This window comes from Blastococcus deserti (genome assembly GCF_042682525.1).
GTDB classification, from domain to species: Bacteria; Actinomycetota; Actinomycetes; order Mycobacteriales; family Geodermatophilaceae; genus Blastococcus_B; species Blastococcus_B deserti.
Genome location: NZ_JBHUHP010000001.1, coordinates 472831 through 701643 on the forward strand (window position 1 = coordinate 472831; position 228813 = coordinate 701643).

The 228813-nt window shown below is 73.4% G+C and carries 210 protein-coding genes, 3 tRNA genes and 2 pseudogenes (1 of these 215 only partly in view); 127 read left to right on the forward strand and 88 right to left on the reverse strand.

What is annotated here, in order from left to right; all coding sequences use genetic code 11:
* Nucleotides 1-53: 53 nt before the first annotated feature.
* From mtrB to hpf, 4 genes are all read left to right on the forward strand, one after another.
* Nucleotides 54-1772, forward strand: coding sequence for an MtrAB system histidine kinase MtrB (mtrB, locus tag ACFSHS_RS02290; RefSeq protein WP_376871216.1), 1719 nt, complete (start codon nt 54-56; stop codon nt 1770-1772).
* A complete protein-coding gene (locus tag ACFSHS_RS02295) occupies nt 1769-3541 on the forward strand; it encodes an LpqB family beta-propeller domain-containing protein (protein ID WP_376871219.1) in 1773 nt (590 codons plus the stop codon). Before mtrB ends, ACFSHS_RS02295 begins: the two co-directional genes overlap by 4 nt.
* Before the next feature lie 199 nt (nt 3542-3740).
* On the forward strand, nt 3741-4553 hold the full coding sequence (locus tag ACFSHS_RS02300) for a ComF family protein (RefSeq protein ID WP_376871221.1): 813 nt from the start codon (nt 3741-3743) through the stop codon (nt 4551-4553).
* Between the two features lie 39 nt (nt 4554-4592).
* The gene (gene hpf / locus ACFSHS_RS02305) at nt 4593-5276 is read left to right on the forward strand and encodes a ribosome hibernation-promoting factor, HPF/YfiA family (protein ID WP_376871223.1); all 684 of its coding nucleotides are present in this window, start codon (nt 4593-4595) and stop codon (nt 5274-5276) included.
* 39 nt (nt 5277-5315) lie between these two features.
* Here the strand turns inward: hpf and ACFSHS_RS02310 are convergent, their stop codons facing one another.
* Nucleotides 5316-5867 (reverse strand): GNAT family N-acetyltransferase, encoded by a 552-nt coding sequence (locus tag ACFSHS_RS02310; RefSeq protein ID WP_376871225.1) that lies wholly within the window; start codon nt 5865-5867, stop codon nt 5316-5318.
* Between the two features lie 66 nt (nt 5868-5933).
* Nucleotides 5934-6326: a pyridoxamine 5'-phosphate oxidase family protein gene (locus tag ACFSHS_RS02315; RefSeq protein ID WP_376871227.1), complete on the reverse strand. Its 393-nt coding sequence runs from the start codon at nt 6324-6326 to the stop codon at nt 5934-5936.
* 73 nt (nt 6327-6399) lie between these two features.
* Between ACFSHS_RS02315 and secA the strand changes: the two genes are divergently transcribed.
* Entirely contained in the window at nt 6400-9480 is a 3081-nt protein-coding gene (secA, locus tag ACFSHS_RS02320) for a preprotein translocase subunit SecA (protein ID WP_376871229.1), read from the forward strand.
* A gap of 151 nt (nt 9481-9631) precedes the next feature.
* On the opposite strand, the gene ACFSHS_RS02325 is transcribed toward secA, so the two are convergent.
* Nucleotides 9632-10189 (reverse strand): Rv3235 family protein, encoded by a 558-nt coding sequence (locus ACFSHS_RS02325; protein WP_376871231.1) that lies wholly within the window; start codon nt 10187-10189, stop codon nt 9632-9634.
* Nucleotides 10190-10244: 55 nt separating this feature from the next.
* The gene (locus tag ACFSHS_RS02330; RefSeq protein WP_376871233.1) at nt 10245-11024 is read right to left on the reverse strand and encodes a LysM peptidoglycan-binding domain-containing protein; all 780 of its coding nucleotides are present in this window, start codon (nt 11022-11024) and stop codon (nt 10245-10247) included.
* Nucleotides 11025-11114: 90 nt separating this feature from the next.
* On the opposite strand from ACFSHS_RS02330, the gene ACFSHS_RS02335 reads away from it, so the two are divergent.
* Complete coding sequence (locus ACFSHS_RS02335) at nt 11115-11684, forward strand: hypothetical protein (protein ID WP_376871236.1); 570 nt, start codon at nt 11115-11117, stop codon at nt 11682-11684.
* Nucleotides 11685-11724: 40 nt separating this feature from the next.
* Here ACFSHS_RS02335 and ACFSHS_RS02340 read toward each other — a convergent pair whose 3' ends face one another.
* Nucleotides 11725-11982: a helix-turn-helix domain-containing protein gene (locus ACFSHS_RS02340; RefSeq protein WP_376871238.1), complete on the reverse strand. Its 258-nt coding sequence runs from the start codon at nt 11980-11982 to the stop codon at nt 11725-11727.
* 213 nt (nt 11983-12195) lie between these two features.
* Here ACFSHS_RS02340 and ACFSHS_RS02345 point away from each other — a divergent pair, with 213 nt between their 5' ends.
* The 4 genes from ACFSHS_RS02345 to ACFSHS_RS02360 all read left to right on the forward strand — a co-directional run bounded on the left by ACFSHS_RS02345 (nt 12196) and on the right by ACFSHS_RS02360 (nt 16237).
* Entirely contained in the window at nt 12196-12939 is a 744-nt protein-coding gene (locus ACFSHS_RS02345; RefSeq protein ID WP_376871240.1) for an SAF domain-containing protein, read from the forward strand.
* Complete coding sequence (locus tag ACFSHS_RS02350; RefSeq protein WP_376871242.1) at nt 12939-14234, forward strand: AAA family ATPase; 1296 nt, start codon at nt 12939-12941, stop codon at nt 14232-14234. The genes ACFSHS_RS02345 and ACFSHS_RS02350 overlap by 1 nt, the downstream gene beginning before the upstream one ends.
* Nucleotides 14235-14296: 62 nt before the next feature.
* Nucleotides 14297-15676 (forward strand): WS/DGAT/MGAT family O-acyltransferase, encoded by a 1380-nt coding sequence (locus ACFSHS_RS02355; RefSeq protein WP_376871245.1) that lies wholly within the window; start codon nt 14297-14299, stop codon nt 15674-15676.
* A gap of 54 nt (nt 15677-15730) precedes the next feature.
* Nucleotides 15731-16237, forward strand: coding sequence for a DUF6912 family protein (locus tag ACFSHS_RS02360; protein ID WP_376871247.1), 507 nt, complete (start codon nt 15731-15733; stop codon nt 16235-16237).
* Here the strand turns inward: ACFSHS_RS02360 and ACFSHS_RS02365 are convergent.
* Nucleotides 16180-20475 (reverse strand): FtsK/SpoIIIE domain-containing protein, encoded by a 4296-nt coding sequence (locus ACFSHS_RS02365; protein ID WP_376871250.1) that lies wholly within the window; start codon nt 20473-20475, stop codon nt 16180-16182. The two genes, ACFSHS_RS02360 and ACFSHS_RS02365, sit on opposite strands and share 58 nt — an antisense overlap.
* Before the next feature lie 149 nt (nt 20476-20624).
* On the opposite strand from ACFSHS_RS02365, the gene ACFSHS_RS02370 reads away from it, so the two are divergent.
* Entirely contained in the window at nt 20625-20918 is a 294-nt protein-coding gene (locus ACFSHS_RS02370) for a WXG100 family type VII secretion target (protein ID WP_376871252.1), read from the forward strand.
* A 262-nt stretch (nt 20919-21180) separates the two neighbouring features.
* The gene (locus tag ACFSHS_RS02375; protein ID WP_376871254.1) at nt 21181-21687 is read left to right on the forward strand and encodes a MaoC family dehydratase; all 507 of its coding nucleotides are present in this window, start codon (nt 21181-21183) and stop codon (nt 21685-21687) included.
* 23 nt (nt 21688-21710) lie between these two features.
* Here ACFSHS_RS02375 and ACFSHS_RS02380 read toward each other — a convergent pair whose 3' ends face one another.
* Nucleotides 21711-22142, reverse strand: coding sequence for an NUDIX hydrolase (locus ACFSHS_RS02380; protein WP_376871257.1), 432 nt, complete (start codon nt 22140-22142; stop codon nt 21711-21713).
* 110 nt (nt 22143-22252) lie between these two features.
* Between ACFSHS_RS02380 and ACFSHS_RS02385 the strand changes: the two genes are divergently transcribed.
* The 5 genes from ACFSHS_RS02385 (at nt 22253) to ACFSHS_RS02405 (ending at nt 25649) form a co-directional block, all read left to right on the forward strand.
* Nucleotides 22253-22876: a DUF6758 family protein gene (locus ACFSHS_RS02385; protein ID WP_376871259.1), complete on the forward strand. Its 624-nt coding sequence runs from the start codon at nt 22253-22255 to the stop codon at nt 22874-22876.
* Nucleotides 22877-23030: 154 nt separating this feature from the next.
* Nucleotides 23031-23201 carry a hypothetical protein gene (locus ACFSHS_RS02390; protein ID WP_376871261.1) on the forward strand — a complete coding sequence of 57 codons (171 nt, stop codon included), beginning with the start codon at nt 23031-23033 and terminating at the stop codon, nt 23199-23201.
* Nucleotides 23202-23215: 14 nt separating this feature from the next.
* Nucleotides 23216-23863 carry a PH domain-containing protein gene (locus ACFSHS_RS02395; RefSeq protein ID WP_376871264.1) on the forward strand — a complete coding sequence of 216 codons (648 nt, stop codon included), beginning with the start codon at nt 23216-23218 and terminating at the stop codon, nt 23861-23863.
* Nucleotides 23864-23885: 22 nt separating this feature from the next.
* Nucleotides 23886-24743: a PHP domain-containing protein gene (locus ACFSHS_RS02400; RefSeq protein WP_376871266.1), complete on the forward strand. Its 858-nt coding sequence runs from the start codon at nt 23886-23888 to the stop codon at nt 24741-24743.
* 36 nt (nt 24744-24779) lie between these two features.
* A complete protein-coding gene (locus ACFSHS_RS02405) occupies nt 24780-25649 on the forward strand; it encodes a RecB family exonuclease (RefSeq protein WP_376871268.1) in 870 nt (289 codons plus the stop codon).
* Between the two features lie 26 nt (nt 25650-25675).
* On the opposite strand, the gene ACFSHS_RS02410 is transcribed toward ACFSHS_RS02405, so the two are convergent.
* From ACFSHS_RS02410 to ACFSHS_RS02425, 4 genes are all read right to left on the reverse strand, one after another.
* Nucleotides 25676-26566, reverse strand: a complete 891-nt coding sequence (locus ACFSHS_RS02410; RefSeq protein WP_376871270.1) for an oxygenase MpaB family protein — start codon at nt 26564-26566, stop codon at nt 25676-25678.
* A complete protein-coding gene (locus ACFSHS_RS02415) occupies nt 26563-27450 on the reverse strand; it encodes an alpha/beta fold hydrolase (RefSeq protein ID WP_376871272.1) in 888 nt (295 codons plus the stop codon). The genes ACFSHS_RS02410 and ACFSHS_RS02415 overlap by 4 nt, the downstream gene beginning before the upstream one ends.
* A 124-nt stretch (nt 27451-27574) precedes the next feature.
* On the reverse strand, nt 27575-28657 hold the full coding sequence (locus ACFSHS_RS02420) for an outer membrane protein assembly factor BamB family protein (RefSeq protein ID WP_376871274.1): 1083 nt from the start codon (nt 28655-28657) through the stop codon (nt 27575-27577).
* 176 nt (nt 28658-28833) lie between these two features.
* Nucleotides 28834-30417 (reverse strand): DEAD/DEAH box helicase, encoded by a 1584-nt coding sequence (locus ACFSHS_RS02425; protein WP_376871770.1) that lies wholly within the window; start codon nt 30415-30417, stop codon nt 28834-28836.
* 466 nt (nt 30418-30883) lie between these two features.
* Here ACFSHS_RS02425 and ACFSHS_RS02430 point away from each other — a divergent pair, with 466 nt between their 5' ends.
* Nucleotides 30884-31537 carry a ferritin-like fold-containing protein gene (locus ACFSHS_RS02430; protein ID WP_376871277.1) on the forward strand — a complete coding sequence of 218 codons (654 nt, stop codon included), beginning with the start codon at nt 30884-30886 and terminating at the stop codon, nt 31535-31537.
* A gap of 11 nt (nt 31538-31548) precedes the next feature.
* A complete protein-coding gene (locus tag ACFSHS_RS02435) occupies nt 31549-32214 on the forward strand; it encodes an SDR family oxidoreductase (RefSeq protein ID WP_376871279.1) in 666 nt (221 codons plus the stop codon).
* Nucleotides 32215-32268: 54 nt separating this feature from the next.
* On the opposite strand, the gene ACFSHS_RS02440 is transcribed toward ACFSHS_RS02435, so the two are convergent.
* Both ACFSHS_RS02440 and ACFSHS_RS02445 read right to left on the reverse strand, forming a co-directional pair.
* Nucleotides 32269-32505: a DUF3107 domain-containing protein gene (locus ACFSHS_RS02440; protein ID WP_376871282.1), complete on the reverse strand. Its 237-nt coding sequence runs from the start codon at nt 32503-32505 to the stop codon at nt 32269-32271.
* Between the two features lie 187 nt (nt 32506-32692).
* Entirely contained in the window at nt 32693-33337 is a 645-nt protein-coding gene (locus ACFSHS_RS02445; protein ID WP_376871284.1) for a TetR/AcrR family transcriptional regulator, read from the reverse strand.
* Between the two features lie 68 nt (nt 33338-33405).
* On the opposite strand from ACFSHS_RS02445, the gene ACFSHS_RS02450 reads away from it, so the two are divergent.
* From ACFSHS_RS02450 to ACFSHS_RS02495, 10 genes are all read left to right on the forward strand, one after another.
* A complete protein-coding gene (locus ACFSHS_RS02450; RefSeq protein ID WP_376871286.1) occupies nt 33406-34473 on the forward strand; it encodes an alpha/beta fold hydrolase in 1068 nt (355 codons plus the stop codon).
* Nucleotides 34474-34516: 43 nt separating this feature from the next.
* Entirely contained in the window at nt 34517-35533 is a 1017-nt protein-coding gene (locus ACFSHS_RS02455) for a DUF3152 domain-containing protein (RefSeq protein ID WP_376871288.1), read from the forward strand.
* 135 nt (nt 35534-35668) lie between these two features.
* The gene (gene moeZ / locus ACFSHS_RS02460) at nt 35669-36829 is read left to right on the forward strand and encodes an adenylyltransferase/sulfurtransferase MoeZ (RefSeq protein ID WP_376871290.1); all 1161 of its coding nucleotides are present in this window, start codon (nt 35669-35671) and stop codon (nt 36827-36829) included.
* A gap of 137 nt (nt 36830-36966) precedes the next feature.
* A complete protein-coding gene (locus tag ACFSHS_RS02465) occupies nt 36967-37548 on the forward strand; it encodes a TIGR03086 family metal-binding protein (RefSeq protein WP_376871292.1) in 582 nt (193 codons plus the stop codon).
* A 35-nt stretch (nt 37549-37583) separates the two neighbouring features.
* Entirely contained in the window at nt 37584-37874 is a 291-nt protein-coding gene (locus tag ACFSHS_RS02470; RefSeq protein WP_376871294.1) for an MGMT family protein, read from the forward strand.
* Between the two features lie 29 nt (nt 37875-37903).
* Nucleotides 37904-38416: a GNAT family N-acetyltransferase gene (locus tag ACFSHS_RS02475; protein ID WP_376871296.1), complete on the forward strand. Its 513-nt coding sequence runs from the start codon at nt 37904-37906 to the stop codon at nt 38414-38416.
* Nucleotides 38417-38475: 59 nt separating this feature from the next.
* Complete coding sequence (locus ACFSHS_RS02480; protein WP_376871298.1) at nt 38476-38646, forward strand: hypothetical protein; 171 nt, start codon at nt 38476-38478, stop codon at nt 38644-38646.
* Between the two features lie 58 nt (nt 38647-38704).
* A complete protein-coding gene (locus tag ACFSHS_RS02485) occupies nt 38705-41905 on the forward strand; it encodes an ATP-dependent helicase (RefSeq protein ID WP_376871301.1) in 3201 nt (1066 codons plus the stop codon).
* Complete coding sequence (locus ACFSHS_RS02490) at nt 41902-45297, forward strand: ATP-dependent helicase (RefSeq protein ID WP_376871303.1); 3396 nt, start codon at nt 41902-41904, stop codon at nt 45295-45297. The genes ACFSHS_RS02485 and ACFSHS_RS02490 overlap by 4 nt, the downstream gene beginning before the upstream one ends.
* A 150-nt stretch (nt 45298-45447) precedes the next feature.
* Nucleotides 45448-45840 (forward strand): VOC family protein, encoded by a 393-nt coding sequence (locus tag ACFSHS_RS02495; RefSeq protein WP_376871306.1) that lies wholly within the window; start codon nt 45448-45450, stop codon nt 45838-45840.
* A 12-nt stretch (nt 45841-45852) separates the two neighbouring features.
* On the opposite strand, the gene ACFSHS_RS02500 is transcribed toward ACFSHS_RS02495, so the two are convergent.
* Nucleotides 45853-46365, reverse strand: coding sequence for a GNAT family N-acetyltransferase (locus ACFSHS_RS02500; RefSeq protein WP_376871308.1), 513 nt, complete (start codon nt 46363-46365; stop codon nt 45853-45855).
* Complete coding sequence (locus tag ACFSHS_RS02505) at nt 46362-47213, reverse strand: alpha/beta fold hydrolase (protein WP_376871311.1); 852 nt, start codon at nt 47211-47213, stop codon at nt 46362-46364. The genes ACFSHS_RS02500 and ACFSHS_RS02505 overlap by 4 nt, the downstream gene beginning before the upstream one ends.
* A 57-nt stretch (nt 47214-47270) precedes the next feature.
* Here ACFSHS_RS02505 and ACFSHS_RS02510 point away from each other — a divergent pair, with 57 nt between their 5' ends.
* Nucleotides 47271-48701 carry a M20/M25/M40 family metallo-hydrolase gene (locus ACFSHS_RS02510; protein WP_376871314.1) on the forward strand — a complete coding sequence of 477 codons (1431 nt, stop codon included), beginning with the start codon at nt 47271-47273 and terminating at the stop codon, nt 48699-48701.
* An 18-nt stretch (nt 48702-48719) separates the two neighbouring features.
* On the opposite strand, the pseudogene ACFSHS_RS02515 reads toward ACFSHS_RS02510, so the two are convergent.
* Nucleotides 48720-49481 (reverse strand): annotated as a pseudogene (locus tag ACFSHS_RS02515) (putative protein N(5)-glutamine methyltransferase); the annotation flags it as partial.
* 62 nt (nt 49482-49543) lie between these two features.
* On the opposite strand from ACFSHS_RS02515, the gene ACFSHS_RS02520 reads away from it, so the two are divergent.
* The 4 genes from ACFSHS_RS02520 to nudC all read left to right on the forward strand — a co-directional run bounded on the left by ACFSHS_RS02520 (nt 49544) and on the right by nudC (nt 54172).
* Nucleotides 49544-50434, forward strand: coding sequence for a DUF2510 domain-containing protein (locus tag ACFSHS_RS02520; RefSeq protein ID WP_376871316.1), 891 nt, complete (start codon nt 49544-49546; stop codon nt 50432-50434).
* 149 nt (nt 50435-50583) lie between these two features.
* The gene (locus ACFSHS_RS02525) at nt 50584-51894 is read left to right on the forward strand and encodes a M16 family metallopeptidase (RefSeq protein ID WP_376871318.1); all 1311 of its coding nucleotides are present in this window, start codon (nt 50584-50586) and stop codon (nt 51892-51894) included.
* Entirely contained in the window at nt 51891-53252 is a 1362-nt protein-coding gene (locus ACFSHS_RS02530; protein ID WP_376871321.1) for a M16 family metallopeptidase, read from the forward strand. The genes ACFSHS_RS02525 and ACFSHS_RS02530 overlap by 4 nt, the downstream gene beginning before the upstream one ends.
* Nucleotides 53253-53302: 50 nt before the next feature.
* Nucleotides 53303-54172 carry an NAD(+) diphosphatase gene (gene nudC, locus ACFSHS_RS02535; protein ID WP_376871324.1) on the forward strand — a complete coding sequence of 290 codons (870 nt, stop codon included), beginning with the start codon at nt 53303-53305 and terminating at the stop codon, nt 54170-54172.
* 69 nt (nt 54173-54241) lie between these two features.
* Here the strand turns inward: nudC and ACFSHS_RS02540 are convergent, their stop codons facing one another.
* The 3 genes from ACFSHS_RS02540 to ACFSHS_RS02550 form a co-directional block, all read right to left on the reverse strand.
* The gene (locus tag ACFSHS_RS02540; RefSeq protein ID WP_376871326.1) at nt 54242-54703 is read right to left on the reverse strand and encodes a nucleoside/nucleotide kinase family protein; all 462 of its coding nucleotides are present in this window, start codon (nt 54701-54703) and stop codon (nt 54242-54244) included.
* A gap of 188 nt (nt 54704-54891) precedes the next feature.
* Nucleotides 54892-55611 (reverse strand): ANTAR domain-containing protein, encoded by a 720-nt coding sequence (locus ACFSHS_RS02545; RefSeq protein ID WP_376871328.1) that lies wholly within the window; start codon nt 55609-55611, stop codon nt 54892-54894.
* Nucleotides 55608-55874, reverse strand: coding sequence for a mycoredoxin (locus tag ACFSHS_RS02550; RefSeq protein WP_376871330.1), 267 nt, complete (start codon nt 55872-55874; stop codon nt 55608-55610). The genes ACFSHS_RS02545 and ACFSHS_RS02550 overlap by 4 nt, the downstream gene beginning before the upstream one ends.
* A 164-nt stretch (nt 55875-56038) precedes the next feature.
* Between ACFSHS_RS02550 and ACFSHS_RS02555 the strand changes: the two genes are divergently transcribed.
* From ACFSHS_RS02555 to ACFSHS_RS02570, 4 genes are all read left to right on the forward strand, one after another.
* The gene (locus ACFSHS_RS02555) at nt 56039-58066 is read left to right on the forward strand and encodes an ATP-dependent helicase (RefSeq protein ID WP_376871332.1); all 2028 of its coding nucleotides are present in this window, start codon (nt 56039-56041) and stop codon (nt 58064-58066) included.
* A gap of 214 nt (nt 58067-58280) precedes the next feature.
* Nucleotides 58281-58571 (forward strand): hypothetical protein, encoded by a 291-nt coding sequence (locus ACFSHS_RS02560; RefSeq protein ID WP_376871334.1) that lies wholly within the window; start codon nt 58281-58283, stop codon nt 58569-58571.
* 144 nt (nt 58572-58715) lie between these two features.
* A complete protein-coding gene (locus ACFSHS_RS02565; RefSeq protein WP_458199634.1) occupies nt 58716-59057 on the forward strand; it encodes a WhiB family transcriptional regulator in 342 nt (113 codons plus the stop codon).
* 73 nt (nt 59058-59130) lie between these two features.
* Nucleotides 59131-59295 carry a hypothetical protein gene (locus tag ACFSHS_RS02570; protein WP_376871337.1) on the forward strand — a complete coding sequence of 55 codons (165 nt, stop codon included), beginning with the start codon at nt 59131-59133 and terminating at the stop codon, nt 59293-59295.
* Between the two features lie 217 nt (nt 59296-59512).
* Here the strand turns inward: ACFSHS_RS02570 and ACFSHS_RS02575 are convergent, their stop codons facing one another.
* The 3 genes from ACFSHS_RS02575 to ACFSHS_RS02585 form a co-directional block, all read right to left on the reverse strand.
* Entirely contained in the window at nt 59513-60835 is a 1323-nt protein-coding gene (locus ACFSHS_RS02575; protein ID WP_376871339.1) for an ABC1 kinase family protein, read from the reverse strand.
* A 71-nt stretch (nt 60836-60906) separates the two neighbouring features.
* Entirely contained in the window at nt 60907-62049 is a 1143-nt protein-coding gene (locus ACFSHS_RS02580; protein WP_376871341.1) for a ThiF family adenylyltransferase, read from the reverse strand.
* A 204-nt stretch (nt 62050-62253) separates the two neighbouring features.
* The gene (locus ACFSHS_RS02585; protein WP_012950213.1) at nt 62254-62406 is read right to left on the reverse strand and encodes a DUF5679 domain-containing protein; all 153 of its coding nucleotides are present in this window, start codon (nt 62404-62406) and stop codon (nt 62254-62256) included.
* Nucleotides 62407-62808: 402 nt separating this feature from the next.
* On the opposite strand from ACFSHS_RS02585, the gene ACFSHS_RS02590 reads away from it, so the two are divergent.
* A complete protein-coding gene (locus ACFSHS_RS02590; protein ID WP_376871345.1) occupies nt 62809-63513 on the forward strand; it encodes a M48 metallopeptidase family protein in 705 nt (234 codons plus the stop codon).
* A 95-nt stretch (nt 63514-63608) separates the two neighbouring features.
* Here ACFSHS_RS02590 and ACFSHS_RS02595 read toward each other — a convergent pair whose 3' ends face one another.
* Nucleotides 63609-64967, reverse strand: a complete 1359-nt coding sequence (locus ACFSHS_RS02595) for a zinc-dependent metalloprotease (RefSeq protein WP_376871347.1) — start codon at nt 64965-64967, stop codon at nt 63609-63611.
* Between the two features lie 103 nt (nt 64968-65070).
* On the opposite strand from ACFSHS_RS02595, the gene ACFSHS_RS02600 reads away from it, so the two are divergent.
* The 16 genes from ACFSHS_RS02600 (at nt 65071) to ACFSHS_RS02675 (ending at nt 87651) form a co-directional block, all read left to right on the forward strand.
* A complete protein-coding gene (locus ACFSHS_RS02600; RefSeq protein WP_376871349.1) occupies nt 65071-66093 on the forward strand; it encodes a YlbL family protein in 1023 nt (340 codons plus the stop codon).
* Nucleotides 66094-66300: 207 nt separating this feature from the next.
* Nucleotides 66301-69255 carry a UPF0182 family membrane protein gene (locus tag ACFSHS_RS02605; RefSeq protein ID WP_376871774.1) on the forward strand — a complete coding sequence of 985 codons (2955 nt, stop codon included), beginning with the start codon at nt 66301-66303 and terminating at the stop codon, nt 69253-69255.
* 69 nt (nt 69256-69324) lie between these two features.
* A tRNA-Met gene (locus ACFSHS_RS02610) sits at nt 69325-69398 on the forward strand.
* Between the two features lie 561 nt (nt 69399-69959).
* Complete coding sequence (locus tag ACFSHS_RS02615) at nt 69960-70385, forward strand: hypothetical protein (protein WP_376871351.1); 426 nt, start codon at nt 69960-69962, stop codon at nt 70383-70385.
* On the forward strand, nt 70382-73168 hold the full coding sequence (locus ACFSHS_RS02620; RefSeq protein WP_376871353.1) for a tyrosine-type recombinase/integrase: 2787 nt from the start codon (nt 70382-70384) through the stop codon (nt 73166-73168). The genes ACFSHS_RS02615 and ACFSHS_RS02620 overlap by 4 nt, the downstream gene beginning before the upstream one ends.
* 13 nt (nt 73169-73181) lie before the next feature.
* On the forward strand, nt 73182-74291 hold the full coding sequence (locus ACFSHS_RS02625; protein WP_376871355.1) for a DNA N-6-adenine-methyltransferase: 1110 nt from the start codon (nt 73182-73184) through the stop codon (nt 74289-74291).
* Between the two features lie 250 nt (nt 74292-74541).
* Entirely contained in the window at nt 74542-75729 is a 1188-nt protein-coding gene (locus ACFSHS_RS02630) for a hypothetical protein (RefSeq protein ID WP_376871357.1), read from the forward strand.
* An 86-nt stretch (nt 75730-75815) separates the two neighbouring features.
* Nucleotides 75816-76985 carry a hypothetical protein gene (locus ACFSHS_RS02635; protein WP_376871359.1) on the forward strand — a complete coding sequence of 390 codons (1170 nt, stop codon included), beginning with the start codon at nt 75816-75818 and terminating at the stop codon, nt 76983-76985.
* A 72-nt stretch (nt 76986-77057) separates the two neighbouring features.
* On the forward strand, nt 77058-78614 hold the full coding sequence (locus tag ACFSHS_RS02640) for a hypothetical protein (RefSeq protein WP_376871362.1): 1557 nt from the start codon (nt 77058-77060) through the stop codon (nt 78612-78614).
* A 63-nt stretch (nt 78615-78677) separates the two neighbouring features.
* Nucleotides 78678-80075 (forward strand): AAA domain-containing protein, encoded by a 1398-nt coding sequence (locus ACFSHS_RS02645; protein WP_376871365.1) that lies wholly within the window; start codon nt 78678-78680, stop codon nt 80073-80075.
* A gap of 200 nt (nt 80076-80275) precedes the next feature.
* Entirely contained in the window at nt 80276-85099 is a 4824-nt protein-coding gene (locus ACFSHS_RS02650; protein ID WP_376871367.1) for a DEAD/DEAH box helicase, read from the forward strand.
* 32 nt (nt 85100-85131) lie between these two features.
* Nucleotides 85132-85278, forward strand: a complete 147-nt coding sequence (locus ACFSHS_RS02655) for a hypothetical protein (RefSeq protein WP_376871369.1) — start codon at nt 85132-85134, stop codon at nt 85276-85278.
* Nucleotides 85279-85727: 449 nt separating this feature from the next.
* The gene (locus tag ACFSHS_RS02660) at nt 85728-86276 is read left to right on the forward strand and encodes a hypothetical protein (RefSeq protein ID WP_376871371.1); all 549 of its coding nucleotides are present in this window, start codon (nt 85728-85730) and stop codon (nt 86274-86276) included.
* A 160-nt stretch (nt 86277-86436) separates the two neighbouring features.
* On the forward strand, nt 86437-86910 hold the full coding sequence (locus ACFSHS_RS02665; RefSeq protein WP_376871373.1) for a hypothetical protein: 474 nt from the start codon (nt 86437-86439) through the stop codon (nt 86908-86910).
* Between the two features lie 10 nt (nt 86911-86920).
* On the forward strand, nt 86921-87220 hold the full coding sequence (locus tag ACFSHS_RS02670; RefSeq protein ID WP_376871375.1) for a hypothetical protein: 300 nt from the start codon (nt 86921-86923) through the stop codon (nt 87218-87220).
* 128 nt (nt 87221-87348) lie between these two features.
* The gene (locus ACFSHS_RS02675) at nt 87349-87651 is read left to right on the forward strand and encodes a hypothetical protein (protein ID WP_376871377.1); all 303 of its coding nucleotides are present in this window, start codon (nt 87349-87351) and stop codon (nt 87649-87651) included.
* A gap of 100 nt (nt 87652-87751) precedes the next feature.
* On the opposite strand, the gene ACFSHS_RS02680 is transcribed toward ACFSHS_RS02675, so the two are convergent.
* The 4 genes from ACFSHS_RS02680 to ACFSHS_RS02695 form a co-directional block, all read right to left on the reverse strand.
* On the reverse strand, nt 87752-88060 hold the full coding sequence (locus ACFSHS_RS02680; RefSeq protein WP_376871379.1) for an MGMT family protein: 309 nt from the start codon (nt 88058-88060) through the stop codon (nt 87752-87754).
* 134 nt (nt 88061-88194) lie between these two features.
* Nucleotides 88195-88971 carry a hypothetical protein gene (locus ACFSHS_RS02685; RefSeq protein WP_376871381.1) on the reverse strand — a complete coding sequence of 259 codons (777 nt, stop codon included), beginning with the start codon at nt 88969-88971 and terminating at the stop codon, nt 88195-88197.
* Between the two features lie 296 nt (nt 88972-89267).
* On the reverse strand, nt 89268-89759 hold the full coding sequence (locus ACFSHS_RS02690) for a hypothetical protein (protein ID WP_376871384.1): 492 nt from the start codon (nt 89757-89759) through the stop codon (nt 89268-89270).
* On the reverse strand, nt 89756-89980 hold the full coding sequence (locus tag ACFSHS_RS02695) for a hypothetical protein (protein WP_376871387.1): 225 nt from the start codon (nt 89978-89980) through the stop codon (nt 89756-89758). The genes ACFSHS_RS02690 and ACFSHS_RS02695 overlap by 4 nt, the downstream gene beginning before the upstream one ends.
* 171 nt (nt 89981-90151) lie before the next feature.
* On the opposite strand from ACFSHS_RS02695, the gene ACFSHS_RS02700 reads away from it, so the two are divergent.
* Genes ACFSHS_RS02700 through ACFSHS_RS02715 form a run of 4 tightly spaced genes read left to right on the forward strand, consistent with a single transcriptional unit; the run spans nt 90152 to nt 95636 of the window.
* A complete protein-coding gene (locus ACFSHS_RS02700) occupies nt 90152-91546 on the forward strand; it encodes a hypothetical protein (protein ID WP_376871389.1) in 1395 nt (464 codons plus the stop codon).
* Complete coding sequence (locus ACFSHS_RS02705; protein ID WP_376871391.1) at nt 91543-94077, forward strand: ATP-binding protein; 2535 nt, start codon at nt 91543-91545, stop codon at nt 94075-94077. Before ACFSHS_RS02700 ends, ACFSHS_RS02705 begins: the two co-directional genes overlap by 4 nt.
* The gene (locus ACFSHS_RS02710; RefSeq protein ID WP_376871393.1) at nt 94070-95065 is read left to right on the forward strand and encodes a hypothetical protein; all 996 of its coding nucleotides are present in this window, start codon (nt 94070-94072) and stop codon (nt 95063-95065) included. The genes ACFSHS_RS02705 and ACFSHS_RS02710 overlap by 8 nt, the downstream gene beginning before the upstream one ends.
* A gap of 7 nt (nt 95066-95072) precedes the next feature.
* Nucleotides 95073-95636: a hypothetical protein gene (locus ACFSHS_RS02715; protein ID WP_376871395.1), complete on the forward strand. Its 564-nt coding sequence runs from the start codon at nt 95073-95075 to the stop codon at nt 95634-95636.
* A 926-nt stretch (nt 95637-96562) separates the two neighbouring features.
* Here the strand turns inward: ACFSHS_RS02715 and ACFSHS_RS02720 are convergent.
* The 4 genes from ACFSHS_RS02720 to ACFSHS_RS02735 all read right to left on the reverse strand — a co-directional run bounded on the left by ACFSHS_RS02720 (nt 96563) and on the right by ACFSHS_RS02735 (nt 99885).
* Nucleotides 96563-96907 (reverse strand): hypothetical protein, encoded by a 345-nt coding sequence (locus ACFSHS_RS02720; protein ID WP_376871398.1) that lies wholly within the window; start codon nt 96905-96907, stop codon nt 96563-96565.
* Between the two features lie 254 nt (nt 96908-97161).
* The gene (locus ACFSHS_RS02725; protein ID WP_376871400.1) at nt 97162-98160 is read right to left on the reverse strand and encodes a hypothetical protein; all 999 of its coding nucleotides are present in this window, start codon (nt 98158-98160) and stop codon (nt 97162-97164) included.
* A 434-nt stretch (nt 98161-98594) separates the two neighbouring features.
* Entirely contained in the window at nt 98595-98999 is a 405-nt protein-coding gene (locus tag ACFSHS_RS02730) for a PPOX class F420-dependent oxidoreductase (protein ID WP_376871402.1), read from the reverse strand.
* A 373-nt stretch (nt 99000-99372) separates the two neighbouring features.
* Nucleotides 99373-99885, reverse strand: coding sequence for a hypothetical protein (locus tag ACFSHS_RS02735; protein ID WP_376871405.1), 513 nt, complete (start codon nt 99883-99885; stop codon nt 99373-99375).
* Between the two features lie 248 nt (nt 99886-100133).
* On the opposite strand from ACFSHS_RS02735, the gene ACFSHS_RS02740 reads away from it, so the two are divergent.
* Nucleotides 100134-100207, forward strand: a tRNA-Met gene (locus tag ACFSHS_RS02740).
* Between the two features lie 160 nt (nt 100208-100367).
* Here the strand turns inward: ACFSHS_RS02740 and ACFSHS_RS02745 are convergent.
* Nucleotides 100368-100661, reverse strand: a complete 294-nt coding sequence (locus ACFSHS_RS02745; protein WP_376871408.1) for a hypothetical protein — start codon at nt 100659-100661, stop codon at nt 100368-100370.
* On the opposite strand from ACFSHS_RS02745, the gene ACFSHS_RS02750 reads away from it, so the two are divergent.
* Nucleotides 100660-100950, forward strand: a complete 291-nt coding sequence (locus ACFSHS_RS02750; RefSeq protein ID WP_376871410.1) for a GNAT family N-acetyltransferase — start codon at nt 100660-100662, stop codon at nt 100948-100950. The two genes, ACFSHS_RS02745 and ACFSHS_RS02750, sit on opposite strands and share 2 nt — an antisense overlap.
* Before the next feature lie 24 nt (nt 100951-100974).
* Here the strand turns inward: ACFSHS_RS02750 and ACFSHS_RS02755 are convergent, their stop codons facing one another.
* From ACFSHS_RS02755 to ACFSHS_RS02780, 6 genes are all read right to left on the reverse strand, one after another.
* Nucleotides 100975-101484, reverse strand: coding sequence for a VOC family protein (locus ACFSHS_RS02755; RefSeq protein WP_376871413.1), 510 nt, complete (start codon nt 101482-101484; stop codon nt 100975-100977).
* A 131-nt stretch (nt 101485-101615) separates the two neighbouring features.
* Nucleotides 101616-102425, reverse strand: coding sequence for an amino acid ABC transporter ATP-binding protein (locus ACFSHS_RS02760; RefSeq protein WP_458199636.1), 810 nt, complete (start codon nt 102423-102425; stop codon nt 101616-101618).
* Nucleotides 102422-103390 (reverse strand): amino acid ABC transporter permease, encoded by a 969-nt coding sequence (locus ACFSHS_RS02765; RefSeq protein WP_376871416.1) that lies wholly within the window; start codon nt 103388-103390, stop codon nt 102422-102424. Before ACFSHS_RS02765 ends, ACFSHS_RS02760 begins: the two co-directional genes overlap by 4 nt.
* A 17-nt stretch (nt 103391-103407) precedes the next feature.
* Complete coding sequence (locus ACFSHS_RS02770; protein WP_376871419.1) at nt 103408-104331, reverse strand: ABC transporter substrate-binding protein; 924 nt, start codon at nt 104329-104331, stop codon at nt 103408-103410.
* Nucleotides 104332-104532: 201 nt separating this feature from the next.
* Entirely contained in the window at nt 104533-105669 is a 1137-nt protein-coding gene (locus tag ACFSHS_RS02775) for a cystathionine gamma-synthase (protein WP_376871422.1), read from the reverse strand.
* Nucleotides 105666-107075 carry a cystathionine beta-synthase gene (locus ACFSHS_RS02780; protein ID WP_376871425.1) on the reverse strand — a complete coding sequence of 470 codons (1410 nt, stop codon included), beginning with the start codon at nt 107073-107075 and terminating at the stop codon, nt 105666-105668. The genes ACFSHS_RS02775 and ACFSHS_RS02780 overlap by 4 nt, the downstream gene beginning before the upstream one ends.
* 99 nt (nt 107076-107174) lie before the next feature.
* On the opposite strand from ACFSHS_RS02780, the gene ACFSHS_RS02785 reads away from it, so the two are divergent.
* The 3 genes from ACFSHS_RS02785 to ACFSHS_RS02795 are packed head-to-tail and all read left to right on the forward strand — an operon-like array spanning nt 107175 to nt 110020.
* Nucleotides 107175-108203, forward strand: coding sequence for an aldo/keto reductase (locus tag ACFSHS_RS02785; protein WP_376871428.1), 1029 nt, complete (start codon nt 107175-107177; stop codon nt 108201-108203).
* Nucleotides 108200-108670, forward strand: a complete 471-nt coding sequence (locus ACFSHS_RS02790; RefSeq protein ID WP_376871430.1) for an XdhC family protein — start codon at nt 108200-108202, stop codon at nt 108668-108670. Before ACFSHS_RS02785 ends, ACFSHS_RS02790 begins: the two co-directional genes overlap by 4 nt.
* A 9-nt stretch (nt 108671-108679) precedes the next feature.
* The gene (locus ACFSHS_RS02795) at nt 108680-110020 is read left to right on the forward strand and encodes an FGGY family carbohydrate kinase (RefSeq protein WP_376871433.1); all 1341 of its coding nucleotides are present in this window, start codon (nt 108680-108682) and stop codon (nt 110018-110020) included.
* Here ACFSHS_RS02795 and hisN read toward each other — a convergent pair whose 3' ends face one another.
* Nucleotides 110021-110860 (reverse strand): histidinol-phosphatase, encoded by an 840-nt coding sequence (gene hisN / locus ACFSHS_RS02800; protein WP_376871435.1) that lies wholly within the window; start codon nt 110858-110860, stop codon nt 110021-110023. It abuts the gene before it with no gap.
* A 22-nt stretch (nt 110861-110882) separates the two neighbouring features.
* Complete coding sequence (locus ACFSHS_RS02805) at nt 110883-111065, reverse strand: DUF2795 domain-containing protein (protein WP_376871437.1); 183 nt, start codon at nt 111063-111065, stop codon at nt 110883-110885.
* A gap of 53 nt (nt 111066-111118) precedes the next feature.
* Between ACFSHS_RS02805 and ACFSHS_RS02810 the strand changes: the two genes are divergently transcribed.
* Complete coding sequence (locus ACFSHS_RS02810; protein ID WP_376871439.1) at nt 111119-111655, forward strand: DUF2087 domain-containing protein; 537 nt, start codon at nt 111119-111121, stop codon at nt 111653-111655.
* 135 nt (nt 111656-111790) lie between these two features.
* Here the strand turns inward: ACFSHS_RS02810 and rsgA are convergent, their stop codons facing one another.
* The 3 genes from rsgA to ACFSHS_RS02825 all read right to left on the reverse strand — a co-directional run bounded on the left by rsgA (nt 111791) and on the right by ACFSHS_RS02825 (nt 115652).
* Nucleotides 111791-112699, reverse strand: coding sequence for a ribosome small subunit-dependent GTPase A (rsgA, locus tag ACFSHS_RS02815; protein WP_376871441.1), 909 nt, complete (start codon nt 112697-112699; stop codon nt 111791-111793).
* A gap of 107 nt (nt 112700-112806) precedes the next feature.
* Nucleotides 112807-114087: a 3-phosphoshikimate 1-carboxyvinyltransferase gene (aroA, locus tag ACFSHS_RS02820; RefSeq protein WP_376871444.1), complete on the reverse strand. Its 1281-nt coding sequence runs from the start codon at nt 114085-114087 to the stop codon at nt 112807-112809.
* A gap of 101 nt (nt 114088-114188) precedes the next feature.
* On the reverse strand, nt 114189-115652 hold the full coding sequence (locus tag ACFSHS_RS02825) for an NAD-dependent succinate-semialdehyde dehydrogenase (protein ID WP_376871446.1): 1464 nt from the start codon (nt 115650-115652) through the stop codon (nt 114189-114191).
* 132 nt (nt 115653-115784) lie between these two features.
* Here ACFSHS_RS02825 and ACFSHS_RS02830 point away from each other — a divergent pair, with 132 nt between their 5' ends.
* A complete protein-coding gene (locus ACFSHS_RS02830) occupies nt 115785-116531 on the forward strand; it encodes an SOS response-associated peptidase (protein WP_376871448.1) in 747 nt (248 codons plus the stop codon).
* Nucleotides 116532-116533: 2 nt separating this feature from the next.
* Nucleotides 116534-118075 (forward strand): fused MFS/spermidine synthase, encoded by a 1542-nt coding sequence (locus ACFSHS_RS02835; RefSeq protein ID WP_376871450.1) that lies wholly within the window; start codon nt 116534-116536, stop codon nt 118073-118075.
* Here the strand turns inward: ACFSHS_RS02835 and ybaK are convergent.
* The gene (ybaK, locus tag ACFSHS_RS02840; protein WP_376871453.1) at nt 118063-118602 is read right to left on the reverse strand and encodes a Cys-tRNA(Pro) deacylase; all 540 of its coding nucleotides are present in this window, start codon (nt 118600-118602) and stop codon (nt 118063-118065) included. The genes ACFSHS_RS02835 and ybaK overlap by 13 nt on opposite strands.
* 209 nt (nt 118603-118811) lie before the next feature.
* Here ybaK and ACFSHS_RS02845 point away from each other — a divergent pair, with 209 nt between their 5' ends.
* Both ACFSHS_RS02845 and rsrA read left to right on the forward strand, forming a co-directional pair.
* Nucleotides 118812-119492: a sigma-70 family RNA polymerase sigma factor gene (locus ACFSHS_RS02845; protein ID WP_376871455.1), complete on the forward strand. Its 681-nt coding sequence runs from the start codon at nt 118812-118814 to the stop codon at nt 119490-119492.
* Nucleotides 119492-119827, forward strand: a complete 336-nt coding sequence (rsrA, locus tag ACFSHS_RS02850) for a mycothiol system anti-sigma-R factor (RefSeq protein ID WP_376871457.1) — start codon at nt 119492-119494, stop codon at nt 119825-119827. The genes ACFSHS_RS02845 and rsrA overlap by 1 nt, the downstream gene beginning before the upstream one ends.
* Nucleotides 119828-120010: 183 nt before the next feature.
* Here rsrA and ACFSHS_RS02855 read toward each other — a convergent pair whose 3' ends face one another.
* Complete coding sequence (locus ACFSHS_RS02855) at nt 120011-120085, reverse strand: 50S ribosomal protein bL37 (protein WP_014377707.1); 75 nt, start codon at nt 120083-120085, stop codon at nt 120011-120013.
* 172 nt (nt 120086-120257) lie between these two features.
* Between ACFSHS_RS02855 and ACFSHS_RS02860 the strand changes: the two genes are divergently transcribed.
* Entirely contained in the window at nt 120258-121310 is a 1053-nt protein-coding gene (locus ACFSHS_RS02860; RefSeq protein WP_376871460.1) for a biotin carboxylase N-terminal domain-containing protein, read from the forward strand.
* 53 nt (nt 121311-121363) lie between these two features.
* Nucleotides 121364-121588, forward strand: a complete 225-nt coding sequence (locus ACFSHS_RS02865; RefSeq protein ID WP_376871463.1) for a biotin/lipoyl-binding carrier protein — start codon at nt 121364-121366, stop codon at nt 121586-121588.
* 58 nt (nt 121589-121646) lie between these two features.
* On the opposite strand, the gene ACFSHS_RS02870 is transcribed toward ACFSHS_RS02865, so the two are convergent.
* Entirely contained in the window at nt 121647-122147 is a 501-nt protein-coding gene (locus tag ACFSHS_RS02870) for a GNAT family N-acetyltransferase (protein ID WP_376871465.1), read from the reverse strand.
* Nucleotides 122148-122210: 63 nt separating this feature from the next.
* On the opposite strand from ACFSHS_RS02870, the gene ACFSHS_RS02875 reads away from it, so the two are divergent.
* Entirely contained in the window at nt 122211-123692 is a 1482-nt protein-coding gene (locus tag ACFSHS_RS02875) for a sensor histidine kinase (RefSeq protein WP_376871468.1), read from the forward strand.
* 285 nt (nt 123693-123977) lie between these two features.
* Here ACFSHS_RS02875 and ACFSHS_RS02880 read toward each other — a convergent pair whose 3' ends face one another.
* Nucleotides 123978-124229, reverse strand: a complete 252-nt coding sequence (locus ACFSHS_RS02880; protein ID WP_092196253.1) for a WhiB family transcriptional regulator — start codon at nt 124227-124229, stop codon at nt 123978-123980.
* A gap of 308 nt (nt 124230-124537) precedes the next feature.
* Nucleotides 124538-125560, reverse strand: coding sequence for a diacylglycerol/lipid kinase family protein (locus ACFSHS_RS02885; protein ID WP_376871472.1), 1023 nt, complete (start codon nt 125558-125560; stop codon nt 124538-124540).
* A 95-nt stretch (nt 125561-125655) separates the two neighbouring features.
* Here ACFSHS_RS02885 and ACFSHS_RS02890 point away from each other — a divergent pair, with 95 nt between their 5' ends.
* A complete protein-coding gene (locus ACFSHS_RS02890) occupies nt 125656-126153 on the forward strand; it encodes a hypothetical protein (protein ID WP_376871474.1) in 498 nt (165 codons plus the stop codon).
* Nucleotides 126154-126214: 61 nt separating this feature from the next.
* On the opposite strand, the gene ACFSHS_RS02895 is transcribed toward ACFSHS_RS02890, so the two are convergent.
* From ACFSHS_RS02895 to sodN, 6 genes are all read right to left on the reverse strand, one after another.
* A complete protein-coding gene (locus ACFSHS_RS02895; RefSeq protein WP_376871476.1) occupies nt 126215-126997 on the reverse strand; it encodes an HAD-IIA family hydrolase in 783 nt (260 codons plus the stop codon).
* Nucleotides 126998-127096: 99 nt separating this feature from the next.
* Complete coding sequence (locus tag ACFSHS_RS02900; RefSeq protein WP_376871478.1) at nt 127097-127573, reverse strand: GNAT family N-acetyltransferase; 477 nt, start codon at nt 127571-127573, stop codon at nt 127097-127099.
* Entirely contained in the window at nt 127570-128370 is an 801-nt protein-coding gene (pssA, locus tag ACFSHS_RS02905) for a CDP-diacylglycerol--serine O-phosphatidyltransferase (protein ID WP_376871480.1), read from the reverse strand. The genes ACFSHS_RS02900 and pssA overlap by 4 nt, the downstream gene beginning before the upstream one ends.
* A 12-nt stretch (nt 128371-128382) precedes the next feature.
* The gene (locus ACFSHS_RS02910) at nt 128383-129048 is read right to left on the reverse strand and encodes a phosphatidylserine decarboxylase (RefSeq protein WP_376871483.1); all 666 of its coding nucleotides are present in this window, start codon (nt 129046-129048) and stop codon (nt 128383-128385) included.
* Between the two features lie 49 nt (nt 129049-129097).
* On the reverse strand, nt 129098-130324 hold the full coding sequence (locus ACFSHS_RS02915) for a PP2C family protein-serine/threonine phosphatase (protein ID WP_376871485.1): 1227 nt from the start codon (nt 130322-130324) through the stop codon (nt 129098-129100).
* A 97-nt stretch (nt 130325-130421) separates the two neighbouring features.
* Nucleotides 130422-130823 carry a superoxide dismutase, Ni gene (gene sodN, locus ACFSHS_RS02920; RefSeq protein WP_376871487.1) on the reverse strand — a complete coding sequence of 134 codons (402 nt, stop codon included), beginning with the start codon at nt 130821-130823 and terminating at the stop codon, nt 130422-130424.
* Between the two features lie 52 nt (nt 130824-130875).
* On the opposite strand from sodN, the gene ACFSHS_RS02925 reads away from it, so the two are divergent.
* Both ACFSHS_RS02925 and ACFSHS_RS02930 read left to right on the forward strand, forming a co-directional pair.
* Nucleotides 130876-131250 carry a S26 family signal peptidase gene (locus ACFSHS_RS02925; RefSeq protein ID WP_376871489.1) on the forward strand — a complete coding sequence of 125 codons (375 nt, stop codon included), beginning with the start codon at nt 130876-130878 and terminating at the stop codon, nt 131248-131250.
* 41 nt (nt 131251-131291) lie between these two features.
* Nucleotides 131292-132488, forward strand: coding sequence for an NAD(P)-dependent malic enzyme (locus ACFSHS_RS02930; protein WP_376871492.1), 1197 nt, complete (start codon nt 131292-131294; stop codon nt 132486-132488).
* A gap of 108 nt (nt 132489-132596) precedes the next feature.
* Here the strand turns inward: ACFSHS_RS02930 and ACFSHS_RS02935 are convergent, their stop codons facing one another.
* From ACFSHS_RS02935 to ACFSHS_RS02970, 8 genes are all read right to left on the reverse strand, one after another.
* Complete coding sequence (locus ACFSHS_RS02935) at nt 132597-133784, reverse strand: RtcB family protein (protein WP_376871495.1); 1188 nt, start codon at nt 133782-133784, stop codon at nt 132597-132599.
* Between the two features lie 102 nt (nt 133785-133886).
* Entirely contained in the window at nt 133887-134600 is a 714-nt protein-coding gene (locus ACFSHS_RS02940; protein WP_376871498.1) for a metal-dependent hydrolase, read from the reverse strand.
* Nucleotides 134601-134693: 93 nt separating this feature from the next.
* Nucleotides 134694-134966, reverse strand: coding sequence for a hypothetical protein (locus ACFSHS_RS02945; protein WP_376871501.1), 273 nt, complete (start codon nt 134964-134966; stop codon nt 134694-134696).
* 89 nt (nt 134967-135055) lie between these two features.
* Nucleotides 135056-135247 carry a DUF6104 family protein gene (locus tag ACFSHS_RS02950; RefSeq protein ID WP_376871504.1) on the reverse strand — a complete coding sequence of 64 codons (192 nt, stop codon included), beginning with the start codon at nt 135245-135247 and terminating at the stop codon, nt 135056-135058.
* Nucleotides 135248-135253: 6 nt separating this feature from the next.
* Nucleotides 135254-139075 (reverse strand): multifunctional oxoglutarate decarboxylase/oxoglutarate dehydrogenase thiamine pyrophosphate-binding subunit/dihydrolipoyllysine-residue succinyltransferase subunit, encoded by a 3822-nt coding sequence (locus tag ACFSHS_RS02955; protein WP_376871507.1) that lies wholly within the window; start codon nt 139073-139075, stop codon nt 135254-135256.
* A 193-nt stretch (nt 139076-139268) separates the two neighbouring features.
* Nucleotides 139269-140078 carry an ankyrin repeat domain-containing protein gene (locus ACFSHS_RS02960; protein WP_376871509.1) on the reverse strand — a complete coding sequence of 270 codons (810 nt, stop codon included), beginning with the start codon at nt 140076-140078 and terminating at the stop codon, nt 139269-139271.
* A gap of 134 nt (nt 140079-140212) precedes the next feature.
* A complete protein-coding gene (locus ACFSHS_RS02965) occupies nt 140213-140968 on the reverse strand; it encodes an ABC transporter permease (RefSeq protein WP_376871512.1) in 756 nt (251 codons plus the stop codon).
* A complete protein-coding gene (locus ACFSHS_RS02970) occupies nt 140965-141981 on the reverse strand; it encodes an ABC transporter ATP-binding protein (RefSeq protein ID WP_376871514.1) in 1017 nt (338 codons plus the stop codon). The genes ACFSHS_RS02965 and ACFSHS_RS02970 overlap by 4 nt, the downstream gene beginning before the upstream one ends.
* 134 nt (nt 141982-142115) lie before the next feature.
* Between ACFSHS_RS02970 and ACFSHS_RS02975 the strand changes: the two genes are divergently transcribed.
* The 3 genes from ACFSHS_RS02975 (at nt 142116) to ACFSHS_RS02985 (ending at nt 145446) form a co-directional block, all read left to right on the forward strand.
* Nucleotides 142116-142586 carry a universal stress protein gene (locus ACFSHS_RS02975; RefSeq protein ID WP_376871516.1) on the forward strand — a complete coding sequence of 157 codons (471 nt, stop codon included), beginning with the start codon at nt 142116-142118 and terminating at the stop codon, nt 142584-142586.
* A gap of 16 nt (nt 142587-142602) precedes the next feature.
* Nucleotides 142603-143709: an adenylate/guanylate cyclase domain-containing protein gene (locus tag ACFSHS_RS02980; protein ID WP_376871519.1), complete on the forward strand. Its 1107-nt coding sequence runs from the start codon at nt 142603-142605 to the stop codon at nt 143707-143709.
* A gap of 99 nt (nt 143710-143808) precedes the next feature.
* Nucleotides 143809-145446, forward strand: a complete 1638-nt coding sequence (locus tag ACFSHS_RS02985; RefSeq protein ID WP_376871521.1) for an ABC-F family ATP-binding cassette domain-containing protein — start codon at nt 143809-143811, stop codon at nt 145444-145446.
* A 2-nt stretch (nt 145447-145448) separates the two neighbouring features.
* On the opposite strand, the gene ACFSHS_RS02990 is transcribed toward ACFSHS_RS02985, so the two are convergent.
* Genes ACFSHS_RS02990 through ACFSHS_RS03005 form a run of 4 tightly spaced genes read right to left on the reverse strand, consistent with a single transcriptional unit; the run spans nt 145449 to nt 147639 of the window.
* The gene (locus ACFSHS_RS02990) at nt 145449-145991 is read right to left on the reverse strand and encodes a GNAT family N-acetyltransferase (RefSeq protein ID WP_376871524.1); all 543 of its coding nucleotides are present in this window, start codon (nt 145989-145991) and stop codon (nt 145449-145451) included.
* A gap of 1 nt (nt 145992) precedes the next feature.
* A complete protein-coding gene (locus ACFSHS_RS02995; protein WP_376871526.1) occupies nt 145993-147129 on the reverse strand; it encodes an alpha/beta fold hydrolase in 1137 nt (378 codons plus the stop codon).
* On the reverse strand, nt 147050-147496 hold the full coding sequence (locus ACFSHS_RS03000) for a hypothetical protein (RefSeq protein ID WP_376871528.1): 447 nt from the start codon (nt 147494-147496) through the stop codon (nt 147050-147052). The genes ACFSHS_RS02995 and ACFSHS_RS03000 overlap by 80 nt, the downstream gene beginning before the upstream one ends.
* Nucleotides 147493-147639 (reverse strand): hypothetical protein, encoded by a 147-nt coding sequence (locus tag ACFSHS_RS03005; protein ID WP_376871531.1) that lies wholly within the window; start codon nt 147637-147639, stop codon nt 147493-147495. Before ACFSHS_RS03005 ends, ACFSHS_RS03000 begins: the two co-directional genes overlap by 4 nt.
* 105 nt (nt 147640-147744) lie before the next feature.
* Between ACFSHS_RS03005 and ACFSHS_RS03010 the strand changes: the two genes are divergently transcribed.
* Nucleotides 147745-148515 carry an SDR family NAD(P)-dependent oxidoreductase gene (locus ACFSHS_RS03010; RefSeq protein ID WP_376871534.1) on the forward strand — a complete coding sequence of 257 codons (771 nt, stop codon included), beginning with the start codon at nt 147745-147747 and terminating at the stop codon, nt 148513-148515.
* 103 nt (nt 148516-148618) lie between these two features.
* Here ACFSHS_RS03010 and ACFSHS_RS03015 read toward each other — a convergent pair.
* Nucleotides 148619-148828: pseudogene (locus ACFSHS_RS03015) on the reverse strand (alpha/beta fold hydrolase); the annotation flags it as partial.
* 92 nt (nt 148829-148920) lie between these two features.
* Here ACFSHS_RS03015 and ACFSHS_RS03020 point away from each other — a divergent pair.
* On the forward strand, nt 148921-149436 hold the full coding sequence (locus ACFSHS_RS03020) for a MarR family winged helix-turn-helix transcriptional regulator (RefSeq protein WP_376871536.1): 516 nt from the start codon (nt 148921-148923) through the stop codon (nt 149434-149436).
* A 92-nt stretch (nt 149437-149528) separates the two neighbouring features.
* Nucleotides 149529-150020: a DUF5313 family protein gene (locus ACFSHS_RS03025; RefSeq protein WP_376871538.1), complete on the forward strand. Its 492-nt coding sequence runs from the start codon at nt 149529-149531 to the stop codon at nt 150018-150020.
* A 161-nt stretch (nt 150021-150181) separates the two neighbouring features.
* On the opposite strand, the gene ACFSHS_RS03030 is transcribed toward ACFSHS_RS03025, so the two are convergent.
* From ACFSHS_RS03030 to ACFSHS_RS03040, 3 genes are all read right to left on the reverse strand, one after another.
* Nucleotides 150182-150253, reverse strand: a tRNA-Arg gene (locus tag ACFSHS_RS03030).
* A 60-nt stretch (nt 150254-150313) separates the two neighbouring features.
* Nucleotides 150314-150988, reverse strand: coding sequence for a DUF305 domain-containing protein (locus ACFSHS_RS03035; protein WP_376871540.1), 675 nt, complete (start codon nt 150986-150988; stop codon nt 150314-150316).
* Nucleotides 150985-151716, reverse strand: coding sequence for a DUF3105 domain-containing protein (locus tag ACFSHS_RS03040; protein WP_376871542.1), 732 nt, complete (start codon nt 151714-151716; stop codon nt 150985-150987). The genes ACFSHS_RS03035 and ACFSHS_RS03040 overlap by 4 nt, the downstream gene beginning before the upstream one ends.
* 160 nt (nt 151717-151876) lie before the next feature.
* On the opposite strand from ACFSHS_RS03040, the gene argS reads away from it, so the two are divergent.
* The 23 genes from argS (at nt 151877) to ACFSHS_RS03155 (ending at nt 175808) form a co-directional block, all read left to right on the forward strand.
* Entirely contained in the window at nt 151877-153538 is a 1662-nt protein-coding gene (gene argS, locus ACFSHS_RS03045) for an arginine--tRNA ligase (protein WP_376871544.1), read from the forward strand.
* Nucleotides 153535-155028: a diaminopimelate decarboxylase gene (gene lysA / locus ACFSHS_RS03050; RefSeq protein WP_376871547.1), complete on the forward strand. Its 1494-nt coding sequence runs from the start codon at nt 153535-153537 to the stop codon at nt 155026-155028. Before argS ends, lysA begins: the two co-directional genes overlap by 4 nt.
* Nucleotides 155025-156320 (forward strand): homoserine dehydrogenase, encoded by a 1296-nt coding sequence (locus tag ACFSHS_RS03055; RefSeq protein WP_376871549.1) that lies wholly within the window; start codon nt 155025-155027, stop codon nt 156318-156320. Before lysA ends, ACFSHS_RS03055 begins: the two co-directional genes overlap by 4 nt.
* Nucleotides 156317-157396 carry a threonine synthase gene (gene thrC / locus ACFSHS_RS03060; protein WP_376871551.1) on the forward strand — a complete coding sequence of 360 codons (1080 nt, stop codon included), beginning with the start codon at nt 156317-156319 and terminating at the stop codon, nt 157394-157396. The genes ACFSHS_RS03055 and thrC overlap by 4 nt, the downstream gene beginning before the upstream one ends.
* Nucleotides 157393-158421: a homoserine kinase gene (gene thrB / locus ACFSHS_RS03065; protein WP_376871554.1), complete on the forward strand. Its 1029-nt coding sequence runs from the start codon at nt 157393-157395 to the stop codon at nt 158419-158421. The genes thrC and thrB overlap by 4 nt, the downstream gene beginning before the upstream one ends.
* Before the next feature lie 245 nt (nt 158422-158666).
* Nucleotides 158667-160799 carry a transcription termination factor Rho gene (rho, locus tag ACFSHS_RS03070; protein ID WP_376871557.1) on the forward strand — a complete coding sequence of 711 codons (2133 nt, stop codon included), beginning with the start codon at nt 158667-158669 and terminating at the stop codon, nt 160797-160799.
* A 181-nt stretch (nt 160800-160980) separates the two neighbouring features.
* The gene (gene rpmE / locus ACFSHS_RS03075; protein WP_376871559.1) at nt 160981-161211 is read left to right on the forward strand and encodes a 50S ribosomal protein L31; all 231 of its coding nucleotides are present in this window, start codon (nt 160981-160983) and stop codon (nt 161209-161211) included.
* 117 nt (nt 161212-161328) lie between these two features.
* On the forward strand, nt 161329-162393 hold the full coding sequence (prfA, locus tag ACFSHS_RS03080; protein WP_376871561.1) for a peptide chain release factor 1: 1065 nt from the start codon (nt 161329-161331) through the stop codon (nt 162391-162393).
* Between the two features lie 11 nt (nt 162394-162404).
* The gene (prmC, locus tag ACFSHS_RS03085; RefSeq protein WP_376871779.1) at nt 162405-163250 is read left to right on the forward strand and encodes a peptide chain release factor N(5)-glutamine methyltransferase; all 846 of its coding nucleotides are present in this window, start codon (nt 162405-162407) and stop codon (nt 163248-163250) included.
* A gap of 89 nt (nt 163251-163339) precedes the next feature.
* Complete coding sequence (locus ACFSHS_RS03090) at nt 163340-163981, forward strand: L-threonylcarbamoyladenylate synthase (protein WP_376871563.1); 642 nt, start codon at nt 163340-163342, stop codon at nt 163979-163981.
* Nucleotides 163982-164149: 168 nt separating this feature from the next.
* Nucleotides 164150-165427, forward strand: a complete 1278-nt coding sequence (locus ACFSHS_RS03095; protein WP_376871565.1) for a serine hydroxymethyltransferase — start codon at nt 164150-164152, stop codon at nt 165425-165427.
* A gap of 4 nt (nt 165428-165431) precedes the next feature.
* Nucleotides 165432-166685 (forward strand): glycosyltransferase family 4 protein, encoded by a 1254-nt coding sequence (locus tag ACFSHS_RS03100; RefSeq protein ID WP_376871567.1) that lies wholly within the window; start codon nt 165432-165434, stop codon nt 166683-166685.
* Entirely contained in the window at nt 166682-167170 is a 489-nt protein-coding gene (locus ACFSHS_RS03105; protein ID WP_376871569.1) for a hypothetical protein, read from the forward strand. Before ACFSHS_RS03100 ends, ACFSHS_RS03105 begins: the two co-directional genes overlap by 4 nt.
* Before the next feature lie 334 nt (nt 167171-167504).
* Complete coding sequence (gene atpB / locus ACFSHS_RS03110; RefSeq protein ID WP_376871571.1) at nt 167505-168335, forward strand: F0F1 ATP synthase subunit A; 831 nt, start codon at nt 167505-167507, stop codon at nt 168333-168335.
* A 93-nt stretch (nt 168336-168428) separates the two neighbouring features.
* Nucleotides 168429-168656 carry an ATP synthase F0 subunit C gene (atpE, locus tag ACFSHS_RS03115; protein WP_014742489.1) on the forward strand — a complete coding sequence of 76 codons (228 nt, stop codon included), beginning with the start codon at nt 168429-168431 and terminating at the stop codon, nt 168654-168656.
* 49 nt (nt 168657-168705) lie between these two features.
* Nucleotides 168706-169269 carry a F0F1 ATP synthase subunit B gene (locus tag ACFSHS_RS03120; RefSeq protein ID WP_376871574.1) on the forward strand — a complete coding sequence of 188 codons (564 nt, stop codon included), beginning with the start codon at nt 168706-168708 and terminating at the stop codon, nt 169267-169269.
* Nucleotides 169269-170141 carry a F0F1 ATP synthase subunit delta gene (locus ACFSHS_RS03125; RefSeq protein WP_376871576.1) on the forward strand — a complete coding sequence of 291 codons (873 nt, stop codon included), beginning with the start codon at nt 169269-169271 and terminating at the stop codon, nt 170139-170141. The genes ACFSHS_RS03120 and ACFSHS_RS03125 overlap by 1 nt, the downstream gene beginning before the upstream one ends.
* A gap of 58 nt (nt 170142-170199) precedes the next feature.
* A complete protein-coding gene (atpA, locus tag ACFSHS_RS03130; protein WP_376871578.1) occupies nt 170200-171837 on the forward strand; it encodes a F0F1 ATP synthase subunit alpha in 1638 nt (545 codons plus the stop codon).
* Between the two features lie 3 nt (nt 171838-171840).
* Nucleotides 171841-172812, forward strand: a complete 972-nt coding sequence (locus ACFSHS_RS03135) for a F0F1 ATP synthase subunit gamma (RefSeq protein ID WP_376871581.1) — start codon at nt 171841-171843, stop codon at nt 172810-172812.
* Nucleotides 172813-172878: 66 nt separating this feature from the next.
* Entirely contained in the window at nt 172879-174324 is a 1446-nt protein-coding gene (gene atpD, locus ACFSHS_RS03140) for a F0F1 ATP synthase subunit beta (protein WP_376871583.1), read from the forward strand.
* A 250-nt stretch (nt 174325-174574) separates the two neighbouring features.
* Nucleotides 174575-174757 (forward strand): hypothetical protein, encoded by a 183-nt coding sequence (locus ACFSHS_RS03145; RefSeq protein WP_376871585.1) that lies wholly within the window; start codon nt 174575-174577, stop codon nt 174755-174757.
* A gap of 210 nt (nt 174758-174967) precedes the next feature.
* Nucleotides 174968-175357, forward strand: a complete 390-nt coding sequence (locus ACFSHS_RS03150; RefSeq protein ID WP_376871587.1) for a F0F1 ATP synthase subunit epsilon — start codon at nt 174968-174970, stop codon at nt 175355-175357.
* Between the two features lie 49 nt (nt 175358-175406).
* The gene (locus tag ACFSHS_RS03155; RefSeq protein ID WP_376871589.1) at nt 175407-175808 is read left to right on the forward strand and encodes a DUF2550 domain-containing protein; all 402 of its coding nucleotides are present in this window, start codon (nt 175407-175409) and stop codon (nt 175806-175808) included.
* Between the two features lie 57 nt (nt 175809-175865).
* Here the strand turns inward: ACFSHS_RS03155 and ACFSHS_RS03160 are convergent, their stop codons facing one another.
* The gene (locus ACFSHS_RS03160) at nt 175866-176471 is read right to left on the reverse strand and encodes a cob(I)yrinic acid a,c-diamide adenosyltransferase (protein WP_376871592.1); all 606 of its coding nucleotides are present in this window, start codon (nt 176469-176471) and stop codon (nt 175866-175868) included.
* A gap of 141 nt (nt 176472-176612) precedes the next feature.
* Here ACFSHS_RS03160 and murA point away from each other — a divergent pair, with 141 nt between their 5' ends.
* On the forward strand, nt 176613-177893 hold the full coding sequence (murA, locus tag ACFSHS_RS03165; protein ID WP_376871594.1) for a UDP-N-acetylglucosamine 1-carboxyvinyltransferase: 1281 nt from the start codon (nt 176613-176615) through the stop codon (nt 177891-177893).
* 28 nt (nt 177894-177921) lie between these two features.
* On the opposite strand, the gene ACFSHS_RS03170 is transcribed toward murA, so the two are convergent.
* On the reverse strand, nt 177922-178248 hold the full coding sequence (locus tag ACFSHS_RS03170) for a hypothetical protein (RefSeq protein ID WP_376871596.1): 327 nt from the start codon (nt 178246-178248) through the stop codon (nt 177922-177924).
* Between the two features lie 136 nt (nt 178249-178384).
* On the opposite strand from ACFSHS_RS03170, the gene ACFSHS_RS03175 reads away from it, so the two are divergent.
* From ACFSHS_RS03175 to ACFSHS_RS03190, 4 genes are all read left to right on the forward strand, one after another.
* Nucleotides 178385-180439, forward strand: a complete 2055-nt coding sequence (locus ACFSHS_RS03175) for a protein meaA (protein ID WP_376871599.1) — start codon at nt 178385-178387, stop codon at nt 180437-180439.
* 56 nt (nt 180440-180495) lie between these two features.
* Nucleotides 180496-181269 (forward strand): enoyl-CoA hydratase-related protein, encoded by a 774-nt coding sequence (locus tag ACFSHS_RS03180; RefSeq protein WP_376871602.1) that lies wholly within the window; start codon nt 180496-180498, stop codon nt 181267-181269.
* 276 nt (nt 181270-181545) lie between these two features.
* The gene (locus ACFSHS_RS03185; RefSeq protein WP_376871604.1) at nt 181546-182892 is read left to right on the forward strand and encodes a dicarboxylate/amino acid:cation symporter; all 1347 of its coding nucleotides are present in this window, start codon (nt 181546-181548) and stop codon (nt 182890-182892) included.
* A 243-nt stretch (nt 182893-183135) separates the two neighbouring features.
* Nucleotides 183136-183393 (forward strand): hypothetical protein, encoded by a 258-nt coding sequence (locus tag ACFSHS_RS03190; protein WP_376871606.1) that lies wholly within the window; start codon nt 183136-183138, stop codon nt 183391-183393.
* A 23-nt stretch (nt 183394-183416) separates the two neighbouring features.
* Here the strand turns inward: ACFSHS_RS03190 and ACFSHS_RS03195 are convergent, their stop codons facing one another.
* Nucleotides 183417-184301, reverse strand: coding sequence for a hypothetical protein (locus tag ACFSHS_RS03195; protein WP_376871608.1), 885 nt, complete (start codon nt 184299-184301; stop codon nt 183417-183419).
* A gap of 57 nt (nt 184302-184358) precedes the next feature.
* Here ACFSHS_RS03195 and nucS point away from each other — a divergent pair, with 57 nt between their 5' ends.
* The 4 genes from nucS to ACFSHS_RS03215 all read left to right on the forward strand — a co-directional run bounded on the left by nucS (nt 184359) and on the right by ACFSHS_RS03215 (nt 188150).
* Nucleotides 184359-185030 carry an endonuclease NucS gene (gene nucS / locus ACFSHS_RS03200; RefSeq protein WP_376871611.1) on the forward strand — a complete coding sequence of 224 codons (672 nt, stop codon included), beginning with the start codon at nt 184359-184361 and terminating at the stop codon, nt 185028-185030.
* 169 nt (nt 185031-185199) lie between these two features.
* Nucleotides 185200-185961, forward strand: coding sequence for a DUF5995 family protein (locus tag ACFSHS_RS03205; protein WP_376871613.1), 762 nt, complete (start codon nt 185200-185202; stop codon nt 185959-185961).
* Between the two features lie 98 nt (nt 185962-186059).
* The gene (locus tag ACFSHS_RS03210) at nt 186060-187841 is read left to right on the forward strand and encodes a 3-hydroxyacyl-CoA dehydrogenase family protein (RefSeq protein WP_376871615.1); all 1782 of its coding nucleotides are present in this window, start codon (nt 186060-186062) and stop codon (nt 187839-187841) included.
* 72 nt (nt 187842-187913) lie between these two features.
* On the forward strand, nt 187914-188150 hold the full coding sequence (locus ACFSHS_RS03215) for a hypothetical protein (protein ID WP_376871618.1): 237 nt from the start codon (nt 187914-187916) through the stop codon (nt 188148-188150).
* Nucleotides 188151-188247: 97 nt separating this feature from the next.
* Here ACFSHS_RS03215 and ACFSHS_RS03220 read toward each other — a convergent pair whose 3' ends face one another.
* The 4 genes from ACFSHS_RS03220 to mce form a co-directional block, all read right to left on the reverse strand.
* Nucleotides 188248-189570 (reverse strand): class F sortase, encoded by a 1323-nt coding sequence (locus ACFSHS_RS03220; protein WP_376871620.1) that lies wholly within the window; start codon nt 189568-189570, stop codon nt 188248-188250.
* Between the two features lie 112 nt (nt 189571-189682).
* Entirely contained in the window at nt 189683-190822 is a 1140-nt protein-coding gene (locus ACFSHS_RS03225; RefSeq protein WP_376871622.1) for a coiled-coil domain-containing protein, read from the reverse strand.
* Between the two features lie 162 nt (nt 190823-190984).
* A complete protein-coding gene (ccrA, locus tag ACFSHS_RS03230; RefSeq protein WP_376871624.1) occupies nt 190985-192316 on the reverse strand; it encodes a crotonyl-CoA carboxylase/reductase in 1332 nt (443 codons plus the stop codon).
* Between the two features lie 93 nt (nt 192317-192409).
* Nucleotides 192410-192874, reverse strand: coding sequence for a methylmalonyl-CoA epimerase (gene mce, locus ACFSHS_RS03235; protein ID WP_376871626.1), 465 nt, complete (start codon nt 192872-192874; stop codon nt 192410-192412).
* A gap of 195 nt (nt 192875-193069) precedes the next feature.
* Between mce and ACFSHS_RS03240 the strand changes: the two genes are divergently transcribed.
* The 4 genes from ACFSHS_RS03240 to ACFSHS_RS03255 all read left to right on the forward strand — a co-directional run bounded on the left by ACFSHS_RS03240 (nt 193070) and on the right by ACFSHS_RS03255 (nt 199187).
* Complete coding sequence (locus tag ACFSHS_RS03240) at nt 193070-194260, forward strand: acetyl-CoA C-acetyltransferase (RefSeq protein ID WP_376871629.1); 1191 nt, start codon at nt 193070-193072, stop codon at nt 194258-194260.
* Nucleotides 194257-195288: a methylmalonyl Co-A mutase-associated GTPase MeaB gene (gene meaB / locus ACFSHS_RS03245; RefSeq protein ID WP_376871631.1), complete on the forward strand. Its 1032-nt coding sequence runs from the start codon at nt 194257-194259 to the stop codon at nt 195286-195288. Before ACFSHS_RS03240 ends, meaB begins: the two co-directional genes overlap by 4 nt.
* A 62-nt stretch (nt 195289-195350) precedes the next feature.
* The gene (locus tag ACFSHS_RS03250; RefSeq protein WP_376871633.1) at nt 195351-196820 is read left to right on the forward strand and encodes a phytoene desaturase family protein; all 1470 of its coding nucleotides are present in this window, start codon (nt 195351-195353) and stop codon (nt 196818-196820) included.
* A gap of 57 nt (nt 196821-196877) precedes the next feature.
* Nucleotides 196878-199187: a putative bifunctional diguanylate cyclase/phosphodiesterase gene (locus ACFSHS_RS03255; RefSeq protein WP_376871636.1), complete on the forward strand. Its 2310-nt coding sequence runs from the start codon at nt 196878-196880 to the stop codon at nt 199185-199187.
* A 28-nt stretch (nt 199188-199215) separates the two neighbouring features.
* On the opposite strand, the gene ACFSHS_RS03260 is transcribed toward ACFSHS_RS03255, so the two are convergent.
* The 4 genes from ACFSHS_RS03260 to ACFSHS_RS03275 form a co-directional block, all read right to left on the reverse strand.
* The gene (locus tag ACFSHS_RS03260; protein ID WP_376871639.1) at nt 199216-199572 is read right to left on the reverse strand and encodes a C40 family peptidase; all 357 of its coding nucleotides are present in this window, start codon (nt 199570-199572) and stop codon (nt 199216-199218) included.
* Between the two features lie 154 nt (nt 199573-199726).
* On the reverse strand, nt 199727-200836 hold the full coding sequence (locus ACFSHS_RS03265) for a zinc-dependent alcohol dehydrogenase (protein ID WP_376871642.1): 1110 nt from the start codon (nt 200834-200836) through the stop codon (nt 199727-199729).
* Nucleotides 200829-201824, reverse strand: coding sequence for a Gfo/Idh/MocA family protein (locus ACFSHS_RS03270; protein WP_376871645.1), 996 nt, complete (start codon nt 201822-201824; stop codon nt 200829-200831). Before ACFSHS_RS03270 ends, ACFSHS_RS03265 begins: the two co-directional genes overlap by 8 nt.
* Nucleotides 201821-202906, reverse strand: coding sequence for a glycosyltransferase family 4 protein (locus ACFSHS_RS03275; RefSeq protein WP_376871647.1), 1086 nt, complete (start codon nt 202904-202906; stop codon nt 201821-201823). The genes ACFSHS_RS03270 and ACFSHS_RS03275 overlap by 4 nt, the downstream gene beginning before the upstream one ends.
* A 360-nt stretch (nt 202907-203266) precedes the next feature.
* Between ACFSHS_RS03275 and ACFSHS_RS03280 the strand changes: the two genes are divergently transcribed.
* From ACFSHS_RS03280 to ACFSHS_RS03290, 3 genes are all read left to right on the forward strand, one after another.
* Nucleotides 203267-203779, forward strand: coding sequence for a MarR family winged helix-turn-helix transcriptional regulator (locus ACFSHS_RS03280; protein WP_376871650.1), 513 nt, complete (start codon nt 203267-203269; stop codon nt 203777-203779).
* 44 nt (nt 203780-203823) lie between these two features.
* Nucleotides 203824-205503, forward strand: a complete 1680-nt coding sequence (locus tag ACFSHS_RS03285; RefSeq protein ID WP_376871653.1) for an acyl-CoA mutase large subunit family protein — start codon at nt 203824-203826, stop codon at nt 205501-205503.
* A gap of 221 nt (nt 205504-205724) precedes the next feature.
* Complete coding sequence (locus tag ACFSHS_RS03290) at nt 205725-206690, forward strand: tetratricopeptide repeat protein (protein WP_376871656.1); 966 nt, start codon at nt 205725-205727, stop codon at nt 206688-206690.
* 57 nt (nt 206691-206747) lie between these two features.
* On the opposite strand, the gene ACFSHS_RS03295 is transcribed toward ACFSHS_RS03290, so the two are convergent.
* The 6 genes from ACFSHS_RS03295 to ACFSHS_RS03320 all read right to left on the reverse strand — a co-directional run bounded on the left by ACFSHS_RS03295 (nt 206748) and on the right by ACFSHS_RS03320 (nt 218184).
* Nucleotides 206748-208136, reverse strand: coding sequence for a neutral zinc metallopeptidase (locus ACFSHS_RS03295; protein ID WP_376871659.1), 1389 nt, complete (start codon nt 208134-208136; stop codon nt 206748-206750).
* Between the two features lie 156 nt (nt 208137-208292).
* Nucleotides 208293-209690 carry a neutral zinc metallopeptidase gene (locus ACFSHS_RS03300; protein WP_376871662.1) on the reverse strand — a complete coding sequence of 466 codons (1398 nt, stop codon included), beginning with the start codon at nt 209688-209690 and terminating at the stop codon, nt 208293-208295.
* Between the two features lie 143 nt (nt 209691-209833).
* Nucleotides 209834-212791 (reverse strand): 1,4-alpha-glucan branching protein GlgB, encoded by a 2958-nt coding sequence (gene glgB / locus ACFSHS_RS03305; RefSeq protein WP_376871664.1) that lies wholly within the window; start codon nt 212789-212791, stop codon nt 209834-209836.
* A 50-nt stretch (nt 212792-212841) separates the two neighbouring features.
* Nucleotides 212842-214215 (reverse strand): maltokinase N-terminal cap-like domain-containing protein, encoded by a 1374-nt coding sequence (locus ACFSHS_RS03310; RefSeq protein ID WP_376871667.1) that lies wholly within the window; start codon nt 214213-214215, stop codon nt 212842-212844.
* Entirely contained in the window at nt 214212-216041 is a 1830-nt protein-coding gene (gene treS, locus ACFSHS_RS03315; RefSeq protein WP_376871670.1) for a maltose alpha-D-glucosyltransferase, read from the reverse strand. Before treS ends, ACFSHS_RS03310 begins: the two co-directional genes overlap by 4 nt.
* A gap of 112 nt (nt 216042-216153) precedes the next feature.
* Nucleotides 216154-218184 (reverse strand): alpha-1,4-glucan--maltose-1-phosphate maltosyltransferase, encoded by a 2031-nt coding sequence (locus ACFSHS_RS03320; RefSeq protein WP_376871673.1) that lies wholly within the window; start codon nt 218182-218184, stop codon nt 216154-216156.
* A 161-nt stretch (nt 218185-218345) separates the two neighbouring features.
* Between ACFSHS_RS03320 and glgP the strand changes: the two genes are divergently transcribed.
* Together glgP and ACFSHS_RS03330 are read left to right on the forward strand one after the other, a co-directional pair.
* On the forward strand, nt 218346-220895 hold the full coding sequence (gene glgP / locus ACFSHS_RS03325) for an alpha-glucan family phosphorylase (RefSeq protein WP_376871676.1): 2550 nt from the start codon (nt 218346-218348) through the stop codon (nt 220893-220895).
* A gap of 122 nt (nt 220896-221017) precedes the next feature.
* Nucleotides 221018-221977: an FHA domain-containing protein gene (locus ACFSHS_RS03330; RefSeq protein WP_376871679.1), complete on the forward strand. Its 960-nt coding sequence runs from the start codon at nt 221018-221020 to the stop codon at nt 221975-221977.
* Nucleotides 221978-222059: 82 nt separating this feature from the next.
* Here ACFSHS_RS03330 and glgX read toward each other — a convergent pair whose 3' ends face one another.
* A complete protein-coding gene (glgX, locus tag ACFSHS_RS03335; protein ID WP_458199638.1) occupies nt 222060-224252 on the reverse strand; it encodes a glycogen debranching protein GlgX in 2193 nt (730 codons plus the stop codon).
* A 106-nt stretch (nt 224253-224358) separates the two neighbouring features.
* Between glgX and ACFSHS_RS03340 the strand changes: the two genes are divergently transcribed.
* The 5 genes from ACFSHS_RS03340 to ACFSHS_RS03360 form a co-directional block, all read left to right on the forward strand.
* The gene (locus ACFSHS_RS03340; protein ID WP_376871682.1) at nt 224359-225141 is read left to right on the forward strand and encodes an ABC transporter ATP-binding protein; all 783 of its coding nucleotides are present in this window, start codon (nt 224359-224361) and stop codon (nt 225139-225141) included.
* Between the two features lie 71 nt (nt 225142-225212).
* On the forward strand, nt 225213-225992 hold the full coding sequence (locus ACFSHS_RS03345) for an enoyl-CoA hydratase/isomerase family protein (RefSeq protein ID WP_376871685.1): 780 nt from the start codon (nt 225213-225215) through the stop codon (nt 225990-225992).
* A gap of 136 nt (nt 225993-226128) precedes the next feature.
* On the forward strand, nt 226129-227277 hold the full coding sequence (locus ACFSHS_RS03350; RefSeq protein WP_376871688.1) for an ABC transporter substrate-binding protein: 1149 nt from the start codon (nt 226129-226131) through the stop codon (nt 227275-227277).
* Between the two features lie 74 nt (nt 227278-227351).
* Complete coding sequence (locus tag ACFSHS_RS03355; protein ID WP_376871691.1) at nt 227352-228200, forward strand: ABC transporter permease; 849 nt, start codon at nt 227352-227354, stop codon at nt 228198-228200.
* Nucleotides 228197-228813: the 5' portion of an ABC transporter permease gene (locus tag ACFSHS_RS03360; protein WP_376871694.1), read on the forward strand. Its footprint extends 268 nt past the window's final position; 617 of the gene's 885 nt are visible here — the first part of the coding sequence; the start codon lies at nt 228197-228199; the stop codon falls past the right edge of the window. Before ACFSHS_RS03355 ends, ACFSHS_RS03360 begins: the two co-directional genes overlap by 4 nt.

Sequence of the window (228813 nt, forward strand, 5' to 3'; positions counted from 1 at the left end):
CGGAGCGGACCGCGGGCGCAAACCGGGTGCACCGTGACGGTCACACTGGGGTCGTGACCCGCACGTCCCTGCCCGAGCAGGCCACCGAGGCCCCCGCTTCGGTGCCCATCGCTCGCCCGCGTGGCAGCGCGCAGCTGGGCCGGGTCCGCAGGGGCCTGCGCCGTCGCGCGACCCTGTACCGCCGCTGGCTCCAGCGCACCGCGCGGCAGGCCTCCGCCCGAGCCGTGCACGCGTGGCGGTCCTCGCTCCAGGTCCGCATCGGCGCCATCACCATGGTGGTGGCGGGGACCGTGGTGGTCATCGTCAGCCTCGTGCTGTTCAGCCAGATCCGCGACCAGCTGCTGTCGGTCAAGGAGGAGGCGGCGATCGACCAGGCGCAGTCCGGCGTCCTGTACGCGCAGGGCCAGGTGGCCGCCATCGCCAGCGGAGACGGAGCCAGCGTCCGCTCGACCCTCGACCGCACGGTCAACGCGCTGCTGCAACGCGGGGGTGCGGCAGGTGACTTCGACGTGGTGATGGTGCACCGCACCGGGGACATCGAGCGCCCGTCGGCCAGCCGCCGTCCGGTCTTCGAGGCGCTGCCCCCCGACCTCCGCGCCGACGTCGCCTCCGGGGGGCAGTCCCGCAAGTACTCCCTGGTGCCCGACGCCTCGGGCGAGCCGCAGCCGACCCTCCTCGTCGGCGCGGCAGTGCCCAGCGACTCCGCCGGCGCCCAGCAGATCGAGCTCTACTACGCGTTCCCGCTCGAGCAGGAGGCGGAGAGCCTCTCGCAGATCCGCACGACGGTCATCATCAGCAGCGTCGCGCTCACGCTCTTCGTCGTGATGATCGCGGTCCTGGTCACCCGGCTGGTGGTCGATCCGGTCCGCCGGGCCGCCGGGACGGCGCAGCGGCTGGCCGAGGGGCAGCTGGAGGAGCGGATGGCCGTGCGCGGCGAGGACGACCTCGCCCGCCTGGCGACCAGCTTCAACGCGATGGCGGACAGCCTCCAGCGGCAGATCACCCAGCTGGAGGGTCTGTCGCAGCTGCAGCAGCGGTTCACCTCCGACGTGTCGCACGAGCTGCGGACGCCGCTGACGACCGTGCAGATGGCCGCCGACGTCCTGCACGAGGCGCGGGAGGACTTCCCCCCGCACGTGGCCAGGTCGGCCGAGCTGCTGCGCGCGGAGCTGGACCGGTTCGAGAGCTTGCTGACCGACCTGCTCGAGATCAGCCGGTACGACGCCGGGGCCGCCGTCCTCGATCCCGAGCCGACCGACCTCGGTGCGCTCGTGGAGCGTGTGGTCTCGGGCATGACGGCGCTGGCCCGGCGGCACGATTCCGAGCTCCGGGTGCGGCGGCCCGGCGAGGCGGTCATCGCCGAGGTCGACGCCCGGCGCGTCGAGCGGATCCTGCGCAACCTGGTGGGCAACGCGATCGAGCACGGGGCGGGGCGGCCCATCGAGATCACCCTGGCCGCCAACCGCACCGCCGCCGCGGTGACCGTGCGCGACCACGGGGTGGGGCTGAGCTCGGCGGAGGCCCAGCACGTGTTCGACCGGTTCTGGCGGGCCGACCCGTCGCGGGTGCGCACGGTCGGCGGGAGCGGCCTGGGCCTGTCGATCAGCCTCGAGGACGCGCGCCTGCACGGTGGCTGGCTGCAGGTCTGGGGGCAGCAGGGAGCCGGCGCGCAGTTCCGGCTGACCCTGCCCCTCACCGCGGGCGGCGAACTGATCAGCTCGCCGCTCCCCCTGCGGCCCGCCTTCATGCGCCGGCCGGGGAGGTCGGCGTGACGTGCCTCCGCGGCGCAGTCCGTGCCGCCGTCCGTGCCGCCGTCCGTGCCGCCGTCCGTGCCGCCGTCGTGCTCGCCCTGCTGCTCGCGCTGGGAGCCTGCTCAACGGTGCCCATGTCGTCGTCGACGGTCCAGATCACGCAGGCGCCCGCCCGCCCTGCGGAGGTCGTCGGGATCGAGCCGCTGCCGCCGGAGCGCGGCGCCACGCCCGAGGAGATCGTCCGGTCGTTCATCGACGCCGCGGCGAGCGTGCGGCCCGGTCATCCCGTGGCCCGCGAGCACCTGACCCCCGAGGCCGCGGGCTCCTGGTCCGACGAGGCCGACATCACCGTCATCAGCCCGGGCTACGCCACCGTGACCACCGAGACCGGTGCGGTGGAGGTGACGGCCAACCCCGTCGGGACGGTGGACGCGCGCGGGGTGTTCAGCGTGGCGGAGGCGGACACGTTCACCCGCCGGTTCACCCTCGAGCAGGTCCGGGACGAGTGGCGGATCACCGATCCGCCGGACGGCCTGATCATCCTGGAGCCCGACTTCCAGCGGGTCTACGAGGAGGTCGCCGCCTACTTCGTCGATCCGACCGGCCAGCGTCTGGTTCCCGATCCGCGGTACGTCATCGCGGGTGAGGCCCTGCCCACGGCGCTGGTCGAGCGCCTGCTGGCCGGACCGTCGGCGGCGCTGGCGGCGGGCGTCCGGAACCCGCTGAACGGCGCCCAGCTGCGCAGCGCGGTCACTCTCGACGGGCAGGCGGCCGTCGTGGACCTCACCGGCCTGCCCACCGAGCCGGCGCCGGTGCTGTCGGAGGTGGCCGCCCAGCTGGTCTGGACCCTCAGCCAGCTGCGCAACGTCCTCGTGCAGTCGGTCGAGATCCGGGTGGACGGCGAACCGGTCGGCATCGACGACGTGCCCGACGAGCAGACGGTCGAGCACTGGGCCGGCTTCGACCCCGACGCGGTGCCCCGGGAGTCCGTCGGGCACTACATCGAGGCCGGCGCGCTGCACACGGTCAGCGCGGGGGAACCCACGCCCGGCCCGGCCGGCACCGGCGTCTACGGCCTCAGCGAGGCCGCGGTCTCGATCGATCCGGCCACCGGCGAGCCGGATCTGCTCGTGGGCGTCCGGTCCGATGCCGGCGGCGCCACCCTGCTCGCCGGCCCCTACGCGGGCGACCTCGCTCCCGTGCTCAGCGCGGGGCGGGTGAGCGCCCCCACCGTGTCGGCGACCCGCTCGGAGGCGTGGGCGGTGGCCGACGGCACGTCGGTGGTGCGGGTGCAGCCCGGTGGCCCCCCGCAGCCGGTCACCACGCCCACCCTGCCGGGGCTGGGGCTGGCCGAGGTGCTCCGGCTGTCACCCGACGGGGTGCGGGCGGCCCTGGTCGTGGAGGGCCCCGGCGGCCGCAGCCTCTACGTCGGGACGGTGGTGCGCGCCGAGGACGGCAGCGTCGCCCTGCGGGACTTCCGGGCCGTCGCGCCGGACCTCTCTCGCGTCGTCGACGTCGCCTGGGAGGACAGCGCCAGCCTGCTCGTGCTGGCCGGTGACCCGGGGGAGGAGCGGATCGTGCCCTACGCCGTCGGGGTCGACGGCTGGGGACTGAGCGACGTGCCGACCGCCGGGCTGCCCAGCCAGCCACGCTCGATCGCCGCCGCGCCGAACAAGCAGCCCCTCGTCAACGCCGGCGGGACCATCTGGCAACTCGCCGGCGGCACGTGGGTCACCCTGGTGCGGGGCCAGGAGCCGCTTCCGGGAACGGCGCCCTTCTACCCCCTCTGAGGAAGGACCCCGTCCTCCTCACCGCTCGCGGGCTCGCGGCGAGCCTCTGGACGGGGCCATCGCACCGCTCGCAGGCTCGCGGTGGGCCCCTGCAGCCGGGTCGCACCTCGCAGGCCGGGCGCGAGTCCCGGGGACGGGGCCGCGTCCACAGATCGGCGGCAGGCGACCCGTGGAGGGCCGGCGGGCGTCAGGCTGGGGCGTGGCCAGGCCCGGGATCGCCGCGCTCCGGGCGGCGCTGGTGGACCTCGTGCTGCCGCGCGCCTGCGCCGGTTGCGGTGTCCCGAGCGCCGGACTCTGCCCCCGGTGCGGGCTGCTCCTGACCCGCGCCCGGACCGCCGCCCCGCGCCGCTTCCCCTGGGGCTTCCCACCGACGGTCGCGGCCGGCGCCTACGCCGGGCCGGTGCGCGCGGCGGTCCTGGCGTTCAAGGAGCGCGGTCGGGCCGAGCTCGCCGTTCCGCTGGGCGCGGCGCTGGCCCTCGCCGTCGCGGCCGTCGTCTCCGCCGTCCCCGGGCCACCGCGGCCGGTCGCCCTGGTACCGGTGCCCAGCTCGCGGCAGGCGCTGCGGGAGCGCGGACGGGACCACGTGCGCGAGCTGACCGCCCAAGCCGTCACCGAGCTGCGGCTGGCCGGCCTCCCGGCGGCCGAGGCCCGGCTGCTGCGGCGCCGGGGCCGGGTGCGGGACTCCGCCGGGCTCTCGGCGGCCCAGCGGCGGGCGAACCTGGCCGGGACCTTCGAGCGCTGCGCCACCCGGGGCCGGCCCCCCGCGGCAGCGCTGCTCGTCCTGGTGGACGACGTCGTCACCACCGGCTCGACCCTCACCGAGGCGGCCGCGGTGCTGTCCGGAACCGGGTCGGAGGGCGGGATGCCGCTACTGGCCGCGGTGGTGGCGGCCACGCCGCGCGCGGGTCGCGAGCCACCGCACGCAGCCGGGCGGGACCGCGCCCGGAACCGGCCCGAGATACTCCGGAGCGCACCTCTCGATCGACTGTCGGGACCCGGGAAGCAGGACTAGCGTCGAAGCGATCTGCAACCGGCTCAACCGGGAGGCCCCATGGAGATCGTGGTTCGAGGTCGCAACGTCGAAGTTCCGGAGCACTACCGCCAGCACGTGGAAGACAAGGTGGGTCAGCTCGAACGGTTCGACACCAAGCTGTCACGCATCGACGTCGAGCTCTTCCACGAGAAGAACCCCCGCCAAGCGGCGTCCTGCCAGCGCGTGGAGATCACGCTGCGCGGCAAGGGCCCCGTGGTCCGGGCCGAAGCCGCCGGCCCCGACTTCTACGCCGCGCTCGACCTCGCGTGCGGCAAGCTGGACAACCGGCTGCGCCGGGCGGCCGACCGCCGCCGCGTGCACCACGGTCGTCGCACCCCGCCCAGCGTCCGGATCTCCGGCAACACCGCCGCCGACGTGGACGCCACCACCGCGCTCGAGCTCGACCGCCAGCTCGCGGAGGGGCCACACGTGACCGATCTCGACGAGCACCTGCCCGGTCGGATCGTCCGCGAGAAGCACCATCCCGCCACCCCGATGACCGTCGACCAGGCGTTGCACGAGATGGAGCTGGTCGGTCACGACTTCTTCCTCTTCCAGTGCGCCGACACCGGTCGGCCCACGGTCGTCTACCGCCGGCACGCCTACGACTACGGCCTCATCCGGCTGACCGAGGTGTCGGAGAACGGGGCCGCCCCGGCGTCGGCCCGCACGGCCCAGCCCGAGGCCGTCCCCACCGCCTGAACGAGGGCGGGAGGGCGGCCGGCCGCCCTCCCGCCCGCCTCAGTCGCCGGAGACCCGGCCGAACAGTGCCGCGTCACCGCGGCTGCCGTCCCGGTACTGCAGGCAGCGGCGCACCACACCCTCCTGCGCGAACCCCGCCTTCCGGGCCACGGCCAGCGAGGCCGTGTTGCGCACGTCGGCGAACAGGTGGACGCGTGGCGCCCCGTGGGCCAGCCCCCACTCCGCGAGCGCCCCGGCCGCCTCGGCGGCGTAGCCCCGGCCACGAGCCCACGGCGCGATCCAGTAACCGATCTCCGGCCCCAGCCGGCCGGTCACGAAGTGCAGGCCGCAGGCGCCCACGAGCTCCCCGTCCGCCTCGGCGATCGTGGTCAGCGCGCGACCGTCGGCCCGCTCGCCGGGCGCGATCTCCTCGACGAAGGCCCGCGCGCTCTCGCGCGTGTAGGGCTCCGGCAGCGCGAGCAGCCACCGCTGTGCCTCCGGGTCCTGGCAGGCGCGGTAGACGGGGTCGGTGTCCTCCGGCCGCGGCGGGCGCAGCAGCAGCCGTTCGGTGCGCACCGTCTCCGTGGTCAGGTCGACGCCGGTGAGTTCCACGTGCCCATCATGGCCGCCTCCGAGGCCCCGTCCCGAGCGTGCGAAGGGCGGGGAGGAGGTCCTCTTTCAGGCGTTGCCCAGCATCCGGTCGACCGATATCTCCAGGACGACGCGGTTCGGGTTCTCGCGAGGCTGCCGGTACCGCTGCGCGTAGCGGGCGACCGCGTCGGCGACCGATGCCGGGTCCTCGCGCACCACCGCCGTGCCCTCGAGGGTCATCCAGCGGCGGCCGTCGACCTGGCAGACCGCCACCCGTTGCTGCCCGGCGCGGACGTGCCGGGCCTTCGCCGAGGTTCCCGAGGTGATGACCCGGGCGGTCCCCGTCGCGGCGTCGTACGTGACGCCGACCGGGACCACGTGCGGGCTGCCGTCGGGGCGCAGCGTGGTGAGGGTGGCCAGGTGCCGCTCGGTGAGGAACTCCAGCGCGCGGGGTCCGAGGTCGTGGGGAAGGTGGGGCACGCGGGAAGGCTACGGAAGGGATGCCCGGGTCGTTGTGGCTGATCCGGCTGCGATCGCCGCCTACGCTGGGGTCGTGGTGCTACAGAAGCTTCTCCGTGCCGGTGAGGGCAAGCTCCTCCGTCGGCTGTCCAAGATCGCCGACGCGGTCGAGTCCTACGCCGACGAGGTCGGCGCGCTCACCGACGCGGAGCTGCGGGCCAAGACCGACGAGTTCAAGGAGCGGTACGCCGACGGCGAGTCCCTCGACGTGATGCTGCCGGAGGCGTTCGCCGTCGTCCGCGAGGCGGCGACCAGGACGCTGGGGCAGCGGCACTACCGCGTGCAGATCATGGGCGGCGCCGCGCTGCACCTGGGCAACATCGCGGAGATGAAGACCGGTGAGGGCAAGACCCTCACCGGTGTGCTGCCGGCGTACCTGAACGCGCTCACCGGCAACGGCGTCCACGTGGTCACCACGAACGACTACCTCGCCTCGCGCGACGCCGAGTGGATGGGCCGGGTGCACCGCTTCCTCGGCCTGAGCGTCGGCACGATCATCTCCGGCCAGCGGCCCGACGTCCGCCGCCAGCAGTACGCCTGCGACATCACCCACGGCACCAACAACGAGTTCGGCTTCGACTACCTGCGCGACAACATGGCGTGGAGCAAGGCCGACCTGGTGCAGCGCGGCCACCACTTCGCGATCGTGGACGAGGTCGACTCGATCCTCATCGACGAGGCCCGCACCCCCCTGATCATCAGCGGCCCGGCCGAGACCAGCGCCAAGTGGTACGCGGAGTTCGCCCGCATCGCGCCGATGCTCAAGCGCGACGTCCACTACGAGGTGGAGGAGGGCAAGCGCACCGTCGCCATCACCGAGGAGGGCGTGGAGTTCGTCGAGGACCAGCTCGGCATCGACAACCTCTACGAGGCGGCCAACACCCCGCTGATCAGCTACCTGAACAACTCGCTCAAGGCCAAAGAGCTGTTCCACCGCGACCAGCAGTACATCGTCAGCAACGGCGAGGTGCTCATCGTCGACGAGTTCACCGGCCGCGTGCTGGCCGGCCGCCGCTACAACGAGGGCATGCACCAGGCCATCGAGGCCAAGGAGAAGGTGCAGATCAAGGACGAGAACCAGACGCTCGCCACGATCACCCTGCAGAACTACTTCCGGCTCTACGAGAAGCTGTCCGGGATGACCGGTACGGCCCAGACGGAGGCCGCCGAGCTCAACCAGACCTACAAGCTGGGCGTCGTCCCGATCCCGACCAACCGGCCGATGATCCGGCAGGACCGCTCCGACGTCATCTACAAGACGGAGAAGGCCAAGTTCGAGTCCGTCGTCGAGGACATCGCCGAGCGGCACGAGGCCGGGCAGCCGGTGCTCGCCGGTACGGCGAGCGTCGAGAAGTCCGAGATCCTCTCGAAGTACCTGCTCAAGCGGGGCATCAAGCACGAGGTGCTGAACGCGAAGAACCACGCGCGCGAGGCCGCGATCATCGCCCAGGCCGGACGCCTGGGCGCGGTCACGGTGGCCACCAACATGGCCGGCCGCGGCACCGACATCGTGCTCGGCGGCAACCCGGAGTTCATCGCCGACCAGAACCTGCGTGCCCGCGGCCTGTCGCCGGCGGAGACGCCGGAGGAGTACGAGGCGGCCTGGGACGACGCGCTGGCCGAGGCCAAGGCGCAGGTCAAGGCCGAGCACGAGCAGGTCGTCGAGGCCGGTGGCCTGTACGTGCTGGGCACCGAGCGACACGAGAGCCGCCGCATCGACAACCAGCTGCGCGGCCGGTCGGGCCGGCAGGGCGACCCGGGGGAGTCGCGGTTCTACCTGTCCCTCGGTGACGACCTGATGCGCCGGTTCAACGGCCCGATGCTCGAGTCGATGATGAACACGCTCCGGGTGCCCGACGACCAGCCGATCGAGTCGAAGATGGTCAGCCGGGCGATCCTCTCGGCGCAGACCCAGGTCGAGCAGCAGAACTTCGAGGTCCGCAAGGACGTCCTGAAGTACGACGAGGTGCTCAACCGTCAGCGCACCGTCATCTACGACGAGCGGCGCAAGGTCCTCGACGGCGCGGACCTGCACGTGCAGATCCAGTCGATGGTCGACGACGTCATCAGCGCCTACGTCGACGGTGCCACCGAGACCGGCTACGCCGAGGACTGGGACCTCGAGCAGCTGTGGACCGGCCTCAAGGCGCTCTACCCGGTGCGCCTCACCATCGAGGAGCTCCTGGACGAGGTCGCGGACGGCGACCGGTCCAACCTGTCCGCCGACGCCCTCAAGGCCGAGCTGCTGGACGACGTGCACCGGGCATACGAGGAGCGGGAGTCCTCGCTGGGCTCGGAGGTCATGCGGGAACTGGAGCGGCGGGTGCTGCTGTCGGTGCTCGACCGCAAGTGGCGCGAGCACCTCTACGAGATGGACTACCTGCGGGCCGGCATCCACCTGCGCGCGATGGCCAACCGCGACCCGGTCGTGGAGTACCAGCGCGAGGGCTACGACATGTTCATGGCGATGCTCGACGGCATCAAGGAGGAGTCCGTCGGCTTCCTGTTCAACCTCGAGGTGAAGACCAAGGAACAGCAGGACGCCGAGGCGAAGGCCAAGCAGGCCGAGGCCGAGGCCGCCGCGCTGGCCGCCGCACAGGAGGGCACCAAGCGGGTGCTCGCCCGCCAGGCCGCCGAGGCCAGGCTCGCGGCCGCCGGCCAGACGGCGGCCGCGCCGGCCTCCGGCAACGGCACGGCCGGGGCGCCCTCGGGCAACGGGACGGCGGCACCGACGCCGGCCGCGGGCAGCGGGACGGCGGCACCGACGCCGGCCTCGGGCAACGGGACGGCGGCGGCGGGCAACCGGGCGGCGGCGCCGACGGCCCGCCGCAGGGGCAGGCCGGCCGCACAGCCGGCGGTGGCCCAGGCCGCTCCGGTCACTGCCTCGGGCACGGGGCCCGAGCTCGACGTCAAGGGGCTGGAGGCCCCCCGGCGCGGTCCGGAGCAGCTCAGCTACTCCGCGCCCAGCCTCGACGCCTCACCCAAGGAGGGCGGCCCCGCCAAGGCGGCGAAGTCGGCGACGGTCACCGGCACCAAGGAGACCCCGCGCAACGCGCCGTGCCCCTGCGGCTCGGGCAAGAAGTACAAGCAGTGCCACGGAGCCGCGGGTCGCTGACAGCGGCACCGGAAGGACCCCACTGCCCACCGTCCGCAGGCCCGCGGTCGGCCCTGCGGCTGGGCCTCACCTCGCACCCTCGGGGCACGCCTCTGGACGGTGCCACGACCGCGCCCCCGCCGATCGGATCGGCGGGGGCGCGGTGCGTTCGTCAGCCGATCTGCAGTGCGGTGCACCGCCACCGTCCGTCGATGCCTTCCAGCCGGGCGGCGACGGCGTGGGCGCGGCCACCCCGGCGGACCACGGCGCTGACCTCCGCCACACCGTCGACGGGCTCGCAGACGTGCACCCGGCCCACGAGGAGTGGCGCCGATCCCTCGGCGCACCAGCGCGGACGCCGGCCCTCGGTCAGGGCGGTGAACACGCGCAGGGAAGTCATGGGTCGCAGCTGGCCGATCGCCCTGCGTCCGGCCAGCGCCTCGAGGGCGCAGGTGATCACGCGACGCCCGGCCTCCCGCACATCCGGCAGGTCGGCGCGCACCGACCACGTCGGGCCGAAGTCGTCGTCCGGCCGACCGGCGGCTCGCCCGGTGCTCGGCCGCGGACCGGGCCGGTGCGCCGGGCGGGGGGCGGCGATACCGGGCAGGACCAGCCGGAGCGGGATCCGTTCGTCCTCCAGCGGCGGCTGCGGGGTCGGCACCAGGACCAGCCGGAGCGGCGCTCCGTCGGCGGCCGATCGCTGGTCCGGGGCACGGTGGGAGGCGGTCATCGGGAGCTCCGGGGGATCGGGTCGGTGGAGGGACGCGGCTGTCGGCGGGCGCTGCTCACGCGGGCCCCGGCGGGCGCAGCACCTGGCCAGGGAGCAGGCGGTCGGGGTCGGGGCCGATGACGTCGGCGTTGGCCGTCCACCAGGCGTGCACCGCCCGGGCGATCTCGCCGTCGGTCGGCGACCGGTCGGACTGCTCGAGCAGCCGTGCGGCGGCGACGTGCCAGAGGCAGTCACCGCGCACGACGACGTGCGAGCCCGTTCCGCCGGAGGCTGCTGAGACACCGGGCCAGTCCGGTACCTGTTCAGGCTTCGACACGGGGATGCCGGGTGCGGTGGCGGGCGGGACAGCCGGGGACGGCGTCGCAGGACCGGGCGCCGGGGTGTCGGCTGCCGACGTGCTCGACGCCGAGGCGGCCGGCCAGTCGGGCACGGCAGTGGCGGGAGCGGCGGCCACGGCGGGCGTGGGGAGCACCGTGGAACTCAGGACCGAGGGTGCCGTCACGCCGAGCCCGAGTCCCAGGAGCAGCGCGGCACTGCGGCGAGCGCCGGCCGGCAGGACCACCCGCGTGGCCAGTCCGGCGATGCCGCCGACCATGCCGGGGACGGCGGAGGCGGCGGTGAGGGTGAGGCCGAGGACACCCCAGGACCAGACCCCCCAGGCCAGGACGCCGGCGGCGGCCACCACCAGGGCGTCGGGACCGGCGATGTCCACGGTCCGCTGGGGCGAGGCCAGCGAACCGGCCATGTCGCCGAACGCCGGAGTCAGGGCCGACAGCCCGAGCGCCACGAGCGCCATGGCGGCCCCTGTGACTACCAGCCGACGTATCGACATCATGCCTCCTCCGTTGACGTCGTCAAACTAAAGCAAGCAAACACGAGCAAACGCAAGCAAAGCTGTGGATCTACGCTCGATCGGGAGGTGTACATGCGTTGGCAACAGCTGTTCGACGACCTGCGTGCGCAGTTCGACGCGGAGGAGGCGGCGGCCGAACGGGCCGAGGACGGGTCCCGGGCGCGCGCCGAGATGGGCGCGATCCGGCTGACCGACCGGCTGGCGGCATCGGTCGGGCTGCCCCTGACGGTGGGAGTTCGCGGCGCGGGTCACATCGCCGGCATCGTCGCCGGCGCAGGGCCGGACTGGGTCCTGCTGGAGGACGGCCAGGGGCGGGAACAGCTGGTGGCGCTCGCCGCGGTCACCAGCGTGGCCGGGCTGGGTCGGCGCACCGCCGTGCCGGAGAGGGATGGAGCCGTCCGGGTGCGATGGGACCTGCGCCGTGCGCTGCGCGGACTGGCGCGGGACCGCAGTGCCGTGCAGATCGTCCTGGACGACGGCGGAACGCTGACCGGGACACTGGACCGGGTGGGTGCCGACTACGTGGAGGTCGCCCTGCACCCGGTGGACGAGCCACGCCGGAGCGAGGCGGTGCGCGGGGTGCGCGCCGTCGTCACCGACGCGATCGCCGTGGTGCGGACCGCGATCCCGGCCCTGGGCTGAGGCGGCCCCGACAACGGGGCGGGGTGGGGCCGCTGGCCGCTCAGGAGCGAGAGGCGTTCCCGCTGGGCACGTCGGCGTCGGTGGCCGCTCCCTCGGGCGGCACGGTTCCCGCTCGCGCCTCGGCGTACTTCTGCTGGATGAAGCGCTCGAGCTCGTCGACCTCGACCCGCCACTGGCCGCGGCCACCGATCTGGATCGCGATCAGCTCCTTGCGGCGCACGAGAGCGTACGCCTGGGACCACGAGACGTTGAGGATCTCCGCGACGTCGTCGAGGGTCAGGAAGCGGGGCGTGGGCATCGGGTCGTCTCCGTCCGTTCCCGGTCAGTCTGTCAGCCCGTCCGGGCACGGGTGACATTTCCCCACACTCGAACGTGTGGATGGCGAGTGCGCGCGAACGCACGCATGACGCATCATTCGCACTCGAACGCCGTCGAGCCGGTTCATCGGCGAGCGACACGCCCTGTCGCCGGCGTCTGTGCGCCGGAGGGCGCTGGGAGAGGTGAGCGTGCAGTGACCGCCGTCCGGGAGCCGGCCGCCCCGTCCGCCGGGGTGCAGGCGCTCCCCGGGCCGACGCCGCGGCGGGTTCGTCCACCTCGCTGGCTGGATCTGCGGCTGGTGCTCGGGGTGCTGCTCGTACTCGCCTCGGTCCTGCTCGGCGCCCGCATCGTGAGCGCCGCCGACGCCACCGTGCCGGTGTGGGCGGTCACCGACGACCTCGCCGCGGGCACGGAGCTGACCGCTGACGATCTCGTGGCCGTCGACGTGCGGCTGGACGACGTCGCGGGCGCCTACCTGTCCACCGGCACCCGTCCGGAGGGCCGGATCCTGGCCCGCGCAGTGCGCGAGGGGGAGCTGCTGCCCCGCACCGTGCTGGAGAAGGCCGACGAGCTCGTGCAGCTGGCGTTGCCGGTGCAGTCGGGGTACGTGCCGCCGGGGCTGCAGCGTGGCCGGCTGGTCGACGTCTACGCGGTGGCCGACCCGGCCGCCGGTGCCACGGCGGTGGCCGACGGCAGCGTCACGCCGGTGGTTCGGCGGGCACCGGTCCAGTCGATCTCCGGGCGCTCCGAGGGAGTGCTGTCCACGCCCATGACCGCGGTGCAGGTCGTGGTGGCGGTCGCCTCCGAGGACGCGGCCGACGTGCTGGCAGCCATCGCGGGGCGCCCGCTGGTCGTGGTGGTCCACGAGTCGGTGGACACGGGGGAGGGCGCGGCGGCCGGTGGGATGACGTCCGACCCGTCGGGTCCGACGGACTGATGGCACTGCAGGTCTTCACCGCGGTCACCGGCGCGGCCTGGGAGTCGGAACTCGTGGGGGCGCTCGACCGGGCCGACCACGGGGTGAGCGTCGTGCGCCGGTGCGTCGACGTCTCGGAGCTGCTCGCCGTCGCGGCGACCGGAACGGGACAGGCGGCGCTCCTGTCCGCAGAACTGCGCCGCCTGGACGGGGACGCCGTCGCCCGGCTGGAGGCCGCCGGGGTGGCGGTCGTGGGCCTGGTCGACCCCGGGGACGAGCGCGCCGCCGATCGGTTGCGGCAGATCGGCGTGCGGCGGGTCCTGCCGGCCGACGCCGAGCCCGACGCCATCGCGGCGGCCCTCCGTGAGGCGGTCGCCGGCGGGTCGGCGCCGAACCGGGACGTGGCCGACACCCGGGCTGCGCTGCCGGTGCCGGGCATGCCCGACGACCCGGAGGAGCGGCCGGCGGGTCGCGGCCGGGTGGTGGCTGTCTGGGGGCCGACCGGGGCGCCCGGACGGACCACCGTCGCCGTCGGTGTCGCCGACGAGCTCTCCCGGCTCGGGCTGTCCACGCTGCTGGTGGACGCCGACGTCTACGGCGGGGTGATCGCCCAGATGCTGGGTCTGCTCGACGAGTCGCCCGGCCTGGCCGGCGCGGCCCGGCTCGCGGCGGGCGGCTTCCTCGACTCCGCCGGGCTCGTGCGGCTGGCGTGGGCGGTCCGCCCCCACCTGCGCGTGCTCACCGGGCTGGCCCGCGCCGACCGCTGGCCGGAGCTGCGGCCGCGCGCGGTCACCTCGGTCCTCGAGGAGGCCCGCAGGCTCGCCGCCATGACGGTGGTCGACTGCGCATTCAGCCTCGAGGACGACGAGGAGCTCTCCTTCGACACCGCGGCGCCCCGACGCAACGGGGCGACGCTCGCGGCGCTCGAGGCAGCCGACACGGTGCTGTGCGTGAGCGGTGCCGACCCGGTGGCGCTGCAGCGGACCATCAGGGCACTCGACGGGCTGCGCGAGGTGCTGCCGGACGTCGACCCGGTCCTGGTCGTCAACCAGGTGCGGCGGGGACCGGTGCCCGGAGATCCACGGCGGGAGATCGCCGCTGCCCTCGAACGCTTCACCGGCCGCGAGGTGGGCTTCTTCCTGCCCGCCGACCGGCGGGCCACCGACGCGGCGCTCGCCGGCGGCCGGACGCTCGCGGAGGTGGCCGGTGGATCTCCCCTGCGGGTCGAACTCCGGGCGCTGGCCGCGGCGCTGGCGGAGGTCCCCCTTCCCGTGGGGCGACGGCGGGGGATTCTCCGTGCTCCCGTGACGGGATGACCCTCGAGGCTGTGCGCACGGCGCCCGCGCCGTAGCGTGACCCACGGACCCCGAGGAGACCGATGGTCGAGCGGCTGACGAGCCTGGACGCGTCCTTCCTGTACTTGGAGGAGCCGGACACCCCGATGCACGTCGGCGGGGTGCTGATCCTCGAGCGGCCGCCGGGGGGCGTCGAGGCACTCGCCGACCTGGTGGCGGCGCGGTTGCCGCTCGTCCCGAGGTACCGGCAGCGGGTGGCGGAGGTGCCCGGCCACCTCGCCAACCCGGTGTGGGTCGACGACTCGGACTTCGACCTCACCTACCACGTCCGCCGGTCCGGGCTTCCCCGGCCGGGTACCGAGACGCAGTTGCTGGATCTGGTGTCGCGGCTGAACTCGCGACCGCTGGACCGGCGCCGTCCCCTGTGGGAGGCGTATCTGGTCGAGGGACTCGCCGGGGACCGCGTCGCGGTGGTGACCAAGACGCATCCCGCGCTCGTCGACGGCCTCAGCGCTCTGGACATCGGCCAGGTGCTGCTCGACGTGGATCCGGAGGCTCCGACGCCGCCGGCCGGGGAGTGGCACCCCCAGCGCCCGCCCAGCGGCGTCCAGCTCGTGTGGCAGGCACTCGACGAGTACGCCCGCCGGCCCTCGGCGGTCGTGGACACCGCGCGAGGTGCGGTCACCGACGTCCGGTCCACCGCGGCGCGGCTGACCGGAGTGGCCGGTGGGCTCCTCCGCACCGCGCGGAAGGCCATCATGTCGGCGCCGCCGAGCCCGCTGAACACGTCGGTGGGCCGCCAGCGCCGGGTCGCGGTCGCGCGGGCGGAGCTCGACGACCTCAAGAGGATCCGCAAGGCCCACGGCGGAACGGTCAACGACGTCCTGCTGACGGTGGTCACCGGTGCGCTGCGGGAATGGCTGCTCTCCCGGGGGGAGCCGGTTGTCGCCGGTACGACGGTGCGTGCGCTCGTACCGGTCTCGGTCCAGGACGAGGACGGCGCTGAGGGGAACCGGGTGTCGTCGTACCTGGTCGACCTTCCGGTGGGTGAGCCCAACCCCCGGGTGCGGCTGGCGCGGCTGAGCTATGCGATGCGGGGGATCGCGCTGCACGGTCAGTCGGTGCGTGCGGACAGTCTCATCGCCCTGACCGGGTTCGCGCCCCCCACGCTGCACGCCTTGGGCGCCCGCGCGGCGCGGGGTCTGTCCCGCCGGCTGTTCAATCTGGTGGTCACGAACGTGCCCGGACCGCAGCTGCCGCTCTACGCGGCGGGCAGCCGGATGCTCGAGGTGTTCCCGGTCGTGCCACTGGCCCGTGGACAGGGGCTCTCGATCGGGATGACCAGCTACGACGGCCGGGTCTACTTCGGGCTGAACGCCGACCGGGACGGCGTCGGTGACGTCGACGTGCTGGCCGACCTCATCGAGCAGGAGGTCGGCGAGCTGGTGGAGACGGCGGGCTGAGGACCGGTCCGGGATACGGTCGCTCTCTCGACGAAGGGAGCGATCCGGGTGCGCGTGTACCTGCCTGCCACCACGACGGTCCTGCGGACGCTGGTGGACGACGGGGCCCTGCCCGGCCCCCACACCGTCTTCGCGGTCACTCCGCAGCTGCGGGAGTTCTACGAGCTCAGCGACGCCGAGACCGACATGGAGGAACTCGAGTACGCCGCTCTGCTGGCCGCGGCGCGGGCAAGCCTGCGGCTGATCGACGTCGATCCCGGCGCGGCGCGACGGCGTGTCGTCGTGGCGGCCGACGTCCCCGATGTCGCCGTCCGACCGATCGACGACCCGGACACCGACCGCGGCGCGGCGCGGGTCGAGGCCGACATCCGGATGCGGGACGTGGCCAGCGCGCACATCGACGGTGCCGACGCGGAGGACGACGTGCGGGCCGCCGTGAACGTCGTGCTCGAGGCCGACCTCGGCAGCGAGGAGGCACAGTTCGTCGTCGACCAGGCGGAGGGTCACGAGCTGGCCTGGTACGCGAGCCAGGAGCTGGGTCCGGCACTCGACCTGCTGTGAACGGCTGACGGTTGGGTCGTGCCGGTGGGCGGATGCCCCCGGCGAGCCACCTGCACCCGGTGCAGGGCGGCCCCGGACGCCAGCCAGCCGCTCCCCGGCCGGTGAGGGACCGGCGTGCGGGGCAGCCGGATGCCGAGCAGGTCCGCGTCGCCGGGACCGGGGCAGAGCAGGAGACCCGCGCGGCCGCGGCGCAGCGCCGCCACCGGTCCCTGGTAGTGGGCCGACAGCTGCGCGGCGGACGCGGCGGCGATGAGGACCACCCGTCCGTGAGCGGCGGCGGCGGTCGCCCGGGTGAGCGCCGGTCCCTCCGTGGGAGCGCCCACGTCATCGGCGATCACCACGCCGATCGCGTCTCCCAACCCGTCGGCCCAGGCGGCCGCGCCCGCCACGTCGGCCGGATCCAGCCACTCGGCGTCCGGGATGTCCGTCGCAGGCACTCCGCTCGGCCGGCCGACGACGAGGACCGACGCACCGAGCGCCCGGACGTGCCGGCCGAAGGCGGTCAGCGCGGTCGAGCGGCCGCTGGCGGGTGGACCGGTCACCAGCAGCCCCCCGGTGCGCGTGAGATCCACCGTCAGGGGCCGGCCCTCGTCCCCACCCGGCCCGACCGGCAGGACCAGGGCGCCCGCACGGTCTGCCGGCGGGTCACCGACCGGCACGGGCAGCCACGGATCGGGCGGCAGCTCCACGATGCGCAGTGGCGTGGGACGGACCGCAGCCCGCGCGGGCGCCGGCACGGGTGGGCGGGGCAGCGCGATCTGGCACTCCCGGGCGTCCTCGCCGAGCAGCGCCCGGCCCGGGGGCCGGTGCCCGGGCACGCTGCGGGCGGGGATCCCGGCGACGGCATAGTCGGCGCGGTCCGGAAGCGGGAGGACGAGGCGCCGGCGGGCGACCGCGGCCAGCCGGCCACCGGGAAGCAGGCGATCGGCGGTGGCGACGCAGGTCAGGCCCACCGCCGCGCCGTCACGCATGAGCCGGAGGAGGCTCGCCGACCCACGACCGGGATCCGTCTCGTCCAGGAGGGTCATCACGGCCTCGACGCCGTCGATCAACAACAGGATTGCGGGTCCCGTGCCACCGACCGCCCGGCGGCCGGCCACCTCCTGGCTCAGCCGGTCCACCAGCCGGACCGTGCGCAGTGCGTCCTCGCCCCCGACGACGGTCCCGGCGTGCGGCAGTGGTGCGACCTCCGCCGTCAGGCCACCGCCGCCGGTCTCCAGGACGTGCACGTGCACCTCCTCGGGCCCGAACCGCCGCACGGCCTCGCCGAGCACCCGCCGGAGCACCGTGGTGCGCCCGCTGCGCGCACCACCGACCGCGAGCCAGGTACCGCCCTCCGTGAGGTCGAGCTCCAGGAGCTCCTGCGCCTGGATGTCGGGACGGTCGACGACCCCCAGCCGGAGGGGCGGCCGATCCTCGTCCGCGTGCGCGCCCTCGCCGTCGAGTGCGCCCGGGTCGATCCGGTCCGGCAGAGGCGGACGCCACGGCCGGTGGGGTCGTGGCGTGCCGGAGGACCCGGTGTGCCTGATGAGAGCGCGGCACAGCCGGGTCAGGTCGGTGTCGGGGCTGCCCGGCGGATCGTCCGGTCCCGGCTGCGCGGTCGAGGGCCACGTCCACCGGCGCGCGGTGGGTCGGCTCGTCGTCCGCAGCGGACTCGGCCCCGCCACCCGGGCGACCTGGAGGGCGACGGGCGCGTCACTCCCCGACCGCAGCCAGGCGCGGCCCGGCACGTCGAGGGGGAGATGAGCCGCCTGCGGGCTGCCCAGGACGTCCCGGGACTCCGCCTCGTCAGTGGTCCGCAGGCAGATCCGCAGGCTGCAATTGGCCCGGATCTCGGGTGACACGACCCCGCTGGGCCGCTGGGTCGCCAGGACCAGGTGCACACCGAGCGAGCGGCCGCGCTGGGCGATGGCCACCAGACCTGGCACGAACTCCGGGAGCTCCTCGGACAGTCCGGCGAACTCGTCCACGACGATCACCAGACGAGCGAGCTCGACCGCCTCGGGCAGCAGGGCGATGTCGGCGACCTGATGGGCGGCCAGGACGGCCTCCCGGCGGGTCAGTTCGGCGGCCAGCGAGCGCAGCGCCCGGGCCGTGGTCCGGCCGTCCAGATCGGTGACCAGTCCGACGGTGTGCGGCAGCGCGGCGGCCTCCGCGAACGCCGCCCCTCCCTTGTAGTCGACCAGGAGGAAGGAACAGCGATCGGGCGGATGGTGCATGGCGAGCCCGGCGATGAGCGTCTGCAGCAGCTCGGACTTGCCCGACCCGGTCGTGCCCGCGATGAGCGCGTGCGGTCCCTGGCGGCAGAGGTCCAGCTCCAGCGGGCCGTGTGCCGTGCGTCCCACGGCCGTGAGCAGTCGGTCCCGTGCGCGGGTCCAGGAGCCGGTGACCCGCTCGGCGTCGTCCACCCGCAGTCCACCGGTCGCCAGCTCCAGGAGGCGCACCCGGCGGGGCAGGTTGCTCTCACCGGTCAGCGGCTCGAGCGGGGCCAGATCGCGGGACAGTGCCGCGGCGAGGTCGGCGGGAAGCCGGTCGACGGTCACCGTGTCGCGGTCGGGGGCTCCCTGCCGGCTCAGCACGCCGACGTCGCCGGTCTCCCCGGACAGGCGCAGGACGGCGTCGACGTCGACCGGTACCTCCCCGGCGCTGTCGGCCACGGCGACCGCCACGATCCCGACGTCCCGGCCGGCGCGCAGGGCGGCCGAGGCACGGGGGTCGAGCGGGCAGTCGGCGAGCACGACCAGGCAGCCCGGCACCGGTGCAGCGCCGGACGCGCCCGGCCGGCCGGCGGTCACCGCGCGCCGCGCCGCGGTGAGGGCGACCAGCCGCGCGTGGAGGTCGTCGTCCGGGGCGTCGGCCGAGGGGGACCGACGGGGGGCGACGACGCGGACGGACGCGGGCTCCAGGTGGGGCAGCCAGCGTGCCCAGGTCCAGTCGTCCAGCCGGTCGGCCGTCACGAGCAGCAGCAGATCCACCTCTCCCGGCGGGTGCAGCGAACAGAGCTGGGCCACCACGGAGGTCAGGACGCCCAGGGCCCGTTCCCTCGGTCCGATGACCGCCAGCCCGCCCGTGCTCCGGAGGTCGACGACGACGGGAAGGTGCGCCGCGGTCTCCCGCGTCCGCGTGCCCTCACCGTCGATGCGGACCACCCGGGTCGGTCCGGGGCCGGTGCCGAGGCGCACGCTCAGCGCCTCGTCGTCGCCGCGTCTCCGGGTCCACAGCAACGAGGTGTGCCTGCGCGCGGCCGTGGCCAGGGCGGCGAGATCGGGGTGTGCCAGTTCGGTGGCCCGGACGTGCGCGCCCACCGCCTCCGCGAGCCGGATCTCGGCGGCCTCGACCGCGAGCGCGTGCGCAGCGGCCTCACGGCGCCCGCTGCGCCGGCCCGACCATCGCTCCGACAGCCAGGTCCCCAGCGCGACCACCGGGCTCAACAGGGCGAAGAACAGGAACGTGGGTGTGTGCAGCAGCCAGGCCATCACCGCGCCGCCCACCGCAGGAAGGGCGACGGCCACCCAGGCCAACCGGCGTCGGGGCGGCGGCGCCGGTGGGCGGGGAAACCGCACCTCGACCTCCACCGGGGGTGGGCTCATGCGGGGCGCGGGACGCAGACGCCGGCGGCCGTCCGGGCCGTCCTCGGTGGTGGCGGCCGGTGCGGCCGGTCCGGCGAGGCCCATGGCGGTCGCCCCCGCCCGCAGGACCACCCCGACGGGCCAGCTCCGGGGCCGGGCGTCGAGCTCGATGCCGTCCAGCCGGCTTCCGTTGCTGGATCCGAGATCGGCCACCGTGACCGCGCCCTCGCCGACCCGCACCGACGCGTGCCGGCGGGACACGTCGGGATCGTGCAGCCGGATCGCGGTGTCGCCACTGCGGCCGATGACGTGGTGCCCCCGACCGAGCGGTACCGACCGTCCGGCGTCGGGCCCGCCGACGACGTGCAGCTCCAGCGCGCTCGACGGCCGGCCGGAATGCTCGCGGGCGGCCGGTCGGCCCAGACCGAGGACGGCGCCGTGGTCGAGCGCGGCGGCGGTCAGGGGAAGGTCGTCGGGCAGCCGCGCCGAGCCGGCCCACAGGCCGTCCACCTGCCGGCCCACGACCTGGCCGATCGCGGGCAGCACGTCGGCGAGCCGGTGCCGTGGTGCGGCGGTGACCTCGACGTCGAGGGTTCCCGTACCGCCGCACAGGGTCCAGCAGCGGGTGGCCGGCGTGCCCGGGCCGTCGCCGGAGGAGGAGTCGCTCACGGCGCGATCGTGTCCGCTGGAGCGCCTCCGCGGGGACGGCGAACGCGGATCTGTGGACAGGGGCGGGCCTGTGGAGAACCCCGGCAGCGTCCCCGCCGGAGGTCCTAGCGTTCGCCGCGACCGGGACGGGCCCGGATCGAGGAGGAACGGTGAAGGTCGACATCGCCACCCTGCAGTCCATGGCCGGTCAGTGCCGGGCCGAGGCCGCTGACACGGCGGGCCGGCACGCCACCCTGTCCAGCAGCATCAACACCTCCGTGCTCGACGGGTGGACCGACAGCCAGGCGGCCGTCCAGTTCAGCGAGCTCTACGAGCAGTGGCGGATGTCCGCTCAGGGGGTCAGCGACGCGCTGACCGGCATGGGAACGCTGCTGACGAACGTGGCCGCGTCCTACCAGCAGCACGAGGCCGACATGGCGGCCCGCATCGGGGCGATGCTCTGACGTGCGGCCCGGCATGCGCTGACGCGGCCCGCGGAGCTCCGACGCGCGGCCGGGGCGGTCCGTGGGCGCGACCTCTCCGCCGCGCCCACGGACCGCTGCCCTCGTCCCGGTCGACAGGCGGCGCGGGCGCCCGTCCGTAAGATCACCACCCGTCCAGGCGGGTCACCGGTGCTCCGCAGTGGCGGCCCGACCGTCGACACGGTGGATCCCGCCGCTCCGGCACCGGGTGCGCGCCTCAACGGTCGAGGTCGGGAGCGAGCCCATGCAGTTCGGTCGGTACTACGAGGAGTTCGAGATCGGGGCGGTCTACAAGCACTGGCCCGGCAAGACCGTCACCGAGTACGACGACCACCTGTTCTGCCTGCTCACGATGAACCACCACCCGCTGCACATGGACGTCAACTACGCGGAGAAGACGACCGACTTCGGCAAGAACGTCGTCGTGGGCAACTACATCTACTCGCTGCTGCTGGGCATGAGCGTCCCCGACGTCTCGGGAAAGGCGATCGCCAACCTGGAGATCGAGTCCCTGCGGCACGTGGCCCCGACGTTCCACGGCGACACCATCTACGGCGAGACCACCGTCCTCGACAAGACCGAGTCGAAGTCGAAGGACGACCGCGGTGTCGTGCACGTGGAGACGATCGGCTACAAGCAGGACGGCACGGTGGTCTGCATCTTCCGTCGCAAGGTCATGGTGCCCAAGCGCTCCTACGGCGAGGCCCGTGGTGGCGAGCAGCCCGGCCGCCCGCAGCCCGCTCCCCGCTGAGCGACCCGGTGACCCGGCCGCGGTCAGCCGGGCAGGACGCCCCAGCCGCGGAGGGTCTCGACCAGCCGCGGGGTGCACGTCAGCCGCTCCAGGGTCGCCGCGTCGGCCAGGACGACGTCGGTCGCGTCGTCGCCGGCGACCGGTTCCTGGTCCGGGGGATCGATGCTGCACGCCAGGTCGACGACGTCGTACACGACCCCGGCGGCCGGGATGCGCACGCTCCCCACGACGGCCCCGGGGCGCACCGTCAGCCCGGTCTCCTCCCGCACCTCCCGGCGGACCGCCTGCTCCAGCGTCTCGCCCGGCTCCACCCGGCCGCCCGGCAGGGACCAGAGGCCGGCGTGGGGCTCGTGACCGCGCCGGATCAGCAGGATCCGGCCGGCGGTGTCCCGCACCACGGCGCCGACGCAGGCCACGACCGGCGGCTCGTCGCCCTCGGATCCGGTCAGCAGCATGGACAGCACGCTACGCAACGGGCACCGGCGGGCCCGCCCTGCCGCGTGCCGGACGCCACACGCCGGGCTCCGCTTGACGATTCGCGACCGCCCCAGGACGGTGTTGCCCGATGAGCGCTGCGCCGGTCTGCCCCCGCTGCGGCGAGACGCTGGTCGTCCGCCCCGGCTCGACGGCCCAGGCGTGGTGCCACGTCCACGGCGCCGTGACGCCGCTGCACCACACCGTCCTGGTCGCCCACGACGCGATCTCGGCCGTGACCGCGGACGCCCGCGTCCCGGCCTGGGTACCCGATCCCATGCCGGCCGGCTGGTCGGTCACCGGCCTGGCCTGGGGCGGGGAACCGGGTGCCCGGGCGATCGTCGTCGACTGCGCCGGCCCGGCCCCGCTCGGCGGCTCGGCCGAGCTGGTCCTCGTCGCCGAGGAGCCGGGCACCGGAGTCGGCTGCGGATATGCCGGGTTGCCGGGGCTCGACCCGGGTGACGTGATCACCGGGCCGTCCTCGGTGGACGTGAAGGCAGCCGGCCAGCACGCACCGCTGTGGGCGGTGCCCACCGCCGACGACCGCGCGGCCTTCGTCGGCGAGGCCTTCGGAGTCTGGTTGTGGTTGGTCATGTGGCCGATGAACGCCGCCTGGCTGCTCGCCGAGCACTTGGAGCTGCTCGACCTGCGCGACCGCATCTATCCCGACCTGCCGCTGGGCCCGCCCAGCGAGCACCTGCTCCCGGGCAGATGAACGGAACTCCACCGGGCCCTTTCATGATCGGCGCGTCGCCGATGTGGCGCACGGGAGCTGTGTTACCCATGGGACGAAGCGGTCCGCCGCAGTCGGGCGGACCCCGTATCCGCAGGTGCGCCGGCCGTCGGACCCTGCCCGCACGAGCGCACCCGTGGAGGTGGCGGTGAACCTCAAGAAGGTCGTCACCTGGTTGGTCGTGGCATTCGTCGTCTTCTACGTCATCCAGGCCCCGGAGCAGTCCGCCCAGCTGGTCCGCAACGCCGGCACGGCGCTCGGCGACGCGGCGTCGTCGCTCGCCCAGTTCGTCGGCTCGCTCGTCTAGGGCCCTCCGAGCCCGTGACCAGGCCGGAGCCGCTGGAGCTGCCTCCCCGGGCCAGCAAGGACGTCGAGAAGTACCTCCTTCCCGACGAGACGGCGGTCGTGGCCACCCGCCGGCACTGGGCGGTGCTCATCGAGCCGACGGTGAAGGCGCTCCCGTTCCTCGTGGCAGGGGGGTGGTTGGTCCTCCGCGACCCGGAGAACCGGGTGACCAGCTGGGCGGGGCTCTTGGTGCTCCTGGCCACGCTCCTCTACTACGCCCTGCGGGTCGGCGAGTGGTGGATGCGGCACTTCATCGTCAGCACCCGGCGGGTCCTGCTGACCTCCGGCATCATCGTCCGGACGGTGACCCTGCTGCCCCTGCGCCGGATCACCGACCTCACCTGGAAGGAGACCCTTCTGGGGCAGCTGCTCGGGTACGGGACCTTCCGGTTCGAGTCCGCGGGGCAGCAGCAGGCGCTGTCGCAGATCACCTTCCTGCCCGGGGCCGACGACCTCTACCGCCGGGTCAGCGCCCTGCTGTTCAGCACGGACTGGGGCGGCGCGGCCTCCGGCGGCGACGACGAGGGCAATCCCGAGCCGCCGTCGTCGCGCCGCCCACCGGGTGCCGACCCCGGGCAGCGGGACACCGAGCCGATCCAGGGCCTGCCGCCGCGCCGGCCGTGAGACTGCGGCAGGCTGGGCGGTGATGCGGATCGACCTGCACACCCATTCCTCGGTGTCCGACGGCACCGAGAGCCCGGCGGAGCTGCTGGCGACCGCCCGCGCCGCCGGCCTGGACGCCGTCGCCCTGACCGACCACGACACGACCGCGGGGTGGGGCCTGGCCGAGGCGGCACGCCCGCCCGGGCTGACCGTCGTCCCGGGCATGGAGCTGTCCTGCCGGTGGTTCCCCCACGACCAGCCGCCGATCAGCGTCCACCTGCTCGCCTACCTGTTCGACCCCACCCATCCCGGGTTCGCCGCCGAGCGGGCGCGGTTGCGCGACGAGCGGCTCGGACGGGCCGAGCGGATCGTCGCCGCGCTGGCTGCCGCAGGGCACGGTGTGGTCTGGGAGCGGATCGTCGAGCGGTCCGAGGGCGGTGTCGTCGGCCGTCCGCACATCGCCCGCGCGCTCGTCGAGGCCGGCGCCGCCGACTCGGTCGACCACGCGTTCGCCACCCTGCTGCACCACCGCAGCCCGTACTACGTGACCAAGGCCGACACCGATGTCCGCCAGGGCATCGCCCTGGTCCGGGCGGCCGGCGGGGTGCCGGTGTTCGCCCACGGGCTGGCCACGAAACGGGGCCGGGTCGTCGGGGACGACGCGATCGCGGCGATGGCCGACGCCGGGCTGCTCGGGCTGGAGGTCGACCACCCCGACCACTCGCCCGAGGAGCGCGTCCACCTGCGCGGTCTGGCGGCCGACCTGGGACTGATCACCACCGGGGCGAGCGACTACCACGGCACGAACAAGGCCACGCCGATCGGGGCGTGCACCACCGACGCCGACCAGTTCGAGGCGATCCTCGCCGCCGGCACCGGCAGCGCGCCGTTCCGGGACTGAGCCAGAACCGTCGGACCCGGTGGTTACCGTGGGCGCATGGCCACACCGGGCGGCGGGAGCGCGCAGCTGGAGATGCCCGGGATGCCGCGGCGGCTGTTCCCCGCGACGCCGAGCAAGCTCGCCTCCTTCGCCGACTGCCCCCGCCGCTACCGGTACGCCTACGTCGACCGGCCCACCCCGTCGAAGGGCCCGGCGTGGGCGCACAACACCGTGGGTGCGGCCGTGCACGCCGCGCTGCGGTCGTGGTGGGACCTGCCGGTGGAGCGACGGACGACGGCGGCGGCGCGGCAGCTGTTGTACGCCGCCTGGTCGCAGAACGGTTTCCGGGACGCCGAGCAGGCCGACCGGTGGCGGGCCCGTGCGGCAGGCTGGCTGACCGACTACGTCGCGACGCTGGACCCGACCGACGAGCCGGTGGGCAACGAGCGCACCGTCGGGGCGACGACCGACCGCCTGGCCCTGTCCGGCCGGGTCGACCGCATCGACCGGCGCGGCGACGAGCTCGTGGTCGTCGACTACAAGACCGGCCGGGCGGTGTGCACCGACGACGAGGCACGCGGATCACCGGCGCTCGCCGCCTACGTGCTCGGGGTGCGGAGGACGCTGCGCCGCCCGTGCAGCCGGGTGGAGCTGCACCATCTGCCCACCGGCACGGTGGCCTCGTTCGAGCACACCGAGCGCTCGCTGGCCAACCACGTGCGGCGGGCGGAGGACATCGCCGTCGACATCACGGCGGCGACGGAGGCCATGGCGGCGGGGGAGGAGCCGGACGCCGCCTTTCCCGCCGTGCCCGGCAGGCAGTGCAGCTGGTGCGACTTCCGGCCCAGCTGCCCGACCGGCCAGGCCGCCGCCCCGGCCCGCGAGACGTGGAGCTTCCTCGCGGAGGACGACGAGCGCGGGACGTGAGCCAACGGCGGCAGCGCGGTCCCTTCTCAGGCGGTCATGTCCGTGTCGGCCGCCACCCGCTCGAAGCCGGCGCGCACGATCGGTGACCAGCGCGCCCGCTCGGGCACCGCCAGCAGCGCCGTCCGGAAGGCGCGCAGCGCCCCGGTGGCCGCCGCGTCCGTGAGGGTGAAGCCCGGCATCGAGTACAACTGCCGAGCCCACGCCGGAAGGGTGGCGAACCCGAGCGACACGAACGTCCCCCAGGCCGGGCGAGCCGGGGTGAGCACCTGCACCCAGCCGGGCATGGGCGGCACGAACAGCCGGCGCACACCCTCCGACGCGCCCGGTGTCAGGGCCAGCTCCGGCCGGACCCGCTCGAAGTAGTCGTCGAGGTCGGCCACGGTGCGGGGAGCCAGGTCCTCCGGGATCCCCACCAGCCGGGCCGCCGCCAGCTGTTCCCGCACGTAGGCGTCGGCGTCCTCGTCCGACAGCGGCAGGCCGGCCCTCCGTGCAGTTGAGAGCAGGGAGTCGACCGCGCCGTTGTGCACCCACAGCAGCAGGTCGGGGTCGTCGACCCGGTAGGCCCGGCCGGTCGTCTCCTCGACACCGGAGAGCTTCCGGTGCAGCCCGCGCACCCGCGCCGCCATGCGCCGGGCCTCGCTGCGGGTGCCGAAGGTGATCGTCTCCACGTACTGGCCGGTGCGCGTCATGCGCATCCACCACTCGTCCTTGAAGCCGGTCGAGTTGCGCGCCACGCCGTCCATCGCGACCGGGTGCAACGCCTGCAGCATCAGCGCCCGCAGACCGCCCACCGCGTAGCTCGGATCGGTGTGGATCCGCCAGGTGACGCTGTCGGGGCCGAAGAACCCGAGTCGGTCCTCCTCCGCCGACCAGTCGTCGGGCGAGGGGAGTGGCGCCAGTGCAGGGCGGCCGGTCATGACCGCGCCGAGGCGTCGGCCCAGAAGTCGAGCAGTACCTCCAGGGTCCGTAGGGGGTTCTCCACCGCCGGGGAGTGGATCGAATACTCGATGACCTCGTGGCGGGCGCCCAGGCGCTGCGCCATGTCGGCCTGGACGTGTGGCATCCAGGCGTCGTCGGCCTCTCCGTGCGCCACGAGCATCGGGAGCCCGGTGGCGGCCAGCTCGGCCACCCGGTCGGGCTCGTTCAGCATGGCGTCGGCCATGCCGCGCAGGCCGGCGGCGGAGTTGCTCAGGAACCGCCGCGCGTAGAACGCCCGCGTGGGTGCCGGGATGGCCTGTGCCCTCGGATCGGTCATGGCCACCTGCTCCAGCGTGTGGTGCACCAGCTGCACGCCGCCCGCGTCGAGGAGGGGGCCAAGGTGGTCCAGCAGATCCGCTCGCCCGCCGGTCAGCTTCGACGGCCCGGAACCCAACAGCGTGAAGGAGGTGAACAGGGTGGGCTCGGCGAGCACCGCCGCCCGCGTCACCAGCCCGCCGAAGCTGTGCCCGAGCAGGTGCAGCGGCTCGCCGGACTCCTCACGCAGGACCCGGGCAACCGCGACGACGTCGAGACCCAGCTCCTCGACCGAGTAGGCCGCCGGGTCGTCGGGGCCGGGCGATTCGTACTGTCCCCGCTGGTCGATGGCGACAACCCGGTATCCCGCCTCCGCCAGCGGAGCCAGCAGGGGCGCGAAGTCCTCCTTGCTGCCGGTGTACCCGGCGACGAGGAGGGCCGTGCCGCGAACCGCCTCCCCGCCGGTGTCCAGCGCGGCCAGCGGGCCCGCCCGACCGGGAAAGGCGCGGCGCACCGCGTCGTGCTCGGCCAGCTGCCGGAGATCGTCGGGGGCAATGGCGAGTTGCACGGGCTGATCGGAGCCGCCGGGCAGGACCATGGTCCCCAGTGAACCGCGATCCGCCCGGCCGTGCCGAACCCGGCCCCGTCCAGAGTTCCCCGCGAGCCTGCGACGCGGTGAGGGCGCTCCTGTCTCAGCGGTAGCCGAGGACCCGGTCGTCGAGCCGGAGCACCACTACCGGACCGATCGCGGTGGCGGTCCCGCCGGGGGGCGGGGCGGGCGCGTCGAACCGGTCGAGCTGGGCGCCGGTGGCCGGATCGCGGGAGGAGAATCCCGCGTCGTCGGGCAGGACGATCGCCGCCGCGGAGTCGGCGTCCCCCACCGAGCCCCGGGCCGCGGGCAGCCCGGTGGCCGGCGCTTCCCACAGCAGCACTCCCGTCGAGGCGTCGAGCGCCGAGACGGTGCCGTCGACCCGCACGAGCGAGACCCCGCCGACGGTCACCTGCTCGACGTCGGCCGTGCCGGCGGGTACCGGCACCCGGGCCAGCGCCGCGCCATCGGGCCCGGCGAGGGTGTGCACCTCCTCCCCGACGAGCACGGTCACGGCCTCGTCGGCGCCGAGCAGGCGGACGTCGGCCGCCCCGGCGGCGGGCAGGTCGTGGCTCCAGTGCACCGATCCGGCGAAGCCGTCGAGCAGCCGTACCTGCAGGTTCTTCCCGGCGCACCGCTGGAGGACGGCGACCCCGGTGCTCCCGGCGTCGGCGGCGAGCAGCCGGCAGCCCTCGGGGGGCGCATGGCGCCAGCGGATGTTGTTGCCGGTCGGGTCGAACGTGACCAGGCCGGTGGGGTTGCTGGCGAGCACGATGGCGGTGGTCGAGTCGAGGACGGCGTCCCCGGCGAGGCTCAGGCTCCTCGTCCAGGTCCGCACCCCCGTGCCGGCGTCCAGGGCGACGGCCTCGTCGCAGCGGTCGTCGGTCGCGAAGACCGCCACCGCCACGCCGTCGGTGACCACGAGGCCGCACACGCGGGCGTTGGCGCGGGTGTAGTGCCAGGCCTCTCGTCCGGTGAGCGGGTCGAGGGCGCGGACGCCGTGCCGGGAGCCGACGAGCACCCGGCCGTCCTGCACGACCGTCTCCGGGATCCGGTCGCCGTCGGCCGACCAGACCTCCGAGACGCCACCAGCCGGCGCTCCCGGGGGGACGTCGGCCGGTGGTGCGGTGGTGCTGTCGGTGGCGGCCGCGTCGGACCCGCGCCAGAGCAGGGTCGCGACCAGCACCAGTGCCGCGGTGGCCGCCGTCCACACCCAGACCCGCAGCGGCGGGAAGGTGAGGTGATGGAACGGCCCGCCTTCAGGGCCCCGCCCCGAGCGGAGCGAGGTGAGCGGTGATCCGGCCCCGTCCAGGGCACCGCCCCGAGCTTGCGGAGGGCGGGCAGGACGGGGTCCTTCTGCCATCAGGCGGCGGACTCCGACCCACCACCGCCGCGGTTGGCCCCGCCGCGACGGCGACGGCGGCGCGGCCTGGTGGCCGTGCCCTCGGCGGGCGCCGACTCGGGCGCCGACCCGGGGGCCGCGGCCGGCGCCGACTCGCCCTCCGCGGTGGACGACCCGGAGCGACGCGTGCGGCGCCGCGGACGGCTCTTGCCGCCGCCGGTGCCCTGGTCCTCGTCGCCGGAGCGGCCGGAGCGCTCACCCTGACGGCCGCCGGAGGGACCACGCGAGTCGCCACGCGCGCCCTGCGTCGGGCGGTTGGGCCTGCCGGTCTCGCCGACGTCCTCGAGGGTCTCCGCCTCGAGGCCCTCGCGGGTCCGCTGCGCGCGCGGCAGCCGGCCGGTGGCCGTCTCGGGGACGTCGAGGTCGGTGTAGACCCACTTCGAGGTGGAGTAGGTCTCCGGCGGGTCGGCGAAGTCGAGGCCGAGGGCCTTGTTGATCAGCTGCCAGCGGGGGATGTCGTCCCAGTCGACCAGGGTGACGGCGACGCCCGTGCTGCCCGCCCGGCCGGTGCGGCCGATCCGGTGCACGTAGGTCTTCTCGTCCTCGGGGCACTGGTAGTTCACGACGTGGCTGACGCCGGTGACGTCGATGCCGCGGGCGGCGACGTCGGTGGCGACGAGGACGTCGACCTTGCCGCTCCGGAATGCGCGCAGGGCCTGCTCGCGGGCGCCCTGGCCGAGGTCGCCGTGGACGGCAGCCGCGGCGAAACCGCGCTCGACGAGCTCGTCGGCGACCTTCTGCGCCGTGCGCTTCGTACGGCAGAAGACCATCACGAGGCCGCGGTCACGCGCCTGCAGCACGCGGGCCAGCAGCTCGGGCTTGTCCAGGTTGTGCGCCCGGTAGATGAACTGGGTGGTCTGGGGGACCGTCGACCCCTCGTCGTTGCCGTGGGCGCGGATGTGGGTCGGCTGCGTCATGAACGACCGGGACAGCGTCACGATCGGGCCCGGCATGGTGGCGGAGAACAGCATCGTCTGCCGCTTGTCCGGGACCATGGCCAGGATCCGCTCGATGTCGGGCAGGAAGCCGAGGTCGAGCATCTCGTCGGCCTCGTCGAGGACGAGGACCTTCACCTTGCCGAGGATGAGGTGGCCCTGCTGGGCGAGGTCGAGCAGCCGGCCCGGGGTGCCGACGACCACCTCGACGCCGCCCTGCAGCGCCTGCACCTGCGGCTCGAAGGCCCGGCCGCCGTAGATGGCCTGGACGCGGATACCCCGCTTCGCACCGGCGGTGCCCAGGTCGCGGGCGACCTGCACGCACAGCTCACGGGTGGGGACGACGACCAGCGCCTGCGGAACGCCGTCGCCGCCCTCGGCCGGCGGGATGACCCGCTCCAACAGGGGGACGCCGAACCCGAGGGTCTTGCCGGTGCCGGTGCGGGCCTGGCCGATCAGGTCGTTGCCGGCCAGCGCCAGCGGGAGGGTCAGCTCCTGGATCGCGAAGGTGCGGGTGATCCCGACCTCGGCGAGCGCGGCGACGATGTCGGGGTGGACGTCGAAGTCGCTGAAGAGCGGGCTGTCGCCGGTGACCGGCGCGCCGCCCAGGGTCTCGACCTGCGACTCGAGCTCCTCGGGATCGGGGGCTCCGGTCTCCGCGTGCTCGAGCGCGACCGCCGCCGTCGACGTGACCTCGGTGGGCGGTGCGTCGCCGGACGGGCTGCTGGTGGGCGTGGGGGTGTTGTCGGTGGAGGTCAGTGCACTCGCCTCTGGTCTGCTGGGGGACCGGGTCCGGCGGCGGAGGACGCTCGCGTCGGACCTGTCCCGGTCGGTTGTCGCGGGAGGGGTTCCAGCGCCGACGCGGCCAGCGGACCGGGCGTCGGGAGCCCGGGAGACAGCCCGTTCCGGGGCGTCGTCCAGCGGTTGTCAGCGCACAGATACACAGCGCACCCGGAGGTACGCCGATTCCATGGTAGCGCGGGCACCGGTTAGCCTCTCCGCGCCGCGCTGCCACGGTGACCTGCGCCACCTGCTGCGGCCGGCGTCCCCGACCCGGCGGACCCAGGAGACGTGTGTGACGACCCCGGTCGACAGCGGTGCCGTCGTGGACCTGCTGGGCGCGCTGGCCTACGCCGAGCTGACCGCCTTCGACCGGCTCGCCGAGGACGCCCGCATGGCGCCGACGCTGACCGGCCGGGCGGCGCTGGCGAAGATGGCGGCGGCGGAGATCGCCCACCACTCGCGGCTGACCGCGCGGCTGGCCGAGCTCGGCGTCGACCCCGCCGAGGCCATGGCGCCCTTCGTGCCGGCGCTGGACGCCTTCCACGAGAGCACCCGGCCCAGCACGTGGCTCGAGGGGCTGGTCAAGGCCTACGTGGGGGACGGGTTGGCCGCCGACTTCTACCGCGAGATCGCCGGCTTCCTCCCGGAGCCCGACCGGACGCTCGTTCTCGACGTGCTCGCCGACACGGGCCACGCCGACTTCGCCGTGCGCGAGGTCCGGGCGGCCATCCGCGCCGACCGCAAGGTCCCGGGACGGCTGTCGCTGTGGGGACGGCGGCTGGTCGGTGAGGCGATGAGCCAGTCGCAGGCCGTCATCGCCGAGCACGATCGGCTGGCCGGGCTCATCATCGCCGGCACCGGCGATCTCAAGGGCGTGGCCCGTCTGATCGAGCGGATCACCGCCGCCCACACCGAGCGCATGAAGGCGCTGGGCCTCAACCCCTGACAGGAGGACCCGTGCCGCATCTGCTCGTCGTCGGCGCCGGACCCGGCATCTCCGCGGCCACGGCCAGGAGACTGGGTGGCGAGGGGTACGCCGTCGGTCTCATCGGCCGCCGGCAGGCGGCGCTGGCCGAGCTGGGGACCGGTCTGCGCGAGGAGGTGGCCCGCGTGGAGTGGGCGAGCGCCGACGCGGGTGACTCCCGGTCCCTCGACGTCGCAGTCCGGGGGCTCGTCGACGAGCTCGGCCCCGTCGACGTCCTGCTCTACAACGTGTCGGTCGGCCGGCAGGCGAGCGTGCCGGAGCTGGCACCGGAGGACCTGCTGGCCGACCTGGCCGCCGGGGTCGTGGGCCTGCAGACCGCTGTCCGCGCCGTCCTCCCCGGGATGCGGGAGCGCGGCTCGGGCACCGTCCTGGTCACCGGCGGGGGCTCCGCCGACCGGCCGGTCCCGTCGATGGCGACCCTCGGCGTGCAGAAGGCGGCGCTGCGGGCCCTCGTGGACGTGCAGGCCCGCACGCTGGCCGCCGACGGCGTGCACGTGGCGACCGTCACCATCCGCGGCTTCGTGGGGGAGGACCGGCAGATCCACCCCGACCGGGTCGCCGGCCTCTACGCCGAGCTGGTCGCCGAGACCGCCGGTCCCCGGGAACGGTGGCGCACCGTCGTCGACCTCAGGCCCTGAGAACGCCGGAGGGGCGCGGTCCGCAGTGCGGACCGCGCCCCTCCGGGCGGTGCCTCAGGCGCCGGCGATGAAGCCGACGCGCCGCTGGTCGGCCTGGGCGATCTCGACGTAGGCGATGCGGTCGACCGGGACGAGCACGCGCCGGCCCCGCTCGTCGACCAGGGTCAGCAGACCGTCCTTGGTCGCACCGGACATGGCCGCGGCCACGTCCTTCGCGATCTCATCGGGGGTGTTGGGGCTGTCGATGACCAGCTCCCGGGGCGAGTGCTGGACGCCGATCTTGACTTCCACGTGGGCGATGCCTCCTCGGTTCGCGCGACTGTCCCCACGCTAGACCAGCCGCGGCGCCGCCGACCCGTCGCGCGGGTGCGCCGTCAGCGAACGAGCCGGACCATCCCGCCCTCGCCGGGGAAGGACCCCGGTCTGCCACCCTCGCGGGTTCAGGACGGGGGCCTCGGACGGGACCCAGCAGGGCCGCTCAGACGTGCTGGTCGCTCTCGACGCGGGGGAAGCCGGAGATGCCCCGCCACGCCAGCGCGGACATGAGGGAGACCGCCTCGTCGCGGGACACGGTGCCCTTGCGCGGCAGCCACCAGCGCGCGCTCGTCTCGGCCAGTCCGGTCAGCCCCGAGGCGAGCAGGAGCGCCCGCTCCGGGTCCGCGCCGGTGTCGGCGGCGATCACCTCCGCGATCGCCTCGACGCAGGCTCCGGTGCCCCGGTCGACGATCGCGCGGACGTCGGCGTCGTTGCGCAGATCGGACTCGAACACCAGGCGGAACGCCTCGCCCTCGGCGTCGATGAAGTCGAAGTACGCCCCGACGGCGCCGTCCACGCGTGCCCGGTTGTCGTCGGTGCCGCCCATCGCCTCGGCGACCCGGTCGCCCAGCTCCGAGACGTGCTCCTCCAGCAGTGCCAGGTACAGCTCCCGCTTGCCCGGGAAGTGCTGGTACAGCACCGGCTTGCTGACCCCGGCACGGTCGGCGATGTCGTCCATGGCCGCCGCGTGGAAGCCCTGGGCGACGAACACGTCCTGGGCGGCGCGCAGGAGCTGGAGCCGGCGTGCACCCCGGGGCAGGCGGGACGTGCGCCGGTTGCTCGCGGGGGCGGGTCGGGGCGGCTGCATGACACCCGGGATGTTACCGGCGGGTTCCCCAGCCGCATGCCGACCGGCCCGGGATTACCGTCGAGGCGATGTCCGAGGCTCCTCCGCCCGGGGTCGCGGCGGCCGCCGTCCCGGCAGCGCACATGTCCGTGACCCCGCTGCCCGCGCTGCCGTCCCTCCTCCCGCCGTGGCCGGGGGACCAGGTGCCGGTCCGCGGGGGCGAGGTCTTCGTGCGGACGACGCCGTGGACCGGACCGGTCGACGGACCGGCGGACGACGCGCCCCGCGAGCGGGCGCTCTACGTCCACGGACTGGGCGGTGCGTCGACGAACTGGACGGACCTGGCCGCGCTGCTCGCCGTCCGCTTCGACGGGTGGGCCCTCGACCTGCCCGGCTTCGGCCGGTCGCAGCCGCCCGCGCGCGGGCGCTACTCGATCGCCGGCCACGTGCGCGCGGTGGTCGACGTCCTGGAGCACGTCGCCCGGCAGCCGGGGGAGGCCGCCGGGCAGCCGGTGCACCTGCTGGGCAACTCCCTCGGCGGTCTGGTCAGCCTGCTGGTGGCGTCCCGCCGTCCCGACCTGGTGGCCACGCTCACGCTGGTGTCACCCGCCATGCCCGTCTACCGGGTGCCGCCGGCGTTCAGCCGCGCCCTGCTGCTGCTCCTCGTGCCGGGGATCCCGTCACTGGCGGCCCGGCGGATGGGCGGCGTCGCGCCCGAGGAGAGCGTGCGGGCCATGATCCGCATGTGCTTCGGCGAGCCGCGCAGGGTGCCACCGGAGCGGATCGAGCAGGCCGTCCAGGAGATGCGTGAGCGCGCCGAGCAGCCGTGGGCCGACGCCGCGCTCGTCCGGAGCATGCGCGGCCTGATCACCTCCTACCTGCGGGTGGGCGCGGCGAACGCCTGGCGGGCCGCCCGGACCCTGCGGCCGCCGACGCTCGTCCTGTGGGGCGCCCGCGACAAGCTGGTCGATCCGGCCATGGGTCCCCGGCTGGCCTCCGTGATCCCCGATGCGCGGCTGCACGTGCTCGACCGGATCGGGCACCTCGCCATGCTGGAGGCGCCGGAGGAGACCGCGCGTGCGGTGCTCGGCATGGTGGAGACGGCGGCGGCGTGCCGGGAGCCTGACGCCGCGACGCCGCCCATCATGAGACGCTGACCCGCTGACGCCGGAGAACGGACGAGGAGCAGGAGTGCGCCCAGTGGGAGGACGCCCCTCCGACGGCCGCCCGTCGGGCGGTCGCCCCGACGGCGCGCGCCGGGTGCGCCCTCGGGCGGCGTCCGTCGCCACGGGTCGGGACGCCGTCTCCTCGCTCCACGGGGGCTCCGTCGCCACGGCCCGGCGCCCCGCGCCGCTCGTCGCCCGCCCCGAGCCGGCCGTGCCGTCGCGGGCCCGACCGGTGGTCCGTCCGCGGCCGGGCCGCCTGCGCCGCTTCGTCCTGCGCTACGGCTGGCGGGCGTACGCCGTGCCGCTGCTCACCATCGCGACGATCGTGACCCTGGTCGACCTGGCGGTCAGCTCGCCCGGCGCCCCAGCAGCAGACGCCGCCGCGGCGACCACGGATTCGGCGCCGGCCTCGGGGCCGGTTCCGCCGCCGGCCGTCGAGCCGACCCCGACCGCCCCCGCCGAGGGCGACGCGGCGCCCACCGGGGCGCCGCAGACGGTGGGTGTGGAGAGCTACGTCGAGCGGGGGGCGGGCACGCTGTCGGTGGTCGACGGCGCGTCCCCGGTCTACGGGGCGGGCCCGCTGCAGCGCTTCATCGTCGAGGTGGAGGACGGCATCGGCGTCGACGGCCTCCCGTTCGCCCAGGCGGTGGAGGCCACCCTCGGCGATCCCCGGTCGTGGGGGAGCGGTGGCCGGATGTCCTTCCAGCGCGTGGGGGCGGCCGAGGCCGCGGCCGGGCAGTTCGACTTCAAGGTGAGCCTGGTCAGCCCCGGCAGCATGGAGACCTACTGCCCCGGTGTCGGCACCGGCGGCTACACCTCCTGCCGCTACGGGGACCGCGCCGTCATCAACCTGGCGCGATGGGCCACCGCCGTCCCCGACTACGAGGGCGACGTCGCCACCTACCGGCTCTACGTCGTGAACCACGAAGTCGGGCACGCGCTCGGCAACGGGCACCAGGACTGCCCCGGGCCGGGTCAGCCGGCGCCCGTGATGCAGCAGCAGACCCTCGGTCTCGACGGCTGCGTCAAGAACGCGTGGCCCTACCCCTAGCCGCCGGCTGGCAGCGGCGAGCACCGTCGGCGGGACGGGGCCCTGCAGCGGGAATCGCCCGGCCTGTCACGCTGTTACCCGCGGAAACGCCGTCCCCGATGCGCGCCGCAGTCGAAAAGACCCGAGGAGCAAGCCGTGTCCCTGCCACCCCTGGTGGAGCCAGCCGCCGACCTGTCCATCGACGAGGTCCGCCGCTACAGCCGCCACCTGATCATCCCGGACGTCGGGATGGACGGGCAGAAGCGACTGAAGAACGCCAAGGTGCTCGCCGTCGGCGCCGGAGGCCTTGGCTCGCCGGTGCTGATGTACCTCGCCGCGGCCGGTGTCGGCACGCTGGGCATCGTCGAGTTCGACACCGTCGACGAGTCGAACCTGCAGCGCCAGATCATCCACGGGCAGTCCGACGTGGGCCGGTCCAAGGCCGAGAGCGCGCGGGACTCCATCAAGGAGATCAACCCGCTGATCGACGTCCGGCTGCACGAGACGCGCCTGGACAGCGACAACGTGCTCGACATCTTCAGCCAGTACGACCTCATCGTCGACGGCACGGACAACTTCGCCACGCGCTACCTGGTCAACGACGCGTGCGTGCTGCTGGACAAGCCCTACGTCTGGGGCTCGATCTACCGCTTCGACGGCCAGGTCTCCGTCTTCTGGAACGAGCACGGGCCCAACTACCGCGACCTCTACCCGGTGCCGCCGCCGCCCGGCATGGTGCCCTCGTGCGCCGAGGGCGGCGTGCTCGGCGTGCTCTGCGCCACGATCGGCGCGATCCAGGCCACCGAGGCGGTCAAGCTCATCACCGGCATCGGCGAGACGTTGCTCGGCCGGCTCATGGTCTACGACGCCCTGGAGATGACCTTCCGCACGATCAAGGTGCGCAAGGACCCCGAGGCCGAGCCGATCACCGGGCTCATCGACTACGAGGCCTTCTGCGGCGTCGTGTCGGTCGAGGCCCAGGAGGCGGCCGCGGGCTCGACGATCACCGTCGACGAGCTCAAGGACATGATGGACGCCGGCAAGGACTTCGAGCTGATCGACGTCCGCGAGCCCAACGAGTACGAGATCGTGTCCATCCCGGGTGCCAAGCTCATCCCCAAGGACGAGATCCTCTCCGGCCGGGCGCTGTCCCAGCTGCCGAACGACAAGCCGATCGTCCTGCACTGCAAGACCGGCGTCCGCTCGGCCGAGGTCCTCGCCGCCGTCAAGAACGCCGGCTTCAGGGACGCCGTGCACGTCCAGGGCGGCGTGACGGCGTGGGCGACGCGGATCGACAAGACCCTGCCCACCTACTGAAAGGACCCCCGTCCTCCCCATCCTTCGCAGGCTCAGGGCGGGTCCCGCGACGGGGGCCGTTCAGGCAACTCACCAGGGCCCGGCTCCGCTCCCATTCCGAGGAGCGGGCCGGGCTCTCGGCATGTTGACTGACGGCCATGGCCGACTTCTCGCCCGTCGAGCTGCTGGAGCTCTTCCAGCGCGCCCAGAACCAGTTCACCGACCGGGTCGACGCCGTCGCCCCGGACCAGTGGGACGACGAGTCGCTTCCCGGCTGGACGGTGGCCGATCTGGTGGCGCACCTGGTGAGCGAGGCGCTGTGGGTGCCGCCGCTGCTGGCAGGTGAGCCGTACGCCGAGGGGCGTTTCCCGGAGGACACCGCCGACCTGCTCGGCACCGACCCGTTCACCGGCTGGGAGACCGCCGCGGACGCGGCCCTGTCGGCCTTCGCCGAGGACGACGCCCTGGTGCGGACCGTGCACCTCTCACGTGGGCCGACGCCGGCGACCCAGTACATCCTCGAGATGACCGCCGACCTGACCGTGCACGCCTGGGACCTCGCCCGCGCCACCGGCGGGGACACCGAACTGGACGGCGAGCTGGTCACCGCGGCCCTCGTCTTCGCCGAGCAGCTGCCGGAGGACGGCGTCCCCGGCCTGTTCGACCCGCCCCTGGACGTCTCGTCGGCCGCGCCGCCCCAGACCCGCCTCCTGGCCCGGTTCGGGCGGAAGGACTACTGACGCCGGCTCCTCCGGTGCTGCGCCACGATGGGCCGGTGAGCGATCCGGTCCAGGACGTCGACGAGGCGGTGTTCGACGTCGTCGAGCGCATCCCGCCGGGGCGAGTGAGCACCTACGGCGCCATCGGAGAGCTGATCGGCATCGGACCACGCCGGGTGGCGCGGGCGCTGTCCACCGGCGGGGCAGCGGTGCCGTGGTACCGGGTGGTGCGCGCGGACGGCTCGGCCGCCGGACCGGTGCGCGTCCGGCAGCTCGAGCTGCTCGCGGCCGAGGGCGTGCCCGTGCGCGACGGCCGCGTGGTGCTCTCCGCCGTCCGCTGGCCGTGACCGACGGACGCCGTGGCGGAGGAGGAGCCGTGCCGGACCCGGTGCCCCTGAGGAAGCTCGAGCCCGCGGACCGGTTCCTGCTCCGCACCGCGACCTGGCTGAACCTCAACCGGTGCGGGGAGCGGTTCACCTTCGCGCAGATGGACGCGGACCGGCACCTGGCCGCGTACCACCGGTTCGCGCCGGACGACGGGGACTACGGGCTGGTCTCCACGGCCGGCGAGGAGCCCACCGGCGTCGTGTGGGTGAGGTTCTTCTCCGCCGACGTGCCGGGCTACGGCTTCGTGCGGGCGGGCGTCCCGGAGCTCAGCGTCTGCGTGCTCCCCGGGTACCGGGGCGCCGGCGTGGGTGGCCGGCTCGTCGCTGCGGCGGTGGTCGAGGCGCGGCGCCGCTCGCTCGGTGCGCTGAGCCTCAGCGTGGAGGAGGGCAATCCCGCCCGGCGGCTGTACGAACGACTCGGGTTCGCGCCGGTGGCCGGGGCCCGCCACCCCGGCACGCTCGCCCTCGACCTCGGTCCGGCGGTCGCCCCGCCGCGCGCCTGAGCGCGGCCCTGCGGTTAGGGCCCCTACAGCTCGGCGGCCCTCCTGCCGATCACCTCGCCATGAACAGCATGGCGTGCCGGGCGGTGGCCCAGGCCGGGCTCTCCGCAGCCACGGCGTCGCTCGACGACGAAGCGGAGTGGCCGCTGCTCCTGGTCGCCGGCTGGCTGACGACGGCGGCTGACCTCGTGGTCGAGGGCCTGCTGCGTGAGGCGACCGTCACCCCGACCTGAGCTCACCTCCTGTCCCAGGGGTCCCGAAATCGTCCCCGGTCCGTGCTTCCATCGAGGGGTGGCAGGACGGGGGAACGAGACGGCGCCGGTCTACCGGCTCGTCGCGCGTGAGGCCCCTCGCCTGGCGGTGCCGCGGCTGGATCCCACGCAGCAGGCCGTCGTCGACCACGAGGCGGGGCCGCTGCTCGTGCTCGCCGGCCCCGGAACCGGCAAGACCACGACGATCGTCGAGGCCGTCGCCGCACGGATCGACGCGGGCATCGACCCCGAGCAGATCCTCGTCCTGACCTTCAGCCGCAAGGCCGCCGCCGAGCTGCGCGCCCGGATCACCGGGCGGGTGGCCCGGACCATCCGCGAGCCGCTGGCCCGCACGTTCCACTCCTACGCCTACGGCGTCCTGCGGCGGGCGGCACTGCTCCGCGGTGACGCGCCTCCCCGGCTCCTGACCTCGGCGGAGCAGGACGCCGTGGTGGCCGAGCTGCTGCGGGGTGACGCGGAGGAGGAGGGCGCCGTCCGCTGGCCGGCGGCCCTGGCCCCGGCGCTCGGGACGGCGGGGTTCCGCACCGAGCTGCGTGATCTGCTCATGCGCGCGACCGAGCGCGGCGTCGGCGCGGCGCAGCTGGCCTCGTGGGGCCGGGAGACCGGGCGGGAGCACTGGGTGCTGGCCGCCGCCTTCCAGGAGCAGTACGAGGGTGTCACCGCCTTCTCCACGGCCGGGCGCGGTGACGCCTCCGGCTACGACCCGGCCGAGCTGGTGCGGGCGGCGATCGCGGAACTCGACGGCGATCCGGAGCTGCTGCGGCAGGAGCGGGAGCGCGCCCGCTGGCTGTTCGTCGACGAGTACCAGGACACCGATCCGGCCCAGGTCGAGCTGCTGGAGCTGCTGGCCGGCGGCGGCGGCAACCTGGTGGCGGTCGGCGATCCCGACCAGGCCATCTACGCCTTCCGCGGTGCCGAGCCGCGCGGCATCGTCGAGTTCCCCCAGCGGTTCCGGCACACCGGCAACCGGCCGGCCGGCCGGGTGTCCCTGGGAGTCTGCCGGCGGTCGGGCGAGGAGCTGCTGCGGATCAGCCGCACGGTCGCCGCCGGGCTCCCCGGCCCGTGGGAGCACCGCCGCCTCGCCGCCGGGAGCGGCACCGAGCCCGGGTCCGCCGAGGTGCACGTCTTCGGCTCGGCGGCGGTCGAGGCCGCCTACGTCGCCGACCTGCTGCGCCGTGCCCACCTGCTCGACGGTGTGCCGTGGTCGCAGATGGCGGTCGTCGTGCGCACCGCCGTCGCGCTCGGTCCGCTGCGCCGCGCGCTCGCCTCGGCGGGCGTGCCCCTCGCGGTCTCCGCCGACGACCTGCCGCTCGCCGGGCAGCCCGCCGTCGCGCCGTTCCTGACCGCGCTCCGCGCGCTGCTGCCGGCGTCGGGAACCGGGCCCGAGGGCGAGGGCGTCGCCGTCGGCCTCGACGAGCCCGCCGCCGAGGCGCTGCTGGCCTCGCCGCTGGGCGGCGCCACGGTCCTCGATCTGCGGCGGCTGCGCCGTGCGGTGCGGATCGCCCTGGCCAAGCAGGGGGTCGACCCCGCCGAGCGGGAGGCGCCGTTGGCTCTCGCGCTCGGCGACGACACCCTGCTCGACGCGCTGCCCGAGCACGTGTCCCGCCCGGCCCGCAGGGTCGCCGCCGTCCTCGCCGCGGGCCGGCTGGCGCTGGCTCACGACGGCACCGCGGAGGACGTGCTGTGGGCGATGTGGCAGCGCAGCGGGCTGGCCACCCGCTGGGCGCGGGCCAGCGCCGCCGGTGGCCCCCAGAGCGCCGTGGCCGACCGTGACCTCGACGCGGTCGTCGCGCTCTTCGACGCGGCGGCGGGCTTCGTCGACCGCCTGCCCTCGGCCGACGTGCGCGCCTTCGTGGCCCACCTGTCGGCGCAGGAACTGCCGGGCGACATCGGAGCTGCCCGGGCAGCCGCGGGAGAGTCGGTCCGGCTGCTGACCGCGCACGCGGCCAAGGGCCTGGAGTGGGACCTGGTGTGCGTCGCCGGGGTGCAGGAGGGGGTGTGGCCCGACCTGCGCGAGCGCTCGACCCTGCTCGGCACGGAGGAGCTGATCGAGCGCGCCGCCGGGGTCGACGGCACGGCGGTGGACCGGCGCACCCTCGCCCTGGCCGAGGAACGCCGGCTGTTCTACGTCGCCTGCACCCGCGCCCGGAAGCGTCTGGTCGTCACCGCCGTCGAGGGAGCCCTGGACGGCGCCGACGCCGGGGCGACCGCGTCCCGCTTCCTCGACCTGGTCGAGCCCCCGCCGGAGGGCGGCCGGCCGCTGACCGAGCTGCCCCGCTCGCTGACCCTGCCCGCACTGGTCGCCGAGCTGCGGCGCGCGCTGACCGATCCCCGGACGCCGCCGCAGCGCCGCTCGGCCGCCGCCTCGATCCTGCGCCGGCTGGCCGACGAAGGGGTTGCGGGCGCCCCGCCGTCGGCCTGGTGGGGCCTCGCCCCGCTCTCCGACGACGCCCCGCTGGTGCCGGAGGAGGACGCCGTGCGGGTCCGGCCGTCGGCGATCGAGACCTTCCAGCGGTGCCCGTTGCGCTGGGTGCTGGGCGCCGTCGGGGCGGAGGCCTCCCCGGACACCACTCGCACGGTCGGTTCGGCGGTGCACGCCGTGGCCCAGCAGGTGGCCGAGGGGCTTCCGCCGTCGGAGGCGCCGGCGGTCCTGGCCGCGGAGCTCGACCAGCTCGACCTGGGGCCGGGCTGGGCCGACCAGCGGCAGCGGGTGTCGGCCCAGGAGATGCTCGACAAGTTCCTCCGCTGGCACGCCGGCAACGGGCGCGAGCTGCTGGCCGCCGAGGCGGACTTCGACGTGACCCTGGGCCGGGTCCGGATCACAGGGCAGGTCGACCGCCTCGAGCGCGACGTCGAGGGCCGGCTGGTCGTCGTCGACCTCAAGACCGGCAGGACGGCGGCGAAGAACACCGAGGAGCACGGACAGCTGGCCGCCTACCAGGTGGCGATCGCCGCCGGCGGGTTCGGGCACCACGGCAGCGTGCCGGGAGGCGCGGCGCTGCTCCAGGTGGGCAGCGGGGCGAAGGCCAAGGAGCAGCACCAGGAGCCGCTGCCGGCCGACGTGCCGGTGGAGCAGACCTGGGCGGGCGCGCTGCTCAGCCAGGTGGGGGAGGGCATGGGCGCGGCCACGTTCGAGGTGCGCACCGGTTCCCACTGCTCCCGGTGCCCGGCCCGCCGCAGCTGTCCGCTGCAGGAGCCCGGCCGGCAGGTGACCGCGTGACACCCCTGACCGGAAGGCCCCGTTCCGGGTTCCCTCGCGAGCTTGCGAGCGGAGGGGAGAACGGGGTCCTCCACCAGCTGTCCTTCGACGACCTCCTCGCCGATGCCGCACCCGAGCAGGCCCGGGCCCGCAGACGGCTGAGCCCCGCCGAGGTGGCCGCCCGCTGCGGGCTGTCCTACGCGCCCTCCGCCGAGCAGGCACGCGTGGTCGAGGCACCGGCCGACCGCCCGCTGGTCGTCGTCGCGGGTGCCGGCTCCGGCAAGACCGAGACGATGGCCGCCCGCGTCTCCTGGCTGGTGGCCAACCGGGTCGTCGCGCCGGAGGAGATCCTCGGCCTGACCTTCACGCGCAAGGCCGCCAGCGAGCTCAACGAGCGGATCCGGCTCCGGCTCGGGGCGCTGGCCCGGCATCCCGACACCGAGGCAGACCTGCGGGAGCGGCTGGCGATCGCCCAGCCCACCGTCTCCACCTACCACGGCTACGCTGCCGCGCTGGTGGCCGAGCACGGGCTGCGCATCGGCGTCGAGCCCGGCGCCGGGGTGCTCGGGCCCGCGATGTGCTGGGGTCAGGCCGCCAGCGTCGTCACCGCGTACACCGGCGACATGAGCGACGTCCCGCTCACGCTGCTGACGACGGTCGAGGACGTCCTGGCCCTGGCCGCCGACCTGGGCGAGCACGACATCAGCCCGGCCGCCCTGCGGTCGTGGACCGCGCGGCTGGAGGCGCAGATCGCGAGCTACCCGGACGCCCCCCGCAAGAAGGGGCCCTACGCGCCGGTCCTGGAGATGCTCGCCCGGCAGCGTGCCCGCGTCGCGCTGCTGCCGCTGGTCGAGGCGTTCGAGGCGCGCAAGCGGGCCGCCGGGGCGATCGACTACGCCGACCAGGTGGCCTACGCGGCCCGGATCGCGGTGGCCTCCGCCGACGTCGGCCGCCGGGAGCGGGCCCGCTGGAAGGTGGTGCTGCTCGACGAGTACCAGGACACCAGCGTCGGCCAGCTGCGCATGCTCGAGGCCCTGTTCGGCCGCGCCACCGGCCATCCCGTGCTGGCGGTCGGTGACCCGCGGCAGTCGATCTACGGCTGGCGCGGCGCCTCCGCAGGGACGATCGAGCGGTTCGACCGCACCTTCCCCGGCCTGCCCGGACGGCGCGCCGAGCGGCTGACCCTGGCCACGAGCTGGCGCAACGACGACGCCGTCCTCGCCGTCGCCAACGCGGTCTCGGCGATGCTCCCACCGCCGGAGCAGCCGCTGCCCGACCTGGCTCCGGCGCCCACCGCCGGCCGCGGCGCGGTGACGGTCGGGCTCTACGACACGGTGGCCCACGAGACCGACGCCCTCGCCGACCGGCTGACCGCGTGCTGGCACGGCACCGATGCCGCGCTGCCGACCCGCGACGGCGGGAAGCGGCCGACCGTGGCGGTGCTCGTGCGCACCCGCAAGCAGCTGCCCGGCATCGCGGCCGCCTTGCGCGAGCGCGGGCTGCCGGTCGAGGTCGTCGGGCTGGGCGGGCTGCTGGAGGTCCCGGAGGTGTCCGACGTCGTCGCGACCCTCACCGTGCTGGTCGACCCGACGGCCGGCGATGCCCTGGGCAGGCTGCTCACCGGCGCCCGGTGGCGGATCGGGCCCCGGGACCTGGCCGCGCTGGAGGGCCGGGCCCGCGCCCTCGTGCGCTCCCGCCGGCCGGCCGCGGTCGCGGCGGCCGGCGGCACACCGGTCGTCGAGGCGCGGTCGGAACGCGGCAGCATCGTCGAGGCGCTGGACGACCTCGGCGGTCCGGAGGCCTACTCGGCCGCGGGCTACCGCCGCTTGCGGCGGCTCGCGGCGGAGCTGGCCCACCTGCGCGCGCGGCTGGGCGAGTCGCTGCCCGACCTGGTCGACGAGGTGGCCCGCACCCTCGGCCTCGAGACGGAGCTGGCCAGCGTCCCCGGTGCCACTCCCGCCGGGGCCCGGGCCCACCTCGACGCCCTGCACGGCGTGGCCGCCGAGTTCACCGAGCTGGCCGAACTCCCTTCCTTGCCCGCCTTCCTCGGCTACCTGCGCGACGCCGAGGAGCGGGAGCGGGGCCTGGAGCCCGGGGAGGTCGCGGTGAACCCCGAGGCGGTGCAGTTGCTCACCGGTCACTCCGCCAAGGGGCTGGAGTGGGACGTCGTCGCCGTTCCCGGCCTCACTGCCGACCAGTTCCCCGCGAAGGCCGACACCAGCGACTCGTGGATCCGCGACCCGGGCGCCGTGCCGGCCGACCTGCGGCTCACCGACCGCGAGGAGCTGCCGCGGCTGCGCCTGCCGGTTCCGGGCTCGGGCGACCAGGCGGTCGTCAAGCAGGCGCTGGAGGACTACGTCCAGGAGTGGAAGGACTTCGGCACCGCCGAGGAGATCCGCCTGGGCTACGTCGCCGTCACGCGCGCCCGGCACCTGCTGCTCTGCTCGGGCAGCTGGTGGCGGGACGGCGTCAAGCCGTGCGGGCCGTCGTCCCTGCTGCTGACCGCGCGGCAGGCGTGCGAGGACGGTGCCGGCACCGTCGTGCACTGGGCGGAGCCGCCCACCGACGACGCGACCAACCCGGCGCTGGAGGAGTGGCCAGTGGGCATCTGGCCGGCCGACCCGCTGTCGACCGGGCGTCGCCGGGCCCTCACCGCGGCCGCCGAGCTCGTCGCCGGCGCGGCGCCGCACCCGCTCGACGCCGGACAGGTCCTCGACGGCTCCGACCCGGTGGTGGAGCAGTGGATGCGCGACGCCGACCTGCTGCTCCGGGAGCGCGCCCGAGCGGCGAGCCCGACCGTCGACGTCCCGCTGCCCTCGCACCTGTCGGTGTCGGCCCTCGTCACCCTCCGGCGTGATCCCGCCGAGCTGGCCCGCCGACTGCGCCGGCCCATGCCCGCGGCGCCCGCGCCGCAGGCCCGCCGGGGCACCGCCTTCCACGCCTGGCTCGAGGAACGGTTCGGCGCGGCGAAGCTGGTCGACCTCGACGAGCTGCCGGGCTCGGGCGACGAGTTCGCCGCCCCCGACGGCGCCCTGGCCGAGCTGCAGGAGGCCTTCCTCGCCAGCGAGTGGGCCGACCGTCAGCCGGCCGAGGTGGAGGTGCCCTTCGAGACCCCGCTCGGGCCGCTGACCCTCCGCGGGCGCATCGACGCCGTCTACGCCGACGGCGACGGCGGCTTCGAGGTCATCGACTGGAAGACCGGCCCACCGCCGTCTGCCGGCGAGCTCAGCGCCGCGGCGGTCCAGCTGGCCGCCTACCGGCTGGGCTGGTCACGACTGACCGGTGTGCCGGTGGAACGGGTGAGCGCGGGGTTCCACCACGTCGCCGCCGGGGTGACCATCCGTCCCGTCGACCTGCTCGACGAGGCCGGCCTGCTGGCGCTGGTCACGGGCACCGCGGGCGACGAGGACTGATCGCGGTCAGCCGGGACGACTCCCCGCGTCCGTGGTCGGCGCCACGAGGAGGTTCACCGAGACGGCGCAGGCGCCGTTCCGCCGGGGCCCGCGCGGGGCTACCCTTCCGCACCGTCATCGCGGGGGACCGTCGACGCAACGGGAACAGCCATGCTGAACGACAGCAGGGTCGAGGCCAACATCCCGGCGAGCGACCTCGACCGGGCGCGCGACTTCTACGCAGGCATGCTCGGCCTGACGCCGCGGAAGGAACTCGGTGGCGAGACCCTGGCCTACGAGACGGCCGCCGGCACGAGGTTCAACGTCTACCAGACCGCCTACGCCGGGCAAGCCGGCCACACCATCGCCCAGTGGCACGTCGACGACATCGAGTCGGAGGTGCGCGACCTCAAGGCCAAGGGCGTCGTGTTCGAGGTCTACGACATGCCCGGCGTCGAGTGGGACGGCGAGATCGCCACGATCCCCGGGATGGGGCGGTCGGCCTGGTTCCGCGACAGCGAGGGCAACATCATGTGCGTCGACCAGGAGCCGGCCCGGACCTGACCGCCCCGCGGGTCACCGTCGGCCGGCCAGGGACAGTCCGAACTGGTGGACGCGGGTGCCTTCCGGCGACACCAGCTCGCGCTCGACGGTCATGCCCAGCCGGGTCGCGACGGCCGCGGAGGCGGTGTTGCCCGCCTGGATCATCGACACGAGGTGGGGGAGGCCCCGTCTCCGGGCCAGGCCGACGACGGCCCGCGCGCCTTCCGTCGCGTATCCCCGCCCCCAGTGCGCGCGGCCGAGCCGCCAGCCGATCTCCGGCATGCCCTGCGGTCCCCACGGCCGCTCCCACGGGTGCACGCCCACGAAGCCGACCGTCCCCCTGTCGGTCACGAGCGAGAACAGGCACAGCCCCGTCGACTCCGCCAGCCGCTGCTGCCTCGCGACCAGGTCCACGTAGTAGGCGTGGTCCCGCACCTCCCCGGTGCCGACGTAGCGCATGACCTCCGGGTCGTCGAACAGCGCCGTCCAGAGCGCCGCGTCCTGAGCGGTCGGCACCCGGAGCTGCACCCGGCCCCCGCGGCTCACGTCGAGGCGATCCGCTCCAGGATCGCCGTCGCCAGCTGCTCGGGCGCCTGCTCCGGGATCCAGTGGGTCACCCCGGTGAGCTCCACGAAGCGGTAGTCGCCGGTCACGTAGTTCGCACAGGCCTCGGCCGCCGTCCGGCCGATCGCGACGTCACCGTCGCTCCACACGTAGGTCGTGGGCACCTCGACCGGGTCCACCCGGGTGTCCGAGCTCATCGCCCGGTACCAGTTCAGCGCCGCCGTCAGGGCGCCCGGCGCCGACAGCACCGCGACGTACTCGTCGATCGCCTCCGCCGGGATGCCGCTGTCGTGCTCGCCGCCCGACAGCATCCGCCGCAGCCGGCGGGCCCCGTCGGCGAGCAGCACCTGCTCCGCCTTGCCCGCCTGCCAGAAGAGCCGGATGTAGGCCGACCGCTCCTTCTGCTCGGGATCGGCACGGAAGGCGGCGGTGTACGCGGCCGGATGCGGGACCGAGACCGCCGTGAGCGAGCGCACCCGGTCGCGGTGCCAGGCGGCCAGCGTCCAGGCGACGTTCGCGCCCCAGTCGTGACCGACGACGTCGGCGACCGGGATCTCCAGCGCCGTCATGAGGTCGGCGGTGACCTGCGCGAGGTTCTGCATCGAGTAGGCCTCGACCTCGCCGGGCCGCGCGCCGGGGGAGTAGCCGAGCTGGTCCGGGGCGTAGGTGCGCAGTCCCGCCTGGGTGAGCAGCGGCGTGACCGCGGCCCACGACGCCGACGTCTCCGGGAACCCGTGCAGCAGCAGGACCGGCCGGCCGTCGTCGGGGCCGTCGACTCGGACGTCGAAGGTCAGATCGCCGACGTCGGTGCGCAGCAGCTCCCCGGGCATGCCCCGGACGCTAGCCGGACGCGGGCGCCGCCGCCCACGGCGCTACCGTCGGCGCCCGTGACCAGCGGCCCGGAGCGGGACAACCCCGAACGCGCGTACGTCCGCGCCCACCTCGACGACCTGCACGCCGACCTGGACGCCTGGCTGCGGATCCCGTCGATCTCCGCGGACCCGGTGCACGCCTCCGACGTCGCCGCCAGCGCCGAGTGGCTGGCGGAGGCGCTGCGCCGCACCGGGTTCCCGGTGGTCGAGATCTGGCCGACGGCGGGCGCGCCGGCCGTCTTCGCCGAGTGGCGCTCGGCCGACGCCGACGCGCCGGTCGCCCTCGTCTACGGCCACCACGACGTCCAGCCGGTCGACCCGCCGGAGCGGTGGGTGCATCCACCCTTCGAGCCCACGCGGGTGGAGGGGCCCGACGGCCCGGAGCTGCACGCCCGCGGCGCCATCGACGACAAGGGCAACGTCGCCTTCCACCTGCTCGGCATGCGGGCGCACCTGGCCGCGACCGGACGGGACACCCCCGCGGTCACCGTCAAGCTGCTCGTCGAGGGCGAGGAGGAGTCCGGTTCGCCCCACTTCGCCGACCTCCTCCGCGCGCGGGCCGACCGGCTGGCCTGCGACGTGGTCGTCGTCAGCGACACCGGCATGGCCGCGCCCGACGTCCCCAGCGCGGTCACCGCCATGCGCGGCCTCGCCGACGCCGAGATCACCCTGCGCGGCCCCGCGGTCGACCTGCACTCGGGATCGTTCGGTGGCGCGGTGCCCAATCCGCTGCACGCGATGGCGCACCTGCTGTCGAAGCTGCACGACGAGCACGGCAGGGTGACCCTGCCCGGGTTCTACGACAAGGTGCGGCCGCTCTGCGACCGCGAGCGGGAGCTCATGCGCCGGGTGCCGTTCGACGAGCGGGCGTGGCTGGCCGGGCCCGCCGCCTCGCGCGTGGCCTCCGGCGAGGAGGGCTTCACCACCCTCGAGCGGATCGGCGCGCGGCCCACCGCGGAGGTGAACGGCATGTGCGGCGGCTACACCGGCCCGGGCCACAAGACGATCATCCCGGCGGAGGCGCACGCCAAGCTGACCTTCCGGCTCGTCTCCGACCAGCGACCGGAGGACGTCGGACCGCAGCTGCGCGCGTGGGTGGCCGCCAACGTGCCGCCGGGCATCGAGGCCGAGGTGCACACCCCGCCCGGCGGCGTCGCGCCCTGCGCCAGCGACCTGGACTCACCCGCGATGGGCGCTCTCCTGCGGGCCATCGGGCAGGCCTTCGACACCGATCCGGGGGACGTGCTGTTCACCCGCGAAGGCGGCAGCGGCCCCGAGGCAGACCTGGTCGAGGTGCTCGGGGCGCCGCTGCTGTTCCTGGGCGCCGGGCTGCCCACCGACCGCATCCACTCGCCGAACGAGCGGGTGCTGCTCCCCATGCTGCATCGCGGCGCCGAGGCGGCGGCGCACCTCTGGCGCGAGCTCGCCACCACCCGCCTCCGCTGATCCCGCGGTCCCGACGACGACGGTGGCGCCCCGGTCGTCGTCGACGGTGACCCGGGCGGCCAGGCCCGCGGCGGCGACGAGCGCTGCCGCGGCCGGGACCTGCGCCTCGCCGACCTCGAAGAGCACAGAGCCGCCGGGCGCGAGCCATTCCCCGGCGCAGGCGACCACCCGACGGGCGACGTCCAGGCCGTCGCTGCCGCCGTCCAGGGCCGTCCGCGGCTCGTGCTCGCGCGCCTCCGGGGGCATGAGCCCGATCGCGTCGCTCGGCACGTAGGGCACGTTCGCGACGAGGACGTCGACCCGGCCCCGCAGCGCGGCCGGCAGCGCGCCGAACAGGTCACCGGCGTGCACCGCCGCGTGGGGCAGGTTGCGGCGCGCACAGCGCACCGCCGCGGGGTCGATGTCGGCGGCATGCACCTCCGGCCGGTCCAGCAGCGCGCCCAGGGCGACGGCCACCGCACCGGAACCGCAGCAGAGGTCGACGACGACGGCCCGGGGCGGAGCGAGGGTGGCGGCCTCCTCCACCAGGAACCCCGTGCGGCGACGAGGCACGAACACCCCCGGCGCCACGGCGATCCGCAGACCGCAGAACTCCGCCCAGCCCAGCAGGTGCTCGACCGGCTCGCCGGCGGCCCGCCGCCGCACCAGGTCCTCCAGGCGGGCGGGCGATCCGGCCTCGGCCACGAGCAGCCGCGCCTCGTCCTCGGCGAAGACGCAGCCGGCGCGGCGCAGCCGCGCGACGACGGCGGTCTCCTCCGCCGCCGGCGCAACTGCCGTCATGAGACCTCCCGGGGACAGGTCGCGACCGTACCGGCCGCGGAGGTCGACCTAGGGTGGACGCCGTGACCGGACCTGGCAGGCCGACCCCACCGCCGGGCTGGTACCCCGACCCCGACGGGGCCCCGGGCATGGTGCGCTGGTGGGACGGCGCGGCGTGGTCCGACGTGGCCACCCCCGCCGGTCCCGGCGTCGTGGTCCGGTGGTCGCCGGTCCTGGCCCCGCCGGCGCCGGAGCCGGCCCCCCTGCCCGCCCCGGAGGAGACCCCGGCCGAGCGCGGGCTGCGGCCCGGCTGGGTCGTCGGCATCGCGCTGGTGGTCCTGGTCGCTGTGGTGGGTGCCGCCGTGTTCCTGGGCCGTTCCGCGACGGACGACGACGCGACGGCGTCCCGCGTGCCCAGCGTGCAGCCGCTCCCGCCCGCGGGGCCCACCTTCCCCCCGGGCACGGTGCGGATCATCGACGAGGAGTCGGGGATCTCCTACCCCTACCTCGGGGAGGGCTGGTACGAGTTCGACCTCGGGATGCAGGCCGAGGTGACGGCGATGGCGGGGCAGTACTTCACCACGCAGGACCTGACCCCGCAGGGGTCGACGTTCATCGCCCAGTGCACGTCCGGCCCGCTGGCCGAGGGCCTGGGCTGGGCCGGGCCCGCCACGCTGCGGACGACCACGCAGACCGTCGCCGACAGCGTCCGCTTCAACTACTACCCGCGGCCCAACGAGCGCACGGTGCTGCGGGACGAGCCACGGACCGTGGACGGCCGAGCCGCGCACCTCTACGAGTTCCAGCTGGCCTGGGACGTGCCCGGCTACGACGCGAGCGGTGAACGGGCCGCCCTGCTGCTCATCGACGTCGGCCGGTCCGCGCCGGCGCTGCTCTACGTCTCCATCCCGAACACCCACGCCGAGCTGTACGGCGTCATCGACCGGGTGATCGGCGCCGTCGACGTGTTGTAGCGAGGAGCCTCGCCACGCGACCACGGCAGCGGCCGACGAGCGGGGCCCGGGAGGCTTCCGAGGAGGAGCGCGGCAGCGGCTCGGCACGGCGCGGGACGGTGGTCGGCCGCGGTGTCACCCGCGGAGTGACGTTGTCATAGTGTCGGGGCGTGGAAACAGCTGGGGCCGAACTGACCCTGCGGCACCCGGTGGAGCGGTTCACGCTCGACAACGGCCTCCGGGTCGTTCTCGCCCCCGACCGCAGCGTGCCCGTCGTCGCGGTCAGCGTCTTCTACGACGTCGGCATGCGGAACGAGCCCGAGGGCCGGACCGGCTTCGCGCACCTCTTCGAGCACCTGATGTTCCAGGGCTCGGCGAACGTCCCGAAGATGGAGCACGCCCGCCTCGTGCAGGCCGCCGGCGGCACCTTCAACGGCTCCACGCACCAGGACTACACCAACTACTTCGAGGCCCTGCCGGCCGAGGCGCTGGAGCGCGCGCTGTTCCTCGAGGCCGACCGCATGGCGGCGCCGGCGATCACCGAGGAGAACCTCCGCAACCAGATCGACGTGGTCAAGGAGGAGATCCGGGTCAACGTGCTCAACCGGCCCTACGGCGCCTTCCCGTGGCTGCAGCTGCCGCGGATCGCGTTCGAGAGCTTCGCGAACACCCACGACGGCTACGGCTCCTTCGTCGATCTGGAGTCCTCGACCGTCGACGACGCGGCGGACTTCTTCTCCCGCTACTACGCGCCCGGCAACGCCGTCCTCTGCATCGGGGGCGACCTCGACGTCGCCGACACCCAGCGGCTGGTCGAGCGCTGGTTCGGCCCGGTCGAGGCCCGGCCCGTGCCGCCGACGCCGTCGACCGGTGAGCCGCTGCCCACCGCCGTGCGGTCAGCGGTCGTGGAGGACGCGCTCGCGCCCGCCCCCGCGCTGGCGCTCGGCTGGCGGGTGCCCGATCCGGTCGGCGACTTCGACAGGTACCTGGGTGCGGTCCTCCTCGCCGAGCTGCTCAGCGAGGGGGACGCCTCCCGGCTGGAGCGCCGCCTGGTGCACGACGACCGCATCGCGATCGCCCAGAGCAGCTACGTCGGCCTGTTCGGCGACCCGTTCGACGTCCGCGACGCGACGTTGCTCACGACGCAGGTGCACCACCCCGCCGCCGTTCCGGCCGAGCGGGTGCAGGCGGCGGTGCACGAGGAGGTGCGACGGGTGGCCGAGGACGGCGTGGACGCCGCGGAACTGGGCCGGGTGCAGGCACGCACCGAGGCGCAGCTGCTCCGGCAGGCCGACTCGGTGCTGGGTCGCACGCTCGGCTTCGCGGCGGCCGAGCTCATCCACGGCCGAGCCGAGCTGGCCGGCGAGCTCGCCGCCCGGCTGGCCGCCGTGACCCCCGGCCAGGTCCAGGCGGCCGCTCGTGACCTCGACCCCGGCACCGCCGCCGTGCTCGAGCTGCGCGCCACGGGGGGACGTCGATGACCTCGGGGCTGGACCTCTCGCTGATCCCGCCGCTCGGCGAGCCGCGTCCGCAGCCGGTGCCCGCGGCCGAGGAGTCGGTGCTGCCCACGGGGCTACGGCTGGTCGTGGTGCCGCGTCCTGGGGTGCCGCTGATCGAGCTGCGCCTGCGGGTGCCGTTCGCCGCGACGACCGCCGCCGACGCGGGGGTGCACACCGCCCGGGGGTCGGTGCTCTCCGGCGCCATCCTCCTGGGTACGGCGACGCATGACCAGACGGCGATCGCGGAGCTGCTGCAGAGCCATGGCGCCGAGCTCTCCATCTCGACCGACCCCGACCGACTGCTGTTCGCCACCACGCTCCTCCCGGGTGGGCTCGCCCCGGTCCTCGGCCTGCTCGCCGACCTGCTCACCGGCGCCACCTATCCCGACGACCGGGTCGAGGGCGAGCGGGACCGGGTGGCCGAGCGCATCGGCATCGCTCTCTCGCAGCCGGGTGTCATCGCCCGCAGCGCACTCGCGGCGCGCCGCTACGGCGACCACCCGTACGCCATCACGCTGCCCGATCCCGACGTGGTCACCACCGTCGACGGGGCGGCGCTGCGCGAGCTCCACCGCACGAGGGTGCTGCCGGCCGGCAGCACCCTCGTGCTGGTCGGCGACCTGGATGCGCCGGCCGCCGCGGACGCCGTGGCCGACGCGCTGGGCGGCTGGACCGCGAGCGGGCACGCCGTCGAGGCGCCGCCCGCGGCGGACCTGCCGACGACCGGGATCGAGCTCGTCCACCGGCCGGGCGCGGTGCAGTCCAACATCCGTCTCGGCGGGCCCGCCCCCGGCCGGACCGACCCCGACCTCGCCGCCGTCCGCCTGGCCAACATGATCTATGGCGGCTACTTCTCCTCGCGGCTGGTCGAGAACATCCGGGAACGGCGGGGGTACACCTACAGCCCGCGCAGCTCCGTGGACCACCAGGCCGCCGGCTCCTCGTTCCTGGTGGAGGCCGACGTCGCCACCGAGGTCACCGGACCGGCGCTGCTGGAGGTCTGGTACGAGCTGGGCCGCATGGCGCTGCTGCCGGTCACCGAGGGCGAGCTCGACGCCGCGCGCCGCTACGTCCTCGGCAGCATGGCCCTCTCGACGGCCACCCACGCCGGCCTGGCGAGCACGCTGTCGGCGCTGACGGGTGCCGGCCTGCCACCCGGCTGGCTGGCCGAGCACCAGCGCGACCTCGCCGCGGTCACGGTCGAGCGGGTGCAGGAGGCCTCGCGGCGCTACCTGGCCGCGCCCGGCCTGACCGCCGTCGTCCTCGGCGACGCCGACCGGGTCGCCGGGCAGCTCGGCGTCCTCGCGCCGGTCAGCGTGCGACCGGGCGCAGCGGAATGACGGTGCCGGGGTCGGCGTGGCCGGAGGGCACGGGACCGTCCCGGGGGGAGATGCCGGTGCTGTCGCGGGTCGCCCACGACCGCGCGCACCTGGCCCGCTCCCTGCCGGACCCGACCGGCGGCCGGCCGGTCCGCGTGCTCACCGTCGACGCGCAGCGCGCCGTGCCGGTGGCCGAGGGCCCCGACGGGCCGCGGCTCGTGTGGGACGAGCAGCCCGAACTGCCGGTGGGCGCGGTCTACCTGGGCGAGGCGGACGGCGTCCCGTACGCCGCCGTCCGCGGGGAGCGGTCCCTCACCGTCAACGGCCGGCCGGTCGACACCTGGTCGGGGCTCCGTGAGATCGGCGCCGACCTCGGCGACCTGGACGCCGGCCTGCTCGTCGAGGCGATCGGCATCCTGGAGTGGCACGAGCGCAACCGGTTCAGCCCGCTCACCGGGAACGCCACGACGATCGAGCGCGCCGGCTGGGTGCAGCGGGATCCGGGCACCGGCAGCGAGATCTTCCCGCGCACCGACCCCGCGGTCATCATGCTCGTCCACGACGGCGGCGACCGGGTGGTGCTCGGCCGGCAGGCCGTGTGGCCGCCGGGACGGTTCTCCATCCTGGCCGGCTTCGTGGAGCCGGGGGAGTCGGCCGAGGCCGCCGTGGCGCGAGAGGTCGCCGAGGAGGTCGGCCTGCGAGTCACCGACATCCGGTACGTCGGCAGTCAGCCCTGGCCCTTCCCGCAATCCCTCATGCTGGGCTTCGTGGCCCGCGCTGAGGGCGCCGACGACCTCGTGGTCGACCCGACCGAGATCGAGGAGGCGCGCTGGTTCACCCGGGAGGAGCTGAGCCGCGGCGCGGGGCCGGCCGCGCTGCCGCCCCCGGTGTCGATAGCCCGGCACATCCTGGACCGCTGGGTCGCGGGCGAGTTCAGCTGAGAGAAGGACCCCTCCTCCCACCCCCCGGAAGCTCCGGGGCAGTGCCCGGGAGGGGGCCGCGGGGAACTCCTACGAGGCGAATCTCCCGCCGAGCACCAGCGCCGGCCGGTCGGGATGGTCGGCGAGGACCACCGCGTCGGCCAGCCCGGCGGGGTCGACCTCCTGGTCGTAGCGGTCGAAGGCCGGCAGCTCCCACGCCTGGTCCGGCGGGGTCAGCCGGCGGCGGGCCGCCGCCGACATGCGCAGGTGCACGACGACGTCGAAGGGCAGTCCGACGCCCTGCAGCAGCGCGCCCGGGACCAGGAGCACACCTCCCGATGGCGCCGGCCGAGGGCGTGCCCTCGCCGCCCGGTCGCGCCCGACGTCCCAGAGCACCGGCAGGTACTCGCCGGATCCGCCGGGGCCGACCGGACCGAGCACCTCGCGGACCAGTGCCTTGGCGTCCAGCCAGTCGGTGTACCGGGCATCGGGGTCGGTGCGCCCGTGCTCCAGCCGCAGCGACGCCGGCCGGTAGAAGCCGTCGGCCGGCACGACGACCGCCGGCCGCCCCAGCGGGGGCAGGCGGTCGGCCAGGGCGGTGGCCAGCCGGCCCGGCGCCGCCGCGTCGGGCCCGTCGACGGCGACGCGCAGGGCGGCAGCTCCTGGTTCGGGACGCAGCGGGGCCAGGAGGCCGGCCAGGCGGTCGGCGAGCGCCTGCGGGGTGAGCGGCTGCGGACGGGTCAGGAGGCGCCGTCCGTGGCGGCCAGCGCGGATCCAGCGGAGGGCGCGCGCGGCCCCGGTGCCGTCACGGCTGCGACGACCGCGCCCGGGTGGCGGAGTCCGGGAGCGGGCACCGACCGACCCGACCGCGGCTGCTCGCTGCCCCCGACGGCGGGGGGCGCCGCCGGGTCGGCGGGCGCAGCGGAGTCGTCGGCCGCCAGGCCGTCGAGGACCTCCCGGGCCAGCTCGGCGACCGGCCGGCCCTGGGACCGCGCGTCGCGGCGCAGCGACTCGAACGCCGCCCGCGCGCTCGTCCCGTGGCGCTCGGCGAGGACGCCGATGGCCCGCTCGGTGGAGACGCGGGCGGCCAGGGCGTGCTCCAGCTGGGCGACGGTGCGCTCGAGCTCGGCGACGCGGGCCTCGAGGGGATCGAGCGGCCCGGCGGTGCCGCTCCCGGAGCCGCGCGCCGAGCGCCGGGCGGAACGGTCGGGCTCCCTGAGGGTCCCGAACTCCTCGGCCACGAGGTCGGCCAGCGACAGGCCCTCGACCAGGTCCCCGGCGGTCTCGCTCCCGGCCGGGGACTGCACCGACCAGCCACGGGGGGTCCGCGTGAGGGCGACCACGGGGGTGTCGGGCACGGCGTCGGGCGACGGGACGGCGACGTCGGTGCCGCGGTCGCGGCTCCCGCGGGGGCCGTCATGCCCCTTCGAGGGCCGGGGACCGGGGATCACCTGGTTCATGCCTCCTGGAGGGGACCCAGCTGGGCCTTCACCTGGTCGATGCTGGGGTTGGTCAGGGCGATGCCGTCGGCGAACACGAGGGTGGGCACGGTGCGGTTGCCACCGTTGGCGTTCATCACCAGCTCCGCCGCCTGCGCGTCCTGCTCGATGTCGACCTCGGCGAACGGGATCCCCTCGCGCTCCATGAGTTTCTTGAGGCGTACGCAGTAGCCGCACCACGGGGTGGTGTACATGGTCACGGCGGCCGTGGGGGTCGAGGGCATCGAGGGGGATCCTCCCTGCTTGTCCGGAGCCGGTCCACCCCCCGGAGGGTGGGCCGGCATGTGTGCACCGCAACGCGGCCACCCTGGGGATGCTTCCCGCCGTCGTCCCTCCTGGCTGAGAGGATCGGGGGGCGCACGTCGGCCGGAAGACGGAAGGGGGCCGGATGTCGCAGAGCGCAGCCGCGCGACCGGTGAGGGAAGCGGGCTCCCGCGCCGAGGCCGTGCTCGCGGCGCTGGACGACGAGCAGCGCGCCGCCGCGCAGGCCGTCATCGGTCCCGTCTGCATCCTCGCCGGTGCCGGCACCGGCAAGACCCGCACCATCACCCACCGCATCGCCTACGGCGTGCACACCGGGGTCTACGTCCCCGAGCAGGTCCTGGCCGTGACCTTCACCGCCCGTGCCGCCGGCGAGCTGCGCGGCCGGCTGGCGGCGCTCGACGTCGGCGGGGTCCAGGCGCGGACCTTCCACGCCGCGGCCATGCGCCAGCTGCGCTACTTCGCCCCCCGGGTCCTGGGCGGGCCCATGCCGGCGCTGGTGGAGAACAAGCTGCGGCTGGTCGCCACCGCCGCCTCCCGGTCGCGGCTGTCGACCGACCGCACCAGCCTGCGCGACCTGGCCAGCGAGATCGAGTGGGCCAAGACGACGCTGGCCACGCCCGACGACTACCCGGCCCGCGCCCAGGCCGCCGGCCGGGAGCCGCCCTTCGAGGCCGCCGCCGTCGCGGCGGTGTACGCCGGCTACGAGTCGGCCAAGCAGCGTGACGGTGCCCTCGACTTCGAGGACCTGCTGCTGGTCACCGCGTACGCGCTCGAGGGACACCCCGACGTCGCCCGCCAGGTGCGGGGGCAGTACCGCCACTTCGTCGTCGACGAGTACCAGGACGTCAACCCGCTGCAGCAGCGGCTGCTCGACGCCTGGCTCGGGGGGCGTGCCGACGTGTGCGTCGTCGGCGATCCCAACCAGACCATCTACTCCTTCACCGGGGCCGATCCCGACTACCTGCTGGGCTTCGCCGACCGGTATCCCGACGCAGCCGTGGTCAAGCTGGAACGCGACTACCGCTCCACCCCGCAGGTCGTCGGGCTGGCCAACCGGCTGATCGGGCAGGCCGCCCGGCGCAAGGGCCTGCCGGGGCTGCGGCTGCTCGGTCAGCGTCCCGACGCAGGCGAGCCCACCTTCACCGAGCACCCCGACGAACCGGCCGAGGCCGCGGCCGTCGCGGCTCGGTGCAAGGCCCTCATCGAGGCGGGCATGCCCGCCGCCGAGATCGCGGTGCTGTTCCGGATCAACGCCCAGTCGCAGGTCTACGAGGCGGCGCTGGCCGACGCCGGGGTGCCGTACGTGCTCAAGGGCGGGGAGCGGTTCTTCGAGCGGCCCGAGGTCAGGGAGGCGGTGCTCCTGCTCCGCGGTGCGGCCGCCGGCGGGAGCGAACCGGGCGCGCTCGTCCCGGCCGTGCGCGACGTGCTGGCCTCGGTGGGCTGGGCCGAGCACCGTCCGCCCGCCGGCGGAGCCGCACGCGACCGGTGGCAGTCCCTGGCGGCACTGGTCGACCTCGCCGTCGACCTGGTGGCGGAGAACCCCTCCCTCGACCTCGCCGGGTTCGTGGGACACCTGGCCGAGCGGGCCGACGCGCAGCACGCCCCGACCGTGCAGGGCGTCACGCTGGCGTCGATGCACGCGGCCAAGGGACTCGAGTGGGACGTCGTGTTCGTCGTCGGCCTGGTCGACGGGGTGGTGCCGATCGTCCAGTCGCTGTCCCGGCCCGATGCGGTCGAGGAGGAGCGGCGGCTGCTCTACGTCGCCGTGACCCGAGCCCGTGAGCAGCTGTCGTTGTCCTGGTCGCTCGGCCGCAACCCCGGTGCCAAGCGCGCCCGCCCGCGCAGCCGTTTCCTCACCGGGCTGGCTCCCGGGTCCAGTCCCACGGCCCCGGCGGCCCGCCGACCCGCCAAGCGGCCCAAGGTGGTCCTCGAGGGCGAGGCGGGGGAGCTCTTCGAGCGGCTGCGGGCGTGGCGGAGCCAGGCCGCGCAGTCGGCGTCGGTGCCTGCCTACGTCGTCTTCACCGACGCCACGCTGCAGGCCATCGCCGAGACGCGACCGGCCTCCCTGCGGGAGCTCTCCGGGCTCCCCGGCATCGGCGCCCGCAAGCTCGAGCTCTACGGCGAGGACGTGCTGGCCACAGTCAGCGGCTGACGCCCTGGCCGGCACATCCGGATCCGGGCCGGGTCGATACCCAGGGCGACGGCAGGCGGGCTCGGCCGGGACCCGCGCACACGTCCGGAGGACGCGCCGTTTATTCGATTGACCTCGTCGCCGCGGGCGCCATAGTGTCCCCGCACACACGAGCTGCCGCCCCGCGATCCTGGCCGACCTGGCCAGGGCCGAACCCGAGGAAGGAGGGGCACCGATGATCAGCACCACGCCGACCATGGCCCCCGCCGACCTCCTCGGCCGGGGTGGCTTCCACGTGCGCTCGGCCTCCGGCGCGGGCTTCTGCAGCGGCTACGCGGAGCCGGCTGCCGCGCACACGGCTGCGCCCATCGCCCCGGTCCAGGGGACGGGTCTGCCCACAGGCAGCACCGCCGACCGCGTCCGCCTCGTCACCCGGCAGTCCATCGGTGACGTCGTCGTGACCACCACCTTCGAGAACACCGGCACCACCCTCGGGATCCACTCCTCGAGGAGACCGCAGAGCTAGGCGCTCGACCGGTCCTCCACGAGGCCGCGGAACCCGAATCCCGGGATCCGCGGCCTTTCTCTTTCTCGCGACTCCCGGCACCCGACCACCGGTCGGCGGGCCCCCGCCGGCCGTCGCAGACAACGAGAACTAGGAGGAGCGGCAGTGCAGCAGACGATCGCCCGCCCGACGTCCCACCGCCGAACCGGGCTCCCCTGGACCGGTGGATCCACGCCGAGACGACCCACGCCACTGGCCCCGGCGCCGGTGCGGCGCCCCCTGCCGTGCCGCGTCGAGGACCCGGAACTGTGGTTCGCGGAGAGCCCGGCGCAGCTCGAGCAGGCCAAGAGCCTGTGCGGCAGCTGCCCGATCCGGACCGCCTGCCTGGCCGGCGCCCTGGACCGCGGGGAGCCGTGGGGCGTCTGGGGCGGCGAGATCTTCGAACGCGGCGTGGTGATCGCGCGGAAGCGGCCGCGGGGCCGTCCCCGCAAGGTCGTGGCCGCCTGACGTCAGGCCGGACCCGTCCCATGGTCCCCGCCACCTGGTGCGGACCGACCACTCACATCCCGAAGGAGACGTCATGTACCTGCTCGAACAGGAGCTGGCCCGCAGCCGGATGGACGAGCTGCAGGCCGAGGCCGCCGCCGCCTCGCGCGCGCGTCGGCTCTACCTGGCCCGCCGCGCGGCCCGTCGCGCGGAGCGCGCGGTGCGGCGCGCCGCGCGGGCCAGCGCCGCCGTCTACTGACGGCGACGATCGGGCGCGACCGGCCGCACGGGCCGGCTCCCGCCGTCCATCAGCAGGCCGGGCACGGACGCTCCGGTGCGTCGGTGCCCGGCCTGCCCCGTCGCGGCGGCCGCGAGGACAGGGCCCGGCGCGACCGGGGACGGCACGTGGTCGCGGTGCGGTCCGGAGGTCGCAGCGTGTGGCGTGCGGTCCGGGGGACCGCCAGCTCGTCGCCTCATCACTCCACGAAGCCGGGGAGCCACTCCTCGATGATGCTGCGGAAGTCCCCCGCGGCGTCGAGCTGGCAGAGCACCCCGATCGAGCCGATGGTCACCCGGTGGATCAGCAGGTAGGCAGGCGGCAGGTTGAGCTGCCGGCCAAGCCGGCTGGCGTCCGTCCGAGGGTCGGCGATGCGGGCCGCCTGCTCCTGCATCCACGCGCGCGTGAAGTGGAAGTGCCGGTCGACCACCGGGTCGAGCAGCGGCCGGAGGTAGTCGAGGACACCCTGCGCGTCCACCTCGACACTGGGCCGCACGAAGCCCTCGGCCCGCAGGTCGGCCAGCACCTCGTCGGCCTTCCCGGCCAGGGCCCAGCGCAGCAGCCGGCCGATCGGTTCGGGATGCCCGTCGGGCAGCCGCGCGGTGGCCCCGAAATCGATGACGCCGAGCCGGCCGTCGTCCAGCAGCCGGAAGTTGCCCGGATGGGGGTCGGCGTGCAGCAGTCCGGCCCGCTGGGGACCGGAGAAGTGCAGCACCGCCAGCAGCAGCCCGGCGCGGTCGCGCTGTTCCCGCGTGCCGGCAGCGATGATCTTCGACAGGGGGGTGCCGTCGAGCCACTCGGAGACGATGACCTTCGGCGCGCTGGCCACCACCCGTGGCACGACGATCTGCGCGTCGCCGGCGTACGCCGCGGCGAACGCCCGCTGCGCGTCGGCCTCCAGCCCGTAGTCGAGCTCCTCAACCACCCGCGCCTTGAGCTCGGCGATCAGCGGCTTGACGTCCATGCCGGGGAAGAGGGCGGCGAAGAGGCGGGCGAACCGGGCCAGCTGGTTGAGGTCGGCCATGAGCGCCGTCGCCGCGCCGGGGTACTGGATCTTGACCGCGACGTCCCGGCCGTCGCGCCAGGTGGCGCGGTGCACCTGACCGATGCTGGCCGCGGCAGCGGGCTGGTCGTCGAACTCGGCGAACCGCTGGCGCCACGTCCCGCCGAGCTGCTGGGCGAGCACCGCGTGGACGGTGCGCACCGGCATCGGCGGCGCCTCCTCCTGGAGCTTCACCAGCGCCTCGCGGTAGGGCGCCGCGACCTCCTCGGGAACCGCCGCCTCGAACACCGAGAGCGTCTGGCCCAGCTTCATCGCCCCGCCCTTGAGCTGCCCCAGGACGGCGAACAGCTGCTCGGCCGTGCGCTGCTGGAGCTCGGCGGTGACGGCGTCGGCGTCCCGGCCGGAGAGCCGCTTGCCCAGGCCGAGGGTGGCGCGCCCGGCGGCCCCCAGGGGGAGCGAGGCCAGGCGTGCCGTCCGCGACACCGAGCCGCGCGGCATCACCGGTCGGTCGTCACTCACGCGTTCCTCCTCGCCGGCGGTCGCGTCGCGCGCGACGCCGCCGTGTCGTCTCGGTGAGCTCGTGGGCTCGGTCAGCCGCCCATTGTTCCCTGCCGCGGGCGGTCCGTGCGCACGGACGCGATGACCGGGTCGCCGGCACGGGGCGCCGGGAGGATGGGGGGACCGGTCGGCTGCTCCTCGCCGGCCGCTCCGCAGCCACATCGCGGGTGGACCGGCCAGCGCCGCACCCGCGGGACCGGGTGCGGTGGACGCAGCTCGATCGTGGCCTCCAGGGCACCGGGCGCGGCCGAGCCGTCCAGGTACGCGAGCACCTGCATCGCCGCGGTCGCTGCCGTCAGCACGCAGGTGACCGCCGTGCCGCTGGGCGGCGCCTCGCCGGCGGTCAGCTGGGCCGCCAGGGCCGGCCAGCGGGCGTCGGCGTCCCGGCGGTGCAGATCGGCGCAACGCAGGCAGCTGGTGACGCCGGGGACGACGAGTGGCCCGACGACGCCGGTCTGCCCCCGCACCGTGGCGACCAGGTGCGGTACCCCGGACCGGTGGATGCCGCTCACGAGGGGGTCGGAGGCGGCCCACGGGCGGGCGAGCACGACGAGGTCCGTCCCGGCGTCGGACGACAGCGGCCGGAGATCGGTGAGCGGGCTCGCCCGGCGCACCGCGTCCGCGGCGGCCAGGGACCGTGGTCGTCCCTCGTCGGCGGCGCTCAGGCCGCCGACGACGGCGTCCCCGGCCGTGGTGAGCCCGGGGTCGCGGACGCTGACCCGGCCGACCCCGCTGGCCGCCAGCATGGCCGCGAGAGGCGTGCCGACCCGCGTGGCGCCCTCCACGACGACCACCGCCCGCCGCCGTGCCCGCCAGCCGCCGGGACGCGTCAGCGCCGCCGGCAGTTCCGTCGCGGTGCGGGCGGCCGCGGCCGGACCGGCATCCGCGGCGAGCAGGTCGGCGTCGTCCAGGTCGAGCAGCAGCCCGGCCGACCGCAGCCGGTCGAGCACCTGCCCGACGAGCCCGGTGTCCAGCCCGTCGCGGGCGGCGTCCGCGAGAACGGCCCGCTGGGACCGGCGCCCGTCCAGTGCGCGCAGGACCGCTGACAGCCCGGCGCCGCAGTCGTCCAGCAGCAACCCGGCGCCGCCGTCGACACCCCCGACCTGGACCGCGCGCTCGCCGCTCCGCAGGAGAGGGGTGGTCGCGGGGAGCAGGGGATGGAGGGTGTCGCTCACCGGGGCAGGGTCGCAGCGCCGCGCCGTCCCCCGCAGCGTCCGTCCACAGGCCCCGGGACGACGAACGGCGGCGCCCCCCAGGGGACGCCGCCGTGGTGACGTGCTCGCGGGCCTCCCTCGGGGACCCGCGCCGAGCGTGCGAGCGGCAAGGACGCCCTCTGCCCCCCGACGCTCGCGAGCGCGCGTCGGGACCCTGCAGGGGCCTCAGGCCTTGCCGAGGATCCGGTTCATCTTGGTGCCGCACACCGGGCACGTGCCCTGCGCCATCCGCCGGCCGGACTCGCTGACCTTGACCTCGCCGTCGAAGTCGCGCTTCTCCTTGCACTTCACGCAGTAGCCGTTGTAGCTCTCCGCCACGGGATCTCCTCGGACTCGGGGTGCCTCGACACGCGCGCCGGGCTCCGTTGGCCAGGGACGCTACCCGTGCGCACGGCCCGGGACTCCGGGGGCGGCCGGCTGCCGTCCTGCCGCTCGCACCCGGCCACCCACAGCCTGTGGACGACACTGTGGACGGCGTGGGGACGGCCCGGCGTGTCCCTGTGCGCGGGCCGGGGACGGCACCGGGGACAACGTGCTCCATCCGCCTACGACCGGGTCTCCCACCTGGGCATATCGCCCGCGGCGGATTGTGGACGGGATACCGGGAGCAACCGTCGTCACCGGGTGGAGCGGCGGTCGTGTCCACCGTCCGTGCGACGTGTACCCGAGCGGGTGCCTCCGCGCAGGCGCGGTGTCGGCGCGGTGCCTTACGGTGCCTGCGTGCCCGGAACGACTCCCGACGCCCACGCGCGCCCCGAGCCGGCCGGCCCGCCGCCCGCAGCCCGGGACGGTCGCGTCGTGTCGGCCGCCCGTTCCGGCCCGGGCGCCGACAGCGGCAGCACCGGCCGGTCCGCCGGGCGACCCGACACCCCGGCCGAGGCCGAGGTCGTCGAGGTGCGGCGCAGTGCCCGGCGCCGCCGCACGGTCACCGCCTACCGGGAGAAGGGGCGCACCGTTGTCCTCATCCCGGCCGCGTTCAGCCCCGCGGAGGAGCGGCGCTGGGTGGCGCAGATGGTGGCGAAGCTGCAGACCCGCGAGGAGCGCCGCCGTCGATCCCTGGGCGGCGACGACGAGCTGATGACCCGCGCCCGGGCGCTGTCGGCCGCGCACCTCGACGGGCTGGCGGAGCCGGGCAGCGTCCGCTGGGTGGACAACCAGAACCGCCGCTGGGGCTCGTGCACCCCGGCCGACCGCAGCATCCGGCTGTCCAGCCGCCTCCGGTCGATGCCGGAGTACGTCGTCGACTACGTCCTGGTCCACGAGCTGGTGCACCTGCTCGAGCCGGGGCACGACGAGCGCTTCTGGGGGCTCGTGGCCCGCTATCCCCGGGCCGAGCGCGCCCGGGGCTTCCTCGAGGGCGTGGAGCTGGCCGCCGCGATGGGCCCGGCCGCCGACGGGGAACCCGCCGCCGACCTCGTCGACTGAGCAAGCGCCGCGTCCTGCCCGTCCCACGCGGGCTCAGGGCGGGCCTGGCTCGTTCCCGCCCCGGCTCCGGGCGGCGTCCTGGACGGCCTTCTCCGCTAGTCCTCCTCGGGCTTCTCCGGATCCGTGCGCTGCTCCGGGTCGTCCGCGGTGAGCCCCGCGAGTTCGTCGTCGAGACCCTGGCGCGCCACGAAGTCCAGCGGCTCGTCGAGGTCCTCGGAGGTGGGCAGCAGGTCGGGGTGCGACCACAGCCGGTCGCGGTCGGCCACCCCGTGCTGCTGGCCCATGGCAGCCCACACCGTCGCGGCGTCACGCAGGCGCCGCGGGCGGAGCTCCAGGCCGACCAGCGTGGCGAAGGTCTGCTCCGCCGGACCGCCCGAAGCCCGGCGCCGCCGCATGGTCTCGGCGAGGGCGGAGTGACCGGGCAGCCGGTCCTTCGCCGCCTCGGCGACCACGGTGTCGACCCAGCCCTCCACCAGAGCCAGCAGGGTCTCCAGCCGGCGCAGGGCCATCTGCTGCTCGGGGGTCTCCTCCGGCTCGAGGACGCCGCTGCCCAGCAGCTGCTGGATGCTCTCGGGGTTGCTGGGGTCGATGCCGCCCTCCATCCCGGACATCGCCTCGGTGATCCCGCGCTCGATCGCCTCGCGGTCGATCGTGATGCCCCGGGCGTAGGCGTGCACGGCGTCCTGCAGCTGCTGGCGCAGCCACGGGACGTGGGCGAACAACCGCTGGGAAGCCGCCTCCCGGAGGGCGAGGAACAGGCGCACCTCGTCGGCGGGCCGGTCGAGCCCGGCCGCGAAGGCCGCGACGTTCTGCGGCACGAGCACGCCGGTGCCGGCCGGGGCGAGGGGCAGGCCGACATCGGTGCTGGTCACCACCTCGTCGGCGAGCCTGCCGAGGGCCTGGCCGACCTGGGCGCCGAACATCAGCCCGCCCATCCGGCCCATGATCCCGGCGACCGGCCCGAAGGACATGGCCGCCTCCTGCGGCAGGGCGCTGGTCATGGCGGCCACCACCCGCTCGGCCAGCGGGTCGACGAGGGCTCCCCAGGCCGGCAGCGTCTGCTCGACCCACTCGACCCGCGACCAGGCGGCGGTGCGCTCGATGCCCGACGGCAGCTCGGTCACCTGGTCGAGCCACAGGTCGGCCAGCCGCAGCGCCTCGGCGACGGCGGTCCGCTCGGCGTCCGACGACGGCTGGTGGCCGGCCGCGAGCTGGCTGATGGCGCCCTGCCGGGCGAGGTCCCAGTTGACCGGACCGCCCGACCAGCTCATCAGCTTCTGCAGCTCGGCGAACAGCGGCATCTTGCCGAGCAGGTCCTCGGGCGAGCCACCGCCGGCGATGCCGCCGAACAGGGCGCCGAGGCCGAACGGATCGCCCGGGTTGCCCCCCTGGCCGGGCTCACGGCGCTCCGGATCGCGGTCGGGCAGTCCGAAGCCGAACGGCACGTCACTCATGCGTCCACGGTAGACGCGTGATCTTCGGCCGGGGGCGGGGCCGACGACGGTTGCGCCCTGGGCGGACGGCGTCCTCCAGCTCCGCGACATAGGCTCGCCCGTCGTGACCCGTCGGATCGCCGTCCTGACCGCCGGTGTCGTGCTCCTGGTCCTGTTCGGGCTCGTGGGGACGACGCTGCCGGTGCCTTACGTCGCGCAGGTTCCCGGGCCGACCTTCAACACCCTCGGCGAGTTCGAGGGGGAGCCGATCATCAGCATCGAGGGCCGCGAGCGCAACGACGTCGAGGGCAACCTCAACCTCACCACCGTCGGCGTCAGCCGCGGCGGCCTCAGCCTGGTCCAGGCGGTCGTGGGCTGGTTCGACGACGAAGTGAGCATCGTCCCCGAGGAGGCGGTCTACCCGCCCGACCGGACCGAGGAGGAGACGCGGCGGGCCAACCGCGAGGCGTTCCTGACCTCCGAGCAGGCCGCACAGACGGTGGCGCTGGGCCGGCTGGGGTATCCGGTGAAGGTGGTCGTGCAGGGCCTGGCCGACGACTCGCCCTCGGAGGGGGCGCTGGAGGAGGGCGACGCCCTCGAGGCGGTCGACGGTGTCCCGACGCCGGACTCGGAGGCGCTCACCGAAGTTCTCCAGTCGATCCCCGGGGGCTCCTCCGTGACCGTGTCCTACACGCGGCTGGACGAACCGGGCACCGCCACGGTCACGACCCGGGCGGCGGAGGACCGCCCCGGGTCGCTGCTGGGCGTCACCATCCTCGAGCAGCCCTCGGCCCCCTTCGACGTCGACATCCAGGTGGAGGACGTCGGCGGCCCGTCGGCGGGGCTCATGCTGACGCTCGGCATCCTCGACCTGGTGGGGGAGGAGGACCTCACCGAGGGGGCGGTGATCGCCGGCACCGGCACCATGGACACCGACGGAAACGTCGGGCCGATCGGCGGGATCCCGCTGAAGATGGTCGCCGCCGAGGAGATCGGCGCGGAGCTGTTCCTGGTGCCCGCCGGGAACTGCGCCGAGGCCGCTGCCGCACCCGATCCCGGCTTCCCGCTGGCCCGCGTGGCCACGCTCGACGACGCCCTCCGGGCGCTCGACGACTTCACGGCCGGACGGACCCCGCCCCTGTGCTGATGCCATGACCACCGGGGCCCTCATCACGGGCCCATGACCACGCAGGGAACCCCGGCGCCCGCCACGCGTTGTGCTGGGATGACCGGAGGTTCTACCCGCGGGACCGAAGACACCCCGCCCGATCACCCGTCGGGCGACCCCAGGGCCGCAGCCCCGGGTCACCGCACGCCTGCAACAGCCTGAAATCGAAGGAGAGCGCTCGTGGCCATGCGGCCTCCCGTGCCGGTGCCGACCCTGTCGCGCCGCGCGAAGCTGGTCCTCGGCGCCGTCGCCGTACTGCTGGTGCTGTTCACCGCGATCGGCACGCTGACCAACGTCTACGTCGACTACCTGTGGTTCGACGAGACCGACTACACCGAGGTCTTCTGGACCGAGCTCCAGACCCGTGCCCTCCTGTTCGCCGTCGCGGGCGTGGCCACCGGTGGCCTGGTGGCCACGTCGATCTACCTCGCCTACCGCTTCCGGCCCACCTTCCGCCCGATGTCGCTGGAGCAGCAGAACCTCGAGCGCTACCGGCAGTCGCTGGAGCCGCGGCGGGGCCTGGTGCTGACCGCAGTGGCCGTCGTCCTCGGCCTGTTCGCCGGGTTCACCGCCCAGGGCAGCTGGCAGACCTGGCTGACCTTCCGCAACAGCACCGACTTCGGGCGGACCGATCCGCAGTTCGGGATCGACCTGTCCTTCTTCGTCTTCGACTACCCCTTCTACCGGCTGGTGCTGGGCTTCGGCTTCGCGATCGTGCTGCTCGCACTGATCGGGTCGGTCCTGACGCACTACGTGTTCGGCGGCCTGCGGCTGCAGACGCCGGGCCAGAAGCTGACCGGTGCCGCGCGCGTGCAGCTCTCGGTGCTGCTGGGCCTGTTCGTCGGCCTCAAGGCGGTGGCCTACTGGTTGGACCGGTACGGGCTGGTCTACTCCGACCGCGGTGAGGTCTTCACCGGCGCCAGCTACACCGACGTCAACGCGCTCCTGGTGCCGAAGACGATCCTGGTCTTCGTCGCCGCGGTCTGCGCCCTCGCCTTCTTCGCCAACATCGTCGTCCGCAACTTCCTGCTGCCGGCCGCGGCGCTGGTGCTGCTGCTGATCTCGAGCCTGGTGATCGGCGTGGCGTACCCGGCCATCGTCCAGCAGTTCGTGGTGCGCCCCAGCGCCGACCAGAAGGAAGCGCCCTACATCGAGCGGGCCATCCAGTCCACGCTCGACGCGTACGGTCTGTCCGAGATCGACTACGTCGAGTACGCGCAGGAGACCACGGGCGACGAGGTCGACACCGAGGCGGTCAACGCCCAGATCCGCAACGACACCGAGACCGTCCCGAACGCGCGGCTGCTGGACCCGAACGTGCTCTCCGAGACGTTCACCGCCCGCCAGCAGATCCGCAACGTCTACGGCTTCCCGGAGAAGCTCGACATCGACCGGTACACCATCGACGGCGAGACCCGTGACTACGTCGTCGCGGTCCGGGAGCTCAACACCGAGGGGCTGTCGGAGAACCAGCAGAGCTGGATCAACCGGCACACGGTCTACACCCACGGCAACGGCTTCGTCGCCGCGCCCGCGAACGAGGTGGTCGCGGGCACCGAGGGCGGCGAGCCGAACTTCACCACCCGCGACCTCCCGGTCCGCGGCGAGATCGTCCCCGAGCAGCCGCGCATCTACTACGGCGAGCTGATCCAGCAGGGCGGGCAGGACGTCTACTCCGTCGTCGGTGCGCCCGAGGGCTCCGAGCCGCGCGAGTTCGACCGGCCGGAGGACGGGTCGGACGAGGGACAGCTCAACAACACCTATGACGGCGAGGGTGGCGTCGAGATCGGCAGCTTCTTCCGCCAGCTCACCTTCGCCATCCACTACCGCGAGCGGAACTTCCTGCTCTCCGGCGCGGTCAACGACGAGTCGAAGGTGCTCTACGTCCGCGACCCGCGCGAACGTGTCGAGAAGGCCGCGCCGTTCCTCGAGGTGGACGGCGACCCGTACCCCGCCGTGATCGACGGCCGGGTGATGTGGATCCTCGACGGCTACACGACGTCGGACGCCTACCCCTACGCCGAGCCGCGCGACCTCGGGACGACGGCGCAGGACTCGCTCACCGGGGCGGGGACGACGGCGCTGCCGAACGACCAGTTCAACTACGTCCGCAACTCGGTGAAGGCCACCGTCGACGCCTACGACGGCACGGTGACCCTGTACGAGTGGGACAAGGAGGACCCGGTCCTCCAGACCTACCGGAAGGCCTTCCCGGGCACCGTGCAGGACCGGGAGGACATGCCGGAGGAGCTGGTCTCCCACGTTCGCTACCCGGAGGACCTGTTCAAGCTGCAGCGGGACATCCTCACCCGCTACCACGTGTCCAACCCGGTCGACTTCTACAACCAGAACGACCGGTGGCAGGTGCCCAACGACCCGACGCAGGACACCGACGAGGCGCAGCCGCCGTACTACATCCTCGCCCAGCGGCCGGGTGACCCGAAGGCGTCCTTCCAGCTGACCAGTGCGCTGAACGCGTTCAACCGGGAGAACCTGTCCTCGTTCATCTCGGCGTCCAGCGATCCGGAGACCTACGGGGAGATCCAGGTCCTGCGGTTGCCCGGCAACACGCCGTTCCGTGGCCCGCAGCAGGTGCAGCAGTCCTTCATCACCAACAACCAGGTGCGTCCGGACCTCACGCTGTTCAACAGCCAGGAGTCCCGAGCGGTGTTCGGCAACCTGCTGACGCTCCCGATCGGCGGCAGCGGGCTGCTCTACGTGGAGCCGCTGTACGTGCAGGGCACGGGAGAGAACTCCTTCCCGCTGCTGCAGAAGGTGCTGGTCAACTACGGCGACCGGGTCGGGTACGGCGACACCCTGGAGGAGGCGCTCGACCAGGTCTTCGGGGCCGGGGCGGGCGAGGCCGTCGCCGGGGACGAGGGCACGTCCGTGACCGACGACGAGGACACCGAGCCGACGCAGCCGACGACGCCGGCCCCGCCGGCCGACGGCGGCACCTCCGGCAACGCCGCCCTGGACCAGGCCGTGGCCGACATCCAGGCGGCGCTGCAGGCCCTGGAGACCGCCCAGCGCAACGGCGACTTCGCGGCGCAGGGCCAGGCGCTGGAGGACCTCCAGGCGGCCGTCGAGGCCTACCAGCAGGCGCAGCAGGCCGGCGGTGGACAGACGCCCACGGGCTGACGCCGGAGTGGAGGGTGCGGGACCCGCGCCCTCCCCTCCGCTGCCGGCTGGTACAGTGGGTTCTACCGACGCGGGGTGGAGCAGCTCGGTAGCTCGCTGGGCTCATAACCCAGAGGTCGCAGGTTCGAATCCTGCCCCCGCTACTACGCGGACCTGCGATTCCGCAGTTCCGGACCGGCCCCTACCGCTCAGCGGAGGGGCCGGTCGCGTTTCCGCCCCCGGTGTGGGGCGGCCGATGCTCCGGCGATGCCCCGGCCACTGCGGGGGCGCTGCCCGGGCAGCCGCGGTGCGTCCCCCCGCTGCACCCTCGGCCTGAGCAGGCCTTCTTCCGCGGCCGCCCGCGCACGGGGGTGCGCACCGGCCGCGCATCTCCGCGGGGGCCCGCCGCGGACACCGGTCGCGGCCGGCGGCTGCGTTCCTCCCGTTGCGCGTGCGCGGCACGTCGGGCCTCGGCGCTCGGGACCGGCGCCTCGGCGGCCGGTGACGCGGGCGCAGTCGCGACCCGCCCGGCGCGGAGCGCGTGGACGGCCGCGCTGCTCGCCGGTCCCACCGGGGCCACTGGTGCCCGGCCGGCACGGGAACGCCGCCGGCTGGGCGAGATCCCAACCCGCGGGCTGCTGGGCGACTGCCGATCTTTCCCCGCTTCGAACGGTGCCGGTCCGCGCCCGCCCATCCCGGGTGGCGCGGACAGGAGAGAGACCGCCATGAGCACCGCTACTGTCCCCGTCGAGGGTGAGGAGTGGGTCAGCCGCGCCGACGCCGCCGAGCTCGCGCGCTGCAGCGAGGCCACCATCAAGCGCCTCGAGGGCAAGCATGACCTGGAGACAAGGACCGGAGTCAACGGGCAGACCCTGCTACGGCTGGCCGACCTGGTCCGCCTCGGCCGCATCAACCCCGCAGACCTGCCCAGCGGCGCGACGGCGTCCGGCACCGCCGAGCTGCGCCGCACCCAGGACCAGCTCGTCGCCACCCAGCGGGAGCTCGGCGAGGTCCGTGGCCGGCTCGCGGAGCGCGACGCCGTGGTCGCCACCCTCACCGGCCAGGTGAGTGAGAAGGACCGGCAGATTCGCAAGCTGACCGACATCATCGACAGCCTGGGTCTCGCGCTGTGCGAGAAGGCCGCCCGATGACCGCGGCCCTCCGCCGCCGCGGCCACCTGTCGCTCGTCGTGTCGGCATCGGCCGGCGAGCAGGACGCGACGGGTGCGGTCTCCCTGGCTGCCGGTGCGGCGCCCGCCCTCGGGGGAGTCCCGGCGGCGCCGTCGGCCGAGGCCGTGCCGGCGGCGCCGCGCGCCGCCGGCCCGGACATCGGGGACCTCCCGGCCGACGCTGCCGCGCTGGTCCGGCTGGTCTCCGGCGCCCCTGTTGCCACCCCGGCCTGTGACCTCATCGCCTTCGCCAACGGTGACTGGGCCGGGCTGGACCCGGCCCGCGACCCGAACGGCTACACCCTCGCCGAGGTCACCCTCGCCTGGTTCCACACCCACGTCGGCGTCGAGCGGCGCACCGGCGGCGTCCGCGCCGGCGACCTCGCCAGCGACCTACAGCGCTACCTGCTGCCGTTCGCCCTGGAGTTCGACGCCGAGCAGCCCGGCGCCGGCGTGAGCCGGCTCCGGCTGCAGCACGCCAAGCGCCTCATGAAGTCCGTCTCCGGCGGGGCACCCCTGCCGGCCGCCACCGTCGCCGGCGACCTGCTCGGCCGCACCGGCCTGGCAAGCAGCTGGCTGACCCTCCCCGACGCCGCCGCGGTGGCCATGGGCGGTCTCCCCGCGCTGCGCGAGGCCGTCGCCCGCGGCGCGCTCACCCTGGTCACCGTCGAGGAGGTCGAGCTGGTCCGGCCGCTGTGGCTGCGCGAGGCCGACCTGCTCATCGGGCCAGACGAGCCGCACGGCCTGGCCGCGACCACCCAGACCACCGTGCTGAGGACGCTGCGCACGATCATCGACCACGCCCGCGACCTCGGGGCCGACGTCCGCGGCACCTTCGACAAGGTGACGGCCATCGAACCGCTGCCGCACCAGCGGTTGCGGCCCCCGTCCCAGCCGCCGCGCTTCGTCCCTCTGGCCGAGCTGACCGCACTCGGCCGGCACCTGGCCCCGGTGTTCCAGCTGGCGCTGTGGCTGATGCGCATGGCCGGGCTGCGCATCGGCGAGGCCTACGGACTGTCCGTTGGCGACATCACCGAGCGCGGCGGGCGGATGTGGCTGGCCGTCACCAGCCAGGGCGGCCAGAACAGCCTCGTCCGCAGCGAGGACGGCCAGCTGCGCTGGGCCACCAGCAAGCCCGACACCAAGACCCGCCGGCACCGCACCGTTCCGATGCCGGCGCAGTTGGCCGACCTCGTCCGCGAGGTGATTCGGGTCTTCCACACCGATGCCGACACCGGCGAGGTGAACACAGCTGCCAGGCTCATCCCGGGCATCGGCAGCGACGACACCGGCGGCATCTCCGCGCTCTACAGCGCGCTGGAGGTTGCGTTCGCCGCCCTGCGCGCCGAGGGCCACGACGTCGTGGCGTTCAACCCGCACGACCTGCGGTACTCGGTGGTGACGGCGCTGGCCAACGCCGGCGTGGACAAGCGGCTGCGCCGCTGGTACCTGGGCCACCATTCGCCGCAGGACGTGCACGAGGGGTACGACCTCGGCCCGCAGGGCGACGAGCTCGTTCCGGTCGCCGACGTGCTGACCGCCCTCGCCGCCGAGCAGGCGCCGGGGGACCTGCGGGTTCCGACCAGCAAGGCTGAGCAGTGGGGGAGCGGCACCCGCCGCGCGGCCACCGCACATCTCCTACGCGCCGAGCTGCTGGCGAGCGGCTGGCTGCGGCCGCTGCCGCGGGTGGAGCTGCCCGGCGTCGAGGCCTCGGAGGACCCGGCGGGGGACCCGCCGGTCAGTGCGGCCGACGTCGCCCGGCTCGCCGGCATCGAGCCGCAGACCGCCCGGAAGCTGCTGCGCACCGGCGTCATCACCGGCGCTCATCAGCGGCTGTGGGGGAACCGCATGGTCTGGTACACCCACCGCAGCCACCTCGACGCCTACCTCGCCCGCAGCGCCGCGACCGTGGACAGCCTCGCCGTTCGGCTCGGCTACAGCTACCACCAGACCTGGACCCTGCTCGTCCATCTCGGTGTACTCGACCCGGACCGTGCGAAGGGCGGCGCGATCCGGCTCACCGCGGCCGCCATCACCGCCGTCGATGCCGAGGTCGCCCGCCGGGAGGAGGCGGCCGGCCGGGTGATGCTGCTGGACGAGGCGGAGCGACGGGCTGCAGCTGCCGCGGGTCACCGTGGAGACCCTCCTGCGGCAGGGCCAGCTGACCCAGGCACCGGCCCCCGATGGCACTCGCCACCGCTACGTCACCGTCGACAGTGTCGAGGCCTACCTCGCCGCCTGCCCAGTCGTGCCCGACCCGGACGGCGACGGTCGGGTGGTGCCGGTCGCCGACGCCCGCAAGGCGCTGCGCGTCACCCGGCCGGCGATGACCCACCTGATTGCCAGCCGCCAGCTCGTCGCCACCACCGTCGACCGCCGGCAGTGCGTCACGCTCGTCAGCGCGCTGCGCCGGCTCGACGCCGTCCCGGTCACCGGCGCCCGCGAACACCTGCTCGCAGTGGCGTTCACGCCGCAGCGGTAGTGCTGGCGGTAGCGGTCGCGGCACGTCCCAGCAGCGGGGGAGGCCGTCCACGGCCGCCGCGATCACGGATCTCGCATGGGCCCTCGCGGCCGCTGCGTGCCGGGGGCGGTGGACGGCCGCGATCCGAGTGGACCGATTCCCCGCCCGCGCGAGGGTCACCGACGCCGGATCCACCGCACCTCACCTGCGAAATAGCCCGATGTGGCCCAGGTCATGTTCCGGCGACTGACCACCGGATGACGCTCCGGACGGTCCGGACGGTCCGCAACGCCGACCGACCGTAAAGGCACCGAAACGATGACCGCCACCGGCACCACCACGTCCACCTTCAGCTCCGTTCTCTTCTCTTCCAAGAGCGACAACTGGCCCACCCCGCAGGACACCTACGACCCCCTGCACGCCGAGTTCGGGTTCGTGGTGGACGCCTGCGCCAGCGCCACGAACCGGAAGGTGGAGGCCTACTACGGCCTCGACCACACCGACCCCGCGCGCCGCGACGGCCTGGCCGGCGACTGGGCGGCCGACGCCGCCCGGCTCGGCGGCGCCGTCTGGATGAATCCGCCCTACGGGCGGCGCATCACCGACATGTGGGTGGCCAAGGCCGCCGCCGCCGCCGCTGGCGCCACCGTCGTCTGCCTGGTGCCCTCCCGCACCGGCACGAAGTGGTTCCACGACCTCGTCCTCGCGAACGGGGCCGAGGTGCGGTTCGTCAAGGGACGCCTCAAGTTCGGCGACGCGACGAACAGCGCGCCGTTCGACAGCCTCATCGTCGTCTTCCGCCCACCGACGGACTCGGCCACCACCGAGGAGGCCACCGCCCCCGCCGCGGTCCGCGCCCCTCTGCCCGCCCAGGCAACCGCCGGTGCTTCCGCCCCCCGGCGCCACCAGGACCGCGCCGCCCGCGGCATTGACAGCACCACCACGTCGCCCAGCCCCTCGACCGCCGCCCGCACGGTCGGGCCGCGGGACGCCGCGCCGCACCAGCCGACGGTGCCGACGTCGCAACCCGGCCGCGGGCCGGGAGCAGTCCCCGACCCCCGGCCCGAGGACGCCTCGCCCGCGAAGGAGGCCGCTACATCGCCCACGGGTCCCGCCGCGACAGCACCGCACGCCGGGCGTGAGCGGCCGCTGCCGGGAACCGTCCGGGCGACGGCGGCAGGGAGCGCGCCCGGCGTCCCCGAGCCGGCCGGCGGGCCCCAGCGCGACGCCAGCCCGGCCACCCGAGGACGCATGACGCTCTCGCCCTTCCGACCGGATGTCGCGACGTCGCTCCACCGCCGGGTGGGCGCTGGCCCGAACCTCCGCGCCGGCGGCCACTGCAACACCGCTCGGTGGGCGGAGGCGTCTTGCTTGCGCAGCATCAGCACCTACGTGCCTCGCGGGGCGGCGCGACGTCCTGCTGGCTGACGTGTCCCCGAACAGGCAGAGCCCCGGGCGGGGAGCAGTACCGCCCGGGGTCGCGCGTCTCTCGAGAAGGCGGCTGCCCAGCCAACTGGTCACCGACCCAATCCCACCTCGCCGATCGAGGGCGGTCCGCAGCTTTGGCCCGCCCGAGCTGGGCGAGCGGCCCGGACTCCGATGGGAGTGAGGCGGCGGGAGCCACCGGCCGGAGCGAAAGCATGGACAAAGCATGGAAGCCGCGTGGTAGCCTCCTGGCATGAACGAGGAACTGGTCGAGCTGCTGCAGGCGTTGCCGGCGTTGCAGCAGGGGTTCGCGCGGGCCTTGGCGGACGGCGACGACGACCTCGTCGCGGAGCTCTGGGGCCAGCTGCGTGCGGTTGAGGAGCGCCGCGATCAGTTGCTCGCCACCACTACGTCCGGGCGTGCCGCGATCTCTTCACGCCAGAAGTCCCCCGAGCCGCCCCCGGTCGCCCGCGCCGACGAGCGGGGTGCGAAGCCGGTGCGCCGGAGTCGCACCAAGCCGTCCAGCGGCCGGAGCTCGTCCCGGGCGGACGGTGCAAGCGCCTCCGACGAGGGCGCGAACTTCCCGATGGTCCCGGGCATGGGCGTGAACCGCGACGGGAAGCGGCTGCGCGCAGCGGAGCGCACTTGGTTGCCTGCCGCACCGGGTGCGCAGGAGCGCCCGATGCGCGAGGTCGTGCTCGAGGCTCTGCACCTGGTGGGCCGGCCCATCGCCGTTCCGCTGCTGCGCGACATCGTCCGGGTGCGTGAGGACGTCGACCTGCCGACCGCGCGGTTGGCCAGTCTGCGCCGGGACGAGGAGCGCAGCTACCGGACCGCGGCTACCCGTCCCGCCTACGTGGTCCCCGCGCTCACGTTCGACCGCTTCACGGCGGTTCGCGGCGTTCTCGCCTCCAGCGTCTTCCCGCTGCCCGTCAGGCTGATCGCGCCGGCCAGCAGCCGCGTCGACTTCTTGCACACCGTCATGGCGCTCGCCGACGACTTCGCGGCTCTGCGCCGGCTCGGCACGCCGCGGGCGCCCACCAGCGGCTCCGGCCCCGCGATCGAGGATGCGATCGAGGCGCCCGGCGACACGGTCGACACGGGGCCGGAGCGATACCTCGTGCAGCAGGGCATGGAGCCGGAGACCGCGACCGACCGGGCGCTGCGGCCGTATGCGCTGCTGCTCGCCCGCCTCGCCCGCACTGTGCCCGGCGCAATGAGCGGCACGGGGAGCACCAGCGGCGCGGGAGGGTGGATCGACGTGGCGGAGATCCACGCCGCGGCCGCCGCGGAACTCGCCGTGCTCGCCGACGAGGACACCGTCGACCGGGAAGCCGCTGCCGAGCGCGCCCGCGGCCAGCTCGACGTCGCCACCCAGCTGTTCGGCTCCAAGCCCCGCGTGATCTCCAACTCCGCCGCCGACCGCCGCAAGGAGGCGTGATGCCCCCGACCCGCTCCCGCCCGCCGCGCCGCCCGGGCGGAACCTCGAGCAGCTCCGGGTCCGGGACGGGCCCCGGCCCCGGAGGGATGGCCGTCGGCCCGCTCGGTGCGTTTCTCGGCGCGAACACGCCGGTCGCGCTCAACGCTCGGGGCATCACCGCGATGCTGGAGACTCCCGGCTGCGTGCGCCGCGCGGTGTTCGACTCAACGGTCGGTCTCGACAGCCTCACACGCATCCTCGACCTCCCGCCCGGCGAGCAGGCGCAGCACGCGTTCGCCCGCGGCAACTCCTTCGAGGACCACGTCATGGCGAACGGTGCCTCGGAGCTGCTGCCCATCCTGCGTTCGCAGCTCAACCTGCCGGTCGCCCAGGTGAGGTTCGAGGATCTGTCCGCTAAGAAGGTCCGCGAGAACCTGGGCGCGGTGCCCGACCTCAACGCTACGCGCGTCCGCCTGACCAACGACCTGCTGCGAGCCATGCTCAGCGGCACCCCGGGCGCGCCGACGATCATCCGGCACGGCTTGACGACGCTCACGATCGGCAGCCGCACCGCCTACCTCGAGCAGGACGCGCTCGCCCTCGTCGTCGGCGGGCTCCTGCACATCATCGAGATCAAGAGCTTCCCGTTCCTCGACGGTCGCGCCGATCCCGGCAAGGCCGACGCCGCCGGTCGGCAGAGCGCGGTCTACGCGATGTCCCTCCAGCAGACGCTGGCCGGCCTCGGGCTGAACCCGGCGACGGTGTCCACCACCTCGCTTCTGGTCCTGCCGCAGAACTTCAGCCTCACCCCGGTCGGCCACCTGCTGCCCCTCGAGACGCGCATCCGCCGCCTGACGCGGCAGTTGCAGACACTCCCCGACGACGCTGCGCTCGCCGCCGTCCTCCCGCCCGGCCTTGCGCTGCCGACGCTCCCGGTCGTCACCAACACCGCCGACCCGGCCAAGCGTCGGGGGCAGGACATCGAGATCGCGAAGGTCGCCCCCGCCGTCTCGGCCGCCTTCAATGCCCTCCCACCGACCTTCGGCGACGCGTGCCTGTCCTGCCCGGCCTTCCTGCGCTGCCGCGACGAGGCCGCCCGCACCGGCGCGGTGGCCAGCCTCGGCAGCACCGCCGCCAGCGCCTGCGGATCCGTCGGCCACATCGCCACCGCGCTGGCGCTCGCCGAGGGCACCCGTACCCCGGGGGACGAGGCCGAGATCGCGCTCGCCGCCGCGCTGGCCCGCGCTCAGGCCGCCCGCTCCCGCCGGGTCAGCTGACCGTCCGTCACACCTGCCGGCGCACCGCCACCACCCACTCCGACGCCCACACACCGACCGGGAGGACCGCTCGTGAACAGCAACCGGCTGCTCGACGCCCTGCGCGCCGCGGACACCGGCAACGCCGTCCCGGCCCGCAGCCGTTGCCACACCCATCTGAGCCGCGAGCCGCTGGTGATCACCGCATACCACCTGGCCAACGAGCCCGGCGCGCCCGTGGGCCTGCTTTACGGCACTGACCGCGATCATCCGCACGTCGTCGCGTTCGGCAACCCTCTCAACCGTGACCTGCGCTTCGCCGGCCTCGCGGAGGTCGCCCGCGACGTCATCGGCTACCTGACCCGTTTCGGCGCGACCACCACGCGGACGTACACGCCGACCCGTGGCCCGAACGCCGGACAGACCCGCACGACCGTGCTGGCCGTCGACACCCCGCAAATCGTCACCCCGAACACCGGCACCGCCACGTGGCTGGGTGAGGTCCTCGGCCGCTCGCTGCGCTACCTGAAGCCCGCGGAGCAGAACGTCGATCCTCTGCTGCCGGCCCTTGGCGCATACCTGACCGTCTTCTCCCAGCGCAGCCACGACCCCCTGTCCCACCTGCTCGTCGTGGCCACCCAGCTGCTCAGCGAGCACTGGACGACCGGGCAGCTGTCGGGGGAGACGGAGAACCTGCACGCACTGCTCGGCTGGATCGACCCGATGGCAGGGGAATCCGGCCGCACCAGCGCCGCCGCCGTCGAGCGAGGGTTCCTGCCCGTCGGCCCGGAGCCGGACGCAGCCTTCGACCCGTTGCTGTACCCCGCCATCGACGCCTGGCGCGCCGGGGTCGCCGCCGGCACCGACCCGGTGGCGGCGTCCGCCCAGATGCGCGAGGCGATCGTGACCGCGTTGCTCCCTGGCTACCAGGCGACGTTCGACGCCCTCGACGTCGCCCGTGCGCTGCCGCCCGCAGCGCACACAGCGGCCCGCCACGACGGCGACCGCCAGGCGTGGGCACGTCTGCACGGCGACGTCACCGGTGGCACCGCGCGCTTCCGCCGGCTGCTGGACGCGCTGTCCGGCGCGCGACTGCTGCAGAACAACGAGAAGGCCGTCGCCGAGTACGCCCGCCAGACGGCCCTCGACGACCGGTGCGTCGTCGACGAGCTGATCGCCGACGGTGAGGCCACCAGCGGCACCGTGGTGGCCGTCGACCCGAGTCACCGCGTGGGCCGCCGGTACCGGCCACGGCTGCAGATGCAGCCCGACGTCGGCTATCTGCGCGCCCCCGGCGCGCGGCTGCACGTCACCGGCCGGGCCCGCATGACCGCCGACGTCGTCGCCGTCGACCCGGCCACGGGCATTGTCACAGTCGAACTGGCCGGGGGGATGGGCAACGGGCAACCGGCCCCCTCGGCCGTGCCCGCGCCCGGCGACCTCATCGAGCTGACCCCGTACGGCCCGGAGGAGTTCTACCCGCAGACGCTGCCGTCAGCTCTGCCGTGGACGCACCAGCTGCCCGCCCCTGTGGCCGATCCGACCGCTGGTGCCGCCGGACCGGCGATCCCCACGCCGGTCGACGTCGATGCGCTGCCGCCGGCAGCCCGTCCTCTGGCGACCGTCACTCCGCTGCCCACCGCCGACTGACCCCGGTCGGGCGTTCCCGAGCACACCCGTTCACGACCGCAGACCCGCTGACGAGGAGTCCGCATGCCGCGCACAACGACCACCCCGCCGGCGACGCGCACGGCCCAGCCCCGGCCCAGCATCGACCCAGCCGCCCGTCGCGCATCCGCCGCCGCCACCGCGGAGGTGCTGCGCCAGATGCAGGCCCCCGGCTGGCGGCTCACCCTCGTAGACAGTCCGCCCGGGGCCGGCAAGACGACCCTCGTGGGCAGCGTTGCCGACGACCGGCTGCACGGCGGTGACCACAACATCCCGATCGTCACCCAGACCAATGCGCAGGCCGACGACCTGACACGCACGCTGTCGGCCCGCTTCACCGGCAGCAACCGCACCATCGGCCGGCTCCACGCCTCGGACTACGCCGCCCCCGCGGACCTGAGTGCTGACCCGTCCGTCGTGTGCAGCAAGGACATCGGGGCGTTGACCGGCTGCTCGGTGGTCGTGGCCCCGGCCAAGAAGTGGGCCTTCGTCGACGCTGGCTCCTGGACATGGCCCTACGGGATCGTGGACGAGGTCTACCAGATGCGCAGCGACGGCCTGCTTGAGGTGGCCGACCTGTTCGACGGCCTGCTCGCCGTCGGCGACCCCGGCCAGCTCAACCCGTGGACGTCCGGTGACGAGAGCCTCGTCCGCGGCTACGACGGCACACCGCTCGCCTCCGCTGCACACACCCTCTTGCGCAGCCACCCCACCACGGCAGTGGTCACCCTGCCGACCTCGTGGCGGCTCGCGCCGTCCGCGGCGGCGGTCATCTCCGAGGCCTTCTACACCCAGCCGTTCACCGCCGCCAGCATGCCCGGCGCCCGCGCTCTGCAGCTGCGCCTGCCGGGCCGCGACAGCATCGACACCGCCCTGACGCACGCGGCCCAGACGGGGTGGACGCTGCTGGAGCTGCCCGAAGCCCACATGCCAACCGGCGACCCGCGCGCTGTGGACGCCCTGGTCGAACTCGTCACACGCACCCTGACCGGTGGCGCGACCTGTCGTGACGAGCGCGGGCGCATCTACCCCATCGCTGCCGAACACCTCGCAGTCGGAGTCGCGCACCGCGCGCAGCGCGATGCCGTCCGGTACGCCCTCGCGCCCGTGCTCACCGGGCTCGGCCTGGAGCCGGACGCCGTTGCTGTCGACACGGCCAACCGGCTGCAGGGTCGCGAGTTCGAGATTGTGTTCGCCTGGCACCCCATGAGTGGCCGCCGTGACGCCACGGCCTTCCACATCGAAGCGGGCCGGTTGTGCGTGTTGCTGAGCCGGCACCGGCAGGCGTGTGTGCTGGTCACCCGCGGCGGACTGCGGCGCCAGCTGGAGACTTTCCCGCAGCCGGACAAGCTCTGGCTCGGTGAGCACCAGCCGACCGTCTCCGGGTGGGAGGCCAACCTGACCGTGCTTGACCACCTGCAGCCCCACCTGATCCGCGCGTGAGCTGCCCTGCCCGCAGTTCGTGCTGAGCGGCCACCGGGTCCGCTGTCGCCAGGCAATCCGGCGGCTGCCGCAGCAGGGGGCCATCTGCTGAAGCGGTTGGGGCTACCGGTCCCCGCCACAGAAGGGACGGGGTCCGGGCGACCGCACCGCATGTAGTGTCCGCGCGCCTTGCAGCGGCAGCGCTGAACGTATCGGGGAGGATGCAGTCCGTGACAACGCTTGAGGACATCCTGGGTCAGCTGTACGCCTCCGCGACCGATGAGCGGGACAAGGGCGACAAGTTCGAACGGCTGATGCTGCAGTTCTTCAAGACGGATCTTCAGTGGTCTGAGCGGTTCTCGGACGTCTGGATGTGGATGGACTGGCCCGGACGGAACGGGCGTCCCGACACCGGCGTCGACCTCGTGGCCACGGACGCGGCGACCGGGGACACAGTCGCGATCCAGTGCAAGTTCTACGACCCGGCGACCACCATCTACAAGCACCACATCGACTCTTTCCTGGCGGCGTCTGGCAAGCACCCCATCGCCCAGCGGCTGATCGTGACCACCACCGACAAGTGGGGGGCGAACGCCGAAGAGGCCATCGAGAACCAGCAGATCCCGGTTCAGCGGCTGCGGTTCATGGACCTGGCCGAGTCCTCGATCGACTGGTCGCAGTTCGACCTGTCGACGCCCGAGGTCATGGCGCTCAAGGACAGGAAGAAGCTCCGCCCACACCAGCAGCTCGCGCTGGAGCGGGTCCGCAACGGCTTCGCCATCGAGGATCGCGGCAAGCTCATCATGGCCTGCGGCACGGGCAAGACCTTCACCTCGCTGAAGATCGCCGAGGACCTGGTCAAGCCCGGCGGCACGGTCCTGTTCCTGGTGCCGTCCATCTCCCTGCTCGCCCAGACCCTGCGCGAGTGGTCGATCGAGGTGGAGACCGACTTGCGCCCGTTCGCGGTGTGCTCCGACACCAAGGTCGGCAAGCGCACCCAGGCCCAGACGGACGAGGACATCCCGGTCGTCGATCTCGCCATTCCGGCCACCACCGACCCGAACCGTCTGTACGCCCAGCTGGCCGATACCGCTGCCGGTGCGGACAAGCTCACCGTGGTCTTCTCCACCTACCAGTCCATTGGCGTGGTCGCCGAGGCCCAGGGCCAGGGCCTGCCCGACTTCGACCTGGTGATCTGCGACGAGGCTCACCGCACCACCGGGGCCACCCTTGTTGGCGAGGACGAGTCGGCCTTCGTCCGTGTGCACGACAACGACTTCATCCGGGCCGCTAGGCGCCTGTACATGACGGCCACTCCGCGCATCTACGACGACGCGTCCAAGGCCAAGGCTGGCCAGGCCCAAGCGGTCCTCGCCTCAATGGACGACGAGACCAAGTACGGCCAGGAGTTCCACCGCCTCGGCTTCGGCGAGGCCGTCAGCGCGGACCTGCTCACCGACTACAAGGTTCTCGTCCTTGCCGTGGACGAGAAGTCGGTCTCCCGCACGTTCCAAGTGCAACTGGCTGACGAAAACTCCGAGCTGAAGCTCGACGACGTCGCCAAGATCGTCGGCTGTTGGAACGGCCTGGCCAAACGGGGGCAGCTCGAAGCCGGCTTCGCCGCGGACCCCTCTCCGATGAGCCGGGCAGTCGCGTTCGCCCGCTCCATCAAGGACTCCAAGAAGTTCGCGGACCTGTTCAAGGGCATCGTCGCCGACTACCTCGTGCAGTCGGGCATCACAGAGGACCCGCGCAAGCAGGACCACCCCCTTCTGTGCGAGGTCGAGCACGTCGACGGCACCTTCAACATCCTGGCCCGCAACGAAAAGCTCGACTGGCTCAAGGCCGGCATCGGCGAGGGGCATTGCCGGGTCCTGTCCAACGCCCGGTGCCTGTCGGAGGGCGTCGACGTCCCGGCGCTGGACGCGGTGATGTTCCTCAACCCGCGCAAGTCCGTGGTTGACGTCGTGCAGTCCGTGGGGCGGGTCATGCGCCGGGCCCCGGGCAAACAGTACGGCTACATCATCCTGCCGATCGGCATCCCCTCGGGCATGCAGCCGGAGGATGCCCTCCGGGACAACGACCGCTACGCCATCGTCTGGGAGGTACTCCAGGCTCTTCGCGCGCACGACGAGCGGTTCGACGCCATGGTCAACAAGATCGAGCTCAACCGCGCGTCGGACGACCGCATCCAGATCATCGGCGTTGGGGGCGGTGAAGACGATCAAGACGGCTCTGGCCCGCCGTCCTATGTGCAGGGCGAGTTCGCTTTTCCCGAGCTGGGCGAATGGCGGGAGGCGATCTACGCCAAGATCGTCCAGAAGGTCGGATCTCGTCGGTACTGGGAGGACTGGGCCAAGGACGTCGCCGTCATCGCCGAGAAGCACACGACGCGCATCACCGCCCTCCTCGACGACCCTGACGTGCCGGTGCACGAGCAGTTCGACGCGTTCCTCACCGGACTCCGCGGCAATCTCAACGACTCCATCACCCGCGGCGACGCGATCGACATGCTTGCGCAGCACCTGATCACACGACCCGTGTTCGACGCACTGTTCGAGGGCTACTCGTTCACGGAACACAACCCGGTCTCCCAGGTCATGCAGGCGATGCTCGACACCTTGGACGAGTACAACCTCGAAGCGGAGAACGAGACGCTGGACAGGTTTTACGAGTCTGTTCGGCTGCGTGCCGCCGGCATTGACAACGCCGAGGGCAAGCAGAAAATCATCGCCGAGTTGTATGAGAAGTTCTTCAGGACCGCCTTCCCGAAGACGGCGGATGCGCTCGGTATCGTCTACACTCCCATCGAGATTGTCGACTTCATCTTGGGTTCGGTCGAGCATCTCTTGGGAGCAGAGTTCGGAGCCTCCCTTTCGGACGACGGCGTGCACGTCTTGGATCCGTTCACCGGCACTGGGACCTTTGTCGTCAGGCTCTTGCAGTCCGGGCTCATCAATCGCCACCACCTCGCGCGGAAGTATGCGAGCGAGCTGCACGCGAATGAAATCATGCTGCTTGCGTATTACATTGCAGCTATCAACATTGAGGCCGCATATCACGGGGTTGTCGCTCAGGATGATCCGGGAGCCGGATACGAGCCGTTCGATGGCATCGTGCTTACCGATACATTTCAGTCGACCGAAGTCGACGACGCCATCGACGATCTCATATTCCCGACGAATAATGCCCGACTCGAAGAGCAGAAGGCCCTCGATATTCGAGTTATCGTTGGAAATCCGCCGTATTCCGTCGGGCAAACGTCGAGCAATGACAACAACGCAAATCTAAAGTACCCAACGCTCGACAAGGCGATCGAGAGGTCCTATGCGCTGGGAACCTCTGCGAGAAGTGCCCGGACACTGTACGACTCCTACATTCGGGCGATCCGATGGGCTACGGACCGCGTAAGGGACGCAGGAATCATTGCGTTCGTCACCAATGGCGGTTTCCTGGACGCGAATACGACGGACGGGCTCCGCAAGGCACTCGCTAGCGAGTTCGCCAGCGTCTACGTCTACAACCTCCGCGGCAATCAGCGCACTGCTGGTGAACTCTCTCGCAAGGAGGGGGGCAAGATTTTCGGGGCGGGCTCCCGGAACACGGTCGCGATCACCTTCTTGGTCAAGAAGTCCGGACACGAAGGTCCTGCCACCATCTACTACCGTGATATCGGGGACTACTTGAGTCGCGAGGATAAGCTCGAGATCCTCGCCCGCGGGACATTCCGTGAGCTAGAGTGGGAAACCATTCTGCCCAATGGTGCCGGAGATTGGATCAATCAGCGCACCGGTCTTCTCGACGACCACTTGTCGCTTGGCTCGAAGTCGAGTTCTGATCCGACCGTATTCGGCATGTACACGCTCGGTCTGAATACCGGGAAAGATGCGCACGTGGTCAGCTTCTCGCGCGAGAAACTCCAGGCACGAGTGGCAAAGATGTGCGCCTTCTACAACGCCGCTCTCGAGCACTTCGAATCGGAAGGATCAACAGATCAACTTCCCGTCGACCCGAGCACGTTTGTCTGGAACCGAACCAGTAGGAATCACCTCGCTCGCCGCCGCAGGTACGACCAGGCTCGCGGCTCCGTTCGGCCGACGATTTACCGCCCCTTCTCGAAGGAGCTGGTGTACTACTCGAGTGATCTCAATGAAATGATGTACCGAACGGCGACTGCATTTCCGGAACTCGACGTCCCGAACTACGGGATCGCCATCCTCGCGCCGGGACCTGATCTGCCTCTCGCTACTCTGTTCGTGGACGCGATTCCAAACCTCAATCTCTTCTCGTATCCAGCCCAGTTCTTTCCGCGTTGGGCGTACGAAGAGATCGATCCTGTCGGCGAAGCCCAGGAAGAGATCGGCCTCGCCACGCCAACTGGGGAGCGGGTCGGAAGGTACCGGCGAGTCGACAACATCACTCCGGGTGTGGTCGCAGACTTCCAGGCGGCGTACGGAGCGGACGTCACTGCAGACGATGTCTTCTTCTATGTGTATGGACTGCTGCACTCTCCGGACTATCGCACCCTGTTCTCGGCTGACCTAAAGAAGATGCTTCCCCGCGTCCCCAGAGTCCGCTTGCGCGATGACTTCGACGCGTTCGCGGGCGCTGGGCGAGCGCTGGCTGAGCTACACCGTGGCTACGAGCATGTCGACCCATACCCGCTGACAATCACTGGAGACCTGCCCGCGGGGCCTGGATCCGCCGACCTGTTCGGCTGGTACCACGTCGAAAAGATGCGGTTCGGCGGGAAGGGTAAGAGTAAAGACCGTTCTATGGTGGTCTACAACTCGCGCATTGCAATCTCGGATATTCCCGCGGAGGCTCATGAGTACATGCTGGGTTCACGGTCCGCGATTGAATGGATCCTCGATCGCTATCAGGTGAGGACTGACAAGGCGTCGGGCATTACTAGCGACCCAAATGACTGGGCTCGGGAAGTGGGGAACCCGCGCTACATTCTCGACCTCTTGTGCCGCGTCGTGACGGTCAGCGTCGAAACGGTGCGCATCGTGAGGGGGTTGCCGACGTTCGAGTTGCCATAAGATCGCCGGGTATCAGCGCCCCTTCGCTGTGAGTGCAGTGCGTTGCAGGGCCGCCGGCCAGCGACGATGCCGGTCGCGGGATCGCCTGGCTGTTCGTACGTGTGCTGGTGCTGCGCTTGACCGGCGTCGTGATGGGCGCCTTTCGCCGCCAGCACAACTGCGACATCAAGTTCCTGTAGGCGCGCTACAGGGATCTGGAGGCGCGGATGGCGGAGTTGGAGGGCGAGTGGTCACGGAAGTAGCGGCCTCGCCCGGGTGGGTGCCCGGCTGCGCTTCGGGACGCGCAGCCGGCGCCGGACGGTGGGTCGTCGACCTCGCGAGCGGGCGCCGGGGCATGTGGCCTGGCCGGGTACCGCCGCGCGCCTGGCACACGGACGACTCCGGAAATCCCGTTGTTCACAGGTCCCTGACCGATCGGGTCTGGTGGTACGTACGGCGTCGGGCTGGCTCGGGAGAGCTGCTGGCGAGCCTGGCCTCCCGCTGACCACGGTGCCCGGGAGGATCTGCGCCAGTTCGGCTGCGGCCTGGTCCAGCGGGCCCTCGGCTTGGTGAGAGATCCGTCCGAGAGCTCCGCGTTTCCCTCGGCGAGGTGACGCTTCCGCGGCCGCCGGTCGGCCAGCATGGAGGCATGCAGTCCGACGCCGGCCCCGCCGATGCGGCCGAGCAGATTGCTGCGCGCGCCCGCCGTCAGACGCGCCTCTTGGTCACCGCGGGCCGGCTGCGGGAAGCGCGGGAGGAACTGCTGCGCGCCGAGCAGCTGCTGGTCGCTCGTGCTGCGGAAACCCGCGGCCAGCGCGCCCGCCGGGTGGTCAACCGGGCGCTGCGGGACGTGCGGGGCCAGCTGGGCCTGCTGGACCAGGCCACCGGCCGCGCACCGCTGTCCGCCGCGGTCGGGCCGAAGCGCACACGACCGGCGTGGGAGGCGCGGCTGGGCGAGGCGGCCACGTTGATCGGATGGGGGCAGGTGGCCTTGGCGCGGGCGGCGCTGGACGCGGCCGCCGATCAGCTCGCCGAACAGGATCTGCCGGCCTTCCACCCGACCCGGCTGCGGCTGGCGCGGCTGTACGAGCAGCTGGAACCGCCCCCGCGTCACGACGGACCCACGCCCGCCGCTACTCGCTCGAGCAGCGTGCGCACGGTCTCCGGCGGGCTGCCGACCCTGGGCCGGCGCCGATGACACGGGGTCAGGCTCACCGCGGGCGGGGTCAGTCCCGGCCAGGTCCGCCTGAAGCCGTCGGGCGCCAGCGAGCGACTGCGGCCGCCGGGGGACGACATCAACTACACGACCCGCCCCGGGGGAGGAGTGCCGCAACTGCCGGCGGCGGGTCGCACGGCTTTTGCTCATCGACCTGAAGAACCTCAGCTACAGCGCCGATGGCGTGTTGATCAGCGCCCCCGACCTCGGCGTTCGGCTCGACGAAGTCCTCGCCCTGGCCGGTCCGGTGCACTACCGGCTTGTGGCTGCCCAACGTCACGTGCTCGTTCGCTACGGCGCCGAACTGGCGGCCAGGAACCTCCGGTGGCAGGTGTGCCGCTCTGGGCCCGACGAGGCCGACCGGGCGCTGACAGAGGCTGGCCGAGAGCTGCTCTCGCGCAACTATGGGCGCATCGTGGTTGCCTCCGGGGACCATTTCTTCGCCCCGTTCGGCGCGGTGTGCGACCTCTGTGTCGTTCTACCCCGAGGGGTCGTGGTCTCTGCCCGACTCGCCTCGGCGGCCACTGTGCTGACGACTCCCGTCCCGCTCGACCGTTCCCACTCTGTGACCGCCTCCGCCAGCCGGCCGGGCGTCTCCGTCCCCACTGCCGCTTGAGAGGCTCGTCATGCTGAAAGCTGTCCTCTACATCCTGGCTGCCGCGTCAGCCAGCTTCGGTGGCCCCGCAGCCGGGACCCTCCTGTTCCGGCGCGGACAGCAGGAGGCTGCCGCCTATCTGCAGGCCCGGGACACCGAGTCGATCGCCCGGGCACTGCGGGACGAGATCGGACTGGCCTCTCTGCGCGATGAGGCGCGCGCTGCCGGGATCGATCCCGATGTAATCGAGCGGGTCTACCGCGACTTGCGAGACGGGACGCTCACGATCGACCAGGCCGCGGCCCGCCTCCGTGGGCTTGACCCCAGCTGACAGCACGCCGATCTAGCGCCGACCGGGCTGCTGAGCCGACGGCCTCACCAGCGATGCCACCGGTCGGACGACACACCTACCCGGGTGAGGGCCCCGCGGCCGCACTGCCGGGACGAAGGAGGGGTGACGTGCCGGAGGGTACGAGTAAGAACTGGAACGCCTGGAACCGTCAGAAGAATGTTCACAACCCCGGGGCGACGGTTGGCATGACCAAGGCCGACGTCCAGCACGGCCTCGAGCTCGACGAGGCCGAAGAGCGCGGACGCCGACGGGGCTACGTGCAGGCTGGCCAGGACGCACTCGAGGCGGTCCGGGACGCATCGCTGCTCGACCGCATGCGCGGCGGTGACCGGCTCGATGAAGTCATCCGGGACGGCATGCGGGAGCGCGAGACGCGACGACGCAAGCAGCTGCCGCCCTCCGACGGCTGAGTGCGGCCCGGGGCTCTGCCCCATGCCGTCGAGTGGCCGCTGGCCGGCCGGTAGGGCAGGTGACGCCGACGGGGACCTACCGAGCGCGGATTTGCCGGCGCTAGGGCGCCGTGGCGTTGCGGCCTCCGAGCCGGGCACGAAGCTGGTCGGCAGCCAGGCGCTGCGCCGGGTCGGCGGCACCAGTCGAGCTGAACGTGACGCCCTCGTCCTTGAGCACCTCCCGGCAGGTCCGGGTCTCACCGGGGTCGCTCCAGGTGAAGTTCGCCCGCGGGCGCCGGTCGGAACCGAGAACCCGGTAGGCGTTCTCGCAGTCCTCGCACCGCGCCAGGTGCTGACCGACGGCCATGGCGTGTGAGCCCATGGCCTCGGCGAGATCGCCGTACGTCGTCCACTCGCCTGGCTTGAGCACGTGCAGCAGCTGGTGCAGCGGGGTCTAGTCCCGTCGACCCGGTGACGTGCCGGCGAGCTCGGCCAGGGTGGTGCCGTCCTCCAAGGCCCACCACTCCGGCCCGACGATGGACGTTTCTTTGCCCGCGGCCAGCTTCACGATGTGCTCGGCCAGTCCCGAGGCGGAGTACCGGGCGGAGTCGCCGGCCACTCCAGCGCCCGCACTCGCTCACCCGCCCGCCAAATCGCGCGCCCGCGTTCCGGCTGTTCGGCTACCCACTGAGCGAGCTTGCCGGCGTAGCTGCTGGCCGGCACGAGGCGGAGCTCGGTGCCGTCGCCGATCGCGCCGGACGCGGCCAGCGGCGCGACGGCGTTCGTCGTCGTGCGGCGCCGCGCCGTCGGTCCGGCCGCCTTGATCGTCGGCGCGACGGGGCTGACGGTGAGCTCGTCGGCCTCCGGAAGCGGCCACATCTGGGACACCGTGATGACGAGGTCATGAGCGCACTGGTAGGCGCCCATCTCGATCAGCGTGATGTCGAGCTCGCCCTGGGTGCACAGCCATACGACGGAGGAGGTGACCGGCTCGGGGAACGAGCCGGCGACTAGGACGATGCGCACCGCGGCGAGCTCCTCCGGGTCCAGCCCGCCGCAGTGCTCGTCCAGCTGCGCCAGCGCGTCGTCGGTGATCGCCGGGTCGCCGAGGGTGCGGCGCAGATAGTCAGCGTGGCAGGCGGCGAGCGTTTCGACCTTGAACCGCGACGCGTAGGCGGCGTACTTGATCGCCTGCATCTCAACGGTGTCGGGGGCACCGTCCCGCTTCAGTTCGGCGAGGACGAGCCGCCCGTCCTCGTCAAGTCCGAGCAAGTCCAGGCGGTCGCCGTGACTGCCGGATCCGGACACCCACTTGTCGAACTCGTAGGTCACGATGCGCACACCCGGGCCGAGGATCTGCGGGTGGGCGCGGATTTACTCCTGCAGGTCGGCCCGCTCCTTCAGCCCGGCCTCGGCCAGCGTGATCCGCCGTGCCAGTTCCGCGCGGCTGGGGTAGGCGGTGAAGACGAGTTCGCGGCGCATGTGCCTCATGGTGCCGAACGCGCCTCTCCCGGCCATCAGCACACTGTCGGTCAGACCCACGCCCACCCTCGTGCGCCCGTCCCTGCTGGGTCGTGTGGCTGCGCCGCGCGGGTCGCTTCGCGGAGCCGAGCACCTCAGAGGGCGATGTTGGCGACTTAGGCGGCGTGATCGCTCAAGAGAGTCACGCGCACTCGGCGCAGACGCCGCTGGGCAGCAGCGGGAACCAGTGGACCGGGCAGACCTTTTTCTTCCTTCTCGGTCTTCGCGTGATGGGCGGAGCCGACGCGGGACTTCGGTCCGGTGGCGCGCCAGGCGACCGCTTCGTCGGCGATGTCGGCGCTCAGTTGCGGTTGCTCGGTCAGGATCTGGTCGGGCAGCACGAGGTAGCTGGTGGCGGGTGTCTTCTTCCGCAGTTGGGAGCCGGGGATTTGGGCGGCGAGGGACGCGGCGCGTTCCGGCGGCAGGGCGATCGAGGCGTAGGTGCGGTGAAGGTAGACCGCGACCGCGCCTTCCATCGACGGGCGGAGGCTGACGTACTGCTCCTGCCGGTGGGACTCCACGGCGGTCCGCCCGGCCACGGCGGCGGCCAGGCTGCGGACGGCCGGCGTGGGGTCGAGGTCGTCGAGGTGTTCGTTCAGATTGCTCATGCCAACTCCTTTTCGAGGGTGTGGACGATGGACGGCCGAGGGTGCGCCGACGGCAGGACGGCTCGCACCCGGTCGAGAGCGTCGCGGAACGAGCTGGCGGTGAGCCGGGCGCCGTAGGCGGCTGCCACGACGGGCGTGCGGGTCTCGGCGTGGACGCAGTGCAGGAACACCGTCTTGCCCTCGGCGCGCAGCGCCGCGACGGTTGCCGCGGCATCGGCCACGACCGCGGACAGGTCGTTGTTGGCGTTCTCCTGATCGATGAGCCAGAACTCGATGTGGGTGGAAGTCCGATAACGAGACGGGAAAGCCTCTAGGGCGTCCGACTTCCTTCCGCAAGTCCGCGAGCGCAGGCATACTCCCTTGCCTGCCGTTCGAGCATCCCGGGGGATCCGATGACAACGCCGACCCTGGCCGGCCCGGAACAGTCGCTCGTCGGTCCGGTCGAGCCGAAGAACGACGAGCTCATCGTTGTCTTCCAGAACGGGAGGCTCGAGGACGTCTACGACATCGGCACGCGCGCTGGCACGTACTTCCAGCGCGTAAAGCACCGTCTGAAGCGGGGCAAGTGGACGTACGCGCGTCTCCTTCGCAGCGACATCAAGATCGGAACCACAGTTCACCAGGTGGCCCTCGCCGATGGGTGGGAGCTCCCCTACGTCCAGCTGCACGCCTTTGTGGCTCTCAACCAGGATGAAGGCTACGGCTCGCTGCGTCGCCGGCTGCTGGCGCGAGGGTTGTCCTTCATGGAGGCGCTCACCTCCGAACTGCACGGTGAGATGCAGCAGTTCGTCAGGGACATGTTCGCCGGTCGGACGCACGAGGAGGTCAAGGCTCAGCCGATCTACACCTCCAAGGGCGTGAAGCCGCGCCTTCTCAAGGATCTTTATGTCGTCGACAGCGTCCACGTCACCGGGTACAGCAGCGACCCGAAGTACGAGGAGATGCTCGAGGAGCAGAAGGCAAGAAAGGTCGATCACGAGGTGATCGAACGCGCCAAGGTGAACGCTGCGGCTCGCGACATCACAGTGGTCGAATGGGAGAACCCGGAGCTGCTCCGGCAAGCGCGCGAACAGGCGCATGAGCGCTTCAAGCTCCAGATGGAGGCCGAGCTGGAGAGCCGGCGCATTGCGGTCGACTCTAAGCGCATCGATGCAGAGCTCGATCGCGCGCACATCGACGCTCAAGCGAACGTCAACATCGCGGCCATCCAGAACGCACGTGAACTCAGCAGAGCCAAGGGCGTCCTTCCGAACCTCACAGTGTCCGGGCGGCCAGCGCCGATCGAGGCCGGGGCCATGGCCGCCGACGAGGACGCGGTCATCGAGATAGCAGTTCCCGAGCGGCTTGGCCGCGACTCACGACTCATCGGCGCATGGAAGCGGGCGCTTGGTCCGGTGAAGGCAGTCCGCGGTCTTGTTCAGGTAGAAGACGATGGCCGGTCGCTCATCCTGATGGTGCTCGACGAGTCCGTTCCAGGCCTGGACGACCTGCCGGTCCTGCTCTCCGAGGCGTTCCCCGGCGAGGACGTCGTGATCCTTCCCGAGTCTCCGGTCCTCATGGATTGGGTCATCGCTCTGGTCCAGCAGCGCGCGCCGAAGGTGATGGCCATGGAGCCCATCTGGCTGCTCGAGGAGCGCGACGATGTCCTGCACATCCTGGTCGGGAGCAACACCGGTCAGGCCATGAGCATCGTCAAGGCGGTCCAAGCCCCCGGCAGCCTCATCGTGCCGGGGCTCGACGCTCTCTTGCCGTACGACGACGTCGTGTGCAGTACGGCCATGATGTGACCTCAGCGCTCAGCCCCGGTTCTACGGCCCCCCTTCTGCGCGTCGCCAATCGGCATGTTTTCGGCCTCGAACTGCCCTGGCTGCCGTCCGTTCGCGGGCGGGATACCGATGCGCTCACCCATCTACGGGAGGCGTTCGGCCGCCAGGTGGCCATGCTGCGGGCGCTCGCCGAGAGCGGTCAGCGCCGGCCCGGCGCGCTGCAACTGCGCATGGTGGTCCACGAGGAGACCCGCAGCGGCCGCACCTCCCGGGTCCTGCGCATCCTGCTCCTCGGCGCGGCCAACTCGCGTGAGGACGCCGCGAGCCTGCGCGCCCGCCTGCTGGCGACGCTGCCGCCGGAGTTCGTCGTCGAGGATGCGGCGCCTGAGCTGCTCCACCGCCTGCTGGACGTCGATGACGAGATTCCCTGGGCCCCCACCCACCTGGCCGAGATTCGCCGCGCCATCGAGTCCAGCGACCCCGAGGGGGACGCCGGCAGCAGCCGACCGGCGTTCCCGGTCCTGCTGCGCTGGGCGTGGACGCGCGTCAATCTCGTGGCCTCACTAGGTGCCCTGCACCGCCTGCCGCCGGGCGCGCAGCTGATCGTCCATCTCGAGCCGCGCGCCGCCAGCCCGGACGTGCTGGGCTGGATCCGCGACGAGATCTCCCGGCTGTGGGAGAACTACAAGGACGAGCTGGGCAGCAACCCCCTGCTCGCAGCCGTCGTGACCGGGTACCGCCAGTGGCTGCGCGACCTGCCCCGCGCCTGCGTGCATCTGCGGGTCTTGCTGGCCTGCCCCGGCGTGCCCGTCCCGGACGGTGCGCCCGAGGTCGTTGGTGCTGATCTCACCCGCTCCTGGGAGACCGGCGACCCCGTGGGCACTTTCGACATCGTCCGCCCTGCCACCCCCGGGGAGCTGACCAACGCCAGGGCGCTACTGCAGCTGATGCAGAGCCAGCCCGTACGCCCGCCGGAAGATCCGGAGCTGGCCGAGCTGCTGCACCTGTTCGATCCCCACGAGGCGAGTGCCGCGTTCCGCCTGCCGCTGCCGGGCCCGGAGGGGCTGCCGGGCCTGCGGACCGAGCCGACCAGTAGCCTGCCCCGGGGGTTGGCCTCCGCAGTGACACCCGACCGCGCCTGCGTGGTGCTGGGCCACGGGCCCTCCGGCGACACGGTGACCCTTGCCCACTCCGAAATCAACCGGCATCTGCTCGTGGCCGGCCTGCCCGGCTACGGCAAAACGACGACGGTCCAGTCGATCCTGCGCCAGCTCTGGCCCGACGACGAGGATGCGCCGCGCGTCCCGTTCCTCGTCCTCGATCCGGCCAAGACCGACTACCGCGCACTGGCGGCAGCGCTGGGGGACCAGTGCAGGCTCGTCGAGCTGGGCGGCGATGATGTCGTGTTCAACCCCCTGGCGTGCCCGACCGGGGTTCCTCGCACCGTCTTCGCGACCCGCGTCGCCGCGGCTTTCGACGCCGCGTACGACCTCAGCCGGCAGTACCCGGCGGCGGCGTCCATCCTCGCCCGGGCGGTGCACTACACCCTGTCCGAGCCGCAGCCGACCCTGCCGCGGCTTTACGCGACCGTCCGCGAACTGATCACGCACTCGGACTACCCCGCAAGCACCAAGTCGGAGCTGCAGGGTGCCCTGATGAACCGACTGGAGCTGCTCACCGACGGCAGCCTCGGCAGCGCCCTCCTCGGCGATGCCGACGCCGGCATCGATTGGGCCAATCTCCTGTCACGCCCGACCGTGATCCTCGCCCGCGAGTTCGCCGGCCCCCGGGAACGCGCCCTGCTGCTCAGCCTCCTGCTAGCCGGGCTTGTGTCCCACCGCGAGCACCACCCCACGCCTGGCCTGGGTCACGTGACCGTGGTCGAGGAGGCCCACCGCATCCTTTCGGCAGGGGGAGCCAGCGGCTACGTGAACGACGGCGCCCAGGTTTTCGCGGACGCGATGGCCGAGCTCAGGGCCGCCGGGGAAGGGTTCATCGTCGTTGAGCAGGCCCCTTCCCGGCTCATCCCGGAAGTCCGCAAGCTGGTCGGCACGGTTATCGCGCATCGCACTGTGGATGCCGAGGAGCGGGCGGTTCTCGCCGCGTCACTGACGCTGCCGGAAAGCGAACAGGACCTGGCTCGCCTGCGCCCAGGATCGGCGATCGTGCTCGCGGCCGACATGCTCGGCCCGGCGGTGGTCACTGTCGATCCCGGGGAGCTAAAGATCGCGGGCACCGCGCCGACCACCGGCCGAACGCTCGCCGCAATCCCGACCGCGCCGTTGCGGTTGTGGTGCCAGGAGTGCCCGGTCGTATGCACCGGGCAGCGAGGCGCGTCCCGGGTTCGCGACGCGCGCCTGGCGAGGCCCGGACTGAGCTGGCCGGATGCTCTGCGCGCCGCCGGTCACGGCCTGACGCCCGCCGAGAGCTACTGCGCTCAGGCGTTCACGTACGCCCAAGCCTCGGACAGCCAGCGGCAATGGGCCCGCCGTCGCCGCGCGCTCCTGGCCAAGCACCGCACCAACCGGGGAGGGACCCACGACGATGCCTGAACTGCCCGAGCCGGAGACGACCATCCACGCCCGGACGATCGCCGCCGATCCCATCCCCGAGAAGAAGCCCAAGAAGGGCAGGAAGCCCACCAGTTGGCGCCCGCTGCGTCAGCACGCCTCCGGGACCCCGTTGCTGTGGTCGAGCGGCCTCATCACCGGCTTGGCGCTGGTCCCGCTCGTCCTCGACCAGATCACCGGGGAGCTGTTCCTGCGTGCTTCCGGCGCAGCACGCAGCGCGGCCCCGCCGTGGCCGACACACGGACAGCCCTGGTTGTGGCCGTCGTGGATGGCAGCCGTCATGTTTCTGATCGGGGTCGCCGTCCTCGTGGTGGGGATGAGTGGGCTGAAGGTGCCGGATGCCGCGGTGCTGGTCGTCGCACTGGCGACCGCGGCGGGCGCCGCCCGCGCGGTGTGGTCGACGTTCACCGTCATCAACGCGCACCTGTGGGAGCTTGTCCCCGTCTGCGCCATCTGCGTGCTGGCGTTCCTGCTCGCAGCCACGGCCGCGGCTCGCTGGCGGCAGGGCGGCGGCGGCCTGACCAGAGGCGCGATCGGTGTGGCCATCGGCGCCTGGGTTGCCGTCACGGCATTGCTGCTGGGCGGTACGGCGATCGTCCAGAACATCGAAAAGAGCGCAACGAGCAGCACGGCGACCGCACAGCTGGGCACACCCTGGCTGATGAGCCTGCGGGCCGCCAACGCCCCGACTGCCGATGACCTTCGGGGACACTGGGTGGCACGCATCGCAGCCGGTCAGGTCACCGACGAGACATCAGCGGCCGCCTACGCCGGGTGGCATCGAGACCTGACCTTCCGGTTCCCGGTCGTTCTTGTCCGCGCCGACGATCTGTCCCTACCCGACATGGACGACAGCTGGTGGCTGAGCCTGGCCGGTCAGCCCTTCGACACCCCGGACGCCGCGCTGGCCTGGTGCACCGCCGCCGGAGTCGCTCCCACGGAGTGCGCCCCCCTTGAGGTGAAGCAGTGAGAACGCGGTGAGCAAGGCCAACGAGGTAGCCGCCGGTCTGGTCGGCGGCGTGGTGAGCGCATTCAACGTCGCGGCTGCACCGATGCCGGACCTCTCGAACACCGACTTCTACGCCGACAAGCCGGTGGCCGGCCTGGTCGAGTCCGTGGCGGACATGGCCGAGGCGGATAAGGACGCCCGTGAGCAGGAGAGCGAGGTCGACTACGAGGGTGTGCCGAGCCCCGAGTCGGCCGAGCACCGTGACCCCGACGCGGAGTCCACGGTCGGCGAGGAGGCGGACAGTCCCGACCTCGACGCCGAGGTAGCGGAGGCGGAGTCGGAGGTAGGTGAGGGCGACGCTGACGCACAGGCGGCGGCCGACGCACTCGACGCTGACCTGGGCGACCAAGAGGCGGACACGGCGGGCGAACTCTCAGGTGACGGCGACGCGGACGCAATGGACGCAGCCGCCGACTTGGACTCGGGTGACCTGGACGGAGACGTCGACGCGGCGGACTTCGGGGATGCTGGCGACTCCGCTGGAGACGGGAGCGGGGACGCCGGAGACGCCGGTGGTGACGGCGGATTCTGACCCGACTGGTCGTCGTCCACCCGACGATGTGCGCCAGCTGGCTGATGTGGACGGCGGCACCGGTGTGCTCGTCGACGACCAAGTAGCGGTTGCAACATCGTGCAGCGGCCGCCGGCGGCGACCCACACCTGCGCACGATGCCCTCGGGGATGGTGCGCTCAAGCCGTCCGGCCCGATCGCCTGTCAGGCGACCAGCGCCGAGGGAGTCGCACCGCACTGGCCCAGCGTCCACATGCGCACGGCTGTCGGAAGGGGCAAGTGCATGACGCCCCCTTCTGATGGCGGACGACCGTCGGAACCGGCTGTCCGCCCTCGGCAGAGCCGCCTCGTGTGGCATCTGGGGCAGGCCCCTGCACCCAGCCGATGAGGGTGGCCGGCGGTACGCTCTCCGCCTCGGACCGCAGGTCGGGCTGAGCAGAGGAGCCGCTATGACTGGGATCGCCTTCAGCGATGCAGCGCGGGCGCTGCTGGGACTGCCTGGCGTTCGCTTGGCACAACATGCGGCGCGCGCTGTAGTGATGGCCGGGGGCCCTTGGCTCCGGCCTCTTGTCGCATCTGAAAGAGCCCGGCTGCTGTTGGGACTGCCGTCGCCTCGCTATGAGGTCAGGGTCGACTGCCAGGTATCTGCAGACCGGCACGTCGACGTGCTGTCCCTCGTGGAAGACGTCACGGGGGAGCTGTCAAGTGACGGCAGCACGGTCGAGGTTGGGGGAAACGTCGCCGATCAGCGGTTCACTCTCTGGGTCGAGACGGATGCCCCTTCGGTCGGCACTGCCGTACGGCGGGTGTCGGACGTGATCAGCCGGGCCAGTGAGTCGGCAGAGGCTCGCGAAGGAGATCGGCTGCGGCGGCCTCCGGAGAGGCGGTTGGCCATGTCCACCGTCTCCGTCGGCGAGGCGCACGAGCTCATCACGTCGTAGGGCGGTTCAGCCCTGGAGCAGGTCGATGTTCCCCGCTGCAAACACGACTTCATCGGCCTGGACCTCCTTGATGCTCAGCCAAGGGGGTCCCGCCGCCGCGGGCGCTTGCCCTGAGAGCCGGCTCTCGGCTTCGGCGGCCGTGGCTTTGAGTGCTTCTTCCGCCAGTTGCCCTGCCGCGCTGGGGTCGTCAGCAGTCACGGTGAGCCAGATGTCGAACACCCCCGTGCGGAAGCTCCCGCCCATATCCGTCGGGGCGTAGCGCTCCGGGAGCAGGTCGCTGATGAGGGCGATCACCTCGCGCCGTTGGGCATGGTCGAGGTAGGCGTGCAACCGGACGCTGTATGTGGTCATGGTGTCGTCTCCTGGGACCAACAAGTGTGCTCCTCCAGGTAGGTCCGTGCGGTGCCGTCCCGCAGGGTGCTCGACGTCACCGGACGGATCCCCCAGAAGTGGCTGGCGGGACACGGGCACAAGATCAGGAACGAGTTGCGGGCCTTGTTCCAGACGACCGTCCACTGTCGTCTATCGGCGTCTTCCGCGAGCGCCATGACGAGCGGAGGAAGATCGTTGCGTTCCAACCCGCCGCGCTCCCTAGTGGTACCCGGCTACCGCGACGCAATCGCGCCGCTCGTGGACCGAACGGTAGACCCAGCGCCTTCGTCCTTGGGCTCGGCGGACCCTCGTGTGCCAGAGCGAGAGGAGGCGGACGAGCGTGCCTCCAGCATCAGCGCTGCCAGCACTCCGGCAAAGCTCACCGCCGCGGCGAGCACCAGCATTAGCCGGATCGACCAGTGGATCGTGCGCGGCTGCGCGGCAATGAGAGCGAGTGGGAAAAGGACCCCCACTGCAGTGGCGAGGGCGAGCGATGCCAGGAGGGGGGTGTATCGGGGTGGCGCGGTGGCTGCATCGAGGCCGGCGAGCCGAGCTCGGACGAATCCCAGCTCCGGATCAAGACGCAACAGTTCACTTTTCAGTTGCGCGGCAGGTGTGAGTCCCTGCAGGGCCGCAGCCACGGGGTCACTCAGGCCTCCTACAGGGGGATCCTGAAGTTGGGCCGTGTCAGACGTGGATCGAGCGCGCTGCAAGAACGCTTCCTTGTACGCCTCCGCCGCGACCCGGTCCTCGAAGGGATCCGCTCGTTCGAGCCTGTATCGAGTCCGCGCGGATCGCCACAGATGTGGCAGCAGCTCATCGTCGTCCGAGGCCTGGCTCAGGGTGCCCCAGGTGTCCCTCATCACGACCTTGCACTTCTCGAGGAAGGGTTCCAGTTCGGGCTCTAAGCGCTCGGCGGGCACGTGCTTTAGGAGCGTCGCGCAGCTGATCTCTGCGTGGGCACGTGCGAGGAACGGCAACGCCCGGGCGAGCCATTCGCGGGCCTGGACGGTCAGGAGATCCTCATCGACCAGCTTGCGCTGTTCGCGCAACCGGTCGTAGTCGGCCTGCAGGCGTGCCTTCTCAGCCCGGCGCTGCCCGGCTTCCTGCTGAACGGAGATGATGCGCGATGCGAAGAGGCCGCCCACGATCGCCACCAAGGACGCTGAGCAACTTGCCACGGTAGCGGGCAGTAGGTGGGGATCGAGCCCTTGCTGGGCGGCCAGTGGCACGTCCGAAAGCTACTGATTCTCCGGCGAGGTGTCATGCCGCTCGCCTGTCGTGCCGAAGAAACGGAACCGGCCAGGATGAGTTGTCCGACGCGACGCGACGTTGCCGTTGTGCGGTGATCGTCAGCGGTCGACTGTCCCCCTCGGATGTCAAGATCACTTCCGCATCCCGGCCAGTCGGGCAGGGAGCGCGGACATGGACCAGCACGGGGGTGTGCAGATGCCTACGCATGGTGCGGTGACCTGCAGGAACAGGCGAGGCCGAACACCGGGAGCGGTGATTCGGCCGGTCCCCCCGCTACTCACGGCGGGCCGGAAACCGGTCCGCAGCGAAGGAAGCCGGCGCAGTTGCGTCAGCTTTCGTCGTCTCTGGGGCGGGTTCCCCGCTTCATCTCCGGGATTCCTGGACCGGCTGGACGTGCGGTGCGATGGTCCGGTTACGCGCGCTCGTCGCCGGTCGATTCCCCGTGCGCCCCGGGGTCGTCGAACGTCACCTCGTAGAGCGCCATCGTCCTTCCGCGCAGCCGGTACATCAGCCAGCTCCCGAAGAGCGGACCCGTGGGCCGAAGCACACCCGTCAGGTGCCGGAGGGTGGCCGGCTCGAGCAGCCGGGCCCGCCCGGGCACATCTGCGCCCAGCCGATCACCCCGGACGGTGCAGGGAGCCATCCGAACACGGGGATCGCGCGCGAGCCGCCTGGCCTTGCCGCTGTCGACCGCCGTGACGAAGTAGGCCCGGCCACCGGTGACGGCCAGGCTCACCGGTGTGGCGACCGCTTCGCCGCTCCGCCGGTACGTGACCAGCAGTGCGGTGCGAGATCGGCGGAGCTCGTCGACGCCCATGACCGTCCGTCCTCTCTGTCGCTGGCACGGAGTCCGACCGGGGCCGCTGTCCGGGCTCCCGTGGGCCCGTGGAGGTCATGCGACAGGTGTGGCACGGATCGAGGAGGTCGTCCAGCAGCGCGCTCGTGCATCCGTTCGGCGGTGCCGGAGGGCGATACGAGGGATGTCGTCGGCCGTTGCCGGGCCCGCGGACCCACGCGCTGGGGTCGGCCGCCGAGCCGGCTGCACTCTGCACGTGCCGGCCGCCGTCCACGCCCGACCTGGCCGCACCGCCGGTGGTGACCCTGCACGGTGCGGGCGGCGATGCCGGGGGTGGCCTCGCGCGGGACCACCCGTGCCGCGGTCGACCGGCTGGGATGGTCGCGGATGACCGTCAGACGATGCTGAGGTAGGCCTCGCGTCGGCGCAGCTGCTGGTTGCGGCGGACCACGGGGGTGGCCGGCGCGGAGCGCCGCGGGAACTCGGCCGGCTCCTCCGGGCCGGGAGCCGGCGGAAGCGCTGCGGGCGGGACCGGGGGCGGTGGCGCGACGGCGTGGGCGGGCTTCGCCGGCCGGGTGCGCATGCCCGCGAGGAGGGCGTGCGGACGCGTGGCGTCGTCCTCGTCCGCGGGCGCGTACGTGGCGGCGGAGGTCGCGGGACGCCGGACGACGGCCGGGAACCGCTCCTTGTGCGGAGGGCGCGCGGGGTCGGGCAGGCGCAGGTCGGCCAGGTCCATCCACGCCGAGTGGCGCAGGCCGTCGACCCGGCAGCGCACCCGGGCCGACACCCGGCCGTCGCTCCCGTGCCGCCAGCCGACCAGCTCGCCGGAGTACCAGATCCCGCGGTGGTGGATCTCCACCGGCTGTGGCTGCCCGGCGAACATGCTCGCCGCCTCGTCCCCCACCACGTAGCGGACTGTAAGCGGGCCGGTACCCACGGGATGGAAGGCGCGCACGCGTCTGGTGCCCGTGTGACGGAGTGGTACCCACGACGGCCGAGGGGTCGGCCGGAGGCGCCTCACCGGTGACGGGTACCGCGGTGCGCGGCTCGCCGCGCCACCTTCCCGGGCCTCCCCGGAGACGCCGAGGAGGCGCGGTGGGACGGCGGGGGGCCGGCGAGGCGGTCTTACGTGGCGTGTACCGTAGGTCCTGCCGACGCGGGGTGGAGCAGCTCGGTAGCTCGCTGGGCTCATAACCCAGAGGTCACAGGTTCGAATCCTGTCCCCGCTACGAGGAAGGGGCCCGGTCACCACGGTGACCGGGCTCCTTCTGCGTACCGGCCCGTCTGCGTACCGGCCCGTCTGCGTACCGGCCCGTCTGCGTACGGGGCGGCGTGAGGTGTGCCGTGCACCACCCCGCGACTCTCCAGCGTGACAGTCACCGTTGACCGTCACCGCCCGAGGCGCTCATGGCCGTGGACGCCGGCCACGTCGACGGCGCTTCCTTCGGCGACGGTTCCCTGGACGACATCGACCTCTCCGACCCCGGCTTCTGGCTGCGCGCCTGCGAGGCGCTCGCGCCGGACGTCTTCGGGGTGGACGACGCGGGGGGCCTCGTGGTGCACCGCCCGGAGCCCGGCGACGACGAACTGGTCGACGTCCGCGGGGCCGTGCGCGCTGCCCGACGAGGGCCCGCTCCCTTCCCGAGTGATCCCGGCCCCTCCGGCGGGGTAGGGGAGCGGCATGGAGCCCACGGTCAAGGACGTCCCCGAAGCGAACCGGTACGAGATCCGCGACGGCGAGCAGCTGCTCGGCCACGCCGACTACCAGCGGCAGGGGGACACGCTGGTGTTCACCCACACCGAGACCGACCAGGACTCGGACCGGTCGGGTCTGGGCAGCACGCTCGTCCGCGCCGCCCTCGACGACGTGCGCGCGAAGCGTGGCACGGTCGTCCCGAAGTGCTCGTTCGTCCGCGGCTGGATCGAGAGGCACGACGAGTACGCCGACCTGGTGGACACCCGTCAGCGCTGACAGCGGCTCCGTCCGGGTTCCCGTTCAGAGGACGTGGTGCCCGTACATCTCGCCGAGGGGGTCCGCGATGAGCTCGATGCGCGCACCGTCGGGGTCGCGGAAGTAGACCGAGACCCCGCTGTGCACCTCGTGCTCCACGCCGGCCCGGGTGAGCCGCTCGACGAGTTCGGACCAGCGGTCGGGCTCGACGCTGATGGCCATGTGGTGCAGGCCCCCCAGGACCTCGGCGTACGGCCCCACGTCCAGCCCCGGGAAGTCGAAGAAGGCCAGCAGGTTGCCGTGCCCGATGTCGAAGAAGAAGTGCGACGAGCCCGGGTAGTCGCGGTTCTCGATGAGCTCGGTCAGCGGGAAGCCGAGCACGTCCTGGTAGAAGCGCACCGTCCGCTCGACGTCGCTGCTGATGAGCGCCGTGTGGTGCAGACCGCGTGCGGTGGACGCCGGACGCTCCCCGGCCGGCCTCAGGTACGCGTCCCGGATGCGGGCGCGCTCCTGCTCGAGTGCGGCAAGGTCACGGGTGCTCTCGGTGGTGCTCATGGTCGGGATCCTCCTCGGTCGGCCCGGTGGTCGTGCAACCGGCGCAGCACCCCGTGCCTTCCCGCTGCACGGGTGACGGCCCGCGGGCGGCCACGGCGCTCAGGCGCGTCGCCGGCATCAGGCGCCCCGGCCTAGAGGACCTTGGACAGGAAGGCCTGGGTCCGCTGGTGCTGCGGGTCGGTGAGGACCTGCCGGGGGTCGCCCGACTCCACGACCACGCCGTCGTCCATGAACACCAGGGTGTCGCCGACCTCCCGGGCGAAGCCCATCTCGTGCGTCACCACGACCATCGTCATGCCGTCGGCGGCCAGCCCGCGCATGACGTCGAGGACCTCGCCGACCAGCTCCGGGTCCAGGGCCGACGTCGGCTCGTCGAAGAGCATGAGCTTGGGCTCCATGGCCAGGGCCCGGGCGATCGCCACCCGCTGCTGCTGGCCGCCCGAGAGCTGGTTCGGGTAGTTGTGCATCCGGTCGGCCAGCCCCACCCGCTCGAGCAGCTCCGCGCCGCGCTCCCGCGCCTGGGCCTTGGGCACCCGCTTGACCTGCACCGGCGCCTCGACCACGTTCTCCAGCGCGGTCATGTGCGGGAACAGGTTGAACCGCTGGAACACCATGCCGATGTCGCGGCGCTGCGCGGCGACGTCGCGGTCGTGCAGCTCGTGCAGCTTGCCGTTCTTCTCGCGGTAGCCGACGAGGTGGCCGTCGACCCACAGCCGGCCGGCGCTGATCTGCTCCAGGTGGTTGATGCACCGCAGGAAGGTGGACTTGCCCGAGCCCGAGGGGCCGATGATGCACATGACCTCCCGTGGCGCGACCTCGAGGTCGATGCCTTTGAGCACGTGCACGTGACCGAAGGACTTGTGCACCCCCTCGGCCTTCACCATCGGCGGGCGGCCAGCCGCGGCCGGTGCGATCCCGCCCGGCGTCGCTGCGGTGCTCAATGCGTGCTCCCCACGTCGCGCGCCCGGCGGGCGGCCCGCTGCGCGCGCGTCTCCCGCGACCCGAACCCCCGGCTGAAGCGCCGCTCCAGGAAGTACTGGCCCACCATCAGCAGACTGGTGAGCGCGAGGTACCAGAGGATCGAGGCCACGGCCATCGGGATGATCTGGAAGGTGCGGCTGCCGATGGCCCGCAGCTGGAAGTTGAGCTCGGTGGTCACCGGCACCGCGATGAGCAGCGAGGTGTCCTTGAGCATCGCGATGGTCTCGTTGCCGGTCGGCGGGATGATCACCCGCATGGCCTGGGGCAGCACGATCCGTCGCATGGTCTTGCCGCGGCTCATGCCCAGGGCCCCGGCCGCCTCCGCCTGCCCCGGGTCCACCGACTGGATGCCGGCCCGCACGATCTCGGCCATGTAGGCGCCCTCGGACAGCGCCAGGCCGAGCAGCCCGGCGGTGAACCCGACGAAGATCTCGTTGCCGTCGAGGCTCAGGAACCGCCAGTCGCCCTCGAAGCCCAGCAGGTCCATCAGCTGCTGGTCGAACGGGAAGCCCAGCTCGTAGGAGGCGTAGAGCGCGCCCAGGTTGGCGATGAAGAACAGCAGGACGATGCGGGGGATCGCGCGGAAGAACCAGATGTAGGTCCAGGCCGCGCCGGAGACGACCGGGTTCGGCGACAGTCGCATGACGGCCAGCAGGATGCCGAGCAGGACGCCGAGGACCATGGCGACCACCGTCATGACCAGCGTCGTCCGCGCCCCGCGGAGCACCGGGGGCGAGAACATGTTGTCGAGCATGAAGTCCCACTGGAACACCGGGTTGGTGGCCAGCATGTGGACGAACATGGCGGCCAGCACCGCGATGACGGCGGTGGCGATCCAGCGGCCGGGGTGCCGGACCGGCACCGCCCGGATCTGCTCGGGCGGTGCCGGCGGCGAGGCCGTCTGGGCGGCCGTGTCGGAGGCCATCGGTGCGGTCGGGGACGTCAGCCGACGGTCGGGTTGACGGTCGGGTCGTCGATGGCGCCGGCCTCCACGCCCCAGTTCTCCAGGACCTCGGTGTACGCCCCCTCGTCGATGAGCGCCCGCACCGCCCCCGCGAGCGCCTCGGCGAACTCGGTCTGCGCCTGCGGGACCACGTAGCCGTACGGAGCGGCCTCGTAGATGTCACCGAGCAGCTCGAGCTGGCCGTTGGTCTGCTGCACCGCGTACGCCATGACCGGGGAGTCGGCGAGGCCGGCGGCGACCCGGCCGGAGGCGATCGCCGCGGTGGCGTCGCTCTGCGCCTCGAACTGCTGGATGTCGATCGGCTCCTCGCCGTTCGCCTCGCACTCCTGCGACCGGGCGGTGATGTCGTCGACCTGCACGGTGTTCGCCTGCACCGCGACGGCCAGCCCGCAGGCGTTGTCCGGGTCGACGTCGTCGGGGTTGCCCTTCCGGGTGGCCCACTGGGTGCCGGCGGAGTAGTAGCTGACCATGTTGGCCTGGGCGAGGCGCTCCGGGTTGATCGTGAACGAGGAGACGCCGACCTCGTACCGGCCGGAGCCCACGCCGGCGATGATCGAACCGAAGTCCGCGGACCGGAACTCCGCCTCCAGGCCCAGTTTCTGGGCCACCAGCGAGAACAGGTCGACGTCGAAGCCCACGATCGTCTCGCCGTCCTCGGCGATGAACTCGCTGGGCGCGTAGGTCGTGTCGCTGCCGACGGTGATGACGCCGTCCTCGGCGACCTCCTCGGGGACCAGCGCGGCCAGTTGCTCGTCGACCGAGACGCTGGGCAGCGCGGCCTCCGTCGGGGCGGCGTCGTCGGTGGCCGCGTCCCCGCCGTCGTCACCGCAGGCGGACAGCAGCAGCGCTGACGCGGCGAGCGCGGCGGCGACGCCGCGGCGGGAAAGGAAGGGACTGGGCACGCTGCGACTCCTCGGGAACGGGTGGGACACCACGGTGCAGGCTATCCGCGCTGCCTGCAGCCCCGGGCGCGGGTCGTGGGGGCGACTGCGCTGTCCGGGCCCGACGACCGTGCCGGCCACCCGGAGGGCATCCCCGGCGACACCTGGGCGCCCGTTCCCGACGGTCGAGCACTTGGAGGAGGTCCTGTCCGCCCGAGGCGGCTAGGCGAGAGCCTCCTCCAGGTCGGCGAGCAGGTCGTCGACGTCCTCGATGCCCACCGAGAGGCGGACCAGGTCGGCGGGGACCTCGAGGGGTGAGCCGGCCGCGCTGGCGTGGGTCATCCGGCCGGGGTGCTCGATGAGCGACTCCACGCCCCCGAGCGACTCGGCCAGGGTGAACACCCGGGCCCGCTCGCACACCTTCAGCGCCTGGTCCTCCCCACCGGTGAGGCGGAACGAGAGCATGCCGCCGAAGCCCGACATCTGCCGCGCGGCGATCTCGTGCCCGGGGTGGTCGGGAAGGCCGGGGTAGAGGACCGAGGCCACGGCGGGGTGGTCGAGCAGGAAGCCCGCGATGCGGGCCGCGTTGGCCTGGTGCCGGTCCATCCGGACGCCGAGGGTCTTGATGCCGCGCAGCACCAGCCACGCGTCGAACGGCCCGGCCACCGCACCCATCGCGTTCTGGTGGTAGGCCAGCTGCTCGGCGAGCGCGGCGTCCGCGGTGACCAGCGCGCCGCCGACGACGTCGGAGTGCCCGCCGAGGTACTTGGTGGTGGAGTGGACGACCACGTCGGCGCCCAGGGTCAGCGGCTGCTGCAGGTAGGGCGAGGCGAAGGTGTTGTCCACGACGAGGAGCGCGCCGTGCTCGCGGGCGAACTCCGCGAGCCGGGCGATGTCGGCGATGTTGAGCAGCGGGTTGGTCGGTGTCTCGCACCAGATGACCCGGGTGGACGGCCGCATGACCGTCCGCAGGGCGTCGAGGTCGTTGAGGTCGGCCGGGGTGTGCTCGACGCCCCAGCGGGAGGCGACCCGGGAGATCAACCGGAAGGTCCCGCCGTAGGCGTCGCCGCCGAGCACGATGTGCGAACCCGGCTCGCAGACGGTCCGCAGCAGGGTGTCCTCGGCGGCGAGACCCGAGGCGAACGCCATGCCGTGGCTGCCCTGCTCCAGGGCGGCCAGGGCGTCCTGCAGGGCAGTGCGCGTCGGGTTGCCGCTGCGGCTGTACTCGTAGCCGCCGCGCAGGCCGCCGACCCCGTCCTGCTTGTAGGTCGTCGTGAGGTGCACGGGGACGATGACCGCGCCGGTCGCCGGGTCGGGTTCCTGCCCGGCGTGGATCGCACGGGTGTTGAAGCCGCTCATCGGGTCGCCCCGGAGCCGGCGCCGGCGGCGCTCAGGCCGGCGAGGTGGCCGAGGACGTCCTGCCGGGTGACGACGCCGGCGGGCTTGCCCTCGACGTGCACCAGCAGCGCGTCGGCGGAGCCCAGCGCGGTGACCGCCGCGGTCACCGGCTCACCGGACCCGATGATCGGCAGCGGCGGTGACATGTGCCTCTCCACGCGGTCGGCGAGGCTGGCCTTTCCGGCGAAGAGGGCGTCGAGCAGGGTCTTCTCGTCCACCGACCCCACCACCTCGCCGGCGGTCACGGGCGGCTCGGCGCGCACGACCGGGAGCTGGCTGACGCCGTACTCGCGCAGGATGTCGATGGCGTCGCGGACGGTCTCGTTGGGGTGCGTGTGCACGAGCGTCGGCGTCTTCCCGCTCTTGGCGTCGAGCAGCTCGCCGACGGTCTCCCCGGACGCGGTCTCCAGGAATCCGTAGTCGGCCATCCACTTGTCGTTGAAGATCTTGTTGAGGTATCCGCGGCCGCCGTCGGGCAGCAGCACGACCAGGACGTCGTCCCTGGTGAGCTTCTCGGCGGCCCGCAGGGCGGCGACCACCGCCATGCCGCACGAGCCGCCGACCAGCAGGCCCTCCTCGCGGGCCAGCCGGCGGGTCATGGCGAAGGAGTCGCCGTCGGAGACGGCGATGACCTCGTCGGCGATCGTCCGGTCGTAGGTGGCGGGCCAGAAGTCCTCGCCCACCCCCTCCACGAGGTAGGGCCGCCCGGTGCCGCCGGAGTACACCGACCCCTCCGGGTCGGCGCCGACGACGCGCACCCGGCCGCCGGACATCTCCTTGAGGTAGCGGCCGATGCCGCTGATCGTGCCGCCGGTGCCCATGCCGGTGACGAACGTGGTCACCCGGCCCTCGGTCTGCGCCCAGATCTCCGGGCCGGTCGTCTCGTAGTGCGACTGCGGGTTGGCCGGGTTGGAGTACTGGTCGGGCTTCCATCCGCCGGGGGTCTCGCGGGCCAGCCGGTCCGACACCGAGTAGTACGAGCGCGGGTCGGCCGGGTCGACCGCCGTGGGGCAGACGACGACCTCCGCGCCGTACGCCCGCAGGACGTTGATCTTCTCCTGCCCCACCTTGTCGGGGCAGACGAAGATGCAGCGGTAGCCGCGCTGCTGGGCGACCAGGGCCAGGCCGATGCCGGTGTTGCCACTGGTCGGCTCCACGATCGTGCCGCCCGGCTTCAGCTCACCGCTGGCCTCGGCCGCGTCGACCATCCGGACCGCGATCCGGTCCTTCACCGACCCGCCGGGGTTGAGGTACTCGACCTTGGCCAGTACCAGCGGGGCATCGGGACCCAGGTCGCGGGTCACCGAGGTGAGCCGCACGAGGGGCGTGTTGCCGACCAGGTCGACGACGGACTCGGCGTACTGCACGGGGCCTCCTCGCAGGGCCCCGACCACCGGTGCCCTGCACCCCATTCCACCAGAGCCCGGCGGTGGCGGCCGGAGGAGGCGACGGGCGAGGATGCGGGCATGAGTTCCGACCTCGGTACCCGCATCCTCGGCCGCGACGGGCTGGAGGTCTCCGCCCTCGGCCTGGGCTGCATGGGGATGAGCCAGATGTACGGCGCGGCCGACCGGCAGGAGTCGCTGGCCACCATCCACCGCGCGCTCGACCTCGGTGTCACCTTCCTCGACACCTCCGACGTCTACGGCGACGGGCACAACGAGGAGCTGGTGGGCGAGGCGATCGCCGGCCGGCGGGAGGAGGTGCAGCTGGCCACCAAGTTCTCCCTCTCGCGCACTCCCGAGGGGGAACAGGTGATCGACGGCCGCCCCGAGAACGTCCGGGCCTGCGCGGAGGCCAGCCTCCGCCGGCTGCGGGTCGACGTCATCGACCTCTACTACCAGCACCGCGTCGACCCGAAGGTCCCCATCGAGGACACCGTGGGCGCGATGGCCGAGCTGGTGCAGCAGGGCAAGGTCCGCCACCTCGGGCTGTCGGAGGCCAGCGCGGCGTCGATCCGGCGAGCGGTCGCGGTGCACCCGATCGCCGCGCTGCAGAGCGAGTGGTCGCTGTGGACCCGCGATCTGGAGGTGGCCGGGCCGGACGGCAGCACCGTGCTGGGCGTGGCCCGGGAGCACGGCATCGGCATCGTGCCGTTCAGCCCGCTGGGCCGCGGCTTCCTCACCGGCGCCATCACCAGCCCGGCCGACTTCGCCGAGGACGACTGGCGCCGCACCCACCCGCGGTTCACCGGTGACGCGTTCGCCGCCAACCTGCGCCTGGTCGACGCCGTGCGCGGGCTGGCCGCCGAGAAGGGCGTGACGCCCGGCCAGCTGGCTCTGGCGTGGGTCCTGGCCCAGGGGGACGACGTGGTCCCGATCCCGGGCACCAAGCGTCGTCGCTACCTGGAGGAGAACGTCGGGTCGGCCGCCGTGGAACTGTCGCCGGACGACCTCGCCCACCTCGACGCCATCGCGCCGCCGGGAGTCGCCGTCGGAGGGCGGTACGCCAACACCGCGTACACGTACGGCGACAGCCCCGAGCGAGCCGCGTGAGCGCAGACCGGCTGCTCGTCGCGGTGTTCGCCTCGCCGGTGTCGGAGGTGCTGCTGCGCTGGGGGGCCGAGCTGGGCTTCCGCACCGTGCTCGTCGAGCCTCGCGGCGCGCCGGAGGGGACGGCGGACGTGACGGTCAGGAGCTTCGGCGACCTGGACGACGAGCTCGCCGCCGGTACCGCCGACGTCGTCGTCACCGACCACCACCGGGAGGAGCTGGGGGAGGTGCTGCGCGACGCGCTGGTCCGGCCCGCCCGGTGGATCGGGGTCATGGGCAATCCCCGCCACGAGGGACCGCACGTCGCGGCGCTGAGCGCGCTCGGCGTGCCGCCGGGAGAGATCACGCGGGTGCACCGGCCGATCGGCCTGGACATCGGCTCACGGGAGCCGGCGGAGATCGCGCTGTCCACGCTGGCCGGGCTGCTCGCCGACCGCAACGGCCGGCCCGGCGGCTTCGCCCACGGCTGATCGTCCCCCGTGTCCGACGTCCTGCTCGGTGCCGACCTCGGGACCAGCGGCCTGAAGCTCGTCGCGCTGGACCCGGGCGGGAGCGTGGTCGCGGAGGCCGAACGCCGTTATGCCCTGGACCGGTCGGCTCCCGGTCGGGCCGAGATCGACGTCGCGACCTGGCGGAGCGCTCTCGACGACGCCCTCGCCGCGCTGGCCCCGGACCTGCGCGGGGCGCGGGTGGCGGCGCTCGGGTTCTCGGGGCAGATGCACGGCGCGGTGCTCGTGGACGAGGACGGCCGCGCCCTGCGGCCGGCCCTGCTGTGGCCGGACCAGCGGGCCACCGGCGAGCTGGCCCGGTGGCGGGCGCTGCCGGATCCCGACCGTGCCGCGCTGGCCAACCCGCTGGTCCCCGGGATGACCGGCCCGATGCTCGCCTGGCTGGCCCGGCACGAACCCGACGTCGTGGTGCGGGCGGCGACCGTGCTGCTGCCCAAGGACGCACTGCGGGCGACGCTCCTGCGGGGATCCACGGCAACCGACCGCAGCGACGCCTCGGCGACCCTGCTGTGGGACGTCGTCGCCGACGACTGGTCCGCGGCCGCCGCCACGGCCGCCGGTGTGCCCGCGGAGCTGCTGCCGGCGGTCCGCCCCTCCCACGTGGTAGCCGGAACGGCCCAGCTGCCGCTGGGTGAGGTGCCCGTGGTCGTCGGCGGTGCCGACACCCCGCTGGCGCTCGTGGCCGCAGGCGGGCCGGACACGCAGATCAACCTCGGCACCGGCGTCCAACTGCTGCGCCCGCTGGTGGACCCGCAGCCGGTCCTGGAGCCGGTGGTGCACACCTATGCCGACACCGCCGGTGGCTGGTACGCGATGGCGGCGCTGCAGAACGGCGGCTCCGCCTGGGAGTGGGTGTGCGGGGTCCTCGGGCTGTCGTGGGCGGAGTTCCTCCGGGCCGCCGAGTCGGCGCCGGCCGGCGCGGGGGGAGTGGTGTTCCGGCCCTTCCTCACCGGCGAGCGCGGGGGGATCGCAGGTCCGGACGACCGCGGCAGCTGGACCGGCCTGCACCCGGGCGCGACGCGGGCGGACCTGGCCCGGTCGGCAGTCGAGGGCGTGGCATCCGCGGTCGCGGGTGCGGCCGCGCTGCTGGGCGGGCTGAGCGGTAGCGAGCCGGTCGTCCTCAGCGGCGGGGGCGCACGGGCCGCCGTCGTCCAGCAGGCGTTGGCGGATGCGCTGGGCAGTCCGGTCCGTCATCTCCGGATGCGCAGTGCGTCGGCCATCGGAGCCGCGGTGCTGGCCGGTCGGGGAGTCGGCCTCGCCGTCGAGCCGCAGCGGGAGACCGGGCCGGTGGTGGTGCCGGCCCGCGATTGATCAGGCCGGCGGTACCGGAGGCGCAGACTGCATCGGGTTGACCGGCTCGGGCAGCCGCAGGTGGCCGAGCGCCGCCTCGTGCAGCTTCCCGTTGGTGGCCAGCGCGTGCCCACCGGCCGGTCCGGGGGCGCCGGTGAGGTCGCTGAACCGACCGCCGGCCTCCCGCACGATGACGTCGAGCGCGGCGAGGTCCCAGACCGACACCTCGGGCTCGCAGGCGATGTCCACCGCCCCCTCGGCGAGCAGGCAGTAGCTCCAGAAGTCGCCGTAGGCGCGGGTCCGCCACACCGAGCGGGCCAGGTCGAGGAAGCCCTCGAGGACGCCGCGCTCCTCCCAGCCGGAGAGGCTGGAGTACGACAGGCTCGCGTCGCCGAGCTCGGAGACCTCCGAGACGCGGCACCGGGTCGCCGACTCCAGCCTCCGGCCGGTCCACGCGCCCACGTCCTTCGCGGCCCACCAGCGCTTGTTCAGCGCCGGCGCGGACACCAGGCCGACGACCGGCTCGTCCCCGTCGAAGAGCGCGATGAGCGTCGCCCACACCGGCACCCCGCGGACGAAGTTCTTCGTCCCGTCGATCGGGTCGAGCACCCACCGGCGGCGCCCGTGCCCGGTCGTCCCGAACTCCTCACCGAGGACGGCGTCACGCGTGCGTGCCCGGCTCAGCGTGATCCGCAGCTGCTCCTCGACCGCCCGGTCGGCGTCGGTCACCGGCGTGAGGTCCGGCTTGGTGTCCACGGTCAGGTCCTGCGCCTTGAACCGGTCCAGGCTGATCGAGTCCGCCTGGTCGGCCAGCACGTGTGCCAGCCGCATGTCCTCGGAGAAACCCCGGCCCGATGTCATGGGCACCGAACCTAGCGGGGGATCAGTCGAAGACCGCTGAACTCACCCCGCTCGGCCCTTCGTACTCGCGGTCCTCGATCTTCTTCAGCGCCTCCAGGACCTCCGCGTCGCCGCCCTGCTGCTCGGCGTGCCGGACGATGTCCTCCTTGCTCGCCGGGTAGTCCATGCCGGACAGGGCCTTCTGGATGTCGATCGGGCTCACCATGCCCGTCGCCCTACCCCCGTCCGACGCCGCCGATGCGCCGATACGGTCGGGGAGTGGACGCCGCCACGATCGCCGGCCTGCTCGCCGACCCCGCGCGCCTCAAGGTCGTCGCCGCCCTGGCGCTGGGCGCCGGGACGATCGAGGAGGTGGCCGCCGCCTCCGGCCTGCCGCTCAAGGACGTCGCCCTCGCCGCCCGCCGGCTGGCCCGCGCCGGCCTGGTCCACCGGGACGGCCGCGCGCTGGCCCTGCGCACCGAGCGCTTCGGTGCCGCCGCGCGGGCCGCCGCCGCCTCGGCGCCGGCACCCGAGCCGCTGTCGTCGGACCCCGCCGAGGACGCCGTCCTCTCGGCTTTCGTGCGGAACGGCCGGCTGGTCTCGATCCCGGCGCAGCAGAGCAAGCGGCGGCTGGTCCTCGAGCACCTCGTGCGTGTCTTCGAGCCCGGGCTGCGCTATCCCGAGCGGGAGGTCAACGCCCTGCTCGCGGTCTGGCACGCGGACGTGGCCGCCCTGCGGCGGTACCTCGTGGACGAGGGACTGCTCAGCCGGGAGGCCGGCGTGTACTGGCGCAGCGGTGGTTACGTCGACGTCTGACCGAGGCGTGCCCGGGGACGGCCGGGCCGATCGGACGCCGGTGGACGACCACCCGCGCGTGCCGTGGGGGGCGCTGGAGTCGTCCGCCCCACCGGGTGCCGGGCGGCATCCGCAGCACGGTCGCGCGGTGAGGGCTCAGTAGCCCGGGCCGACCTGGCCGACGGCGCCCAGGAGGACGCGCAGTGCGTCGAGCTGCTGCCGGCGCACCGGCGGTCCGGCGGCGGCCCACCCGTCCAGGGCGCACTCCGGGTCGGCGGCGGTGTGCCCGCAGCCGGGCGGGCAGTCGACCGCCGCCTCGGCGAACTCGTCGAACGCGGAGAGGACGTCGTCGGCGGTGACGTGCGCGAGGCCGAACGAGCGGATGCCGGGGGTGTCGATGACGGTCCCGCCGCCGGGCAGGTCGAACAGCACGGCCGACGACGACGTGTGGCGGCCCTTCCCGATCTTGCTCACGTCGCCCGTGGCCCGGGAGGCGTCGGGGACCAGCCGGTTCACCAGTGTCGACTTGCCGACACCCGACTGGCCGACGAACACGCTCATGCGGTCGAACAGCCGGTCCAGCAGCGGGTCCAGCGGCAGCTCCCGCGAGATCGCGACCGCGTCCAGGCCCAGCCCGGCGTAGCGCTCCAGCAGCGGCCGGGGGCTGCCCAGGTCGGTCTTGGTCAGGCAGAGCAACGGCTCCAGCCCCCCGGCGTAGGCGGCGACCAGGCAGCGGTCCAGGAAGCCCAGCGCTGGCTCCGGGTCGGTGACCGCGGTGACGACGACGAGGAGGTCGGCGTTGGCCACCACCACCCGCTCGGTCGGGTCCGTGTCGTCCGCCGTCCGGCGCAGCGATGTCGTCCGTTCCTCGATGGAGACGATGCGCGCCAGGCTGTCGGGCCGGCCGCTGGTGTCGCCGACCAGCCGGACGCGGTCGCCGACGACCACGCCGTGCCGGCCCAGCTCACGGGCGCGCATCGTGGTGACGTCCAGAGGAGCGCCGTCGGGGCCCTGGATGCGGACGGTCATCCGCCCCCGGTCGACGGCGACCACGAGGCCGGGCACGGCGTCGGCGTGGGTCGGCCGGATCCGGGTCCGGGGGCGGGATCCACGACGGTTCGGCCGGACCCGGATGTCGTCCTCGTCCGAGCGGCTGTCGTGCCGGCGCGGGCTCAGGGCACGACCTCTGCGGGCTCGCCCAGCAGTCCCGTCCAGCGCTGGACGAAGTCGGGAAGGGTCTTCGTCACCGCACCCGGATCGGCCACTTGGACGCCGTCGATGGCCAGTCCCAGCACGGCCGCGGCCATGACCATGCGGTGGTCGGCGTAGGAGTCCAGCCGGGCGGGCCGCGGAGGACCGGGCTCGATCGCCAGGCCGTCGGGGAGCTGCTCCACCCGGGCGCCCACGGCGGTCAGCACCTCGTCGAGTGCCTGGAGGCGGTCGGTCTCGTGCCCGCGCATGTGCGCGATCCCGGTGAACCGCGACGGGCCGTCGGCCAGGGCGGCCAGCGCCGCGAGCACCGGCGCGAGCTCGCTGACCTCGCCGAGGTCGGCGACCAGCGGCCGGATCCGCCCCGTGCCCGTCACCTGCAGGCCTGCGGGGGTATGGGTGACCTCCGCACCCATCTCGGCGAGGAGCCGGTCCAGCTGGGCACCGGGCTGGGTGGTGACCTCCGGCCAGTCGCGCACGGTGACCCGCCCCCCGGTGACCAGGGCCGCGGCCAGGAACGGGGCGGCGTTGGAGAGGTCGGGCTCCACGACCACGTCCCGCGCCGCGACGGGGCCCGGTACGACCCGCCAGCCGCGTCCGGTCTCGACGACCTCGACCCCGTGCGCGCGCACCGTCGTCAGGGTCATCTCGACGTGCGGCATGGAGGGGACGCCGCCGGTGAGCGCGAGGTCGAGTCCCTCGTCGAAGCGGGCCGCCGACAGCAGCAGCCCCGACACGATCTGCGAGGACTCGGTGGCGTCGACCACGACCGGGCCGCCGCGCACCCTGCCGGTGCCGTGCACGGTGAACGGCGCCCGGCCGCGGCCGCCGTCGTCCACCTCGACGCCCAGGTCGCGGAGGGCGTGCAGGAGGCCGGCGTTGGGACGGTGGCGCAGCCTCGGGTCGCCGTCCACGCGGACCGCACCGGTGGCCAGCGCGGCGACGGGCGGGAGGAAGCGCAGCACCGTGCCCGACAACCCGGCGTCCACCTCGGCCGGACCGCGCAGGGGCTGCGGCGTCACCAGCCAGTCGGCGGCCTCGTCCTCGACGCGCACGCCCAGGGCGCGCAGGGCGGCGGCCATCAGGTCCGTGTCGCGGGCGCGCAGCGGCCGCGACAGCCGGCTGGGCCCGTCGGCGATGGCGGCCAGGATCAGCGCCCGGGCGGTGATGGACTTCGACCCGGGCAGCGTCACGACGGCGTCCACGGGCGCCGGGCGGTGCGGCGTCGACCAGACGGATGTCACGTGATCAGTCTGCCCGAGAGAGGACCCCGTCCTCACTCGCACCTCGCAAGCTCGGCGCGAGCCTCGGGACGGGGCCTCCGGCCGCCCGCCCGCGCACCCGCTCAGCCGGCCTGCGGCTTGTCGGCCTTCTTCGCCGGCACGGTGCGCACGAGCCGCCGGTTGGCGAACTCGAACATCGCTAGCTCGGAGAGCTCCCGGCCGTAGCCGGAGCGCTTGATCCCGCCGAAGGGCAGCTCGGGGGAGGAGCCGGTGGGCTGGTTGATCCAGACCATGCCGGCCTCCAGCCGCTCGGCCACCGAGCGCGCGCGGTCGAGGTCGCTGCTCATGACGGTGGCGCCCAGGCCGAAGTCGCTGTCGTTCGCCAGCCGGATCGCCTCCTCCTCGTCCCGGACCCTGTAGACGACGGCCGCGGGACCGAACAGCTCCTCGCGGTAGGCCCGCATCTCCGGGGTGACGTCGGTCAGGATCGTCGCCTCGACGAAGGCGCCCGGGTGCTCGGGGCGGCTGCCGCCGGCGACGACGGTGGCGCCCTTGTCGATGGCGTCCTGGATCTGCGCGTGCAGGTCCTGCGCCGCCCGTTCGCTCGACAGCGGGGCCAGGGACGTCGACGGGTCGGCCGGGTCACCGGGGGAGAACGTGGAGAACGCCTGCTTGAGCCCCTCGACGAACGGCTCGTAGAGGTCCTCGGGGACGATCAGCCGCTTGGACGCGGTGCACGCCTGACCGGTGTTCTGCATCCGCCCCATCGTCGCGGCCTTGATCGTCGCGCCCATGTCCTCGGCGTCGAGCACGATGAACGGGTCGCTCCCGCCGAGCTCGAGCACGGACTTCTTCAGGTACTTGCCGGCCAGGGCGCCGACGGCGCTGCCGGCGCGCTCGCTGCCGGTGAGGGTCACGCCCTGGATGCGCGGGTCGGCGATGACCTGCTCGACGTCGTCGATGCGCAGGAACGTGTTGGTGAAGACGCCCTCGGGGGCGCCGGCGTCGGTGAACAGCTGCTCGATGGCCACCGCACACTGCGGGGTGATCTCGGCGTGCTTGAGGATGACCGTGTTGCCCAGCACCAGGTTGGGTCCGGCGACGCGGACGACCTGGTAGAAGGGGTAGTTCCACGGCTCGATGGCCAGCAGGACGCCGATCGGCTTGGTCTCGATTACCGCCTCGCCCTTGCCCATCAGCGGCTGGATGGACGTGGGCTCGAGGAAGCCGGGGCCGTTGTCGGCGTAGTACTTGAGGATCATCGAGCACAGGTACAGCTCGCCGGTGGCCTCCTCGCGGCGCTTGCCCATCTCCGTCGTGATCAGGGCGGCGAGGTCGTCGCGGCGTTCGTCCATCAGCTCGGCGGCACGCCGGACGACGGCGGCGCGCTCCTCGACCGGGCGGGTGCGCCACTCCTGGTAGGCGGAATGGGCACGCCCGATGATCCCGTCGATCTCGGAGGTCTCGGTGAAGGGCAACTCCTTCTCCGTCTCTCCCGTGTACGGGTTGACCGTCGCGTAGCGCCGGGTGGCGGCGTCGCTCGCGGTCTTGGGGTGCTCGGTCGGGGGGTTCTGGGTCGCGGTCACGCAGTGATCCTCGTCTCTCGATGACTCCGTCCGTCAACCCCCCTACCCCGAGCAGCCGGGAGGGCACGCGCGACCCGGTGTCGGTAGCCGCACCTAGAGTCGGGATCCCAGTCAGCTCCGGGAGGACGCGCCATGTGTGGTCGCTACGCCGCCAGCCGCAGCCCCGACGACCTCGTCGTGGAGTTCGAGGCCGTGCGGGCCGAAGGGCAGGAACCGCTGCCGGCGGACTACAACGTCGCGCCCACCAAGGACGTGTACGTCGTCCGCCACAAGAAGGAACGCGACGCCGAGGGGCTGCCCACCGGTGGTGGCCACCGCGAGCTGCGGGCGGTGCGGTGGGGGCTGGTCCCGGCCTGGGCCAAGGACCCGTCCGTCGGAAACCGCCTGCTCAACGCCCGGGTCGAGTCCCTCACCGAGAAGCCGGCCTTCCGGAAGGCCGCCGCCTCCCGCCGGTGCCTGGTCCCGGCCGACGGCTGGTACGAGTGGGCCAAGCGCCTCGACTCCCCGGGCAAGCAGCCCTACTACGTCACGCCCCGGGACGGGTCGGTGCTCGCCTTCGCCGGCCTGTGGGAGGTGTGGGGCCGCGGTGAGGACCGGCTCTACACCTGCACGATCGTCACCGCCCCCGCCGTCGGGGAGCTGACCGAGATCCACGAGCGGATGCCGCTGGTCCTCCCGCCGGACCGCTGGAGCGCGTGGCTCGACCCCGCCCGGGAGGACGTGGGGGAGCTGACCGAGCCGACGCCGCTGGAGCTGGTGGAGGCCCTGGAGCTGCGCCCGGTGGGCACCGCGGTCAACAACGTCGCCAACAACGGCCGGGAGCTGGTGACCCGGGTGGAGACCGTGGGCGCCCCCGCCGACCAGCCGGCGCTCTTCTGACGGTGGCGGTCACGACGGGGGAGACGCCGGTCGTCGACCGGTCGGGCGGGGGCGGTGCCCTGCCCGGCTGGGTCGCTGCCGCGGTGACCTTTCTCTGCTCGGGGGCGGTCCTCGTGCTCGAGATCGTCGGGCTCCGGCTGATCGCGCCGTACGTCGGGGTGACCCTGCAGACCAGCACGGCGGTCATCGGGTACGCGCTGATGGCGATCGCGGTCGGCGCGTGGACCGGGGGGATCGTGGCCGACCGCACCGATCCCCGCCGGCTCATCGCCCCGCTCATGGTGGCCGGCGGCGCGCTCGTGGTCGCCGTCCTGCCGCTCGTGCGGTTCACCGGCTCGCTGCTGAGCGGCCCGGACGCCGGTGCGGTGCTCCTGCTCGCGGCGGTCGCGGTCGTCGTGCCCGCCGCGCTCCTGTCCGCGGTCCCGCCCATGGTGGTCAAGCTGCAGCTGGCCAGCCTCGACGAGACCGGTGCGGTCGTCGGGCGGCTGTCGGGCATCGGCACGCTCGGTGGCATCGCCGCCACCTTCGTGACGGGGTTCCTGCTCATCGCGATCCTGCCGAGCAGCGTCATCCTCGTGGGCACCGGTGCGGTCACCGCCGTCGCGGGCCTGGCGGTGGGGGTGCTCCTGCGCCGGCGGACGTCCGGGGGAGCGGGCCGGGTGCCCGTCGGCCTCGTCGTCCTCGCGCTGGCCGGCGGCGGGCTGGCCGCGGTGGCACCGAGCCCCTGCGAGAAGGAGACGGCCTACCACTGCGCCCGCGTGGAGGCCGATCCCGAGCGGAGCTCCGGGCGGCTCCTGTACCTCGACACGGCTCGGCACTCGTACGTCGACCTGGAGGACCCCGAGTACCTGCAGTTCGAGTACGTCCGCGCCATCGCGGCCGTGGCCGACTCGCTCGGCGACAGCCGGGAACCGCTCTCGGCACTGCACGTCGGCGGCGGCGGGCTCACGCTGCCGCGCTACCTCGACGAGGTCCGGCCGGGGACCGAGAGCCTGGTCCTCGAGGTGGACGCCGGCGTCGTGGCGATCGACCGGGAGCAGCTGGATCTGGAGACGTCGGACCGGCTGCGGGTCCGCGTGACCGACGGCCGGGTCGGGTTGGCCGACGAGGCCGTGGGGGAGCGGGACCTCGTGGTGGGTGATGCCTTCGGCGGGCTGTCGGTGCCATGGCAGCTCACCACCCGCGAGGCCGTGGAGCTGATCGACCGGGCGCTGGCCGACGGCGGCGTCTACGCGGTCAACCTGATCGACCACCCGCCGCTGGCCCTCGTGCGGGCCGAGCTGGCCACGCTCCGCGCGGTCTTCCCGCACGTGGCCCTGCTCGCCCGCGTCCCGGTGCTCGCCGGTGAGGACGGCGGGAACGTCGTCGCGGTCGCCTCCCGGTCACCGATCGAGGAGGCGGAGATCGCGGCGCGGCTGACCGACCGGGGCCTGGACTGGCGGGTGGCCCACGGCGAGGACCTCGACCGCTTCGTCGGCGACGCCCCCGTGCTGACCGACGACTTCGCCCCGGTCGACCAGCTGCTCACGCCCTATGGCTCTTGACCGGCCCCTCGCAGGGGCCCGCCGCGAGCCTGCGAGTGGTGGGGGGCGAGGGGTCCTTTCGCGATGGGGGCGGTTCGCGCGCGGGTGAGCCGCACCAGGTCGGCGGGCGGCAGCTCCACCTGCAGTCCGCGGCGCCCCGCGCTCACCATCACGGTGGGGAAGCCGAGGGCGGACTCGTCGACGACGGTCGGCAGCATCCTCTTCTGGCCGAGGGGACTGATTCCCCCCACGACGTAGCCGGTGGCCCGCTCCGCGTCCGCGGGGTCGGCCATGACGGCCTTGCGGCCTCCGGTGGCCGCAGCCAGCGCCTTGAGGTCGAGGGTGCCGGCCACCGGCACCACCGCGACGGTCAGCGCGCCGTCGACCCGGGCCACCAGGGTCTTGAACACCTGGCGGGCATCGGCGCCCAGCGCCGCCACGGCGGCCTCGCCGTGGCCCTGGTCGGCAGGGTGCTCGGGGTCGTAGGGGTGCAGGGTGTGCGCCACCCGCTCGCGCTCGAGGGTCCGCACCGCAGGAGTCGCCGCCACGGCGCCGCAGCGTAGCGAGCGTCTCGACCGGTTCTCCGCCGAGCGGGAATCGGGATCCGGCCGGCCCGGTTGAACCGGCCGTGAGCAGCACCCTCTCCAGCGCCCGCTCCCGGACCGCGCACCGGCGGCCCCCGGGCCGTCCCGATGCCGCGCGGCTACCATCGACCGATGCGGCGCCCCGCATCCGGGGGCCCCAGAGAGGACGGTCGGTGACTGAGCAGTCCGCGGACGCCACGCCCCACACACCCCCGGTCGAGACACCCGAGGCGCGGGCGGACGGCAGCCGGACGGAGCTCGCCGAGAGCCGCGCCGAGCGGGACGCGCGCTTCGAGCGTGACGCCCTGCCCTACCTCGACCAGCTGTACCCGGCGGCTCTGCGGATGACCCGGAACCCCGCCGACGCCGAGGACCTGGTCCAGGAGACCTTCGTGAAGGCCTACTCGGCCTTCCACCAGTTCGCCGAGGGCACGAACCTCAAGGCGTGGCTGTACCGCATCCTGACCAACACCTACATCAACAGCTACCGCAAGAAGCAGCGCCAGCCGCAGCAGTACCCCACCGAGCAGGTGCAGGACTGGCAGCTCTACGCGGCCGAGGAGCACACCTCCAGCGGCCTGCGGTCGGCCGAGATCGAGGCGCTGGACCACCTGCCGGACACCGACATCAAGGAGGCCCTGCAGCAGCTGCCGGAGGACTTCCGCCTGGCGGTGTACCTGGCGGACGTGGAGGGCTTCGCCTACAAGGAGATCGCCGAGATCATGGGCACGCCCATCGGCACGGTGATGTCGCGACTGCACCGGGGGCGCCGGGGGCTGCAGAAGCTGCTGGCCGATTACGCCCGCGAGCGCGGGTTCGTCCGCGCCGGAGCCGGTGAGGAGGCGAGCCACTGATGGGCGACGACGCCCCGCGGACCGGTGAGCCGATCCAGATCAACTCGTGCGACGACGTGCTGTCCCACGTGTTCGAGTTCCTCGACCACGAGACCGCGGACGAGCGCCGTGCGCAGATCGCCGAGCACCTCGAGGACTGCTCCTCCTGCCTGCGGGAGTTCGGGATCGAGCAGGAGTTCAAGGCGTTGGTGCGGCGGCGCTGCGGAGGGGACTCGCCCCCCGCGGGGCTGCGCGAGCGGATCAAGGTCCAGTTGACGTCCGTCTCGTTCGAGGAGGACGGCACCCAGGTCACGGTGCAGCGGGTCACCGCCGAGAGCTCGGTCGACCAGCCCTAGCGGCTGCCGGCGCCCCGATGGCGAACGCCCCGCCCCCGCGGATGCGGGAGCGGGGCGTTCGCCGTTGCGGGCCTGAGCGTGGGGCTCAGGCGTCGCCCGTGGCGGAACTCCGCGGCCCGGTCCGCTCCTCGCTCGAGAACAGCGGTCGCCCCGCTCCTCGCTGCCATGCGCCCGGGCCGGACGTCACGCGTTGGGCCGCTTGCCGTGGTTGGCCTTGTTCCCCTTGCGGGAGCGACGCTTGCGTCCACGCTTGGACATCGCTGGCCTCCTCTCGCGGTGCCGGTGGGCCTGCAGGCCCTGGTTCTCGCGGGCCGGGGGAACCGGCGCACGTATCGTGCGCGGCGTCGCCGGAACCGCCAAGCTGACCTCGCAAGCCTCTCACGGGGGTGGTCCGGTCGTGCGCCGGGCGGGGGAGGGCAGGAAGGACGCCGTGACACACGGAGGGATCGAGAGCGTGCTCGTGGCCGGTCGGGGACCGGCCGCCTGCGCCGTCGTGTCCGCGTGCGCCCGGCTGGGCGTCAAGGCCGTGGCGGTGCACTCCGAGGCCGAGCGGACGGCGCGGCACGTGCGGCTGGCCGACGACGCCGTCCTGCTCGGCCCCGCTCCGGCGAGCGAGTCCTACCTCGCCGTCGACCGCATCGTGGAAGCGGCCCGCCGCAGCGGCGTGGCCGCCGTGCTCCCGGTGCCCCCGGCCCTGGCCGGCAATGCCCGGCTGGCCGCCGCGGTGACCGCCGCCGGCCTCGTCTGGGTGGGACCCGACGCGGAGGTGCTGGATCGCCTCGGCGGTGACGGTGTCGAGCCGGCCAGCGAGCGGGGACTGCTGGCGTGGGTCACCGACGACGGGCTGCGGTACCCCACACCCGTCCAGCGGGACCGGGCCGCGGGCATCGCCCGCGTCTCCTGGACGCCCGAGGGCATGACCGCGGACCGGGCTCCGGCCCTGCCGCCGACCGCCCGGCGACTGGCCGAGGTGGGGTGGCGCGGGCTGGTCACGGTCGGGATCGACCCGGACGGGGAGCTCGCCGAGGTCGCCGCCGGTTTCTCGCTCGACATGGCCGTCCTCGAGCGGGCGCACGGCGTCGACGCCGTCGAACTGGCCCTGCGCAGCGCCGGCGGCGGTGGTGGCACGGTTCCCCCGGGCGGCACGCCCCGTGCGGCGGTCGCGGCGCAGCTGCGCGCCACGCTGCCCCCGGGAACGGCGGGCCGGGTGACCGGCCGGTTGCCGGGCGGTCCGCGTCGCGACGGGACCCGCGACGTCGAGCTGGTCGCCGTCAGCGGGTACGAGCCCGGTGACCGGCTGGACGGCTGGTACGACGCCTTGCTCGCCACCGTCAGCGCCGCCGGCCACGACGTCCGGGCGGCGGCCGGCGCGGTCTCGGCGGTGCTCTCGGCCCTCCCGGACTCCGGCGTGCCGCACGACGGTCCCGATGTCTCCGCCGTCCTCGCTCGACTGGCCGCCGGGAGCAGCGTCCTCGGCCCCTGACCGGCGTGCTTGGATGGCGTCGCCAGCAGGGGGCACGGTCGGGAGGAGGCGCGGTGGCGGTCGAGGAGATCCACGCGGAGATGGTCTCCAGCGTCTGGAAGGTCCTCGTGGAGCCGGGTGCGCCAGTGGCCGCAGGGGACACGCTGGTCATCCTCGAGTCGATGAAGATGGAGATCCCCGTCCTCACCGAGCGGGCCGGGGTCGTCCGGGAGATGCACGTCGTCGAGGGGGAGGTCCTCCAGGAGGGCGACCTCATCGCCACCGTCTCGGACGGCTGAGGGCCTCTTGCAGGGTCCCGCCGCGAGTCCGCGCCGGTGGGGGCAGGGGCGTCCTCTCTCAGAGATCGAGCGCGTACACCATCAGGTCGACGCCCGGCACGGGCGACCAGTCCCGCTCGGGCAGGCGGCGGAATCCGAGGCGCTCGTAGAGCCGGTGTGCCGCCGTCATGGTCGGTCCGGTGGAGAGCACCATCCGGCGCCTGCCGGCGGCGCGGGCCCGGTCCAGGCAGCTGGAGACGAGCAACTGCCCGATGCCCCGCCCCTGCGCGGCGGGGTCGACCACGAGCATGCGGAAGGCCGCCTCGTCGTCGGACGTGGTCACCTCCCCGAAGTCGCCGGTCAGGACCAGCGCGACGCTGCCGACCACGCGCCCGGTCGCGTCCCGCACCACCAGCAGCTCCGAGCGGGTGGCGCGGCCGGCGACGTCGGCCAGCTCGGCTGTGTAGCCGGGGGAGGCGAGGCCGCCGTCGACGTAGACGCCCACCGTGAGCTCCGCGATGCGGTCGAAGTCCTCGGGGCGGGCGGGCTGGACGGTGACGCCAGGCGCGAGCGGGACCACGCCGGCAGCCTAGGGGCCGACCGGATCTAGGCTCGAATGCATCATGACGTCCTCCCGCGTGGCATGAGCAGCCTGTCCGAGCGCCTGACCCGCGGGTCGGCGTCCAGCCCCTCCCAGGTCGACCACGCGCGGCGGCTGGTCGCCGACTGGCAGCTGCTGGCCGACCTCTCCTTCGCCGACCTGACGCTGTGGGTGCCGCTGCCCACCGGCGCCTGGTGGTGCGTGGCCCAGGTGCGACCGCTGACGGCGCCCACTTGCCGTCCGGAGGACCTCGTGGGAGCCGAGGTGAGCGGTCCGGTGGCCGAGCCGTTCGTGACCGCCCACCAGGAGGGCCGCCCGGTCACCGAGGGGGAGCCGGACTGGTCGGGGCCGGCGCCGCGGCGCCGGGAGGTCATCCCGGTCCGCCACGACGGCGTCACCGTCGCGGTGCTGGCGAAGGACACGAACCTCGCCGTGACGCGGTCGCCGTCGACCCTCGAGCTCACCTACCTCGACATCGCCGCGGACCTCTGCCTCATGGTGTCGGCCGGGACCTTTCCGCCGCAGAAGCTCCAGGACGCCGAGATGAGCCCCCGGGTCGGGGACGGCCTGGTCCGCCTGGACAGTGCCGGCCGGGCGACGTACGCCAGCCCCAACGCCCTGTCGGCCTACCGCCGCATCGGGGTGGCCGGCGACGTCGTGGGTGCCGACCTGGCCGAGCTGACCCGTCTGGCCTCGGCCGACCGCGTCGCCGGGGAGGCGGTGGCCGCGGGCATCGCCGCCGCCGTCGCCGGCCGCTTCCCCGATCCCATGGACGTCGAGGGCGTCAGCGCCACGATGCTGGTCCGTGCCCTGCCGCTGCAGGCACCGGGCGCCGAGGCGGGAGCGCTGGTGCTCGTGCGGGACGTCACCGACGTCCGGCGGCGCGACCGGGCGCTGCTCACCAAGGACGCCACGATCCGGGAGATCCACCACCGGGTGAAGAACAACCTGCAGACCGTCGCCGCGCTGCTGCGGCTGCAGGCCCGGCGCATGACCGAGCCGGCCGCGCGCGCGGCGCTGGAGGAGTCGGTGCGGCGGGTGGCCTCGATCGCCGTCGTCCACGACACCCTGGCGGGCAGCCGGGAGGACGTCGTGGACGTGGACGACGTCCTGGACCAGGTGCTGCCGATGCTCGGTGACCTGGCCTCCATCGGGCCGGCCGCCGGCACTCGTCGCACCGGCTCGTTCGGCGAGCTGCCCGCGGCGGCCGCCACACCGCTGGTCCTGGCGGTGACCGAGCTGCTGCACAACGCGGCCGAGCACGCGTTCCCCGACGGCGAGCCGGGCAGCATCGAGCTGGTCGCCGAGCGCGACGGCGACGACCTGGTGGTGCGCGTGCGGGACAACGGCCAGGGGCTCCCGGAGGGGTTCGATCCCGCGGACAGCGACGGGCTCGGTCTGCAGATCGTCCGGACGCTGGTCACCAGCGAGCTGGGCGGCACCCTCTCGATGGGCGCACCTGCCGGGCGGTCCGGCACCGAGGTCGTCCTCACCCTTCCCGGCGCCGGCCTCCCGCGAAGGTAGGCCCTCCGCGCGGCGGACGAGGACGCCCGCGTCGAAGCAGGCGCGACGGTGGTCAGCCGCGGAACGGGACGGGAGCCGCCCCGCCGAGTGGGATCGGAGGCTTCCCGGGAAGGGGCCGAGAAGGGTTCCGCGCCGGCCGGAACGGTCCGTGGGAGAGGTGTCGTCCGGTAGGACGACGGATCACACGACGAGGCCGGTTCGGGACATCCCGGACCGGCCTCGTCGTCGTGACCGTGCTGCGGTGGTGCGGGGCGCCGTGCGGCCCCGTGCCGGTGGTGCTCCGGCTCAGGCGGTGTGCACCCGGGTGCGAGCCTGACGGCGCTTCAGCGCCCGCCGCTCGTCCTCGGAGAGTCCACCCCAGACGCCGGAGTCCTGACCCGAGCGCAGGGCCCAGTCCAGGCACGACTGCGTCACGGGGCAGCGGCGGCACACGGCCTTGGCCTGCTCGATCTGCACGACAGCCGGGCCGGTCGTCCCGATGGGGAAGAACAGCTCCGGATCCTCGTCCCGGCAGAGCGCGCGGTGGCGCCAGTCCATGGCGGTGTACTCCTCGGTGTCGTCTACGGTTGATCAGTCGCCGGCCTCGGACCGCGGTTCAGGGCCGACACCGGTTGCCCAGCGCTTTGGCTCAGCGACTACCTGCTTTGTTACCGGCAAGTTGCGTTTCTTCTCGCGATGTTTTCACGAGAAAGGCGCCTGTCAAGCAGATCGAGGTCGTCGTGCGACCCCTCGTGAGCAAGCTCACCACGCGCGTGCTAGGCCCGCCACTCGACGGAACCACACGCCGGTGGCGACCGTTGACGACCCCCTCGCGACCTGCGTGAGTGCGCGTCGGCCGGGTGGGGTCAGGTGACGACCCGGAGAGCGGCGGGCACGTGCCGCACGCGCAGCCCCGTCGCCGTCCCCAGGTGGTCCCCGTCCACCTGCCACCCCTGCGGCCGGACGGCGGTCAGGGAGAACTCCGCCAGGTCGTGGCGGCGGTGCACGCCGCGGCCCCGCGCGTCCGGCTCGCGGGCGAGGGTCTGCCGCAGCGTGTGCAGCATGCGGACCGCGCCCATCCGCCCCAGCGCGAAGACGTCGAGACCGGTGTCGAACGACGCCTCGGGCGAGGGGTTGACCGGCCGGGCGCCCAGGTAGGTCCACGGGCTCACGTTGGAGACCAGGCAGAGGAAGAGCTCCTCCAGCGGCGGTTCCCCCGGGACGTGCAGCGTCATGGCCGGACGACGGCGCTCGCGGCCGAGGAGGAAGGCGCTGGTGGCCTCCTTGACGTACAGCGCGCCGGTCGACCGCCGCCCGGCCGCGCGCCGGGCCTCCACCCGGGCGATGACCTCCGCGTCGAAGCCGAGGCCGGCGGCGAACACGAACCAGCGCGGGTCGGTCCACTCGTCGTGGACCGCGGCGTCGACGGCGGCCGCGGCCTCGGCCGCCTCCGGCGCGGTGCCGCTCACCGGGGCGGTGCTGGTGCCCGTCGCGCTGGCCGTGCCCAGGGAGACCAGCCGGGTCCGACCGGCACGCAGGGAGGCCATGATCTCGGCCGTGGCCTCCACCGGGTCCCGCGAGCGGCCCAGTGCCCGGGAGAACACGTTGGTCGACCCGCCCGGGACGACGGCGAGCATGGGCAGGTGCGGGGCCGGGCCGTTCGCGAGGAGGCCGTTCACCACCTCGTTGACCGTGCCGTCGCCGCCCAGGGACACCACGAGGTCGATGCCCTCGGCGACGGCCTGCGCGCCGAGCTCGCGTCCGTGCCCGCGATGGGTCGTCTCGGCGACGTCCAGCTTGACCTCGCTGGCGAGGGCGCCGACCAGGACGTCGCGCATCTTGGCGCTCGTGGTGGTCGCCGCGGGGTTGACGACCAGGAGCGCGCGCATGGACGCCAGGCTAACCAGGCGGCGTGCCGATCCGCCGGAGGACGGGCTCCGGAGCAACCGCGGGGCAGGGCGCCGGTCCGCGTAATCTCGCCGTCGTGACCGAACGCGACGGTGGCCTGCCGCCCCGGCCGCCCCGGCGCGGACTGGACCGGCTGTTCGGCGCGGCGGCGGAGCCGTCGGCGCCGCGACCGCCCCGCCCGCGCACGGAGGCCCCGCGGGCGCTGCGATGGGCCGCGATCGTCGTCGGCATCGAGGCGGGGGCCATCGCGCTGGGGGCCGTCGTCCTGCTGTACCTGACGGTCACGAGCAGTGCCGCCAGCCTGTCACGTGCCGTGGCGGAGGTCGTGCTCGTCGCAGGGGGTGCCGCCGTGCTCGGTGCCGCGGCGGTGGGTCTCTGGCGGGTGGCCGCGTGGGCCCGGGGGCCGGTCGTCGTCCTCCAGCTCCTCCTGGCCGCACTGGCCTACACGACGGCCTTCGAGGCCGGACAGCCGGTGATCGGACTGCCGGTGCTGGGCCTGGTGGCCGCCGAGCTGTACCTCCTGGCCACGCCCGAGGCGCGACTGGCCTACCTGGAGAGCGACGGCCGGCGCTGACGGAGGACCCCCTTCCCCCCACCCCTCGCGGGCTCGGGGCGGGCCCCTGAAGGGGGCCGTTTCAGACCAGGTCGATGACGTCGGCGATGGAGTCGAGGATCCGGCTCGGGCGGAAGGGGAACCGGGCGACGTCGGCCGCCGCGGTGGAGCCCGACAGCACCAGGACCGTCTCCAGCCCCGCCTCGATACCCGCCACGACGTCGGTGTCCATGCGGTCGCCGACCATGATCGTCGACTCGGAGTGCGCCTCGATGCGGTTCATCGCGCTGCGGAACATCATCGGGTTCGGCTTGCCGACGAAGTACGGCTCGGCGCCCGTCGCGCGGGTAATCATCGCCGCGACCGAGCCGGTGGCCGGCAGCGGCCCCTCCGGTGAGGGGCCGGTGACGTCGGGGTTCGTGGCGATGAACCGGGCGCCGCGGCCGACCAGCCGGATGGCCCGCGTGATCGCCTCGAACGAGTAGGTGCGCGTCTCCCCGAGGACGACGTAGTCGGGGTCGGTGTCGGTGAGCGTGTAGCCAGCCTCGTACAGTGCGGTGGTCAGCCCGGCCTCGCCGATGACGTACGCCGATCCGCCGGGCAGCTGGGTGGTCAGGAAGTCCGCCGTGGCCAGCGCGGACGTCCAGATCGACTCCTCGGGCACGTGCAGGCCGGTGCGCGCCAGCCGCGCCGCCAGGTCGCGGGGCGTGAAGATCGAGTTGTTGGTGAGCACGAGGAAGCGGCGCTGCTTCTCGACCAGCCGTTCCAGGAACTCGGCGGCGCCCGGGAGGGCCTTCTCCTCGTGGACGAGCACGCCGTCCATGTCGGTCAGCCAGCACTCGGCCTGCGTCCGCTCGGTCGTCATGCCGCGAACGCTAGCGCGCGGCGCGACCGGGTCGCCCGGCACTCCCGGCGCGGCCCGGAGCCCTGCTCCGCCGGGACGGACCCCGCGCGGGGGCGCCGGTCAGCGCGACGCCGCGAAGCCGGTCAGCGCGTCGTCGGTGAGGCGGAAGACCGTCCACTCGTCCATGGGAACGGCGCCGGCGGCCTCGTAGAACTCGATCGACGGGGTGTTCCAGTCCAGCACCGACCACTCCAGCCGCGAGTAGCCGCGCTCGACGCAGACCGCGGCGAGGGTGCGCAGCAACTCCTTTCCCAGACCTCGGCCGCGGTGTCCGGGCCGGACGTAGAGATCTTCCAGGTAGATGCCGTGCGTCCCGCGCCAGGTGGAGAAGTTGAGGAACCACAGCGCGACCCCGACGACCTCGCCCTCGTCCTCGGCCACGTGACCGAAGAGGGCGGGGGAGTCGCCGAAGAGGCAGGCCGTGAGCTGCTCGTCGGTGAGGCGCACCTCGTGCAGCGCCTTCTCGTAGTCGGCGAGCTCGCGCACGAGCCCGACGACCGCGGGGACGTCGTCCGGACGGACGGGACGGACGCTCACGAGAGGGCCTCCTTCAGCCGGTCGGGCACGAGCCGGGCAAGCTGCGACGCGATGGGGACGAGAACCGGTGCGAGCAGGTAGCCGTAGGCCAGCACGCAACCGGTGACGACCGGGGCCACGGCGAAGCCGACGACCAGGAGCAGCACCGCGGCCACCAGACCGTAGGGACGGCCGCTCCTCGGGCTGACCAGGGAGCGGAACGATCGGAACCGGATGTTGGTCACCATCAGCACGGCCGGGACCAGCACGACGAGCAGGACCCACAGGCGGTCGCGGCCCTGCATGTGGTCGCCGAAGGCGAACACCGAGGCCAGCACCACGCCGGCCGCGCCGGGGCTCGGCATGCCGATGAAGTACCGCTTGTCCGCGGTCGGGTCGATCGTGGTGTTGAACCGTGCGAGCCGGATGGCCGCGCAGGCCACCCAGACGAAGCAGGCCACCCACCCCAGGGGATCCCACTCGTCCTGGCCCTGCGAGAAGAGGGTGAAGGCCAGCAGCGCCGGGGCCAGCCCGAACGACACCAGGTCGGCGAGCGAGTCGAACTGCAGGCCGAACGGCGTGACCGCGCCGACCAGCCGGGCCACGGCGCCGTCAATGATGTCGAAGAGCACCGACAGGCCGATCAGCACGGCGGCGAGCGTGTACTGCCCCCGGATCGAGACCAGGATCGCGAAGAAGCCGCAGAACATGTTCCCGAGCGTGAACAGGCTCGGGAGGGTCGCCAGGGCACGGCGGCGAGTGCCGCGGACGGAACCGCGGACGAACTCCACGGTCGCGGTGCGCCGTGTCGGTGGCATGGCGGTGCCCCCTCAGCCCGCGGCGGGCCAGCGCGCGATGACGGTCTCGCCGCCCCGCACCCGCTGACCCTTGGACACCGTGATGGTGCACTCCGGTGGCAGGAAGACGTCCATGCGGGAGCCGAACTTCATCAGGCCCATCCGCTCACCGGTGGCCAGTCGCTCGCCGGGCCGGGTACGGGTGACGATGCGCCGGGCGAGCACGCCGACGATCTGCCGGAAGACGACCGTGCGGTCCCCGTCGCGCAGCCAGATCTCGCAGCGTTCGTTCCGGTGCGCGGACTCCTTGCGGTAGGCGGCCAGGAAACTGCCCTTCCGGTAGGAGGTCTCGACGACCTCCCCGCAGTAGGGCGACCGGTTGACGTGCACGTCGACGACGGACAGGAACACGCTCACCTGCTGCCACTCGCCGTCGGGAGCGACCCCCTCCTGCGGTGCCCCGGCGACCATGACCACGCCGTCGGCGGGGGACAGCACCTCGTCCGGGTCCGGCGGAACGCTGTCGCAGCGGCGGTCGGGGTCGCGGAAGAAGAGGGCCATGTAGGCGGACAGGCCCAGGAACGGCCAGGCGGCGCGGCGCAGGCCGCGCCGGCCGGTGGTGCGGCCGGTGACCGCGACCAGGGCCGCGGGAACCAGGGGTCCGGTGATGAAAGGCCACCCGGCCCGGTCGATGCGCATCGTGGGAAGACGGTACCGGGCTGCCGCGGGGCGGGCCCGGACGTCGGGTTCAGGACGGTGCGGAAGCTCGGTCGCGGTCCGCGCCCCGTTCGGTGACCCGGCTCCGCGGTGGCCCGCCGTACCAGTCGAGGCAGACCATCGTCGCGTCGTCACGCAGGTCGCCGCCGGTGGCCCTCAGGACGGCGGCACCGAGTTCGTGGACCACTTCCCGGGGATGCAGGTCGGCGCTGCCGGCCAGGGCCGCGGCCACGTCGAGGGAGGCGGCGTTGCGCTCCAGCATGCCGTCGGTGAGGAAGACCAGCCGGTCGCCGGGCTCGAGCGGAAAGGGCTGCACACCGAAGGACTTGCCGGGCACGACGCCGAACGGTGCCTCGATCTCCAGCGACACCTCCTCCACCCGCCCGTCCCTCAGGCGCAGCGGGGGCGGGTGCCCGGCGTTGACGATCCACGCCTTCCCGGTGTCCAGAGCGACGCGGAGGAGCTGTCCGGTGACGAACTGACCCGGGTCGGCGTGCGCGGCCAGCGAGTCGTTGGCGTAGCGCGCCTGCTCGGCCAGACCCATGCCCCTCCGGCGGCCGTTGCGCAGGCTGCCCACGAGCAGCGTCGCGAGCAGGGCGGCCGGCACCTGGTGGCCGACGGCGTCGGTGATCGACACCTGCAGGCTGTGGCGGTCGAGGGTGTAGTCGAAGGTGTCCCCGCCCACCGAGGTGGCCGGCTCCAGCCAGCCGGCCAGGGTGAACTGGCCGGCTTCACACGTGTAGGACGCCGGCAGCAGGCGCCGCTGGATCTCCGCGGCCAGCGCGAACGGGGTGGATCGCTGGCCCCACTCGAAGAGATCGGTGTGCCGGCGGGCGGCGATGACGACGTAGGCGAGCGCGTGCGCGGCACTGCTGATGTCGGCGATCTCCTCCGGGGACGGGAGGTGCGGCATCTCCAGATCGAGGAGGCCGATCGCGTCACCGCGGTCGGTGACGGGAGCGATCACCCGGGCACCCTCGCCCACGGTCTCCACGTGCAGCCGCTGGGTCCGCAGCACCTCCTCGTACGCGGTGCCGGGCAGCGGCAGCGTCTCGGCCTGCTCGACCCCCTGCTCCCGGGCGCCCGCGATCGGGTCCGCGGAGGTGAGGCGGACCACCGCGCGGCCGCTGAAGTCGGCGACGAGCAGCGTGACGGTGCGGGCGTGGAGCATCTCGCCGAGGGTGGCGGCCACTGCCTCCACGGCCTCGATCGGGGCCGCGGCCTCCACCTTCTCCAGGAGCGCGCCGACGTCGATCACGGGTTCCTCCGAGCGGCGCGTGTGCGGGTCTCCACAGGACGGTGCTGCCGGGCCGCTCGCGACAGGCGGCCCGGCAGCACCGGCAGGACTCGCCGGCTCAGGCGGCGGCTTTCGTCTCCCAGAAGATCTTGTCGATCTCGGCGATGTAGTCGAGGAGCTTCTGGCCCTCGGCCGGGTCCATGCTGCCGCGGGCGCCGGACGCGCCGGCCTGCTTCGTGGCCTTGTTGAACAGCTCGTGCAGCTGCGGGTACTTCTCGAAGTGCGGAGCCTTGAAGTAGTCGGTCCACAGCACCCACAGGTGGTGCTTGACCAGCTCGGCCCGCTGCTCCTTGATGAAGATCGCACGGGTCCGGAAGACCGGGTCCTCGTTGGCCTGGTACTTCTCCTGGATCGCCTTGATCGACTCCGCCTCGATGCGGGCCTGCGCCGGGTCGTACACACCGCACGGGACGTCGCAGTGAGCGGTGGCCTCCACCGCGGAGAACATGCGGAAACGCATGGAGGGTGCCTTTCGATGGTCTCGAACAGGGTCGTCTGCGACCCTACTCGCGGTGATCGCAGGGGACAGGGCGGGAGACGGGACGGGCGCCGTCCCACCGCTGGCCAGCGGCTGGGCCATGGCCCGCGTGACGGGGCCGTCGATGTCCCCCACGGTGCGCCACGGTGACCGGCTGCTGGTCCGCCGGGTGCGCTCGCCCGCCGCGGTCCGGCCCGGGGACGTCGTCCTGGCCCGGTTCCCGTCCCGGCCGGACCTGCTGGTCGTCAAGCGCGTCCGGCGCGCTGTCCCCGGCGGCCACTGGGTCGAGGGCGACAACCCCCTCGTGACCGACGACAGCCGGGCGTTCGGGCCCGCCGTCGTGGTGGGCCGGGTCGTGGCACGGCTGCGGCCCCGTCCGGGCCGGTTGCCTGCAGAACCGTCGACCTGACCGGCGATTCCCGGGCCCGTGGCGATTACCCTCCGGTGTCCATGGGCGGCACTGACGTTTCCGGGCACGACCACACCGGCGACCGCTTCGCCGACGATCCCGCCTTCGGCGTCCACGAGGGCGGCAAGCTGTCGGTCACCCCCACACGGGCGATCGAGTCGATCGCCGACCTCGCGCTCACGTACACGCCCGGAGTGGCCCGGGTGTCCAGCGCGATCGCCGCCGAACCGGAGCTCGCCCGCCGCTTCACCTGGGCCCCTCGCGTGGTGGCCGTGGTGTCCGACGGCACGGCGGTGCTGGGCCTGGGCGACATCGGCCCGACCGCGTCGCTGCCGGTCATGGAGGGCAAGGCCTGCCTGTTCAGCGAGTTCGGCGGGCTGTCGGCGGTGCCGGTCGTGCTGTCCACCACCGACGTCGACACCATCGTCGAGACGGTGGCTGCGATCGCGCCGTCCTTCGGGGGCATCAACCTCGAGGACATCAGCGCTCCCCGTTGCTTCGAGATCGAGGAGCGGCTGCGCGAGCGCCTGGACATCCCGGTCATGCACGACGACCAGCACGGGACGGCGATCGTCGTGCTGGCGGCGCTGCGCAATGCGGCGAAGGTGGTGGGCCGCGACATCTCCGACCTGCGCGTGGTGGTGGCCGGGGCCGGCGCCGCGGGCGTGGCCTGCACCAAGATCCTGCTGGAGGCGGGAGTCGGCGACATCGCGGTGGCCGACTCGAAGGGCATCCTGCACGCCGGGCGCGAGGACCTGACCTCGGTGAAGCGGTGGCTGGTCGAGAACACCAACGAGACCCAGTTCGCCGGGACGATGGTCGGCGCGCTCGAGGGTGCCGACGTCTACCTGGGGCTCTCCGGCGGCTCGGTGCCGGAGGCCGCGATCGCGTCGATGGCGGAGAACTCCATCGTGTTCTCGCTGGCCAACCCGACGCCCGAGGTGGACCCCGAGATGGCCGCGCGGTACGCCGCCGTCGTCGCGACCGGCCGCAGCGACCTGCCGAACCAGATCAACAACGTGCTCGCCTTCCCCGGTGTGTTCCGGGGTGCCATCGACGCCGGGGCCACGAGCATCACCGAGGACATGAAGCTGGCCGCGGCCGCCGCGATCGCCGACGTCGTCGGGGACGAGGTGCGCGCCGACTACGTCGTTCCCAGCCCCCTCGACCGCCGGGTGGCGGAGGCCGTGGCTATCGCGGTGGCTGACTGCGCCCGCCGTGAGGGCGTCACCCGCTGAGGGCACCACCCGTCCAGGGTCCGCGCCGAGCGTGCGAGGTGCTGGAACGGCCACCCTCCAGGCGTCCGCGCCGAGCGTGCGGGACGTGGGGAGGAGGGTGGTCCTTCCTCAGTCGCCCTTCACGTTGACCAGCTGCCGGAGGGTGTGCCGCACCTCGACCAGGTCGGCCGCGTCGGCCATGACGACGTCGACGTCCTTGTAGGCGGCGGGGATCTCGTCGAGGAAGGCGTCGCTGTGCCGCCACTCGATGCCCCGCATGGACTCCTCGAGCTGCGCCCGGGTGAAGGTCTTCCGCGCCTTGCTCCGCGAGAACACCCGCCCGGCACCGTGCGGCGACGACTCGAGGGACTCGGGATTGCCCAGGCCACGGACCACGTAGCTGGCCGTGCCCATGGAGCCCGGGATCAGGCCGTGCTGCCCCTTCCTCGCCTGGATGGCGCCCTTGCGGGACACCCAGAGGTCCTCGCCGAAGTGCCGCTCCCGCTGGGTGAAGTTGTGGTGGCAGTTGATCCGCTCGAGCTCCGGCGTCGCGTCGGCCCGCATGTGCGCGGCCAGGCAGCCGGCGACCCGATCCATCATCTCCTCGCGGTTGAGCAGGGCGAAGTGCTGCGCCCACCGCAGCTCGGCGATGTACCGGTCGAACTCCGGCGTGCCCTCCTCCAGCCAGGCCAGGTCGCGGTCGGGCAGGTCGAGGTCCTCGTCCCGCGCGCGCTGCTGGGCGATCGCGATGTGCTTCGAGGCGATCTTGTTGCCGACGCCGCGGCTACCGGAGTGCAGGAACAGCCAGACCCGCTGCCGCTCGTCGGCGGTCACCTCGATGAAGTGGTTGCCCGAACCGAGGGTGCCCAGCTGCAGCGGCCAGTTCGGCGCCGCCGACGTGACCGACCGCAGCACCCGGTCGCCGAGCTCGTCGGCCCTGCGTTCCAGCTCCTCCACGCGGCGCCGGGCCGACTCGGTGAGCTTCCTGTTGTACTTGCCGGCCGAGAGCGGAACCGCCCGCTCGATGTCCCCGCGCAGCGGTGCCAGCGACCCTCGGCTGCGCACCTCGTCCACCGTCCAGGGCGTGCGGACGGCGATCATCCCGCAGCCGATGTCGACGCCGACCGCCGCCGGGATGATCGCGCCCTTCGTCGGCAGCACCGATCCGACCGTCGCGCCCTTGCCCAGGTGGGCGTCGGGCATCAGGGCCACGTGCGGGTGGATGAACGGCAACGTCGCGGTCCGCTCGGCCTGCCGTCGGGTCTCGTCGTCGAGGATGCTGGCCCAGTTCACCAGCCGCTCGGAGAGTCGTTCCACATCCGCGAGTCTGCGGGCGGCAGTCCGACCCCGCCGATCGGATGCCGGGTTCCGCCGCCTCCGAGCGAGGTCAGCCGGTCGGCACCGGGGTCCGCTTTGCGGTCAGCCCAGGCTGAGCAGCCGCGTGACGAGCGGGTCGAGTGCGCCGCCGGCCGCGGTGTTGAGGTAGACGAACGCGACGATCGCGACCAGGAAGGCGGGCACGAGGACGAGCTTCTCGACCGTCGCGCCCGTGCGGAGGTGGATCGGCGCCAGCCGGCTCCGGCGGATCAGCCAGAACAGCGGCACGGGGATGCCCTCCTTGGTCAGGAAGTCCCCGGCGATGTGCGTCAGGACACCGACGCCGAGAGCCCACGGCAGCCAGGCCGGGCTCGGGGTGTGCTCGAGGAGGAACCACGCCCCGCCCCAGGAGAGCAGGAGGTTGCCCATGACGGTGTTCTCGGCGCGGCCCGGGATGACGAAGTGCAGCGCCCGCAGCGCCAGCCCGATGGCCAGCGCGAGCAGCAGCAGGCTCGACCAGTACGCACCCGCCGCGACGTGGGCGAGCAGGCCGAGGACGACGGGACCGAGGACGGCGTCGTGGGTGCCCCAGCGATGTCCCCGGGCCACGGTCCCCACCAGGCCGGACGGGACGTCGGTCACCGGTCCCCACATGCGCGAGATCGTCGACCCCTGCTGGTCGAGGTCGGGCAGCATCGCGAAGCCGCCGGCCGCGGAGATCCAGGCGACCTGGGCGACGGTGCCCTGCACCGGCGCCCAGGGGAGCGTGGCCGCGCCCGCGGCGAGACCCGACAGGGCGTGCGTGTGACCGAGCACCCGCTCAGGGTGACGCCGGCGAGGCGCCCGCCGAGGGAGGCGCGCGGGGCCCCGTCCGAGCCCGCGAAGGGTGGGGAGGGCGGGGTCCCTGCTTCAGTCGTCGAGCAGGTGGTGGAGCAGCCGCGCCGGGTCGTCGAAGAAGGCCTGCCAGTCCTGCACGAGATCGAGGTCGGCCCATTCCCGCTCGGTGAACTCGACGAGCGTCGACTTGCCGCTGCCGTTCTCACCGACGAGGACGGTCACCGGCGCCAGGTCCACGCCCTCGGCGCGCAACTGCGCGACGACGGGCAGCTCCCAGCACCAGGCGACGGGATGCCGCACCCCCGGCCGGACGGCGACCCGCGCCAGCGGCAGGTCAGCGCGCACCGCCCGGCCCCCCTACCGGGTCCCGCCACGAGCGTGCGAGTGGTGGGGGGGTGGGGCCGCACAGTCCTCTTTCAGTCGTCGAGTCTCTTTCAGTCGTCGAGCTCGGCGTCGTCGTCCGTGCCGCCGCGCGCCAGCCAGGTGGCCAGCCGCTCGACCGGCACCTCGAAGTCGGGGAACTGGTCGACGAACGCCTGCATCTGGTCGGCCAGCCAGGCGAGGGTGACCTGCTCCTCGCCCCGCCGGTCGGCCAGCTCCTCGAGTCCGCGGTCGGTGAAGTACATCCCCGACTAGTCCGCGAACGCCTCGGCGATCAGCTGACGCTGCTCGACGTCGTGCACCTTGGCCGAGCCCACGGCGGGGCTGGCCGATGCCCGGCGGCTGACCCGGCGGAACGTCCGCCCCTGCGGCAGGTGCTCGGGCAGGTTGACCGCCATGAACTGCCAGGCGCCCATGTTGGCCGGCTCCTCCTGCACCCACACCACGTCGGAGGCGTTCGGGTACTTCTCGAGCTCGGCCCGGATCTGCTCGGCCGGCAGCGGGTAGAGCTGCTCGACGCGCAGCACCGCGGTGTCGGCGGTCCCGTCGGACTCCCGCTGCGCCATGAGGTCGTAGGCGACCTTGCCGCTGCACAGCAGCACCCGGCGGACCGAGCCCGCGTGCAGCGGCTCGCCGCCGACCCCGGTGTCGGGCAGCACCGGGCGGAAGCCCTGCTCGGTGAAGTCCTCGACCGCACTGACCGCCGCCTTGGCCCGCAGCAGCGACTTCGGCGTGAACACGATCAGGGGCCGGTGCACCTCGGAGAGCGCCTGCCGGCGGAGCAGGTGGAAGTAGTTGCCGGGGGTCGAGCAGTTGGCGACGGTCATGTTGTTCTCCGCCGACAGCTGCAGGAACCGCTCGATGCGGCCGCTGGAGTGGTCGGGACCCTGGCCCTCCAGGCCGTGCGGCAGCAGCATCACCACGCCGGAGCGCTGGCCCCACTTGGCCTCGCCGGAGCTGATGAACTCGTCGATGACCATCTGCGCGCCGTTGACGAAGTCGCCGAACTGCGCCTCCCACAGCACCAGGGCCTTCGGGTTGGCCACCGAGTAGCCGTACTCGAAGCCGACGGCTGCGTACTCGGACAGCAGCGAGTCGTAGACGAAGAACTTCGCCTGGTCCTCGGAGAGGTGGGCCAGCGGGGTGTACTCGCTGCCGTTCTCGCGGTCGATGAGCACCGAGTGGCGCTGCACGAACGTGCCCCGGCGGGAGTCCTGACCCGCCAGCCGGACCGGGATGCCGTCCATGAGCAGCGACCCGAAGGCCAGCAGCTCGCCCATCGCCCAGTCGATGCCGCCCTCGCTGGCCATGGCCGCGCGCCGCTCGAGCATCTTCTGCAGCTTGGGGTGCGGGGTGAAGTCCGGCGGGAACGACACGTGCGCGTCGCCGATGGTCTTGAGGACCTCGCGCGAGATCGCCGTCTCGACCTGGGACTCCTGCGGGGTGCGGGGGTCCATGACCGGCTCGGGCTTGGAGGAGTCCTGCGCGTCGTGGGTCTCGGCGAAGGCGCGCTCCAGCTGACCGCGGTAGTCCTTCAGCGCCTCCTCGGCCTCCTCGAGCGTGATGTCGCCCCGGCCGACCAGCGCCTCGGTGTACAGCTTCCGGACCGAGCGCTTGCGGTCGATGATGTCGTACATCAGCGGCTGGGTCATCGACGGGTCGTCGCCCTCGTTGTGCCCGCGCCGGCGGTAGCAGACGAGGTCGATGACGACGTCCTTCTTGAAGGCCTGCCGGTAGTCGACCGCCAGGCGCGCCACCCGCACGCAGGCCTCGGGGTCGTCGCCGTTCACGTGGAAGACCGGCGCGTTGACCATCCGCGCCACGTCGGTCGAGTAGAGGGTCGACCGCGCCGACGCCGGGCTGGTGGTGAAGCCCACCTGGTTGTTGACGACGACGTGCACCGTGCCGCCGGTGCGGTAGCCGCGCAGCTGCGAGAGGTTCAGCGTCTCCTGGACCACGCCCTGCCCGGCGAAGGCGGAGTCGCCGTGCAGCAGGACGGGGAGCACGGTGAAGCCCTGCTCGCCCTTGTCGATCATGTCCTGCTTCGCCCGCACGATGCCCTCGAGGACGGGGTTGACCGTCTCCAGGTGCGAGGGGTTGCTGGCCAGCGAGACGGCGATTTCGGCCTCGGGACGGAAGGGGTTCTTGAAGGTTCCCGTCGCGCCCAGGTGGTACTTCACGTCCCCGGAGCCCTGGACCGTGCCCGGGTCGATGTTGCCTTCGAACTCGCCGAAGATCTTTGCGTAGCTCTTGCCCAGCACGTTGGCGAGGACGTTCAGCCGGCCGCGGTGCGGCATGCCGATCGCGACCTCGTCGAGACCGTGGTCGGTGCCGGCGAGGAGCACCTCGTCCAGCACCGGGATCAGCGACTCGCCGCCCTCGAGGCTGAACCGCTTCTGCCCCACGTACTTGGTCTGCAGGAACGTCTCGAACGCCTCCGCGGCGTTGAGCCGGCCGAGCACGTGCTTCTGCTTCTCGCGGTCGGGCTGCTCGTGCTTGAGCTCGACCCGCTTCTGGAGCCACTCGCGCTCCTCCGGGTCGGTGATGTGCATGTACTCCACGCCGACCGTGCGGCAGTAGGAGTTGCGCAGCACGCCGAGGATGTCCCGCAGCGCCATGAGCCGCTCACCGGCGAACCCGCCGACCGGGAACTTGCGGTCGAGGTCCCACAGCGTGAGGCCGTGCTCGAGGATGTCCAGGTCGGGGTGGGTGCGGACCTTGAACTCGAGCGGGTCGGTGTCGGCCATGAGGTGGCCGTTGCGCCGGTAGGACTCGATGACCTCGATGACCCGGGCTTCCTTGTCGATCTGCCCCTCGCGCGTGATCCGCACGTCCGGCATCCAGCGCACCGGCTCGTAGGGGATCCGCAGCGAGTGGAAGACGTCGTCGTAGAAGCCGTCCTCGCCCAGCAGGAGGCCGTGCAGGCGGCGCAGGAAGTCGCCGGACTCGGCACCCTGGATGATCCGGTGGTCGTAGGTCGAGGTCAGCGTGATGATCTTCGACACCGCGAGCTCGGTCAGCGCGTCCGGGTTCATCCCCTGGAACTCGGCCGGGTACTCCATCGCCCCGACGCCGATGATCGCGCCCTGGCCGGCGGTGAGCCGCGGCACGGAGTGGTTGGTGCCGATCGTGCCCGGGTTGGTCAGGCTGATCGTGGTCCCCGAGAAGTCCTCGAGCGTAAGCTTGTTCTGGCGCGCGCGACGGATGACGTCCTCGTAGGCGGCCCAGAACTGGGCGAAGTCCATCTGCTCGGCGGCCTTGATCGACGCCACCACCAGCGACCGCGACCCGTCGGGCTTGGGCAGGTCGATGGCCAGGCCGAAGTTCACGTGCTCGGGCTGGATCAGCGTCGGCTTGCCGTCGACCTCGGCGAAGGCGCTGTTCATGTTGGGGAAGTCGTCGAGCGCCCGGACCAGCGCGTAGCCGATCAGGTGGGTGAAGGAGACCTTCCCGCCCCGGCCGCGGGCCAGGTGGTTGTTGATCACGATGCGGTTGTCGGCCAGCAGCTTGGCCGGCACGGCTCGCACGCTCGTCGCCGTGGGGACGGTCAGCGAGGCGTTCATGTTCTTGACGACGCTGGCGGCCGCGCCACGCAGCGGTGACTGCTTGGCGCCGGCGGCGGGGGCGGCGGCCTTGGCGGCCGGCTTCTCCGCGGGCTTGGCGGCCGGGGCCTTGTCCGCCGGGGCCTTGTCCGCCGGGGCCTTGTCCGCAGGTGCCGTCTCCGCGGAGGCCCTGGCCGCGGGGGCCTTCGGTGCCGCCGCCTGGGCGGGCGCCTGTGCCGCGGACGCGCTCGCGGGCTGCTGCGCCGCCTCGGGGGACGGGGCGGGGGTGGCGGCCGGCCGGGCGGGCGCGGCGGCGCCGTTGCCCGACGAGGCCGGCTGGTCACGGTCGGCGCCGGCGACCGGGCTGCCCGGCCGGTAGTCGGCGAAGAACTCGTGCCAGGCCTGGTCCACGCTGGACGGGTCGGCGAGGTACTGCTGGTACATCTCCTCGACCAGCCACTCGTTGGTGCCGAAACCGGCCACCGGGGAGGAGGACGCGGGGGAGGGCCGGGATGAGCTCACGCTTGACACGGGGTCGAGTGCCTTCTTCGTCGGTTGGCTGCGTCGTCAGTGCGGTCGTCAGTGCGGTCGTCAGTGCGGTCGTCGGGCACGTGGTCCGGGGCTGCGTCGTGGCCGCGGGCCGAGGTGCGCAGCCGCGGACATGGCGTGGACCGGGTGTCGAGTCTACGCCCGGTCGTCCGCACCGACCGGCTGCGACGGTGCCCTAGTCCGTGGCGCCGTGCGCGACGAGCAGATCGGCCAGGGCGTCGTTGCCGGTCGCGCGGCCGGCGTCGTCCCTCCGGTGCCGGGCGGCGGCCACGCGGCTGATGTCCAGCGCGCTCGCACCGTCGGTGGTGGTCGCGTTGACGTCCGCCCCGGCGGCGAGGAGCACCCGCACCACCTCGGCGGAGTTTCCGCCCGGCCCGGCGGCCACGGCGGCGTGCAGGGGCGCGCGCCCGGTGTCGGGATCGCGCCGGTCGACGTCGGCTCCCGCGTCGAGGAGCAGCTGCACCAGTTCCAGCCGCGCGCTGCCCGCGGCCGCGTGCAGCGCACCCCCGTCGGCGTCCGCCCCCCGCTCGAGGAGCAGCCGCGCCGTGGCCGGGGCGCCACCGAGGGCCGCCCAGGACAGCAGGTCCACCCCGGAGGCCCCGTCGCTCAGCGGCGCTCCGCCGTCGAGGTGCGCGGCGAGCGCGTCGGTCTCGTCCAGGAACGCCGCGCTCGGGGCGTCGAGGACCGCGCCGAGCTCGAGGAGGACGGGCACCAGGTCGGGGGAGAGCTCGAGGGCCACGTGCAACGGTGTCCGGTGGTGCTCGGTGCGGGCGTCCAGGTCGGCGCCGGCACCGACCAGCACACGGGCGATGTCGGCCCGCCCTTCCGCGACGGCGACGTGCAGCGGTGTCCAGCCACCGTGGCCGGCACGCTCGACGGTGCCGGTGAGCAGCCGTGGCGCCGTCTCCACCACCGTCCGGACCTCGTCGACGTCACCGGCGGCGATCAGCCGGGTCAGCCGCTGGGCGGTCATGCGAGTGGTCACTGGTCGTCCTTCGCTCCGGAGTGGATGGGGAGGGTGGTGTTGTCCGGACCGCCCACGGCTTCGGTGGCGTTCGCGAGCGGCCCCGCGGCAGGGTCCGGTCACCGACCCTGCGAGGGGGGACGCGCGGGCCTCGCTCAGACGACGTCGCGCCGGACGGCGATCAGGGTGCCCAGCAGAGCTGCCAGCAATCCGTAGCCCACCAGCAGCAGGCCGCCCTGCCAGGCCCCCAGGAGATCAGGCCCCTGGAAGGTCGCGGTCATCGCCTCGAGCCCGCCACCGGGCATCCACTTGTAGGCACCCGATGTCGCGGGGATGGAGCGGATCACCGGCTCGACGACGAACAGGTAGACCAGTCCACCGACGATCGCGCCGACCTGGTTGCGCAGCAGGGCCCCGATGCCCACGCCCATCAGGGCGTAGATGACCAGGGCCAGGCCCGAGGTCGCCAGCACCTCGAGGTTGTCGCCCGTGAGGGACGGCGCCGAGCCCCGGGCCCCGGCGTAGAGACCGACCACGAGCAGGTTCACGCCCAGCAGCACCAGCGCGAACGGGACGGCGACGAGCGCGTACGCGACCAGCTTGGCCACCACCACCCTCCAGCGGCGCGGCGTGGTCAGGAACGTCGGGGTCGCGGTGCGGTGCCGGTACTCCTGGGTCATCCCGATGATGCCGAGGATGAGGAAGAGCACGGTGGCGTTCGTGGCCTGGGCCAGCGCCACCTGCTCGAACTCCGGCGTCCCGACCGGGGGGAGCCCGCTCTCGGGGTTCCCGGCGAAACCGGTCAGCAGCGCGGCGAAGCCGCCCACCATGACGCACGCACCGAGCAGCAGGCCGAGCCAGACCCTGGTCGTGAACAGCTTCGTCCATTCCGAGCGCACCAGACGGATCATCGGACGGCCTCCTGAACGGCGGACGACGGCGCGGCGAACTGCTCGGAACCGCTGGTGAGCTGGAAGTAGATCTCCTCGAGACCGCTGGTGCGCGAGCGCAGCTCGTGGAGCTCGACGCCCGCGGCGAACGCCCGCCGGCCGACGTCGGCGGGCGTGGTGCCGGTGACGGTGAGCGTGCCGTCCTCCTGGCTCACCGTCGTCCCCTCCGCGCGGAGGAGCTCGGCGAACCGGGCGGCCTCCGGGCTGCGGACCAGAACCGTCCCGGCGCCGTCGGCGCCCGACCGGAGCTGCTCCATGGAGCCTTCCCGGACCAGGCGGCCCGCGCCCACGATGACCACGCGGTCGACCGTCTGCTCCACCTCGGACAGCAGGTGGCTGGAGACCAGCACGGTCCGCCCCTGGTCGTGGGCCAGGTGGCGGAGGAAACCGCGCAGCCACTGGATGCCCTCGGGGTCCAGTCCGTTGGCCGGCTCGTCGAGCACCAGCACCGCGGGGTCGCCCAGCAGTGCGGTGGCCAGCGCCAGCCGCTGCCGCATCCCGAGGGAGTAGCCCCCGGCGCGGCGGTTGCCGGCGTCGGCCAGTCCCACCTGCATGAGCACCTCGTCGGCCCGGGACAGCGGGAAGCCGGCGGCGCGGCAGTAGACGCGCAGGTGGTTGCGGCCGGAGCGGGCCGGGTGGAACGCCGTCTCCAGGACCGCGCCCACCGTGCGGAGCGGCGCGGCCAGCGACGTGTACGGGGCCCCGTCGAAGGTGGCGGTCCCGGCGTCGGGGTGCATCAGTCCCAGGAGCATGCGCAGCGTCGTGGTCTTGCCGGCACCGTTGGGTCCCAGGAAGCCGGTGACGGACCCGGGCTCCACGGTGAAGCTCAGGTCCGAGACGGCCTGCACCGGCCCGAAGGACTTGCTGAGTCCGCGCACCTCGACCCGGACGGGGTCGACGGCTGCGGGGATGGCGGTGGAAATGGGCAGTCTCCTCGTTCTCCGGTCGGCCTCGCTGCGCCGATCCAAGCGCATCGGGGCCAGGAATCGGCCCACTTCCGGCGCCCCGGCGTGCCGGAAGTGGCCGGACCCGGACGGCGGGACCGGCCAGCCCCCGCGCTGATCATCTCCGGGTGACCCCCGGCACACGGTCACATAGAGTGCGCGCCGTGAGCGAGATCTCGGACACCTACCGGACGGTCGTCGTGGGGACCGACGGCTCGGAGTCGTCGCTGCGCGCCGTCGCCCGGGCCGGCGCCCTGGCCGGGGCCTGCAGCGCGACGCTCGTGATCGCCTGCGCCTATCTGCCCGTCGAGCCCGACGACCGGGAGATCGGCCGCGCCCAGGACGTCCTCCGGGACGACGCGTACCAGATCCTGGGCTCGCACCCGGCCGAGGACACCGTGCGCACCGCCGCCGAGCGGGCCGGCGCCGCGGGTGCACGGAAGGTGAAGACGATCGCCGTCGAGGGATCGCCCGTGGAGGCGCTGCTGGACGTCGTCCGCCGGGAGGACGCCGACCTGCTCGTCGTCGGCAACCGGGGCCTGGCCGGCATCAAGGGCCGGCTGCTGGGCTCCGTTCCCGCCGACGCGACGCGGCGGTCGGAGTGCGACGTCCTCGTCGTGCACACCACCGGCTGAGCGTCGCGCGGCGGTCATGGACGACCCGGGGGAGGTCGCCGGCCCGGACGCTCGCGAGGCGCTCGAGCGGCTGCTGCTCGACGGGCCGCGCCGCTACACGCGGCTCCAGGTGGCCGAGCTCGCGGGCATGCCGCCGACCCGCACGCAGCGGCTGTGGCGCGCACTGGGCTTCGCCGACGCCGCCGACGACGACCTGGTCTTCACCGACGCCGACGTCTCCGCGCTCGCCGTCCTGTCCGAGCTGATCGACTCGGGCTTCGTCGACCCGGACAGCGAGGCGTCGATCGCGCGGGCGATGGGCCAGGCGCTGTCCCGGCTGGCCGACTGGCAGACCGACATGCTGGCCGACGCCCTCACTCGCCCGGGTGCGGACGGGGAACGGCGGAAGGCCTCGGCGGAGGAGGTGGTCGCCGCCGCCCGCGCGCTGCTCCCGCGGATGCGCGACATCCAGCACTACGTCTGGCGCCGGCACCTGGCGGCCAACGCCGACCGGCTCCTCTCCGCCGCGGGCCGTGGTGACCGCCGGGAGCTCGCGGTCGGCTTCGCCGACCTCGTCGGGTACACCTCGCGCAGCCGCGGGATGGGCGGCCGCGAGCTCGGCGCCATGGTGGAGGACTTCGAGAGCACCGCCACCGAGGTCATCGCCCGGCACCACGGCCGGGTCGTGAAGACGGTGGGCGACGGAGTCCTGTTCACCGCGGGGTCGCCCGTCGACGCGGTGGACATCGGCCTGGAGCTGCCCGAGGTCTGGGACGCCGAGGACCGCCCGCCCCTGCGAGTGGGCGCCGCCTACGGCGCGGTGCTCACCCGTTTCGGCGACGTCTACTCGCCCGTCGTCAACCTGGCCAGCCGGCTGACCTCCCTCGCGCGGCCGGGCACGGTGCTGGTCGACCGGGAGCTCGCCCGCGGGCTGCGGGGACAGCGGGCCTACCGGGTGCGGCCCCTGCGCCGCGTCTCGGTGCGCGGTTACGACCACCTGCAGCCGTGGCTGGTGCGCCGCCGGCCCACCGGGGACGACGCCAGCCCGTTCGACACGAGCGCCTTCGAGGACATGCTGGACGAGCTGGCCGACGAGGTCCTCGAGCAGCCGGACGACGACGGGTCGGAGGGCCGCCCTTCCTGACCTCGTCGATCATCGGCTCCGTGCACCGGCCGCCGGCGCGTCCGACGGTGTCGCGTGCACGGCGACGATGATCGACCGGGGGATGGCACCCTGATCTCCGTGAGCGCCACTCTCGTCGCCCGCGGTCTGGCGGCCGGTCACGGCGCCCGCGTGCTGTTCTCGGATCTCGATCTCGTCGTCGCACCGGGGGACGTCGTCGGTCTCGTCGGCGTCAACGGCGCGGGCAAGTCCACGCTCCTGCGCACGCTGGCGGGGGAGCTGGCGGCCGAGTCCGGCACGGTCGCGGTCAGCCCGCCCACGGCCACCCTCGGCTACCTGCCCCAGGAGCACGAGCGCCGGGACGGCGAGACGGTGCTGGCCGCGCTCGCCCGGCGCACCGGCGTCGCGGCCGCGCAGGCCGCGCTCGACGTCGCGACCGAGGACCTCGCAGCCGGCCGGCCGGGGGCCGACGAGGTCTACGGCGACGCGCTCGAGCGCTGGCTGGCGCTCGGCGGCGCCGACCTGGAGGATCGGGCCGCGGAGGTCGTGGCGGAGGTGGCGCCGGGCGTCGCCCTGGACGCCTCCACGGTCGGGCTGTCCGGTGGACAGGCCGCGCGGGTGGGGTTGGCGGGGCTGCTCCTGTCGCGCTACGACGTGCTGCTCCTCGACGAGCCCACCAACGACCTCGACCTCACCGGGCTGGACCAGCTGGAGCGGTTCGTGACCGGGTCGCGTGCCGGCATCGTGGTGGTCAGCCACGACCGGGAGTTCCTCGCACGCACGGTCACGCGGGTCGTCGAGCTCGACCTCGCGCAGCAACTGGTCCGGGTCGTGGACGGCGGCTACGAGGCGTACCTGGCCGAGCGCGAGGTGGCCCGGCGGCACGCCCGCGAGGAGTACGAGGAGTACGCCGGGACGCGGGCCGGTCTGGAGGCCCGGGCGCGCATGCAGCGGAACTGGATGGCCAAGGGCGTGCGCGACGCCGTCAAGAAGCAGAAGGACCCCGACAAGTTCATCAAGGCGCACAACCGGGCGTCGGCGGAGAAGCAGGCGGCCAAGGCCAAGCAGACCGAGCGGCTGATCGAGCGGCTGGAGGTGGTCGAGGAACCGCGCAAGGAATGGCAGCTGCGGATGGAGATCGCCGCCGCGCCGCGCGCCGGCGCCGTCGTGGCCACGCTCCGCGGTGCCGTCGTCCGGCGCGGCGACTTCCGGCTCGGCCCGCTCGACCTGCAGTTCGACTGGGGCGACCGCGTGGCGATCACCGGCGCCAACGGGGCCGGCAAGTCCACGCTCCTGGCCGCCCTGCTCGGTCGCGTCCCGCTGGACGAGGGCACGGCTTCCCTCGGGCCGTCGGTGCAGATCGGCGAGATCGAGCAGGCGCGCAGCCGGTTCCTGGGGGAGGAGCGGCTGCTCGACGCCTTCTCCGCCGAAGTGCCCGACTGGCCGACGGCCGACGTGCGCACCCTGCTGGCCAAGTTCGGGCTCACCGCCGACCACGTCCTCCGGCCGGCGGGCACGCTCTCGCCCGGCGAGCGGACGCGGGCCGGGCTGGCCCTCCTGCAGGCGCGCGGCGTCAACGTCCTCGTGCTCGACGAGCCCACCAACCACCTGGACCTGCCGGCGATCGAGCAGCTCGAGGAGGCGCTGGCCGGGTACTCCGGCACCCTGCTGCTGGTGACGCACGACCGCCGGATGCTCGACGCCGTCGCCACCACCCGCCGGCTCGAGGTGGCCGGGGGGCGGGTCATCGAGCGCTGAGCTCAGCCGGCGCACGCGCCCAACTCGTCGGCGATCCCGACGGTGTCCATCCCCGCCCACGTCTCCGACACGTGGTGGGCCAGGACCATGAGATCGCGGAGCTCGCCGCTGCGGTCGCGGATGTGGTCGCGCAGCAGCGCCTCGCCGGTGAAGCCGAGGTCGGTGAAGAGGGCCAGCGCCGCCCCCTGCTCGGCGACGATCTCCACCACCAGCTTCGACAGCCCGGCGCCGACCGCCTCGACCAGCGCCCGCCGGGCCAGTTGCCGGCCGAGGCCGCTGCCCCGTGCCGACGGCGCGACGACCAGGCGGACCTCGCCGACGTGGTCGGACCACCCCGGCAGCGGCCGGACGGCGACGTAGCCGGTCACCCGCTCGCCGTCGACGGCCACCCATCGGCCACCCGGGGTGGTGGCTGTGGCCCACGACCGGACGGTCTCCGGGTCGGTGACCTCCTCCTTGATGAAGGTCAGGTCGCCCTCGGGCAGTTCCGCGAAGAAGGTGAGCAGCGCGTCGCAGCGCTCGGGGCCCAGCGGCTCGACCTGCACGTCAAGCCTCCTGCCCGGCCGTGCCGGCCGGCTCCCCCGGGGCCAGCGGATCGCTCCTGCGGCGGATGAAGTCGATGATCGTGGGCACGGTCGTCCGCGCCGCGCTGCGCCCGACGACCAGCCCCATGTGGCCGGCGTCGAGGCAGAGCTCGTGCTTGTCCGGCGAGCCCACCAGGTCGATCAGCGGCGCCGTCGCGGCCGGCGGGACGATGTGGTCACGGTTGGCCCGCACGGTCAGGAACGGCACCCGGATGTCGCCGAGGTGCACCGGGTCACCGGCCACGGTCAGGCGGTCGGTCATCATCCCGTTCCTCCGCACCAGCATCTCGGCGGTCTCCCGGGCGGCCGCGCCGGGGAAGGGCACGTGGTCGTCCGACCAGCCGGTCATGGCCTGGTAGGACGCGACGTACTCGTCGCTCCAGAGCCGCTCCCACAGCGTCACGTAGCGGGTCACCTCGGCCGTCGGGGTGAGGGTCCGGAACCCCTGGACGACCACTGACGGCGGCACGTTGCCGTCGGGGCCCAGCACGTCGTCCACGTCCATCCCGCCCACCGAGAAGATGTCGGCCAGCGGTCCCATGTGCCGGAAGTCGACCGGTGTCGCCAGGACGGTCAGGCTGCGCAGCGGGGCGTCGGGGTGGTGCGCGGCGTACAGGAGGGCGAGGTCCCCGCCGAAGCAGTACCCGAAGAGGTTCACCTCGTCGGCGCCGGAGAGCTCCAGCACCCGGTCGATGCCGGCGGGGATGTAGTCGTCGACGTAGTCCTCGAGCCGGTTGTCGGCGTCCCGCTCGTCGGGCTCGCCCCAGTCGAGCATGTAGACGTCGAACCCGGCCTCGAGCAGTTGCTCCACGAAGCTGTTGCCAGGCGTCAGGTCGAGGATGTAGCTGCGGCTGATCAGGCTGAACACCAGCAGCAGCGGCGGCCCGTACCGGACCCCGCCGTAGGTGTCGGCGTCGTTGCGGTAGTGCCACAGCTGCGTGCGGCCCCGCTGCCAGACGACGTCCTTCGGTGTCTGCCCGACGCCCGGCCGGTCGACGCCGGCGACCAGCTTGATGCCGTTACGGGCGCGCAGGGCGTTGCGCTCGACGTCGCGCCGGACGCGGTCGAGCACCGTCTGCGGGCTGGGAACCGTCGGCATCGCTGTCCTCCGGGGTCGGGCCGGTCGTCGACGTGCGGTCGGGCCGGGCGGCGCGGCGCCGCTCGGACTCCAGCTGGAGGCTCAGCCGCCGCACCTCCCGGTCGAGGGAGCCGATCTGGGCGCGCAGCCGGCTGATGTCACTGCCGGCGGGCAGGTTCAGCAGGTGCCAGGCGCGCGCCGACAGCTCCTGGACCGAACGGCCGGCCAGGTTCCGCGCCCGGCGGGCAAGAGCCGTGCCGACGGAGAAGTACGGGGTGCGCACCAGCTCCTCGGCGCGCGGGGCGATGGCCCGCTCCGCCGCGTCGAAGGCCTGGCGCCACAGGGGTGGCGGCGGCGCCGGCTTCCGCGGGCCGGTGGGGGGTGTCACCGCTGCCCCACCTGCTCGGGCACCTGCACGGCGCGGCGGAGGATCTCCACGGTGAGCCTCAGCACGGCGTCGTCCATCCTCAGCGCAGGGTGGTGCGGGTGCTCCGCGGCGGGGTCGAGCAGGTTCTGCGCGAGGTCGGTCACGGTTCCTCCCCTCGATGTCCGGGGCACCGCCCTACCCGCCCGGCAGGTGACCTACCCCACGTATTGGTTACGGTCCTCGGCACCACCCGACGACAGGAGCTCCCCGTGGCAGACCGCACGATCCTCGACATGTTCCGGCTCGACGGCCGGGTGGCGATCGTGACGGGGGCGTCCTCGGGGCTCGGCGCGGTCTTCGCCCGCACGCTGGCCGAGGCGGGGGCCGACGTCGCACTCGGTGCCCGGCGGGTGGACCGGCTCGACGACACCCGGGCGGCGGTGGAGAAAGCCGGGCGCCGGGCGATCGCCGTCCGCACCGACGTCGCCGTGCCCGAGGACTGCCAGGCGCTCGTCGACGCGACGGTCGCCGAGTTCGGCCGGGTGGACATCCTGGTCAACAACGCCGGGATCGGCACCGCGGTGCCCGCCACCCGCGAGACGCCCGACCAGTTCCGCCAGGTCATCGACGTCAACCTCAACGGCTGCTACTGGATGGCGCAGGCGTGCGGGCGGGTGATGCAGCCGGGCAGCTCGATCATCAACATCTCGAGCATCCTGGGGCTGACGACGGCGGGGCTGCCCCAGGCGGCGTACGCCGCCAGCAAGGCCGGCCTCATCGGGCTGACGCGGGACCTCGCGCAGCAGTGGACCGGCCGCAAGGGCATCCGGGTGAACGCGCTCGCGCCGGGGTTCTTCACCTCCGAGATGACCGACCAGTACCCCGAGGGCTACCTGGAGTCGCAGATGCCCCGGGTGCTGGCCGGACGCAAGGGCGATCCCGAGGAGCTGGCCGCCGCGCTGATCTTCCTGGCCAGCGACGCCGGCGGATACGTGACCGGCACGACCCTCCCGGTCGAGGGCGGGATGCTGACCAGCTGAGACCCCGCCTCCACCCGTCCACCCCGCCCTCAGCCGGCTCGCCGCACCAGCGCGCTGACGCGGTCGAGGATCTCCGGCCACACCTCCCGCGGGAGGTCGTGCCCATGCCTTCCACGACGAGCAGTTCGGCGCCGGGGATCGCGGCCGCGGCGGCGCGGCCGCCGCTGACGTTGACGAGCGCGTCCTCGGCCCCGTGGATCACCAGCGTCGGCACGGACACCGCCGCCAGATCCTTCGTGCGGTCGGGGGTGGTCAGGACGGCGGCGAGCTGGCGGGCGACGCCGGCCGGGTCGTGGGCCCGGTCGAACGACAGGCCCGCCCGCTCCCGGTCCGGGAAGGCGGGCGACCTGCCCGTGGTGGTCGGCGGCCCGACGCTCGGGGCGCCACGGGTCCTACGCTCGAGGCGTGACGACCGGTGAGACGACGCCCCGGCCTGCCCTCGCGTCGGAGGACATGCTGGCCCTGGAGCGGCAGGTGTGCTTCGCGTTGTCGGTGGCCGCCCGCAACGTGGTGGCCGTCTACCGCCCCGTCCTGGAGCCCATGGGCCTGACCCACCCGCAGTACCTGGTCATGCTGGCGCTGTGGCAGCACGGGCCGCTGTCGGTCAAGGAGCTGTCCGGCCTGTTGCAGCTGGACCCCGGCACGCTCTCGCCGCTGCTCAAGCGGCTCGAGGCCGCCGGCCTGCTGCGCCGGGAGCGGGATCCCAGGGATCAGCGCCACCTGGCGCTCGCCCTGACGGAGAAGGGCACGGCGCTGCGCGAGCAGGCCGAGAAGATCCCCGCCGGCATCGTGGAGCGCCTGGGCATGCCGATCGACGAACTGACGAGCCTGCACGGCGCGCTGACCCGGGTCATCGCCGCCTCCCAGCGCGCGCTCGGCGGCCCGGAGCAGGACGCGGGCCCGGAGACGACGGTCGCCTGAGCCCGCCGACGTGATCGGGCGCCGCTGTTATGTCGACAACAGTTGGCCCCCCAACGCTTGGCGTACCAGACATCTCCCGACATCATGAGGACGTGACCGTCCTCGAGCAGGAGCCCGCAGCCCCCATGACCGATCCCACCGCGGAGTCCGGCCCGCCGGCCGAGCCCGTCGTCCGCCCGGCACCGCACCGATGGGTCTGGTACGCCTTCGGGGGCAGCCTGCCCGAACGGCACCGCGGCTGGGTGCTGCACGACACCACGACCGCGACGTGGTGGCTGCGGCACATCGCCCGCATGCTCGTCCAGCTCGCCGTCCCGATCGCGCTGATCATGATGTTCCTGCCGGCCTCCTGGGGGCTGCGCGCGGCGTGCGCGGGCGGCGGGCTGGCCCTGGCGCTCTTCTACTCCCTGGCCTACATGCCCGAGTCCACCGAGAACCGGGTGGTGAAGGCGGGGTACCCGGCGGGCACCGCCACCGCGCACCGCGAGCGCGCGGGACTGGTGCGCCAGCGCCAGGAGACCGAGCGGCGGCGGGCCGCGGCGGCCAAGCGCGCCGCCCGCTACCGCGACCGCATGGGTCGCTGACCCACCCGCACCCGGCCTGACCCGCGCGCCCCGTCGGAGCTTCGTCGGGCCCCCCGCGTGGTGATGCCCGACGACAGCAGAACGGCCCCGCGGGGACCCGGTACCGGGACCCGCGGGGCCGTTCTGCGTCTGTTCGCCGACCGTCGGTCGGCACCGGGAAGTGCCCCCGGCAGGATTCGAACCTGCGCACCCGCCTCCGGAGGGCGGTGCTCTATCCCCTGAGCTACGGGGGCTCGTCGTGGTGGGGCAGCAGAGAAGCTACCAGCCACGTCCGGCGGCCCGGTGGGAGGCCCTCAGGGGGCCGGGAGCGGCGTTCCGCCGCGGGCCGTCAGCATCTCGCTCATCAGCGCGGTCTCCGCCGACTGGGACTCCACGATGGTCTCCGCGAGGTCACGGACCACCGCCAGCCCGGCGTGCTCGGCGGCGTACTCGGCCATCTCCTCGCCGCCCTGGTGGTGCCGGATCATCAGCCGGAGGAACTCGACGTCGAACGCGCTGCCGGACAGGCTCCGCAGCTCGGCGAGTTCCTCCTCGGTCGCCATGCCCGGCATCAGGCCGTCCATGTCCATCTCCATGTCCATCTCCACGTCCATGTCGTGCCCGCTGTGGCCACCGTCGCCCATCCACGCCATGGGCTGCCCGCCGGTGAACGGGATGCCCCAGAGGGAGAGCCAGCCCTGCATCCGGCCGGTCTGGTTGGTCTGGGTCGCCGAGATGTCGAAGGCCAGCCCCCGGACGGCCGGGTCCTCGCTCCGGTCGAGCGCGAGGTTGGCCATCTCCACGCCCTGCAGGTGGTGGCGCGCCATGTCACGCGAGAAGCCGGCGTCCACCGTCTCGGCCGTCGGGACCTCGGCGCGGCCGAGACCCAGGGCCACGGCGAGACCCCCGCCCACGAGCACGAGGCCGACGGCGATGACCGCGATCAGCACCGTCCGCAGCCGGCTCCCGCGGTCGACGGGATCGCTCATGACGCGGCGGGGTCGGCCACCACCGGGTTCGCGGCGAAGGCCGGGTTCTCGCAGCTCGCCCCGGGTTCGGGGGTGAACTCGCTGTTGAACGTGAGGAAGTCGGCGAACTGCTGCAGCCGCACGTCGTCGGCGCTGTCGACCTTCAGCTGGTGGCCCCAGGACTGGATGCTGATCGGTGAGTCGAGGCCCTCGTACGGCGAGAGCATCCGGCCGGGCTCGCCCTCGACGAGTTCGGCCAGCGTGGCGATCTCCTCCTCGGACAGCGCCTCGGGGTCGTAGGTGATCCAGACGGCGCCGTGCTCGAGGCTGTGGACCGCGTTCTCGTGCCGGATGTCGACGTCGTAGACCGTGCCCGTGCAGTCGGCCCAGTCCGGCGGCGGGGCGTGCGGACCACCGACGGGCGGCGACTCGGTGTAGTCCACCGGGGTCGTCACGTGCTCCTGGCCGGCCGGGTAGTCGAACGTCTGGACGCCGTCGATCTCGTCGACCGCCTCGACCTCGTTCTCGTTGGACCGGTTGACCTGGACCACCGCGTAGGTGATGACGGCGGCCGCGAACACGACCACGGCCAGTGCCGCGGCGATGAGGCCCCAGGGCCGCTGCGGTGCGACGACGTTGGCGGGCGGCCGGGTGCGCCCGCCCTTGCCGCCCGAGCTGCTCCTCCCGGCTGAACCGCTCTTCCCGGCAGCCCGGCTGCTTCCGCTCGCGGGCGTGCGGTTCCTGGCCAAGGCCTCTCCTCGATGCTGGGTGCTGGGGTAGGGGGCGGGACGCCGACGGCCCGTCGCCGAGCGAGTCTAGGTCGGCTCCCTGGGTGATCCCTGGGAGCACGGGACTCCTGGGGCGAGGCGGGCCGGCGGGGCCACCGCGCCCGGTCAGTACGCTCGTCCGGTGACACCAGAGCAGTTGCGGAACGTCGTCCGGACCGCCGTGGCCGCGGCCGTCGACCGCGGCGCGCTCGCGGTCGAGGTGCCCGAGGACGTTCTCGTCGAGCGACCGAAGAACCGGGCGCACGGCGACTACGCCACCAACGTCGCCCTCCGGCTGGCCAAGGCCGCCGGGCGGCCGCCGCGCGAGGTCGCCGATCTGCTCGCCACCGATCTCGCCGCCCAGCCGGGGATCGCCGCCGTCGACGTGGCCGGCCCCGGCTTCCTCAACATCACCCTCGCCGAGGGTGCGCTCGGGCAGATCGCCGTGCAGGCCGTGACGGCCGGCGCCGGGTACGGGCGCACCGCCGTCCTGGCGGGGCAGAAGCTCAACCTCGAGTTCGTCTCGGCCAACCCGACCGGACCGGTGCACATCGGCGGCAGCCGCTGGGCCGCGGTCGGCGACGCCATCGGGCGCCTGCTGGAGGCCAGCGGCGCCGACGTGACCCGTGAGTACTACATCAACGACGCCGGCGCCCAGATCGACCGCTTCGCCCGCAGCCTCCAGGCGGCGGCGAACGGGCAGCCGGTGCCCGAGGACGGTTACGGCGGCACCTACATCGCCGACATCGCCGCCTCGGTCGTCGCCGAGGTGCCCGACGTGCGCGAGCGGGACGACGACGAGCAGCGGCAGGTCTTCCGCGACCGCGGTGTCGCGCTGATGCTCGCCGAGATCCGCCGTTCGATGGAGGACTTCGGCGTCGACTTCGACGTCTGGTTCAGCGAGCAGTCGCTGTACGAGACGGGCGCGGTGGAGAAGGCGCTGGCCCGGCTCCGCGAGCAGGGGCACGTCTACGAGTCCGACGGTGCCGTCTGGCTCCGGACGACGGACTTCGGCGACGACAAGGACCGGGTCCTGGTCAAGGCCGACGGCGAGACGACCTACTTCGCCTCCGACTGCGCGTACTACCTCGACAAGCGCGCCCGCGGCTTCGACCGGGTGGTGATCATGCTCGGCGCCGACCACTCCGGCTACGTCGGCCGGTACAAGGCGCTCGTCGCCGCCACCGGTGACGACCCCGGGGAGCACCTCGAGATCCTCATCGGCCAGCTGGTCAACCTGCTCCGGGCCGGGGAGCCGGTCCGGATGAGCAAGCGAGCCGGCACGATCGTGCTGCTCGCGGACCTGGTCGATGCGATCGGCGTGGACGCCGCCCGCTACGCCCTCGCGCGGGCGTCGGTCGACCAGCAGATCGACATCGACGTCGACCTGTGGAGCCGGCGCACCAACGACAACCCGGTCTTCTACGTGCAGTACGCGCACGCCCGGATCTCCTCCGTCCTGCGCAACGCCGCCGACCTGGGCCTCGCCCTCGGAGGGGCCGGCGACGTCGACGTGGGCCTGCTGGCGCACGAGCGCGAGAGCGACCTGCTGCGGGCGATCGGCGAGTTCCCCCGCGTGCTGAGCGCCGCGGCCGAGCTGCGGGCGCCGCACCGGGTGGCGCGGTACCTGGAGGAGCTGGCCGGCACATACCACCGCTTCTACGACACCTGCCGGGTCCTGCCCCGCGGCGACGAGGAGCCGACGGCCCTCAACACCGCGCGGCTGTGGTTGTGCGCAGCCACCGCCACGGTGCTGCGCAACGGGCTGGACGTGCTCGGCGTGTCCGCACCGGAGCGGATGTGAGGGCGCACCCGGCGGGTCCGCTGCACGGGAACATCTCGCCACCGACGGCCGCGGGCCCGCCGCCGGCGGAGCTGGGCGCCCTCGATCCCCACGTCTGGCCGCGGTCGGCCGAGCGGATCGACGGCGAGCTGCACCTGGGCGGGCGTCCGGTGACGGAGCTGGCCCGCGAGCACGGCACCCCGTTGTTCGTCCTGGACGAGGGCGACTTCCGCGGCCGGGCGGCGGACTTCGCGAGCGCGTTCTCCGACGCGGACGTGCACTACGCCTCCAAGGCGTTCCTCTGCGGGCAGGTGGCCCGCTGGATCGCCGACGACGGCCTGCACCTCGACGCGTGCAGCGGCAACGAGCTGTCCCTGGCGCTGGCCGCCGGCTTTCCCGCCGAGCGGATAGCCCTGCACGGCAACAACAAGTCCCTGGTCGAGCTGCGGCTGGCCGTGGACGCCGGCATCGGGCGCGTCGTCGTCGACTCCTTCGACGAGATCGACCGGCTGGTGCCGCTGGCCGCCGCGCGGGTCGCCGCCGGTGGCAGCCCGGTCCCGGTGCTGATCCGCGCGACCGTCGGCATCGAGGCCCACACCCACGAGTTCATCGCCACCGCGCACGAGGACCAGAAGTTCGGCTTCTCGCTGGCGACCGGCGACGCACTGACCGCCGCCGTGCGCGTGATCCGCGAGCCGGCCCTGCACCTGGCCGGCCTGCACAGCCACATCGGCTCGCAGATCTTCGACACCGCCGGGTTCGAGGCGGCGGCGCACCGGGTGGTCGGCCTGCTGGGTCAGGTGCACCAGGCGACGGGGGAGATGCTCGGCGAGCTCAACCTCGGCGGCGGCTTCGGCATCGCCTACCTCCCCGAGGACGACCCCGTCAGCCCGCACGACGTCGCGGGCAGGCTCCGCGCGGTCATCGCTGCGGAGTGCGCCCAGCTGGGCCTGCACGTGCCGCGTCTGGCGGTGGAGCCCGGCCGGGCCATCGCCGGGCCGGGAACCGTGACGATCTACGAGATCGGCACCATCAAGCCGGTGCGCCTGGGCGCCAGCGGCACGCCGGGCGCACCCCTGGTGCGCAACTACGTCTCGGTCGACGGCGGGATGAGCGACAACATCCGCACCGCCCTCTACGACGCGGCCTACACCTGCGTCCTGGCCAACCGCACCTCCCAGGCCCCTCCGGCCCTGTGCCGCGTGGTCGGCAAGCACTGCGAGAGCGGCGACATCCTCGTCCGCGACCTGTGGCTGCCCTCGGACGTGCAGGCGGGGGACCTCCTGGCCGTCGCCGCCACCGGCGCCTACTGCTGGTCGATGGCCAGCAACTACAACTACCTGCTCAAGCCGCCCGTGGTCGCCGTGCGGGACGGTGCGGCCACCGAGATCGTCCGCCGTCAGACACTGTCGGACGTGTTCGCCCTCGACGCCGTCCTCGCCGGGACGCCGGCCCCCTCCCCGGCGCCGTCCCAGCCGGCGCCCGAGCATCCCGTGGGAGCCCGCTCGTGAAGCCGCTCAAGGTCGCCCTGCTCGGCTGCGGAACCGTCGGCAGCGCCGTCCTGCGGCTGATCTCCGAGCAGGCCGACGACCTCACCGCCCGCGTCGGCCGGCCCGTGCAGGTGGTCGGGATCGCGGTGCGCCGCCCGGACCACCACCCCGACGTCCCGGCGCACCTGCTCACCACCGACGCGGAGGCGCTGGTCACCCGCGACGACGTCGATCTCGTCGTCGAGGTCATCGGCGGCATCGAGCCCGCCCGGACCCTGCTCCTGGCCGCGTTCGAGGCCGGCAAGTCGGTGGTCAGCGCCAACAAGGCGCTGCTCGCCGACGACGGCCCGCAGCTGCACGCCGCCGCCGCGAAGGCCGGGGTCGACCTCTACTACGAGGCCGCGGTCGCCGGCGCGATCCCGCTGCTGCGCCCGCTGCGCGAGTCCCTCGCCGGCGACCAGCTGCGCCGGGTCGTGGGCATCGTGAACGGGACGACGAACTACATCCTGTCCCGCATGGCCGAGACCGGCGCCGGCTTCGCCGAGGCGCTCGCGGAGGCCACCGACCTCGGCTACGCCGAGGCCGATCCCACCGCCGACGTCGACGGGTTCGACGCGGCGGCCAAGGCCGCGATCCTCGCGTCCCTGGCCTTCCACACCCCGGTGGCGGCCGCCGACGTGTACCGCGAGGGCATCTCGGCGGTGTCGGCGACCGACGTCGCGCGCGCCGCCGAGATCGGCTGCACGGTCAAGCTGCTGGCGATCTGCGAGCGCGTCGGCAACGGGAACGGGGACGGCGACTCGGTCGCGGTGCGGGTCCACCCGGCGATGATCCCGACGTCGCACCCGCTGGCATCGGTCGGCGGGGCGTTCAACGCCGTCTTCGTCGAGGCCGAGGCCGCCGGGCAGCTGATGTTCTACGGCCAGGGAGCGGGCGGCGAGCCGACCGCCAGCGCCGTCCTCGGTGACCTCGTCGCCGTCGCGCGCAACCGGCTGGCCGGGGCCTCCGGGCAGGGGCCGACGGGGTACGCCAACCTGGCCGTCCGGCCGATCGCCGACACCCCGACCCGCTACCACGTGAGCCTCGACGTGGCCGACAAGCCGGGTGTCCTCGCGACCGTCGCGCACGAGTTCGCCCGGCACGAGGTCAGCATCGCCACCGTCCGCCAGGACGGGCACGGTGACGCCGCGACGCTCGTCATCGTCACCCACAGCGCCCCCGACGCCGCGCTGTCTGCCACCATCGCCGCGCTGCGGGACATGCCCGCCGTCCGGGGCGTCACCAGCGTGCTGCGCGTGGAGGGGTTGTCATGAGTGCAGGTGTCCGGGGAGTCGTCTCGCCGGGATGGCCCGGGCTCATCGAGGCCTACCGGTCGCGTCTGCCGGTCGGCGACGACACGCCGGTCGTGACGCTGCACGAGGGCGCCACCCCGCTGGTGCCCGCCCCGGAGCTGTCCCGCCGGACGGGGTGCGAGGTCTACCTCAAGGTCGAGGGCGCCAACCCCACCGGCTCCTTCAAGGACCGCGGCATGACGATGGCGATCACCAAGGCCGTCGAGGAGGGGTCGAAGGCGGTCATCTGCGCCTCGACCGGGAACACCAGCGCGAGCGCCGCGGCCTACGCCGCCCGGGCCGGGATCACCTGTGCCGTGCTCGTGCCCCAGGGGAAGATCGCCATGGGCAAGCTGGCCCAGGCGCTGGTGCACGGGGCGCAATTGCTGCAGGTCGAGGGCAACTTCGACGACTGCCTGGCCCTGGCCAGCAAGCTCGCCATCGACTACCCGGTCAGCCTGGTCAACAGCGTCAACCAGTTCCGCATCGAGGGCCAGAAGACCGCGTCGTTCGAGATCGTCGACGTCCTGGGGGACTCTCCCGACATCCACTGCCTGCCGGTGGGCAACGCCGGCAACATCACCGCCTACTGGCAGGGCTACCGCGAGTACGCGGCCGACGGCACCGCCACCCGGACGCCGCGCATGTGGGGTTTCCAGGCAGCCGGCGCGGCGCCGATCGTGACCGGGAAGGTCGTGGAGCAGCCGAGCACGATCGCCACGGCGATCCGCATCGGCAACCCGGCCTCCTGGACCAAGGCGCTCGCGGCCCGCGACGAGTCCGGCGGCCGCATCGACGCCGTGACCGACCGCGAGATCCTGGCCGCGTACCGGCTGCTGGCCCGCAGCGAGGCCGTCTTCGTCGAGCCGGCCTCGGCCGCGTCGGTCGCCGGCCTGCTCCAGGTGGCGGCCGCCGGTGAGCTGGAGCCGGGTCAGCGGGTGGTCTGCACGGTGACGGGCAACGGGCTCAAGGACCCGGAGTGGGCGATCTCCGGCGCCCCCGCGCCCATGACGGTCCCGGTCGACGCCGCCGCGGCCGCCGCCCAGCTCGGGCTATGAGCGCAGCGCGTCCCGCCCTCCGCTCGGCGAGCGACCTCCCGCTGCCCGCCACGGGGAGGCTCGCGGCGGGAGCCGGCGGAGGACCGGCCGCGGCGGTGCGGGTGCGCGTGCCGGCGACCAGCGCCAACCTGGGGCCGGCCTTCGACTGCGCCGGCCTGGCGCTGACCTGCCACGACGTGCTGGAGTTCACCCCGGCCGGGACGGGTCTGGCGGTGGAGGTCTCCGGGATCGGCGCGGGTGAGCTGCCCGCCGACGAGTCGCACCTGGTCGTGCGCGCGTTCCGGGCGGCCTGCGACGAGCTGGGCTGGGCGCCCCCCGGACTCCGGGTGAGTGCGCACAACGGCATCCCGCAGGGGCGGGGGATGGGTTCCTCCGCCGCTGCGGTCGTCGCCGGGGTCGTCGGTGCGTGGGCGCTGTGTCCCGACGTCGGGGAGGTCGACCGCGACGCCGTCCTCCGGCTCACGACGGAACTCGAGGGGCATCCCGACAACGTCGCGCCGTGCCTGCTGGGTGGCGCGACGCTGTCCTGGATGACACCGCAGGGCGCCCGCGCGACGCGGCTGGAGGTCGACCCGTCCGTCGCCCCCGTCGTGCTCGTGCCGCCGGGCACGCTGTCCACGCACGTGGCCCGCGGGCTGCTGCCCGACGTCGTACCGCACGGCGACGCCGCCCATGCCGCCGGCCGCGCGGCGCTGCTGGTCCAGGCGCTCACCCGGGAGCCCTCGCTCCTCCTGGACGCGACCGAGGACCGGCTGCACCAGCGGCAGCGCGGCGCGGCCATGCCGGAGTCCCTGGCCCTCGTCGACCGGCTCCGCGAGCAGGGCCTGCCGGCGGTCGTCTCCGGCGCCGGCCCCAGCGTGCTGGTCCTGGCGGTGGCGCCCGCCGGCTCGTCGTCCGTCCCGGCGGAGGCGGACCTGCAGGCGGTCCGCCGGGCCGCCCCGCCCGGGTGGACGGTGCTCCCGCTGGACGTGGACGCCGATGGGGCGCGCGTGGGGCACGGGAACTCTCAGGTCTCGTCTCGGTAACGAGGAACACACCGGTACCCACCGGTGTTGTCCAGGCCGTGAGCTGCGTCTAGGCTCACGGCGTAGCCGCCCACCTCGGGCGAGCCTCGCGCGAGGCCGAAGCAGACGATCTCTCTTCGCCGCAGATCCGCCTCGCAATTTCTCGACCCGTTCCCTCGTGCGTTCCCGCCTCCGGGCCGGACCTCCAGGGACCGGGAGACCCCTGCGCCGATAGGGCGCAGGTCACAGCAGGGAAGGACCTGTACGTGAGTGAAACCACCGACCTCGCCGCGACCGGTACGCAGGACGCTGCCGGTGCGGCCGAGGCGACTGCCGCTTCTGGGACGACGGGGAGCACCCGTCGCCGCGGCAACGGACTGTCGGGGATGCTGCTGCCCGAGCTGCAGCGGCTCGCCGGCGAACTGGGCATCTCCGGTACCGGACGGATGCGCAAGAGCGACCTCGTCGCCGCCATCTCGGCGCGCCAGGTAGGGGCGGGTCCCGGAGCGGGCGACGCGCCCGCCACCGGCGCCCCGGCCCAGGGCCCGGGCGCTGCCGAAGGCGCCCCGGCGTCGCGCGGCATCGCCGCGTCCTCCGCTCCGCTCGAGGCTCCGGTCAGCGGTGGCGCGAACGGCGGCCCGCTGACCGGTGCCACCGAGCAGCGCCCCGAGGGCACCCGCCCGACCCGGTCCCGCCGCGGCGCGAGCCGCCCGGCCGGCTCCCCGTCGGTCGAGTCGCCGGCGGCCGACCGGGTCCCGGCCAACGATTCCGCAACCGAGACCGGCACCGAGACCCCGCCCACCGGCACCCCGCGCACCGACACCGCGCCCGCCGACACCGCGCCCGCCGACACCGTGCCCGCCGACACCGTGCCCGCCGACACCGTGCCCGCCGACACCGTGCCCGTCGACGGCGAGCAGCGCACCGAGGGCGACCGCCCCCAGCGGAACCGCGACCGCGGCGAGCGCAACCGCACCCGCGGCGACCGCGACGGCAACCGTGACGGCGGTCCCCGCGACGCCAACCGCGACGGCAATCGCGGTCCCGACCGCGGTGACCGGCCGGACCGCGCCGACCGCGCCGGCCGGCCGGACAACCGCACCGACGGCCGGTCGACCAACGACCGCAACGACGAGGACGACGACGACTTCGAGGGCGGCCGCGGCCGCCGCGGGCGCCGTTACCGGGACCGCAACCGCCGCGGCGGCAACGGCGGGGGCCGCGACCGGTTCGACCAGGCCGAGCCGACCGTCAGCGAGGACGACGTCCTGCTGCCCGTCGCGGGCATCCTGGACGTGCTCGAGAACTACGCGTTCGTGCGGACGTCGGGTTACCTGACCGGCCCCAACGACGTCTACGTCTCGCTGTCGCAGGTGCGCCGCTACGGCCTGCGCCGCGGTGACGCCGTCACCGGCGCCGTCCGCCAGCCGCGCGACGGCGAGCGCAAGGACAAGTACAACGCACTGGTCCGCCTCGACACGGTGAACGGGCTGGAGCCCGAGCAGGCCAAGCAGCGCCCCGAGTTCACCAAGCTGACCCCGCTCTACCCGCAGCAGCGGCTGCGGCTGGAGACCGAGCCGCACCAGCTGACCACCCGGGTCATCGACCTGGTCATGCCGATCGGCAAGGGGCAGCGCGCGCTGATCGTCAGCCCGCCCAAGGCCGGCAAGACGATGGTGCTGCAGGCGATCGCCAACGCGATCACCACGAACAACCCCGAGTGCCACCTCATGGTCGTCCTGGTCGACGAGCGGCCCGAGGAGGTCACCGACATGCAGCGCTCGGTGAAGGGCGAGGTCATCGCCTCGACCTTCGACCGGCCGCCGTCGGACCACACGACCGTGGCCGAGCTCTCCATCGAGCGGGCCAAGCGCCTGGTCGAGATGGGCCACGACGTCGTCGTCCTGCTGGACTCGATCACCCGCCTGGGTCGCGCCTACAACCTGGCGGCCCCCGCCAGCGGGCGCATCCTCTCCGGTGGGGTCGACTCGACCGCGCTGTACCCGCCCAAGCGCTTCCTCGGCGCCGCCCGCAACATCGAGAACGGGGGCTCGCTCACGATCATCGCCTCGGCGCTGGTCGAGACCGGCTCCACGATGGACACGGTGATCTTCGAGGAGTTCAAGGGGACCGGTAACGCCGAGATCAAGCTCGACCGCCGGCTGGCGGACAAGCGGGTCTTCCCGGCGGTCGACGTGAACGCGTCGGGCACCCGCAAGGAAGAGATCCTGATGAACGCCGACGAGCTGGCGATCGTCATCAAGCTGCGCCGGGTGCTCGCCGCGCTCGAGCCGCAGCAGGCGCTCGAGCTCCTGCTGGACAAGCTGAAGAAGACACGCAACAACGTCGAGTTCCTCATGCAGATCCAGAAGACGACGCTGGGCCCGGGCAACGACTGAGGAAGGACCCCCGTCCTCCCCACCCTTCGCACGCTCAGGGTGGGGCCCTGGACGGGGGCCGTTCCAGCACCTCCCGGCCGATCTGGGAGACTGGTCGGCCGAGCCCCGCGGCGGCCGGAATATCGGCCGGCCGCCGGCGTTGCAGAACCCGAACGACAGCGAATTCCGCAGAAGAGGCGATATGAAGCCCGACATCCACCCGGCCTACAACGTCACCACCGTGACCTGTGGCTGCGGCAACACGTTCACCACCCGGAGCACGGCGCCGAACGGTCACCTGACCGTCGAGACCTGCTCGGCCTGCCACCCCTTCTACACCGGCAAGCAGCGCATCCTGGACACCGGTGGCCGCGTCGCCCGCTTCGAGAAGCGGTTCGGCAAGCGCGCTGCCGGCGCTTCCGCCGACAAGTAGCACGTCCGACGGCGCCCGCTCCCACCCTCGCGGTGGGGCGGGCGCCGTCGTCATGTCCGGCTGCGGTCCTCCGGACCACGTGGCCGCATCGGCCTTCGATACCCGAGGTGACTCCCCATGAGCGCCCCCGACCGGCTGTCGGTCCTGCTCGACGAGCACGCCTCCCTCGAGCGCGAGCTCGCCGACCCCGCGGTGCACGCGGACCAGTCCCGCGCCCGCCGGCTGGGCCGCCGCTACGCCCAGCTGGCACCCCTGGTCGAGACCGCCCGAGCCCTGGACCAGGCGCGCGGCGACCTGTCGACCGCTCGCGAGCTGGCCGGCGAGGACGTCTCCTTCGCCGCCGAGGCGGCGAGCCTGGAACGGCAGGTGGAAGAGCTCGGCGCCCGCCTGCGCGAGCAACTCCTGCCCCGTGACCCCGACGACGACAAGGACGTCATCCTCGAGATCAAGGCGGGGGAGGGCGGCGCCGAGTCGGCGCTGTTCGCCGGTGACCTGCTGCGCATGTACCTGCGCTACGCCGAGCGCCGCGGCTGGGCCACCGAGATCCTCGACGCCGTCGAGGCCGAGCTGGGCGGTTACAAGGACGTGGCGGTTGCGATCAAGTCGCGCACCGACGAGGGCATCTGGTCCCGGCTGAAGTTCGAGGGCGGGGTGCACCGCGTCCAGCGGGTGCCCGTCACCGAGTCGCAGGGCCGGATCCACACCTCGGCGGCGGGCGTCCTGGTGCTGCCCGAGGCCGAGGAGGTGGACGTCACCGTCGACCCGAACGACCTGCGCATCGACGTCTTCCGCTCGTCGGGCCCCGGGGGGCAGAGCGTGAACACCACCGACTCCGCCGTCCGGATCACCCACCTGCCCAGCGGCATCGTGGTCAGCTCGCAGAACGAGAAGAGCCAGCTGCAGAACCGGGAGTCGGCGCTGCGCGTGCTCCGGTCGCGGCTGCTGGCCGCCGCTCGCGAGGAGGCCGCGGCCGCCGCCAGCGATCAGCGGCGCAGCCAGGTGCGGACGATGGACCGCAGCGAGCGGGTGCGCACCTACAACTTCCCGGAGAACCGGATCGCCGACCACCGGGTGGGCTACAAGGCGCACAACCTCGACCAGGTGCTCGACGGCGACCTGGACGGCGTCATCGACGCCCTCGTCAGCGCGCACACCGCCGAGCAGCTGGCGGCCGGCTCCTGAACGTCCGGACGCTGCTCGGCGAGGCCGCACGCCGGCTGGCCGACGCCGGGGTCGAGTCGCCACGGGTGGACGCCGAGCTCCTCCTGGCCGCCGTCGTCGGCGTGCCCCGCAGCCGGCTGCTCGTGCTCGACGAGGTCACCGGCGACGACGCCGTCCGCTTCGAGGCGCTGCTGGCCCAGCGGGCCGACCGCGTGCCGCTGCAGCACCTCACGGGGCGCGCGCCCTTCCGGTTCCTCGAGCTGGCGGTCGGGCCCGGGGTCTTCGTCCCGCGGCCGGAGACGGAGCAGCTGGCCGGGTGGGCGATGGAGCGCCTGGCCGGCGCGCGGGAGCCCGTCGTCGTCGACCTGGGGGCCGGGTCCGGCGCCCTCGCCCTCTCCATCGCGCACGAGCACCCCGGCGCGCGGGTGGTCGCCGTCGAGCGGGACGCCGGTGCGATCGAGTGGACGCGGCACAACGCCACCACCCGGGCCGCCGCCGGCGACACCCCGGTGCGGGTGGTCGGGGGCGACATGACCGACCCCGGGCTCCTGCGGGACCTGGACGGCGCCGTGGACCTCGTCGTCTCCAATCCGCCGTACGTGCCCGACGGAGCCCGGGTTCCCCGCGAGGTCGCCGACCACGACCCGCCGCTGGCGCTGTGGGGCGGGCCCGACGGACTCGACGTGGTGCGCGGCCTGCTGGTCACCGCCGCCCGGCTGCTGCGTCCGGGCGGCTGGCTGGGCATCGAGCACGCCGATCAGCAGGGCGGCTCCCTGCCCGCGCTCGTCCGTGCGCACGGCGGCTTCGCCGACGTGGCCGACCATGCCGACCTCGCCGGTCGCCCCCGGTTCACCACCGCCCGGCGCGCCGACGGGTGACCGGGCCGGGTGTTCCGCCGGCCTGGACGGCCGCCACACGGCCGGGGAGCACGGCCGGCGCCGGAACGGGGGTGACAGACTCGCCCTCCGTGCCCGACGTCTTCGACTGCTCCGACCCCGCCGCCCGCGCCGCGGGCCTCGACGCCGCGGCCGCGGCCATCGCCCGCGGCGAGCTGGTGCTGCTGCCCACCGACACGGTCTACGGCGTCGCGGCCGACGCGTTCACGCCGGCCGCCGTCACCCGGCTGCTGGCCGCGAAGAACCGCGGCCGCACGATGCCCGTCCCGGTCCTGATCGGTGAGGCGTCCACCCTGGCCGGTCTGGTCGTCGACCTGCCGCCGGCCGCCCACGACCTGGCCCAGGCGTTCTGGCCCGGCGGGCTCACCCTGGTGCTCGAGCACGCGCCGTCCCTGGCCTGGGACCTCGGCGACGCCGAGGGCACCGTGGCCGTGCGGCTCCCCGACGACGAGGTCGCCCGCGACCTGCTGCGCCGCACCGGGCCGCTCGCGGTCTCCAGCGCCAACCGCTCCGGCCGGCCGGCGGCGACGACGGCCGGGCAGGCCGTCGAGCAGCTCGGCGACCACGCGGCGGTCGTGCTCGACGGCGGTCCCCGGGAGGGCTTGGCGGCGAGCACCATGGTCGACTGCACCGGGCCGGTCCCGCGGGTGCTGCGGGTGGGTGCCCTGCCCGTGGACCGCCTCCGCGACGTGGTCTCCGACATCGAGGACTGAGCGGAGCACGGGACGCCGGGTCGCGCCGAGTGGGGCCCGGAGGGTTCCGCGCAGGTGCGACGCAAGGCTCAGCGCAACGGACGCGGCACGTGGTCGCGGTGCAGCCAGGAAGGGCTGCAATGTCATAGTGGGACGACCGCCGCCCCGAGCCGTCTGGAGCACCTCGAGATGAGCACGCCCTACTGGGGCCCGGACCTCGACGCCCTGGCCGCCCTCGATCCGGACATCGCCGGGGTCGTCGTCGACGAGCTGGATCGCCTGCGCGGCGGGCTGCAGCTGATCGCCAGCGAGAACTTCACCAGCCCCGCGGTGCTCGCCGCGCTGGGCAGCACGCTGTCGAACAAGTACGCCGAGGGCTATCCGGGGCGCCGGTACTACGGCGGCTGCGAGGTGGTGGACCGCGCCGAGGAGATCGGCATCGCCCGGGGCAAGGAGCTCTTCGGCGCCGAGCACGTCAATCTGCAGCCGCACTCGGGGGCCAGCGCGAACCTGGCGGCGTACGGCGCGTTCCTGCAGCCGGGCGACACGCTGCTCGGCATGGCGCTGCCCCACGGTGGTCACCTGACCCACGGCACGAAGGTGTCCTTCTCCGGCAAGTGGTTCGACGCGGTGCAGTACGGCGTCCGCGCGGACACCGAGCACATCGACTACGACCAGGTGCGCGACCTGGCCCGCACGCACCGCCCGAAGCTGGTCGTCTGCGGCGGCTCGGCGATCCCGCGGCTGATCGACTTCGCCGCGTTCCGGGAGATCGCCGACGAGGTCGGCGCCCTGCTCATGGTGGACGCCGCGCACTTCATCGGTCTGGTCGCCGGCCAGGCGATCCCCAGCCCGGTGCCCTACGCCGACGTCGTCACGTTCACGACGCACAAGGTGCTGCGTGGCCCCCGCGGCGGGGCGATCGTCTGCAGGGCCGAGCACGCCAAGGCGATCGACAAGGCGGTGTTCCCGATGATGCAGGGCGGCCCGCTCATGCACGCCGTCGCCGCCAAGGCGGTGAACCTCAAGGAGTGCCTGCAGCCGGAGTACCGGGCCTACGCCCGGCAGGTCGTCGCCAACGCGCAGGCGCTCACCGAGGGCCTGGCCGCCGAGGGTCTGCGCCCGGTCGCCGGGGGGACCGACACCCACCTGGCCCTGCTCGACCTGCGGGACACGGGGGTCACCGGGGCGGATGCCGAGCGGCGCTGCGACGCCGCGGGGATCGTGCTGAACAAGAACGCGATCCCGTTCGACCCGCAGCCGGCCTCGGTCGCCTCCGGCATCCGGGTCGGCAGCCCCGCGGTCACCACCCAGGGCATGGTCGAGTCCGACATGAAGAGGATCGCCTCCCTCATCGGCAGCGCCATCCGGGACCACGACGGCAGCCGCACGGCCGACGTGGCCGCGGGTGTGCGCGAGCTGGTCGGGGCGCATCCGGCGTACCCGGATCCCGCCCGGGCCGGCTGAGCGCATGCGCGAGTACGCCGTCGTCCTCCTCACCGCCGCGCTGGTCACCTTCCTGACCACGCCGGTGGTGCGGATGCTCGCCGTCCGGGCGCGGATGATGGCCGCGCCCCGCGAGCGCGACGTGCACGTCATCCCCACTCCGCGCGGCGGCGGCGTCGCCATGTACCTCGGCGTGGCGGCCGCCGTTCTGGTGGCCACCCGGCTGCCGGCGCTGCAGCGGACGTTCGACGACTCCCAGACCATCGCCGTCCTGGTCGCCGGCGGCCTGATCTGCCTCCTCGGGGTCATCGACGACCGGTGGGGTCTCGACGCGCTGACCAAGCTGACCGGGCAGATCGCCGCGGCCGGCGTCATGGTGCTGCTCGGCGTGCAGCTGGCCTTCCTGTTCCTGCCGGTGGCCGACATCGGCACGATCTCCCTCGGCCCCGACATCGGCGTGCCGCTGACGATCGTGCTCACCGTCGCGACGGTGAACGCGCTGAACTTCATCGACGGCCTCGACGGCCTGGCCGCGGGTGTCTCGGCCATCGCGGCGCTGGCCTTCTTCGCCTACAGCTACAACCTGTCGCTCAGCGGTTACGACGACGTGGCGAGCGCTCCCGCGCTGATCACCGCGGTCCTGGCCGGTGCCTGCCTGGGCTTCCTGCCGCACAACTTCAGCCCGGCCCGCATCTTCATGGGCGACTCGGGCTCGATGCTGGTCGGCCTGATGCTGTCGGCCGCCGCGGTGACCGCGACGGGGGGAGTGGACCCGCAGACCTTCGACACCGCCGCCAGCCTGCTGCCGCTCGCGCTGCCCCTGCTCGTGCCGATCGCGGTCCTGTTCATCCCCTTCGTCGACCTGCTGATGGCGGTCGTGCGGCGCACCCGCAAGGGCCAGTCGCCGTTCTCGCCGGACAAGATGCACCTGCATCACCGGCTGCTCTCGATCGGGCACTCGCACCGCCGTGCGGTGCTCGTCATGTACTTCTGGGCGGCGCTGCTGTCCTTCGGCGCGGTCGGCCTGTCGATCACCGGTGGCCGCGCGGAGCTGCTCGTCGCCATCGCCGTCCTGCTCGTGGTCGGGGTCGTGGTCGTGCTCAGCCCGCGGGCCCGCCAGGCGGCGCGCGAGGCGCGGGCGGCGGAGCTGGCCGCCCAGCGCGAGCGCAGCCGGGCCGAGCACCCCACCGCCCGCGCGCAGCGGCTGCGGGCCGCCGCGCAGGCGCCGCGGGCCCAGCCCGAGCAGCGGACCGCCGGCGCCCGGGAGGTGCTGCGGTGACCGCCGCCGCGCCGCGGGCGCCGCGCAGCGACGCCCCCTGGGACCTCTCGTTCCTGCGCGTCGGCGCCCTGGTCACCGTCGCCGCGGCAGGGATCGGCGCTGCCGTCACCGGCCTGCTCGGCGGATGGGGCGACGCGCTGGGGGTGCTCGTCGGGGCGGCCGTCGTCACCGCCTTCTTCGTCACCTCCGGGCTGGTCATCGCCTGGGCCGGCCGGATCGACGACACCTTCACCCTGCCGGCGGCATTGGGCATGTTCTTCGTCAAGGCGGTCGTGCTCTTCGGCGTGCTCAACGCGCTGCCGGAGCACGGCTGGCTGGACCGGCGGACGCTCGCGTGGACGGTCGTGGCCGGGGCGCTGCTCTGGAGCGGGGTGCACCTGCGGTGGGTCTGGACCCGGCAGCTCTACTACGTGCCGCCGCCCGCGCCGCCCGGGGCGGGCGGCGCTCCGTCGACGGACCCGGAAACCCCGCGGAAACGCGGCTGATAGTGTCCGGATCGATGGCCGAGGACCTCCCCCCTGGCGGGGACTCCAGGCCCCCACCTGCGAATCCGTCCCGGCGGGGCAGTGGTGCCGAGACCGGCTATGCCGTCATCGGAACCATGATCTCCGGGATGGCCGTGTGGGGTGGGGCCGGGTGGCTGCTAGACCGGTGGCTGGACGTGCGAGTGTTCTTCCCGGTCGGCATCATCCTCGGCATGGCGGCGGCCATCTACCTGGTGGTCGCCCGGTACGGCAGCGCTGACCCGTCGGGCCGGCGCACAGCAGGACAGCCCGCGGGCGGACGACGGAGCCGACCCAGGACGCAGAAGGGACAACGGTGACCTCCAGCGCCCTCGCGCTAGGAAACGTGCTCGCTGCCGCCGAAGGCGGCGGCGGTGACGGCTTCCAGGCCCCCGGGTTGGGTGAGTTCTACCCCGAGCCCCTGGTCACGTTCTCGGTCCTCGGCGTCGGGTTCGAGATCACCCGGATCACGGTCTGGCTGTGGATCGCGACGCTGGTGATGCTGGCTCTCATGGTGGCGGCGGTGCGCAAGCCGCAGATCGTGCCCGGCAAGCTCCAGTTCGTCGCGGAGAGCGGCTACTCGCTGGTCCGCGACGGGATCGCGCGGGACGTCGTGGGTCCCCGGGGCCTGCCGTTCGCGCCGTTCCTGGCCGCGCTGTTCTTCTTCATCCTCGCGAACAACATGCTCTCGATCATCCCGTTCGCGCAGATCTCCCCGATGTCGAAGTTCGCGTTCCCGCTGGTCCTGGCGATGATCTGCTGGGTCATCTACATCTGGGTCGGCATCCGGGAGCAGGGGGTCGGCCGCTACTTCAAGGACATCCTGTTCCTGCCGGGCGTCCCGAAGCTCATGTACATCCTGGTGACCCCGATCGAGATCCTGCAGAACTTCATCGTCCGGCCGTTCACCCTCGCAGTCCGGCTCTTCGCGAACATGTTCGCCGGCCACATGCTGCTGGTGGTGTTCTCGCTCGGCGCCGTCTACCTGTTCAGCCGGGACAACTTCTCGATCGTCTTCGGGCCGGTCTCGGCGCTCATGGCCATCCTGATGACCTTCTTCGAGCTGCTGGTCATCTTCCTGCAGGCGTACGTCTTCACCGTGCTGATGGGGACCTACCTCAACGGGTCGATCGAAGCCGAGCACTGAGTCCGAGCACCGCGTCGCAGCACCCCACGAACCGCACCACCCCGCCAGCCGCCCGGCAGCCGCCGGGCGACGACAGAGGAGGAATACCCCGTAATGGACGTTCTGGCAGAACTGACCGGCAGCATTGGCTCGGTCGGCTACGGCCTGGCAGCGATCGGCCCCGGCATCGGTGTGGGCATCGTCTGGGCGGCCTACATCCAGGCCACCGCCCGGCAGCCCGAGTCCGCGGGGCTGACGCGTACCTACGCCTTCCTGGGGTTCGCCCTCTCGGAGGCGCTCGCGCTGATCGGCTTCGTCGTCCCCTTCGTCTTCGGCACCTGATCCGTACGTCCGGTACGGGCACCGACACTGAGACAGGGACAGTGACAGCATGAGCATCCTCGCCGCTGAGGAACACAACCCGCTGATCCCGCCCGTGGGCGAGATCATCATCGGGCTGATCGCGTTCGGGATCGTCCTCCTCGTGTTCGCGAGGTTCGTGGCACCGCGGTTCGAGCAGGTCTTCCAGGCCCGCCGTGCGGCGATCGAGGGCGGCATCGAGCGGGCCGAGGCGATGCAGGCGGAGGCGCAGGCGGCGCTGGAGCAGTACCGCGCGCAGCTGGCGGAGGCACGCAACGAGGCCGCGCAGATCCGCGACCAGGCCCGCGCCGAGGGTCAGCAGATCCTCGAGGAGCTGCGGGCCCAGGCACGGGAGGAGTCGGCGCGCATCGTGGCCCGTGGCGAGGAGCAGCTGGCCAGCGCGCGGCAGCAGGTCGTCAACGAGCTGCGCGGGCAGATCGGCACGCTCGCCGTCCAGCTGGCCGGCCAGGTCGTGGGCGAGTCCCTCGCCGACGATGCCCGGCGCAGCGGCACGGTCGACCGCTTCCTCGCCGAGCTCGACAGCCTGACGGCGTCCGGTGACGGCGCCGTCGGCGCGCGCAAGGGCACCCGCTGATGGAGGCCTCCAGCCGGGCGGCGCTCGTCGAGGTGCGGGCGCGCCTCGACGAACTCACCCGTCCTGCCTCCGGCGTCCTGGAGAAGGCCAAGGACCGGCTGACCGGTCAGGCCCGCGCCGCGACGGGCCCGGAGATGCTCGCGCTGGCCGACGAGCTGTTCGCCGTCGCCCGGCTGCTGGACGGTCAGCTGTCGCTGCGCCGTGCGCTGTCGGACCCGGCCGGGCGCCCGGAGGACCGTGCGGCCCTGGCCCGGCGACTGTTCGCCTCGCGGCTGTCGGCCACCGCGCTCGACCTCGTCGAGACGGTCGCCCGACAGCGCTGGTCGCGGCCGGTCGACCTGGTGGACGCCTTCATGACCCTGGCGACCGAGGCGTCGCTGGACGCGGCGGACGCGCGTGGCGAGCTCGACGGCGTCGAGGACGAGCTGTTCCGGTTCGGGCGTATCGTCGCCGGTGATCGGGAGCTGGCCCGCATCCTGGGTGATCGCAAGGCGCCGGCGGAGGGCAGGAGGGCGCTCCTGGACCGCCTGCTGTCGGGTCGGGTCAGCCCGGTCACGGAGCAGCTGCTGCGCAACGTGCTCACCGGCCCGCACGTGGGCAGCGCGGAGAACGCGATCGAGCACCTCTCCGAGGCCGCCAGCCGGCGCCGCGGCCGGTCCGTGGCCCGGGTGACCACCGCGGTGGCCCTCACAGCCGCGCAGGAACAGCGGCTGGCCGAGGTGCTCGGCCGGCTCTACGGCCGCACCATCGGGTTGCAGGTCACCGTGGACCCGAGCGTGCTCGGCGGCCTGATCGTCCAGGTGGGCGACGAGGTCATCGACGGCAGCATCGCCCACCGCCTGGAAACCGCCGAACGGCGACTGGCCGGCTGACCGCCCCCACCGACCGACCCACCCCAGACACCACCCCGCAGGGAAGAGGACCCAGACCATGGCCGAGCTGACGATCTCCGCGGACGAGATCCGCAGTGCCATCCAGAGCTACGTCACCGAGTTCAGCCCCGACATCTCCCGCGAGGAGGTGGGCACGGTCACCGAGGCCGGTGACGGCATCGCCCGCGTCGAGGGCCTGCCCTCGGTCATGACCAACGAGCTGCTCGAGTTCGAGAGCGGCGTCCGCGGTCTGGCCCTGAACCTCGACGTCCGCGAGATCGGTGTCGTCGTCCTGGGTGACTTCGCCGGCATCGAGGAGGGCCAGCAGGTGCGGCGCACCGGCGAGGTGCTCTCCGTACCGGTCGGCGACGGCTACCTCGGCCGCGTCGTCGACTCGCTGGGCAACCCCATCGACGGCGGTGGCCCCATCGCCACCACCGGCCGGCGCGCCCTCGAGCTGCAGGCTCCCACGGTGGTCCAGCGGCAGTCGGTCAAGGAGCCGCTGCAGACCGGGATCAAGGCGATCGACGCCATGACCCCGATCGGCCGTGGTCAGCGCCAGCTGATCATCGGAGACCGCCAGACCGGCCGCACCGCGATCGCGATCGACACGATCATCAACCAGCGGGAGGCCTGGGCCACCGGCGACCCGAAGCAGCAGGTCCGCTGCATCTACGTCGCGGTGGGCCAGAAGGGCTCGACCATCGCCTCCATCCGCGCTGCCCTCGAGGACGCCGGCGCGCTGGAGTACACGACCATCGTCGCCGCGCCCGCGTCCGAAGCGGCCGGCGTGAAGTACATCGCCCCCTACACCGGCTCGGCGATCGGCCAGCACTGGATGTACGAGGGCAAGCACGTCCTCATCGTGTTCGACGACCTGTCCCGCCAGGCCGAGGCCTACCGCGCGGTCTCGCTGCTCCTGCGCCGCCCGCCGGGCCGCGAGGCCTACCCGGGTGACGTCTTCTACCTCCACTCCCGGCTGCTGGAGCGCTGCGCCAAGCTCTCCGACGAGCTCGGCGGCGGCTCCATGACGGGGCTGCCGATCGTCGAGACCAAGGGCAACGACGTCTCGGCCTACATCCCGACCAACGTCATCTCCATCACCGACGGGCAGATCTTCCTCGAGACCGGCCTGTTCAACTCCGGAGTCCGCCCGGCCATCAACGTCGGCATCTCGGTGTCCCGCGTCGGCGGCTCCGCCCAGATCAAGGCGATGCGGTCGGTCGCCGGCCGGCTCCGGCTGGACCTCGCGCAGTACCGCGAGCTCGAGGCGTTCGCCTCCTTCTCCTCCGACCTCGACGCCTCGAGCCGGGCGACCCTCGACCGCGGGCAGCGGCTGGTCGAGCTGCTCAAGCAGGGCCAGTACTCGCCGTTCCCGGTCGAGCGGGAGGTCGTGGCGCTGTGGCTGGGCACCACGGGCAAGCTCGACCGCGTGCCGGTCGGCGACGTCCGGCGGTTCGAGGCGGAGTTCCTCGACTTCGTCGGCCGCGGCGAGAACGGCATCTACGACGAGATCCGCCAGAGCAAGGTTCTGGGGGACGACGCCGTATCCAGCCTGGAGCGGGCGGTCGAGACGTTCTACGGCCAGTTCACCACCTCCGAGGGGGAGACCCTGGCGGTGAACGAGCCGGAGGCCGAGGCCATGGACGCCTCGGAGCGCGGCCAGGAGCGTGTCCAGGTCAAGCGGGCCGGCTGACCCATGGCCGCCTCTCTCCGCGCGCTGCGGCGCCGCATCCGTTCCACGCAGTCGACGAAGAAGATCTTCTCGGCGCAGGAGCTGATCGCCGGTGCCCGCATCGTGCGCGCCCAGGCCCGGGTGGAGGCGTCCAAGCCCTACGCCCGGGAGATCACCCGCGTGCTGTCGGCGCTGGCGTCGTCGGCGTCGCTGGACCACCCACTGCTCACCGAGCGGCAGAACCCGCGCCGCGCGGCGGTCCTGGTGATCACCTCCGACCGCGGATTCGCCGGCTCGTACAACGTCAACGTGCTGCGGCGAACCGAGGAACTGCTCGCCCTGCTGCGGCAGGAGGGCAAGGAGCCGCTGCTGTACGTGGTGGGCCGGAAGGGGGAGACCTACTACTCCTTCCGCCATCGCGAGATGCAGCAGACGTTCACCGGCTTCTCCGAGCAGCCCGGCTACGTCAACGCCCAGGAGGTGGGTCGCGTCCTCATCGACGCCTTCACCGCCGGTGAGGACGACGAGGACGGCGGCGCGGGAGCCGACGGGATCCTGGGCGTGGACGAACTGCACATCGTCTACACCGAGTTCCGGTCGCTGCTCTCGCAGGTCCCGGTCGCCAAGCGGATGGCTCCGCTGGAGGTCGAGGAGGTCGAGGAGTTCGACTACGAGCGGGAGGAACGCGAGGCCGGCACCACCGGCGACAGCGGCGTCCCGACCTCGTACGAGTTCGAGCCCTCGGCCGAGGGGCTGCTCGACGCGCTGCTGCCGAAGTACGTCACCACCCGCATCTACGCCGCGATGCTGGAGGCGGCCGCGTCCGAGTCCGCCTCGCGCCGGCGGGCGATGAAGTCGGCCTCGGACAACGCCGAGGAGCTGGCGAAGAACCTGTCCCGGCAGGCCAACCAGGCCCGCCAGGCCGAGATCACCCAGGAGATCAGCGAGATCGTCGGCGGCGCCGACGCGCTGGTCTCGGCCGGTGCCGACGACTGACCGCCGGCGACCGACCCGGACCACACCCGAAGACCCATACAGCCTCAGGGCAGGAGAGCACTACAGATGACCGTCACCGAGGACCGTCCGACCACCTCGCAGACCACCGGCATCGGCCGGGTCGTGCGGGTCACCGGGCCGGTCGTCGACGTCGAGTTCCCGCGCGACGCGATGCCCGACCTGTACAACGCCCTGAAGGTCGACGTCACGCTGGCCGACCTCAGCAAGACGCTGACCCTCGAGGTGGCGCAGCACCTGGGCGAGAACGTCGTCCGCACCATCTCGATGGCGCCGACCGACGGCCTGGTCCGGGGGGCCGAGGTCAGCGACACGGGTGCGGCCATCAGCGTGCCGGTCGGCGACGTCACGAAGGGGCACGTCTTCAACGCCCTGGGCGAGTGCCTGGACACCCCGGGCTACGGCGCCGACGCACCGCACTGGTCCATCCACCGGCACGCGCCGCGGTTCGACCAGCTCGAGGGTCGCACCGAGATGCTGGAGACCGGCATCAAGGTCATCGACCTGCTCACGCCCTACGTGGCCGGCGGGAAGATCGGCCTGTTCGGTGGCGCCGGCGTGGGCAAGACGGTGCTGATCCAGGAGATGATCCGCCGCGTCGCCCAGGAGTTCGGTGGTGTGTCGGTGTTCGCCGGTGTCGGCGAGCGCACCCGCGAGGGCAACGACCTCATCACGGAGATGACCGAGTCGGGCGTCATCGAGGCCACCGCGCTGGTCTTCGGCCAGATGGACGAGCCGCCGGGCACCCGCCTGCGGGTCGCCCTCTCGGCGCTGACCATGGCCGAGTACTTCCGCGACGAGCAGAACCAGGACGTGCTGCTCTTCATCGACAACATCTTCCGGTTCACCCAGGCCGGGTCCGAGGTGTCCACGCTGCTGGGGCGCATGCCCTCGGCCGTGGGGTACCAGCCGACGCTGGCCGACGAGATGGGGGAGCTGCAGGAGCGGATCACCTCGACCCGCGGCCGGTCCATCACCTCGCTGCAGGCCATCTACGTGCCCGCCGACGACATCACCGACCCGGCGCCGCACACCACCTTCGCCCACCTCGACGCGACGACCGTCCTCTCGCGGCCGATCTCGGAGAAGGGCATCTACCCGGCCGTGGACCCGCTGGACTCGACCAGCCGGATCCTCGACGCGCAGTACATCGGGCAGGAGCACTACGACATCGCCCAGCGGGTCAAGCAGGTGCTGCAGCGCTACCAGGAGCTGCAGGACATCATCGCCATCCTGGGCATCGACGAGCTCTCCGAGGAGGACAAGGTCACCGTCAACCGGGCCCGTCGCGTCGAGCGCTTCCTCTCGCAGAACATGTTCGTCGCCGAGGCGTTCACCGGTCAGCCCGGCTCGTTCGTGCCGGTGTCGGAGACCCTGCAGGCCTTCAAGGCCATCACCGACGGCGAGTACGACAACGTGCCCGAGCAGGCCTTCTTCATGTGCGGTGGGCTCGAGGACCTCGAGCGCAACGCGGACAAGCTCCGGAAGGCCTGAGCAAGGACCCCGCGGAAGCGGGGCCGATCGACACGGCGGCGGCCGGGCTCCTCCTCGGAGGCCCGGCCGTCCGGCGTGCCGGCGACGAATCGGCCGGGGCGGAGGCCGCCCCCCGCCGCCAATCACGATCGGAGGAACGAACCGTCACCCGTGCGGGTGGATCGCCGCTACTGTTCCGCCAGGTCAGTGGCGCCACCGCCGACCATTCGACCGATACGCCCGAGCCGCGGGCACCGTGACGAGGAACGACGTGGACGCGAACGACGCGACACCTGGCAGCCCCGATCCGGGCTGGAGCTGGCCGCCGTACGCACCGTGGGAGCCCGCCGAGGCGGACCGTTACGGGCTCGACGAGTGGGCTCCGGCCTCCACCGTCCGTCGTCCGTGGCTCCGGCTGGGGCGCTGGACGATCCTGTACCGGCGCTCGGCCTGAGGAAGGACCACCCTTCCTCGCACGCCGCGCACGCTCCGGCGCGTGCCCCTGAGGGGTGGCTGCTCCGTCCGGTCACCGGGCTCCGGGCCGACCGCCCGCGCGGGCGGGTCCACGACACGCCGCTAGAGTGAGCACGACCCGTCGCCGCGTCCCTGGGCCGGCGAACCCGAACCGCACCGCACCACTGGTGGGTGGATCCCGAGGAGTGTCGTGGCGACCCTGCAGGTCGAGTTGGTGGCCGTCGAGCGGAAGATCTGGTCCGGCGAGGCGACGATGGTCATCGCCCGCACGACCGAGGGCGAGCTGGGTGTGCTGCCCGGCCACGCACCGTTGCTGGGGGAGCTGGCGGGCGGCGGCGTGGTCACCATCCGCACCGAGTCGGGTGAGGACGTCGTCGTGGCGGCCCACGGCGGGTTCCTGTCGGTCACCGATCGCGGGGTGTCGATCCTCGCCGAGACCGCCGAGATCTCCACGGAGATCGACGTGGAGCGGGCCCGCGGGGCGCTGCGCCGGGCCGAGGACGCCGGCGACGACCCGGAGGCCCTCGCGGCCGCCCGCCGCGCCCTGTCGCGGCTGCGTGCCGCGGGCGAGAGCGCCTGAGCTCCCCGGCTCCTGCCGCGCGACGGGTTCCGCCGCACCGGGCCGCGCCGTGACCACGGTCCTGCTGGTCCTGCTCGGCGTCCTCGTCGTCGTGCTCGTCGTCGCCTTCCTCCTGCGCCGGCGCTTCCTGCTGTCCGGCCTGGGGGCGGTCACGATGTGGCTGCGGCCGGGCGGCTCCCGGCGGTGGTCGGTGGGGGTGGCCTGGTACGGCGGCGACGTCCTGCTCTGGTACCGCGGGCTGTCCCTCGCCGTGCGGCCGCACGAACGGCTCTGCCGTTCCGAGATCCGGGTGAGCTCGCGTCGGACGCCCAACCGGGACGACCTCGCGCTCCCCTCGGACGTCGTCGTCCTCGCCATCGCCACCCCCGAGGGTCCGCGGGAGCTCGCCATGGAGGGCTCCACGGTGACCGGTTTCCTCTCCTGGGTGGAGTCGGCGCCGCCGGGCAGCTGAGGGGCCCCGTCCCGGGCTTGGCCCCGAGCCGGCGAGGGGGAGGAGTACGGGGTCCTTCTACTCGCTGGTCCCCGAGCGCTGGGCGTGGACGCCGCTGTGCGCTCCGGGCTCCCACAGGACGTCGCCGCCCGGGTTGGCCACGCGGGCCAGGATGAACAGCAGGTCCGACAGCCGGTTCAGGTAGCGGGCCGTCTCGGGGTTGGTCCGCTCCGCGTCCACCGCCAGCAGGGCCCAGACGCTCCGCTCGGCCCGCCTCGCCACCACCCGGGCCTGGTGCAGGAGCGCCGCCGCCGGGGTGCCGCCGGGGAGGATGAAGCTGTCCAGCTTCGGCAGCGACTCGTTGTACTCGTCGCAGGCCGCCTCCAGCCGCTCGGTGTAGGCCGCGGTCACCCGCAGCGGCGGGTACTGCGGGTCGGGGGTGATGGGCGTGGACAGGTCGGCGCCGACGTCGAAGAGGTCGTTCTGGATGCTCCGCAGCAGCCCGGCGACGCGCGCATCGGGCGCGCCCAGGGCCAGGGCGGTGCCGAGCACGCTGTTGGTCTCGTCGACGTCGGCGTAGGCGACCAGCCGGGGATCGGTCTTGGCCACCCGGCTCATGTCGCCGAGGTGCGTCTGCCCGGCGTCGCCGGTCTTGGTGTAGATGCGGGTCAGCCGGACGGTCATGCCGCGAGCCTAGAAGTGCAAGGACCCTCCTGCGCCCCGCCCCTCGCTGGCGCTCGGAGCCGGTCCCTGCAGGAGGGCCGTTCCGGCACGTCACCGGGCTCGCGGCCGGACCCCGCAGCGGGGCCACCGTAGGGTGGGCCGGTGGAGTGCTTCGAGGTGACCGGCGGCACGGCCCTGACCGGGCGGGTCCGGGTCACCGGTGCCAAGAACAGCGCCCTGAAGCTCATGGCGGCCGCGCTGCTGGCACCGGGGCGTTCCACGATCGACGAGGTGCCCGACATCCTCGACGTCGCGATCATGAGCGAGGTGCTGCGCCGGCTGGGCTGCGAGGTGGAGTACGAGCGCACCGGTGGCGGGGGAGGCGGAGGCCGCGTCCTCATCGATGTCCCGGACAAGCCTTCCACCGAGACCGACTACGACCTCGTCCGGCGGATGCGCGCCTCCATCAGCGTCCTCGGCCCCCTCGTGGCCCGGTGCGGCAGCGCGCGGGTGGCGTTGCCCGGCGGCGACGCCATCGGCTCGCGCGGCCTCGACATGCACATCTCGGGCCTGGAGCGGCTGGGCGCCACCATCGTCAGCGAGCACGGGTTCCTCGTGGCGACCGCACCCCGGCTGACCGGCACCTCCATCTGGCTGGACTTCCCGTCGGTGGGCGCCACCGAGAACCTCGTCATGGCCGCCGTGCTGGCCAGCGGCACCACCGTGATCGACAACGCCGCCCGGGAGCCGGAGATCGTCGACCTCTGCGCCATGCTCGGCGCGATGGGCGCCCGCATCGACGGCGCCGGCACCTCCACCATCACCGTCGAGGGCGTGGAGGCGCTCGCTCCCATCGCGTACACGACCGTTCCCGACCGGATCGTCGCCGGCACGTGGGCGATCGGTGCGGTGATGACCCGGGGGGACGTCGTCATCGAGCGGGCCGTTCCCGAGCACCTCACCGTGGCCCTGGACAAGCTGACCGACGCAGGCGCGACGGTGGAGGCCCGGGCCGACGGCATCCGGGTCGCCATGACCGAGCGGCCCCGCTGCGTCGACATCGTCACCCTCCCGTTCCCCGGCTTCCCGACCGATCTGCAGCCCATGGCCGTGGCGCTCGCCGCCGTCTCCACCGGGACCGCGCTGATCACCGAGAACGTCTTCGAGGGCCGGTTCATGTTCGTCAACGAGCTGGTGCGGCTCGGTGCCGACGTGCGGATCGACGGCCACCACGCCGTCGTCCGCGGGCGGGAGCGGCTCTCCAGCGCGCCGGTGGTCGCGACCGACATCCGGGCCGGTGCCGGCCTGGTGCTCGCGGGGCTGGTCTCCGACGGCGTCACCGAGGTGCAGGAGGTGCACCACGTCGACCGCGGCTATCCCGACTTCGTCGAGCAGCTGCGTGGTCTGGGCGCCCGGATCGAACGGACCCAGCGGCCCGCGTGAGCCGTCGTGCCGGGGTAGGGGAGGTGCCTCAACCCGGGAAGCTGGTCGCCAGCGAACGGGCCCGGGCGGCGTCCTCGGGGAAGACCAGCACGTCGGCCCGGTGCGGCGCCGGGCAGCGGACCGTGGACCGGATCCCTGCGTCGGACAGCACCGCGCGCAGCGCCAGCGCGGTCTCGCGGCGGGACAGCGTGGCCACGAGCGTCAGCAGGCCGTCGTCCGTCGCCGGCGGGCTCGGCCGGCGCCCGTGCCCGGAACCGAACGCCCACCGCATGAAGAGTGCCAGGAGGCCGAGGGCGACGAACGCGATCGCCGGCCCCACCAGGTAGTGCAGGCCACTGCCCGCCCCGACCGGCATTGCCCTCCTCCTGCGCGGCGCGTGCCTCGGGGGGCACGAGGGTCCTTGCTCGTCCGAGTGTGCCACCGGTCAGGGTCGCGTGCGGTCCCCGAGGCGGGGATGCTACCGGCGAGTAACCGCCCTACACTCCGCCGGTATGCCGTTCCCTTCGAAGCCGTTGGAGCGCGACCGTCCCTGGGTCATGCGCACCTACGCCGGCCACTCGTCGCCGGCCGAGTCCAACGCCCTGTACCGGCGCAACCTGGCGAAGGGGCAGACCGGTCTCTCGGTCGCCTTCGACCTGCCGACGCAGACGGGGTACGACCCCGACGACGAGCTCGCGGTCGGCGAGGTCGGCAAGGTCGGTGTGCCCATCACCCACATCGGCGACATGCGCGCGCTCTTCGACGGCATCCCGCTCGACGAGATGAACACGTCGATGACGATCAACGCGACCGCGATGTGGCTGCTGGCGCTCTACCAGGCGGTGGCCATCGAGCAGGCGGAGGGCACGGGCGCCGACCCCGACGAAGTCCTGCGCCGGCTCGCCGGCACGACGCAGAACGACATCATCAAGGAGTACCTGTCGCGGGGGACCTACGTCTTCCCGCCGGCTCCCTCGATGCGGTTGATCACCGACATGGTCGCCTACACGGTCACCGCGATGCCGAAGTGGAACCCGATCAACATCTGCAGCTACCACCTGCAGGAGGCCGGGGCGACGCCGGAGCAGGAGATCGCCTACGCCCTCAGCACCGCGATCGCCGTCCTCGACTCCGTCCGCGACTCCGGGCAGGTGCCGCAGGAGAAGTTCGGCGAGGTCGTCGCCCGCATCTCCTTCTTCGTCAACGCGGGGGTCCGCTTCGTCGAGGAGATGTGCAAGATGCGCGCCTTCACCCAGCTCTGGGACGAGCTGACGAAGGAGCGCTACGGCGTGCAGGACCCGAAGCACCGCCGGTTCCGGTACGGCGTGCAGGTCAACTCGCTGGGTCTCACGGAGGCGCAGCCCGAGAACAACGTGCAGCGCATCGTGCTCGAGATGCTCGCCGTGACGCTCTCCCGCGACGCGCGCGCCCGCGCGATCCAGCTGCCCGCGTGGAACGAGGCGCTCGGCCTGCCCCGGCCGTGGGACCAGCAGTGGTCGCTGCGCCTGCAGCAGGTGCTGGCCTATGAGACCGACCTGCTCGAGTACGAGGACCTGTTCACCGGGTCGGTCGTCATCGAGAAGAAGGTCGCCGAGATCGTCGAGGGCGCCCGCGCCGAGATCGCCCGGGTGCAGGAGATGGGCGGGGCCGTCGCGGCCGTCGAGTCCGGCTACATGAAGGGCCAGCTCGTCGCGTCGCTGGCCGAGCGCCGCCGCCGGATGGAGAACGGCGAGGACGTCGTCGTCGGCGTCAACAAGTTCGAGACCACCGAGCCCAACCCGCTGACCGCTGACCTCGACGCCGCGATCATGGTGGTCGACCCGGCCGTCGAGGCCGCTGCCCGCGAGGCGGTGCAGAAGTGGCGCGCCGAGCGGAATCCGGAGCCGGTGGAGCGGGCGCTCGAGCGGCTGCGCGCGGTCGCCGCCACCGACGAGAACCTCATGGCGGCGACCCTCGAGTGCGCCCGAGCGGGTGTGACGACGGGGGAGTGGGCCGGGGTGCTGCGCGAGGTGTTCGGCGAGTACCGGGCCCCCACCGGCGTCGCCGCCGCCACCGGTGGCGGCGAGGCCGACGACACCCTGGCCGGCGTCCGGGACCGGGTCCGCGCCACCGGCGAGGAGCTGGGCGGCCGGCTGCGGTTCCTGGTCGGCAAGCCGGGGCTCGACGGGCACTCGAACGGCGCCGAGCAGATCGCCGTGCGGGCCCGCGACGCCGGCTTCGAGGTCATCTACCAGGGCATCCGGCTCACCCCGGCGCAGATCGTCTCCGCTGCGGTCGAGGAGGACGTCCACGTCGTCGGCCTGTCGGTCCTGTCCGGCTCCCACCTGCAGGTGGTGCCCGCGGTCCTCCGGGGCCTGAAGGACGCCGGTCTCGACGACGTCCCGGTCGTGGTCGGCGGGATCATCCCCGACAGCGATGCCCGGAGGCTCCGCGAGCAGGGAGTGGCCCGCGTCTTCACGCCGAAGGACTTCGGGCTGACCGACATCATGGGTCAGATCGTCGACGTGATCCGCGAGGCGAACGGCCTGCCCGCCCACGCCGGCGAGCGCATCCCGGAGCCGGCCTGACCGGGTACGCACCCGGCCGGTTGCCCTCGACCGCGCGGGCGTGGTGGGGTCGTCCCATGAGCAGCGAGGGCGCGCCCCGGGTCGAGCGGGACGGCGACACCGTCCGCATCACGATGACGCGGGCGCCCAAGCGGAACGCGCTCTCCCGCGACCACCTGGAGCAACTGGTCACCGCCTTCGCCGAGGTCGGCGGTACGGATGCGACCGGCATCGTGCTGGCCGGGGAGGGCCCCGTGTTCAGCGCCGGTCACGACCTCGGCGAGGTCGGCGGCCGGGCCCTGCCGGAGGTGCGCAGCCTGCTGCAGCTGTGCACCGAGCTCATGCGGACCATCCAGGACGTGCCGCAGGTGGTCGTGGCCCGCGTGCACGCCCTGGCCACCGCGGCCGGCTGCCAGCTGGTGGCCTCCTGCGACCTGGCCGTCGCGGCGGAGTCGGCCGGTTTCGCCGCCCCCGGCGGCAAGGGTGGCTGGTTCTGCCACACGCCGATGGTGGCGATCGCGCGCAACGTCGGCCGCAAGCGCGCGATGGAGATGGCGCTCACCGGCGACGTCATCGACGCGCGCACCGCCCTGGAGTGGGGCCTGGTCAACCGGGTGGTCCCCGACGCGGAGCTCGACGCCGCGGTGGCCGAGCTCCTGGGCCGGGCGACGCGCGGCTCGCGGACGAGCAAGGGCCTGGGGAAGCAGACCCTGTACGCCCAGCTCGACCGTCCCGAGCAGGACGCCTACGGCATCGCGGTCGAGGTCATGGCGGCCTCCAGCCAGCTCCCCGGCGCGCGGGAGTGGACCGCGGCCTTCCTGGAGAAGCGCCGGCCCGTGTGGACCGACTGACGAAGGACCCCCTCCCCCTTCGCGCCCTCGGGGGTGAGCGCTGCCGCACGTCGCGCCGCTCGCGGCGGTTCCCGCGCGCGGACGCCCGTCGGGGTGAGTCCGCCCACATCCGGGATGCGGGCGCCGTCGGATGGCCTTGACCCTCGCGTGCAGAACGTATGGGGGCTCACGCGACGGCGTGCGCTGGACTACGGCCGGGTGACGACCGCCGGCTGTTGACGCCGCGCGCACCCCCGTCCCCTCCCGACGTCCCCGCAGTCTCCGAAAGGCACCCTCGTGCTCGCACGTCTCCGCCGCGTCCCGTTCGCGGCGCAGGTCCTCCTCGCCCTCGTACTGGGCGTCGTCCTCGGGCTGGTGGCCCGGGACCTGGGCCCCGTCGCCGACGGCTCGCCCAACTGGCTGACCAGCACCCTCCAGACCATCGGCGGCACCTTCGTCACGCTGCTGAAGACCCTCGTCCCCCCGCTGATCGTCACCGCGGTGATCGTCAGCATCGCCAACCTCAAGCAGGTCTCCAACGCCGCCCGGCTGGCCGGCCAGACCCTGCTGTGGTTCGCCGTCACGGCGCTGATCGCCGTCTCGATCGGCATCGGCCTCGGCCTGCTGACCGAGCCGGGCCGCAACAGCTCCGTCGACGCCGCCGCGCAGACCGAACCGGAGACCACCGGCTCCTGGTGGGACTTCCTCACCGGCCTGGTGCCGAGCAACATCCTCGGCCTGCAGGGTTCCGCGGAGGGCGCGCTCTCGTTCAACGTGCTGCAGCTGATCGTGCTGGCCGCGGCCATCGGCGTGGCCGCGCTCAAGGTGGGCGCGCCCGCCGAGCCCTTCCTCGGCTTCGTCCGGTCCGCGCTGGCGATCGTCCAGAAGATGCTGTGGTGGGTCATCCTGCTGGCGCCGCTGGGCACGGTCGGCCTGATCGGCAACGCGGTCGCGACCTACGGCTGGGAGTCCCTCGGCTCGCTCGGCGTCTTCGCCGGTGCCGTCTACGCGGGCCTCGCGCTGGTGCTCTTCGTCGTCTACCCGGTCGTGCTGCGCCTGCACGGCCTCTCGCCGCTGCGGTACTTCGCCGGTGCCTGGCCGGCCATCCAGCTCGCCTTCGTCTCCCGGTCGTCCATCGGCACCCTGCCGGTGACCGAGCGCGTGACCGAGCAGAACCTCGGCGTCCCGCGGTCGTACGCGTCGTTCGCCGTTCCGCTGGGCGCGACCACCAAGATGGACGGCTGCGCGGCGATCTACCCGGCGCTGGCCGCCATCTTCGTGGCCCAGTTCTTCGGCGTGGACCTGTCGATCACCGACTACCTGCTGATCGCCCTGGTCTCCGTCGTGGGCTCGGCCGCCACCGCGGGCGTCACCGGCGCGGTGGTCATGCTCACGCTGACCCTGTCCACGCTCGGGCTGCCCCTGGCCGGCGTCGGACTGCTTCTCGCGATCGACCCGATCCTCGACATGGGCCGGACCGCGGTGAACGTCGCCGGCCAGGCCCTGGTGCCGACGATCGTGGCCAAGCGCGAGGGGATCCTCGACGTCGAGCGCTACCGGTCCGGCCGCCCGGCCGAGCCGCTCGCCGTGGTCGAGGAGACCGGTGGCGTGGACGCCGACCTGCGGCAGCCCGCAACCGTCTGAGAAAGGACCCCGTCCTCCTCACCCCTCGCACGCTCGGGGTGAGCCTCGGGACGGGGCCACCGTCCTCCTCACCCCTCGCACGCTCGGGGTGAGCCTCGGGACGGGGCCACCGTCCTCCTCACCCCTCGCACGCTCGGGGTGAGCCTCGGGACGGGGCCGACGGCCGGCCCGGTCCTCCACGCGGAGGGCCGGGCCGGTCTGCGTGTGCGGGTGTCCCCAGGGGGAGCCGGGTGTGCGCCGGACATGGACGCCGACCGGAACCGCGCCGCGCTGGAGCTCCACGAGCCCGGGTTCGCCGGGGAGATGGTGATCGAAGGCCTGCCGGGCGCGCGGTCCGTGCGGATCACCGGCATCCGGCCGCAGGACGGGGCGACGGTGGTCAAGGACCTGCCGGCCGATCGCGACGCGGACCTGGCGGAGCTCGCCGACCGCGTCGTCGGTGGCGACGACGCGGCCGCGGTCAGGCTGCTGGCCCACGTGGGTGTGCTCGATCCCGCCTGACCGCCACGGGGGCGGCCGATGTCTCACCCGCCCTGCCCCGGGAGGTCGGCGCAGCCGCTCTCGTCCGGCAGCAGGGGCCGGAACAGCGCCGACCAGCGGGTGCCGTCCGGGGCCGACCACGGGGTCAGCGCGGTCGCGTTCCGCGCCGCTCCGATCACCGCCTCCGCCTGCTCGCCCTCGGCCACGACGCAGCTGAGCCCCGGGGAGGCGCCCAGGGCCTCGCCGGGCAGCGCCGGGCCCGGCCAGGGCACCGGGGCGGGGACCAGACCGTGCGCCACGTCGTCCTCCGAGGCCGTCCACGGGCGGACGACGGCGGCGACGGCGTCCGGGGTCCACGGCCGCGGCCCCCGCTTCCCGGGCTCGGCCAGGCCCAGGTCGGTCAGCTCACCCAGCAGGGCGCGCAGCTCCTCGCGAGCGGCCTCCTGGGCCTCGGTCAGCCCGCCGCGGGGCAGGCCCGCCGCTTCGGTGAGCGCGTACACCTCGCGCACGTGGGTTCCGCCGGAGGTCACCAGCGTGAACCGGGTGGACGGCGCGTCGGCGAGCGGCGGCATGCCGAGGTCGCCGGTCTCCGCGACGCCCGCGGCGAGGGCCCGGTCGGCCAGTGCCCGGACCCCGTCGCGGCCGACGTCGACGACCTGGACGTTCGGCCAGGCGGGACCGGGGTGGATCGCCTCGACCGGCCCCTCGAGGAGCACCCGGCCGTCGCCGTGGACGCTGACGAGGGGCAGGCGGGCCGGGATCGTCTCGGGCGGGACGAAGCCACCGGTGAGCTCCACGCGCAGCACCAGCGCGTCGTCGTCCTGCGGCACGCCGGCCGCACCCGGGCCGGCGCCGTCGCGATCCGCGCAGGCGGTGAGGGACAGGAGCACGAGGAAGGCCGCCGTCCGCCCGGCTCGCCCCCATCCCACGCCATGAGGACGACGGGGCCGCGGGCGGGGTTCCCGCGCCCGGTACCGTCGGCGCCCGTGCGCCTGGTCATCGCCCGCTGCTCCGTCGACTACATCGGTCGGCTCACCGCCCACCTGCCGATGGCGACCCGCCTGCTGCTGGTCAAGGCCGACGGCTCGGTGTCCATCCACGCCGACGACCGCGCCTACAAACCGCTGAACTGGATGAGCCCGCCGTGCACGCTCAGGGACGACCTCGTCGACGGCTCGGGCACCTGGACGGTGACCAACAAGGCCGGCGAGCAGCTCGTCATCACCATCGAGGCCGTCGAGCACGACCACTCCCAGGAGCTCGGCGCCGACCCGGGCCTGCAGAAGGACGGCGTCGAGGCGGAGCTGCAGCGCCTGCTCGCCCTGCACGTGGAGACGTTCGGGGCCGGCTGGTCGCTGGTGCGCCGTGAGTACCCGACCGCCATCGGGCCGGTCGACCTGCTCTGCCGGGACGCCTCCGGCGCCGTGGTGGCCGTGGAGATCAAGCGGCGCGGGGAGATCGACGGCGTCGAGCAGCTGACCCGCTACCTCGAGCTGCTCAACCGCGATCCGCTGCTCGCCCCGGTCAAGGGCGTGTTCGCCGCGCAGGAGATCAAGCCCCAGGCCCGGGTGCTGGCCGCCGACCGTGGCATCGACTGCGTGACCGTCGACTACGCCGTCCTCAAGGGCACCGACGACCCCACCCAGCGGCTCTTCTGACCGCGTTCCCTCGGCGGCGTCCCCTCGAACGGCGGCGTCCCCTCGAACGGCGGCGTCCCCTCGAACGGCGGCGTCCCCTCGAACGGCGGCGTCCCCTCGAACGGCGGCGTCCCCTCGAACGGCGTCGTCCCCTCTGGTCAGGCCCCGGGACGCCCGCCAGGGTGGGGCCATGACCGGCCCCCGCCGTGCGGAGACGATCGACGACGTCCTGGAGGCCCTGCGGGAGGTCGTCGACGACTCCCTCGCGGCCGGGAGCCGGGTCGGCTACTTCGCCGCGCTGTACCGGCAGGTCACCGTCGCCGTCGCGCGCGGCATCGACGAGGGCGTCTTCGACGACGGCGAGCGGATGAGCCGGCTCGACGCGGCCTTCGCGAACCGCTACTTCGAGGCGTTGGACGCCTGGCGGTCGGGCGGCCGGCCGAGCCGCAGCTGGCGGACCGCCTTCCGGGCCACCGACGAGGAGCGGCCGGTCCTCGTGCAGCACCTGGCGCTCGGCGTCAACGCGCACATCAACCTGGACCTGCCGGTCGTCTGCGCCCGCATGTGCCCGGGCGACGCGATCATGGGTCTGCGGCGGGACTTCGACCTGATCAACGGCATCCTGACCGTCGCCCTGGGCGATCTGCAGACCCGCCTGGCGGTGCTGTCCCCGCTGCTGGGTGCGCTGGACGTCGTCCTCGGCCGGCTGGACGAGGAGATCGTCGGCTTCAACGTCCGGAAGGCCCGGTCGGAGGCCTGGGACGCCGCGGTGCTCCTGGCCCGGCAGGAGCCCGAGGCCCAGGAGGCGACGGAGAAGATGCTCGACCGGTACGCGAGCGGCCTGGCCCGGGTCGTCCTGGCCCCGCCGTTCCCGCTGCCGGCCGCGCTCGACCTGGTGCGGGCCACCGAGCGCGCCGGGGTCCAGGAGACGCTGCGGGCGCTCGACGGCTGACCCCGACCGCCGGCGGGTTACCGGCCGGTAGGCCCCGAGCGGCGCCGGGAAGCGGGTGAGAGACTGCCCGCGATCACCGGCGACAAGGAGATGGCAGCGTGGCCAGGGAACTGAACGAGGTCGGCGTCGTGGGACTGGGCACCATGGGTGCCGGCATCGCGGAGGTGCTCGCGCGGGCGGGCCTGTCGGTCACCGCCGTGGAGGTCAACGACGAGGCCCTCGCCCGGGGCCGGGCGCACGTCGAGCACTCCACCGACCGCGCGGTGAGCCGCGGCAAGCTCGACCCGGCCGACCGGGACGCGATCTTCGAGCGGATCCGCTTCACCACGTCGATGGAGGACCTCGCCTCCGCCGAGCTGGTCATCGAGGCGGTGCCCGAGCGGATGGAGCTGAAGACCGAGATCTTCGCCCAGCTCGACAAGATCTGCCCGCCCGACACGATCCTGGCGACCAACACCTCGAGCCTCTCGGTCACCGAGCTGTCGGTGGCGACCGGCCGGCCGAGCAAGGTCATCGGCATGCACTTCTTCAACCCGGCCCCGGTCATGAAGCTGGTCGAGGTCGTGCGCACCGTCGTCACCGAGCCCTCGGTCGTCGAGGACGTCGAGGCCCTGGCCGAGCGGCTGGGCAAGGTGGACGTGACCATCGGCGACAAGGCGGGCTTCATCGCCAACGCGCTGCTGTTCGGCTACCTGAACCACGCGGTCGCCATGTACGAGAACCGCTACGCCAGCCGCGAGGACATCGACGCCGCCATGCGGCTGGGGTGCGGCCTGCCGATGGGGCCGCTGGCGCTCATGGACCTCATCGGCATCGACACCGCCTACGAGATCCTCGACACGATGTACAAGCAGTCGCGCAACCGGCTGCACGCGCCCAGCCCGATCATCAAGCAGATGATGACGGCGGGGCTGCTGGGCCGGAAGACCGGCCGCGGCTTCTACACCTACGCCGGGCCCGACTCGGCCGAGGTGGTGCCCGACGACCAGACGCCGGCCGCCGGAAGTGCGGCCGAGGGCGCCCGGCCGGTGCAGAAGGTCGGCGTCGTGGGCTCGGGCACGATGGCCGCGGGCATCATCGAGGTGGTCGCCAAGGGCGGCTACGACGTGCGCTTCGTCGCCCGGACCCCCGAGAAGGTCGAGGCGGTGACGAAGGAGCTGACCAGGTCGCTGGAGAAGCAGGTGGTGCGCGGCCGGCTCGACGAGGCCACCCGGGACGGCGTCCTCGGCCGGGTCACCGGGACGACGTCGCTGGACGAGCTGGCCGACCGCGACCTCGTCATCGAGGCCGTCGTGGAGTCGCTGTCGATCAAGGAGGCGCTGTTCGCCAACCTGGGCGAGATCACCAAGCCCGGCACCGTGCTGGCGACCACGACCTCCAGCCTGCCGGTCATCGAGTGCGCCAAGGCCAGCGGCCGCCCGGCCGACGTCGTCGGCATGCACTTCTTCAACCCGGCGCAGGTCATGAAGCTCGTCGAGGTGGTCTCGACCATCTCCACGGCGCCGGACGTCGCGGCTACGGCGCACGCGGTCTGCGCGCAGCTGGGCAAGCACGCGGTCTCGTGCACCGATCGGGCCGGCTTCATCGTCAACGCGCTGCTCTTCCCGTACCTGAACGACGCCGTGAAGATGCTCGAGGCGCACTACGCCACCGCCGACGACATCGACGCCGCCATGAAGGTCGGCTGCGGGTACCCGATGGGGCCCTTCGAGCTCCTCGACGTCGTCGGCCTGGACGTCTCCCTGGCCATCGAGCGGGAGCTCTACACCGAGTTCCGGGAGCCGGGCTTCGCGCCGGCCCCGCTGCTCGAGCACCTGGTCACCGCCGGCTACCTGGGCCGCAAGACCGGCCGCGGGTTCCGGGACTACGCGAACCGCTGACGCTTGGCGCGCCGACGATCACGGGCCGGTGGCCGGTCCCCGAACCGGCCGCCGCCCCGTCGGCGCGAGCAGGTGGAGGAGAGCGCGGACGGCGACTGGGTGGTCCGGGCGGTCACCGGCGCGGCCACCGCGAAGACCTATCGCTGCCCGGGCTGCGACCAGGAGATCCGGCCGGGCACCCCGCACGTCGTCACCTGGCCCGCCTATGCCCGCGCGTCCGACCTCGACCCGTGGGACACCGACTCCGCCGCCGGTCGGCGGCGGCACTGGCACCTGACCTGCTGGCGCTCCCGCGACCGCCGCCGGTGACGGGACGAGGACCTCGTCCTCCCCATCTGTCGCCAGATCGGGGCGGGAGCCGGGACGGGTCCCGATGCGTCCGCGAAGGGACCCGCGGCGGGCTCGCTCACCCCGCCTGGGCGAAGACGATCACGTTGTCCTCGTAGCTGCCCGCCGCGCGGTCGAAGGCGCCTCCGCAGGTGATCAGCCGCAGCTCGGCGCCGGCCGTGGGGGCGTAGACGTCGACGGACGGGAAGGCGTTCTTCGCCCGGCGGACCACCCGGGTCACGATGAAGGTCACCGTGCTTCCGTCGGCCCGCCCGACGACGATCTCGGTGCCCGGCCGCAGACCGGCCAGCCCGGCGAAGACTCCCGGGGCACCCGCCCAGTCGACGTGGCCGGCGATCACCGCCGGACCCGGGGAGCCCGGGACCGGGCCGCCGGTGTACCACCCGGCGACGGCGGGGTCGGCCGGAGGCACCAGTGCACCCGTGGCGTCCAGCCGCACCCCGGCCAGGGGAGCGTCCACGGCGGCCGCGGGAACGGCCAGTCGCACCGGCGGAGCCGCGGGCCCGGGTCCGGTACCGGTCCCGAGGACCACCGGGCCGCTTCCGGATGCCGCTGCGGCGGGGGTCATGGGCGCCGCGACGGCCGTGGCCGTCGCCAGGCAGCCGACCGTGAGCAGCGCACGCCCGCGGCGGCCGGTCGCCGCGAGCAGGGCGGCCGCGGCTCCGGCGATCGGCAGCGCGGCCGGCGCGCCGGGCATCGTGCCGCCGCCGGCCTCCACGCCACCGGCCGGGACGACCGTCGGCCCGGCCGCCTCCACGACCGGCCGGACGGTCAGCCCGCCTCCCGGGCGGTCCAGCACCACCAGGGTGACCACCGAGCCGGCTGCCAACGGAACCGCCACCCGCGCCGGTGCGCCGGTGCTGCCCGCGACACCGAGCGTCGTCGTCCCGGCAGCGACGGTCCGGTACTCACCGGTCCTGCCGAACGCCAGTGCCGTGGCCAGGTCCGGCCCTCCGGGCACGGACACGTCGAGCGTCGGGACCTCCCCGGCCGCGGCGAGGACCCGGACCCGCGCCGAGCCGGCGGGGGGAGCGGTCCGGTCGGCCGGGAGCGCCCGCAGGGCGACGTCGGCGAACCGGCCCGACAGCGTCACCGTGCGCATCACCCCGGCGGGCACCTCCACGCGGGCCGACAGCACCGGGGCGACCGTGCCGTCGCTGCCCGCGGCGCGCACGCTGACCGCGTAGGTGCCCGGGGCGAGAGCGACGGGGTCGCTCACCGCGCCGTAGGCGAGGCCGGTGACCAGGTCGGGGCCCGGGTCGGTCAGCGGTCCGTCGGCGCCCGGCGGCACCGGTGCCACTGCGACGTCCACGGCCGGGGTGTCGGGGGAGAGGTGGGCGACGAGCAGCCGGCCGGTGTCCTCGGCGGCCGCCGGCGGCACGCCCAGGCACCACAGGACCGCCCAGAGCCCGACGACGAACAGCCCGCGCCGGCCCCCCGGCCGGGTCGCGCCGCGAGCCAGGGGCGGCGGGACCCGGCAGGAGGGTCCTGTCTCAGGAACGCCCCTGGCCGACCGGCTGGTCGATCGCCTGGGTCGGCGGCCCCTGGACGGGAGTCGGGGAGGTGCCAGGGCGCGGCGGCATCGGCAGCTGCCGGGTCGCGGCCGGCTCCGGCCGGGTGGGCTGCCGGGCCGCGGCCGCCTCGCTCTCGCCCCGGGGGGAGGTCTGCGGGGCTGCCGCGGGCGCCGTGGAGGTGACCTGCGGCGCCGGCTGCGGACGGCGCTCGGTCTCGCGGGCGGGCGCGACCGGGGAGGTGGTGCCGCTCGACGAGCCCGTGGCCAGGCCGGTGACCGGGGCGGGGCTCGGCGCCGGTGCGGGCGTGGGCTGCTGTGGGCGGTCGCTGAGCTCGGGCAGCGTGCTGAGCAGCTGACGAGCCTGCAGCAACCGGCTGGTGAGCTCGTCCCGCACCTCGCGGATGGCCTCGGCCTTGGCCTCCGCCTCGGCGATGAGCTGGGCCGCGTGCTGCTCCGCGGCGGCGATCCGCTGGCGCGCGGCCTGGGTGGAGACGCGCTCGCGCTCCTCCTCGGCCGCGGCGGCCTCGGCGCGGCGGGCCCGCTGCGCGATGTCGAAGTCCTCCTCGACCTTGGCCCGGCGTGCCTGCGACTCGGCGTCGAGCCGGGCGACCCGCTCCTGGGCCTTGGCCACGAGCTCGTCGGCACGCTGCTGCGCCTTCTGCATGATCTGCTCGGCGTTCTGGCGTGCCTCGGCGAGCATCCGCTCCACCTCGGCCTGCCCTGCCGCGTGCCGCTCGAGCAGCGCCCGCTCCTCGGCCGCGGTCTGCTCGCGGACGGCCTGCGCGTCGAGCTCGGCGGCGCGGCGGATCTCGCCGGCCTCCTCCTCGGCGAGCGTCAGCATGTGCTGGATCCGCTCGCTGATGTTCTCGAACGTCGGGGCCGACGCCGTGGCCGCCTTGCGGCGCAGCGACTCGATCTCGCCGTGCAGGGCCGAGAGCTGGCTGGCCAGGTCGGCGGAGCGGGCGACGGCGGCATCGCGGTCGGCCAGGGCGATCCGGAAGTCCGCCTCGAGCCGCTCGATGGTCTCGGCCACCTGGCTGCGGTCGTAGCCCCGCAGGACGACGTCGAACGAGTGCTGCGCGTCGTGCAGCGACAACGGGTCGTGGCGGGGATCGCTCATGCGGTCATACTCCCAGAAGGTCATGGGGCCGTCAGCGTGTCGGCGGGACACCCGGGGCCAGTGGGGCGGCTGAGCCGCCGCCCCTGCCGGTAGTGGCCGCCGGACGAACACTATCGGCAGGAAGCCCGGTCCGGTGCCGGGACCGGGCCCCTGCCCGACGGCTCAGACGCCGCGGAAGCGGTTGATGGCGGCGAGGTGCTTCGCACGCTTCTCGGCGTCGCGGACCCCCAGGCCCTCCTCGGGGGCGAGGGTGAGGACGCCGACCTTGCCCTGGTGGAGGTTGCCCTTGACGTCGCAGGCGGCCTGGCCGACCTCCTCCATGGGGTAAACCTTGGACAGGGTCGGGTGGATCAGGCCCTTGTCGATGAGCCGGTTGGCCTCCCACGCCTCCTTGTAGTTGGCGAAGTGCGAGCCGATGATCCGCTTGAGGTTCATCCAGAGGTAGCGGTTGTCGTAGGAGTGCATGTACCCGGTGGTGGAGGCGCAGGTGACGATCGTGCCGCCCTTCTTCGTCACGTAGACGCTGGCGCCGAACGTGTCGCGGCCGGGGTGCTCGAAGACGATGTCGACGTCGTCGCCGCCGGTCAGCTCGCGGATCTTCTTGCCCAGGCGCTGCCACTCCTTGGGGTCCTGGGTGTCCTCGTCCTTCCAGAAGCAGTACTGCTCGGCGGAGCGGTCGATGACCAGCTCGGCGCCCATCTTCCGCACGATGTCGGCCTTCTCCGGGCTGCTCACCACGCAGACCGGGATGGCGCCGCCGTTGAGGGCCATCTGGGTGGCGTAGGAGCCGAGGCCGCCCGAGGCGCCCCAGATCAGGACGACGTCGCCCTGCTTCATCGCCGCGCCGTTCCTGCTCACCAGCTGGCGGTAGGCGGTGGAGTTGACCAGGCCGGGGGCGGCGGCCTCCTCCCAGGTCAGGTGGCCGGGCTTGGGCATCAGCTGGTTGCTCTTGACGAGCGCCAGCTCGGCCAGCCCGCCGAAGTTGGTCTCGAAGCCCCAGATCCGCTGCTGCGGGTCCATCATCGTGTCGTCGTGGCCGGCCGGGTCCTCCAGCTCCACCGACAGGCAGTGGGCCACGACCTCGTCGCCGGGCTTCCACCTGTTCACCCCCGGGCCCACCCGCAGCACGACGCCGGCCAGATCGGAGCCGACCACGTGGTAGGGCAGGTCGTGCCGCTTGGTCAGCTCCGAGACCCGGCCGTAGCGCTCCAGGAACCCGAACGTGGAGACCGGCTCGAAGATCGACGTCCAGACGGTGTTGTAGTTCACCGAGGAGGCCATCACCGCCACGATCGCCTCGCCCGGGCCCAGCTCCGGGGTGGCCACCTCCTCCACGTGCAGCGACTTGCGCGGGTCCTTGTCCTTGGTGGTCAGGCCCTCGAACATGTCCTGCTCGTCCTTGCGGACCACCACGGCCCGGTAGGACTCCGGCACGGCCAGCCCTCCCACGGCGTCCAGCTGGTCGCTGAGGATGGCGTCCCTGATCTCGTTCACGCGAACTCCTGGGTCATCGTCGGCTCGGAGGCGGTGCGGGTCGGTACGGGTGGCGCGATGTTACCGGTGGGTAACCGGCGAGGCGAGAGCAGTTCAGGAGGCGGGCCGGGGGGCCGGCTCGACCAGCTCCACCAGGACGCCGCCGGCGTCCTTGGGGTGCACGAAGTTCACGCGGCTGCCGGACGTGCCGCGCCGGGGGGTGTCGTAGAGGAGGCGCAGGCCGCGCTCGCGCAGCGTGGCGCCGACCGCCTCGACGTCGTCGACGCGGAAGGCCAGCTGCTGCAACCCCGGGCCGCTGCGACCGATGAACTTCGCGATCGTGGACTCCGGCGTCAGCGGGGCCAGGAGCTGGATCCGGGTGTCGCCGTCGCCCACGGCGAGCATCGCCTCGCGGACGCCCTGCTCCTCGTTCGTCTCCTCGTGCACCGAGTGCACGCCGAAGGCCTGCGCGTAGAAGGCGATCGCCTCGTCCAGGTCGGGCACGGCGATGCCCACGTGGTCGATCGCGGTGAACAGCCCCGGCGGCAGGCCGGGAGGCGCAGTGTGGTTGGTGGTCACGCGGGCATCCTGCCGCTAAGACGTCTGAGACGACACATGGGTGTGGCGCGCGTCACGCGCGGGGACGGGTGTGCCGGAGCCCGGTGGCTCGGCGCACCCGGCGTCCTATCCTGGGAGCAGCCCGGCCCGCGCCGTCCGCGCGGTCGGCCCTGAAGATCCGGTCGCCGGCGTCGGCGGCCCGGCACTGGAGGCCCCATGTCCCGCTCCGTCATCGTCGGTGGCGCCCGCACCCCCATGGGCCGGCTGCTCGGCTCGCTCAAGGACTTCTCCGCGGCCGACCTCGGCGGCATCGCGATCAAGGCGGCGCTGGAGCGGGCGGGGATCTCCGGCGACCAGGTCGAGTACGTCATCATGGGACAGGTGCTGCAGGCCGGCGCCGGCCAGAACCCGGCCCGCCCCGCCGCCGTCGCGGCCGGCATCCCCATGACGGTGCCGGCGATCACCGTGAACAAGGTCTGCCTGTCCGGCCTGAGCGCCATCGCGATGGCCGACCAGCTCATCCGCGCCGGCGAATTCGACATCGTCGTGGCCGGCGGCCAGGAGTCGATGACCCAGGCGCCGCACCTGCTCGCGAACTCGCGCACCGGCACCAAGTACGGCGACACGACGCTGATCGACTCGATGGCCCACGACGGCCTGTCGGACACCTTCGACCAGGTCGCGATGGGCGCGCTCACCGAGCAGGCGAACAGCCGGTACGACCTGACCCGCGAGGAGCAGGACGCCTTCGCCGCGGAGAGCCACCAGAAGGCCGCGCGCGCGGGGAAGAACGGCATCTTCGACGAGGCGATCACCTCGGTCCTCATCCCGCAGCGCAAGGGCGACCCCATCGAGTTCCGCGAGGACGAGGGCGTCCGCGCCGACACCACGGTCGAGACCCTGTCGAGGCTGAAGCCGGCCTTCGCCAAGGACGGCACGATCACCGCCGGCACCGCCTCGCAGATCTCCGACGGTGCCTGCGCCGTCGTGGTGATGAGCGCGGAGAAGGCCGCCGAGCTCGGCATCACGCCGATCGCGGAGATCGGGGCGCACGGCGTCGTGGCGGGGCCGGACGCGACCCTGCAGAGCCAGCCGTCGCGGGCGGTGCAGCGGGCCTGCGAACGCGAGGGCATCGACCCCCAGGACCTGGACCTGGTCGAGTTCAACGAGGCCTTCGCCGCCGTCGCCATCGTCTCGACGCGGGAACTCGGGATCGACCCGGACAAGGTCAACCCCAACGGCGGCGCGATCGCCCTCGGCCACCCGATCGGCATGAGCGGCGCCCGGATCGTGCTGGACGTGGCGCTGGAGCTGCGCCGTCGCGGTGGCGGCGTCGGTGCCGCCGCGCTGTGCGGCGGCGGGGGTCAGGGCGACGCGCTGATCCTGCACGTGCCCGCCGAGGCGTGACCGAGTCCCCGCAGGGAACCGCGATCCAGACGCCCGCCCCCGCCGCCCTCACCGGGCGGCGGGGGCGCCGCGCTGCCGACGTCCCGACGCTGGTCCGGCGGGCACGCGAGGGCGACGCCCGGGCGGTCGCCCGGCTGATCTCCCTGGTGGAGGACGCCAGCCCCGTCCTGCGCGAGGTCGCGGCCGCCCTCGCGCCGCACACCGGCCACGCCCAGGTCCTCGGGCTGACCGGCTCCCCGGGGGTGGGCAAGTCCACCACGACGGCCGCCCTCGTGCGCGCCCTCCGGCAGGCCGGCAAGCGGGTCGGCGTCCTGGCCGTGGACCCCTCGTCGCCGTTCTCCGGCGGCGCGCTGCTGGGTGACCGCGTGCGGATGCAGGACCACGCCGGCGACAGCGGTGTCTACATCCGGTCGATGGCCTCCCGGGGGCACCTCGGCGGCCTCTCCTGGGCCACGCCGCAGGCCCTGCGGGTGCTCGACGCCGCGGGGTGCGACGTGGTGCTGGTCGAGACCGTCGGCGTCGGGCAGTCGGAGCTGGAGATCGCGTCCCTGGCCGACACCACGCTGGTGCTCGTGGCCCCGGGGATGGGCGACGGGATCCAGGCGGCGAAGGCGGGGATCCTCGAGGTCGCCGACGTCTTCGTCGTCAACAAGGCCGACCGGGACGGCGCCGACCAGACCGTCCGCGACCTCCGTTACATGCTCTCCCTCGGTGGGCGGCACTCCGAGGCCGGCCACTGGCGGCCGCCGATCTGCAGGACGGTGGCGTCCCGGGAGACCGACAACGGCATCGACGAGGTGCTGGAGAAGGTCGAGGCGCACCGGCAGTGGCTGGAGTCCTCGGGCGAGGGCCGGCGCCGGCGCAGCGAGCGCGCGGCGCGGGAGATCGAGGCGATCGCGCTCGCCTCGCTGCGGGAGCGCATGGGTGACGTGCACGGCTCGGCGGCCCTCGGCTCGCTGGCCGACTCGGTGGTGGCGGGGGAGACCGACCCGTACCGCGCCGCGGACGAGCTGCTCGCCCAGCTCTGACCTGCGGGCCCGGCGTCGTCCGCCCAGGATGGGCGGATGAGCGCAGCGGTGGGGTGGACCGGGTGAGCGCACGACCCGACGCCGTCGTCGTGGGCGCCGGACCGAACGGGCTGGCCGCCGCCCTCCGGCTGGCCGCGGCCGGTCTGCGGGTGCAGGTGGTGGAGGCGGCCGGGCGTCCCGGTGGCGGCATGCGCACCGAGGAGCTCATGCGTCCGGGCTACGTCCACGACGTCTGCTCGATCGTGCAACCCATGGCGGCCGCGGCGCCGTTCTTCCGCGAGTTCGACCTGGAGAGTCGCGGGGTCCGCCTGGTGCACCCCGAGATCAACTTCGCCCATCCGCTCGACGGCGGCCGGGCGTCGGTCTCCCACCGGTCGCTCGAGCGGACGGCGGCCGGTCTGGGCGAGGACGGGCCGGCCTACCGCCGGCTGTTCGGACCGCTGGTCGAGCACGGCACCGACGTCGTGGACTTCTTCCTCACCAGCCGGTTGCGCCGGCTGCCCACGCGAAGCGTGCCGCAGATCGTCTCCTTCGGCTTGAACGGACTGCCCAACGTGCGGTGGCTGGCGCACCGGTACTTCGACACAGAGGAGGCGCGAGCGCTCCTGGGCGGCGCCGCCGCGCACGGCATGCTCGACCTGAGCCAGCCGCTGACGTCGGCGCTGGGGATGCTGCTCACGATGCTGTCCCACCACGTCGGATGGCCGCTGATCGAGGGCGGATCGCAGAAACTGGCCGACGCGATGGTGACCGCGCTGGAGGAGCAGGGCGGCGAGGTCGTGACGGGGCACGAGGTCACCGACCTGCGGGAGTTCGACGGGATCCCCGCCGTGCTGCTCGACACGACTCCCGAGGCCTTCGTCGCGATGGCCGGCGAGCGGGTGCACGAGGGCTACCGCCGCTGGGTGTCCCGGTACCGCCACGGAGCGGGCGTCTTCAAGATCGACTGGATCCTCTCCGAGCCGGTGCCCTGGACCCATCCCGACGTCCGCCGGGCCGGCACCATCCACGTCGCCGGCACCCTGGACGAGACGATCGCGGGAGAGCGGGCGCCCAACCAGGGGCGGCTCACCGACCGGCCCTACGTCCTCGCCGTCCAGCCGACGGTGCCCGACCCCACCCGGGCGCCGGACGGCGGGCACATCCTCTGGGCGTACGTGCACGTCCCGCACGGCGCCGACGTCGACATGACCGAGGCCATCGAGAACCAGATCGAGCGCTTCGCGCCCGGATTCCGCGACACCGTGGTGGAGCGGTACACCAAGGACGCTGTCCAGATGGAGCGGTGGAACCCCAGCTACCTCGGCGGCGACATCTCCAACGGGCAGGCCACCCTGCGCCAGATGCTGGCCCGCCCGGTGCCCCGCTGGAACACCTACAAGACGCCGGTGCGCGGGGTGTATCTCGCCTCGGCCGCCACGCCTCCCGGGCCCGCGGTCCACGGAGCGTGCGGCGACAACGCCGCGCAGGTCGCCCTGCGTGAGGTGTTCGGCCTCCGATCGGTGCCGCCCCTGCGCCCGCCCCTGCACTGACCTCGGTACGAGGCGGGGCCGTCTCGTTTCTCCTTCCGGCTCGTGTCAGAGTGAGGCGTGGAGCCGGGAGCCGCGCCGCCGAGGCTCCGCGGCCGGGGCTCCCCCGTTCCGGGGCCGGCACGGCTGGCGCTGGCGGTGCTGCTGGCCGTGGTGGCCGCATTCTTCGTCTCCACCCTCCCGCGGGTCAGGGCGGCCGCGGGGTTCCGGCCGGCGGGGTTCGATCCGTGGCTGGACGGCTGGCTGCAGGGCGGCGGATACGTCACGGCGGCAGTGCTGGCACTCCTGCGTCCCCTCTCCTCCCCGGTGGACCGCGCCATCTGGGCCTGGCTGGCCGCGGCCGTCGCGGCGCGGGCCCTGGGTTTCCTGCTCTTCCTCGCCTACGTCCGGCGGCAGGACCCGCTGCCGTACCCGTCGGTGGCCGACGCCGCCTGGCTGGCGATGTACGTCTTCCTGCTGGTCGGTCTCGTGCAGCTGGCCAGGCGCCGGACCCGGCGCCTGTCGGCGCTGCTCCTGCTCGACGCCGCCGTGGGGGTGCTCGCCGCCGCCGCGCTCGCCGTGTCGCTGCTGTACCGGACCGTCCTGTCGCTGGCCGCACCCGGGACACCCGACGCGGCGGTCGTCGTCAACCTCGCCTATCCCGTGCTGGACCTGATGCTGCTCGTAGCCTTCGTCGGCGTGCTCCTCGCCTACGAGTGGCGTCCGCCACCGGCCGCCTGGGCACTGGCGATCGGGGTGGTCGGGTTCGCCGTGGTCGACGGCGTCTTCGTCTACCAGTCGGCGGCGGGGACGTTCCGCCCGGGAACGATGCTGTCGTCGGGCTCGATGGCCGTCACGGCGCTGGTCGCGGTGGCCGGCTGGCTGCCCGACGGTTCCCGCGCCGGCCGGCGCGAGCCGATGCCGAACGTCGTGCTCCCCGGGATCTTCGCCCTGGTCTGCCTGGCGGTGCTGGTCTTCGCCACGCAACGGGACGTCCCGGCGCTGGGGGTCGTCCTCGCCGGTGCCGGTGTGGTGGTGGCCATCGCACGCACCGGGCTCTCCTTCCGCGCCCTCCGGTCCCTCGCCGAGCACCGCCGGGAGGCGCGGGCCGACGACCTGACCGGACTGGCCAACCGGCGGGCCTTCAACGAGGTCCTCGAGCGCTCACTGGCGCGCCGCCCGGACGACCGCCACCTGGCGCTGCTGATCGTGGACCTGGACGACTTCAAGGCCGTCAACGACTCGCTCGGGCACCACTACGGGGACGAGCTGCTGCGGCTGGCCGCCCCGCGCATCCAGCAGGCCGTGCGCAGCGGTGACGTCGTGGCCCGCGTCGGGGGCGACGAGTTCGCCGTGCTCCTCGCCGACGCCGACGGTCCGCTCGCGGTACGGATCGCCGAGCGGCTGCGAGCCGGCTTCCGGCGTCCGTTCCAGCTGGGATCGCGGTCCCTCGTGATCGCGCCGAGCGTCGGCATCGCGCTGGTTCCCGACGACGGCCGCGAGCCGGTCGAACTGCTCCAGCACGCCGATCTGGCGATGTACGAGGCGAAGGCCACGCGCACCGGCCACGCGCTCTTCCGGCGGGAGCTGCATCCCTCGAGCCGGATGCGCCTGGAGACCACCGAGCGGCTGCGCCGGGCCATCGAGGACGGCGAGGTCGTCGTGCACTACCAGCCCCAGGTGTCGCTCCGGACCGGAGCGGTGACAGGGGTGGAGGCCCTGGCCCGGTGGCAGCGTCCCGACGTCGGTCTCGTGCCGCCGAGCGGTTTCCTCCAGCAGGTGGAGAGCGGAGGGCTCATGCCACTGCTCACCGGTGTGGTGCTGGCGGAGGCGGTCCGGCAGGGCGCCGCCTGGGCGGCGGCGGGCCGGCAGCTGACCGTGGCGGTCAACCTGTCGGTCACCAACCTGCTCGATCCCGGGTTCCCCGATCAGGTGGTGCACCTGCTCGCCACGTCCGGCCTGCCGTACGGAGCGCTGGAGCTCGAGCTCACCGAGGACCTCTTCATGGCCGACCCGGCGCGGGCACGCACGGCGATCGCCGCTCTGCTGGACGCGGGGGTGTCGCTGGTGGTCGACGACTACGGCACCGGCTTCTCGTCGCTCGGTTACCTCCGCGACCTCCGCGACATCCGTGGACTCAAGCTCGACCGGTCCTTCGTCACGCACATGGACGCCGATCCGCGGGCCGCGGCGATCGTGGAGTCGACGGTGAACCTGGCCCATTCCCTCGGCATGCACGTCGTCGCGGAGGGCGTGGAGACGCCGGCGGTCCGTGACCGGCTCGGCGAGCTCCGCTGCGAACTGGCGCAGGGGTTCCTGTTCTCGGAGCCGCGCCCGGCCGGCGACCTGGACCTGGATGTCGCGCCGGGGGTCCGTCCCGGCCCGCCGTGAGCCGGACCGGACCGGGACGGGCCGGGCGTCAGGCGATGCGGCGGGCGAGGTTGTGACCCTCCATGTCCACTGAGCGCTGCGCGACGCCGGTCTCCTCGCTGCCGGCATCGACCATCTGGCCGTGGCCGACGTAGATGCCGACGTGGCTGGTCGGCTCGTAGAACAAGTCCGGGTCGCCCGGCTGCAGATCGGCCCGCGCGACCGGGGTGCCCATCCCGGACTGACCGCGGCTGGAGTGCGGCAGCTCGATGCCCGCCGAGCGGTAGGCGTACTGGGTCAGGCCCGAGCAGTCGTAGCTGTCCGGTCCCGCCGTGGCCCGCTCGCCGGGCGGGCCCTCATGGGGGCAACACCGCTCCGGGGCTGCGGCGGTACCGGTCGGGGCCACCTTCGTCGGGCGACGACCACCCGGCCGGCTTCGCGACCGCACGAAGCCCCTGGGCCGGTCGCGACCGGCAGGTCGTCATGTCGGGACGTCGACTCCTCGACATGCCGCCGGATGTCCCGTCATCGGGCGCCCCTGGCGCGCTATGTGATCTCGGTCACCCGGCGCGGGACGTCGGTCGTCCGGGGAAGGAGAGGACCACCTGACCGGCTGCCCGCTCCCTCCGGGCGAGGGCGAGGAGGACCGACGGCCCCTCGTCCACCGGCACGACGTCCGTGACCACGTGCCGGCGCAGCGCCGCACCGTGCGCGACGAGGAGGTCTGCCGTCTCCCCGGCGAGGCGGTACCGGTCCCAGCTGCCGGCGAAGCCGCGGGGCACCCGCGCGATCTGGGCGCACCGGATCGTCAGCCCGTTGTGGTGGAACTCTTCGCCGAGACGCAGCTCGGACCCGCCGTCCTGGTAGAACGCCAGATCGATGACGGCGCCCTGCGGGCGGAGGCTGCGCAGGGCCTCGTGCAGGACGGCGGCGCGCCCGCGGCACTGGAACACCAGGTCCGCGCCGCGGTCGCCGGGGCCGTGCACCCAGCGGTCCTTGCACCACCGCCACGCGGAGTCGGCGTCCACCGCCTGCAGCCCCAGGGCGGTGGCCGTGGCCCGGCGAGCGAGGTCGGGATCGGCGACCGCGACGTCACCCGCCCCGTGGTGGGCCGCGAAGAGCGCCGTCAGCAACCCCACGACCCCCGCGCCGGTGACCAGGACCGTCCGTCCCCGGACGCCGTCCCCGAGCGCCGACGCCGCCGTGCCGCCGAACTCCGCCGTCGCGTGGAGGAGGCCGTTGGCGCAGATCGGCCCCATCTGGGCCAGGTAGATCGCGAGGACGGGGTCGAGGTCGGCGGGAACGGGCACGACCACGTCCTGCGGGGCGAGGACGTGGTGCGAGCGGTGTCCGTAGGCGGCGGCCACCAGGCCGCCGACGGGGAGGTCGGGGCGGCGGCTGTCCACCACCTCGGCGACCTCCATGTAACCCATCGCGCGGAGCGGGTACCGGCGGGACCCGGCGCCGGGCACGAAGACGCCGAGATCGGGATCGCGCCGGGCGGTGAAGGCGGGATCGGTGCCCTTCACGTAGGCGAGTTCCGTGCCCGCCGACACGCCGCTGTAGAGCGTCCGGACCGACGCGCCACCCGCAGGCACCTCGGGCAGCGCGGAGTCGAAGATCGCCGGCTCGTAGGGGGCCCGCACCCCCAGCGACCGGCACTCAGTCATCGTTCCCGCCGAGAGGCATGCAGACCGGCTCGCCGTCGCGCGCGGAGCGGTCCGCGGCCCAGGCGAGAGCGTGCGTGCGCACGGCCTCCGCGTACGGGACCCGTGCCCGGGGGACCAGCCCGCGCAGGACGTCGAGGAACTCGCGGTCCTCGTCGGCGACGGGGTCCTGGCCGGAGGTCACGACCCGCTCGCCGTCCCCGCCCGCCACCCGCAGGTCGTGGTCGGTCAGCGAGCGCTCGCCCAACTCCACCGCGATGCCGTCCGCGAGGAGCTGCACGCCGACCCGGTGGCGCCGGCCCAGCAGGCGGGTGCAGGAGATGGAGCCGACCGCTCCGGACGAGAAGCGCAGAACCGTCGTCGCGGCGACCGGGACGTCGCGCCCCGGGGCGCCGGCCCGCGCGCCGGCCTCGGCGGAGTGGACGACGTCCACCTCGCCCACGAGGACCCGGGCGAGGTCGAAGATGTGCGTGGTCTGCTCGAGGACCTGACCGCCGGACCGGGCGCGATCGGACCACCACGGTGCCGCGGGTGTCGCATCGAGCCAGTACCCGAGCAGCAGCTGCGCCGGGGAGCCGGCGAGGACCCGCTCCGCCTCGCGCACCACCCCCAGGTGACGCCAGTGGTAGCCGACGGCCGTGGGGAGCCCCCGCGCGCGGACCGACTCCGCGATGCCGACCGCCGTGGCGAGGTCGTGAGCGAGCGGCTTCTCGACGAAGAAGGGCAGCGAGCGGTCGACCGCCGCCTGCTCCAGCGGCCCGTGGGCGAACGGCGGGACGCACAGCCAGACGGCGTCGAGCTCCTCGCTCTCCAGCAGGGCGACCCCGTCGTGGTAGCCGCGCGCGCCGAACCGTGCCGCCGCCGCATCGGCCCGGTCGGGGACGGCGTCGGCCACGGCGACGACGTCCACATCCGGGAAGGACGCGAGCGCGGCCAGGTGCCGGCCGGCGATGAAACCGGTTCCGACGCACCCCACGCGCAACCGGGTCATGTGCGCGCCGCCGCGGCGGGCAGCCGCGGCCCACCCAGGGCCTCGTCGTACACCGCCAGCGTCTCGGTCGCCATGCGGTGGGCGGTGAACCGCTCGAGGTAGCGGCGGCACCCCGCCTCGCCGTACCGCCTGCGCCGCTGTGGATCGGAGAGCAGTTCCGCGACGGCGGCAGCCAGGGCCCGGGGGTCACCCGGTGGTGTGAGGGTGCCGGTCTCGCCGTCGGCGACCACCTCCGCGGTCCCGAGGACGTCGGTCGCGACGACCGGCAGGCCGGCCTGCATCGCCTCCAGGACGGCGAGCGGCATGCCCTCGTGGCGGGACGGGAACACGAACACGTCGGCGGCGTCGATCAGCAGCCGGGCGTCGCTGCGATGCCCCGGGAGGCGCACGGCGTCCCCGACCCCGAGGTCGGCCGCCCGGCGGACGAGGTCGTCGCGCAGGTGGCCCTCGCCGAGCACGACGACCGAGAGCCCCGGGAACCGGGTTGCCAGCTCCGGCGTGGCCTCGACCAGGTAGCGCTGTCCCTTCTGCTCCGTGAGCCGCCCGACGGTCATCACCACGAGCTGATCGGGATCGAGGCCGAGCGCCGCTCGTGCCGCACAGCGGCCCGGACCCCGTCCCCGGGCGGTGATGCCGTTGGGGACGGTCGTGAGCGACGCGGTCGGCACCCCCGCTCGCTCGTAGGTCCGCCGTTGCGCGTCCGAGACGGCGATGAGCCGGTCCACCGGGGTGATCGCACGGAGCAGAGCGGCGCGCTTGGCCGGGTGCCGGAGCAGCCACGGCTGGTGCAGCGTCTGCACGACCAGCGGGACCCGTGCCCGGCGGGCCGCGCGCGCGCCATCGAAGTTCTCCCGGCCGGTGCCGACGTGGATGTGGAAGACGTCCGCGGGATGGCGTGCCAGGAAGTCGACGATCGTGTCCCCGAAGGCCGGGTCGCGCGGCCGGGGCAGCGCCGTGGTCCGCACACCGAGGCCCGCGGCCCGGTCGAGCAGGCACCGGCCACCTTCGGTCGGCCGGCAGAGCAGCGAGACGTCCGCCACCGGCCGGTATGCGGCGGCGAGCGCGAGCATGTGCTCGCCCATCCCCGCGGGGTCGGACGACGGCGTGTACAGGCAGATCCGACGGAATCGGCGCCGGCACGCGTCGGCACGGGGCGGGCCGGCGGGCTCCGGCGCCAGGGCCGGCAGAAGCCGCAAGGGGGTCGCACCGTGCGCCCTCGTCGACATACCACCTCCGCCACCGTCCGACCGGTAGACAGGTGCCGGCGGCCAGCGGGGGGTGAAGTCGCTGGTGCGGACCCTCGCCCGCATGGTGCCTGCGGCCGTTTCCGCTGCCAACGGGTTCCGTCGCGGCCGGCGATCGCCGGCGGGCGGTGGTCCGAGGGCCGTCGCGGCGGGACGACCGTCGACGGGCCTGGCATCCGCCCCGGTAGTTTCGGGCGCATGGTCCGACCGCTGGGGTTGCCCTTCGACCCCATCGAGCGCGCCGGCCAGGCCTGGGAGCAGCGGTTCGGCCCGGCATCGGCGATGCGCGCGGCGACGTCGGTGTTCCGGGTCCAGCAGATCCTGCTGGCACGATTCGACGAGGCCCTCAAGCCGCACCGGCTGACCTTCGCCCGCTACGAGGTGCTGGTTCTGCTCACCTTCAGTCGCACCGGGGAGCTGCCCCTCAAGGTCATCGGCAGCCGGCTGATGGTCCACCCGACGAGCGTCACCAACGCGATCGACCGGCTGGTGGCGGCCGGCTACGTCGAGCGTCGCCCCAACCCCGCGGACGGGCGCGGTGTCCTGGCCCGGATCACCGATCCCGGCCGCTCCGTCGTGGAGGGCGCCACCGCCGCGCTGACGAGCCTCGACTTCGGCCTCGGCGACGTGCCCGAGGACGAGCGGACGGTGCTCTTCGACATCCTGCGCAAGGTACGGATCGGCGCGGGGGACGTCGCCGACCCGACCTGACCGGGCGGTCGACGGAACTTAGTTGGACGTCCTACTATCTGTCCATGACGGACGACGCCCGGCAGCGGTGGCAGCAGCGGTACGACGCGGCCCTGGCCGCCGGCAAGGTGCGGGACGCCGACTTCACGACGCTGTCCGGTGTCGAGGTGGCACCGGTGTACGGCCCGGCCGACGAGTCGGCCGTCCCCGGCTTCGAGCGCATCGGCTATCCCGGTGAGTTCCCGTTCACGCGTGGTCTGCACGCCACCGGCTACCGCGGCCGGGCGTGGACGATCCGCCAGTTCGCCGGGTTCGGGAACGCCAAGCAGACCAACGAGCGCTACAAGATGATCCTGGCCGAGGGCGGCGGCGGCCTGAGCGTCGCCTTCGACATGCCCACCCTCATGGGCCGCGACTCCGACGACCCGCGCAGCCTGGGCGAGGTCGGGCACTGCGGCGTCGCGATCGACAGCGCGACCGACATGGACGAGCTCTTCGACGGCATCGCGCTCGAGACCACGACGACGTCGATGACGATCAGCGGGCCGGCCGTCCCCGTCTTCTGCATGTACCTCGTCGCCGCCGAGCGCCAGGGCGCCGACGTCGGACGGCTCAACGGCACCCTGCAGACCGACATCTTCAAGGAGTACATCGCGCAGAAGGAGTGGCTGTTCGCTCCCGAGCCGCACCTGCGGCTGATCGGCGACCTGATGGAGTACTGCGCGGAGAACATCCCGGCCTACAAGCCGATCAGCGTCTCGGGTTACCACATCCGCGAGGCCGGCTCGACCGCGGCGCAGGAGCTCGCCTACACGCTCGCCGACGGCTTCGCCTACGTGGAACTCGGCCTCTCCCGTGGCCTGGACATCGAGACGTTCGCCCCGGGCCTGTCCTTCTTCTTCGACGCGCACATCGACTTCTTCGAGGAGATCGCCAAGTTCCGCGCCGCGCGCCGGATCTGGGCCCGCTGGCTGCGCGACGTGTACGGCGCGACGACCGAGAAGGCGCAGCAACTCCGGTTCCACACCCAGACGGCCGGGGTCAGCCTCACCGCCCAGCAGCCGGACAACAACATCGTCCGGACGGCGGTCGAGGCCCTGGCCGCGGTGCTGGGCGGCACCCAGTCGCTGCACACCAACGCGCTCGACGAGGTGCTGGCCCTGCCCAGCGCCAAGGCCGCCCAGATCGCGCTGCGCACGCAGCAGGTGATCGCCGAGGAGACCGGCGTCATGAACGTCGCCGACCCGCTCGGCGGCGCGTGGTACGTGGAGGCCCTCACCGACGAGCTCGAGCGGCAGGCGGAGGAGATCTTCACCCGCATCAAGGACATGGGGACCGACGGCACCATGACCAGCGGCATCCTCCGCGGCATCGAGGACGGCTGGTTCACGGGGGAGATCGCCGAGGCCGCGTTCGTCTACCAGCGGGCCCTGGAGAAGGGCGACAAGAAGGTGGTCGGCGTCAACACGCTCACCGGCTCGGTCGACGCCCACGACACCCTCGAGATCCTGCGCGTGAGCCACCAGGTCGAGATCGACCAGAAGGCCGAGCTCGCGGAACGCCGTCGGCGGCGCGACGACGCGGCGGCCCGTGCGGCGGTGCAGCGCATGGTCGAGGTGGCCCGCACCGACCAGAACATGGTGCCGGCGATGCTGGACGCCGTGCGCGCCGAGGCCACGCTCGGCGAGATCTGCGACGCCCTGCGCACGGAGTGGGGCAGCTACACCGAACCCGCGCGGTTCTGACGGCCCGGCCCAGCGGGGGCCGGAGGCTCCCCGAGGCCGGGCCGGGAGATCGCCTGCGGAAGCCGGGACGGCACCCGCTGCGGTACGGAAGGCGAGCCGCCCCGCGAGGCGGACCGACGAGTTGAGCCCGGAGGGTCCGGCGAGGAGGGCCGGAAAGGGCTCCACGCCGGTCGGGGACGCCCCGTGGCCGCGGTCGGAGCCCGGAGGGCGACAATGAGCACATGCAGCCCACGCGTCCCGGACGTCCCGACCCGCGCGCCGCAGCGCAGCAGGCCCAGATGGCCGCAGCGATGGCCGGCGCCGTCGACCTCGCCGCCGTCAAGGCGCGCTCCGAGGCCGCCGCCCGCGCACAGGCCGCCCCACCACCCAGCGCGAGTGCTCCGGCGGGTGCGCCGGGGGCGGCGGTCGTCGACGTCACGGAGGCCACCTTCCAGGCCGAGGTCCTCGACCGCTCCTTCCAGGTGCCGGTCGTCCTCGATCTCTGGGCGGAGTGGTGCGGCCCGTGCAAGCAGCTCTCCCCGGTGCTGGAGCGGCTGGCGACCGAGGGCGGCGGCTCCTGGGTACTGGCCAAGGTGGACGTCGACGCCAACCCGGCCCTGGCCCAGGGGTTGCGCGTGCAGGGCATCCCGGCGGTCAAGGCGGTCTGGCAGGGGCAGCTGGTCGCCGAGTTCAGCGGCGCGATCCCGGAGGAGCAGGCCCGCCAGTTCGTCACCGAGCTGGTACGGGCCACGACCGGGGGCGCGATCCCGGGCGCCGGCCCCGGGGAGGAGCCGGCGGACGACCCGCGGCTGGACGCCGCGGAGGCGGCGCTCGAGCGCGGTGACCTCGCCGCGGCGGAGGCGGCGTACCAGGCCATCCTCGACGCCGAGCCCGACCACCCGGAGGCCGCGCTCGCGCTCCGGCAGGTGCGGCTGTTCCGCCGGGCCGACGAGGCCGGGCCGGACGCCCTGGCCGCCGCCGACGCCGCCCCCGAGGACGTCGCGGCGCAGACCCGTGCCGCCGACTTCCTGCTGGGCACGGGCAACATCGAGGCCGCGTTCGACCGGTTGCTCGACGTCGTCCGGCGCACCTCCGGCGAGGACCGCGACCGGGCGCGCGCACACCTGCTGGAGCTGTTCGCGGTCGTCGGGGACGACGACCCGCGCGTGGGCGCGGCCCGGCGCCAGCTCATGGCCGCGCTCTTCTGAAGAAGGACCCCGTCCTCCCCAACCTTCGCAAGCTCAGGTCGGGGCCCGGGACGGGGCCTAGATGCCGACGTCGCAGGCGCTGACGCCGTCGACGAAGCCGCCACGGAAGATGTCGACGAGCTGGAAGCCGGAGAGGTCGGCCGCCCCCAGGACGTCCGGCTGGACGCCGTACTCCAGCAGGAACAGCACGCTCTCGTCGAGGTCCCCCGGCGAGATCAGGGCACCGGGGACCTTGCGGTTGTAGACCTGTGCGCTGAACCAGCCTGTCAGGCAGACCGCGGACCGCAGGGCGTCGGGGTCGGCGGGGTCGAGGCCCAGCTGGTCGCGTGCGCCCAGCGCGTACGGGATGGCGATCGCGGTGGCCACCGCGAAGTCGCCGAGCCGGTAGGCGTCCGTGGTGAGGTCCCGCTCGTCGTAACCGACGAGGTTCCCGTCGGCGCAGTACACCAGGTCGCGGTCGTCGGGCGCGCAGTCCGGAGCGGTGCCCTCGAACGCCTCGATCGGGGGCGGGTCGAAGCGCTGGCCGAAGACCTCGCTGAAGGCGCGCTCCCAGAAGGCGGGCAGTGCCCCCTCGACCAGTTCGACGAGGTCCCCGTAGGGCAGGTTGCCCTGGCGCCGGAAGTCGGCGTCGGTCGTGAACTGGCCCTGGGTGAAGACCCGGTCCGGGCCGAAGTTGTCCCGGCAGGCGGTGGCGCCGTCGTCGAACCCCTCCTGGAACGCCGAGGCCCGGTCGAAGTAGGAGCCGTGCGCCGACTCCGCCGCCGAGCTGGTGCCCACCGGGTCGCGCAGCTGGAAGTACCCGCGCAGCAGTTCGTCGAGCTCCGGGGCCCGGAGCCGGGAGTGCTCGGCCTCGCCCTCGGCGACCCATCGGGTCCACGCGCCCGCCAGACAGTCGGCCTGGGTCTCGGTGGCGATCGACGACTCGGGCAGGCCCACCCTGGCCTGCACCGCGTGCCCGAACTCGTGCGCCATGACCATCGCCGGGATGAAGCGGCCGAACTGGTCGGCCAGCTCGGCGAGGAAGGCCCGGTCGTAGGTGATGGCGTCGGAGTTGGGCGCGTCGGGAGCCTGGCAGTAGAACGCGTTGTTCTCCGCCTCCAGCGGCTGGGCGCCGCACCCCACGCCCTGGGGGAACTCCCCGGGGTCCACGTTGCCGGGGTCGACGCTGAAGTAGCCGCCCTGCAGGGGACGGAACTTTTGCCCGAAGACCTCCGGAAGCTGCTCGGACCAATAGGTCTCGAGGTCGGCCAGTGCGTTGCGGGCGAGCACGTCCACGGGCTCGTCGGTGGCGCCCTGCACGGTCACCTCACCGCCGGCGGTGTCGCGCACGGGTGGTTCGACGACAGTGGGCCGGCCGATGACCACCGTCGCGCAGCCGCTCAGGCAGAGGACGCCGACCAGGATCGGCACGGCGGCTCGTGCACGGCGCCGGAGCAGATGGTCCATGCCTGCTCCTTCGGCGCCCCGGCGGCTCCGCAAACCCCGGCGCCGTCGCGCGCGTCCGGAGAGTGGCGCCGGCGGGCATGCGGCCGCGCCCGGGGGCTCGTCACGGGCATGCGGGCCCGGAGGGACGGGTTCCTCCGGGCCCGTCCGGGAGTCCCCTCAGCGCTCGAGCTCGCAGGCCTCCCCGCCCTCGAGGAAGCCGGTGCGGAAGGCCCCGACCAGCTCGAACCCGGAGGCGTCGGTGTTCGGGAACACCTGGTCGTCCACCCCGTAGGTGAGCAGGAACTGCACCGCCTCGTCGATGTCGCCGGGGCTGATCGAGACACCGGGGAGGGTCTCGGCGAAGGCGTCGTTGTACCACTGGGCCTCGTACCAGCCGGTCAGGCAGACGGCCGACCGGGTGGCCGCACCGTCGTCGGTGGACAGCCCCGCCTGATCGCGGACGGCCAGGGAGTAGGGGAGCGCGAGCGCGGTCGTCAGGGCGAAGTCGCCGATCTCCTCGTAGGCCGGCGCGGCGAGGTCGGTCTCGTCGACGTACACGGTGAAGTCCTCCGGGCAGTAGCCGAGGTCGCGGTCCCGGAGGGGCTCGCAGTCCGGCGCCGTCCCCTCGAACCCCTCGACGGCCGGTGGCTCGAAGTCGGTGCCGAACGCGGCCGGGAACACCTCCGACCAGAACTGCGGCAGGGTCGTGCCGACCCAGTCCACGATCAGGTCGAACGCCGCGTTGCCCTGGCTCAGGTACTCCCGGTCGCTGGCGAACGTGGCCGCGGTGAACAGCCGGTCCTCGCCGAAGTCGTCGCGACAGGGCTGCACCCCGCCGTCGAATCCCTCGTAGAACGCCGACACGCGGTCGAAGTAGGAGCCGTGCGCCTGGGTGTCGTCGGGGTCGCTGCCCACGTCGTCCCGGAGGAGCAGGAACCCCCGGATCACGTCGTCGAGCTCCGGCGTCCGGATGGACACGTGCTCCGACTCGCCCGCCGCCACCCAGGCCGTCCACGCCCCGGCCAGGCAGTCGGCCTGGGTCTCGTCCTGGATGCCGCGCTCCGAGAAACCGAACCGGCCCTGCATGGCGTGGCCGAACTCGTGCGCCATGACGACGGGGACCAGGAAGCGGCCGTAGTCGGCGGAGAGCTCCTCCAGCAGCGCCCGGTCGTAGGCGATGAGGTCGCATTCGGGGTCGTAGAAGGCGTTGCCGGCCACCGAGTCGGGCGAGGTGGGCGAGCCCGGGCAGCCGATGCCGGTGGCGGGGTAGGCGTCCTCGTCGACGGCGTCCGAGTCGACCGAGAAGTAGCCACCCCGCAGGGGGGTGAACTCGTCGTCGAAGTACTCCGGGTAGGCCGACTCCCAGAACGTGTTGAGGTCGGCGAGGGCATTGCGCGCGAACTGGTCGATCGGCTCGTCGCTGACCCCGGTGATGGGGAAGTCCTCGGGGGGCACGTCGACCGGTTCACCGGGGCCGGGCGAGGCCTGGCCGGGGACGACCTCGGTGGCGCACCCGGCGAGCAGCAGCGCGACGGCGGCGGCGGCGGGCAGGGCGCGGCGCAGGACCGGCGTCATCCGGACTCGTCCCCCTGTCTGGTGCACCGGCTGTCCCTGGAGCGGCCGGCGCCTCGGCGGCCGCTCCAGGATGCCGGTCGGACGCCCTCCGCGGGGTCGTCGGCCGCGCCCCGCGGCCGGCGACCCCGCGGAGGGCAGGGGGCTCAGCCCTCGTGCAGGAACCAGACCGTGCCCAGCGGCGGAGCGGCCAGGGTGGCCGAGTACGGCTGTCCGTGCCAGGGCTCGGGCTCGGCCTCGATGCCGCCGAAGTTGCCCACGCCGGAGCCGCCGTAGCCCTCGGCGTCGGTGTTGAGGACCTCGCGCCAGCGCCCTCCCCGGGGCAGCCCGATCCGGTAGCCGTGGTGCGGCGTGCCGGCGAAGTTGACCACGCACGCCAGGGCCGTGCCGACGCCGTGCTCGGCCGGCTTGCCGTACCGGAGGAACGACAGCACGTTCCCGGTGGCGTCGTTGGCGTCGATCCACTGGAAGCCCGCGGGATCGACGTCCTGCGACCACAGCGCGTCGAGCTCCTTGTAACGGCTGTTGAGGTCGGTCACCAGCTGCAGGACCCCGCGGTGGGCCGGGTCGTCGAGGTGCCACCAGTCCAGCGAGCGGCTCTCGGCCCACTCGGCGTCCTGGGCGAACTCCGAGCCCATGAACAGCAGCTGCTTGCCGGGGTGCGCCCACATGTAGGCGAGGTAGGCCCGCAGGTTCGCCAGTTGCTGCCAGCGGTCCCCGGGCATCTTCCGCAGCAGGGAGCCCTTGCCGTACACGACCTCGTCGTGGCTGATCGGCAGGACGTAGTTCTCCGAATAGGCGTAGATCATCGAGAACGTCAGCTGGCCGTGGTGGTAGCTGCGGTACACCGGCTCGCGCTCCACGTACGCCAGCGAGTCGTGCATCCAGCCCATGTTCCACTTGAAGCCGAACCCCAGGCCCCCGAGGTGGGTGGGGCGGGTGACCCCCGGCCACGCCGTGGACTCCTCCGCGACGGTGATGACGCCGGGGACCTCGCGGTAGACGGTCGCGTTCATCTCCTGCAGGAAGGCCACGGCCTCGAGGTTCTCCCGGCCGCCGTACTGGTTGGGCGTCCACTGGCCCTCGGCCCGGGAGTAGTCGAGGTAGAGCATCGAGGCGACGGCGTCGACGCGGACGCCGTCGACGTGGAACTCCTCGCACCAGTACAGGGCATTGGCGACCAGGAAGTTGCGCACCTCGGGGCGGCCGAAGTCGAACACGTAGGTGCCCCAGTCCATCTGCTCGCCGCGCCGGGGGTCGGCGTGCTCGTAGAGCGGGGTGCCGTCGAAGCGGGCCAGCGCCCACTCGTCCTTAGGGAAGTGGGCGGGGACCCAGTCCACGATGACGCCGATGCCGGCCTGGTGGGCGCGGTCGATCAGGTAGCGGAGGTCGTCGGGGCTGCCGTAGCGGGCGGTGGGGGCGTAGTAGGAGGTGACCTGGTAGCCCCACGAGCCGCCGAACGGGTGCTCGGCCAGCGGCATGAACTCGATGTGGGTGAAACCGGCCCCCACGACGTAGTCGACGAGCTCGTCGGCCATCTCGCGGTAGGACAGCCCCTGCCGCCACGACCCGGCGTGCACCTCGTAGACGCTCATCGGCCGCTCGTGCCAGCCCCCGGCGGCGCGCTCGGCCAGCCAGGCGTCGTCGTTCCACTGGTGGTCGGACTCCGTGACGACCGAGGCGTTGAGCGGCGGCACCTCGGTGGCGAAGGCCAGCGGGTCCGACTTCTCCCGCCAGGTGCCGTCGGCACCGAGGACGTGGTAGCGGTACCGGCTGCCGACCTGCACGCCGGGGACGAAGATCTCCCAGACCCCCGAGGAGCCCAGCGACCGCATCGGGTAGGCGCGGGCTTGCCAGTAGTCGAAGTCGCCGGTGACCTTCACGCCACGGGCGTTGGGCGCCCACACCGCGAACGAGACGCCTTCGACCGCTCCGCCCGGGGTGTCGTAGCGCCGGACGTGTGCGCCCAGCACCTCCCAGAGCCGCTCGTGCCTGCCCTCGCGGATCAGGTGCTGGTCGAACTCGCCGAGGGTGGGCAGCCAGCGATAGGGGTCGTCGACGGTGAACGTGTTCGTGCCGCCCTGACCGTCGGGGTACACGACCTCGATGCGGTAGTCGCCGGGCTGGTGGGGCAGCTGCGCCTCGTAGATGCCGCCGCCGTGCAGCTGCCGGGCCTCGTAGCGCGATCCGTCCTGGTCGAGGACGGCCACCGCGACGGCGTCGGGCCGCAGGGTGCGCACGACCCAGCCCGCACCGGTGCGGTGGGCCCCGAGCACGCCGTGGGGGTCGTAGGACCAGCCCTCCACGACCGCACGGAGGTCGTCGTCGCTGACCTCGCGCGCGTGCGGGGAGGGCGTGGCCGGCGCCACGTCGGGCGTGCCCCCCGGTGCGGGCGACGGTGCGGTCGCGGCCTCCGCGGCCCGGTCGTCGGCGGGGACCTGCGGGGTGCTGGGCTCGGCCGGGTCGGGACTGGGCGCCTCCGGCTGGGGGGCGGGCGCACCCGACGGGTCCCCGGGTTCGGCGATCGGTGCGGGCGCGACCACGGGGGTGGCCGTGGTCTCCTCGGCCGGTCCCTCGTCGGGTCGGTTGACGGCGTCGGGCCGCTCCTCCAGCTGGACCGGTGCGGCCACGGTAGAGGGGGCCGTCCTCTTCGCGGCGGTCTTCCTGGGCGTCGTCGCCTTCGTCGCGGCCGCCGCCTTCGACGCGGCCTTCGACGCGGCCTTCTTCGCCGTCTTCTTCGCGGCCGGCGCCGTCGTGTCCGGTGTGGTCGTGTCCGGTGTGGTCGTGTCCGGTGTGGTCGTGTCCGGTGTGGTCGTGTCCGGTGTCGCCGTGTCCCGTGTCGTCGCGGCCGCGGGCATCTCGGCCACGGTCCCGGTGGGGGCGGCCTTCTCGGGTGCGGCCTTCTTGGCCGGCGCCTTCTTGGCGGCGGCGCGCTTGGTGGCCTTCCTGGCGGGGGCCGCGTTCACGACGGGGTCGGTACCGGCGGCGGCCTCCGCGGCGGCCACCCGTTCCTCGACGGCACGCTGGAGGTCGTCCTTGCCGGCCACCGGCGCGTTCCCGGCGTCCGCGTTGCCCGGGGTGGTGCCTCGGTCGTCGGTCGTCATCGTCTCGCCGTCCTCGTGGGTGCTCGGATGTCGTGCGGGCGCGGGCCGCGTCACTCGCTGCTGATCAGCCGGGAGAGCGAGTTCAGCGGGATCATCAGCCAGTGCGGGCGGTTGCGTGCCTCGTAGACGCACTCGTAAACCGCCTTGTCGGCCTCGAACGCCCGAAGGAGTGGTGACTCGCCGCACGGGTCGAGCCCGCTGGCGGTGGAGTAGCCGGTGCAGTACGCCGCCCGGTTGCGGGCCGCCCACTCCTGCGCCCGGTACGCGCGCTGGGCGTCCTCGGGCTGCTCGACCAGCATGTGCCGCGCCGCGTAGTCGAAGCTGCGCAGCATGCCGGCGACGTCGCGCAGCGGGCTGTCCAGCTCGCGGCGGGCGGCCAGCGGCCGCGCCGGCTCACCCTCGAAGTCGAGCACGATCCAGCCGGTCGCCGTGCGGAGGACCTGCCCCAGGTGCAGGTCGCCGTGCACCCGCTGCCGGACGACCGGCTCCCGGCTCCCGGCCACCGCGTCGTAGAGGGCGCGGAGCCCGTCGGCGTGCTCGGCGAGCTGGGGGACGACCTCGATGGCCGCGGTCAGCCGCTCGGTCATCTGTCCGGCCACCGTGCTGTACCACGCGTCGTCGGCCGGCTCGGTGGGCAGCACCTTCGCCATGTCGGCGTGCACCGAGGCGGTCGCCGCGCCCAGCCGCTCGCTGTCGGCGGCGAAGTCGCCGCCCACCTCGTCGGCGTGCAGGTCACCCTCGGCGTAGAGGTCGCGCACGCTGGCGGTGGCCAGCCGCCAGCCGTCACTTGCGTTCGGCACGAAGGTCTGCAGCATCGCGACGGTCGCCGGCGGGGTGTCCGGGTCGGGGTCGTCGATCTCGATGTGCCCGAGCAGCGGTGCGATGTGCTCGTTCTCGGTCCGGCGCAGCGCGGCGTGGATCTCCACGTCGGGGTTGAGGCCGGGCTCCAGCCGCCGGAACAGCTTGAGGATGGCCTCCTGGCCGTAGATCAGCGACGTGTTGCTCTGCTCGCCGGAGACGATGTCGCCGGGCAGGCCCTCGGGGATGTAGGCGACCCCCGCCGCCGGGTGGAAGTGCATCGGGCCGATCGTCGAGGCGTTCACCAGGTGGACCAGCCACGGCGGCGTCGCGTCGCGGTCCCGCATGGCGTCGTAGGCGTAGGTCTCGTGGCCCTCGTTGGCCACGGCGCCGACGAGCGCCGACTCGAGCTCCTCGGCTGGGTGGTCGCGCCACGACAGCGGCACCAGGTAGGTCTCGCGGACGCCGTCGGTGTAGGTCACCCGCACCCGGTGCACCGACAGCACCGGGTTGGCGCGGTCCAGGAAGAAGCCGTCCTCGGTGACGTCGGCCCACTCCCGCCCCTTGCCCCCGAACCAGCGCTGGTGGGGCATCCACTCCTGGAACAGGTCGGTCAGTGCCTTCATGCGGATTCTCCCGAGGTGTCGCTGGGGCCGGGGATCTCCTCGGCCGCGCTGACCAGTCCGGCGGCCAGCAGCGAGTCCGCGACGGTACTGGAGGTGGCGGACTCCCAGTCCTCGTGCTCGTCGGCGGTGACCTCCGCTGCGGGCTTGGACAACTCGAACCAGTAGAAGCCGTGCCCGGCGAGGGTGAGCATGTAGGGCAGGACGCCGATCTGCGGGAACTCCACCCGCCCGGTCAGTTCGATCGGGGTGTAGCCCTCGAACTGGCGAAGATCGAGCTCCACCGGCTGCGGGAAGCGGGACAGGTTGTTCACGCACAGCACGACGTCGTCGCCGAACCTGCGCACGAACGACAGCACCGTGGGGTTGCGCGAGCCGACCTCCTCGAAGCTGCCCAGGCCGAACGTGGGGTGCTCGTTCCGCACCTGGATCATCCGGCGGATCCAGTGCAGCAGCGAGGTGGTGTTGCGCAGCTGCGACTCCACGTTGGTCACCTGGTAGCCGTAGACCGGGTCGGCGTTGAGCGGCAGGTACATGCGCTGCGGGTCGGCGGTGGAGAACCCGCCGTTGCGGTCCGGCGTCCACTGCATGGGCGTGCGGACGCCGTCCCGGTCGCCGAGCCAGATGTTGTCGCCCATGCCGATCTCGTCGCCGTAGTAGAGGACCGGCGAGCCGGGCAGGGACAGCAGCAGGGCGTTGAACAGCTCGAGGGTGTTGACGTCGTTGTCCAGCAGCGGCGCCAGCCGGCGGCGGATGCCGATGTTGGCCTTCATGCGGGGGTCCTTGGCGTACTCCGCCCACATGTAGTCGCGTTCCTCGTCGGTGACCATCTCGAGGGTCAGCTCGTCGTGGTTGCGCAGGAAGACACCCCACTGGCAGTTGTCGGGGATGTCCGGCGTCTGGGCCATGATCTCCGAGATCGGAAAGCGCTGCTCCCGCCGGACGGCCATGAACAGGCGCGGCATGACCGGGAAGTGGAAGGCCATCTGGCACTCGTCGCCGTTCTCGCCGAAGTATTCGACGACGTCGGCCGGCCACTGGTTGGCCTCGCACAGCAGGACTCGGTCGGGGTAGTCGGCGTCGACCACCTTGCGCACCTGCTTGAGGAACTCGTGGGTCTTCGGGAGGTTCTCGCAGTTGGTCCCCTCTTCCTCGTACAGGTAGGGGACGGCGTCGAGCCGGAAGCCGTCGATGCCCAGGTCCAGCCAGAAGCGGAGGGCGTCGATGATCGCCTCCTGCACCCGGGGGTTCTCGAAGTTGAGGTCCGGCTGGTGCGAGAAGAACCGGTGCCAGAAGTACTGCTTGCGCACCGGGTCGAAGGTCCAGTTGGAGCTCTCGGTGTCGACGAAGATGATGCGGGCGTCGGGGTAACCGGTGTCGTCGTCGGCCCACACGTAGAAGTCGCCGTAGGGGCCCTCGGGGTCGCTGCGGCTGGCCTGGAACCAGGGGTGCTGGTCCGAGGTGTGGTTCATGACGAAGTCGATGATCACGCGCATGCCGCGGGCGTGCGCCTCGTCGAGGAACTCCTTGAAGTCCTGGATGTCGCCGAACTCCGGCAGCACCGCGGTGTAGTCGCTGACGTCGTAGCCGCCGTCGCGCAGCGGTGATGCGAAGAACGGCGGCAGCCACAGGCAGTCGACCCCGAGCCACTGCAGGTAGTCGAGCTTGTCGATCATGCCGCGCAGGTCGCCGATGCCGTCGGCGTTGCTGTCGGCGAAGCCGCGCACGAGGACCTCGTAGAAGACCGCGCGCTTGTACCACTCCGGGTCGGTGCCGGGCGACGGCAGCGCGGAGCGGGAGTCCGGGAAGTCGGGGACGGGAACGGTCATCGGCGGAGACAGACCTCGATCGATAGCGGGTGGATGCGCGCGGCCCGCGTGCGGGGCGACGGGGCGACCCCCTTGCAGGGTCCTTCCACGGCGAGGGGCAAGGGGGTCTCCCTCAGGCGACCGGTGGGGGGAACCGCACCGGCCGCGGCAGCGTGACCGCGAAGACGTGGGCCGGCTCCCGGTAGGGGTCCAGCTCCAGGTAGTTGAACTGCCCCCAGTCGTAGCGGGCGCCGGTCAGCTCGTCGGTGACCCCGAAGCGTTCGTGCCAGTCCAGGCCGAGCACCGGGAGGTCGAGCGCCGTCGTCCCGATCTGGGTGTGGTGGCTGGACAGGTTGACCACCACGACCACGGCGTCCTGCGAGCCCGGGTCGGTCTTGGAGAAGCAGATCAGGTTCGGGTTGTCGACCGGGTGGAAGTGCAGCGTGCGCAGCTGCTGCAGGGCCGGGTGGGCGCGCCGGATCTCGTTGAGCCGGCGCAGGTAGGGCGCGAGACTGCGGCCCGAGGCCTCCGCGCCGGCCCAGTCGCGCGGGCGCAGCTGGTACTTCTCGCTGTCGAGGTACTCCTCGCTGCCCGGCCGCACCGCCACGTGCTCGAACAGCTCGAACCCGGAGTACACGCCCCAGGTGGGGCTCATCATCGACGCCAGCACGGCGCGGATCTTGAACATCGGCGGGCCACCGAACTGCAGCGACTCGTGGAGGATGTCCGGGGTGTTCACGAAGAAGTTCGGCCGCATGTAGTGCGCGTTCGCGGCGAGCTCGCGCCCGTAGTCCTCCAGCTCGCCCCGCTGGGTGCGCCAGGTGAAGTACGTGTAGGACTGCGTGAACCCCAGGCGTGCGAGCTGGTGCATCATCGCCGGCCGGGTGAACGCCTCGGCGAGGAAGAGGACGTCGGGATCGGTCTTCTTGACCTCCCAGATGAGCCAGTGCCAGAAGTTCAACGGCTTGGTGTGCGGGTTGTCGACGCGGAAGATGCGGACCCCGGCCTCGACCCAGACCCGGATCACCCTCAGGCACTCGGCGTAGATGCCCTCGGGGTCGTTGTCGAAGTTGATCGGGTAGATGTCCTGGTACTTCTTCGGCGGGTTCTCCGCGTAGGCGATCGTGCCGTCGGGTTTGGTGGTGAACCACTCCGGGTGCGCCTCCACCCAGGGGTGGTCCGGCGCGGCCTGCAGCGCGAAGTCGAGCGCGATCTCCATGCCCAGCTCACGGGTGCGGGCGACGAAGGCCTTGAAGTCGTCCATCGTGCCCAGTTGCGGGTGGACGGCGTCGTGCCCGCCCTCCGCGCTGCCGATGGCCCACGGCGAGCCGACGTCGTCCGGGCCGACCTCGTGCGGGTTGCCGCCCGGGAACTGCGGCGAGTTCGGGCCCTTGCGGTTGACCCGGCCGATCGGGTGGATCGGGGGCAGGTAGACCACGTCGAACCCCATGTCGGCGATGGCCGGCAGCCGGTCCTGGGCGGTGGCGAACGTCCCGTGCGTCGGCTTGTCACCCACGACGGGGCCCTCCGAGCGGGGGAAGAACTCGTACCAGGAGCCGTACAGGGCGCGCGGACGGTCGACCCAGACCTCGAACCGCTGCGACGGGGTGACCAGCTCGCGCACCGGGTGGTCGTACAGGTACTGCTGGAGGCCCGCTGCCAGGGCGGGCGCGATCCGGACGGTCAGCTCCTGGGAGGTGTCGCGCAGCGCGGCGGCAGCCGCGGCGACCCGGTCGCGGTGCTCGTCGTCGGCCTCGGCGGCGACCCGGTCGAGCAGCCGGGCGCCCTCCTCCAGGTCGTTGGCGAGCTCCTCCGGGCCCTGCCCGGCCTCGACCTTGACCTCCACCGCGTGCCGCCAGGTGCCCAGCGGATCGCTCCACGCCTCCACGCAGAACGACCACAGCCCCTCGCGGTCGGGGACGACGGTGGTGATCCAGCGATCGGGCTCGTCGCCGAACCGGGTCATCCGCCGCAGCGGGGGAGTGCCGTCGTCGCCGGGTGGGCTCCAGACGACGTTGGCGGCGACGTAGTCGTGCCCCTCGCGGAACACGGTGGCGGTGATCGGCAGGTGCTCGCCGACCACGGCGCGCGCGGAGAAGGCCCCGCACGACACGACGGGGGCGACATCGGTGATGCCGAGGCGGAGGTCAGGGCGGCCAGTCATCGCCGCCCACGCTATCGAGGTCGCGCCTCACCAGCACCTCGGCTGCGATCACGCCTCCCGGGCCTCACCCGTTCGGCGGTCGGGGAAGGGAGCCGGCCGGTCGCGCCGCGAGCCGGCCTCGGACCCCTGGCGGTACGCCGTGGGCTGGTTAGTCTCGGCCGGTGCGTGCTCTTCGTCGGTTCACCGTCCGTGCGGCGCTGCCCGAGCCCCTGACGCCCCTGTCCCAGCTGGTGATGAACCTCCGGTGGTCCTGGCACCCGGAGACGCGGGACCTGTTCGAGTCGCTGGACCCGGCTCTCTGGCAGCGCTGCGGCGGCGACCCCGTCCGGGCCCTGGGCGAGGTGTCGGCGGAGCGGCTGGCGCAGCTGGCCAGGGACCGGCGGTTCGTCCGCCGGCTCCAGGACGCCGTCGACGACCTGGAGGAGTACCTGACGACGCCGCGCTGGTACCAGTCGCTGGGGAGCGAGGCGCCCGCGAGCATCGCCTACTTCTCGGCGGAGTTCGGCATCACCGAGGTGCTGCCCCAGTACTCCGGCGGCCTGGGCATCCTCGCCGGCGACCACCTCAAGGCCGCGTCCGACCTTGGCGTACCGCTCATCGGCGTGGGGCTGCTCTACCGGGCCGGTTACTTCGCCCAGAGCCTGTCGGCCGACGGCTGGCAGCTCGAGCACTATCCCTCGCTGGACCCGCACGGCCTCCCGGTGAAGCTGCTGCGCGAGCCCGACGGGTCCGCGGTCGTGATCACGGTCCCGCTGCCCGAGGGCCGGACGCTGCACGCCCACGTCTGGCGGGCCCAGGTCGGCCGCGTCTCGCTGCTGCTGCTCGACAGTGACATCGAGGAGAACTCGCCGGGCGAGCGCTCGGTCACCGACCGGCTCTACGGCGGTGACGAGGACCACCGCCTCCGGCAGGAGATGCTGCTCGGCATCGGCGGCGTCCGGGCCCTGCGCGCCTACTGCGGGCTGACCGGCACCCCGCTGCCCGAGGTCTTCCACGCCAACGAGGGGCACGCCGGTTTCCAGGGCGTCGAGCGCATCCGGGAGCTGACGGAGGCGCACGGGCTGACGTTCGCCGAGGCCCTGCAGGCGGTGCGTGCCGGCACGGTGTTCACCACCCACACACCGGTGCCCGCGGGCATCGACCGCTTTCCGAAGGCCCTCATCGAGCGCTACTTCGCCGGGTTCGGCGTGCCGCTGCACGAGCTGCTCGCGCTGGGAGCCGAGGAGGATCCCTCGAAGTTCAACATGGCCCACATGGGCCTGCGGCTGGGCCAGCGGGCCAACGGCGTCAGCCGGCTGCACGGCCACGTCAGCCGGGGCATGTTCAAGGGGCTGTGGCCGGGCTTCGACGAACAGGACGTCCCCATCGGCTCGATCACCAACGGCGTCCACGCGCCGACGTGGACCGCCCGCGAGCTGGTCGAGATGGGCACGCAGACCTCCGGCCAGGGCGACCCGGTCGAGGTGGACGGCCCGGTCCACTTCGACGGCGTCGACGCGATCCCGGCCGCCGATCTGTGGAACGTCCGCCGGACGCTGCGCTCCCGGCTGGTCGACGAGGTGCGCCGCCGGCTGCGGGACACGGCGCTCTCCCGCGGCGCGACCGAGGCGGAGGTCGGCTGGACGTCGACGGCGTTCGACCCCGACGTCCTCACCATCGGCTTCGCCCGCCGGGTGCCCTCCTACAAGCGGCTGACCCTCATGCTGCGCGACCCGGAGCGGCTCAAGGCGCTGCTGCTCGACCCCGAGCGCCCGATCCAGCTGGTCATCGCCGGCAAGAGCCACCCGGCTGACGACGGCGGCAAGCGGCTGATCCAGCAGATGGTGACCTTCGCCGACGACCCCGCGATCCGGCACCGCATCGCCTTCCTCCCCGGCTACGACATCGGGATGGCGCGCTTCCTCTACTGGGGCTGCGACGTCTGGCTGAACAACCCGTTGCGGCCCCTGGAGGCGTGCGGCACGTCCGGCATGAAGGCGGCGCTCAACGGCGGGCTCAACCTCTCCATCCGCGACGGCTGGTGGGACGAGTGGTTCGACGGCCAGAACGGCTGGGCCATCCCGACCGCCGACGGGGTCGGCGACCCCGACCGGCGCGACGAGGTCGAGGCCCGTGCCATCTACGACCTGCTTGGCACGCAGGTGCTGCCGCGCTTCTACGAGTCCGGCCGGAACGGTGTTCCGGCCCGGTGGGTCGAGATGGTGCGGCACACCCTGCGGGAGACCGGTCCCAAGGTGCTGGCCACGCGGATGGTGCGCGACTACGTCCAGCAGCTCTACGTGCCGGCCGCGGGGTCGGCGCGGGTGATGGCCGGCGACGGCTACGCCCCCGCCCGCGAGGAGGCCGCCTGGCGGTCGCACCTGCTGTCCAACTGGCAGACCGTGCGGGTCGCCCACGTCGAGGCGACCGGGGCCGGCGACACCCCGGAGATCGGCTCGACCCTGGCCCTGCGCGCCGAGGTGGAGCTGCCCGGGCTCACGCCCGGTGACGTCCAGGTGCAGGCGGCCTACGGCCGGGTGGACGACGCCGACGGCCTGCACGACGTGACCAGCGTGCCCATGACGCACGAGCACACCGACGGCTCGCGGCACTGGTTCTCCGCCACCGTGCCCCTCGAGCGGACGGGTGCGTTCGGGTACACGGTGCGGGTGCTGCCGCACTCGGCGCACATGGCCGATCCGGCCGAGCTCGGGGTGGTGACCAGCGCGTGACCGGTTCGCTCCAGGCACGTGGATCACACGCGTCCCGCCTACCTCACGCGACGTCGTGACCACCCGGCGTGGCGGTGCGACGCGCCCAGCCAGACCGCGTGTCGGTCACTAGGCTGGAGGTCATGCCTGACCGCTGTGAAGTCCTCCCCGGAGACGCTGTCGTCGCCCGCCGCGGCGGGGGACTGCTGTGGGTCGACGCACCCGGCTCGCCCGCCCTCGTCGCCGCCCTGCACGCGTGCCTGGGCGTGTCGGGCCCAGGCGCCGACCGCGTGCTCGCCGCCGTCGCCGGCCAGGTGAGCTCCCTCGCCCACGGTGCGGCGTCCTTCGCCCTGGTCCTCGCCGACACGTCCGGCGGTGGCGGCACGGGTGTCGCCCTGTGGTCGGGCAAGGGTCAGCCGGCGGTGGACGGCGTCCCGGTGTCCGGCTCCGCCGTGGAGGGCGGCACGCTGGCCTCCGGCTTCCAGCTGGGCCAGACGCTCTACGTCGGTCCCGGCCAGGCCGCGCCGCAGATGCCGCCGGGAGTCGCCTTCGACCTGGTGGAGGGCACCGTGCCCGGGTCGGGCGCCATGCTCCAGCTGGCCGCCCGCGCGCCGTCGTCCGCGGCCGCGCAGCCGGCGACGCCGAGCGCGTCGTCGTTCACCGCGGGCTCCGACGCGGGCTTCGGCTCCGGTGCCAGCCGGGTCAGCGCTGCCCCCGACTCCGGCGAGCAGACCGCGTTCTGGCGCCCGGAGGAGACGGCGGCGCCGATCCTCCGCTTCGACGACGGCATGGTCGTCACCGTCGACGAGGACCTGGTGCTCGGCCGTCGTCCCGACAACCACGAGCTGGTGACCAGCGGTGGCGCCCGTCCGGTGCCGATCGCCGACACCCAGAACGTGCTCTCCTCCGCCCACGCCGCGCTGCAGCGCTCGGGCCGGGAGGTCTCGCTCGTCGACCTGGGGTCGCTCAACGGCACCCACGTCGCCGGGCCCGAGGCCACCGAGTGGACCCAGCTCGAGCCGGGGGTGGCCCACCCGCTGTCCGACGGCGACCGCCTGCTGCTCGGCTGGACCGTCATCACCTTCGAGCAGCCGCAGGACTAGACCGGCGACGAAGTGCGCTGAGGCCCCGTTCCGAGTGCTGGAGGGGGGCCTCAGCGCACTTCCTCCTCCTCGTTCGCGCGGCTCACGGCCGCCGCAGCACGCGGAGCAACCAGACGCAGCGGCCGGGGAGCTGCATCGGGCCCGGCGCGACGACCGTCCGCTCGGGCGGCGCCCCGGTCTGGTACTCCGTGGAGATCACCAGCTCGTAGGCGTCGGCCCAGGGCGGGCCGGGCAGGTCCACGGTCACCGGGTCCCCGCCGGCGTGCAGCTGCACCAGATAGCTGTCGTCCATCAACCGGCGGCCGTGCGCGTCGCGGTGCCGGATGCCGCGGCCGTCGAGGTACATGCCGAGCGTCTGCAGACCCGTGTCGAACCAGTCGTGGGTGGTCAGCTGCCCGCCGTCGGGGGCGAACCAGGCCAGGTCCCGGGTGCCGCCGGTGCCGGGGATCTCGTGGCCCTCGAAGAACGCCTCCTGCCGCAGCACGGGGGACGAGCGGCGCAGCCGGACCAGCCGGGTGACGAACGCCCAGAGGTCGTCGTCGACGTCCTTCCAGTCCAGCCAGGACACCTCGTTGTCCTGGCAGTAGGCGTTGTTGTTGCCCTGCTGCGTGCGCCCCAGCTCGTCACCGGCGGTGAGCATCGGCACGCCGGTGGACAGGAGCAGCGTCGCCAGGTGGTTGCGCACCTGCCGGGCCCGCAGCTCGGTGATCGCCGGGTCGTCGGTGGGCCCCTCCACGCCGCAGTTCCAGTTCCGGTTGTGGCTCTCGCCGTCCCGGTTGTCCTCGCCGTTGGCCTGGTTGCGCTTGTGCTCGTAGGTGACGAGGTCGGCGAGGGTGAAGCCGTCGTGGGCGGTCACGAAGTTGATGCTGGCGAAGGGACGCCGGCCGTCGGAGCGGTACAGGTCCGAGGACCCGGTCAGCCGGTAGGCCAGGTCGCGGACGCCGACGTGCGCGCCCGACCACACGTCGCGGACGGTGTCGCGGTAGCGGCCGTTCCACTCCGTCCACGGCGGCGGGAAGTTGCCTACCTGGTAGCCGCCCGGGCCGACGTCCCACGGCTCGGCGATCAGCTTGACGTTGCTGACCACCGGGTCCTGGTGGACGACGTCGAAGAACGCCGACAGCCGGTCGACGTCGTGCATCGACCGGGCCAGCGCCGAGGCGAGGTCGAACCGGAAGCCGTCGACGTGCATCTCGGTGACCCAGTACCGCAGCGAGTCCATGAGCAGGGCCAGCACGGCGGGGCGGCGCACGTCGAGGGTGTTCCCGCAGCCGGTGTAGTCGGTGTACCGGGCCCGGTTGCCGCCGTCCAGCCGGTAGTAGCCGGGGTTGTCGATGCCCTTCAGCGACAGCGTCGGGCCGGTGTGGTCGCCCTCGGCGGTGTGGTTGTAGACGACGTCGAGGATCACCTCGATGCCGGCCGCGTGCAGCTGCTTGACCATCGTCTTGAACTCGGTGACCTGGCCCCCGCCGCTGCCCGCGGAGCTGTAGGCGGCGTGCGGGGCGAAGTAGGCGAGGGTGTTGTAGCCCCAGTAGTTGGTCAGCCCGCGCCGCAGCAGGTGCGGCTCGCTGACGAAGTGGTGCACCGGCAGCAGCTCGACGGCGGTCACCCCCAGCGCCAGCAGGTGCTCGACGAAGGCGGGGTGCGCCAGACCCGCGTACGTGCCACGCAGGGCCGGCGGCACGTCGGGATGGGCCGCCGTCGCGCCCTTGACGTGCACCTCGTAGATGACCGTGTCCGACCACGAGGTCCGCGGCGGCCGGTCGCCGTCCCACGGGAAGGGGTCGTGCACCACCACACCGCGGGGCACGTACGGCGCCGAGTCCTGCCGGTCGTGCGCGCCCCCGTCGACGGCGTCGCCGACGTACCCGAACAGCGAGGGGTGCAGCCGCAGGTCACCGTCGACGGCCCGGGTGTAGGGGTCCAGCAGCAGCTTGGCCGGGTTGTACCGCTGCCCCGCGAGCGGCTCGTACGCGCCGTGCACGCGGTAGCCGTACCGCTGACCGGGGCCGACGCCGATCAGCCGGCCGTGCCACACCTGGTGCGTCGTCTCCTCCAGCCGGTGCCGGTGCTCGGTGCCGTCGGCGTCGAACAGGCAGAGGTCGACCGCGTGCGCGCCCGACGACCAGAGGGCGAAGTTGGTCCCGGTGCCGTCCCAGTGCGCGCCCAGCGGCGCGTGGCTGCCGGGGAGGACCTCCGGGGCCGGACCCGGCACGATGCGGTCGGTCCACCGGCGTCGGGGCACAGCGCGTTCGGTCCTGCCGCGATCGGTCACGCACCGATCGTGCCAAGTCCGGGGGGCGTCGGTGCGGAGGTGAGCCGTGCCGGGTTGGTTGGATGGGGGAGTGTCGAGTTCAGCCGCCGCCTCTGCCTCCGATGACATGGCGGTCGTCGGGATGACCGGGGTCGACGTCGTGCGGGGGGAGAGCTACCTCCTCCGCGGCGTCGACTGGACCGTCGAGGCCGACCACCGGTGGGTGGTCCTCGGCCCGAACGGGGCCGGCAAGACCACGCTGCTGCAGCTCGCCGCGGCGCAGTTGCACCCGACGCGCGGGGAGGTCCGGCTGCTGGGGGAGACCCTCGGCGCGGTGGACGTGTTCGAGCTGCGCCCCCGCATCGGGCTGACCAGCGCCGCCCTGGCGCAGCGCATCGCCCCGTCGGAGAAGACCGGCGACATCGTCGTCTCGGCCGGCTACGCCGTGGTGGGCCGGTGGCGCGAACGCTACGACGTCCACGACCTCACCCGCGCCGGGATGCTCATGCAGCAGTGGGGGATCGCGCAGTACGCGCACCGGCCCTTCGGCACGCTCAGCGAGGGGGAGCGCAAGCGCACGCAGATCGCCCGCGCGCTGATGCCCGACCCGGAGCTGCTGCTGCTCGACGAACCGGGGGCGGGGCTCGACCTCGGTGGCCGGGAGGACCTCGTCGCCCGGCTGTCGGACCTGGCGAGATACCACTACGCGCCGGCCCAGGTGCTGGTCACCCACCACGTGGAGGAGATCCCGCCCGGGTACAACCACGCGCTGCTGCTGCGCGAGGGCGAGGTCGTCGCGGTGGGGGCCGCCGACGACGTCCTGACCGCGGCGAACCTGTCGGACACGTTCGGCCTCTCCCTGTCGCTGACCCGCTCCGACGGCCGCTTCACCGCCCGCCGGGCGGCCTGAGGAAGGACCCCGTCCCCCTCACCGCTCGCAGGCTCGCGGCGAGCCTCTGGACGGGGCCTTAGGGTGCGGCCATGCCTGAGTTCGTGACCCTGCAGGTCGAGGACGGGGTCGGCACGATCCGCCTCGACCGGCCGAAGATGAACGCGATCGACGAGCAGCTGCACATGGAGGTGCGCGCCGCCGCGCTCGAGGCGGCCGGGCGCGCCGACGTGCGCGCGGTCGTCCTGTACGGCGGTGAGCGGGTGTTCGCCGCGGGGGCCGACATCAAGGCGATGTCGGTCCTGGACGGCGAGGCGATGGCGGAGTGGGGCTACGAGCTCACCACCTCCTTCACGCGGGTGGCGGAGATCCCGAAGCCGGTCATCGCGGCGGTCACCGGCTACGCCCTGGGCGGCGGGTACGAGCTGGCGCTCTGCGCGGACTTCCGGGTGATGGGCGCCGGCGCCAGGATCGGCCAGCCGGAGATCCAGCTCGGCGTCATCCCCGGCGCGGGCGGCACCCAGCGGCTGGCCCGGCTGGTGGGCCCGGCCAAGGCCAAGGACCTCGTGTTCACCGGCCGGCACGTCGGCGCGGAGGAGGCGCTCGAACTCGGCCTGGCCGACGCCGTGGTCCCCGACGACGAGGTGTACCCGACCGCCGTCGCCATGGCGAGGAAGTTCGCCGCGGGCCCGCCCCTGGCGCTGGCCGCGGCCAAGCGGGCGATCGACCACGGTCTCGACATGACCCTCGGCGAGGGACTGGCCCTCGAGAGCCGGTTGTTCGCGGAGCTGTTCGACACCGAGGACCAGAAGACTGGCATGCGCTCGTTCCTCGAGAACGGGCCGGGCAAGGCGCAGTTCAGCGGCCGCTGAGGCGTTCGGGTAACGGTCACCACACGTTCGTGTGCGCTGACCACCCTTCACCGGGTCGGGTCCGCCACAATCGCGGGGCCGGCCGGTCAGCGTCAGCGGGGCGCTGACCAGGCCCGGCGCCACCTCGGGAGGACACGTGCGACGGAGCACCCTGCGGACCGCGGTCGCGGTCGTGACGGCCGGACTCACCCTCACCGCGTGCGGTTCGGACGACGGCGGCTCGGGCGGGGGGAGCGGGGGCGGCACCGACGCCGCCACCGCCACGTCGGTCGAGGACTTCGGCGGGATGGAGGCGCTCGTCGAGGCCGCCCAGGCAGAGGGCGAGCTCAACGTCATCGCCCTGCCGCCGGACTGGGCGAACTACGGGGAGATGCTCGAGACCTTCAGCGAGAAGTACGGCATCGAGATCAACAGCGCCAGCCCGGACGGCTCCAGCCAGGACGAGCTCAATGCCGTGACGAGCCAGCGCGGCCAGGACCGGGCCCCGGACGTCCTCGACCTGGGGCTCTCCTTCGCCCGCCAGGCGCAGGCGCAGGACCTGCTGGCGCCCTACAAGGTCCAGACCTGGGACGAGATCCCCGATGACCAGAAGGACCCCGAGGGCCACTGGTACAACGACTACGGCGGCTACCTGTCCATCGGCTGCAACGCCACGATCGTCGGTGAGTGCCCGACGACCATGGTGCAGCTGGCCGACCCGCGGTACAAGGGCCAGGTCGCGCTCAACGGCAACCCGACGCAGGCGCAGGCCGCGTTCGCCGGTGTCTGGGCAGCCGCCCTGGCCAACGGGGGCAGCCTCGACGACATCGGTCCCGGCATCGACTTCTTCGTCGACCTGAAGGAGAGCGGCAACTTCAACCCCGTCGAGTCGACCCCGGCGACGGTGCTCAGCGGCGAGACCCCGATCTCGCTCGACTGGGACTACGTCAACGCCGCCCAGACCGACGAGATGGAGGCCGCCGGCTCCACGTGGGAGGTGCACGTCCCCAGCGACGGACTGATCGGCGGCTACTACTGCCAGGCGATCAGCAAGTTCGCGCCGCACCCGGCCGCCGCCCGCCTCTGGCAGGAGTTCCTCTACAGCGACGAGGGGCAGAACATCTGGCTGAAGGGAGGAGCGCGCCCGGTCCGGCTGCCGTCCATGGAGGAGGCGGGGACCGCCGACACCGCGGCGCTGGGCGCGCTGCCGCCGGTCGAGGGCACGGCCGAGTTCCCGACCGAGGAGCAGGAGAGCGCCGCGAAGCAGGTCGTGACGGACCGCTGGAACGCGGAGATGTCCGGCTGAGTACCACCGTGCCGGGCCGCACCTCGCGGTCCTCGGTCGCGCCGGTCCCTCGCAGGAGGGGCCGGCGCGGCCGCGTGCTCTCCGTCCTCGGCGCCCTGCCGTTCCTCCTCTACGTGGCGGTCTTCCTGCTGCTGCCGATCGGCGTCCTGGCCGTCGAGGCGTTCCGGGCCACCGACCCGGTCACCTTCCAGGAGTCGTGGAGCACGGCCTCCATCCAGGAGATCACCGGAGGGCCCTATCGGCGCGCCTACCTCGGCAGCCTGCAGCTGTCGCTGATCACGGCGGTTCTCGGCGCGGTGCTGGGTCTGGCGCTCGCGGTGGCCGTGCTGCGGGCGAAGCGGGGTCGGCTGCTGCGCCGGCTGGTGCTCACCGCCTCCGGCGTGCTGGCGAACTTCGGCGGCATCCCGCTGGCGTTCGCGTTCCTCGCGACGATCGGCAACGCCGGGGTGGTCACCGCGCTGCTCACCGACACCCTCGGTCTCGGTCTCGGTGGCTTCTCGTTGTACTCCATGACCGGCCTCGCCCTGGTGTACCTGTACTTCCTGATCCCGCTGATGGTGCTGACCATCGTCCCGGCGCTGGAGGCACTGCGGCCGCAGTGGCGCGAGGCCGCCGACAACCTCGGGGCCAGCGGGTGGCAGTACTGGCGGCACGTCGGCGGTCCGGTGCTCGCACCGCCGGTGATCGGGGCGACGATGCTGCTCTTCGCCTCCGCGTTCGCCGCGTACGCCACGGCCAAAGCTCTCGTCGGCAGCAGCGTCCCACTGGTCACCCTGCAGATCGCGGACGCCCTCTCGAGCAACGTCGTCGTCGGTGCCGAGAATCTGGGCAAGGCCCTGGCCCTCGGCATGGTCGTCGTCGTGGGCCTGGTGATGGCCTTCTACGCCTGGGTGCAGCGGCGCACCCAGCGGTGGCTGTCGTGACCACGCTGACCGCGGGGGTCGCCGGTGCCGGCGGGGTCGCCACGGAGACCCCCGTCCCTCCGGGACGCCGCGGTGCGGGCGGCTGGCGGTACGCCGTCCTCGCCGTGCTGGGCCTGTACTTCCTGGTGCCGATCGCAGCCTCGGTGTGGTTCACCGTGCGCGACCGGGGGCAGGGCGGGCTCACCGCGCGGCACTACACGGGCATCCCCGGTGCGGAGGGCTTCGCGGAGGCGTTCACCCGTTCCCTGGCTCTGGCCGGCCTGACCGTCGTCCTCGCCCTGCTGCTCATGCTGCCGACCGTGGTGCTGGTGAACCTCCGGCTGCCCCGCCTGCGGATGACGGTCGAGCTGCTCACCCTCATGCCGCTGGTGCTGCCCCCGATCGCGCTCGTGGTGGGGGTGCGCAGCGTGCTGGCCTGGGCGCCCGACTACTTCCTGGACACCCCGTTGGCCGAGGCGTTCTTCGCGATCCAGGAGCCGTCGCTGCCGTGGATCCTGGTGTTCGTCTACGTCGTCCTCGCGCTGCCGTTCGTCTACCGGGCACTGGACGCCGGTGTGCGCGGTGCCGACCTCCGGACGCTCACGGAGGCGGCCCGCAACCTCGGCGCCTCGTG

Coding starts and splice junctions, on each gene's coding strand:
- hpf (WP_376871223.1), top strand. CDS start 4,593: ATGGAGATCGTGGTTCGAGGTCGCAACGTCGAAGTTCCGGAGCACTAC.
- ACFSHS_RS02325 (WP_376871231.1), bottom strand. CDS start 10,189: ATGACCGCCTCCCACCGTGCCCCGGACCAGCGATCGGCCGCCGACGGA.
- ACFSHS_RS02330 (WP_376871233.1), bottom strand. CDS start 11,024: ATGATGTCGATACGTCGGCTGGTAGTCACAGGGGCCGCCATGGCGCTC.
- ACFSHS_RS02335 (WP_376871236.1), top strand. CDS start 11,115: ATGCGTTGGCAACAGCTGTTCGACGACCTGCGTGCGCAGTTCGACGCG.
- ACFSHS_RS02340 (WP_376871238.1), bottom strand. CDS start 11,982: ATGCCCACGCCCCGCTTCCTGACCCTCGACGACGTCGCGGAGATCCTC.
- ACFSHS_RS02350 (WP_376871242.1), top strand. CDS start 12,939: ATGGCACTGCAGGTCTTCACCGCGGTCACCGGCGCGGCCTGGGAGTCG.
- ACFSHS_RS02355 (WP_376871245.1), top strand. CDS start 14,297: ATGGTCGAGCGGCTGACGAGCCTGGACGCGTCCTTCCTGTACTTGGAG.
- ACFSHS_RS02375 (WP_376871254.1), top strand. CDS start 21,181: ATGCAGTTCGGTCGGTACTACGAGGAGTTCGAGATCGGGGCGGTCTAC.
- ACFSHS_RS02380 (WP_376871257.1), bottom strand. CDS start 22,142: ATGCTGCTGACCGGATCCGAGGGCGACGAGCCGCCGGTCGTGGCCTGC.
- ACFSHS_RS02385 (WP_376871259.1), top strand. CDS start 22,253: ATGAGCGCTGCGCCGGTCTGCCCCCGCTGCGGCGAGACGCTGGTCGTC.
- ACFSHS_RS02400 (WP_376871266.1), top strand. CDS start 23,886: ATGCGGATCGACCTGCACACCCATTCCTCGGTGTCCGACGGCACCGAG.
- ACFSHS_RS02405 (WP_376871268.1), top strand. CDS start 24,780: ATGGCCACACCGGGCGGCGGGAGCGCGCAGCTGGAGATGCCCGGGATG.
- ACFSHS_RS02410 (WP_376871270.1), bottom strand. CDS start 26,566: ATGACCGGCCGCCCTGCACTGGCGCCACTCCCCTCGCCCGACGACTGG.
- ACFSHS_RS02445 (WP_376871284.1), bottom strand. CDS start 33,337: ATGCAGCCGCCCCGACCCGCCCCCGCGAGCAACCGGCGCACGTCCCGC.
- ACFSHS_RS02450 (WP_376871286.1), top strand. CDS start 33,406: ATGTCCGAGGCTCCTCCGCCCGGGGTCGCGGCGGCCGCCGTCCCGGCA.
- ACFSHS_RS02465 (WP_376871292.1), top strand. CDS start 36,967: ATGGCCGACTTCTCGCCCGTCGAGCTGCTGGAGCTCTTCCAGCGCGCC.
- ACFSHS_RS02480 (WP_376871298.1), top strand. CDS start 38,476: ATGAACAGCATGGCGTGCCGGGCGGTGGCCCAGGCCGGGCTCTCCGCA.
- ACFSHS_RS02495 (WP_376871306.1), top strand. CDS start 45,448: ATGCTGAACGACAGCAGGGTCGAGGCCAACATCCCGGCGAGCGACCTC.
- ACFSHS_RS02505 (WP_376871311.1), bottom strand. CDS start 47,213: ATGCCCGGGGAGCTGCTGCGCACCGACGTCGGCGATCTGACCTTCGAC.
- ACFSHS_RS02530 (WP_376871321.1), top strand. CDS start 51,891: ATGACCTCGGGGCTGGACCTCTCGCTGATCCCGCCGCTCGGCGAGCCG.
- nudC (WP_376871324.1), top strand. CDS start 53,303: ATGCCGGTGCTGTCGCGGGTCGCCCACGACCGCGCGCACCTGGCCCGC.
- ACFSHS_RS02545 (WP_376871328.1), bottom strand. CDS start 55,611: ATGAACCAGGTGATCCCCGGTCCCCGGCCCTCGAAGGGGCATGACGGC.
- ACFSHS_RS02550 (WP_376871330.1), bottom strand. CDS start 55,874: ATGCCCTCGACCCCCACGGCCGCCGTGACCATGTACACCACCCCGTGG.
- ACFSHS_RS02555 (WP_376871332.1), top strand. CDS start 56,039: ATGTCGCAGAGCGCAGCCGCGCGACCGGTGAGGGAAGCGGGCTCCCGC.
- ACFSHS_RS02560 (WP_376871334.1), top strand. CDS start 58,281: ATGATCAGCACCACGCCGACCATGGCCCCCGCCGACCTCCTCGGCCGG.
- ACFSHS_RS02570 (WP_376871337.1), top strand. CDS start 59,131: ATGTACCTGCTCGAACAGGAGCTGGCCCGCAGCCGGATGGACGAGCTG.
- ACFSHS_RS02595 (WP_376871347.1), bottom strand. CDS start 64,967: ATGAGTGACGTGCCGTTCGGCTTCGGACTGCCCGACCGCGATCCGGAG.
- ACFSHS_RS02605 (WP_376871774.1), top strand. CDS start 66,301: ATGCGGCCTCCCGTGCCGGTGCCGACCCTGTCGCGCCGCGCGAAGCTG.
- ACFSHS_RS02615 (WP_376871351.1), top strand. CDS start 69,960: ATGAGCACCGCTACTGTCCCCGTCGAGGGTGAGGAGTGGGTCAGCCGC.
- ACFSHS_RS02620 (WP_376871353.1), top strand. CDS start 70,382: ATGACCGCGGCCCTCCGCCGCCGCGGCCACCTGTCGCTCGTCGTGTCG.
- ACFSHS_RS02625 (WP_376871355.1), top strand. CDS start 73,182: ATGACCGCCACCGGCACCACCACGTCCACCTTCAGCTCCGTTCTCTTC.
- ACFSHS_RS02630 (WP_376871357.1), top strand. CDS start 74,542: ATGAACGAGGAACTGGTCGAGCTGCTGCAGGCGTTGCCGGCGTTGCAG.
- ACFSHS_RS02635 (WP_376871359.1), top strand. CDS start 75,816: ATGGCCGTCGGCCCGCTCGGTGCGTTTCTCGGCGCGAACACGCCGGTC.
- ACFSHS_RS02645 (WP_376871365.1), top strand. CDS start 78,678: ATGCCGCGCACAACGACCACCCCGCCGGCGACGCGCACGGCCCAGCCC.
- ACFSHS_RS02650 (WP_376871367.1), top strand. CDS start 80,276: ATGCAGTCCGTGACAACGCTTGAGGACATCCTGGGTCAGCTGTACGCC.
- ACFSHS_RS02660 (WP_376871371.1), top strand. CDS start 85,728: ATGCAGTCCGACGCCGGCCCCGCCGATGCGGCCGAGCAGATTGCTGCG.
- ACFSHS_RS02670 (WP_376871375.1), top strand. CDS start 86,921: ATGCTGAAAGCTGTCCTCTACATCCTGGCTGCCGCGTCAGCCAGCTTC.
- ACFSHS_RS02690 (WP_376871384.1), bottom strand. CDS start 89,759: ATGAGCAATCTGAACGAACACCTCGACGACCTCGACCCCACGCCGGCC.
- ACFSHS_RS02700 (WP_376871389.1), top strand. CDS start 90,152: ATGACAACGCCGACCCTGGCCGGCCCGGAACAGTCGCTCGTCGGTCCG.
- ACFSHS_RS02710 (WP_376871393.1), top strand. CDS start 94,070: ATGCCTGAACTGCCCGAGCCGGAGACGACCATCCACGCCCGGACGATC.
- ACFSHS_RS02720 (WP_376871398.1), bottom strand. CDS start 96,907: ATGACCACATACAGCGTCCGGTTGCACGCCTACCTCGACCATGCCCAA.
- ACFSHS_RS02730 (WP_376871402.1), bottom strand. CDS start 98,999: ATGGGCGTCGACGAGCTCCGCCGATCTCGCACCGCACTGCTGGTCACG.
- ACFSHS_RS02750 (WP_376871410.1), top strand. CDS start 100,660: ATGGAGCCCACGGTCAAGGACGTCCCCGAAGCGAACCGGTACGAGATC.
- ACFSHS_RS02745 (WP_376871408.1), bottom strand. CDS start 100,661: ATGCCGCTCCCCTACCCCGCCGGAGGGGCCGGGATCACTCGGGAAGGG.
- ACFSHS_RS02755 (WP_376871413.1), bottom strand. CDS start 101,484: ATGAGCACCACCGAGAGCACCCGTGACCTTGCCGCACTCGAGCAGGAG.
- ACFSHS_RS02765 (WP_376871416.1), bottom strand. CDS start 103,390: ATGGCCTCCGACACGGCCGCCCAGACGGCCTCGCCGCCGGCACCGCCC.
- ACFSHS_RS02775 (WP_376871422.1), bottom strand. CDS start 105,669: ATGAGCGGCTTCAACACCCGTGCGATCCACGCCGGGCAGGAACCCGAC.
- ACFSHS_RS02785 (WP_376871428.1), top strand. CDS start 107,175: ATGAGTTCCGACCTCGGTACCCGCATCCTCGGCCGCGACGGGCTGGAG.
- hisN (WP_376871435.1), bottom strand. CDS start 110,860: ATGACATCGGGCCGGGGTTTCTCCGAGGACATGCGGCTGGCACACGTG.
- ACFSHS_RS02805 (WP_376871437.1), bottom strand. CDS start 111,065: ATGGTGAGCCCGATCGACATCCAGAAGGCCCTGTCCGGCATGGACTAC.
- ACFSHS_RS02830 (WP_376871448.1), top strand. CDS start 115,785: ATGTGTGGTCGCTACGCCGCCAGCCGCAGCCCCGACGACCTCGTCGTG.
- rsrA (WP_376871457.1), top strand. CDS start 119,492: ATGGGCGACGACGCCCCGCGGACCGGTGAGCCGATCCAGATCAACTCG.
- ACFSHS_RS02875 (WP_376871468.1), top strand. CDS start 122,211: ATGAGCAGCCTGTCCGAGCGCCTGACCCGCGGGTCGGCGTCCAGCCCC.
- ACFSHS_RS02880 (WP_092196253.1), bottom strand. CDS start 124,229: ATGGACTGGCGCCACCGCGCGCTCTGCCGGGACGAGGATCCGGAGCTG.
- ACFSHS_RS02885 (WP_376871472.1), bottom strand. CDS start 125,560: ATGCGCGCGCTCCTGGTCGTCAACCCCGCGGCGACCACCACGAGCGCC.
- ACFSHS_RS02895 (WP_376871476.1), bottom strand. CDS start 126,997: ATGACGACCGAGCGGACGCAGGCCGAGTGCTGGCTGACCGACATGGAC.
- pssA (WP_376871480.1), bottom strand. CDS start 128,370: ATGCCACCGACACGGCGCACCGCGACCGTGGAGTTCGTCCGCGGTTCC.
- ACFSHS_RS02910 (WP_376871483.1), bottom strand. CDS start 129,048: ATGCGCATCGACCGGGCCGGGTGGCCTTTCATCACCGGACCCCTGGTT.
- sodN (WP_376871487.1), bottom strand. CDS start 130,823: ATGCGTTTCCGCATGTTCTCCGCGGTGGAGGCCACCGCTCACTGCGAC.
- ACFSHS_RS02930 (WP_376871492.1), top strand. CDS start 131,292: ATGGGCGGCACTGACGTTTCCGGGCACGACCACACCGGCGACCGCTTC.
- ACFSHS_RS02950 (WP_376871504.1), bottom strand. CDS start 135,247: ATGTACTTCACCGACCGCGGACTCGAGGAGCTGGCCGACCGGCGGGGC.
- ACFSHS_RS02965 (WP_376871512.1), bottom strand. CDS start 140,968: ATGATCCGTCTGGTGCGCTCGGAATGGACGAAGCTGTTCACGACCAGG.
- ACFSHS_RS02970 (WP_376871514.1), bottom strand. CDS start 141,981: ATGCGCTTGGATCGGCGCAGCGAGGCCGACCGGAGAACGAGGAGACTG.
- ACFSHS_RS02980 (WP_376871519.1), top strand. CDS start 142,603: ATGGACGACCCGGGGGAGGTCGCCGGCCCGGACGCTCGCGAGGCGCTC.
- ACFSHS_RS02995 (WP_376871526.1), bottom strand. CDS start 147,129: ATGCCGACGGTTCCCAGCCCGCAGACGGTGCTCGACCGCGTCCGGCGC.
- ACFSHS_RS03035 (WP_376871540.1), bottom strand. CDS start 150,988: ATGAGCGATCCCGTCGACCGCGGGAGCCGGCTGCGGACGGTGCTGATC.
- thrC (WP_376871551.1), top strand. CDS start 156,317: ATGAGTGCAGGTGTCCGGGGAGTCGTCTCGCCGGGATGGCCCGGGCTC.
- thrB (WP_376871554.1), top strand. CDS start 157,393: ATGAGCGCAGCGCGTCCCGCCCTCCGCTCGGCGAGCGACCTCCCGCTG.
- rpmE (WP_376871559.1), top strand. CDS start 160,981: ATGAAGCCCGACATCCACCCGGCCTACAACGTCACCACCGTGACCTGT.
- prfA (WP_376871561.1), top strand. CDS start 161,329: ATGAGCGCCCCCGACCGGCTGTCGGTCCTGCTCGACGAGCACGCCTCC.
- ACFSHS_RS03095 (WP_376871565.1), top strand. CDS start 164,150: ATGAGCACGCCCTACTGGGGCCCGGACCTCGACGCCCTGGCCGCCCTC.
- ACFSHS_RS03100 (WP_376871567.1), top strand. CDS start 165,432: ATGCGCGAGTACGCCGTCGTCCTCCTCACCGCCGCGCTGGTCACCTTC.
- atpE (WP_014742489.1), top strand. CDS start 168,429: ATGGACGTTCTGGCAGAACTGACCGGCAGCATTGGCTCGGTCGGCTAC.
- ACFSHS_RS03120 (WP_376871574.1), top strand. CDS start 168,706: ATGAGCATCCTCGCCGCTGAGGAACACAACCCGCTGATCCCGCCCGTG.
- ACFSHS_RS03125 (WP_376871576.1), top strand. CDS start 169,269: ATGGAGGCCTCCAGCCGGGCGGCGCTCGTCGAGGTGCGGGCGCGCCTC.
- atpA (WP_376871578.1), top strand. CDS start 170,200: ATGGCCGAGCTGACGATCTCCGCGGACGAGATCCGCAGTGCCATCCAG.
- ACFSHS_RS03135 (WP_376871581.1), top strand. CDS start 171,841: ATGGCCGCCTCTCTCCGCGCGCTGCGGCGCCGCATCCGTTCCACGCAG.
- atpD (WP_376871583.1), top strand. CDS start 172,879: ATGACCGTCACCGAGGACCGTCCGACCACCTCGCAGACCACCGGCATC.
- ACFSHS_RS03160 (WP_376871592.1), bottom strand. CDS start 176,471: ATGACCGTCCGGCTGACCCGCATCTACACCAAGACCGGCGACGCCGGG.
- ACFSHS_RS03170 (WP_376871596.1), bottom strand. CDS start 178,248: ATGCCGGTCGGGGCGGGCAGTGGCCTGCACTACCTGGTGGGGCCGGCG.
- ACFSHS_RS03175 (WP_376871599.1), top strand. CDS start 178,385: ATGCCGTTCCCTTCGAAGCCGTTGGAGCGCGACCGTCCCTGGGTCATG.
- ACFSHS_RS03180 (WP_376871602.1), top strand. CDS start 180,496: ATGAGCAGCGAGGGCGCGCCCCGGGTCGAGCGGGACGGCGACACCGTC.
- ACFSHS_RS03190 (WP_376871606.1), top strand. CDS start 183,136: ATGGACGCCGACCGGAACCGCGCCGCGCTGGAGCTCCACGAGCCCGGG.
- ACFSHS_RS03205 (WP_376871613.1), top strand. CDS start 185,200: ATGACCGGCCCCCGCCGTGCGGAGACGATCGACGACGTCCTGGAGGCC.
- ACFSHS_RS03225 (WP_376871622.1), bottom strand. CDS start 190,822: ATGAGCGATCCCCGCCACGACCCGTTGTCGCTGCACGACGCGCAGCAC.
- ACFSHS_RS03240 (WP_376871629.1), top strand. CDS start 193,070: ATGTCCCGCTCCGTCATCGTCGGTGGCGCCCGCACCCCCATGGGCCGG.
- ACFSHS_RS03265 (WP_376871642.1), bottom strand. CDS start 200,836: ATGACTGAGTGCCGGTCGCTGGGGGTGCGGGCCCCCTACGAGCCGGCG.
- ACFSHS_RS03270 (WP_376871645.1), bottom strand. CDS start 201,824: ATGACCCGGTTGCGCGTGGGGTGCGTCGGAACCGGTTTCATCGCCGGC.
- ACFSHS_RS03275 (WP_376871647.1), bottom strand. CDS start 202,906: ATGGGCGAGCACATGCTCGCGCTCGCCGCCGCATACCGGCCGGTGGCG.
- ACFSHS_RS03280 (WP_376871650.1), top strand. CDS start 203,267: ATGGTCCGACCGCTGGGGTTGCCCTTCGACCCCATCGAGCGCGCCGGC.
- ACFSHS_RS03285 (WP_376871653.1), top strand. CDS start 203,824: ATGACGGACGACGCCCGGCAGCGGTGGCAGCAGCGGTACGACGCGGCC.
- ACFSHS_RS03290 (WP_376871656.1), top strand. CDS start 205,725: ATGCAGCCCACGCGTCCCGGACGTCCCGACCCGCGCGCCGCAGCGCAG.
- ACFSHS_RS03295 (WP_376871659.1), bottom strand. CDS start 208,136: ATGGACCATCTGCTCCGGCGCCGTGCACGAGCCGCCGTGCCGATCCTG.
- ACFSHS_RS03300 (WP_376871662.1), bottom strand. CDS start 209,690: ATGACGCCGGTCCTGCGCCGCGCCCTGCCCGCCGCCGCCGCCGTCGCG.
- glgB (WP_376871664.1), bottom strand. CDS start 212,791: ATGACGACCGACGACCGAGGCACCACCCCGGGCAACGCGGACGCCGGG.
- ACFSHS_RS03310 (WP_376871667.1), bottom strand. CDS start 214,215: ATGAAGGCACTGACCGACCTGTTCCAGGAGTGGATGCCCCACCAGCGC.
- treS (WP_376871670.1), bottom strand. CDS start 216,041: ATGACCGTTCCCGTCCCCGACTTCCCGGACTCCCGCTCCGCGCTGCCG.
- ACFSHS_RS03320 (WP_376871673.1), bottom strand. CDS start 218,184: ATGACTGGCCGCCCTGACCTCCGCCTCGGCATCACCGATGTCGCCCCC.
- ACFSHS_RS03330 (WP_376871679.1), top strand. CDS start 221,018: ATGCCTGACCGCTGTGAAGTCCTCCCCGGAGACGCTGTCGTCGCCCGC.
- ACFSHS_RS03340 (WP_376871682.1), top strand. CDS start 224,359: ATGGCGGTCGTCGGGATGACCGGGGTCGACGTCGTGCGGGGGGAGAGC.
- ACFSHS_RS03345 (WP_376871685.1), top strand. CDS start 225,213: ATGCCTGAGTTCGTGACCCTGCAGGTCGAGGACGGGGTCGGCACGATC.